We start from the raw sequence: 205,316 nt of genomic DNA on the forward strand, positions 1-205,316 counted from the left end.
ACATTTCGATATCTTGCACCGGGAAACCAGCGCGCAATGCCATACCAACACCATCGCCGGTATTGATGTGGGCATTAGTGGTAGATGCATAAATACGCCCTGCACCACCAGTCGCCAATACGGTTGCCTTGGCTTTTACATAAACGGTTTCGCCATCTTCGATGTTGATTGCAATAACACCGACCACTGCACCATCTTCGTTTTTAACCAGATCAACAGCAAACCACTCATTCAGGAAAACAGTTTTGTTTTTCAGGTTGCCTTGATAAAGGGTATGGAGCAATGCGTGACCGGTACGGTCTGCTGCTGCGCAAGTACGCGCTGCCTGACCACCTTCACCGAAATTCTTGGATTGGCCACCGAATGGACGCTGATAGATACGACCTTCATCGGTACGAGAGAATGGCAAACCCATATGCTCTAATTCAAATACTGCTTCTGGACCAACTGAACACATATATTCAATTGCATCCTGGTCGCCGATGTAGTCTGACCCCTTAACGGTGTCATACATGTGCCAGCGCCAATCATCGTTTGGGTCAGCACTGGCGATCGCACAAGTAATACCGCCTTGGGCAGATACAGTGTGCGAACGGGTTGGGAATACTTTAGTGATTACTGCTGTTTTGTAGCCGGATTGCGCCAATTGCAATGCTGCGCGCATACCCGCACCACCACCGCCAACAACAATACCGTCAAAAGAAATCGTGCGCATATTAGACATTAGTTAATTCCCCAAATCACTTGAATACCCCAGATAAGATAGGTAACAGCAACTGCACCCAATACTATCTGCGCAAATATGCGTAAGAAGGTAGCCTTAGGCCCCATCAAACGGACCGTCAAGTAATCAGTGAGCACAGCCCACAAGCCGATCCACGCATGGGAAATGAAGGAGAGTAAAGTAACGAAGGTAAATACGCGCATCCACAGCTGGCCGTATAACGACTGCCACTGTTCAAAGGTCAACTCAGGATTACAAATTAGATAAGCTACGATAAAGATGGTGTAAGCCGCCATAACGGCACCACCGACGCGCTGGATCAGCCAATCGTAAAGGCCGCTGCGCCCAAAACTGGTTACTGACGTTACCATACCCACACCCCCGCCAATACAATCAAAATAATCGCAATTACCAATGCCAGCTTCGCACCGGTTTTACCGCCTTTTAATGACTCACCAATACCGAAGTCCATAATGATGTGACGAATACCCATGGTGGTGTGATAAGCCAATGCAGCCAAAACCACCCACAGGACGATCTGGCAAATCGGACTCACCGCAATATCCTGGATACTGTTGAAACCTTCCTGCGAATCCAGACTGGTATCAAGCATCCATAAAAGGAAGGCAACACCTGCGAAAAGGAATACGCCAGAGGCACGATGAAGGATGGAAACGTAAGCGGTGATGGGGAGTGCAGCAAATGATATGTGTAGGTTGACAGGTCTTTTCTTGTTCACGGTCTATCTCACCTTTATGCCCATCGCGGGCAGGTTTAAGAATAAGCGCTTCATTTATTATCATTTAAAAATGACCTTAAATGAAACACGCCCTGCAAGTCGCGCAGCATTATAGAGATTGGCCTCTGGAAACACAAACAAAAAGCCTCCCTGAACCGCTATCAAACACCCTTAATAAACTGTTGCAGGATATTTGACGATTTTTTTACACAACACACTGAATTCATTAAAAGAATTTTGAATTTTTGCACCGCGACTGCGCGTTTCTGCACACGCCGCGCCACACAGGTGAAAGCATATTGGTGACTTTTCAATCGACGAGACACGCGACAACGACAAGATTAGCCTGTGACACGAAAATTTCCGAAAAAGATAAAAGAAATTGCCCCACAGATGTGCCAAAAACTTTCGCCTTAACAATTAAGTCATCTATAATGCCGCTCGCAAACGGCAGCGTCGGCCCACCAAAAGAAGTCGACTAGTCCATAAAAAACGTAGCCGGCCTATAAAGCTATTAGTAGAGCTATTTGTAGAAAGCATAGCTAACTACAGTTTTTATCAGTTGAGTAAAGCGAAACATGCTTCTCTCGAGCCTTTAGTCTTAATCAGTAAGCACAGGAGTCAGTAATGACTGACAAGAAAGCACATCTCACGATTGATGGCATTGATACGACGATTGACTTACCTATCTACGCCAGCACTATCGGACCCGACGTTATTGACGTCACCAGCATTACCAAGAATGGCTTTTTCACGTTTGACCCGGGCTTTATGTCCACCGCCTCATGCGAATCCAGTATTACTTTTATTGACGGTGATGAAGGTGTCCTCCTCCACCGCGGTTATCCGATAGAACAACTCGCTGTCTCCTCTGATTATCTCGAAACCTGTTACCTCCTGCTCAACGGCGAATTGCCAACCCCAGCCCAAAAAGAAGAATTTACCGCTGAGATCAAAAAGCATTCTGCTGTAGATGACTCTATTGCCAACATCATTAAAAGCTTCAAGCGCGAATCGCACCCAATGGCGATCTTGTGCAGCGCTGTTGCAGCACTGGCTGCTGTTTATAATGATGAAATCAATATCACCGATGAAGCTAGCCGCAAACTAACTGCTTATCGCTTGATCGCTCAAATGCCAACACTCTCAGCGATGGTGTACAAACACCGCAAAGGCGAAGAGTTCATCGCACCGGATGACAGCCTCAGCTACGCTGAAAACTATTTAAACATGACTTTTGGCACAGCAGGCAAAGCACCTAACGTGAGCAAAACCATTGCCAAAGCCATGGATCGCATTTTTGTATTGCATGCCGACCACGAACAAAACGCATCAACATCAACTGTTCGTTTGTCAGGCTCTTCAGGCACCAATCCATTCGCTGCTATTGCTGCTGGTATTTCAACTCTGTGGGGCCCTGCCCACGGTGGCGCAAACGAAGCCGTTTTGGAAATGCTGGAAGAAATCGGCACTGTAGAAAATATCGAAGCTTGTGTTGCGCGCGCAAAAGACAAAACCTCTGGCTTCCGCCTGATGGGCTTTGGTCACCGCGTATATAAAAACTTTGACCCACGCGCCAAAGTAATGAAGCAAACCTGTGACGAAGTTCTGGCTGAGCTGGGATTGGAAAACGATCCACTGCTGGCAATTGCAAAACGCCTGGAACAAATCGCACTGGAAGATCCTTACTTCATCTCCAAAAAACTCTATCCGAACGTAGACTTCTACTCCGGCATCATCATGAAAGCCATCGGTATCCCAACCGAAATGTTCACCGTGATTTTTGCCTTGGGTCGCGCAGTAGGTTGGTACTCTCACTGGAATGAAATGGTAAGTGGTCCGTATAAAATTGGCCGCCCACGCCAACAATATACTGGTAGCCCGAAGCGTGACTACCCTAAAAAGTAAATCTTAAAAAGTAATTGAGCTTAGCGTTAAAAAAGGCCGCAATTGCGGCCTTTTTTATTTTTCCGATTTAATTCACTCCCCTCGCCTGCTCCTGCCTAAAACCCCAGCCCTCAAAATAACAATTTCAGACAAGTGTTAAAGCGTAGATTCAGAAATTAGCTTTATACTCATCCTCACATCGTTGCCATTTCGTAATAGCAGGCAATTGATTTACCAATAATTATCAAAAATTTTCCATAGGGAGTTGTTATGCATCGCAAATTAATTCGCATCTTTGCCTGCCTTAGCCTGCTGGTATGCTGCAACTCGCACGCTGCCGAGATACCTACTGCCTTGCAAGATTGGCAGGGTTGGGTACTGGAAAAACACCCTGATCTAGGCTGCCCCTTTTTATATAACGATGCACAACGCACCTGCGTGTGGCCAAGTGAGTTGCGAATTGAGGCAACCACCAAGGGCGCGAAATTTACCCAACAAATTGAAACCTTCAGCGATAACTGGGTAAGACTGCCCGGTAGCACTGGTTTCTGGCCGGAGAATATCCGCGATACGCGCAATCAACTCAATGACAACAATCTGATCGTTCGCGAACGCGCAGGTGTTCCGGAGATTTTTCTTCGCGCCGGAAATTATGAATTACAAGGCGATATCCCCTGGAGCAGTATTCCGCGTACGCTCGCCATTCCGCCCGCGTCCGGCTTGATCAAGCTGCAACTCAACGGCGTTACAGTTGCCAATCCATCACTTGAAAGCAGTAGCGAGCTATGGCTGGCATCGATACAAAATACGGCCGAAACACAGCAGCAGGATAATTTACAGCTACGGGTATTTCGTCAGGTCATTGATGGAGTTCCGCTTCGCATCACCACCCGCGTACAACTGGATGTAAGCGGTAAAGAACGAGAGCTGCAACTGGGCCAGCTGCTACTCAATAACTTCACACCAGTGTCATTCAATAGCCCACTGCCCGCACGCCTTGAGAAGGATGGGAATATGCGCATCCGAGTGAGACCCGGGAGCTGGGAAATTGAACTCCAGATGCAATCAACCCAGCCAGAGACAACCTTGAGCTATAAAGCAACCAGCGATTTATGGCCACAACAGGAAATCTGGGTGTTCACACCTCAGCCAGCTCTGCGCAGCTTGCAAATATCCGGCGTGCCCAGCATAGATCCAAGCCAAACCCAACTCCCCGGCGAATGGCGTGAGCTGCCTGCATATCTTGTCACACCAGACACATCATTGAAGTTGGAGGAGCTGCAACGTGGAACAGGAGAAAGCAGCAATCTATTAAAACTGGAAAAAGAAATTTGGCTCGATTTTAACGGACAAGGTTTTACCCTGCGCGACGAAATTTCCGGACGTTTACAACAAGGTTGGCGCCTGGAAACATTACCTCCTTATGATTTGCAAAGTGCAGAACTGGATGGCACACCGCAACTGGTGACTCAACTTGCAGGCAGTAAAAATAGTGGAATAGAAATTCGCAATCGCGAAATAGAATTGAAAACCATCAGTCGACTCACTCGTGACACCAGTATTCCCGTCACTGGCTGGTCAACAGATTTTGCAGAGGTCGCCACCCACCTTCACCTACCGCCCGGCTGGTCATTATTGACAGCAAGTGGAGCAAGTTATGAATCCGGCAGCTGGGTTTCACAATGGAGCTTGTGGGATATTTTTCTGGTGCTGTTTATCAGCGTCGCCCTCGCCCGCCTCGCTAGTCCACTGTGGGGCGGAATTGCGTTGCTAACGCTACTGCTGACATTCCACCGCTCCGGTGCCCCGGTATTTATTTGGTTAAATATCGCGGTAATTTTGGCATTACTTCCATTCGTAACAGGCCGCTTCAAAACTTATTTGTCGCGCTACACCTATCTCAGTTTTATTGTGCTCGCACTACTCTTGCTTACCTTCAGCGTACAACAAGCGCGTCAAGTGTTTTATCCGCAACTGGAATTTTCCGAGCGCAATATCGCCGAAAACTATTTCGAAGATTCATGGGAGTTATTTGCATTTTCATCCAACAATAAAATGAGCGAACCAGCCGCAAGTCCATCAGTCGATATGGCAGAAGAAGTCATCGTCACCGGAGCGCGCACCTCCTACACTAAGCAGCAAGTACAACAAGTTTCGCAAGAATATGATGTAGGCCAGCAGGTGCAAGCAGGCCCTGGCATTCCCGACTGGAATTGGAACAATATTTATTTAAGTTGGAGCGGCCCGGTAAAGCCGGATGAAATTACCAAGCTTTATCTTGTGTCACCCGCATTTAATCGCTTGGGTAATATTTTGTCGGTGATATTGCCGTTGCTGCTAGGTGCTTTGTTACTGCGTTTATTTTTGCAGCAAGCGGGACACAAAATTCCATCGTTGAAATTTGGTAAACAAATTATATTGCCGGCGGTGTTGATAATTGCGGGAGGCCTAACCCTAAGCGACCCTGCTCAAGCTGGTGTTCTCGTATCCAATAGTTTGTTGAAAGAATTGGAAGCACGACTGACTAAACCAAGCGAGTGCTTGCCAGATTGCGCGAGCATCGAATCGGTTCAGTTAAAAATGGAGGGCGATAAACTTGCTCTCGATATGATCATTCACAGTGCCGACTTGATTGCCCTGCCGCTTCCTGCGCAGCGACAACAATGGTGGCCAAATCAAGTGTTGGTTAACAACAAATCGGCATCGCTTACCCAATCAGTTAGCGGCCAATTACTCGTTAATTTGCGCAAGGGACGCAATGCTATCAGCCTACAAGCTGTTGTAACAGGTCGGGACAATATCAATCTCACTTTCCCACTGGCGCTGCATAATCTCACTAGTCAATTACAAGATTGGCAATTAAATGGTGCTCCTACCGCAAACCAAGCTAGCAGTTCATTGCAATTACAACGCAGTGAAAGTAGCGCGAATCAGGACACAGTAGAACATCTGCGCCCGGACCCTATCACACCATTCGTTACCGTCACTCGCCAATTGCAATTAGGCCTTGAATGGCGAGTAGAGACACGGGTAGAACGTGTCGCACCAGCCGAAGGAATTATCAATCTGGAGATACCTTTACTTGCCGGAGAGTCGCCCATCGGCGGCGATGTTTCCATTGGCGGAGATGAAGCAAGCAAAGGCAAAATCAGTGTGCAATTAAATGCAAATCAGCAACAAATAATCTGGCAGTCCACACTAAAAGCTGAGTCACCTTTAACCTTAAAAGCACCGGTGAATCCGGCGTGGGTTGAAGTATGGGTTTTGGATAGTTCGCCCATTTGGAACACTCAGGTAACAGGAATTCCAGCAATTCATGCAGACGCCAATAATAACTTACCGGTATGGCAACCCTGGCCCGATGAAAGCATCAGTATTGCAGTAAGCCGACCAGAGGCAACCAAAGGCAATGCCGTTAGTATTGATGAAGCAAAACTGGAATACGACCTTGGTGATCGCGCCAGCAATTCAACACTTTCACTCTCGGTGCGCACCAATCAAGCGGGCTATTATGATTTCAACTTACCTCAAGGCGCTCGCCTTGTGGGCATGACTATTAATGACGAAGAGGTTGCGCTTCAAGCTGTGAATGGAAAAATAAAAATTCCATTGCGCCCCGGCGAACAAGAACTGGAAATTGGCTGGCAAGGCGATGAAGGTATCGGCCTTAAAACCAACAGCCCGCTGATCCAACTTGGCAACCACAGTAGCAACCAAAGCATTAATATCGATTTACCCAGCGATCGCTGGACACTACTTGTAGGCGGCCCGAGTATGGGACCTGCGGTATTATTGTGGGGAATGCTGGTAATTATTTTACTACTTGCAGCTGTACTCGGGCGCAGCCAGCTAACACCGCTTAAAACCCACCAATGGGTACTCTTGAGCCTTGGCGTTGCAACAGTAAATCTTTATGTATTAGTGCTTGTTGCTGCTTGGTTAATCATTCTTAATAGACGCGGAACACTGGAGCAAATATCGTCGCGAACAATGTTTAAATGGATGCAATTTGGTCTCTTCTCTTTATCGTTAATCACCTTGCTATTCATACTGGGCAGTATTCCTTACAGCTTATTGTCCAACCCCGATATGCACATCATCGGCAACGGTTCGAATGCTCATCATTTACGTTGGTATCAAGACCAAAGCGCAAACGAGTTTCCGCAAGCCTGGATTATTTCGCTACCGTTGTGGAGCTATAAATTGGCAATGCTGCTCTGGTCGCTCTGGCTTGCATCAGCGTTAACGCAGTGGATTCGCTGGAGCTGGACGCAACTGAGTCGTCATGCACTTTGGTACGCACCGGATTCAATTTTGCCATCAACTCCTGACACAATAAAAAATGAAGGGGCGGAAAATAAAACAGCCAATCCATAGTCGCCGATTGCATAACCTTTAACCATAAAAAAGAAAACCCTCGCCAATTGGCGAGGGTTAACAAAAAACACCAAACATCTTTTTCCGATTTACGTTTTGATTAAAAATTCCAATCTGCCATTACCCAAAATTTATCGGTATCGGTTACTTTAGTTGCTGCATCACCCATCGCGTATTGGGCATATTTTGCAGTCCAGACTACCGCTCCGGTTTTTTTACTGAGACTCAAGTTAATTTCATCACCGTAGTCAGCCCCACCAAAATCAGCATCGTATTTGTGATAACTCACTAATGCCTGCGCACCCGCAAATGTCACACCCAGATTCAGATATTTATCTTCCAATCCGTCCTTAGGTGTAGTTAAAAACTTATCTGCCCAACCATTAAATGCATGCAATGTTGCAAGTGGCGTAGCGAAACCGTAAGCGCCATGATCCGAACCCAAGACTTCATAACCTAAACCAATAGCAAAGCGAGAAATAGTATAAGTTCCCTCTGCCAGCAGATAATCTGCATCGTAGGCTGCATTTAAACCTGCATCTTTCTGCGTAGCATATTCAAGGTTATAAACAAAAGCTTCGCCCACAACACCTTGCCAACGCACACCGTAGGTATCACTGGAAAGACCAAATTGCGCGATAGGATTTTCCACATCCAGCAGATAAGAATAGCCAATCAATTTACCCGCATCAAAGCCGGTGTAACTTGCATTCAGGACATGGCTATTCATATTTAAATCGCCCAACGCTGCATTATCTTCACCAAAAATGCGGTTTACATTTTTGATGTAAGCGTAGGTAAAGTTGGTGTAGCGAATCGCCTTGTTGGTAAACGAAACACCATCATAAGTTTGTTCGTTTTGTCGCCAGCCCACATTGCCAATAAAGCGTGAGTTATCGAGTATCAGCCGCTGACGACCATATTTAATTTGATTATTGAATGTTGTGTATGAAATAAATCCTTGGTTTATTTCTGTTCCTGTAGGATCTGCAATGACAGCACTGTTAATATTTTTGGGATCATTCGCCGCGGTACGGTAGTCAACATCATTGGTCATCTCGCTGACATTATCCATTTCCGCAGTAAATCCGAAACCATTCCATGCACCTGACTGATAAGACAATCGCGATCTCGTTGTCCAGGCATCTGCTTCTTTTTCTCCAATTTTCTTACCAGTTGCGTCGATAATATCTTCGCTAACATCTTCATAGCGCGTGCGGAAATTTACCTTAATCACACTGCCCTGCTGAATAGATTCGGTAAACGTTTTTGCTGATACGCTGGGCGTAGCACAAAGCAGTGAACTGACAGCAGCAATAAAAAGATGAATGGTATTTTTTTTCATAGAAGCTTCCCCAAAGTTTTAAAAAATGTGTGTAGGTCATTAGCGCCGCTCCAATAAATTTTTAAAATTTATTTTTTCCATGCACTAAAAAGCTCATGCAATTTTTATGGGCACAACACGGAAGTGGCTGAAATTCAGGAGAGCAATGCTTATGCCAATTGGTTTTTTAAGAGAACAAGGAGGGAATATTTCATTATTAATCAAGGGGATATAATTTCGCCAAAAACAACCGTTAAAAAATGCGCATTTTTTAGAATGCGCCTTTGTGGTGAAACCAAAAATTTAGCGCGCCATTTAAATTCAAAATAAATAAATTTAATGCACATAAAAAGAACACAAAAATGCACCGCTTTTTTTGATGACGCACACATTAGAAGCAAAACTCGTAAAGATGAAAATCATTCTCGAAAATGACGCGCACAAAAAAGCCGCACAATTGCTTGTGCGGCTTTTCGTGTTAGAGAAAGATCAGCGTTAGCTAAGGCGAACACTCACCCCTTGCGCCAGCCCCTTTTCTATCTTGACCTGTGCAAAAGTGACGTCCAGCCTGTTATTCGCCACCAATGAAAAAGGCTCCAGAATTAACGCAAACAGTTCCTGCGGCGTTCTTTTCAGGCCAAAGTCCGTACCTGCATCCGGGTAACATTTCAAATCTACACTGAGGGTTTTCCATCCCGCACCGGCAATACTGGTCAGCTCACGGGTAATATCCACCTGCGAATAACAGGACGGACCACAACCGATACGCACCCAAGCTTTATCCACAGGCGCAACATCGACTTTAATATCAAATACCAATGAAGAGTCGGACTCATAATAATCGCTCAGCACCTGACGATTGAGCGTGGATATCCCCACCAGACCTTCACCCTCACCATTCCACACAGCGCGGCGCGCATCTTCCTGCACATCACGATCAACGCAGCTAACGGTGAGCGTTGAGACACTGGCGATATTGCCGTTAAGGTTGGTGCGGTCATTATTCTTCCCTTCGAGAATAATGCCGTATGCACCCAACGGACGGCGATTAAATAACTCCAGCACCTGCGAACTGGCTTCAAAGGTAATACCTTCCTCTGAAAGATCATCACCCAAAGCATCGGTATCGCCGTAGTTCAAACCAAAATCATAGGCAAAGAGCGGATCGTAATTTTCATCGCCAACATTCAATGTGCCCTGATCCGGAGTTTTCGGCCAGGAGAACGCCAGGCGCCCTTTGACGGGATAATTAACTTGATCTGCAGCCGTTTTGAAAATCACATCAGCAACACCAGCACCCTCCGTTCCCGGCTGCCAAATGACTGCAAATGCATCGGAAGAATTCAGTTCACGGTTAATCCACATAGGACGACCAGTGATAAACAGTGCAACAACCGGAATATCCTCAGCCTTTAATTTTTTCAGCAAATCGAGATCGCTGGTGTCACCGGCTTTAAGCAATTGATGCTGGATATCACCCTGCATTTCTGCATAAGGATCTTCACCAAAAATAACAATCGCTACATCCGGTTTTTCGCTGTAAGAACCATCCACACTCAAGGTCGCTTTACCACCAGCCTGAGTAACAGCTTGTTGGATGCCCACCCACAAGGTAGTGGCACCGGGAAAGTCAGCCATGGTATTACCCGTGCCCTGCCAATTCACTGACCAGCCACCGGTTTGCTTGCTGATATTGTCGGCGCCATCGCCAGCAACGAGCACATTTGCTTTAGCTGACAACGGCAAAAGATTATTTTTGTTTTTTAACAAAACGATAGATTCACGCACCGCTTGTCGAGCAATTGCACGGTGTTCAATTGCACCAAGCAACTCATCTTTGCCAGCGAGGGGACGAGATGAAGGCAAACCTTTTTCCCATAAATTTGCACGCAATTTAACGCGCAGAATTCTGCGAACAGCGTCATCTACACGCGCTAACGGAATAATACCCGTACGAGTTTGCTCTAGCGTGTTGTGGAATAATGTTTTCCACTCCGGATCTGGCACCATAAAAATATCCAGACCGGCATTAATTGCCTGCGGACAATTTAATACAGTGGCGCCCGCAACAAATCCGTGACCATTCCAATCGCCGACAACCAGACCATCAAAGCCCATTTGATCTTTCAAAACATCAGTAAGCAAATAGCGATGTCCGTGCATATGCTCGCCATGCCAACTGTTGAAAGACGCCATTACACTTTGTACACCGGCCTCAATCGCACTGTAATAACCTGCGGCATGGACACGATATAAAGTCTCTTCATCGTCGAGGCAATTACCGCGATCGATACCATTGTGAGTGCCACCATCGGCAATAAAATGTTTTGCAGTCGAGATAACGCGATACTTCGATAAAAATTCAGCGCTTTGTGCATCGCCCTGCAAACCTTCCACCATCATGCCCGCGTATTCGCGCACTAATTCCGGATGCTCGGAATAGGATTCGTAGGTTCTACCCCAGCGATCATCCCGTGCAACAGCGACAGTGGGCGAGAAATCCCAATCCAAACCGGTTACTGCAATTTCAGTTGCGGTGATGCGACCAATTTCTTTAATCAGCTCCGCATTGCGCGCTGCACCTAATGCAATATTGTGTGGAAATAATGTTGCGCCAACGATATTGCCAACACCGTGGACGGCGTCTGTGCCCCACATAATCGGAATAGCGATTTTTCCATCGCTGGTATCCATCGATGCCTGATAATAAGCATCGGCGATTGCCAGCCAGTCAGCCGCCTTCGAATAGCGATTGCCATTCGGAACTGAGCCGCCGCCATTTAATACCGAGCCAATGTGATAATCCTTAACATCCTGAGGCGTCAGATGACGAATTTCAGGCTGGATCATCTGCCCTATCTTTTCCTCAAGGCTTAACTGCGCAAGCAATTCATCAATTTTTGCTTCAAGCGCTGGATCTTTTTTCACCTTGCTGGTGATGCTGGGCCACTGCACGTCTATAACCTCCCGTGATTATCTGGCTAAGTATGGAAAAACGAATAAGTATTCTGAAAGCTCGCTACCAGTCATCCAGGCAAAACCTGGGCACTTAACAGTAGCAGCCGTCCGGGTAAAAGATCAGAAGGTCCCTGATATTAAGCCTCATTGCAAATCAATTGAGGCAATTCGTGCGGAGAGCCTATTGGGCCTCTATATGACAAGGTTTCCTGTGTTTAATTGCGAGTAACCGTTATACCGCAATTTCTTCTGGCTGGCGCAAACTACTACTTACTGACAGCGCTGTCAATAATACTTTAGCTGACACACCAATGTGCATTAACAATCTGATTTATCGGCAAAATATGTGAAGAAATCGCTATAACAGATTGTGCATCTGCGACAAAAGCCAATAAGCGACAATTGATTAATCTTGATGAAAAGTAAATTTCCGCTTATTCAGATTAATGTTATCCTCCCGCGCCTAACCACTATTCCAACACATTCCCCCTATAACTATTTGATCTTCTGAATAAAAGAAGATGAGGAGTCACATGAGCCTGTTACTGGTTGCAGATATCGGCGGCACCAATGGCCGTTTCGGTTTGGTCGAGTTCGATGCGGAAAATGCCCGCAAAAATGGCCAAATCAATTACACCGCTGAACGCCAAATCACCCTCAAATGTGCTGATCACGCAGATATGGCCACCATGATCAAAGCCTGCTGCGCACAATTCGGTATCGATGTGCCTGCGTATGCTTGCCTTGCAATTGCGGGCCCTATCGAAAATGGTCAGGCATCAATGACCAATTTGAACTGGAAATTCTCTATCAATGGACTGCGCGATCAGCTGGGCATGAAAACCCTGCACGTGATCAACGACTTCGCCTCTCTCGCTTATGCTGTTCCATTTTTACAAGAAAATGAGCTGGTTACCCTGTACGACTCACACAAAGCCAACTTGGAAGCTCCAATTGTAGTGATGGGCCCCGGCACTGGTTTTGGTATGGCGATACTGGTTCCCGATGACAACAAGTGGGAAATCATTCCTACCGAAGGTGGGCACGCGAGCTTTGCGCCAACCAACGAAAAAGAGCTGGCGATCAAATCGTTTTTACTGAGAGAGCAAAACCACGTATCTGTAGAAAACATTCTCTCCGGTGGTGGACTGGTAACCCTGTATCGCGCCCTTGCACACAACTCCGGAGTGGAAGCAAAACCTTACACCCCTGCAGATGTCAGCGCTAAAGGCCTTGCCAATGACGACCCACTCTGTCGCGAAGCAGTATTAACATTTTGTGATGTTTTGGGAGAAGTTGCTGGCGATAAAGCATTATCAACCGGCGCTCGCGGCGGTGTCGTTATTGGTGGCGGAATCACCCCGAAACTGGTCGGACTTTTACCTGAATCGCACTTCCTTGAGCGATACAAAAACAAAGGCCCAATGGACAGTTATGTCAGCGATATTTCTATTCGTTTAATTGTGAACGATAAAGCTGCGCTGGTAGGCTCTGCCGCTTGGTTAATTCACCACACCCCTGAATTAACTGCCAAATAAAATTGATTGGTTCTCCATAAAAAATGCACCTTAGGGTGCATTTTTTATGGAGCAAAAATAAATTGTCATTTGTCTTTTGGCTTAACTAACGCTCCCGTCGATTCGCGCGTAATAATGCTGGAGCTCAACATACTTGCGGGCAATTGAATTTCACGCCCCTTTAATTGTTTAAGCAATAAATCAGTAGCCTTTTTTGCCATCTGCCGAATAGGCTGGCGAATTGTTGTGAGTGCAGGCCAAATTTGATGTGCAACTGGAGTATCGTCAAAACCAGCCACCGATAATTGTCCGGGAATCTTAATACCCAATTGATGCGCAACCATCATCACACCTGCGGCCATATCATCGTTAGCAGCAAAAATTGCCGTTGGTCGCTGCGCATCGGCCAATAATTTTTTCCCGCAGGTTTCACCAGATTCAAACGAGTTATCGCCCTGCTCTACCAAATTTTTCAGCAATGGCAAATCGTTTTCCACCAATGCAGCTTTGTAGCCTTCAAAGCGCAGCGACATAGCGCGATGATCCGGATGACCACAAATAAAACCAATGCGTGTATGCCCCAATGCGATGAGCTGACAAGTCATATCGTATGACGCCTCTTCATCGTTGGTTTCTACATAAGGAGAGAGCGATTTATTTTCTGTCGGCGCCACGCGTACAAATGGAATGTTCATTTTTTTTAGCAGATTAATAACATTCATATTGTCGGATAACGGCGGCGTCAGCATTACACCATCCACGCGCTTTTCCAGAATCAAATCCGTGACTTCACTGATCAAATTAGGATCGCGATGAATGGCAGGATGCACAAGTAATTCATAGCGCTGTGGGCGACATATTTCCAACACACCTTCCTGGATATCCAATACGTAATGCGCACTGGGATGACCGTAAATCAGACCGAGAAGATAGGAGCAATTACCAGCCAAACTGCGCGCTGATTGGTTTGGGCGATAATCCAATGCACTGATTGCCGCCTCCACTTTCTCACGAGTTGCCGGACGCACATTGGGCTCATTATTCACAACACGCGACACAGTTTTCATGGACACGCCCGCCAACGCGGCGACATCATCGATGGTTGCTTTTGCCACAGTACTTACCTCGGATAGATTTTTATCGCTCTTGTTATTACAGGCCGGTTTTATCGACAGCCAACGGATTATTGGCAACACAAATTAAGTCACAATGACAATAAGACAAATGTGACGCAAGTGATTGTAAACCGGGAACAAACAATGTGACAGCCTTATGAGCTTGGATTATAGTACCGCGCGCTTGGCGCACGCTTTCAATCGGCAATCGTCAATTTTAGACCACGACAACGACAGACCATTTTTATAACAACGAGGTAGAACCATGGCCAGCATTCCGCAAGGCTCATCAACACAACACGGTTCGGTGGACACAGGCAACAACACTGTGCCCCTGATCATCATCACCATCCTGTTTTTCATGTGGGGATTATTAACATCAATGAACGATGTTTTGATTCCTCATCTTAAAAGTGTTTATACACTGAGCTATACCCAGGCAATGCTGGTGCAATTTTGCTTCTTCGGCGCCTACTTTGTTATCTCCTTGCCAGCTGGCGCTCTGATCAAAAAGCTGGGCTACCAAAACGGTGCTGTAGCAGGCTTGCTGATCGCCGCGTCGGGATGCGCATTGTTTTATCCAGCGGCTACTAGCGGATATGCAGTTTTCCTTCTCGCTCTGTTTATCCTTGCATCAGGCATCACCATTTTACAAGTTGCGGCTAACCCCTACGTAACCGTACTTGGCCCAGCCAGAACTGCATCAAGCCGTTTAACGCTGACCCAAGCATTTAACTCTCTGGGGACAACAATTGCCCCATGGTTAGGCGGCATTTTAATTTTGGGCGGCGCAGTATTAACTGCAGACCAATTAGCCTTATTGCCAGCAACTGAACTTGCAGAATACCGCGCGAAAGAAGCCGCTGCCGTTCAAGGCCCATACCTTGCCCTCGCGGCAGCGTTAGTTGGCTTGGCATTATTTTTTGCCTTCGCTAAATTGCCAAAAATCCAACACAACGATGAGCCAGGTGTTACTGGTGATGTTTCATCAAGCAAAGAGTCTGCGCTTTCACACAAGCACTTAGTATTAGGTGCTATCGGTATCTTTTTATATGTGGGCGCAGAAGTAGCCATTGGTAGCTTCTTAATTAACTTCTTCGGCGAAGCACACATCGCGGGCTTGAAAGAAGCTGACGCTGCTCACTTGGTGAGTTACTACTGGGGTGGTGCGATGGTTGGCCGCTTTATCGGCTTCGCAGTAATGCGCTATGTCAGCCCGGGCAAAACACTTGCGTTTAACTGTATCTGCTCAGTATTGCTTATCTTAACGGCCGTATTCACCGAAGGTAAATTGGCGATGTGGGCGATTATCGCAGTTGGTTTGTTTAACTCGATTATGTTCCCAACCATCTTCAGTATGGCACTGCACAACCTTGGTAAATTTACCGGTCAAGGGTCAGGCATTTTGTGTATGGCGATCGTTGGTGGTGCGTTAGTACCATTACTGCAAGGCGCCTTGGCTGATACCCTTGGCCTGCAATTGTCCTTCCTGCTGCCTGCAGCTTGCTATCTGTACATCATGTATTTCGGTCTTAAGTTTGCAGGTATTTACAAAACTGCACCAACTTCAGAACCAGGCCATTTGTAATTCCTGATTCTGCAGGTCAAAAAAATGGGCGCTATTGCGCCCATTTTTTTATTACCTGTTATTACTCATTTTTCCAACGCAAGCTCGCTGTTACATCTTTGGAATTCTCTTCTATCCACAAAGCCCCCTGCCCGGTTAATTCCTTTTTCCAAAAAGGCGCCTGCGTTTTTAAGAAATCCATTAGGAATTCGGCGGCTTGGAAAGCATGCTCGCGATGCATACTCGTCACACCCACAAATACAATTTGATCACTCACATGCAATTCGCCAACACGATGCACAATGCGGGCAGCAATTAATTCCCAGCGAGCCCTTGCTTCATCCAGAATTTGCTGCAAAATTTTTTCAGTCATACCAGGATAGTGTTCGAGCGATAAACTTTTTACATCGCGCGCGTAATTGGTATCGCGCACTCGCCCCACAAAAAAGACCACCGCACCTGCTGCAGTATCATCGGAAATTAGAGCACCGTACTCACTGCCCACATCAAAATCTTGTGTTTGTATCGCAATAGAAAAAGACATATCAACCTCCGGTAACCGGTGGGAAGAAAGCCACTTCATCACCCGATTTTACCGACGCATCTGATTTTGCATATTCGTGATTGATTGCAACCAACAACTTACCGGCAAAAAATTGCTCCCATTGCGGATTTTTACCCAACAGATATTCTTTGAGTTCAGCAACATCTCTGATATGGCTCGCAGGAACCTGTACCTCGGCAACGCCCAATTGCTCACGCAGCTGAGCGAGGAATAAAACCTTAATCATTGATTACTCTCCTCGCGCACATAATGGCCTCGGCGCCCACCCAATTTTTCCAGCAGACACACCTGCTCAATCACCATTTCCATATCGACCGCTTTACACATGTCGTAAATAGTTAACGCCGCAATGCTCGCTGCTGTAAGCGCTTCCATCTCCACACCGGTCTGGCCAGTGAGCTTGCAATAGCTGGTAACTTCGACTGCAGATTGCTGGTCATCAATTACAAAATCCACCGCAACTTTACTGAGCGCCAGTGGATGACAAAGCGGGATTAAATCGGCGCACTTCTTTGCTGCCTGAATACCTGCAATTCGCGCAACGGCCAGAACATCACCTTTTTTCAAGCTATTCGCTTTAATTTGCTCCAGCGTTCCCGGCTTCATTAGCACTCGTGCAAATGCGCGGGCTTCACGCACGCTGGCGGGTTTTTCCGACACATCCACCATGCTGGCGTGCCCTTGGGAATCTATATGGGTAAGAGACATAGGTAGCTCGTCCTATTCGATAGCTCGCACTTTACCGTGCAGCGAAGGGTAAATATCGTTATCATAAAACACCTGTCGGCCAAGACCGCACTTTTATTTCCCCTCGCAACAGAATTCCACAACGCAATGACTTCTATCCAACCTCTTGATCGCCGTTTCACGCTTGCCCCGATGATGGAGTGGTCGACGTCTGATTGCCGCACCTTTTGGCGATTACTGACACAAAAAGCCGTGCTTTATAGCGAGATGGTTACAACAGGAGCGCTGCTGCATGGCGATAAATCCCGCTTTCTGGATTACAACGCCTGCGAGCACCCATTAGCACTGCAATTAGGCGGCAGCGACCCTGTCGCGCTGGCTGAATGCGCACGCATCGCGGAAGATTGGGGCTACGATGAGGTCAACTTGAATTGCGGCTGCCCAAGTGACCGCGTGCAAAATGGCATGATTGGGGCCTGCTTGATGGCCGAACCAGAGCTGGTTGCAGACTGTATTGCTACGATGCAAAAGGCGGTAAAAATCCCTGTCACAGTCAAGCACCGTATCGGGATTGACGATATGGAGGATTACGAAGGCTTGGTGAAGTTTGTCCAAACAATTGCTGAAACCGGCTGCAATACGTTTATTGTGCACGCGCGCAAAGCTTGGCTTAAAGGCCTTAGTCCGAAGGAAAATCGTGAGGTGCCGCCCCTGCAGTACGATAAGGTGTACCAGTTGAAGCAGGACTTCCCGCACTTGAATATCCTCATCAATGGCGGCATTACCACGCTGGAGCAAAGCAAAAATCTTTTGCAACATGTCGATGGCGTAATGATCGGACGCGAAGCCTACAGCAACCCTTACCTTTTGGCCCAAGTCGATCAACTTATCTACGGTATTGATAAGCCAATCGTGAGCCGCGATGAAGTCATGCAAAAATTTATGATTTATTGCGAGAAAGAGTTGTCCAAAGGTGCACGACTTAATCATTTAACACGCCATATTTTAGGCCTATATCAAGGACTTCCCGGCGCGCGCCAATTTCGTCGGATTATCAGTGAGCAAGCACATAAACCGGATGCAGGAATTGAAGTACTTGAACGCGCCCTTGCAACCTTAAATGAGTTACCATTAGCACATTCGGTTGGAGCCGGGACTGCTTAAGGCCTTCAACACTATTGGATTATCAGCTTATAAAAAATGACTGCTTTCCACATAAAGTCATTGAGACTATAATATATCTGACGGCAATAAAACGAAGATCAACCACTTGTACTTTCAGAGAATAGGATTAGCACTGTGACTAGTAAACTTGAACAACTGAAGCAATTTACCGATGTAGTCGCCGATACCGGCGATATCGAGGCCATCCGCCTGTATAAACCGCTGGATGCCACTACTAACCCATCGCTGGTATATAAAGCCGCGCAAATGCCGCAATACCAGGATCTGCTCACCGCATCTATTAATGCCAGTAAAGGCATTACCAACAGCGCTCAACAACTGAGTGCTGCGTGTGATCATTTGGCAGTAGGCATAGGTTTGGAAATTTTGAAAATCGTTCCAGGCCGTATTTCTACCGAAGTTGATGCTCGCTTGTCTTTTGATACCAAAGCATCTATCGCCAAGGCTCACGAATTAATCAGTCTGTATGAAAAAGGCGGCGTTGATAAGTCGCGCGTACTGATCAAACTTGCATCTACCTGGGAAGGTATTCGCGCAGCAGAAGTTTTGGAAAAAGAAGGCATTAACTGTAACCTGACCTTGCTGTTCGGCTTCAACCAAGCAGCTGCTTGTGCTGATGCGGGTGTATTTTTGATTTCACCATTCGTTGGCCGCATTCTGGATTGGTACAAAGCCAATACTGACAAAAAAGAATACACCGCAGAAGAAGATCCAGGCGTAGTTTCTGTTCGTCACATTTACAACTACTACAAGCAAAACGGCTACAAAACTGTAGTAATGGGCGCAAGCTTCCGTAACCTGGGTGAAATCGAAGCCCTGGCTGGCTGTGATCGTTTGACTATCAGCCCACAATTGCTGCAAGAGCTGGATCAAGATAAAGGCGAATTGAAGCGCGTACTCTCCCCAAGCAACACCGGTGAAGCAATCGCAAAACGCCTTGAAACTGAAGCAAGCTTCCGCTTTGGTTTGAATCAGGATGCAATGGCAACCGAAAAATTGGCCGAAGGCATTCGCGGTTTTGTGAAAGACCAGATCAACCTTGAGAATTTGTTGAAAACCCGTGCTCAATAAACTCTCGCGCTTTATCGAACGCCACCTGCAGCCTGCAGGTGGTGCTTCGCCTACCCTTTCCGACCACCAAAAACAATTGGCGGTTGCTGCATTACTTGTAGAAGTGGCGATGGCTGATCATCAATTTTCCGATGCAGAATTGCAAAACATTAGCGCCATTCTCAAGCGCAAGTTTACGCTGTCATCAGAAGAGCTAGATGAATTAGTCAATCTGGCAAAACATGAAACAAACCACGCAACATCGCTCCATCAATTTACCCAATTGATAAATCAATATTGCAACCAGGATGAGAAATTTAATTTGGTGAAAGCAATGTGGGAAATGGCTTATGCGGATGGCGATTTAAATAAATACGAAGATTACATTATTCGTAAAGTGGCAGATTTGATTTACGTGCCGCACACGGAATTTATCCGCGCGAAAAGTTTGGTCAAAGCCAGTCTGTAGTAGAAAAAACAGAATAAATGGTTAGCAATTTTCCAACATGTTGACCAAATTGCGGAAGGTGTCAGCATTACTCGCGTTTAATCCCATCAGAATTTTATGCGCTTCAATCACCTTTTCTTTTACTTCTTTTTCATCACAATTGATGCAGTTTAAGGGCTTGCCACCCAGCACTGGCGCATCCAACTTATCGACAATTGTAAATATATCGCTGAAACCCATTGTTTGCAGAATGCGCTGGATACTTGGATTGCTCGCCAATACCACCGGCATAATTCCACAGCGCTCTTGCCCAAGGATGGAGATTTTTGCCATCAAACCCAAGGTAGTACTATCGATAGCTTCAGCATCCGAGAGATCAAACAATACCGAGGTAAAGTTTTCACTCTTGAACATGGCATCGATAAATTGGTCGAACGAAATGCACAATGTCAGGCGCACATCGCCCACCATTTTGATCACGTAAACGCCATTGTGGTCAGCAACCAATATTTGACCGGCTTTCATCAACAAACACCTCGGGATATGGACAAGACTGCAATGTCATCCGGGTTATCGCGAACTTCTTTTATAACTAAAGTATTGCAGACGGAATCTAAATCGCCACTGCTTGAAGCGATTAGTTGTAACAAATGCGCTTCTTTTTCCTGCAACTCTGTTTGGGGCAAGGTCTCCAGAACACCATCAGAGAAACAAACCAATGCAAATTTCTCCGGCAATTGGCGCTCATAAACCTCCCAGCCTATCTCTTTAAAAATACCAACCGGTTTGCCACGCCCGGTTAAATATTCCGCACCATCAGCAGTCAGCAGGATCGGCATAGGCAGATGACCTGCGACCACGAAATGCATCTGGTGGGTAACCGTATCAATTACTCCCACAAATAGCGTCAAATGGTGACTTAATCGAGTCTCATGCAATTCACGATTAATCTGGCGCAGCATAAGGTCAGCACCTTGTGCGAAGGAGTTTTCATCGCCAAACAATCCTTCCTCGCGCACCATGCGGCTGACGAGATGCTTGAGCCAGATAGTCACAAATGCGGACGATGCACCGTGCCCGGAAACGTCAGCAAGGTAAAAAGCGAGATAGCGCTTCTTGATATGGGCGTAATCGACAAAATCCCCACTAAGAAATAATGACGGGACAATCGTATGCGCCGCCGTATATCCCTCTTCGGTAGTTAGGCCAGAGGGCATTAAGCGGCGCTGAACTCGTCGACCAGCAATTTGGTCGCGCTCAAGAATGCGCAAATTTTCTTTCAGCTCGCGATTCGCCCCTTCCAACTGAGCACGGTAACGCTGGTTTTCTTCCTCAAGATCTTGTCGATCGAGCACTTTACCGATGGAGTGAACCAATACCTCCAAATCAACAACCGGCTTAATGAGATAGTCGCGCGCGCCCAAGCGCAACGCAGTCACGACATCATTCATTACACCTGCCCCGGAAATGACAATGACAGGCAGCGATGCGTAACGCTCATGCAACGTCTGCAACAATTGCAAACCATCGCCATTAGGCATACGTAAATCGGTAATAATGAGATCAGGGAGGAAATTTTCAGGAGAGGCAAGTAATTCCAGCGCGGCAGTAGCATCAGCTGCAGAGTGCACACAGAACCCGCTATCCGTCAGATAGGTCACAATACTCTGGCGGACAAGGGTGTCGTCATCGATGATAAGCAGCTTGCGGCTTGCGGGTGTCATCTTATGCTCGGGCTGTTATTGAAACATATGAATTAAGGGTAGTTCCATAAGGCGCGTAACACTACTCCTTCACTCTAAAGAGCGCAAGCTATAGAGACGAAAGCATCTAAAGCTTGGCTGATTAAGTTTTGTTTAACAACATTTCGCCCCATTGAGGTGCAACTCAATGATCTATTATTTGGGGCGATTCCGGTTTTTATCACGCTCTGCCTTACGACGCATATCAACCAGCTGTCGCTGGGTCATCTTGCTTTTGCGTTCAGAATAAGGGTTTTCATTATTACGGAATTCGATTTTTATCGGGGTTCCGTGCAAATCGAGCACACGACGAAAAGTCTTTTCAAGATATTTAGTGTAATGACTGGGAACATCATTAGTTTGATTGCCGTGAATGACGATGATCGGTGGATTGTGACCACCCGGGTGCGCATAGCGTAACTTGATACGACGCCCCTGAATCATCGGAGGCTGATGTTCACGCACTGCATCTTGCAGGATGCGCGTAAGGAAGTTGGTACTGAACTTATCCGTCGCCGATTGATAAGCCAATTCAATCGATTTATACAGATTGCCAACTCCAGTTCCATGTAAGGCAGAAATAAAGTGAATGGTGGCAAAATCCACAAAGCGCAGGCGCCGCTCTATTTCACTCTTAACATATTGTTTGTGTGCGTCATCAAGACCATCCCATTTATTCAATGCGATAACCAGTGCCCGCCCTGCTTCGATGGTTGTGCCCATCAAATGCAGATCCTGCTCAACAACACCTTCACTGGCATCCATCACCAATACCACAACGTTGGCATCAGCAATTGCCTGCATGGTTTTAACGATGGAAAACTTTTCCACCATTAAATCGATATTTTTACGGCGGCGAACACCAGCGGTATCAATCAGCGTGTAAGGTTTATCAAATCGGGTGTAGTTAATGTAAGTGCTATCGCGTGTGGTGCCAGGCTCATCATAGACAACTACTCGCTCTTCACCCAGCAAACGATTAACAAGGGTAGACTTGCCAACATTTGGCCGGCCAACAATCGCAATTTTGATCCCGGTAGCCTCATCAGCCTGATAGTCCTCAGGTAGTTCGGGAATATCTGCGAGCACTTCTTCCATGAGCGACCTGACACCACGTCCATGGCTGGCGGTTGTTGGATGCACCTCGCCAAGCCCCAATTCATAGAAAGGCGCTAAGGCGATATCCGGGTCCATACCATCAATTTTATTGGCAACCAGATAGGTCTTTTTGTTATTGACCCGCAAATGCTTGGCAATCAACTCATCGGCAGGGTTCAAACCCGCACGACTATCCACAATAAATAACACTATGTCGGCTTCTTGAACTGCCAGCAGCGACTGGCCAGCCATCATGCTATCAATCCCCTCTTCCTCACCGCTGATACCACCAGTATCAATTACGATAAAGCGGCGATTCTCCAGCACACCCTCGCCATATTTACGATCACGAGTAAGGCCGGGATAGTCAGCCACAAGTGCGTCACGCGACTGAGTAAGGCGGTTAAAAAGAGTGGATTTACCCACATTTGGACGGCCAACAAGTGCTATTACTGGGATTATCATAGAAATATCAATTTGGATAAAAAAATCATTTTGGTAATGCGACATGAATAGCCGCATAAATTCAATGCGCCAAAAACAAAACCAGCCGCTGTAGATTTTACCTTATTAATTTAAGGCAAACTCAAGCGGCTGGTTATTGTAGCGGGAAAGCGTGGAAACTATTTATCCTTTTCTGCCTGAAAGGCAATCAGCTTCCCACGATTGGTGTATACGTACAGGATCTCACCATCAGTCAACATCGGAGCACGTGCGCCCTTTCTATCAACTCTGGTACGCGCAACAAATTCACCGTCACTTTGGTTAACTACGTGCATATAGCCTTCAAAATCAACAACAGCAACGTAATCACCAAATACCTGCGGGCCATTCAGCATACGACGCAACATTTGCTCGTTACTCCAGAGTTGTTCGCCTGTCGCTGAGCTATAAGCCACCAACTTACCATCGGCATGGGCAACGAAGAGCCTGTCAGTGGAAACAGCAATACTCTCACTAGTAGAACCATCCACACCCCAAAGAGGGCTGCCAGTTCCACGCGCCAACGCACTAATGCGGCCTTGGTAAGTGCCCACGTAAATTACACCATCTTTAATGATCGGGCTTGCATGGATATCAACCATACGCTCCAATTCGGAACGGCCTTTTGGCGAAGCAATACGCTGCTCCCACAGAATCAAACCATTGGCAGGATTGAATGCCATCATACGACCATTGGAGAAACCGGCATAAATTGCAGTGTCGGTAACAATCGGAGAGGGAGTTCCACGCAAAGTGAGTACTGGCGGAGGATTATCATAAAACCAAAGCTGTTCGCCGGTTTTGGCATCCAACGTAAACAATTTACCATTTACCGTCTGTGCAGCAACAACACTACCATTAGTGCGCGGGGCAGAAACAACCTCACCGGGAAGCTGCTTACGCCAAAGCTCATCGCCAGTGTCTTTAGACAACGCCATGACTTCACCGGCATAAGTAGCTACCAATAGCAGACCATTTTCTGCTGCAATCCCACCAACAATTTGACGGTTAGGATCCGTCGCAACGAAAAAGCTCTTCAGCCAAGTCCAGAGACCTTGCTGTTCTTTATTAACTTTACGTGTCCACAATTTTTTTCCGGTCTTGTTATCAAGGGCAACAACCAGACCTTTATAATCCACTGCATAAATAGCATCGCCATCCAATGCAGGAGTGAGACTACTAAACCCTTTGTTTTGACCATCACCTATGCCACGACTCCACACTTTATCGAGATCAAGAGTCTCCTTGAAGTCGACAAGTTCCATTGGCTCATTACCTGTTTTTTTACTAAACCAGGAACAGCCAGACATAGCGAATGCACAAAGCAATACCAGCCAGCTCAGGTGCCTCACAGAGACTTGCATCATTGAGCCTTCTCCCCAGCAGCAACTGCAGGTGAAGCATCTACTTTCAGATCATCTACTTTCATTTGCAATAACATGAAACGCTCTTGTTGTTGAGAATCGGTTGCTGCTAACGCCTTTTCGTAGGCAGTACGCGCTGCATCCAGATCACCTTGTAATTTGAGAATATCACCGCGAGCCTCTGCGTATTCTGCAGTAAATGCAGCAGCTGGCTCTGGAGACAATTGTGCCAACGCATCGGCGTATGCTTTTTGAGCAGTTAACACGCGCGCAAGACGCAAGCGAGCAAGCTGCTCAGTAGCGGCTTCGGGTTTGGCAGACAAAACCCATTTAAGTTCAGTCGCCGCCACATCCAATTTATTGTCATCTACAGCCAGTTTCGCAAGGAAAAATGCAGCACTGTGTGCGTACATACTATGTCTATTGGCATCTTTTAATTCACCGGCAAGATGAGTGATAGTCGCTTTATCTGAATCGCTCAATGTTTTACCCGGCTCAGCATTAGCAAGCTTGAGCAACTGCTCATAAACCTCTGATGCATTCTCTGCTTTTTGACGCTTTTGATCCTGCCAGGTCGTAAAACCAAAATAGCCAACCACCGCAATCACTACCGCAATGACTACAGTTTTACCGTAGTCCTTCCACCAGCGCTTTAATGATTCAATTTGTTCTTCTTCTGAAAGATGTACGCTCACAATTGGCTCCTAATGACCTTAGCGCAATGCGCAAAAATTAAATGATTTTTAAAACGTTATTTTTTTACTCGACCAATTGCTTTACTCAAGCTGAAAGAGATAAGCAATCGCATCATCAAAAGTGAGCGTTTGCTGCTCAATTTCTTCGCGCAAAAATTTAATAGTTACCTTGCCAGCTTGTGCTTCATCCTCACCCAGAATCAGTGCGATATCAGCGCCACTTTTGTCGGCTTTTTTCAATTGGTTTTTAAAATTACCACCGCCACAATTGGTCAACAAACGAACAAATGGCAACTCATCGCGGATTCTTTCAGCAAGCTGCATTGCTGTAGATTGAACATCCCCCACAGCAACCAGGTAAATGTCAGCCTGCTGATCCAGACCTTCAGGTACGACTTCTGCGGCTTGTAACAGTAAAACAAGACGCTCAAGACCTATACCAAACCCAACAGCAGGGGTCGATTTTCCACCCAACTGCTCCACCAAACCATCGTAACGTCCGCCAGCACAAACTGTGCTCTGGGCACCTAACTTATCGGTCACCCATTCGAACGCCGTTTTACCATAATAATCGAGCCCGCGCACCAAGCGCGAATTAACCACATAGCGGATACCCGCCGCATCAAGCAACGACTTTAATCCTTCGAAATGCGCGCGCGACTCTTCATCCAAATAGTCAAGTAGCACTGGCGCACCATTAAGCAAAGCCTGGGTGTTCGCATCTTTGGAATCGAGAATACGCATGGGGTTGGTAGAAAGACGACGCTTACTATCCTCATCCAACTGGTCTTGCACATTACTCAGATATGCGACGAGCGCATTTTTATAGGCCAGACGTGCATCAGCGCTGCCCAATGAGTTGATTTGCAGTTGAACATGATCAGCAACACCAAGCTCGCGCAAGATGCGCGCACTCAATACCAATACTTCAGCATCAATATCCGGCCCCTGGATACCAAACGTCTCAACACCAATCTGGTGAAACTGACGATAGCGGCCTTTTTGCGGGCGCTCATGGCGAAACATTGGCCCCATATACCACAAGCGCTGGGTTTGATTGTAAAGCAAACCATTTTCTTCACAGGCACGAACGCAACAAGCTGTCCCTTCAGGGCGCAATGTCAGACTGTCACCATTGCGATCCTCGAAGGTGTACATCTCTTTTTCGACAATATCAGTGACTTCACCAATCGAGCGCTTGAATAACTCGGTTGACTCAACAATCGGAAAACGAATTTCCTGATAGCCATAACGAGCCAAAATATCGGTAACGACACCTTCAACGTATTGCCATAACGGAGAATCTGCCGGTAGCAGATCATTCATGCCGCGAATCGCCTGGATTTTTTTCAATTTCAAACCTTAACTGTTACAAACTAAAAAGCAGTTACGCTTTAGCAATAATGTTTTTTGCATCAGCATCCATCTGCGCTTGTTTTTGCGCTGCTTTTGCACGAATTAAACGCTCAAGACTATCAACCAGATTTTCGTTGGTTAACTTCTGGTTTGGCTCACCATCAATGTAAATCAAATTACTGGGCGTGCCGCCAGCAAGGCCCAAATCAGCCTCTTTCGCCTCACCTGGACCATTCACTACACAGCCAATAACGGCAACATCCAGCGGAACGGTGATGTCTTCTACGCGCTGCTCAAGATCATTCATCGTCTTGATCACATCAAAGTTTTGGCGCGAACAACTTGGGCAGGCAATAAAATTCACGCCCTTGCTACGCAAACGCAAACTGCGCAGCATATCCCAACCTACTTTAATCTCTTCAACTGGATCCGCAGCGAGCGACACACGAATAGTGTCGCCGATACCATCCATCAAAAGCGCACCCAAGCCAATCGAGGATTTCACTGTACCCGAACGCAAACCACCCGCCTCGGTTATCCCCAAATGCAGTGGTTGATCAATCAATTTGGCAAGCTTGCGATAAGCCTCAACCGCCATAAAAACATCAGACGCTTTTACGCTGACTTTAAAATTTTGGAAATTTAATGAATCCAAAATCTCAACGTGGCGCAACGCTGACTCCACCAAGGCATCCGGTGTTGGCTCGCCATATTTTTTTTGCAAATCCTTTTCAAGCGAGCCAGCGTTAACACCAATACGAATTGGGATGTTTAGATCACGCGCTTTATCCACTACAGCTACAATGCGTTTTTCACGCCCGATATTACCCGGATTAATCCGCAAACAATCTACACCCAAATCAGCCACACGCAGCGCAATGCGATAGTCAAAATGAATATCAGCAACCAATGGGATGCTCACTTGCTTGCGAATTTCACCGAAGGCTTCAGCTGCTTCCATACTGGGTACAGAAACACGAATAATATCTGCGCCTGCAGCTTGAATACGGCGAATCTGACCGACGGTTGCTTCCACATCAGTCGTTTCAGTGTTAGTCATACTCTGCACTGAAATTGGTGCATCGCCTCCGACAGGCACATTACCCACCATAATTTGGCGAGATTTACGACGCTTTATTGGGGACTCGCAATGCATATATATTCCTGATCAATTTTTACGAGATTTAGTTGCGAGTGGTATTACTCACTTTCAATCGCAGAACCTTTGTCCCCGATGCAGGGACAAATGTCACATCATCACCATTCAATTCAATTTTTGCGGCGGAGGCATTGCCAAGTATCACATCAAAAGGTGCCTTCCCCTGAAGCGTTATGCTAGAACCACTCGATTGCAAATCCGAAATTAAGGCATCTCCATTTGCATCACTCACTTCGAGCCAGCACTCTTGTGCAAAACTAAGCGTAATCTTATCCAAGCTATTAATATTGGGCTGCTGAACCATTGATTGTGTTTGCACTGATCCGGCGCTGGAGGAAATACTACTATTGGCTTGGATTGGACTCACTGAGCTGGCACCTTGTAACATCTCTGGCGCAACAGCCGCTTCAGTAGTAGCTGCTGTTGATACAGCAGAATCACTCACAGATGATTGACTCGAACTCAAATCGGTAACAACCGGAATATCCAATGAGGTAATCGCAGGAGAAACTGCTGCCGCAGCAGGTCGATCATAAGTTTGCTGTTGGCGGTTATCAAAAAACCAGATTGAAACCAGCCACAAAACCAATAACGCGACTAGAACTAAAACGATAAATTGCCAAAGAGGTTTATTAGCGGACTCTACACGCTGCGGTAAAACCTGCTCAACAAGACCATGCATTTGAGCATGGCGATCATATGCCGCTAATATCTGCGCAACATCAAGCTTTACCAATGTGGCATATGAACGCAGATAACCCCGGGTGAATGTATCCGATCCCATATGGCGATAATCATCCGACTCAAGTGCGCGCACTTTAGTCAGTGTCATATACAATTCTTTTGCAACCTGCTCCTGATTCAGACCTGCACGCTCCCTCGCCCAGATTAATAATTTACCCGGAGAAAGTTCGCGAAAACGATTATCGTCTAGCGGCTTTTTATCATCATCAGAAAACATCAAATACTCGTCTATCTAATCATTACTTACATCATTGTTTGCTTGTATTCCAAATATTCTTTGGAGTACGGAAAGCGATTTTTCAACACCAACAAATAACTGGCTTCTTTATCCTTGTTACCAAATATTCGCTCCAATCGAATACCAAGCAACAAAGCTTTTGGGGATTGCTGCCCTAGCGCCTGGTAGCGATCGAGATGTTTTTTTGCATCGGCATATTCTTGTTTTTGAAAAGCAATTTCGGCCAGTTCAATATGCGGATCAGGAATCCCACGATCCAACACCGAAGCATGCTCAAAAGCCGCCTTGGCTCGCTCATTTTTTCCAAGCAACAATGCAGTACGCCCCACATTCACTAAAGCTGAAGCTCTACCATCGTAGTCAAGATCAGATGCAGCCAACTCAAATTGTTTTAACGCCTCTTCGTAACGCTTAGCGCCGAATAAAAACACTCCATAGTTATTATTAGCGAGGGTAAAATTCTTTTTTTGCTTGATTGCTTTTTTAAACGTTTCCTCGGCCAGAACAGATTCACCCTCCAGCTGATAAAGCCTTGCCATTGCCTCGGTCGCATCAGGCGAATTACTACTAATCTCTGCTGCCTTGCGCAAATGGTGACGAGCAGATTCACGATTCCCTTTATCAATATATCCTTGCGCCAACTTGATGTGCAGCTCTAATGATTTTGTTTTATCTACTTGACGGTTAGCTTTTCCGGTTTTACCTGATGAAGCACATCCAGCAAGCAATGTCACAGTAACAACAGATACCAACGCTAATTTCAGCAATCTTATAAAATTATTCATTTTCATTACTGACACCATTGCATTTGAGATTATTGATTAACAATTTTTACTGCTTGAAGCTCATCAAATTTTGCTCGGTAACGTTCGCTGCGACGGGTGAGATCATTGACCTGACCAGCCAATTGACCGCAGGCAGCATCAATATCATCGCCGCGGGTAGTACGAACGGTTGTGATGTAACCAGCCTCCATCAAAATGTCTTGGAATTTACGTAACGCGTTATTGCTTACGCGCTTGTAGTTCGACAAATTAAATGGGTTAAATGGAATTAAGTTGATCTTGACCGGAACATCGCGCAGGAGTTCCGCTAATTGATGAGCATGATGCGGGCGATCATTCACTTGATCGATCAATGTATATTCGATAGTGATTTTGCGATGGGTATCCGGCATAGCTTCAATGTAGCGCTTGGCGGAATCCAGCAACATCGCGATGGGATATTTACGATTGATAGGAACCAATTCGTTGCGTAACTCATCATTGGGTGCATGCAGTGATATCGCAAGACAAGCATCAGTGTATTGGCTCAAGCGATCCAATTGTGGGACAACACCTGATGTACTCAAGGTCACGCGACGCTTTGATATTCCGTAGGCATTGTCATGCATCATCAGATTCATTGAATCGACAACATTATCAAAATTAAGCAGGGGCTCGCCCATGCCCATCATTACTACATTGGTCACACTGCGTGGACCATTGGCCTGAAGCTGGCCAAATGATTTTGCTGCGATCCATACTTGGCCGATAATTTCAGCAGCCGTTAAATCGCGGTTGAAGCCTTGTTTTCCGGTAGCACAAAAACTGCAATCCAACGAACAACCAACCTGCGATGACACACACAAAGTGCCGCGATCACCATCAGGAATATAAACAGTTTCGATAACATTGCCGCCGCTAACGCGAATCAAAAATTTGCGTGTCCCATCGGTTGAATCAAATTGTTGTACAACTTCAGGAAGACGAATTTCGGCAATATTTTTTAGTTTTGCGCGGAGATCTTTGCTGACGTTGGTCATGTCATCAAAGTTGTCAGCGCCAAGCTGGTGAATCCATTTCATAACCTGAATAGCGCGAAATTTTTTCTCGCCAATAGATTCAAAAAAAGCGACCAATTTGGCTTCTGACAAGCCCAACAGGTTCATTTTGGCAGAGCCCTCTGCAGCCTCCGCAATTACGGGAGAAGTGGAACTGGATACTTCAGTCATGGCTCATACCTATGAACACGTTGGAATACAAAAAATTAAATCAGGATTAACGAATAACAACTTCATTACTGGCGAAGAAGTAAGCTACTTCGCGTGCAGCAGACACAGGAGAGTCTGAGCCGTGCACCGCGTTAGCATCGATTGCTGCTGCGAAATCGGCACGGATAGTACCCGGTGCAGCTTTAGCTGGGTCAGTAGCGCCCATAAGCTCACGGTTCAACAAAATGGCGTTTTCACCAGAAAGCACTTGCACCACCACTGGTCCTGACGTCATGAAATTAACCAGACCATCAAAAAACGGGCGACCTTTGTGCTCTGCGTAAAACCCTTCAGCTTGGGCGCGACTCAACAACAGCATGCGCTGAGCGACAATCTTAAGACCCGCTTTTTCAAAGCGAGCGACGATTTCACCGATATGATTCTTACTTACTGCATCAGGTTTGATAATGGATAAAGTTTGTTCAACAGCCATGGGACACTCCGCACTCGATTTCTTGGTTACTGTACGCCATTTATCACGCCATCTGCGGAATCAAGGCCTACAAAATACAAAACCCGCGAATTATACGCGGGTTTACATTATTTTTATATCCTAGCTATTTGATAAATAAACAAAATCAGCTATGGATCAAGCCACCGCTGGCAGACAAAATAGGAATCGGTTTAATTGGCGCGCGATGCCCTGTCCTGAATCCGCTTAACCATGGCTTTCAGGCCATTACCACGGGTGGAGCTCAAGTGCTGGAGCAAATCCAGCTGGGCAAAATAGGCATCGATATCAAACGCAAGGATTTCACCCGGAGTCTTGCCATTGAATGCAGCCAACACCACACCTAATAACCCCTTTACGATAAACGCATCGCTATCGGCTTGAAAGAACAGCTTCCCATCGCGCCATTCATCGACCAGCCATACCTGACTTTGACAACCGCGCACCAGATATTCCTCGGTACGCAATGCCGGACTCATATCCGGAAGCTCTTTGCCAAGATCAATAATGTACTTATAACGCTCTTCCCAGTTGTCAAAAAAACCGAGACTGTCGATGATGTCATCGACACTAACATCTATACCAAATTGGGTCATTGGTGAATCTCAATCCAAGGTAGATCAGTAAAACATACCGGTTTGTAGTTGTGCTTCTTCGCTCATCATATGGCGCTGCCACGGAGGGTCAAACACCAGCTCGACCTTAACCTTTTCGACATTAGGCACTTTGCGCACCCGATATTCAACATCGCCCACCAGCACCGGCCCCATGCCGCAAGCGGGTGCAGTCAATGTCATCTGGATATCTACTTGATGTGCCGCCTGGTCAACCGTCACACTGTAAATAAGCCCCAAATTCACCAGATCTACCGGGATTTCAGGGTCGAAAACGCTGCCCAACGCCTGCCACACCTGATCTTCTACTATTTTGTCATCAACAGGAGCAGGGAAATTGATTACCTCTGCCTCCAATCCCAACAAATGGGCGTCGGTTCCATCTACCCTAACCATCTGGCCGTGATAAGTCAGGGTGTAATTACCACCCAGCGCTTGGGTAATAGTGACGAACGTACCTTCCGGGATTGTTAGCGGCGAACCATCCGGTACACGCCGGGCAGGACAATCCGCTTGGGCAACCACCATGCGTCTTTCAGACATATGAATTCTCTACTCAAGCGCCCTATTAGTTGACGCTAAAACTTTCGCCACAACCGCAGTATTCTTTTGCGCGTGGATTATTGAACTTGAGCTCGCGGTTAACGCCTTCGGTCACATAATCAATCTCGGTACCACTCAGGACCGACAAGGCATTAACATCAACCAGCAATTCAACACCTTCGCCTAGCTGCATATGCAAATCATCTGATTTAGCTTCTGCCACCAAATCGACGACATACTTCCAACCAGTGCAGCCACTTTGTTTAACGCTCAAGCGAACGGCTTTGGCATCTTTGCTTGAACCCAATTGGCGCTTGAAATGCGCCGCGGCTGTTGCAGTTACTTGCACAGGTTGCTGCGGATCAAATGATGCAATGCTCATAGCAGTCTCCAGGATTACCTACTACTCATCAGAGTAAAAATGTTTTCGCTTTTTCTATCGCGGCAAACAAGCGATCCACCTCATCAAAGGTGTTATAAAAACTAAAACTGGCGCGAACAGTTCCGGGAATACCGAACTGATCCATAATCGGTTGCGCGCAATGATTACCGGTACGGACAGCAACACCTTGTTTATCCAACAAAACACCTACATCTGCGGGATGTGCGCCCTCTAATAAAAAACTCATTACCGATGCCTTATGTGTGGCAGCACCCACTAATTTCAAGCCCGACGTAGAGCGCGCTTTTTCTTCAGCATATTCTAGTAACGCTTGCTCATGTGCCGAGGCAGCAACACGATCCATTGCGTTTAAGTAATCGATAGCAGCACCAAAACCAATTACACCGGCGATATCGGGTGTGCCAGCTTCAAACTTGTAAGGCAACTGATTGTAAGTAGTGCCCGAGAATGCAACAGTTTCAATCATCTCTCCGCCACCTTGATATGGCGGCATCGCATTCAGCAAATCCAATTTCCCATAGAGCACACCCAATCCAGTCGGGCCAAATAATTTGTGCGCAGAAAAAACATAAAAATCACAGTCCAGTTTCTGCACGTCCACATTCCAGTGGCTAACGGCTTGTGCACCATCAATCAACACACGAGCACCAACGGCATGAGCCAAACCAATTATTTTTTCTACCGGATTGATGGTTCCCAACGCATTGGATACATGACCAACAGAAACCATTTTTACTTTTGCATCCAGCATATTTTCGAATGCAGAAATATTGATACTGCCATTACTATCAACCGGAATCGGTTCAACTGTTGCACCCGTTGCTTGCGCCACTAATTGCCAAGGCACAATATTGGAATGATGCTCCATCGCCGATACAAGGATACGATCGCCCTGCTGCAAATTGGCTTTGCCCCAAGAGGCCGCAACCAGATTAATGCTTTCCGTAGTGCCGCGAGTCCAAATAATTTGCTTGGCTGAAGCCGCATTTAAAAACGCAGCCACTTTTTCACGCGCCGCCTCAAACTTTACTGTTGCGCGATCTGCCAGCGCATGAGCACCGCGATGTACATTACTGTTGTCAGTGCGGTAGTAATCGCTGATTGCATCGATCACTACATTGGGCTTTTGCGTAGTCGCCGCGTTATCGAGATACACCAATGGCTGACCGTTAACTTGCTGATGCAAGATAGGGAAATCGGCGCGAATTTTTTCGACATCAAAATTCACAGCACCAACGCTCACCAAAGACTCAGTCATCTGCCAACTCCGCCAATGCACTGGCATCATTCAAACTATTGTCGCGCCCGAACAGTTTGGCCAAACGCGGTTGTAGATAATCGTGCACAACCGGCTGTGCAATTTGCTCTAACAACTCATTGATGAACCCGAAACTCAGCATCACATCTGCTTCAGCACGTGACAAACCGCGACTCTGCAGATAATAACGGGCATTGTTGTTAAGCTGGCTGATGGTTGCACCATGAGCACACTTCACGTCGTCAGCATAAATTTCCAATTCCGGCTTGGTATTTACCTCAGCCTTGTTGGAGGTCAACAAATTTTTGTTGCTAAGTTCAGCCAGCGTTTTCTGCGCATCTTGATGAATATAAATACACCCATTAAAAATAGCTTGGGCTGAATCACCAACAATCCCGCGAAACACTTCATTCGATGTGCAATGCGGAACCCAGTGACACACATTGGTGTGGTAATCCACGACCTGCTGATTGCGTGGCAGATAAACACCTTGCAAATCCAATTCTGCGCCTTGGCCGCGGTGATTTAATTGATAATCAACACGCATCAAGCTGGAGCCCAGAGCCAACGCGAATCCGCGAAACCGGGCATTGCGCTGTAAATCCACATGCACTGCGCCAATATGCTGCGCGTGCTCTTCTTCAAGATTCAAACGATAGTGATGCAAGTTAGCGCCATCAGCCAAATGCACTTCCGTTAGCGAGTTGGCAAAACCATTTTGCACTTCATCGCGTGAGAAATAATGTTCAACAACATCAGCACGCGAATTCTCACCCAGCACAATCAATACACGCTGGTTACTCACAGCCGCCATTGCGGTAACGACATTGACAATGTAAACCGGTTTATCCAATTGCACATTGCGTGGCACATGCACCAGTATGCCGTCATCCAACCATGCATTATTCAGGGTCGCAAAAAGATGCTTATCGCCCTCAACAATATTTCCAAGATGCTCTTGGATCAGCGCTTGCTGGTCAGCATTAGCGTTAGAAAAACGCACAATGGATTCCGGCAACTTGCTTGAATACACTGGATCAAAGACGCCATTAATGAACACCAACCGATGGGCATCTAATGGGATCAGCTCTTCCGCCAAATCCTTATCCAGAGTTTGATTTGCCGTTGCGCCCCAAGTATGGAAAATAGTCTTATGCAGAGCTTGCATAGGAGTGTATTTCCAATGCTCAGTTTTGCGCGTCGGCCAAGGTTGCGCCAGCCACTCATCAGTTGCTTTATTGCGCAAGCTTTCCAACCAGGTCACTGGTTGTTGCTGCGTTGTGAGACGTATAGCTTGGTGTTGAAAATCACTCATGCTTACACAGCCTCGTTTTCAAGCCAGGCGTAGCCTTTTTCTTCCAGCTCCAGCGCCAATTCTTTACCGCCGGTTTTTACAATTCGTCCATTCGCAAGCACATGCACATAATCAGGTACGATGTAATCCAGCAAACGTTGGTAGTGGGTTACTACGATAAAACTACGCTCAGCTGAACGCATAGCATTCACACCGTTAGCAACGACTTGCAGTGCATCAATATCCAAACCCGAATCAGTTTCGTCGAGAATGCACAGGCTCGGTTCGAGCAACATCATTTGCATAATTTCGTTGCGTTTCTTTTCACCACCGGAAAAGCCTTCATTCACGCCACGTTTTAAAAATGCCTGATCAAGACTTACGCGCTTGCTTGTCTCACGCGCAAGTTTCATAAACTCAACTGCTGACAGCTCTGCTTGTCCGTGATGTTTGCGTTTTGCATCCACCGCCGCCTTCAGGAATTCCATATTGCTTACACCGGGAATTTCTACCGGATATTGGAACGCCAAGAACAAACCTTCACGCGCACGTTCTTCAATTTCCAGCTCAAATAAATCTTTGCCATTAAAATCGACGCTGCCGCCAGTCACTTCATAACCATCGCGGCCAGACAACACATTGCCCAATGTACTTTTGCCCGCGCCATTTGGCCCCATAATGGCGTGAACTTCTCCGGGATTAACGGTCAAATTTAAACCTTTAAGAATTTCTTTCTCTTCAACGCGAGCAAACAAATCAGTAATGCGTAACATAAATTTCGAATCCGATAATTTTCTAACACGGTAAGTTCAATTTTTTCTGTTCTTCATGCTGGGCAGCAGGATTTATCACCACCATCCCAACATACAAAATCGCCTTAAGCAGTTAACCAACCGAACCTTCAAGGCTGACCTCTAACAATTTGCCAGCCTCAACAGCAAACTCCATCGGCAACTCTTTAAATACCTCGCGACAAAAACCATTTACGATCATGGACACAGCTTTTTCCGCGTCCAGTCCGCGCTGCTGGCAGAGGAACATTTGGTCTTCACTCACTTTCGAGGTGGTGGCCTCATGTTCAATCACCGCACTTGGGTTTTTACTTTCGATGTAAGGGAAAGTGTGGGCACCACATTTATCGCCGATCAGCAAAGAATCACACTGGGTGTAATTGCGCGCACCTTCAGCACCAGGATTGATACGCACCAAACCGCGATAGGCATTGGAGCTTTTACCGGCAGAAATTCCTTTGGAAATAATCGTCGAGCGAGTATTTTTTCCGATATGGATCATCTTGGTTCCAGTATCGGCCTGCTGATAATTATTGGTGAGCGCCACCGAGTAGAATTCACCGACGCTGTTATCACCACGCAGAATACAACTTGGATATTTCCAGGTTACTGCTGAGCCTGTTTCAACTTGCGTCCAGGAAATTTTTGCATTGGTGTGGCACACACCGCGCTTGGTCACAAAATTGTAAATACCGCCCTTGCCTTCTTCGTTACCGGGATACCAGTTTTGTACAGTGGAATATTTGATTTCGGCGTTATCCAGCGCGATCAATTCAACAACTGCAGCATGCAATTGGTTTTCATCGCGCATCGGCGCGGTGCAACCTTCGAGATAGCTTACGTGCGAACCTTCATCTGCAATAATCAACGTACGCTCAAATTGGCCGGTGTTTTGTTCATTAATACGGAAGTAAGTCGACAACTCCATCGGGCAGCGCACACCTTTGGGGATATACACAAAGGAGCCGTCTGAAAACACTGCGCAATTCAGTGCGGCATAGTAGTTGTCTTTTTGTGGCACAACCGAGCCGATATATTTTTTAACCAGCTCTGGATACTTATGTACTGCTTCGCTGATCGAGCAAAAAATTACGCCAACTTCGAGCAATTTTTCGCGGAAGGTAGTTACTACTGAAACCGAGTCGAACACCACGTCCATCGCAACACCCGCGAGTGCTGCTTGCTCGTGCAATGGAATTCCAAGCTTTTCATAGGTGCGCAACAATTCCGGATCTACTTCATCCAAGCTTTTGGGCTTGTCATTCATAGATTTAGGCGCGGAATAATAAGAAACCGCCTGAAAATCAATATCATCGTATTTGACGTGCGCCCATTCCGGCTCGGTCATTTCCAACCAAGCGTTATAGGCTTTCAAACGCCATTCCAACAACCATTCGGGTTCATTCTTTTTCGCTGAAATAAAACGAATAACATCCTCATTCAACCCTGGTGGCAGAGTTTCTGAATCGATGGCGGTATGAAAACCAGCAGCGTATTCTTTCTTAATGAGTTGTTCGACTTGTTCAGACATTGCATTTACCTTTTGTTGCTGAGGGCTTGTGCCGGGCACTAAGCCTTGTGCAGCTTGGCGATAACACTGCGAAGGTGTTCAATCGCATATTCAATTTCGTCGGCAGTGGTGTAACGACCAATGCTAAAACGCAGCGACGCTTGCGCTGCTTCATCACTCAAACCAATCGCTTTAAGCACGTAGCTGGGCGACATGCTCGCCGAGTTGCACGCCGAGCCACTGGAAATTGCCAAATCACGCAACGAGAGCAATAACATCTCGCCATCCGCATTACCAAATGACACATTCAAAATGCCGCTCACGCAATCATTGCTGGAACCGTTGCGTTTTACGCCCGGCAAATCTGCAATGCCTTCCCATAAGCGGTCACGCAATACTTTTATACGCGCGGCATCATTAGCTAACTGTTCAGCTGCCAAGCGCGCCGCCTCACCAATTCCCACTAACTGATGGGTGGGCAATGTGCCAGAACGCATGCCGCGCTCATGTCCGCCACCGTGTATTTGCGCTGCGATTTTTACTTCGCCTGCGCGACGCACGTAGAGCGCACCAATACCTTTTGGTCCATAAAACTTGTGCGCAGAAAGTGAAAGCAAATCTACACCGAGCGCCTTGACATCCAGCGCAATTTTTCCAGCACTTTGTGCAGCATCGCAATGAAATAAAACACTGCGCGCTTTACAAAGGTCATTCAAACTTTTGATGTCGTTGATGCAGCCCAATTCATTGTTGACCTGCATGATGCTGACTAAAAAAGTATCGCTACGCAGGGCAGCAACTAAAGCATCTAGGGTGATAATTCCTTCTGCGGTTGGTTGCAGACGCGTTACGGCAAAACCTTGCGCTTCCAACCAACTAACCGGATCAAGTACGGCCTTGTGTTCAATCGCCGACACAACAATATGACCGCCGGTTTTGTGCGTTGCGCGATAAGTTTCCGCAGCACCTTTTAGCGCGAGATTATTTGCCTCAGTCGCACCGCTAGTCCAAACAATTTCACGCGGATCAGCATTAATCAAACCGGCAACTTGCGCGCGGGCCTCTTCCACTGCTTCTTCAGCTTGCCAACCGTATAAGTGAGAGCGAGAAGCAGGATTAGCGAAGGTTCCTTCGAGCGTGAGACATTGCGCCATGCGTGTTGCTACTTCAGGAGCAACAGGAGTTGTCGCGGCGTAATCTAAATAAATGGGCTTGCGCAAAACGGTCAATACCTTGGAATAAGGTGAAAATACAGTTACAAAATTTCGCTTACGGCGATATGGGATTCATCGCAACGGCCATTGATTAAGCGCTCATCCTGACGCAACCGCACTGACTGGATATCATTGCGTGCCACCAAATCAGCGAGCGTAATATCGCTCAGGAAACGATGGATCTGCGCACTTAAATCCTCCCACAGATGGTGAGTCAAACAGACCTCGCCTTCCTGGCAATTACCTTTACCTTCACAGCGAGTTGCATCCAAGGACTCACTTACTGCATCGACTACCTGGGCGATGGAAATATCAGCCGTGTTACCCATGAGGCGATAACCGCCACCGGGGCCGCGTACACTTTTGACCAACTTAAAGTGACGCAAACGCGCAAATAATTGCTCCAGATACGACAGGGAAATCCGTTGGCGTGTAGAGATATCCGCCAGACTAACGGGTCCCTGATCGCTGTGCAGCGCCAAATCCAGCATGGCGGTGACGGCGTAGCGGCCTTTAGTAGTAAGTCTCATAAGCGGATGGGCCTCGTAAAAAATCCCGTTGTTAGTGAGTCGCCGCAGGTAAGCAAGATGAGCCGGAATCAGTCGCGACGCTAATTCCGAGTATTTTACTCAAGTATTCAGCCTTTTCCAATGTCCAATCGACTGAAGAGTGGATATCGGGTCAATTAGCCGGATTTATCGCCACTTTTCGGGATTATTCTCCCTTGGGATCGCTCTTTTCGCCTTTAACTTGCTCGCGCATGGACTCCAAACCTGGCTTCAAGCCAAACTTGGTCATCACCTGGCCGCTGTAATGAACGTAATTTTGTACCGCTGTCAGCACGCCGCGCAGGATATTCAGCTCCATCTGGTCCATACGCACACGGTTATAGAGGCGACGCAAGCGGGTCATAGTCTGCTTGGGGTTATCGCGATCAAGGAAATTCAACTCAGCAAGAGTCTGCTCAAGATGCTCGTAGTAAGTCTCCATCGCTTGGGCTTCTACGGGCGGCATATCCCACTGGTGCTGCGGCAAGGTATTCCCTTCTGCGGCTTGCAAATAAGCCATGCGGATTTCATAAGTGATCACCTGCACTGCAGTCGCAAGGTTCAATGAGCTGTAATCCGGATTCGCCGGGATATGCACATGGTAGTTGCACTTATGTAGCTCTTCGTTCGTAAGGCCGCGATCTTCGCGTCCAAATACGACGGCAACCTCATGGCTCCCCGCTTCAGCCCACACATTTTCACCGCACTGGCGTGGATCAAGGAGCGGCCAGGGAATGCGACGCTCACGGGCGCTGGTACCCACTACCAAGCTACAACCAGCGATAGCTTCATCAAGAGTCTCAACGACTACAGCGCTATCCAATACATCCGTTGCACCGGCTGAACGCCAAACGGCCTTGTCTGATGGATATTCCTGCGGAGCCACGAGATATAAGCGACCCAAGCCCATATTTTTCATCGCCCGCGCAGTGCCACCAATATTGCCCGGGTGACTGGTATTAACCAAAACGATACGGATATTGGCAAAAGGCTGGGCTGACATAGGCAAATCTCGGTGACAAATAAGGAGGTGAGAGTTAAGGACTCAATAAAACGGCGCGCAGTATACAGTCACTTATCACTAGCCTCTAGTGACGACTTGCAGCTATACTGCGCGCCCTTGGCGAGAGGTACCAGACAAACCTTGTCTGATGTCACCTGCGGCCCCGCTCTTTATACAATCCCTACCCCTGAATTAGTGCTATCTAATCGATATCGATCTAATTGTTAACTTATTGCTTTTATTGAATGGTGCTTTATGGAACCCATGTTGACGATTGCTCTGCGCGCTGGGCGCAAAGCTGCTGAGTTGATCGAACGCGCATTTGAGCGTGTTGACTTGTTAACGATCGAAACCAAAAGCCGTAACGACTATGTAACTGAAGTCGATAAAGCCGCTGAAAAAGAAATTATTTACCATCTCCGCAAAGCCTATCCCGACCACAGCATCCGCGGTGAAGAAGGCGGACACCAACCCGGCAAGAACCCCGATTACGAATGGATTATCGATCCGCTTGATGGCACCACCAACTTTATTCACGGGGTACCGCACTTCTCTATCTCCATCGCTTGCAAATACAAAGGCCAGATCGAACACGCCGTTATTATCGACCCCATCAAACGCGAAGAATTTACTGCCAGCCGTGGCCGTGGCGCCGCACTGAATGGCCGTCGCTTGCGCGTATCCAACCGTCGCGGACTTGAAGGTGCATTAATCGGCACCGGCATTCCTTTCAGTGGTTATGCACTGGAGCACATCGGCCCATACCTTGCGTGCGTACAAGAAATTGCCGGTCAAACTTCCGGGATTCGGCGCTGCGGTTCAGCTGCACTGGATTTGGCTTATGTGGCATCAGGTCGCTTTGATGCATTCTGGGAAATGAATTTAAACGAGTGGGATATTGCTGGCGGCATTCTGCTAGTGAAAGAAGCTGGCGGTTTGATCAGCGACTTTAATGGCGGTGCCGATTATCTGGAAACCGGCCACATCGTGTGCGGCTCACCTAAAGTGTTTAAGCCGATCCTTCAAATCGTGCAAAAAAATCTTGGTCATCTTAAATAAGACTGATCAGAAGCAAAAAAACGGCGAGCCTTGGCTCGCCGTTTTTTTATTCAGATAATTATCTGGCGGGATGAATTGCAATCGAATCCCAACTGGCACGAATAATTCGCTCAAGCATTTCATCATCAACCACAACAAACCCCTGCAGCGATTTGCGAGCGATTTCAAAATAAGGCTCAAACGCCAGCGAGAACAAAATTTCATCGGGTAAATCTTTTAATGCTCTTTCATCGCGTCCACGAATAAAAAAAGTAAACAAAGGCTCAAGCACAACCTTGACCTCCTCGTGACGACTGCGCAACAAATCAGGCGGAAGATGATCAAACTGACCCTTGCTCAAAATAATCGCTGGCTGCTTCTTAAATAGCGACCAGAAATTACTGCACATTTGATGAAATTGTTGATACAAAGAAAGACCCCTGCCTGCCGTAACAAATACTTCCCGCCCGACAGTTTCAATAATCTGATCGTGCAATTTTTTTATCAGATCATCGCGATCCTCAAAATACAAATACACAGTACCTGTTGCTACACCTGCGTCTTTCGCAACATCCCTGATGGAGAAGCCGTGAAAACCACGGCTCGCCAACAGGTTTAAGGTTGAATCAAGAATAGTGTCGCACTTATTCATGACTCACCGGCTCATCTTGCTTCTTCGCAGGAAACCAACGGTGGGCCAAACGGAATACCACTACAAAAAATACCGGCACAAAGAAAATCGCCAATACCGTCGCCGAGAACATTCCACCAAACACACCAGTACCAATTGCGTTTTGGCTACCGGAACCTGCACCGGAACTGATTACCAATGGTGTCACACCGAGCATAAATGCAAGCGAGGTCATAATGATTGGACGCAAACGCATACGCACCGCTTCCATTGTTGCTTCAACCAATCCCATACCTTCTTCATAAAGGGATTTGGCAAACTCAACAATCAAGATCGCATTTTTTGCAGCCAAACCAATCGTGGTTAACAAGCCAACCTGGAAATAAACATCGTTGGACAAACCGCGACCCATCGCGAATAACACCGCACCGATAATCCCGAGTGGCACCACCAAAATTACGGCAAACGGAACCGACCAACTTTCATAAAGCGCAGCGAGACAGAGGAATACAATCAAAATCGACAACGCGTACAGCAGCGGTGCCTGATTGCCCGACTCACGCTCTTGCAACGACATTCCCGTCCACTGATAACCAATACCTTGCGGCAATTTTGCAATAATTTCTTCTGCAGCTAGCATCGCATCACCCGAGCTAACACCCGGAGCGCCCTGCCCGATCACGTTGACCGATGGCACACCGTTGTAACGCTCAAGCCGTGGTGAACCGTAAATCCAACGGCCAGAAGTAAATGCAGAAAATGGCACCATTTCATTTTGGTTGTTGCGCACGTACCAATGTTTTACATCTTCCGGCAGCATGCGATATTGCGCTTCACCTTGGACGTACACTTTTTTCACGCGCCCGTTATCGATGAAATCATTCACGTAAGATGCCGCCCAAGCGGTTGAGAAAATGCTATTCACATCCGACAAAGACACACCCAGTGCAGCAACTTTTTCCTGATTTACATCCAACTTGAATTGCGGATTATCTTCCTGACCATTAGGGCGCACGCCAACCAAACGCTGATCCTGGGATGCAGCACCTAAAAATTGATTGCGCGCATTCATCAATGCTTCATGACCCAAGCCACCCAAATCCTGCAACTGCAAATTGAATCCAGATGAAGTACCTAATTGCGTAATCGCAGGCGGAACAAACGGGAAAACCATCGCATCTTTAATTTGCGAGAATGCGCCCATCGCACGACCAGCAATACTTTGTACGTGCTGTGCATCATCTGTACGCTCACTCCAATCTCTCATGCCCACAAACGCGATACCGTTGTTTTGGCCGCGACCACTGAAACTGAAACCGATAACGGAGAACACAGAACGCACGCTGTCTTTTTCATTTTCCAGATAATGCTTTTCAATCTGGTCCATCACCACAATGGAGCGCTCTTTGGTTGCACCAACAGGCAAGGTCATTTGGGTAAACATAATGCCCTGATCTTCATCCGGCAAAAATGAACTCGGCAAACGCGTGAACAACAATCCCAGCACAATCACGATTGCGCCGTAGATCACCATGTAACGTTTGGTTTTACCCAACATCGAACCAACACCACTTTGGTATTTGTCAGTCGCGCGATTGAAATTGCGATTAAACCAACCAAAGAAACCACCTTTCTCGTAATGATCGTGTTTTACCGGCTTAAGTAAGGTTGCGCAGAGCGCCGGGGTCAAGGTCAAGGCCACAATCACCGACAACACCATCGCTGACACAATTGTGATCGAGAACTGGCGATAAATTACACCGGTCGATCCACCAAAAAATGCCATAGGCACAAACACCGCTGACAACACCAATGCAATACCAATCAATGCACCGGTAATTTGCTGCATGGATTTGCGCGTTGCTTCGCGCGGTGAAAGCCCATCTTCCGCCATTACCCGTTCGACGTTTTCCACCACCACAATCGCATCATCTACCAGCAAACCAATTGCCAGTACCATCGCAAACATTGTTAATGTATTGATGGAGAAACCAAATACCGACAAGATCGCAAAGGTACCGAGCAATACCACCGGCACCGCAATAGTAGGAATTAAGGTTGCTCGGAAATTTTGCAGGAACAAGTACATCACCAGGAACACCAAAATGATGGCCTCGATGAGTGTGTGTACTACCGCTTCAATCGAAAGCTTTACGAACGGCGTAGTGTCGTAGGGATAAACAATCTCCAAACCCTGCGGGAAAAAGCCCGAGAGTTCATCGATGCGTTTACGCACTGCGTCAGCAGTATCCAACGCATTTGCACCGGCCGCCAAAGTAATTGCAATACCCGCAGCAGGACGATTGTTGTACTCGGTTTCGAATTGATAGTTTTCACCACCCAGCTCAACACGCGCTACATCACCCAAACGAACTTGCGAACCGTCTTGATTAACACGCAGCAAAATATTGCGGAATTCTTCCGGCGTAGATAAACGCGTTTGCACCACAATACTGGCGTTAATTTGCTGACCGGGTAACGCTGGCGTACCACCTAACTCACCAGCAGCAATCTGCGCATTTTGCGCGCGAATTTGTGTTGCCACATCAACTGTGGTGAGGTTGTAAGTGGCAAGCTTGTTTGCATCCAACCAAATACGCATCGCATATTGCGAACCGAATAATTGAATTTGCCCTACACCGTTTACACGGCTCAATTGATCCTGAACGTTGGCAGCAACATAGTCGGCGATATCGTATTTATCCATCTTGCCATCGGAAGATACAAACCCGATAACCATCAAGAAACCAGCGGACGATTTGGTCACACGAATACCCTGCTGCTGCACTTCTTGCGGCAACAGCGGCATTGCGGTTTGCAATTTGTTTTGCACTTGAACTTGCGCGATATCCGGATCAGTTCCCGCAAGGAATGTCAGCGTCACTTCACCACGACCACTCGATTCACTGGTCGATGACATGTATTGAACATTGTCGATACCAGTGAGACCTTGCTCGATAATCTGAATTACCGTGTCTTGCACCGTTTGCGCAGATGCGCCAGGGTAAGTAGCAGAAATACTCACCGCAGGCGGTGCAACTTCTGGATACTGGGCGATGGGCAATTTGAAAATAGACAGCGCGCCCGCCAGCATAATAATGATGGAAATAACCCAGGCAAAAACCGGGCGATCAATAAAAAACCTCGCCATATCGATTACTCCTTGGTTTTGCTGTTAGCAGTTGCTGCAGCAGCTTTAGCGGGCGCGCCCGGTTTTACTTTTTGCAAACCTTCAACAATCACCTGGTCACCAACTGCCAAACCTTCCAGCACCAACCACTGATCACCTACCGAACGACCGGTTTTAATCGGGCGAACTTCAACCACGCCTTGTTTGTTAATTACCATCGCAGTTGCATTACCGGAACGGTCGCGCGCAACACCGCGATGTGGAGCAAGCAGTGCGTTGGTACGCACACCTTCTTCGAGCTGGGTACGCACAAACATACCTGGCAGCAACAAGCGATCCGGATTCGGGAATTGCGCGCGCAAGGTCACCGAGCCAGTGGTTTCATTTACGCCCACTTCGGCAAATTGCAAACTGCCTTCGTGCTCATACACTGAACCATCGTCCAACAACAAACGCACTTTAGCGGCATCAGCGACTGACACATCACCTTTAAGCATGTCGCGACGCAATTGCAGTAATTCTTCTGCGGATTGGGAAACATCGACGTAAATTGGATCAAGCTGCAAAATGTTCGCGAGCACATCTGCCTGCCCTGCACTCACCAACGCACCTTCAGTGACCGAAGATTTACTGATCACACCATCGATTGGTGCGAGCACTTTGGTGTATTTAAGGTTGATGCTTGCGGTCTGAACTGCAGCTCTGGCAGCCGCAACATTCGCCTTGGTCTGGCCAAAGTTGGCCAAGGCATCATCGTAATCCTGTTGGCTGATTGCTTTGGACGTATTCAAGTTTTTGTAGCGAGTTTCTTTCGCCATGGCCGCTGCATTATTCGCTTCTGCACGAGCTAACTCTGCTTGCGCACTGCTCAACGCTGCTTCGTAAGTGGCGGGATCGATTTGGTACAGCGGAGTGCCGGCTTTGATTTCAGCACCTTCCACGAACAGTCGCTTCTGGATAATACCGCTCACCTGCGGACGGACTTCCGCTTTGCGGTAGGCAGTAGTGCGACCCGGCAAATCCGCTTCTAATGGAACATCCGAAGCCTTCAACGTGACAACACCGACTTCAACGGGTGCGGGTGCTGCCGCTTGCGGGGTTTTGCTATCGCAGGCAGAAAGCGCAAATCCCATGATTCCTATGGCAAACACTGCCCTATACCGATTGACTGCGAACATGGTGAACTCCTTAAACGCGCGAATGCGAGACATGAAAATAGTAATAGAACGCCGTGGCTTGCTGAAAAGCCACCAAACAAGAAAATGAACAATTGTTCATTGAGTGATAATAAGCCGCAAATGTTGCAAAACCATCAACATTTGCAATTGTTAACGAATGTGCTTAAAGCATGGACATTGGGCTGGTTAAAAGCGAACAGCGGAGAGAAAAAACTGGCGCCAAAATCGCTGGCGCCGTGGAATAGATGACAAAAATCAATTGTCTTTCAACAACTTATTGAACACGTCGATCAAACGATGAATATCGACCGGTTTGGTGAGATAGTCAAAAAAGCCCGCTTTACGGCCTCGCTCGACATCGTAAGGCATCGCATTAGCAGATAATCCCACAACGGGAATTTCACGAGTATCCGGGTCATTTTTCAACACCCCAAGAACATCGTAACCATCCATACCCGGCAGGTTAATATCCAGGATTATTAAATCCGGTCGCAGGCTACGAGCCTTGTAAATACCCAAAAACGCCTCTTCCGCAATTTCCAAATCCAGCTGCGGGTAGCGCGCAAAAATTTGCTGTAATAAACGGATATTGGTCGGATTGTCTTCCACGTATAGCACTTTGCAATTGCGCTGCACATTGAGCACCGCAGGGGTGTAGTCTTTATTCGATGTATGGCGGGCAATTGAATCAGTATTCCATTCAGTAGCCATGGGGAAATCGATCCAGAACGTTGTTCCTATCCCCTCAGTACTGGTGAAATCGAGACGCCCGTGCATCATCTCCACCAACTGCTTAGTGATAACCAAGCCCACACCAGAGCCTTCAATACTGGTATTTTCAGCACTCAAGCGATTGAACGGCTGAAACACCTCACCCTGGCGCTGCAATGGAATCCCACGGCCGGTATCACGTACACTGATGCGCAATAGCTGCCCCGGTTGCGCCACCAGCTTCACCTCAACCTCACCACCAACATGATTATATTTGACGGCATTGCTCAGCAAATTTAACAGGGCTTGTTTGAAGCGAACATGGTCGGCAATCACATAGGTATTGGAGAATTCTGCTAGCGACGACGACAGGCGAATACCCTTTGCATCAGCTTGTGGCTGAACCAAAGTAAAACACTCAGTAATGAGTCGCGATACCAATACTGGCTCAAGCGAAACCGTCATATTGCCCGATTCAATTTTGGCGAGATCCAATACATCGTTAATCAACTGCAGCAAATGCTCGCCCGCTTTGCGGATTTCGCGCACATTCTCCACTTGCTGGGATTTCAAATTACCGTCGTATTCGAACAGTTGGGTGTAGCCAAGAATCGCATTGAGCGGCGTGCGCAATTCGTGACTCATGCTGGACAAAAATTCTGATTTTGCGCGGTTGGCTTTTTCCGCCAGCTCCTTCGACTGGATTACGCGCTCCTCGGCACGCTTTACCTCAGTGATATCCATATTGCTGCCCGACATCATTATCGGCTGGCCCTTCTCATTAAATACGGCGCGACCGCGACCGCGAATCCAGCGGATATCCCCTTGGGTACTGATGAGCCGGTATTCCACATCAAACGGTGAACGCCCGGCCATGTGTTCAACCAAAGCGCTATCGAATTTGGATAAATCCTGCGGGTAAATATGTTTGCGCCAAATTTTTAAGCGGTCTTCACCTTCGGTGAGCACATCGTCCAGATCGTCGTAACCCAATAACTCCCAGCAGCGGTGAGAGAAATGAAATCCGCCCCGATCCGCGTACCATTCCCAAATACCATCACTGGAGGCCTGGATAATACGCACCTGACGCGCCTCACTCTCGCGCAACGCAGCCTCTACTTTTTTAATTTCGGTGATATCGAAATTCACGCCCGACATAATCATGGCGTGACCATGTTCATCGCGCAGGGAATCGGCACGCACTTGCGTCCAAATATAATCACCGTGCTTGGTTCTGATGCGATAGGAAACATCGAGCGGTTTGCCGCTGCGCAAATGCTGACGCGTAGCCTCTATTGCAAATTCGCGGTCGTCGGGATGCATAAACGTAAGCACTTTTGAGGAGTCGCTAATACTTTCAGCATCCTCCGGCCCATAACCCAAGCGCTCCCAAAATCCACCCGACCACTCAATGTGCTGGGTCTGTAGATCCCACTCCCAAAAACCATAGCCGCTACCATTAAAGATGCGCTGGAAACGACCAACAGTGGCGCGCAACAATTCAAGGTTATCGCTTTGCTGCAAGGCTGGGCTAAAACTGATGTGCTCGATCATAGGAATTATTGGTGAATGGGGAATTTGGTTGGACGATACCCGAGATGCAGCGAATGCACAATTGCCCTAACTCACAAACAAAAACAGCGCCCTTCGGCGCTGTTTTTGGATACATCACGAACAGGGAATCATGGAGAAAGGTCAGCGCCTTCTTCACCCTCTTTCGGACGTGGCATCAAGTCTTCTTTGGAGATCCCCATTGCCACAGTCACGTTTGCAGCGATGTAGATAGAAGAGAAACAGCCAAACACTACACCGATCATCATCGCCTTGGAGAAGCCAGACAACAATTCACCACCGAAGATGTAGAGCACCGCCATTACCAAAAACACGGTAACGTGAGTCATCAACGAACGGCCTAGCGTTTGGGTCATGGAAATATTTACGATTTCGATTGGATCCATCGCACGCAACTTGCGGAAGTTTTCACGGATACGGTCAAAAATTACGATGGTATCGTTAATCGAATAACCAATCAGCGCAATGATTGCCGCCAATACAACAAGATCGAAATCCCACTGGAAGAAAGTAAAGCATGCAAGCGTTACAAGAGTAACGTGCACCAAACCTACCAATGCGCCAACCGAAAACTTCCATTGGAACTGCACAGCAACGTATAAAAACACCAAGCCGAATGCAAACAGGATTCCCAAACCGCCGCTATCGCGCAACTCGTCTCCGATCTGTGGACCTACAGACTCACTACTACGTAGCTTGATTGAAGCACCAGTTTCGGTTTGCAACTTTTTCAGAAGTGCTTGACTGTAAACCAATTCCAAACCTTTCTCGACAGCGACAGTAGTGTAAGCATCGCGCTGACCGATAATCGTACGACCAAAACGCTCTGCGTCAAAAATATTGGCTTGGGTAATTTGTTCAGGCGTTACATTGCTGATAACAATAACATCAACAAAGCCATCTTGTTCGCGTGTTGGACGAGCCACTTCAAACAACGCAGCACCATTACCCAACTTTGCAATCTCAGCAGTAATCAGTTCGCGCCCTTTTACCGACATCTGATCCTGGGTGCGAATCATTACGTCGCGATCACTACCAAATGTCACTGCAACCGGCGCGTGAAGTTTTTCCTCTTCAAGTACATGCCGAACTTTCGCCAAATCTGCAGGCTGGTCAAACTGCACTTCAAGCTGCGTACCACCGGTAAAATCCAAGCCAAACTTGAATCCTTGAAACACGATAGATGCAATAGCCAGAATTGCGACAACTATTGAGAACGCATTCGTGTATTTACGAATGCCCATAAAATCAATAACTTTTAATTCATAAGCCATGGTCGCGCTCTCTTATATGGAAATTTTTTGCAGATTTTTTTGGCGACCATATACCAGGTTCGCCAACGCACGGCTCACCATGATGGAGGTGATCATGGAAGTAACCAGACCAATCCACAATGTGATCGCAAAACCTTTAATCGGGCCAGTACCTACAGCGAACAAAATAATTGCCACAATCATCGTGGTCAGGTTCGCATCGAGAATCGTAATAAACGCGCGCTCATATCCGGTGTAAATCGCTTGCTGCGGTGAAGCACCGTTACGCAATTCTTCACGTATCCGCGAATAGATAAGTACGTTCGCATCCACCGCTACCCCCATGGTTAACACGATACCCGCAATACCTGGCAAGGTCAGGGTTGCACCGAACATCGACAACACGGTCATCAGCAGAAGTACGTTAATGGCAAGTGCGATGTTGGCGAAGATACCGAACACGCGGTAGAACACCATCATAAAGATGAACACCATGATCAGCGCCCAGATACAAGACTCAACACCTTTCTTGATGTTATCCGCACCGAGTGATGGACCAATGGTTCGCTCTTCAACAAAGTGCATAGGCGCAGCAAGCGCACCGGCACGCAGCAAGAGAGCAAGTTCAGCCGCTTCACCCGGTTGATCCAAACCGGTAATACGGAATTGGATACCCAAGGCGCTTTGGATGGTGGCCAAACTAATTACTTTACGCTCGATGTATTGCGTTGCTTTTTCAACATCTTCACCAGCCGCATTTTTTACAATTTGCGTACGGGTTTTGTATTCGATAAACAAAATCCCCATTTGACGGCCAACGTTGTTGCGCGTCACGCGGTTCATTTTGGTTCCGCCGAGGTTATCGAGAGTGATGTTTACTTGCGGCTGGTTGGTTTCCGGATCGAAGCTGCTCTTCGCATCGGTAACGCTATCACCAGTAACGATAAGTTGTTTTTCCAACACAGCATTACCACGCTGCATTTGCATCAACTCATCTTTGAAAGGAAATTCTTCTTTGTTAGAAACCAAAGTGTCAGGCGATGCGCCCAAACGGAATTCAAGGTTTGCGGTTTTACCGATAACGCGTTTTGCTTCAGCTGGATCTTGCACACCGGGCAACTGCACAATAATACGGTTGCGGCCCTGACGCTGTACGATTGGTTCAGATACACCCAATTCATTTACGCGGTTACGCAGGGTCACCAGGTTTTGGTTGAGTGCGTAATCTTCAATTTCTTTAACAGCCGCTTCACTCAGCGTAGCGATAAATGAAAACTCGGTTGCATCAGCAGCTGCATTTTGTTTTACAAACTGCATGCCTGGGTAATCACCGCGCAATGCGCTGATCGCCTCATCAACAGATTCTTGTGCACGGAAACGCGCAACGATTTGATTGTCTTTATTCGCCACAATCGATGAATAACGCAATTTCGCTTTGCGCAATTTATCTTTCATATCGTCAGCACTGATCAACTGACGCTTGGCTACTGCCGATTCGCTATCAACTTCCAGCAAAAAGTGCACACCACCTGCGAGGTCCAAACCTAATTTCATCGGCGCAGCACCCAGTGCCTGCAGCCAGCCCGGAGTGGTCGATGCACTGTTCAATGCAACGATATAACCATCACCCAGTGCACGTTGGATAGTTGTACGGGCAAGCATTTGCGCTTCATGGCCCTTCACGCGAACCATTGCGGAATGACCATCTGACTCAGCACCAAAGTACTCGATATTGGCATCTTTCAGCGCTTGCTCAATACGGGTTTGCACAGCCGCATCGATCACTTTTGCACTGGAGTCACCTGATACCTGTACCGCCGGATCAGGAATATAAATATTAGGAATCGAATAAATAAAGCCTATTGCCGTCAGAGCGATCAGCATCAGGTACTTCCACAGCGGGTAGCGATTTAGCATATATATTTCCCAACTTATTAACGGCGGGTTTTGAAGTCGTTTCGATTCGCTGTACCGCTCAAATCGTGTACTTTAATTCGCCTTACTTTTCTACGTGCACACAATCAAATTGCTGACTGCGGTATGGCCTAGGGCGCCGGATTATACCCTTTAATTCGCTGACAACAACGGCGAAGCGATCATTGTGGGGGCGCCGGCGGAACTTCCAACCCTTGACGACCATAAAAATCTGCCAAAAATGCGTCAAAAGTGTTATCGCTCAATGCTTTACGTATATCCGCCATGATCCGCTGGTAGTAGCGCAAGTTGTGAATAGTATTAAGTTGCGCTCCCAACATCTCATTACATTTATCCAGATGGTGAAGATACGAGCGGGAGAAGTTTTTGCAGGTGTAGCAGTCGCATTGAGGATCGAGCGGGCCAGTATCTTCGCGATACTTGGCATTGCGCAGTTTGACAACACCCTCACTGGTAAATAAATGGCCGTTGCGCGCGTTACGGGTGGGCATTACGCAGTCAAACATGTCCACTCCGCGGCGCACACCTTCGACCAAATCTTCCGGCTTGCCCACGCCCATCAAATAGCGCGGTTTGTGCTTGGGCATTTGCGGGGTGAGACTTTCAAGGATACGCAGCATATCCTCTTTAGGTTCGCCGACCGACAGGCCGCCAATCGCATAACCATCAAAACCAATTTCGACCAAACCGGTCAGGGATTCGGTGCGCAGGTTCTCGTACATTCCGCCCTGCACAATACCGAACAATGCAGACGGGTTATCGCCATGGGCAACTTTGGAACGCTTGGCCCAACGCAGCGACAACTCCATTGAATCGCGTGCTTCATGAATGGTTGCCGGATAAGGCGTGCATTCATCAAAAATCATCACAATGTCCGAACCCAAATCCCGCTGCACTTGCATGGATTCTTCAGGCCCCATAAACACTTTGCTGCCGTTGATAGGCGATTTAAAAGTTACACCGTCTTCAGTGATCTTGCGCAACTTGCCCAAGCTGAATACCTGGAAACCACCGGAATCAGTGAGGATAGGCCCTTTCCATTGCATAAAATCGTGGAGATCACCGTGAGCCTTGATCACCTCGGTGCCGGGGCGCAACATCAAGTGGAAAGTGTTGCCCAGAATAATGTGCGCACCTATATCTTCTACATCGCGCGGGGTCATGCCCTTCACGGTGCCGTAAGTTCCTACAGGCATAAATGCCGGAGTCTCGACTGTGCCGCGCGGAAACTTCAAACGGCCACGACGCGCCCTGCCCGTCTGGCTATCTAATTCAAATTCCATAAAACATTGGTTAGTCACGATCTTCTCTCTGGCTTCTGCTACATGAGGTTAAGGAAAAGGTATTAGCTGGACGAGCCCACAGCCTGCCCCACCGGTTGTTGTGCAGCGGCGGGATTGCGGGTGATAAACATGGCATCGCCATAACTGAAAAAACGGTATTGCTGTGCAACCGCTTCCTTGTAAGCCGCCATGGTAAAACCATAACCGGCGAAGGCCGATACCAACATAATCAATGTCGATTCCGGCAAATGAAAATTAGTTACCAATGCATCCACTACCTGGAATTGGTAACCGGGATAAATAAAAATACTGGTCTCACCCTGATAGGGATGTATCGCACCTTTTTGCACGGCATCCGCATAACCTTGCGCAGCAGATTCCAAACTGCGCACGCTGGTAGTACCCACGGCGATAACGCGTTTGCCCGCCGCCTTGGTTGCGCGCACCAACTCACACACCTCGGCCGACACATCCATAATTTCCGAATGCATCTGGTGCTCGGCAATATTATCGACGCGCATATTCTGGAAAGTCCCTGCCCCCACATGCAAGGTCACAAACGCCGTGTTCACGCCTTTTGCACGCAACTGCTCCAGCATCAATTCATCAAAATGCAGACCGGCAGTCGGCGCCGCAACTGCGCCCTGCTCTTTGCTATACACGGTTTGATAACGCTCGCGGTCAGCGGCAACATCATCGCGGTCTATATAAGGAGGCAATGGCATGTGGCCAATACGATCCAAAACCACCAAGGCCGAATCGTCGCCAAGGAATTCCCACTCAAACAAAGCATCGTGACGGGCAACCAATTGCACGCGGGTGCCGTCCTGCAAGATAACCTGTGAATCCACTTTCGGGGATTTGCTGGCGCGGGTATGAGCGAGCACACGGCGATTATCCAGCGCCCGCTCCACCAAAATTTCAACCTGCCCGCCCGATGTTTTCTGGCCAAACAGGCGCGCGGGAATCACACGGGTATTGTTAAACACCATCAAATCACCCGGCTCAACCAGATTGAGCAGATCGGGAAATTGCCCATGGGTAAGCTGCCCGCTCAGGCCATCCAACTGCAATAAACGACTGCCCCGTCGCTCTGCAGCGGGTGCACGGGCAATAAGGGAATCGGGCAAATCGTAAGAAAAATCCTGGCGGCGCATAACAATCAAACAGCTTCAAAGGGAATGGCGTGGAAAAGGTCGGCAGGGTAACCCAATTTAGGGCTGTTGCAAAATCAAGCGCATCGGACTTGCTCCGATTTAATAAAAAGGCGCCGGATTTTGAATCCGTTGCCTCTATTGACTGGTCTTGTAAGTAACTTAGCTCAAAGCTAGCCGCAAAGAGTTAAGCAATTTTTGACCAAATTGCCTAGTAAATGCACCAACTCGATTATCAAAACACCGCTTTATAAAGTTTTCGTAATAAGTGTTTGACACACAGGCGCAAATCATTAAAATGCGCACCACTCGCCAGTGTGGCGGAATTGGTAGACGCACCGGATTCAAAATCCGGCGCCCTTAAAGCGTGTCGGTTCGAGTCCGACCACTGGCACCAAATCCGAAAGGGCTTACAGAAATGTAAGCCCTTTTTTATTGCCTGAAATTTGGGTGTAATAATCCTGCAGGTGGGTGCTTTTATTTCCCTCTCATCTAAAGGCCCTCATCACCCACTTTTTATTGAATCTGCGCGTCACTTTCGTTCAATACGCTTCACCCTTTGAACTGACTATTTCATGTAACCCGCAGCATCCATGCTGGTTTGCTTCAAAACCCTATCTCACAAATTCAAATTTTTTACGGAAGCCGCAGGTCGAGGAGGAGTGATTTTTCCGCCCCAAGAGCATGCCCTGATATTTTTCAGGGCGGTATACTGGTCAAAAATCGCGCGAGGGGCATTACATGTGCGGATACACGAACTGCAAGAAGCCTGTTTCATACAATTTGGAAATTTTTTATGACATCGTATTACCACTACACATCTGCGGAGGGATTAAAGGGAATAATTTGCTCGCAAAAGTTGAGAGCTACAGATATACGCTTTTTGAATGACTATAGAGAGTTTAACGAAGGGTTAACTCACGCCTTAACGAGACTCAACGAGTTGTCCATAAATGCGGAGGGAGACTCTCCTGAGGAAGCTGATTCACTTCGACACTTTTACTCGAGACTAGCCACTCTTGTCGAACTAGAAGGTTTGCGTACGCATTCGTTTGTCACATCTTTTACAGACAAAAAAGACAACCTCAGACAGTGGATGTCGTACGGGAAAATGAATGCCTCTTATTGCATTGGATTCAAGTCAGATTTTTTTGATGCGCTTAAAGGCAAACTTTCAACAACACCAACCTCGGGTTTATCTTACGCATTTGAAAAGGTTAGCTATGAAGGACATCAACACGTAAATTCAATCATTGCCATTGAGAATATAATACTCAGAATTGACGCCGCGATCAGCGGCAATGATGTTGACAACGACGAACTCATGGACGATTTTGCTTCAAAGTTAGTTGATGAAATGATAGAAAAAATAATGTTTGCAGCTTGTGCAATTAAGCCAAAGGAATTCACTGATGAATCTGAGTCTCGTTTAATTTTTCTAACAAATGAGGCGAAAATCGCCCCTCAGAATATTCAAATATGCGAACGCTCCGGAATTCTGATACCATTTATCGATTTTGAATTTGATTACGAGTGGATTGAGGAAATTATAATCGGCCCAAATATACAAACAGATCTAGCTCAAAAAGGCTTAGAGTCTCTTCTTAAGTCGAAAGGAATCAACTGTAAAGTAACTCCGACTACTTGTACGCTTCGCCAATTTTAAATCGAATGGAATAAAAAATGACTAAAAAGGCCGCTGCCGCAGACAATACCGAAGCCGAACCCCCTGTAAGTAGCAAGTTGCCCACCTGCGGGATCGTGATGCCCATATCACCAATCGACGGGTGTGAGATGGGTCATTGGCAAGAGGTACGAGGGATTCTGGAAGATGCTATTAGCACCGCTGGATTCATCCCCAATTTAGTTAGTGACGCAAATGAGAGCGGAGTAATCCAACAACGCATTATTAAAAACCTGTACCAAAATGAAATGGTTATTTGTGATATCAGCGGCAAAAACGCAAACGTAATGCTGGAACTTGGTGTCCGACTCGCTTTTGATAAACCAACGATTATTCTTAAAGACAGTTCCACTTCGTTTTCTTTTGACATTTCACCTATAGAACATCTTATTTACCCTAGAGATCTTCGATTTGGTGAAATAGTAAAATTTAAAAATTTATTGGCTGAAAAAATTACAGCTACCTACAAAGCATCAAAAAACGATCCAAATTATAAGTCGTGGTTAAATCACTTTGGGGACATCAACGCAGTCCAGATTGAACAGAAGGAAATAACCCCAACACAGGCAATCGCTGACCAACTTCGCATTTTGACTTCTGAGATTGCCAGCCTAAAAAGCCCTAAGACTGTAGCGCAGAGATATTTTGACAAATTACGAGTGGATCACCTACTCCCATCTGAGCAAAGTCCTCGAGCGTATGCACCTCGAACCTTTAAGCTGAGCGCATTAACTGACCAAAATGCAGATAAACTAATTTCTGAAATACTACCAATACAGGGGGTTTGGGCTGCCTCGCATAAAAGACATGGAGACATGAGCACAATTGTAGTAGATATCACCCCATATTCAGACCTCTCACCAGTGGTTGAAGTTATGCTCCGATATGCAAGTCACCTTGAACATGATTAGCCGATAGACAAAAGCTCACGAAGCTTAACAGCGAAAAAAGGCGGCCAACTGGCCGCCTTTTTTATTTGTCACTTTTACTGACTAACTTTTTTCCTTCAAAATCACATGTAAACCTTGAATCCTTTTGACCGATTTCCATTTTACATGTTGCATCATTCAGGACGTTAAGCGCTTGCAGTGTTCCGCCCCCCCCTGAAGCGGTAAAATTAAAAACATCACAATCATCATACTTTTTTCATCTCGGCTCAGCTCCATTTCTAGTGTTTGCGTATTGGCTTTAGTTGTGAATTGCCAAGATTCTTTCTCCTGTTATCACGCTCAACCATTTCCAATACCTCGCGTACTGAACTACAACCCATCCAAATGTATTACCGTTATTAGCGTATGGAACGCGTGATATCTCGCTTACCGAAGAGCATTATCCACAAAACCGATAACATATATATAAACAATCCGTTTTACTGATACAGGCAATTTTCCCTAAAGTAGCCACATACAGCTACTTAAGGATCTACCCATGGCATTTGTGGTTACAGAGAATTGCATTAACTGCAAGCACACGACTTGTGTGGAGGTTTGTCCGGTTGATGCGTTTCGGGAGGGGCCGAACTTTCTGGTGATTGATCCGGATGAGTGTATCGACTGCAACTTGTGCCCGGTCGAGTGCCCTGCGAATGCGATTTTTGAGGAGGATGAAGTGCCGGAAGACCAGCGGCATTTTATCAAGCTTAACGCTGAGCTAGCGCAGAGCTGGCCGGCGATTGCGGTGAGGATTGATGCTTATCCTGATTATGAAAAATGGGATGGAGTTGAAAACAAATTGGCGTTGCTTGAGCGTTAACGCGAATTCGATTCAGCGGTTCGCAGCTGCCTCGCTGTGAAAAATTACCCAAACACCAAGGCACTATTTCCTCGAACACGAACGAACACACCTCTACTATAGCAACCAGAACATTAAGGATTCTCAATGTTCTTGAGCAGGCCTAGCTAACATTTACCTGGGCCGTGTTGTTAACCACTAGAAGGAGTTTCGTTATGAAGCCGCAATTATTATTGAGGCTGGCAACAGCCTGTTCCCTTTTTCTCTCCAGCCATACCTTGCTCGCACACAGTGCCGCCGATGCCCCCGAAGGTGGCTTGCGTGAACTGGTAGCCCAGAGCGCAGCAATCGCTTACGGCAAAGTCATTGATATCGAATACCGCAATTCCGAACCCACCCGCGAAGAGCCCAAAGGCGTACCACATACATTTGTGACTTACGAAATTGGCAAAGTATTTCGCGGTTACCTGCCCGAAAAAATTACCTTGCGCGTTCCCGGTGGTGCTGATGGTAGCGGTGGTGTTTACACCGAAACCACTGCGCCAACATTTGCACGCGGTGAAGCAGACGTTTTGTTTATTCCCGGTGGTGGAGCTGGCGATTGCCAATTGGTAGATTGTGTTGAAGGCCGTTTCCGTGTTGTTGATGAGCGTATTTATAGCGGATTTGGTGTACCGCTAGTCGCCGCAGAAAAAACCTTGGAGTTCGGCGGCAAACCACGCTTTGAATTAAACACCATGGAAGTGCCCCGCCCTGCATTCGACAAAGTAATCAAACAACCGGACGCCGCACGCTTTATTGAAGCAAATAAAATCGATAGCAAAGGCTTGGAAGAACTTCGCAAGAAATACGAAGCAGAAGCACCTGCACTCTATCGCATTAACATGAATGTCGAGGGTTACACCAAACCGGATGATTATTCAGGCGAAGCACCAGCAAGTATTGTTAAAAAATATCGCGAACCGTTGATTACCGATGAGTTTTTTAAACTGATCGAACACTTCAATGCTGAACTGGGTCAACCGGATTCACGCGTGGTATTGGCTAGTGCAAAACAGGCATTTACCGTGAAGCCACCAGTGGCTGAATTGATGAAAGAAGTGGCTGTAACGACGCCAAAACCCAGCGCCGAGGAAATCGAATTCCTTAAACAGTCGGATGAGTCTGTTCGCAAAACCGCGACTGTTACTAGCGCACCATTAACCGTTAAGTAATATAGGGAGACATATCATGTTACGGTTTAAATTATTAATTACATCGTTAATTGTATTGCTGGCCCAACCAGCACTGAGTGCATCCTGGTTAGAGTGTAATAGCGACAGCGCCAAGAAATTGCGCTGGGGCGGTAACTCCACTACTGCACGAATTAATACTATTAGTTTTTCCGGTAGCAATCTCACTGCTGCATTGCGCGGCATAGCAGCGACCAACGCCAACCCATCGCCTTTTGTGGTGAACACTGTTACTGAAACTGGTGGTGTAAGCAGAGGCAACGGCCAAAACGAAGTGTACGCAAAAGATATTTCACCACCGGGCGTAGCGCAAATGAATTACCACTGCTATTGGTTCTTCGGCTGGCACTACGGGTTGGATGAGGTGGACATTGTGTTGGATTCATCGCGCAGCTGGACCAGCTCTACCGCCAAAAGCGCCAACTTTGCCTACACAGGAACTGCACTGCCAATTGATGCAGTAATCAATCACGAAGCAGGCCACTTCCTCGGTTTGATGCACGTTAATTGGGAATACAACGTGATGGGCGATTCATGGCGTCATCACCATACCAATGGCACAGTCGCAAACACCTATTTTGGTGAAGATGCATCACACGGTTCACGTGTTCTGTATGGCAATCAAGCGAGTACATTTAACGATGTATCCGTCAGCCACTGGCGTCGTACCGGAGCCGATGGTGAATACTCAAGCCACGACCGCGTACGTATCCGCAACAGTGCAGACACTGCGACCTTAACCTCAATCACCATCGTCGGCGAGCCAGGTTTCCGTGTAACACGCGGCACCACAGTGCGCCCTGAGTTCACGCTGGAGAACAATGGCAAAACTACGCAAAGCAATATCAGTTTTGGTATTTATGTCTCTACCAATGATTTCATTAGCACTAGCGACAGAAGAATTGGCGGTGGTACTTTTGGTTCACTCAGCCCGGAAGATGTACTTACCACCACAGTGGCGGCCGCAATTCCGAAGGACTTGGTAGTCGGGCAAAATTATTGGCTTGGCATTATCATCGACGAGAAAAATGAAATCTCCGAGACCAATAACACCAACAACATGGCTTATATTCCAATGCGGATTCAATAAGCTGGCACTACTCGTATCATGCACGTGTAAAAAAACCGCCGACACAGGAGTGTGTCGGCGGTTTTTTATTAACCCAAAATTTATTCGCCAGCTATTTATCTCACCTGCGGTGACATCCACTCAACTACATCGTTGCTCAGGTCACGCAAACATTTTCGCGTTGCCGAGCATACTGTTGTACCAGTGTTACCTAAATCCATCACATTGGACGATGGAGTAAATTCGTTGAGGGTCACAATTGCACAGGTATGCTTCGCAGTAATCATCTCCTCGCCTTTTATTAAAGCGGCAGTCACCTGAACTTTGGGTAACGACATAGTTTGCTTCACACCAAATTGACGATCCTGCCCGCCCAATACCAGCTGCTCAATATCGATCGCCAATACCGGAATCACGCCGTTGCGGATTTTGTCGGCAGTAGCCACCGCTTCAAGCCTGATACCACCGCCCTGTGCGCGTTCAACCAGGTTACTCACCAGAACTTTATCTATCTCACAAGGAAATTCAGACTGCTTATATTTGTAGCCCTTTACATTGAAACCAATGTTTTGGTTGACGTACACCAAAGGTGCATTGGCGCCCAAGGGAGCAGGCTCCGATTGCGCGGTCGCAAGCAATGAGGATATAAAGAGTAACGGAGAAGCTAATAAAGAGATGAGCAATGATAGTTTTATAGGTGCAAACTTTATCTGTAAGAGTTTCATAGCCTTACCTTTTATGTTGGTGATGCAGTTTATAGTGCTGATGTAATGGCACACCCACCGGTAACTCACAGGATGTGTGTGAGATGAATATATTGCAAATGGCGATGAAAACACTGACCATACAAAAACCTCATGCTTACCTTTTGCTTACCAAATTTTTCCATTTAAAAATCAATAAGATAGAAAATTTTTAAACGCGCACTTTACTTGTATTCGCCAGTCCTTTTCTTGCAAAATTATACCCATGGTCGCGCCTTGCCGTGCGAATCGCGACCCAGGCAACTAATAAGAAAAACTTACCGAAAAAGGTATAACCATGCTGACTGCTACAAGGCTCGGGCTGTAATGGACGCTCATCAAGAATCCAGCTTTATGCTGGGCGACGTAAAAGTCTCGCCCTCGCACAACACGCTTTGGCTGCGCGAACAAAGCCTCAAGTTACAACCCAAGGCAATGGCGGTGCTGCATTATCTTGCGCGCAATTACGACCGCGTTATCAGTAATGAAGAACTCATCGAACGACTCTGGGAAGGAAGGGTCGTCACCCATGGCTCAGTACAAAAAAGTATTAATGCCCTGCGCAGCGCCCTGAATGAATTGATTGGCGATCAAGAATTTATTGCCCATTACTCCAAGCGTGGATATCAACTCATCGTTGAGCCACAATTTCTCGCCGCAGAAACCCCCGACCTAAAAGCCGTAACCAATACCATCGAACCCCCGGCTACCACATCTAGCCGCTGGCGTATCCCACTCAGTGTTTTAGCGCTACTGGCGATAACCATCGCAATCTACAAAGGTGTTAATTGGAATACCCTTTACTTACCGAATAATCACCAAACGGTTTTTAGCTCAACCCAAGGCTACACCAACGAAACCGGACACGAGCGCAGCGCAACGCCGCACCCGGATAACCTGCACGTTGCCTACATCCGCGAAAGAGTAGTGGCAGATCAACCAGGCGCAACCGAAAGCGAAATTGTAATTCGCAATGCGGCGGGAAAAGATTGGCGCATCGCCAGCAGCAACGATGCCTGGTTCAAATTGGCCTGGTCACCCGCCGGTAAAAATCTGGTTGCTATTGAAGTCAAACGACGCGACGGTATGCCACTCGGCAACCAATTCTTCCAACCGCCCAATTTTCTTTATTCATTCCATATTTTTGTGCTGGATCTTGAACAAAACCGTTTACTAGAGAAACAACAACTCAGCCAATGGCAAGGGCAAATCTCCAGTGTTACCTGGTGGGATGAAAATACGCTGGAGATAGTTGCCAAACAGGGCCCCAACTCTGGCAATGGCCGCTATCGCTATTCGATTGCGGATCAACAACTAACGCTATTAGATGAATTCGAAGGTGCAACAAATCCCGTCGCCAGTGCGATTCTCAATCAAAAGACCGCACTTGCCAGTCGTTATAAAAACCGGATTCAAATTGATTTCCTCGACGCGCAACAAAAACCAATCAGCCGAGTACGGCTGGATATAAGCGCCGCAGATATCAGCTGGATTCCCGATGGCAGCGGTGTTCTGGTTTACGCCGAAGCCGAGCGCAAATTAATTGCAGCCTATCTGGATGGAAAACAGGTTGTTATTCCATTGGCAGATAGCAAAGATAAAATTTTTGCACGTCCGCATTACAGCGCTGATGGTTCAGGAATTTTTTATACTGAAGAAAAACGTAGCTCCAATATTTTTATGATCGCCTTCGATGGGGTTAAAAAGCGCCTCACTGAAAATACTGATTTTAACTATGCAGCAAGCTTCTCGCCCGACGGAGAAAAGGTGGTCTATGCCTCAGTGCGCAATAACCAAATTCATTTATGGCTAGTAGAAAATGGGCAAGAGCAACAGCTCACCAAACAGCCTGTGCCGAAAAAAGTTGAGAATATTATCTGGTCAGACAATGGCGAGCACATCCTGTTTAATGCGGATAATCAACTCTTTCACCATAATTTGTTAACTACTGAAACGGAGTTGCTGCTGAGTGATAGTGATAAAATCGAACCTATAGCCTTTTATCCTGCAGGAAACCGAGTTTTTGTACTTAAACACAATGGAGAAATTAGAAACCTGTGGCGTATTGAAGGTGAACAACAAAAACAACTTACCTTTGGTGCAGTTGCATCCGCTGTCGAATTTGGTGGCGATGTATTTTTCCAATATCAGGGAGAAAAAGGGGGATGGGCATTACGCGGCAATAATGACTCACTGGAACGAGTAAACTCTGGCCTAAACGAATACAGCAAATTGCTCAAAGCAGACCAGAAAGGAATTTATTTTATAACGGGTGGAACTTGCCAAGAGTCAGATGTGTATTATCAAGCCTTTACCGATATCGAAAAAACCGTTGCTCTGGCACAACAAAACAGCGCGGTTTCAACTACATCATTTAATATCAATAAAGGATTGTTGCAGACCGAATGTTATTTGCCCGAGGCAAATATTGTGCTGATGAAATGATAAAGATTAGAACAACGCTTAATGCATCAAAAATCCGCAAGTAGATTCCAATGCAAAAACAACAGCCTGCTTTTGCACAGATTCCCTATCGCCATCAAATTGCTTTAACACTGTTTTAATTTCACCTGTGGCTCTTGCCCAGGCAAACCATACTGTGCCAACAGGTTTTTCGGGTGAGCCCCCACTTGGCCCAGCTACACCGCTAATAGCGACTGAAATATCAGCACCGGAGATGGTAATCGCCCCACGCGCCATTTCAATCACAACGGCTTCGCTGACTGCACCTTCTCGCTCGAGGGTTTCAGCCGCAACACCGAGCAGTTTTTCTTTCGCCGCATTGGCATAGCTAACAATGCCATATTCAAACCAGGCAGAACTCCCCGCAATTGCGGTGATCGCCGCAGCAACTCCGCCACCGGTGCAGGACTCGGCAGTCGCAATGTGCCAATTGCGCTGCAACAAATGCTCGCCAAGACGCTGACTTATTTGAATTAATTGATCATCCATTCTATTGCTCCAAAGGTGCGCAGATTTTATGGCCTAGTGTGCCGTCATTTAGGTAGCTATGCCAGCAACACAAACTTTTAAACGCTTACCGCAAGGCCATCTATACTCCAAGCCATAACACTTGCGAGAGATTCAGCGTGCAAAAAATTCCCGGTTATCACATCAAAACACTGCTGGGCGAAGGCGGTATGGCCAAAGTGTATTTGGCGGTACAAAAATCGCTCGACCGGCCAGTGGCGATTAAAGTGCTGGACGCAAGCCTGAATCAAGACCCGCTTATCCAGCAACAGTTTGAGCAAGAATCGCTACTGGTAGCGCGCCTCAATCATCCCAATATTATCCAGATTATCGATAAAGGCATTAGCGAACAGCAACTGCCCTACTTTGTGATGCCTTATGTAAAAAGTATTTCGCTGGAAACTGTACTGCCGCGCAAAGACATTAGTATTACACGCAAGCTGGATATACTAATCCAACTCTGCAGCGCCCTCGCCTATGCGCATCGCAACGGCGTTGTGCATCGCGATATTAAACCGGCCAACATTTTGGTCGATTACGATGGCCGCGCCTATCTGGTGGATTTTGGTATTGCTGGATATTTCACTGCCAATAATGAAAACACCGAAAACAAGAAAGAAATGGTGATGGGTACAGGTGCTTATATGGCGCCGGAGCAGCGCGAAGGAAGCTCACGCACAAATCAGTTGAGCGATATTTATTCGCTGGGTGTACTGATACATGAACTGATGTTTGGTGTGGTGCCCCTGCTTGCGACCGAGCAGACCTATGCAACACAACCGCAAGATAAGTATTCAATTATTACCACACTGCGGCCGCTTATTAATCGCTGCATTGAAGCAAATCCAGCCAAACGCCCGCTGTCAGTCGATGAAGTTCGCCAGCAATTATTACTCATTGCACAAGGACGGCATCTGCAAGTTAATCGCTGGGGAACAGAAGCGACGCGCGATAATATTCCACCTAATTACACCTTGTTAGATGTATTAAAAGAAAATCCATTCGGTGCGACTTATTTGGTGAATGATCCCAACCGCCAACGCTTTTTAGTCATCAAAAAACAAAATCTGGATCATCTTGGCAATGCACCGCAATACGCTGCCAAGCTCACGCAGGTACAACACCCGCATATTGCGCGCATTTACGGTACGGGAAAAAATTCACGGGTATTTATCAGTGCGATGGAATATCTACCCGGTGGTAGTTTGCAAGAACGACTCACCCAGTCGCTCAGCTTTGGGTTGTGCCTGACTGTCGCACAACAACTTTGCAACGCCCTCGCCTGCGCGCATTCCTACGGAATCGTGCACGGCAATTTGCGCCCGAGCAATATTTTATTTGCCGAGAAAAACCATCTCAAATTAACTGACTTCGGATTTCCCGCGCACAACTACGGCGACGATGCCCGCTGGTATCAACCGGCCAATGAACCCACCTCAACCAGCGCCGACGTCTATGCCCTTGGCGCAATCCTGTTCCAGCTGTTTACCGGAAACCTGCCAAGCGGAGAATACTGGGGCTTAAAAAATCGCTGGCAACTACGCAAGCTTCCAAAAAAGCTGCGCTCACTCATTCTGCAAATAATCCATACCAACCCTGCAAAACGCATCGCCAACGCCGAACTCGCGGGTGCCGCATTTAACAACATTCAAGGTGAACAAAAAACACAAGTGCTGGAGAGATCTCTCGGGTAGGTCAAATAATAAAATCAACTATATAAGCCTGACAGGTAAAAATGCATCTAAGCAAAACGATTATTATATTTCTCATGTAGCCTTATCTATAAATAGTGAGTAATCGCAAAAGATACTGGAGAAGGGCTTCTCCTTTTTTATTCAACAGGGCATGCACCTGTTACATTCATTTCTTTCGACGAAATAGCATCTGGCTCTGGGAATACTTTTTTAAATACGAATGCGTGTGGTGTTGGGCCATATTGTTTTAAGTGTTCGAGCCGCTCTTTTGCTTCTTCTACCGTGGGTAAGTGGCCTGTTGGAATCCACCATAATACGGCGTAGGCTTCGTCCATGCGATCAAACCATTCGCGCTTTCTGCGCATGATGTCAGCGTGTGCGGATTTAAAAGAATAATTACTTAACGAGACCACATCTGTCCATACAGACATATTCACAACAACGTCATCGCCAAAATACCGTATTGTTGTTGCATCGCCACCTTCATCTTTTAATCGCCAGACGAAGCCTTCCGAATTTTCGGCAAGCGTATTAATGCGATCCAGATTATTGACGAAATCGGCCATTAATGGAGAATCCAGCGGCTCTTTCATTTTGGCGATATTTAATTGTGCAAGCTGATAATTTTTCATTTCTAATTCCCTTAGCTAAATTCATTTATTCATACAATGCCAAGCTGGTGCATTCGATAGCGCACACTCTTTTACGCTATCGCGCTTTACCATGCGACGTAAAAATTGGTTTAAATAAGTGAACGACATTGGCGGATTTTTAAAACCACTGGCCCAATGCAACTATACTTGATCAATTTTCAAATCAAATAATGGCGGTGTTTGTGTAGAAATACCCAGCCGACCGCCATTCAATAGCACTTGATAAGCGCCATTGCCAATCCAATAGGCTGCAACACGCTTAAAATGTGCCTTAATGATTTTTTGAGCTGCCTTGAATAGTGCTTTTGATATTTCAGAATCATTAACCGAAGCGCTACCAACATTACCAGAAATAATAAAATCCTTATTAATAGTAACTCCTGGCTTAAGAACTATAGAGTCAGGGTTTAGCAACTGATCAAATGCATATTTACTAGAACCCTCAATAAACCTTCCAATCAATGGAGTTTCTTTTTTCAAAATCAAATACTGGGGACCATTTTCGTCACCTGATAGATATGGAATATCCTTATAAGAGTCATATATACATCCAAGCTTCGAATCAAATTGGTTGAATTCAGCATACTTAATATCGATCTTGCTCTCCAACGATTCCAAAATGATTTGGAGATCTTCGTAGAGCGCATAAATATTTATTTGAGACATCCAACTACTCCCTGCAATCTCGATGACATTTGAGCACAACGCCTTGCTCAAACATCTATATCTTCCGCCTTATTAACAACAGGCTCCAATGGCACCAACTCCAGTGTAATACCACTCAATGTAGTTCCCGGTGGCGGCCCCTTACGTGCTGTTTTTACACCGGTGGGCTTGCTTGATGCCTGTGTCTCAGCCAGACGCTTTTGCTCTACTTCGAGAGCCAATGCCGCTTGCCGCTCATCCGCTTTACGCTTGAGTTGTGCGGCCATTTGTCTGCATTTATCAGCTTGGGATTGCATATTTGGCATTTCAGCCAAAGTATCAGCCAATAAATAATATGCATCTGGTAAACCGGCAAACTCTGGATAAAGTTTATGCATACCATTGAGCAATTTAATCGCCAACTTCAGATCACCTTGCTGTCTGAGCAAACCTGCCAGTTGCACCCGCATTGCCGGGGAATTTGGTAGAAACTCCGGCACCACAAATAATATTTGCTTAAATGTAGGTGTCAGTTTATCGAAACGTTTTCTACGATTAAGAAATTCCAGATAGGTCAAGCCATAATCCGCCAACAGTTCCGTTTTTTTACAGGCATAGAGCAGCTCAAAAAACTTTTCGAAGAATATAGGTTCGTTAGGATACTGTTTGAAAGCCTGATAAGAGAGCTTAACGACTTGCTCATAATCGCCCTCTTTTAATAACACTTCGATTTTTGCAGCAAGGTGTTCTGGCCCACTGCGCTTGGGCAGATCTTCATCTTCGTCAGAGCGAGCACTGTAACCAAGTTGCCCCTGATACTGGAACAACATGTACCCCATCAAGTGAAACATCACCACCGTGTAATAATTGGAAACAACTGATTGCAACAAATAAGATACCGCGGGAAATAAAGTGCCAATCCACTCATGCAGAACACCAACAGATGTCATCATGATTAGCATGAACGCAATCAACAAACCATATGGCAAACCTATAGCAGCAATAAGGGCAATAGCAGCAAAAGGGTTCATTGCCTCAAACATATTTTCTGTTTGTGCAAAGCGAATTAAAATCGCGGGAAAAGAAAACACTGCAATAAAACCGACCAAACCACCCAAGCCTGCGCCAAGATAATAGTAAGCGGCACCGGCAATCGCCGTCAGCACGATTACCATCAAGACTAATTGCAGCAATAGTTTTATGCCGCCTTGATAAGCATCCATTACATCCGGCGCTTTCATCTCGCCCATTGCAGTGCGCTCGAGGCAAGTAAAACTGTATTTCATGATGGAACCAGCGGCAAAAAGATACATTAAAACCGAGAGGATCATCAGGAATGGCATCAGAGTCGCAACAACCGAAATAATTGCAGTAATCACGATCAGGCTCATCGAATTGGCATTAACCGGATACTTAAATGCCTCCTTTAAGCGACGCCAAAAAGGTTCAACAGTATTGGCTGACCCCAGGCTTTCCAGTACACCGCCACACACAAAACAGTGCACTACATTATGCTCATCATCGATACATTTATCGCACTGGCAAACATTGCACGCATGGCAAGTATAAGTAGCGCCATCCAATGGATGATATTTACAGTAATCCACGCTCGGCTCCTTATGCGAGTTGTTTAGCTAACAGTTCATAACGGTCTTTCTTTCCCGTTTCACGCAACCGCTGAAACGCAACACCAAGCTTACTTGCGTAAACTGAAAGCGCAGGATTCTTGCAACCACGCTCCAACAATTGCAAAAACATTTGTTCCGCAGAGGCAGGATTTTCCAGCGCAGTAAATTGCATCCCCAACTTCAGCACAGCTTGTTCGGATAACTGTGAATGCACCTCAGGATTCTCTTGCCACACCTTGTCCAGCTTTCTAATTTGCTCGGGTAATAGCGACGGAACCGTTAACAGATGCAAAGTCGCCGGTTGATAAGCTTCACCACGTGAGATTTTTAGTAAGTTGTAGCGAATCATCGCCAAATCAAACCTTAATCCTTGTTCCTTAATCAAGGCATCAACCAGTGCAAGGGCTTTATCAAAACGAAATTTTTCAATTGCCTCGTAAATATCAGCCAATTGCTGCTGGGCAGGATCGATCTTTTGGTCAGTTTCGATATATTTACTGTTAAACATACTGCGATTCAGCAACCATGCTAAACCGATCAGTAAGGCTCCTGCCACAAAACCACCGGCATGTGCCATAAATGCAACATTGGATTCAGCATCATTGTGATAGCTATAAATTTCCTTACCGATATAGAACGGCAAAATGAGCAACGCTGGCGCTCGAAAGTAGCCAACAAAAAAGAAGAACCAGTAAAAGAACTCTATTTTCTTTAACCGAAATACAGCGAGATACATTGCCATCACACCCGAGATAGCACCTGATGCCCCAACCAAGGGTGTAGTGCTATTCCAGTCTGAGGCAACCTGCGCATAGCCTGCTGCCACACCGGAAATAAGATAAAACAGCAGGAATCGCCAATGCCCGATTGCAGCCTCTACAGCAAAACCACAAATGACCAAAAAAAACATATTGCCCAGCAAATGCATTAAATCGCCATGCAAGAACTGATGGGTGAAAAAACTGGAAATGCGCAAATCGCTCGCACGCAAACCGTTGGCGATGTAACTGACAGATTGCAATTGCGCGTGCAAACGGGCTCGCTCGGGTGCCCATTCGGCGTAATAATCAGGAGTAAAGTAATTGCGGTAATTCTGTTGCAGATAGGTATAGAAGGCTTCATCCATTACCATATCGCCAATAATATACTCGACCTCCTCGTCCTGATATTGCTGGCGATATTCTTTTAACTTTTCAGTTTCTTGTTTTTCTTCCAGAAATTTTTCATAAGCTGGCCACTCATGGGAGAAATAATCTTTTGACTCATAGGTAACCATCGCCTCCATAATTTTGGAAGTGTCGCTACTTTGATAGAAAAAGAAGACCATGACATTAATCAGCACCAGCACACATAAAACAATGGGAGCATTGCGCCAATCAAGTTGCTTTTCAGTGGGAACTATAATCATTTTTTATTCTGTATTCCTTTGTGAGTCACTTCGAACAAGCTATTTTTACTAAAAATAGCCCAGAACAGGGTAATCCAGCTTGTCGCGTAGAATTCTAGCCTCCCACCCTGCTAAAGTCGAACCAAACGACCGATTTAAGAGATCAGGTAAGATGGTCGCCCTGCTCATATAATGAGCTCCAGCTAAATATCCAGATAAGACTACCGACTATGCGCCAGCACACCCGTGTGACTTTCCGTTCCCTGTTTCGCATCAAAGTTTATGATGCTGCCAAAGGTCTATTGATTGGCTATGTGGGCGATGTATCGGAATCGGGCTTGCGCTTGCGCAGTGATATAGCAATAGACACCGGGGATATACGCACGCTGCGCTTGAAAATGCGCGTGCGCGAAGACCAAATTCTGCAGATGGATATCCAGGTAGTGTGCATGTGGTCGCGTTTGAACGATAAAACCGGGCACTTTGAATCCGGTTTTACCCTGGTAGGTCAATCCGCTGAATTTTCCAAACTGGTGAATGATTTGCTGGAGCTACGCACCCGCTCCAGCTAACGCGAACCTGCATCCCTGCATTGGCATTAGTAGCTAACCCTTGGCTTTTAACCAAGAGTCCCAAGAATATTCACACCGACTTTATCGGGAATTTCGTTTTGCGATAACACATGCAAGCCGGGACTAAATACACGTGCATAACGAGCCAGTAACGGACGCAATTGTGGAATAACCGTGAGAATTGGCGGGTGCCCTTCTTTGCGCAATTTTTCTTTCACCACCGGCATAGTGGTTTGCAACTGGTTAAGTAAATTGGGCTCGACTGGAATATTGTCGAGGCTCACTGGCCCCGCCTGCTGCGCAATACTCAGTGCGCTAAGCAAGGTATTTTCCAACGCATTCTCCAGAATAAATACGGCCAACTCATTTCGCTCGCCCGCGATATTGGCAACAATCGCGCGGCGCAATGCATAGCGCACATCGGATGCAAGCAACACCGGATCTTTGGTGCTCTCGCTACCTTCCAACAACGCAGTCGCGATACTGACAATATCTTTCAGCGGCACTTCTTCCTGTAACAGTTGGCGATAAACACGATGTTGTTGTGTATAAGTTAATTGTGCGCGTAACGCCTCTGCCAATTTTGGCGATTGCACAGATAACCGCTGGGTGAGCTGGTCTACATCATCGTGTTTAAAAATATCCGGCAAGTTTGCGCGAATCACTTTATTTAAATGGGTAGCAATCACACTCGCGCAATCAATCACTTGATAACCCAAATTTAATGCGCGCGCTTTATCCGCCGGAAGAATCCACACCACCGGCATGCGGTAAGCAGGATCGGTACCGAGCACGCCATCAATCTCACCATAAAGTTCTGGCGATGGAATTGCCATCAAACGATCTGCGTGCAACTCTGCACCGTCAACACGATCACCATTAATATAAATACTGTATTGCGATGCTTTAAGGCGCAGGCTATCGCGAATTTGTACTTCCGGTAATAAAAACCCGAGATTTTCTGACAGAGTTTGGCGCACACCGCGCACGCGTTGCGTAAGCGGCGCACCTGATGCTTCATTTACCAGATTTACCAATTTGTAGCCGAGTGAAATAGAAAGGCGCTCAACCAACGGGATATCTTCCCAACCTAATTGTTGCGCGCGTTCCTGCTCCATGGCTTTACCTAAAGCTTGCACCTGATCGAGATCAGCTGCTGCATCAGGCGTTGTTCGTCGCGAGACTTTCCAGGCGATAAAAGCAATCAGCGCTGCAAACGTAAAGAACGCCAGCTTTGGCATACCGGGAATGAGCGCAATAATCGTCAGGATACCGGCAACGGTATAAAGTGATGAAGGTGATGCAAGCAATTGGCGCTGTACCTGATTGGTAATCTCGGTTGATTCATTAACACGAGTAACAATAATCGCCGCTGCAGTTGAAAGTAAAATCGCCGGAATTTGTGCAGCCAAACCGTCACCAATGGCAAGCAATCCATATTGTTTAAATGCTTCACCGGCGCTCAGGTCATACACAAATAAACCAATTGCAAAGCCGCCGAACAAGTTGATCAACAGAATCAAAATACCGGCAATCGCATCGCCGCGTACAAACTTGGATGCACCATCCATCGCACTGTAAAAATCGGCTTCTTTGGCAATTTCTTTGCGGCGCGCTTTGGCCTCGTCCTGACTGATCAAACCTGCATTGAGATCAGCATCGATTGCCATTTGTTTACCGGGTAATGCATCAAGAGTGAAGCGCGCAGTCACTTCGGAAATACGCTCGCCACCTTTGGTGACAACGATAAAGTTCACGATCATCAAGATCATGAACACAACCACACCCACGATAAAATTGCCGCCGATAACTACTTCACCGAAGGCTTCAATGACTTTACCAGCGGCGTCTGTACCTGTATGGCCTTCCAACAATACGATACGCGTCGATGCAACGTTCAAACACAATCGCATCAAAGTAGCGATCAAAATCACCGTAGGAAAAAGTGAAAACTCCAGCGGGCTTCTAACCGACACACTCACCAGCAATACCAATATCGCCATCGCAATATTGAAGGTGAATAAAATATCCAGCAGCAACGGTGGGAGCGGCAATATGATCATTGCCAGGATCGACAAAATCAGTATCGGGATACCGATGCGGCCACTGCGGAAAGTCGGTGTTAGCTGTTGAATAAGATTCATAAGGTGATTACGCCTTGTTCGCCATACTGGAAGGAATATTAAGATTGTTAGGCAGTTGCGGTTTGCCCCTGCGGCCTTGTTGGTAAGCGCGCAGCTGTAAAATATAGGTCAGCACATGTGCGACTGCGGTATAGAGTGGAGCCGGAATTTGCTGGTTAACCTGAGTCGTAAAATAAATGGCGCGTGCCAGTGGCGGAAGCTCAAGCACTTCCAATTTATGAGCTGTTGCCATTTTGCGCATGTAGAGCGCAGTTTCATCCACACCTTTAGCAAGTACGAATGGCGCTTGCGCTTTTTTGGGATCGTATTTGAGTGCAACTGCGTAATGTGTGGGGTTAACAATGACCACATCAGCTTTTTTAATCACGTTACTGATTTGTCTCTGCAACAATTGCCGCTGCAATTGTTTCATGCGCGCTTTAACTTCCGGACGTCCTTCCTGATTTTTATGCTCTTCCTTGCGTTCTTGTTTGGTCATCCGCATTTTTTTGAGAAAGAAAAATCGCTGCAACGGAATATCGATAAACGAAAACACTACAAACACCAGTAACAGTACCAGCATTATATTAAAGGCCAGCGAAAAACCACCGCCAATAGCATTGAGCAAATCTGTGCGCTGTAATTCAATGAAGCGCGGCACTGCATCGACAATCAACACCCAGGCAACACCCAATAACACTACAATCTTGAGGATAGATTTAAGCAGTTCGCTCCAGTTTTGCGCTGAAAAAATACGGCCTAGCCCAGTGATAGGATTTAATTTACTGAACTTGGGATAGAAATTTTTTGCCGCAAAAACCCAGCCACCGGGAACCAGCGACAACACCACTACAAAAATAGGCGTAATCAACAAAGGCAACAACAAGACTATAAACAACACCAGGTTGTGCGTGAGCAACAGGGTTAAGTCATCCAACCCCACATCGGTGTTATGGAAGTTCACATAGGAAAGCTTAAAACTCTTTTCCATTGACTCGAAAAAAAACAGCACCATGAATTTCAACACAAACAGCGTGACAACTAACGAGATCATGGTCGATACATCTTTGGAACGTGCGACCTGCCCGTCTTCTTTACTCTTTTTGAGTTTGTGTTCCGACGCCTCTTCTGTTTTTTCCTGACCACTATTTTGTTCAGACATTGTGACCCTCCCGCAGGATAAGGCCGATGTTGTCCAACAATGTGCGGGTTAAATGGAGGTAGCTATCTGCCATATTCGGCAAGGTAAGATAAATACACAACAATCCCATTAAAATACTGATAGGAAAACCGAGCGAGAACAGGTTCATCGCTGGTGAGATCCGGTTAAGTAAACCGAACGAGAACTGCACCAAGGTCATGCAAAAAACAATCGGCAAAGTCACCAATACCGCAGCAGAAAAAATCCACGCAATAGCGACTACAAACGTCTGGAATCCGAGATATTGCAAACCGCTGCCTACCGGCCAGTAAATAAAACTTTGGTAAAGCACATTCACGGTGAGCAAATGCCCGTCAATCGTCAGGAATAAAAACACCAGCAACAAAAAATACAACTGGTAAACAATCGATGAAGAAGACACACCGTTGGTGGGATCGTTATAGCGCGCCATTGTCATACCCATTTGCGCCGACACTACCTCCCCCGCCACCATAAAAATCGTGAATACAAATTGCAGCGCAAGGCCGAGCAAAATACCAAACAATATTTGCTCAAAGGTGGTGAGGATACCGCGCAGCGAAAGTGGTTCTATATGGGGGGATTCGGGCAACATAGGCCCAAGTGCGATAGTTATCATGAGCGCGAGTAACACGCGTACACGCACAGAAAACGCTTTGTGATTAAACAGCGGCGCCATACTAAATACAGCCACAAAACGGCAAAATGGCCACCAATATCCCTGCATAGTATTCAGGAATTGCGTGGCTTGCATGAGCGGTTCTGCGGCTGCCATCGGGCTTAACCAACCAGCATGCTGGCCTGTTTGAAGGTTTCGACAAACAGATCGCACAGGGTGCGTACAATCCAGTTGCCGGCAAACACCAACATCGCCAGGGTAATTAACAGGCGCGGTAAAAAGCTGAGCATTTGTTCGTTGATTTGGGTTGCAGCTTGAAAAATACTCACCACCAAACCGCCCAGCAAACTCGGCACGATCAATACGCACACTACTAATCCGGTGATATAAATAGCGTTGGCGACAAATTGCAACGCAAGTTCGGTAGTCATCATGGCAATTATCCCCGACTAAAAAGGCTGAACGCTGGTGGCGAGCGTACCGACCAATAAAGTCCACCCATCAACCAACACAAAAATCATCAGCTTGAACGGCAGTGAGATCATCATCGGCGATAACATCATCATACCCATCGCCATCAACACACTGGCCACGATCAAATCAATCACCAGAAAGGGTAAAAAAATCATAAACCCAAGTTGGAATGCGGTTTTTAATTCGCTCAAAACAAATGCAGGCAACAACACAAAAAAATCGACATCGGCAACGTTGGCTGGCATTTCATCACCACTCAATTGCACCATGGTTTCCAGCGAGTTTTGATTGGTTTGTGCGAGCATAAAATGACTGATGGTTTTTTTAGCAGCACCGAGACTTTGTTCGAGCGTTATCTGATCGTTTTCAAATGGGACGTAAGCTTGCGTATAAATTTCAGTCGCTACCGGGCGCATAACCATCATGGATAAACATAAGGCGACGCCGACCAGCACACTGTTAGGCGGGCTTTGTTGCAGGCCAAGTGCCTGACGCAAAATCGCGAGCACAATAATAAAACGCGTAAAACAGGTCATCATCATGAGCATGGCCGGTAAAAAACCGAGCAGCGTCATGATCACCAGGATCTGCAGCTTTACGCTCAGTTCCTGACCAGTTTCTGTATCATTTAATTGCAGCAGCGAAATATCACCACCGGCTGCCTGTGCCAACATCGGCATCAGCAGCGCGGCGATAAACAATCCGCTGGCAACGAATGGTTTGATGAATTTCATTGTGCGAGATCGTTCAGGCTGGTGCCGCTAAGTTCGACGATACGCAAACCGTAATTGCCGTTGATCACCACAACTTCAGCTTTGGCAAACAGCGCACCGTTCACTTTTACATCAAGTGGCTCGCCTGCCAGTTTGTCGAGCACAATCACGCTGCTCGCATCCACATCCATCAAATCTTTCAATGGAATTTCGGTTGAGGCCACTTCAAGCGTGACATTCACCGGAATTTTGCCGAAGAAGCTCAAATCCTGTTGCGGTAATGGCGCCGGTGCTTCGAGCGCATATGCCGAACTGGCCTGCACATCAATCGGCGCAAGGTTCAGGTCGGAGTCGTTAATGAGACTGTCAAAATCATTGTCGGTCATTGAACTGTTCATGATGTTTTCACGCTCTCAAGCGAAGTTAAAAATAAGGCGCCGTCATTTTCATAGACGGTACCGCGAAAGACTTTTTGCTGGTTGATCATGACTTCACAGCGCTCGTGCAAGCGCACCATGATGATGTCGTCCAGGCGCAATTTAAGGACTTGGGATAAAGGCATTTGCAGTGAGGCAATCACACAGTCGAGTTGCACTGGCAATTGTTTGATCTGCTCAATCGGGTTGCCCAGCAAAGGGGTTGGCGAAGGATTCGCCATTCTGCTGGTCAGCTCATCGATCAATTGGTTATCCATGTAGATAAAAATGGATGACTGGTTATTGGTCAGATGACTGGTGTATTGGAACTCGACGATGTACTCCCACTGGATTTCATCGTAGGTACTGTCATGTGCACTCAGGTTGCCAAACGTCGAACCGGCAAGGATGGTGCGAGCAAATAATTGCGCGATATCAATACCCATCCGGCTACGCATGCGCTGCTCGGACGTACTCACTGGCGGAGTGTCCTGGGTGGGCAATACCACCCCACCGTAGTAGCACTCCAACACTTCGGTCAGTAGTGGCCGGTCAATGGAAAACCCTACCTTCCCCAGCGCCGAACGATAAACGCATTCAGCCGGCGCACCGCGTTGCTCATGCACAACCACTTTGATGAGTTCGAGATTAATCCGGTAACTGCGCAAAAAATAATCGCTGAGAATACGCGGATGCTTACTCGTCAGCTCGCGGATATATACCGGAATCTTGTGATAGTGCCGTCCCAGCTTCTGCGGCTTTAAGCGCGTCAGGCTATCGACAGCAACATTGTGTTGGACTTTTGCATTAGCGCTCATGGAGGGTTCGCCTTCCTTAATATCTTCATACCCCCAAGCCAAATGCAAGCGGGTGCTGGTGACAATAAGGGCCGAGTATAGGAGGCGAAATTTGGGAAATTAAATCAAAAGATATCAAAAGAGATTTTTGATATGAATTACATCACATTGATTTCATTTGATTTTAATTGATTTAGTGAATTTGCGACCCACTGCTATGTTTCGTATGCGAACTGGTAATAGTCGCCAAAACCAATTGTTATGCGTTTCTCCTATATAGAGTACTTATATAGAAGCAGTGTCCGCCGGAACCAGAAAGGCGACTTGATCCAGACACAACTTAAACGCTAACCGATCCAATTTTGCTGCCTGCCTTAATCACCGCAACCGGTTATTAAAGAAGCAGGACAGATAATGAACGAACAGGTAAATCACAGTGAAGTTAACCGTTCAGACAGAAAATTACCTCATCGACGAGCAGACATCTTCCGCTTGTCGCGTTGTCGTGCTTGGCCATAGCGGACACGAGCAAGGTCAGGTTGCGGACAGCAGTTACAGCCTGTTGACCCGTGGACTGCAACGCCAGGGTTGTCAGGTAAGCAGCTATCCCCAAGGTCGCCAGATTGATAGCGCCCAGTTGGCCGGTGCCAACCTGGTATTTCTGTTTGTGGGCAATTTGCCCGCCCATCTTCTATTTGCACAAGTTGGCGGTTTGTTGCGCAGTTTGGGCAACATCAGTGTTATCCCGATTGTGGAATACGCCGATCAGGAAAAAGCCGCTGCATTATTGGAGCTGGGTTGTGTTGATTATTTATTGTCCCCGTTTAGCGAAGGCCAATTGGCCGCGCTGCTCAAGCGCCACGAGTCGGCGCTGACTGCCGAAGAAAGTTTTGTTACTTGCTCACAGGCTGGTCGTCGTCTGTTAGCGATGGCGCAGCGCGTTGCACCAACCCGCGCTCCTATCCTTATTACCGGCGAAACCGGAACCGGTAAAGAATTGATGGCGCGCTACATCCACCGTTTTTCGGCAGACGCTAACGCACCTTTTATTGCAGTAAATTGCGCGGCCATTCCCGAGCCGATGCTGGAATCCATTTTATTCGGCCATGAACGCGGTGCATTTACCGGTGCGACCAGTGCCCAACCCGGCAAATTTGAGCTAGCTAATGGCGGGACAATTTTGCTCGATGAAATCGGCGAGCTGCCCTTGGGATTGCAAGCGAAATTGTTGCGGGTATTGCAGGAGCGCAAAGTCGAACGACTGGGTGGCCGCAAGGAAATCGAATTGGATGTACGCATCATCGCCGCCACTAACCGCGACTTGCAAATAGAAGTAGCTGAAGGCCGCTTCCGCTCGGATTTGATGTTCCGCTTGGATGTGCTGCCGTTGCACATTACGCCACTGCGCGAACGCAAAGACGATGTGCTGCCACTCGCGCAACGTTTTATCCGCAAATATGCACCCCACGAACGCAATGAAAATTTGCTGACGGAAGAGGCTTGTTGCGCATTAATTGCCCATGACTGGCCGGGCAATGTGCGCGAGCTGGAAAATATTTTGCAGCGTGCGCTGGTCATGCGTAACGGTTTGTTTATTCAACCGCAAGATCTTGGCTTGCATACTCCTGCACCACAACCAGCAACACAAACAACAATCAATTCGACTGTAATTCCCTCACCTGTTACTGCAAACCAATCCCTACCCGCGGCCATTATCGAAGGTGGCAAAGCGGCATTGCGCGCGAGTGGAAAGTGGGCCGAGTACCAGCACGTTATCGACACTATCCGCCATTTTGGCGGACACAAAACCAAAGCGGCAGAGAGCTTGGGAATGACCCCGCGCGCGCTGCGTTACCGTTTGAATGCCATGCGCGAGCAAGGCATTCAGATTCCGCTGTAATCACCATTTTTTCAGGCAACTGGCACGGAGAAGAGGCAATGAATTCAATTACGCAAGTGCAGAGCGATCTGCTCGGACGCATGGAGCAAATCAAAACCTTTCAGGAAAATGTAGAAATCAAACCGGCGCAGCTATTCAACGCCGAGCAACCACAAGCGGGTTTTGCTAATGCATTTGAAACCGCGCTGCATTCAGTTGATGCGCAACAACACAAGGCGAGCGAACTGATGGCGGCAGTCGATAGCGGACAAAGTGAAGATCTGGTTGGCGCAATGATTGAAAGCCAAAAAGCAAGCGTGTCATTTACGGCGTTGCTACAAGTGCGCAACAAACTCACTAACGCGTTCGAAGAAGTCATGAGAATGCAGATGTAATGCGTGCATTTTCATTTGCAGATTTCACTTGCACAACATGAGCACTAGAAGATGCTGGAATTAATTAAAAATAAATTGCCCCTCGGCGGGGCAAAAATGGACCCGCGCTTTATGCTCGGCGCCCTCGCCTTGCTCGCTGCGTTGGTTGCAGTCGGCACTGTATTTTATTTATGGCGCGACCAGAGTTCATTCCGCCCTTTGTATGGTGCAGGTGAGGCCTATCCCGCAGCAGAAGTCATGCAAGTATTGGATGCAGAAGCTATCGGCTATCAACTCCATCCTACAACCGGCCAAATTATGGTGCGTGAAGATCAGCTCGCTAAAGCGCGCATGTTGCTCACCGCCAAAGGCGTGCAAGTTGCCGTTCCCGCGGGCTATGAATTATTCGATAAAGAAGAGCCACTGGGTACCAGCCAGTTTGTGCAGGATGTGCGCTTAAAGCGCAGCCTCGAAGGCGAATTAGCGCAAACCATCATGACCTTGAAAGGGATTGATATGGCGCGCGTGCATCTCGCACTGCAAGAAAACAGTTCATTCGTAATCAGCAAACGCGACCCAGCCAAAGCATCCGTCATGCTGCAACTAACACCGGGTTACAAAATGAAACCCGAACAAGTTGCCGCAATTGTCGATCTGGTTTCCAACAGCGTGCCGCAATTGCCGAAAGAAAATATCAGCGTGGTTGACCAGCACGGCGTGCTTTTATCGCGCGGAATTAATCTTGCGTCTACACCATCGCAAAATTGGGAAATGGTCGACGACTACCAAAGCAAAGCAGTTAGCAATGTAGAAGAAGTGCTCGCACCGGTGCTGGGTCACGGCAATTACCGCATCAGTGTTGCTGCCGATATTGATTTCGCACAGCGCGAAGAAACCCTGCAGTCTTACGGTGAAAAACCCCATTTGCGCAATGAAATTGTGCGCGATGAAAGTGTGCTCGACCAACTCGCGTTAGGCGTTCCAGGTTCACTCTCCAATCGCCCTATGAAAGACCCGACTCCACCGGAAGGTGAGCAAGCAAATAACGGCGCACCTGAAACTGAAAATAAAGGTGCTACCTCGCTGCGCAAAGAATCCAATCGCCAAATGGATTACGACCAAAATATTACGCACGTAAAACACGCACCTTTTGCGTTGCGTCGTCAAAGCGTTGCGGTGGTACTGAATGGGTCCAGCGCACCGGAAGGTGGTTGGACACCGGAAGCGCGCGCCGATCTGGAAGCCATGGTGAAAAGTGCAGTTGGTTTTGATGAAAAGCGCGGTGACTTGTTAACCCTGAGCGTATTTCCGTTTGCTGCTGCCGAAGTCATTGAAGATGTAGTGCCCTGGTGGCAAAGCAGCTGGCTGATGGAAATGCTGAAAATAGCAGTGTTTGGCCTGGTGAGTTTGCTGTTGCTATTTATGGTGGTGCGCCCTGCACTGCGCAATTTAATTGGCAACAATCAACAGCGCACAGCAGCATTGGAGCAAGAACAAAATGTCACGCTGACGGGCAACCAAGGTGAGCCATTATTGATGCGCCCAAGTGAAGTGGCGCGTTCCGGAAATATTCTCGGCGAATTAAATCCACTATCGGAAATTCGCCTGCCTGCACCGGGTTCAGGTTTGGAATTGCAAATCGAACACTTACAAATGCTGGCGAAAAATGATCCCGAGCGCGTCTCGGAAGTTATCAAACAATGGATAGGGAGAAATGATCGTGACCTCAATCCAGCCTGATGAAATTGCATCATCACCAAGCAAAGAACTTAAAGTTCGCGCCCGTACTCTCAGCTCGGTTGAGCAAGCGGCGATACTCATGTTGAGTATGGGCGACGATACTTCGTCGGGCGTATTAAGCCATTTTTCGCGCGAAGAAATTGTGGCAATCAGCCAGGCCATGGCGCGTTTGAGCAACGTAAAACAGCCGATGGTTTCGGAAGTAATCGGCCGTTTTTTTGAGGACTACAAAGAGCAAAGTAGCATCAAGGGTGCATCGCGTTCTTACCTCTCCGGCATGCTGGGTAAAGCGCTCGGCAGCGACATCACCCGCGGTTTGCTCGACAGTATTTACGGTGAAGAAATTCGCGCAAAAATGGCGAAAATGGAATGGATTGATCCAAAGCAATTTGCCGCATTAATTGCGAAAGAACACGCGCAAATGCAAGCCGTATTTCTCGCATTTTTACCGCCGGGAATGGCGAGCGAAGTACTCGAATGTATGCCGGCGTCAACGCAGGACGAGCTGTTATATCGCATCGCGAATTTGAGCGAAGTGAACAGCGATGTTATCCAGGAATTGGAACAATTAATTGAGCGTAGTATTTCGGTTCTCTCCAATCAAGGATCACAAGTACGCGGTGTAAAACAAGCGGCAGACATCATGAATCGCTTTAAAGGCGACCGTAACCAGATGTTTGAATTACTGCGCGCGCACAGCGAAGATTTGGTTGGAAAAATTGAAGACGAGATGTACGACTTCTTTATTCTCTCGCGTCAAAACCAGGAAGTGTTGATGACACTACTGGAAGTTATTCCGCTGGAAGAATGGGTGGTTGCACTCAAAGGTGCAGAGCCTGCACTGGTACGCGCAATTCAAGGTGCTATGCCTAAGCGTATGGCACAGCAGATGGAATCGATTAATCGTCGCCAGGGGCCTGTACCCATGAGCCGTATCGAACAAGTGCGCAAAGATATTATGGGTGTGGTGCGTGAAATGGCCGCCAATGGCGAACTGCAAGTGCAGTTGTTCCGCGAGCAAACAGTAGAGTGAGGACGCCAGCATGACGGTCAAGGTAATTAGTGCCAAAGGTCGCCAGTGGCGCCCTTACAGATTCCCGCCTCGCTCCACTCAAGTAGCGGCAAGTTGGGCGGGTGATCCGGCTGCGGTACAACGCGCCGTTGCTGACGGATTTCAGGAAGGGATTGAAAAAGGTTACGAGCAAGGTCTGCTGCAAGGTCAGGAAGCTGGTTTGCGCGAAGGTTTTGAAAAAGGTCGCGCTGAAGGTGCTCATCAAGGTTTTGATGAGGGCCGTGCACAAGGGCGCGCGGCGTTTGATGAAGCGAGCCGTCCACTCGCGCATATCAGCGATCAAGTGCATCGTTTTCTCGGCGATTTTGAATTAAAACGCCGTCAGGAATTATTAGAGCTGGTGAAAAAAGTATCGCAGCAAGTGATTCGCTGCGAACTCACGTTAAATCCAACCCAACTGCTCACGCTGGTTGATGAAGCACTTGCCTCAATGCCATCAACACAGGGCGATATTCACATTCTGCTCAACCCGGAAGAATGTGCGCGCATTAAAGATATTGCGCCGGAGCGCGCTGCGGCTTGGCGATTAATACCCGACGAAAAACTAGCACTGGGTGAATGCCGTGTAGTGACGGATCAGGCGGAAGCGGATATCGGCTGCCAACAGCGGCTGGATTCCTGCGTCGATACCCTCGCCCAACATCTGCATTTATCCGAGGTATAACCCGTGACCGGTGAAGTGGTAATGCTCAGCGATGCGTTGGACGATAACCGTCCTACCTCAACTCCCGGAATGCTGGAGCGCTTCAAGCTTGATGAAGCATTGCGCTCGCTTGATAGCGTGCAACTCGCCAAAGTCAGTGGCCGCCTTGTGCGTGTATCCGGCATGTTGCTGGAGAGCCTCGGCTGCCGCCGCATGACCGGGCAGCGCTGCTACGTGGAGCAGGCCGACGGCACTATGTTAGATGCACAGGTGGTCGGCTTTAACCGCGACATCACCTACCTCATGCCCTTCAAAAAACCCATGGGTCTTAACTCCGGCTCGCGCGTATTTCCTGCGAAAGACGAGGCGGTTTTGCAGATCGATGAATCCTGGCTCGGGCGTGTGCTCAATGGCTTGGGCGAACCGCTCGATGGCCTCGGCAAACTCAGTGGGCGCGATCCCCTCGCCACCGAATTACCGCGCGTAAATCCGTTAAAACGTCGCCCGGTAGAAGAACCACTGGATGTCGGTGTACGCGCAATCAACGCCATGCTCACACTCGGTAAAGGTCAGCGTGTCGGCCTGTTCGCGGGTAGCGGTGTGGGCAAAAGCGTATTGCTCGGCATGATTACTCGCCAAACTAAAGCCGATGTTGTGGTGGTGGGTTTGATCGGCGAGCGTGGCCGCGAAGTGCAAGAATTTATCGTGCATTCACTCGGCGAAGACGGCTTGCGCAAAGCCGTGGTTGTGGTTGCACCCGCCAACGAATCGCCATTGATGCGCCTCAAAGCAACCGAGTTGTGCCACACCATCGCCGCCTATTTTCGCGATCAAGGCAAAGACGTTTTACTGCTAGTGGATTCCCTCACCCGCTACGCCATGGCGCAGCGCGAGATCGCCCTCGCACTCGGCGAACCGCCCGCAACCAAAGGTTATCCACCGTCAGTATTTGGCATGTTGCCGGAATTAGTGGAAAGCGCGGGCAATGGTGAAAGCAGTCGCGGTAGCTTGAGCGCGCTCTACACGGTATTGGCCGAAGGTGACGACCAGCAAGATCCAATTGTGGATTGCGCGCGCGCGATTCTCGACGGCCATATAGTTCTCTCACGCCATTTGGCGGATGTCGGCCACTACCCGGCGATTGATATTGCGGCCTCGGTCAGCCGCTGCATGACGCAAGTTACCAGCCCGCAACACCAAGGCGCGGCACGCGCGCTGAAAGAGTTTTATACCACCTACGAAAAAATCAAAGAGCTGATTCCACTCGGCGGCTACACCCCCGGCATGGACAGCAAAACCGACCGCTCGGTGCAATTGGCTCCATCGATTGAGCGATTTTTGCGGCAGGAAGTGGGCACGGGCGCGGATCTCGGATTAAGCGTCGCCACCTTGCAAAGCATCATCAAATAAACCGGTTAGATAACGATGAAACAGCAAATCGAACTTCTTTCGCGCCTTGCCAGCCTGCGCAACCACAAGGTGCAGCAAATGCTGGGGCAAGTGACGTACCAACAGAATCTCTGCCAGCGCTATCGCAATAACATCACCGGCCTCAGCCGCCTGTGTACTTTTACTGTGCCTATGACTACTCCGCTGCAGCGCAGCAACCAAAACCAGTACAAGATGACCTTGCACAAAATGGTCGAGCTGCAGCAACGGGAACTGTCGATAGCCGAACAAAACCTGAGCCGCATCCGCGATGAACTCATGGCGGCGATGCGCAGCGAAAAGGCCGTCACCCATGTGATCGACAACAAAATGACCCAGTGGCAACAGATATTGGGGCAGCAAGAACAGAAAATTCAGGACGGGCTTGCGGCGCAATCCTGGATGCGCAGCAATGCGCCTTGAGCAGTGGCAAAGGCTCCTGGAACAAATAGAGTAAAAAATAGTTAAATTTTTATTTAAGTCTGGCGTTGGTGCGGTCGCCCTAGTCTAGTAACGGACCTTTACGGCCAAAACGAACAGATCACCAACGCAAAACACGACGCAGGAAACCATTATGGAAATTACCCGGCAGCTACAACCCGGCTATAGCACTCCAACTGACAGTGCATCCGCAACCAATGCACCTGCCAAAGTGGAATCGACCAAACTCGATGCCAATATTCTGGATACCAGCGCCGCCAGTAATGCAACTGCTGAGCCGCGCCTGGAGCAATTGCAAGACGCCATGCGTCAACTGCCCGATGTAAATATGGAAAAAGTATTGGCGATCCGCCAGGCACTGGCACGCGGTGAATTGTCCATCGACTCATCAACCCTGGCGAAGCTGATGGCGAGCCATCATCGTGGGAGTGAGGCGTGAGCCGACGCGAACAACTACTGGATGTCATTGAACAAGACATCCAGCAGGACAGTGAAGACTACCTTGTATTGCGTAAGCTAATGCAAGACCTTTACGCGCAGTTATTGCTGCGCGACTGCCAACAAATTGATCAACTCAATTTGCAAATCAATCAATTGATTGAGCAGTTGCGTACCCGTGCACAACGTCGCAATAAAATCATTACTGCATTCGGCATTATGGCAGGCAACCAGGCAATGCAAACATTGTTCTCGGCCTTCCCTGCTCCACGCGGCGACCGTTTACAAAAACAATGGGCGCAGCTCACCCGCCTTGTTGTCGAATGCAAAGAATTAAATGAACGCAATGGAAAATTGCTGTCAATGCATAACGATATTTTATCCAAGTTGTTAAATGTCGGCGCTGACAGCCCCTTATATACTCCACAGTTTTATTAATTTTCCTACCCGGTTATTCCTCAGTATCAATCGCACGCCTGATTCACCTGCAATGAAACGGTTTTTATTTTCTGCTTATTTCATTTTTGCAGCGTTTTCATCCCATCTATAAGTCATTTTTCATTTGACCTTAATCGTTTAAGCAAAGCGCATTTTTCGTCGCCTTGAACAAACGATAAATCGATTTTTTTACGCGAAACACTGCCAGTAACGGACGCAAGCACAGATGCGGAAATATTACTTCCGCATGGTGCGCACAGTGTTCAGTGCACAGCGCAAAGCGGAAGTTAATCTTCTCGCTTTTCTGCCTGAAACCCGCATGAATACAGGCTTCCGCCATTGGCATTGTTATTGCTATCACCCTATTAACAGGAGCTTTTACTATGGCAATTGATACTAACTACGCGAAATCTATGGCGACCCAGCTCGCGCAATTTGACGTACAAGCGGCTACTACAAAAGCCAATCGCAACGAAGCAAATTACAAAAGCAAATTGAGTGCAGTTACAGCGCTTGAAAGCGCGCTAAAAACTTTTTCATCAACAATAAAAAGTTTAAAGAGTGTTGGATCAAACAGTTCGGTTTTAATAAACACTGCCAGTTTCAGTAGCTCTGATTACGCCACTGCCACCGTAAGCTCAAAAGCGGTAGCAGGCAGTTATGATTTTTTTGTGCAGCAATTGGCATCGCGCCATCAGGTTGCCTTTGAAGGATTACAAGATAGCGATATCGACACCAGCGGTACCTTCACTATCACCCAGGGTTCAAAAAGTTTTGATATCGATTTAAGCAGCATCGACAGCAACAGCGATGGCACCAATTCGCTTGAGGAATTAGCCGCCGCAATTAACGCCGCAACAGACAACAGCGGTGTGAAAGCGACTTTAGTGCGCAGTAATGGGCAGGTATCCCTGGTATTAGCCAGTGAAAAAACCGGCGCAGAAAATGAAATGAGTTTTTCTACCAGCGGTACTAGCGGCGGCGCGTTTGATGCTGCCTTGGCTGGCCCGCGGGTACTGAGCCAAGCAAAAGATGCCATTGTTCGCCTCGGTGGTGAGACAGGCATTGAGCTTACCAATGCATCAAACACCTTCGACAATATTATCGATGGCGTAAGCATGACTTTTAACAAAGCGCATCAGGCTGGCGAAAAACCAGTAAACATGGCAGTTGCACAAGATAAAACGGCAACGCTTGCACAAGCGCAAAAATTGGTTACTGCATTTAACACATTGATGGGCACCTTCGACCAATTAACCACTAGCGGCACCAACGCCAGCGACCGAGGTGCATTGGCGGGCGATTCAAGTGTACGTGCAATTGAATCCATGCTTAACCAGGTCATTCGCAAACAATTTGGCGGCAGCACGCTGATTGATTTCGGCATTACTGCTGATAACCAAGGCAAATTGACCATTGATAGCACTCGCTTCAATAAAGCTATCGCAGAAAATCCGGAAGGACTGGACAAAATATTCAGTGGCAAAGATGCGCTGCTCGATACCATCGACAAAAATATCGCACTTTACACCAGCAGCAGCGGCACTTTAAAAGCGCGCAAAGAAAGCTTGAATCAATCTCTGCGCAAAATTGATGAAGAGTTCGACAAAATCCAAACGACTTACGACAACCAATACGCACGTTATCTGAAGCAATACACCAACATGATGCAAATCACTTCCGCTATGGAACAGACCTACAGTTTGTTCTAACCGGTTTTATAAATGCGCATTGCCTGAACGTCAGTTAACAATTTTTTGCGAGATATAACCAGTGAACGAAATTTACGATTCTTACCGCTCAGTTGATCTTGAGAGTCGCGCTGCCAGCGCATCACCTTACCAATTGGTGCTGGTGTTATTCGATGGCCTGCTCGATGAATTATCCCGCGCACGCGGGCACATCGAACACAAGCGCTACCAGCAAAAAGGCCAGTCACTGGAAAAGTGCCTGAACATTTTGAACGGACTCAATAGCGCACTGGATTACGACAACGGTGGTGAAGTCGTTGCTGGTTTATCGCGCCTTTACGAATACTGCATTTATCGTTTATCCGAGGTAAGCGTGTCTTTATCGCTCGAAGGTTTGGATGAAGTCGTACATCTAACCAGCGTGTTGCGTGAAGGTTGGGATGGTGTCAATGCAGCAAGAAATTGATCGTAAATTGCAGGAGCAATTGGTTGCCACTTATCTCAAATTAGCCGAAGCACTGGCAGCGCAAGACTGGGAAGAAATTGGCAAGGTAAACGTACAAGTAAACGAGTGGCTGCTCAAGATGGAGCAGCACAAGGAACCCAGCGAAAGCTTGGTACAGCTCAAACGCCAATTGCAACGCCTGCATGGCAGCGCACTGGACGCCTGTGTCGATGAGTGCGAAAAACTACGCAAGACCTTGCTCACCCAGCTTGAATATGCCGAAGGCCGTTCGGCTTATACACGTGTAGATATGCTTTAAACCTTTGCAATGCAATACGAGAATTAATTTATGCTTCAGTCAGCAATCACCATGAGCCCAACAGCTCCAGTCAACAGCAAAGCTATGGGCACAGGTGCAAATAATCGCCCTACCCCTGCAGCTCAAGACACCAATAAAACTGAAGCGGATACTGCAAGCGTTTTTTCTACTGAATTACAAAGTGCTTCGGGATTAAAGGATGCAGATCTGGCACAACCTGATGCAGTACTTGTCGACGCACTTACGATTGATCTTGCCGACAATGCGCTTGCAACTGATGCAGGACAATTACCAGCAATCGGTGAAGAAAATAGCCAACAAACCGGACAAGACACAGCCGCAGCAGAAGAATGGATTCTCAATATGCTGGGCCAACAGTCAGCCCAGCTACAAGCGCGTGATTTGTCTCAAGCAATTGACGATATTAATATGGTTCGGAAACAAGACGTGCAGGCAACTATAGTTAGCACCCAAAAACAATTTTTGGAGACAACCACGGTTGATACCCAAACGCAATACATTCAGCCAAATCTATCATTGTCAGTCAGCGCAAATAAAGCACCAGATTTCAAACAGTCATTGGATCAACAAGCGCTTGTAGAGCTGGATCAGTCTGCCACACAAAAACAATCGCGAGCACACCCCACACTTGTTATCACCAACACCGGTGATAGCGACAATACCCAAGCTGCGATTAACGGGCAGATTGTTGATTCTGCCAACGACCCAACACCGGGTTTTTCAACAAATGCCGTAGCCGAGCGCGCTGTTAATCAAACAGCAGATCAAGCTGTTGACCAAACTAAAAACGCAATTACCAATGCACTCACAGATCGTTTAGGTGGCATTGCACCAGCACAAAGCCATGATGGTGCAGCATCGTCTATTAGCAACGCAACAAACCAAACGCTCACTGACGCAGTACCAGAACGCACACTCAAACTGCACGGCACCGAAGCCAAATGGGGCGAGCAAATGCTGCAAACTCTGCGTGAAAACGTTGGCTTACAACTTCAGCATCGTCAACAAAACGCAACTATTCGTTTGGACCCGCCTGAATTGGGCAGCATGGAAATTTTCCTCAGCCATGAGTCCGGCCGATTGACGGTACAAATCTCTGCCTCGCAAGGTGATGTCGCCCGCTTACTGCAACAAACCAGCGACCGGTTGCGCCAGGAATTAGTGAACCAACAATTCGTGCAAGTAAATGTACAAGTTTCCAGTGACAACCATGGCGGTCAACGTCATTCCCAGCAGCAGAGTGCGCAATGGAATGAAGAGCAAATAACACAAAACCACCAAAGTGCGGAAACCACTTCTTCCGGAAAAAACACAACACACAACGACATCCTGGTCACTGTGTAATTTAACTTTTTATTTAATTTTCTAATTAACATCTGGGAATAGAGAGACTTTTATGTCGATGACACGAGTGGTTTTAATCATGTTAGTGCTGAACACAGTCATAGCTTTAGGCAGTGTTTACATTAATTACAACATGTTTACGTCTATACGTGCACAAGCCCAAGCTCCTGCGACAGCAATCAATCCAGATGATCCTAATGCACCTATTGATCGCAACATTGCAAAAGGCGATGCAAAAGAGTTTGTGTTCCATACGGTAGAAAAAATTATTGTCAGTCTGCAAGAAGATGGCCGTGAACACTATTTTGTATTTGACGTGGTGTTGCAAGCAGAAGAAAAAACCGACCCGAAAAAGCTGGAAAGCCTCGACCCTATGGTACGCAGCTCAGTAGTAGCAAAATTATCACAAATGACATTTTCACAATTGCGCGCTATGCCAATTAATGAATTGCAGACTCATTTGGAAAACACCCTACTCGATGACTTTGCCAGCAAAAAAATCGTAGCGCCTTTTGCGCATGTGCTGGTTAGCAAATTAATTGTGCAATAGGCCTGACTATGAACGCGACCTGCGCTGTTGATTTTGATTACAACCCGGAGCGAGCGGTTCCCGCTGCTTTTGCACCCAAGGTTGAGCAAACCTTGTTGATGCAATATTTGCCGCTGGTAAAACGCATTGTTAACCAATTGTCACTACAAGCTAATCAAGTGCTCGACCGCGAGGACATGGAGCAAATTGGTTTGATGGGTTTGCTGGAAAGTTTACGCCGCTACGGCGCACCAGATGAGCAATTCGCCAGCTTTGCCAGCTTGCGTGTACGCGGTGCAATTTTGGATGAATTGCGTCGTCAGGATTGGCGCCCGCGCCAGGTGCGCCAACACACGCACAAAACCCGCGATGCGATCCGCCTGCTCGCGCGTCAACTTGGGCGAGTGCCGACCGACGAAGAAATCCTGAAACACACAGGCATGAGCGACAAACAATATCTCGCGTATTTGCAAGCAGATGCGGGTGAGTCTATCGAGAGCCTCGATGAGCTATTACAAAACGGTAACGAAGATTTCATTGAAAGCCACTCAGGTGTTGAAGACCGTGTTATCAAAGAGCGTTTATTAACCCAGGCGCTCGACCAATTGGATGAGCGCGAGCGAATTATCCTGATGCTCTACTACCAACAGGAATTAAGTTTAAAAGAGATCGCGCTGGTTCTGGATCTCACCGATGCGCGGGTCTGCCAATTAAGTAAACAGGCTATCGCTAAAGCAAGCCGTTACCTGACAGGCAAAAAGTAAATTGGCAACACACATTCACTAAATCATTAATCACTCGATCTAGTTATTAACCGCCGGATAGCAACAAGAGAATTTTATTGTGGAAAAAGTTATTGGAGTCTTTGTTATTATCAGCTGTGTTCTCGGTGGTTACACCATGGCTCACGGTGAGCTTGCTGTTCTGTGGCAACCAGCGGAGGCGCTTATTATTTTGGGTGCCGGCATTGGTAGCTTGATTGTCGGCAATCCCAAAGAAGTGCTCCTGGAAATGTGCACGCAAATCAAAGGGGTTTTCCAATTAAAACGTCGCGGTGAAGAGTTTCAACGTCAACTGTTAATGCTGCTGTATGAATTGTTGGAAATGGTTGATGTCGGTGGTTTGAAGGTACTTGATGAACACATTGAAGAACCACAGCAAAGTGAGCTATTCAACAAGTACCCACTGATTCAAGAAGAAAAAAACCTGATGGCTTTTATCGCTGACAATTTCCGCTTGATGGCGATGGGAAAAATCACCGCACACGAACTGGAAGGATTTTTGGAGCAGGAACTGGAAGCAATGGAACACACCCTGCTGCAACCTTCACGCTCACTTTACAAAATTGGTGAAGCAATGCCCGGCTTCGGAATTCTCGCGGCCATCATGGGGATCATTATCACCATGGGGAATATTGACGGTGCCATCTCTGAAATTGGTGCGCACGTTGCAGCAGCGTTGGTAGGAACATTCCTCGGCATTTTCTTTTGCTATTGCGTAATGGAACCTCTCAGCAACGCCATGGGGCAACGCGTAAAAACCGAACTCTCCGCACTTGAATGTGTGCGCACAACATTGGTTGCGCACGTCGCCGGTAAACCTACTTTGTTAGCAGTGGACGCGGGCCGTAAATTAATTGAGCAGGATGTTAAACCGGCATTCCGCCAATTGGAGACCTGGGTTAACCGCTATGAGGATGAAAGGGACGCAGCATGAAACAGCGCGGCAACGGAACCCAGGAACACGAGATAATCATCAAACGTCGTTCCAAAAAAAATAGTCACGATGCACATGGCGGCGCATGGAAAGTTGCTTTTGCTGACTTCACCTTGGCAATGATGGCGTTGTTTATGGTGCTCTGGTTAATCCAACCGCAAAACAAAGCACGCACTATGGCTGCCGATATGATGGTAAATCCATTAGTCGACGGTGGTGCCGGTGTTTTTGATGGCAACAGTAGAACACCGCTGGATCTGGATGGCATGCCGGTAATGGTGAATTCGCGCAAAGACCAAAGCAATGAAGCTTCTCGCCCACGCAGCACTTCGGAAACAAAAGCATCCACCATGGGCGAACAGGCGGGTGTTACCGACATCAACAGCGATGCACAATTAGGCCGCTATGATTTGCGCGAGCTGGCGAAATTAATGGAATCTCTCGCATTGCAATTGGATGCAAAAGCCAACGTTGAAGTACAGATTGTCCCACAGGGGTTACGCATTTTAATTAAAGATGATGCCCAGCGTTTTATGTTTGAACGCGGCAGTGCAAAACTCAATCCCCACTTCCAGGTATTGCTCGGCAATCTCGCTGGCATTTTAGCCAAAGTGAACAACAAATTAATTATCAGCGGCCATACCGATGCAACGCCCTACAAGATGGAAAAGGGATACAACAATTGGAATTTATCGGGTGACCGTGCGCTGCGTGCACGCAATGTGATGGTGGATAACGGTTTACCAACTACATCAGTACTTCAAGTTACTGCGCAGGCAGATGGTGCCCCGCTCAAACCTGACGCACCGGAAGATGGCGCAAACCGCCGAATCGAAATTTTATTGCTAACGGCACAAGCAGAAGAGTTGTATCACGAGCTGTTTGATAATTCCCAACCACGCGTTGACTATTCAGCAACCAGTAATGATTTAGTTGCAGCCCCTACTACCAATTGATTGAATAAAATACTATTTCCTTGTACAACAGTATTTTTATTCACAGCGCATGCATTAATCAGGAAAGCATGCGCGCAGTTGTTCTTCAGTAATTGTTTCGAGCTGATCTTCATGGACGGTAAGCGCTTTTCCGATAGCATTATTGGAAACACACAGGGCTTCATAATAAGTCCCTGCTACACGCCAAAAAATAGTTCCCGGCACATTGCTCACTTTAACCAAACGCATGGTTAATTTGTGCGTGCGCGCTTTTAAATTTTCCAAGCGCTCGGGGTTATCTCCCGCATAAACTATACCCAACTCACCAACATTAATTTGTTCGTGAACCGGTACATCAACGCCTGCGCGCTTAGGATAAAAAAGATACGTACCCACTCCCAACCCCAATGCCAGAACACCAGCCAACATGAGCGGCCAATTGAATGGTTTGTGCGTGGGAGTATGAATAACAGCTGCCGCGGCATAATTAATAGCCGGTTCAGCAGATACATTTGCAGTAGTGAGTTCAGGCGCTGCTGAATCCTGCTCTGTTACACTTTTAGTTGGCGATATGTTGCTTGAAAACGCAGCCGGTTGATCGTCTTCAATCACAGCGGATTGCACATCAGTTGCAACAACCTCAGCAACAAATAATTCCGCAGGCACAGTGTCAGCCGAACGGCTGACAAAATCAGGGTGAAATAAATAACCGCGGCGTGGCAGTGTTTGGATAATTTTGCGTGCTTTTTCATCACCCAGGATTTGACGCAGAGTATAAATTTGTTGATTGAGACTGCCCTGCCCCACTACGCGCTCGGGCCATGCATAGGCAATCAAATCCTCACGTCCAACGGCATCGCCAGCAAATTCCAGTAAGCGCTCCAAGAGACGACTACCGGCATAACCCAGATCAAATTTTTGCTTGCGCGATTCATCCACCACCAACAATTTGTAAATGCTGGGATAGAAAAACGCGCGGCAACCTGGCTGGCCGGTTTTAATGGTAATACAAGCGATAGTCGTGGATGAATCGCCTATTAAGGTCTCATTCGGCATGATGTTCCTGCTCTGAGATGTGTTCATAATCCATGCGGTTTACTCCGAACTACATTGATGCTGCACCAGTTCGGTACTGGCTAGTCCGCATTTTTAGGGCGATTCGAGAAAAACTCACAATTTTGCTTAAATAAATCCACTCAAATTAACAATACTTTGCATAAAAAATATTGCAATGAAAAAATGATTATTAAAACAGCATTTATTGATCTGAATTAAACAATAACGTGAATCAGTGTGGCATGTATTACGAAAACTTCCAGCATTCTTAACGAAAATGCCGCATAAAGAAATAGGTAAAATTACGCAGATGATGTTGCAGATAAACTATTGCGGGGGTTGAGCGAGGAAAAAAGATGCCCTGTAAAAACAGGGCATCTGGCTGGACAGCTCTGTGTCGTGTATACAAATTAACCGAGCAGAGACATCACCATGCCAGGCATTTGGCCAGCTTGTTTCAGCATGGAAATACCCGATTGCATCAACATGGAGTTTTTGCTCATGTTGGCACTCTCTTTGGCGAAGTCTGCATCCACGATACGACCTTTAGACATGTCAGTGTTATCTTTCATGTTGGCCAGGTTGTTAGCAGTGTGGTTCAAACGGTTAATATTTGCACCAAACAATGCACGCAACTCACCAACAGCATCAATTGCAGTTTCAACCAACGTAATGTTGCCGTTTGCGTTGGTGTTTAATGCGGTAGTTGCTACCTGGGTAGTTGCCAATTCAACACCCGGAGTACCAGCGGTAGTATAGGTGTCAGATACAGCAGCCAGTGCAGTACCCAATGCAGTCAATTTAGCACTTACGTTCAATGTCAGTTTTTCAGTTGCACTGGCACCGATCTGGAAATCCATACCTGCTGAGAATTTACCCAAGCTACCGTTAACGGTAGTGCCGTTACTGAACAAGTTAGAGCCCGCAAACTTGGTATTTTTGATGATGTTGGACATCTCCTTACCCAATTCATCGTACTCACCTTGCAATGCAATCAAATCTGCACCGCTGTTGGTGGCGTTCGATGCTTGCGTGCTTAGGTCTTTCATACGTTGCAAAATATCGGTCATTTCATTGAATGCACCTTCTGCAGTTTGCAGCAGGGAGATGGAATCACCCGTATTACGAATGGCAACTTCCATACCGCGTGATTGTGCATTCAAACGTGTAGAGATTTGCAGACCAGCAGCATCGTCAGCCGCTGAGTTAATGCGCAAGCCAGTACCCAAACGTTGTTGGTTAGTGCCTAACGCGTTGTTAGTTTTACTCAGGTTAGTCTGAGTAATTAACGAAGAATAGTTAGTGTGAATCGACAGAGCCATGGAATTATTCCTGTGCTAAGTAAAACGTGAATGTAACAACCTGTTTCGAAGCTGGCCATGTTTGCCTGCTATTTACTTAAAGCGACCAAATTGCGTCGAGACTTAAGGTTGATAAAAGAAAATATGAATACTGGATGCGTGTTCTCCGTACATTAACCGAGCAGCGACATCACCATACCCGGCATTTGTCCGGCTTGTTTCAACATGGAAATACCCGATTGCATCAGCATGGAGTTTTTGCTCATGTTAGCACTCTCTTTAGCGAAGTCTGCATCCACAATACGACCTTTGGACATGTCAGTATTGTCTTTCATGTTCGCCAGGTTATTAGCGGTGTGATTCAAGCGGTTGATGGTTGCACCAAACATTGCGCGAACAGAACCCACATCATTCAATGCAGTTTCCAATGCGGTGATAGCTGCACCGGAAAGTGCTGCAGTGCTGAGATCCAATGCGGGAACATCGGTATTCAGTGTGGTATCCAGATCGCCGATTTCAGTGCTGATGTCAAATGACAAGGTTTCCGCTGCGCTGGCCCCAATTTGGAAATTCACGGCTGCAGTAAACTTGGCGGTAAACAGGTTCTCGCCTGCGAACTTGGTGTTGGTAAACACATTGTTAATTTCTGCAGCCAATTCGTCGAATTCTGTTTGGAGTGACGTGCGGTCATCCGCTGAATTGGTATCGTTCGCTGCTTGCGTAGCAAGATCTTTCATACGCTGCAAAATATCAGTCGTTTCATTGAACGCGCCCTCTGCAGTTTGCAGCAGCGAAATGGAATCGCCAGTGTTGCGGATAGCGACTTCCATACCACGCGATTGTGCGTTCAAACGAGTAGAAATTTGCAAACCGGCCGCATCGTCAGCAGCAGAGTTGATGCGCAAACCAGTGCCCAAACGTTGTTGATTAGTACTCAAGCTAAGGTTGGTTTTGTTCAGGTTAGTTTGCGTAACCAGCGACGAATAGTTAGTGTGAATTGACAGTGCCATGTATCTATTCCTGTGTTGTTAATGGAAAGAACAGTGTTGTTAAAGGACTATGCTATAAATGAAAACGATAAGCTGGCATATATCTGCCTGCTACAAGCGTAAAGCGACCTTGAGGCCGCGAGACTTAAATAAAAAAACCCGCTAAAAAGCGGGTTTTTTCGTAAAACATCCGAACCAATTAACCGAGCAGCGACATAACCATGCCAGGCATTTGACCTGCTTGTTTCAGCATGGAAATACCTGATTGCATCAACATAGAGTTTTTGCTCATGTTTGCACTTTCTTTGGCGAAGTCTGCATCCACGATACGGCCTTTGGACATATCAGTGTTGTCTTTCATATTCGCCAGGTTGTTTGCGGTGTGGTTTAAACGATTGATGTTTGCGCCCAAGGTCGCACGCAAAGTACCCACGTTATTCAATGCAGTTTCCAGGTTGCCGATAGTGGTGCCTGAGTTGGCTGCTGTGTCGAGTGTGTTCGCTTTAATGGTGGTGATAGAACCAGTCACTGCGGTCAGGCCAGTGCTAGCGTTCAATGCCAATGTTTCGCTGCTGCTGGCACCAATTTGGAAAGTCATTGATGCAGTAAATTTACCGCCTGCTGCAAATAGCGCTTCACCAGCGTATTTGGTATTGGTAATGATGTTAGTCAGTTCATTGCCCAACTCATCATATTCTGCTTTCAATGCAGTGCGGTCTTCAGTGCTGTTGGTATCGTTCGCTGCCTGGGTAGCCAGGTCTTTCATACGCTGCATGATGTCGGTCATTTCGTTGAATGCACCTTCTGCAGTTTGCAACAGAGAAATGGAATCGCCAGTATTGCGAATGGCAACTTCCATACCGCGTGATTGTGCATTCAAACGTGTAGAGATTTGCAGACCAGCAGCATCGTCAGCCGCTGAGTTAATGCGCAAGCCAGTACCCAAACGTTGTTGGTTAGTGCCTAACGCGTTGTTAGTTTTACTCAGGTTAGTCTGAGTAATTAACGAAGAATAGTTAGTGTGAATCGACAGAGCCATGGAATTATTCCTGTGCTAAGTAAAACGTGAATGTAACAACCTGTTTCGAAGCTGGCCATGTTTGCCTGCTATTTACTTAAAGCGACCAAATTGCGTCGAGACTTAAGGTTGATAAAAGAAAATATGAATACTGGATGCGTGTTCTCCGTACATTAACCGAGCAGCGACATCACCATACCCGGCATTTGTCCGGCTTGTTTCAACATGGAAATACCGGATTGCATCAACATCGAATTTTTGCTCATGTTGGCGCTTTCTTTAGCGAAATCTGCATCCATGATGCGACCTTTAGACATGTCGGTATTGTCTTTCATGTTCGCCAGGTTATTAGCGGTGTGATTCAAGCGATTAATGTTCGCACCGAAATCTGCACGCAATGAACCGATTTGATTGAGTGCTGTTTCCAGCAAGGTAATAGTCGCGTTGGCGGTATTAGCAGTGATGGTCGGCGGTGTGGTGGTCAGGTCAACATCGGCGATTTCAACACCGGTAGTGCCATCTTCATAATTGGTGGAAATAGCAGTCAAGGCAGCGGTGAGTGTTCCGAGCTTACCGCTAGCATCCAATGCCAGGGTTTCAGAACTGCTGGCACCAATCTGAAAGCTCATGGTGTCGCTAAATTTTCCTGCGCTACCGTCGGTGACTGTGCCATCACTGAAGAGGCTTTCACCTGCGTACTTGGTGTTCTTAACGATATTTGCCAACTCGTTGCCGAGTTCGTTGTACTCGGACTGGAGCGCCGCAAGGTCGTGTGCACTGTTGGTGCCGTTAGCGCCTTGGGTGGTTAAATCTTTCATACGCTGAACAATATCGGTCATTTCATTGAATGCACCTTCTGCAGTTTGTAACAAGGAAATAGCATCGCCAGTGTTGCGGATTGCCACTTCCATACCGCGTGATTGAGCGTTCAAACGAGTAGCAATTTGCAAACCGGCAGCATCGTCAGCAGCAGAGTTAATGCGCAAGCCAGTACCCAAACGTTGTTGGTTGGTACCTAAGGCGCTATTGGTCTTGCCCAGGTTGGTCTGGGTGATCAACGAAGAGTAGTTAGTATGAATCGACAGAGCCATGGGAATATTCCTGTGCTAAGTAAAACGTGAATGTAAAAACTGTTTCAAAGCTGGCCATGTTTGCCTGCTATCGACTCAAAGCGACCAAGGGGTTCACAAACTTAAACCCTTAAAATAAAAATGCCCCGTACGAGACGAGGCATTTGTGTATTGCGAGGGTTAAAGCTAAAAGGTGCTGGTAACCAACCCCGCCTCCAATACTTTAGCTTCAATGGTTTTTTTACTACTGATGTTGCGCACGCGAATCACCTCACCTACAGCGCCGTTCTCCAAGGCTTCGCCCTGAATACTTGCCGCTATACCGTCTTTATTCGCCACAACCGTCACTTGCTGGCCGCGCTGGATTACCCAAGCCGGAGCCACTAATGCCGGAACCAATAATTGCTCAGCGCGAATCCGGCGCTTGGCACCCTGCCCGACCACCTTATCCAGACTGGAATAAAAACCGCTGTTGTTTTTGGTGATTTCCACCTCGCGCACGGCAAGCTGGCGGTTGCTAAAAGTTTCACCACGATTAATCACCTGCTTCGCCACCACGGCAGATACATAGACCTTTACCTCGGTTAACACTGCAACTGACCAACCGCCATCACTACACATCAAGGTAAAACGCTGACGGCTCCAATTGCGGTTGTCACCCCCATCTTTAACGCTTAGCGGCTGACTGCAAGATGCAAGGTTATTGACGCTGGTTTGTGGCGCGCTTGATTGGGTAAAACGCAATCCTTTCCAGCCTTCGGTAGCTGCTTGTTTTTCCAGACGCTGCTGCAAGTGACGCTCAACAGCGCGATCAATTTGTTGCTGCACTCCATCCTGCGCGGAGGCACCCATCGCGCAAAACCAACTCAGGATGATCCCCCCCAAAACGACAACAACAGCATCTTTTCTGCTGGTGACACATGCGGAAGTGCAGCTTCCCCTTGCGCGGGTACGCGCTGGTGAATGCGGAAAAAACACGGTCAAACTACGCCAGATCAATTTCATAAATATTAATAAATTCAACAAGTTAAATAATTTTTCAGGAGCAGGCACGGTTCCTGCAATTCCGCTGTACTGATCAATCTTTTTCAAGGTATTGGGTTATGAGTATACGGATAGAGGACGCAATAGGCATCCACAGTCACGCACTCGATTTACGCGTACAGCGCAGTGAAATCCTTGCGGCCAACCTGGCAAACGAAGGTACACCCGGCTTCCAGGCGCGGGATTTCGATTTCGCCGGCGAAATGCAGCGGCTCGATTCCGCCATTAGCGGCGGCGCTTTTGGCGCGAGTAATTCCCCGGAATTGCAGTACCGCATACCAACCCAGGCCGCACTTGATGGCAATACCGTTGAGCTGAGTACGGAGCAGGCCGAGTTCTCTAAAAACTCGATGGACTTCCAAACCAGCCTCACTTTTCTCAATTCCAAATTTCGCGGCCTTAAACAAGCTATTGAGGGACGTTAATCATGTCATTTGATTCGATTTACCGTATCGCCGGTTCAGCCATGAACGCGCAAACCGTTCGCTTGAATACCGTCGCCAGTAACCTGGCTAACGCTGATTCCGCTGCCGCCAGTGCAGAAGATGTGTATCAAGCGCGCAAGCCGGTATTTGCCGCGGTATACGGAAACAACGAGCTGACCCGCGGCGTAGGTATGGGCGGCGCCCACGTACAAGTGCTGGATGTGGTGACGGCCGGACGCGAGCCGGATCGCCGCTACGAGCCGGATAATCCCCTCGCCAACCGCGATGGTTATGTTTTTTATTCCGCGGTCAATGAGATCGAAGAAATGACCGACATGATGTCGGCCAGCCGCAGTTTTGAAACCAATGTGGAAGTGTTGAACCGCATTAAAGGCATGCAGCAAGGCCTGCTTAAATTGGGAGAAGCATGATGGCAGCGGTCAATAACGATGGGCTGAATAACCCGAACAATTATCGCACTGACGGCAGCGTAGCCAAGAGCGTAAACGTCAGCGATGCGACCCAGATGGAGAACAACTTCATCGCGTTGATGGTGGCGCAAATCCAAAATCAGGACCCGACTAATCCCGTCGATAGCACCGAGTTTCTCAATCAATACTCGGCGATGTCGCAAGTGAAAAGTCTGGAAAACATGTCCGAGCTGAGCAAAAACAATCTGGTGTTGCTCGACAACCTGCAAACCCTCACTGCATCAGGATTGGTAGGACAGGAAGTAAACGTCAGTGTGGAATCCCTGCAATTGGATGGCGCGCCGGTAAAAGGCCAACTCAATTTGGGTTACGCCTCATCGCCAACGGTTATCACCCTTACCAGCGCTAGCGGCCAGAAAACCGAAGTGCAATTGGGCACTCAGGTTGCGGGCAAAGTGAATTTCACTATCGACCCGACGGCGCTGGGTTTGGCTCCGGGTAAATACAGCATTAGCGCCACTACCAGCAGCGGTGAATATCCTGCGATTGAAGTGACCGGCAAGGTCAACGGCGTGCGCGTTAGCGCGAATGGTCCGGTGATGGATGTCGCTGGTGCTGGCTCAGTGCCCTTCTACAACATTACCGAGTTTGGTCAGACATCCCTCAACGGGTTGCTCTAGGTTTTCCATCACTAATTTTCACTATCAAAAAGGATAAGTCCTATGAGTTTCAACATTGCACTGACTGGCCTGAACGCGGTCAACGAACAACTTAACGCCGTAAGCAACAACATCGCCAACTCCGGCACTACCGGTTTTAAATCATCGCGCGCGGAATTCGGCAGCATCTACGCCGGCACCCAGGCGATGGGTGTAGAGACATTAGGTTTGACCCAAAGCATCAGCCAGGGCGGATCGCTGGTGACCACCGGTCGCAGCCTTGACCTGGCAATTTCCGGCGGCGGATTTTTTGTCACTAAAGCCAGTAATGGTGATTTGAGCTACACCCGTGCCGGTGTATTTGGCACCGACAAAAACAACAACCTGACCAATGCTGCCGGCCAGTTGTTGCAAGGTTATCCAGTCGACCAAAACGGTACTCTGCAAGTCGGTAACGTGGGCAATCTACAGTTGAAAAATGCCAACCTGCCAGCCAAAGCGACTGACGAGATGAGCTTTGTGATGAACCTGGATTCCAACGAAGCTGCGCCACCAGTAGCGCCGTTTGACCCAGCCAATGCCAATACTTTCAACTCGACTTACACCACCAAGATTTTTGACTCACAAGGTAAAGAACACACCCTGACCCAATACTTTGTGAAAACCGGTGCTAACCAATGGCAAGCGCACTACTACGCTGACGGCGGCGCGGTAGGCACTCCACAAAACCTGACCTTCAACACCAGCGGTGCACTGACTGCACCGGCAGCGCCAGTGAACCTCACCTTCCCGTTCGCCGGCGTTAACGCGATGAATATCGACGTGGACTACACCGGCACCAGCCAATACGGTTCTGACTTTGTTGTTACCACCAACGCCGCTACCGGTTATACCGCAGGCGAGCAAACCGGTCTGGCAATCGAGAAAGACGGCATGATCTACGCCACCTACAGCAACGGCGAGCGCATGTTGCAAGGCAAGGTGGTGTTGGCAACCTTCGCCAACCTCGATGGTTTGAAAAATGAGAGCGGCACCGCTTGGAGCGAAACTGCTGACTCAGGCGGCGCAATGATCGGCTCACCCGGTATCGGCTCACTCGGCACCCTGACCGCTGGCGCACTGGAAAGTTCTAACGTCGACCTCACCCAGCAGTTGGTGAAATTGATGGAAGGCCAGCGCAACTACCAGGCCAATACCAAAGTGTTGTCGACCGATAAAGAACTGACGCAAGTCTTGTTCAACGCCATCTAATTTCGCGTTCTTTTACTTTCAGATGTTATCGAAGGGCTGATTTATGGACCGTTTGGGATACACCGCAATGACTGCCGCCAGTCGCACCTTGAACTCGTTGCAAGTGCATGCGAACAACCTGGCTAACGTCAACACCCCCGGCTTTCGCGCTGATTTGGATATGTCCAAAGCCGTTGCCGTAGAAGGTTACGGCTACGACAGCCGCCATATGGCGCTGATGAAAAATGAAGGTGTGAGCCTCGCTCCCGGTGCGGTTGCCACTACTGGCCGCCAACTGGACGTTGCCATCCAGGGTAAGGGACTTATCGCGGTGGAAACTCCCAACGGTGAAGCCTACACCCGCCATGGCAGTTTGCAGGTGGATGCCGATATGCGTTTGACCATCAATGGCCGCGCGGTACTGGGTGAAGGCGGTGCGCTGGTATTGCCGGAGTACGACAGCCTGAACATTGGCAGCGACGGCACTATCTCGGTAATGCCCCGTGGTGACACCCAAATGACCGACGTTGGCCGCATCAAATTAGTGGACGAACCAGCGAGCAACCTGGTGAAAGACCTGAATGGTCTGCTGGTCACCAAAAATGGTGAGCCAGCACAAGTCAGCGAAGAAGCACGCCTGCTTTCGGGCCATCTGGAGCAGAGTAATGTGTCAGCCATCGACCAATTGGTGGCGACCATGAGCCTCAACCGCTTGTTCGAAACGCAAGTAAAAATGATGAAAGCTGCCGAGGGTTTATCCGACGCAGGTAACCGCATGATCCGCGGCAGCTAAGAGGAGTAATCGCAATGAGTTCAGCACTTTGGGTAAGTAAAACCGGTTTGGCCGCGCAAGATAAAGCCATGGCAACCGTGGCCAACAACCTCGCCAACGTGAACACCAACGGCTTTAAAGCCGACCGCGCCGTATTTGAAGATTTGTTCTACAGCGTAGAGCTGCAACCGGGCGCACAGGCCGATCAAGTCAACACAGTTCCCTCAGGTATCCAACTCGGTAGCGGTGTACGTCTTATCGGCACCCAGAAAGTCTTTACCGAAGGCAATATCCAGGCAACTGGCCAGCCGATGGATCTGGCAGTTGTAGGCGCTGGTTTCTTTCAAGTTGAATCCCCTTCCGGTGAAACTCTCTACACCGAAAGCGGCCAATTGCAACTCAACGCCGAAGGCATGCTGGTGAACTCCCAAGGCCTGCCACTGGTACCTGCGATTGAAGTACCGACCGGCAGCAAGAGTTTCACTGTGGGTAGCGATGGCATTGTGACTGCGATTCTGCCGGGCGATACCCTGCCCTCTGAGCTCGGCCAAATTACCCTGACCAACTTTGCCAATCCGGCTGGCCTTGAAGCACTGGGTGGCAATCTCTACCGCGAAACCATCGCCAGCGGCGAGCCGACTGAAGGTGTAGCCGGTGAAGACGGTTTGGGCACCATCAAACAAGGCGTATTGGAAGGCTCCAATGTGCAGGTGGTTGAAGCCATGGTGTCCATGATCGCGATCCAGCGTTCTTATGAGGCCAACGCCAAAGTGTTGGATGCTTCATCCAGCATGATGCAATTCCTCAACCAGCAGGTTTAATCGACTATGGGCGCGTCTCCTCTGTCTTATCGATTCATCCCCTCTCTGCGCGTAGCAGGTGTAGTGGCGCTGCTGACTCTGGTCAGTGGCTGCCAGCTGATGCCCGGACGCGAGCAAGCGGAAAACGAATACGAACCGCTGGAGCTGGACTACAGCTTGCCTGCCACTACTAGCGGCGGGCTTTATCGCGCTGGTTACAACGGCTCGTTGATGCAAGATCGCCGCGCCTTGCGTGTAGGCGACATACTCACCATCGTGCTCAACGAATCGACCCAGTCGAGCAAAAGCGCGGGCACTAGTTACGACAAGAGTTCCGGCGTCGGCATAGGCGCACCGACCTTGTTTGGTGAGACAGTTGATGACATCGCCAGCAGCGCCACCTCCAACCGCGAGTTCAGCGGTTCGGCGCAAAGCTCCCAGCAAAATACCTTGCGCGGTGCGATTGCGGTGACTGTACACCGGGTGATGCCCAACGGCACTTTGTTGGTGAAAGGCGAAAAAGGATTGCGCCTTAACCAGGGAGATGAATACATCCGCGTGACCGGTTTAGTGCGCGTCGATGACATCAATCGCAACAATCAGGTGTCATCGCAAAATATCGCCAACGCCAAAATTTCCTACTCCGGACGCGGCACGCTCAATGACAGCAACACCGCTGGCTGGTTGTCGCGCTTCTTCACTTCACCACTCTTCCCACTGTAACGCTGAGTGATTTTATGCCGAGTATTCGTATGCATAACCGTTTTTCCCGCCGTCTCACTGGCTTGTTTGGCGCTTGCCTGATGCTGTGCCATTTGCCGTTACATGCGGCTGCACTGATGGATCTGGTGGATATCGAAGGTATCCGCGACAACCAACTCATTGGCTACGGTTTGGTGGTGGGGCTTGATGGCACTGGCGATAAAAACCAAGTGAAGTTCACTAGCCAGTCAGTCACTAACATGATCAAGCAATTCGGTATCAACCTGCCGGCGAACATCGACCCCAAATTGAAAAACGTGGCGGCAGTAACCGTCACTGCCAATATCCCGCCCTCGTATAGCCCAGGCCAAACGGTGGATGTGACTGTTTCCTCCCTCGGCGATGCTAAAAGCCTGCGCGGCGGCCAACTCCTGATGACGCAATTGCACGGTGTAGATGGTGAAGTTTATGCCTTGGCGCAAGGTGCGCTGATTGTCGGCGGTGTAAACGCCCAAGGCGCCAGCGGTTCAAGTGTGGCGATCAATACCTCCAACAGCGGCTTGATCCCTAACGGCGCAACGGTTGAACGCATGATCCCAACCGATTTCGCCGAGCGCAGCGATATCGTCCTCAACCTGCGTAACCCCAGTTTCCAAACCGCCAACAACGTGGTGGATGCGATCAACAAACGCTTTGGAACTACGCTTGCGAGCGCCGACAACTCTACCAAAGTGACCCTGCTTGCACCGAAAGTAAAAGGCCAGCGTTTGAGTTTTATGGCGATGCTGGAAGGCATTGAAGTCGCGGAAGGACGCAATCGCCCGAAAGTGGTATTCAACAGCCGCACCGGTACTGTTGTAGTCGGTGAAGGTGTGCGGGTAAAAGCTGCCGCGGTCAGCCATGGCGCCTTGACGGTGACCATCAACGAGACCTCGCAAGTCAGCCAACCGGGTGCTTTCTCCAACGGACAAACCGAGGTAGTGCCCAACTCGGATGTGCAGGTATCGCAAGAAACCAACGCCATGTTCAAGTGGCCGGACGGCACCAGCCTCGACAACATTATCAACACCATCAACAGCCTCGGCGCCTCGCCGGACGATGTGATGAGCATCCTGCAAGCGCTGGAACAAGCTGGCGCACTTAACGCTGAATTATTGGTTATCTAGGACGTTTTCAAAGGCCACGCCATGAGTATTGTTTCCCTTTCCCAGCCTTACAACCGCTCCGCTATGAGCGGTAGCAATGTCACCGCCAATAACGGCGCTAACCAATTGCAGGTTGTTGCTGAACAATTTGAAGCCCTGTTTTTACAGCAAGTGCTTAAGCAAATGCGTAAAGCTGGCGATGCGCTGGCGGCTGAAAACCCGATGCGCAGCCGCGAAATGTCGACCATGAATGATTTTTACGATGGCGCGCTTGCCGATACCCTCGCCAGCAAAAAACAAACGGGAATTGCGGATTTACTGGTAGCCCAGCTTTCAGGCAAAGGCAGCGGCATGTCGCCCAACGAAGCAGCCAAGATAGCGCGCAGCAGTGACTTGCCCCAGCGTTCATCCAGCCAACTATCGTCCAATCAAACACTGCGCAAGTGGCAGCAACCGCCCTCAACGGCTGACCTGCTCGGCATCAGCCCGGCGCGCAGCGATGTACCGGTGAGCGCGACCACATTTAATCAACTGGTTAGCAGCGTTATTCGGCAGGAATCCGGTGGCCGTGTGGATGCTGTTTCACCAAAAGGCGCATTGGGTGTTATGCAATTGATGCCAGCAACCGCTCGCCATATGGCCGGTGAATTAGGCATCGCCTACGACCACCAGCGCCTGACGCGCGATGCTAGTTACAACAAACAATTGGGCAGCGCTTTTCTCAGCAAAATGCTCGACCGCTACGACGGTGAACCTGCACTTGCCGTTGCCGCTTACAACGCGGGTCCCGGTCGTGTTGATGATTGGTTGCAACGCCACGGCGATCCACGCACTGGTGATGTAAGCACAGCAAATTGGGTTGCACGCATTCCGTTTGAGGAAACCCGCAACTACACACGCAATATTTTGCGCGATTTAAATCAGCAGCAAACCATCGCGAATTCTGTGTCGGTAAAAACACCGCTGGCGAATACACAAATCGCTACACCATTTAATTCCACCGATGGTTCTGTCGCCTTGGAAGAGAAGACGCAGGAGCCTTTGATTACTCCACCTCAGGAGACGCAAACCTCCCGCCCACTCACACTGGAAAATACCTATCAATCCCGCTCTGCTGCATTTGCGCAAGTCATCAGGATTGATCGCACCGAGACCGAGCTATGAGTAATATCAGCCAAATCGCCTACAGCGGAATTAACGCCGCACAAATTGGCCTGACAACAACCGGTCAAAACATTGCCAACATCAATACCCCCGGTTACAGCCGTTTAAATACGGTGACGGAATCGCTCTCGGGTATCAGTAGCTTGAATGCCGGTGGCGGTGTGAAGGTGACCAGCATTCGTCGCTTGTCGAGCGAATTCCAAAACCAGCAATTGTGGCGCGCGACAACCGAGCAGCATTACTACAACAGCTCGCAGCAATATCTCACTGCACTGGAAACATTAATGTCGGGCGACGGCGCGAGCATCAGCTCCGGCTTGGATCAATTTTTTGCTGCACTCAGCGAAGCCAGTGCTACACCCGGCTCAATCGCCTTGCGTCAGCAAATCATCAGCGAAGCAAAAAATCTTGCGCAACGCTTTAATGGTTTGAATAGCAATATCGATGCACAACTCAATGCATTGCATGAACAACGCACTGCTATGGCAACAGAAATTAATGGCCTGACAACCAACCTCGCGCTGCTCAACAAAAAAATTATCGAAACCGAATCGATTAATGGCGATACTTCTGCCCTGCGCGACCAACGCGAGAGTTTGGTAAACCAGTTATCGCAATATGCCTCCATTCGCGTGGGAGAAATTGCAGATGGCTCAATCAGTATCTCGCTTGCCAACGGCCAACCACTGGTTGCTGGTAGTACTGCAGGTCAGTTAAAAGTCAGCGAAACCATGTCGGGCGAACAAGAAGTTGCATTGAGTTTTGCCGGCACCAGTTTCCCACTAAAACAAGACAATTTTGGCGGCGCCTTCGGTGGACTCTACAGCGTGGAATACGACAATTTGCGTCCGATGAAAGCGTCATTGGAAGAAATGGCCGAGCAACTTGCCGATATGGTTAACAACACTCTCGCCACTGGTTTTGATTTGAATGGCGCAGCAGGCCAACCACTGTTTGCTTTTAATTCCGGCAGCAGTACCGATTTGTTGTCAGTCAATAATCTCAATCCAGCGGAACTTGCACTTTCATCCGCAGCGGGCGAAACCGGCAATAACGAAGTGTTACTCGATTTGCTAAATCTCAAGGGCCAAACTATTACGCTCGGGGCCAGCTCGGTCACACTCAACGATGCCTACGCTATTTTGCTCGGGCAAGTCGCCAGTGCCAGCCGCCAAAATCAAGCTGATCTGGATACGGCAACTGCAGTTACCGGCCAAGCGCAATCGCAACGCGATGGAGTAAGTGCAGTGAGCCTTGATGAAGAATACGTCAACATGATGACGTATCAGCAAGCCTATCAAGCCAACATGAAAGTAATCAGCACAGCAAACCAATTATTCGACAATATGCTGGCTGCGTTTTAATTCGCTGCTAGCCAATTTAATTCGCTGTTAAAAAAAACAATCGTCAAACAGGATAATCACCATGCGCACCACTAACGCACAAGTTACCGCCATCATGAGCAACTCCATGAACAAAAGCTCCGTGCAACTGGCGAAATTGATGCAGCAAATGGCGAGCAATAAACGCATCCAATTACCGTCTGACGATCCCATTGCGAGCGTGCGTTTGTTGCGCATCCAACGCGAAGAGGCGAGCCTCACCCAATACACCACTAACATCGCAAACGTATCGGGCAATTTGTCGATACAGGAAACCAATTTGATTTCCACTTCCGATACCATGCTGAATATCCGCGATCGTTTACTCTGGGCCGCGAATGGATCAAATACCAGCGAAGACCTGGCTGCAATTGCCAACGAATTAAAAAGTTTGGAAAAAACCATCCTGAGTTTCGCCAATGTGCGCGATGAAGAAGGTCGCTATTTATTTGCAGGCACGCTCAGCGACCAACCCGCTGTTGAGTTCGATGCGGTAACTGAAACTTACAGCGTGATCGGCAATAACAAGCACCGTGAAGCGGCAGTAGCCAACGGTGTACTCGTCACCGAAAATGTCACCGCCGTTGAAGTTTTCGGAGCAGGCATGGATATGCTGAACGACCTGCACGGTTTAATCACAATGCTGGAAGATCCCGCGCTGGATGCAACTGATCCGGCGGTAAGAGCACAAATCGACAGCACTATTGCACAGCTCGACCTCACCCACTCGAATTTATTGGGTGCAGTAACTGAGTTGGGCGGGCGCCAAAACACCTTGGAGCTCTTGAACGAAAGTAATAGTCAGGTCAGTCTTACCAATAAAAAAATCGAAGGTGAACTTTCAACACTGGATTACGCCAAAGCGAGTATCGATTTAAATAATTACCAATTGTCTCTGCAGGCCACACAAAAAACCTATATCAAGATTAACGGATTATCCTTGTTCAGCTTGCTGTAAAACCCGAGCGGAATATTCGTTAGAAACATTGATTAGAAATACTGATCAGAAATCTGGTGAGATAGTTGGTTAGAGATTCGGTGAGAAAATTGCCCCATGAAAATTGAAAAACAGCTTCCGGTAACGACTGCTCTCGATCCGCGCGCGACTACGCATGCGCCCCTGCCCGATCAATCATTAAAAGCTCGGCCAGCGCGCGAACCACTGCCGCAACATAATCGGCCGGCGGAAACACTGAATCACAAAGAGTCGGGTTTTAGCCTGCAGCTCAACCAACAATTGTCGTCAATGCAAGCGGCAGATCATTATCTGGGTGAGCTATCGGTACAGTTGTCGGCACTTAAACTGAATATCAGCCGCCAGCTCAGCAACGCGCAAAGCAATAACGAGCGCGATGCAATTAATCGTCGTCTGGAAAAATTGAATGAGTTGCTGAAAGAACGCAGCAAATTATCCGGCGAATCGCTCGATGCCACGCTCAAGTTGCGTCTTAATGAACCGCTGCGCAGCCGCGTTAGTTTGCAGGGATTGGAATCCATTGATGCCATCCAACGTGCGGGTCAGGAGACATTGATTTTCACCGCCGGACGCAGCTTCGCCGAACCGGTTGCGGTGGTGCTGGAAGATGGCATGAACACCGAGCAGATCCTGCGCCGCCTCAACGGTAGCCTCGGTCAAGAAGGTGTACGCGCAGAGTTGGATCAGGACGGTGCACTGAAATTCTCTATCCCGGAAAAAGACTGGGCAAAAATGAAGGACCAGTTGCGTATCCAGGGTGAGGGAAAGCTGTTTGCCAAAGGCAACTTCACCAAAGTGGGCAGCTATGAGGATAGCTTCGGCGGCTTCCCTGCCGATATCAATCAGGATTCCCAGCGCGAGTTGCGCCAATTGCTGGAATCAGTCGTCGCCTCACTGGACCGAGTGACTGCCCTGCGCGAACAATTAAGCCAACGCCAGGCAGATGTGCGGGAATTTCTCGCCCGTCAGGAGAGCTTGGACGAACAAAACTGGGCACGCACTTTTGCCGATGCCGTATTCAACTTGCAGATGCGCAAGCCCTCGCAATACGCGGTGGTGTCGCAAACGGTCATCGCCCAAGCCAACCTGACGCGCTTCGCTGTCGTTAGCCTGTTGTCGTAAATTTAATCAATATTTAACAAATAGCAGTGCCCCCTCGCCTGCTATTAGTGTATCTTTGCGCGCCATGTGGCGCATTTTTCAACATTACTGCGTGAGGTTTGATGTCATGCTCGATGTTAAATCGGCCCCATATAAGAAAAGTACTCTGGCTAAAGATGGTCATCCAACAGATGACCGCTCGCTGGCTGTTCATACTTTTGGAAAGACTGTAGCATCCCGACCTGCTAAAAACAGGTATCGCAGTCTTTGTATCTGGCTGAGTAAAAAAATCGTAGCGTTTCTGGAATCCCAACACGCGGATCTCGATTCGGGACTAAAGTTACAAGAAGCTGGCCGGAACTCCAAAAAAGCGGGATGCGCTAACCTGAAGGGGCGTCATCGAGGAAAATTTATGGTGTATATACAACGAGATAATCAAGGCTATTTACTGCGTGTAGAGATGGACCCGTTTGAGGGAATGACCGATAACCTGGCCATCGAAAGTGAAGAATTACAAAACTGGTTGCGCACACGCGAAGAAATGAAAGCCCGCCTGACCAGCCTGCACAGCACTGATATGGAAATGGGCCGCGTACTGGAAGACGTAGTCAGCGTATTGGTAGAACAAGGTGTTATTAAATATACCGACCTGCCTAAAGCCGCCCGTGAAAAACTCGATCAACGCGCCGTCGCTCGCGCCGAAATCGAAGGCCTGAACGACGCGCTCAACGACAATCAATAACTCTCACCTGCGCGATCCATACTGCCCCGGGAATCTACTCGGGGCGACTAAAACCCTCTCGCACCCAAACACATTCTTTGTCTCCCGCTACTCGTTTTTACAACTCAATCTAAACTGAATAAGCCTGTAGCCCCCGATCAAACGGCATTACTGCTCACCCAACCAACGTCACCATTAGTAATATAATTGGATGATTACCCTCTCGCCTATTGACAGTTCTTTACGGCCAAGTAGAATTAGACGATAAATATGATATATAACAACAAACACGAGAGGCTCTATGAAACACAACTCATCAACCCGCTTTGCCCGTACCAGTCTGTTTTTGGCAATCAGCTTACTGACTCCCCTCGCGGCACATGCACAAGACAGTGAAACCATCGACGAAGTAGTCGTCACCGGCAAATTCCTGAAAAGCCTGCAATCGGCAATGGAAGTGAAGCGTAACTCCGCCACTGTTGTGGAAGCGATTTCATCCGAAGACATCGGTCAATTGCCCGACGTTTCTATCAGTGACTCGCTCAAGCGCCTACCCGGTTTGGCGCAAGACCGCGACCGCGGTAACGGCAGCCAGATTTCGATCCGCGGTATGGGCGGCATGCTCGGCTTCACCACCTTGAATGGCCGCGAAGTGGCGATTCTGGAAGAGACCCGCAACATCCGTTACGACCAGTTCCCTTCCGAGCTGATCAACTCCGCGCAAGTCTATAAAACCCCGCAAGCGTCTATCGCTGAAGGCGGCGTATCCGGCAGCGTAAATCTGGACACCATTAAACCGCTCGATTACGACTCAACCAAAGTAGTCGTCGACCTGCGTGCAACCTCATTTGATTTGGGCAAAGACATTGACGATGCCGCCAGCAGTGGTATCGGCCAACGCTTCAGCATCTCTTATATCGACCAATTTGCCGACGACACAGTTGGTGTAGCACTCGGCTACTCTACCCGTTCCGAACCAATCGCCACCCAACGCGCTGAGTTGTGGAACTACGGTGATACCTGGCATAACACCCAATGGAACGACGAACTTGGCGCTAACGTAATCGCACCTTGGGGTGGATCTGCATTAGTGCGCGGTGGTGAAGATGAACGCCAAGGCGTAATGGCCGCCATCCAATGGCAACCAAACGACAATTGGGAAATCGCCTACGACGGTTTCTGGTCTTCGTTTGATGTATCCGAGCAACAACGCGGTTTTGACTTCCAAATCGCCAACACCTTTGAAAACCAATGGGATTTAATCGACACCATCCCAACCGCCTACAGCAATACTGATTTGGGAGCGGGTGCAGTAGATTTGCTGTCTGGCACAGTGGGCTTGAGCAGCCTGCGCAATATCAATGAAGAGTACGTCCAGAACGACGAACTCACCAGCCATGGCCTGAACGTAAAATGGAGTCAGGATTTGTGGACTGTTGCTGCCGACGCAGGCGTGTCCGAAACCAGCCGCGACAAACGCTGGGCTTCTATCCGCACCATCGTTAACAATCCCGGCCGCGCGACCTTTGGTGCGACGGGCGATGGCCGTATGACTTTCGATCTACTCGATGCCGACTTGACTGACCTCGCCAGCAACAGCATTGGCGATATTCAGGTTCAGCCCGATGCCGAAGGCGGCGATAAACTCACATCATTCAAACTAGATGTACAACGCGACTTCGATGACGGCTTCCTCAAAGCAATCAAAGTGGGTGTAGCAACTTCTGCGCGCGACAAGTTTGAACACAGCCAAATCTGGACCCAAAGCGTTACCCAAAATGCCGGCGGTGCAATTCCAACGAACATAGTGATCGATGCAAAAAGCGATAGTTATTGGAAAGACTTACCTGATTATTTAAGTCTTGATCGCGGTGCTTTGATCAGCCATTACTTCGGCAGTTTGAAAAACCCAACGCCTGGTGATGCAGACGATCTGATCGCCAGCTGGGATGTAAGCGAAGATATTTTCGCGCAATACATTCAAGTTGATATGGCCACTGAAATTGCTGGCTTACCTCTGACCGGTAACATCGGCGTGCGCAACGTGGACACAGAAACAACTTCACGCGGTTATCAACAAGGTGAAGATGTTTGGGTAGAAGTAACGCCTGGCAACTGGCAGCCACAAGCGGTGATCGAAGCTATTGCAGTTGATCACGACTACAACGATGTACTGCCAAGCACTAACTGGACATTAGCACTCACCGATGAGCAGTTAATCCGTTTCGCTGCCGGCAAAACCATGGCACGCGCTCCCGTGAATATGATGAGCCCAAGCCTCAACCTTAATCAGGATTTGTGGGGTTCAAACCCGGGTGAATCTACTTCTGGTAATCCCAAGTTAAACCCATTCCGCGCCGATCAAGCAGACCTGGCGTACGAATGGTATTACTCCGAAGGCTCACAAGTTGCGGTGAATCTTTTCTATAAAGATTTGGAAAGTTTTATCGCCCGCGCAGCTGACGCAGAAACCGTCGTGAGCAACGGCAAAGAGTACAAAGTATCGCGCCCAATTAACGGCAGCGGTGGTTACATTCGTGGCTATGAATTGCTGTGGCAACAATCATTTGATTTCTTGCCTGCGCCATTCAATGGTTTGGGTATTTACACCAACTACTCGCACAACGAATCCAACGTTGAACAATTTGTACCGCTTTACAGCGAATACAAAGCACAACTCACCGGTTTGTCTGAGGATGTTGCCAACTTCACGCTCTGGTATTACTTGAATGGTTTTGAAGCTCGTACCTCTTACAGCTATCGCAGCGCATTCCAACGCGATATCAATCTGGTAATGGGCGAAGAAGGCATGAACGATTCCGAAGGCTACTGGGATTTGAGCTTGTCCTATGAATTCAACGACCATTACAAAGTGTCGTTCCAGGTACAAAACTTGACTAACGAACCTTACAAAACCTATGGTTTGGAATCCAACAATCCAGCGCACATCAACAAGTATGAAGAGTTTGGTACTCGCTACTCAATTGGTTTGAATTGGAAACTGTAATTCGCACTAATTAGTCTTATTGAATGTTGTTGGAACTCTCCCCCCTTATTTACGGCTGCGTTGGCAGCCGTGTTTTTTTGTGGGTAAGTTATTCAGAATGGTGAATACGAGAACAAGTAATGAACAAAATATTATTGCCAATCGCACTGTGTATCACACTCTGCGCTACAGCAAATGCTGCCGATAAAACAGCGACCAAACCATTTTTTGTCGGTGCAGACCTTTCCTACGTAAATGAAATGGAAGACTGCGGTGCAACCTATTTTGACAAAGGAAAAAAGCAGGAGCCGTTTGCACTTTTCGCACGTAAAGGCGCCGATGTGGTTCGCGTGCGCCTCTGGCACAATCCTGACTGGACAAAGTACTCCAATCTCGCCGACGTGAGTAAAACATTGCAGCGCGCGAAACAAAACAACATGAAAACCCTGTTGGATTTTCATTACTCGGATACTTGGACAGACCCGGAAAAACAATTTATTCCAAAAGCCTGGGCACATATAAGCGATACCAATGAACTCGCCCAAGCGCTCTACGCCTACACCACCGATACATTAGCTGCTCTCGATGCAAAAAATTTATTGCCGGATATGGTGCAGGTCGGCAACGAAACCAACATTGAAATATTGCAGCAAGAAAAGTCCATCGTACACGGTATTCCCAACTGGCAACGCAATGCCACACTGCTCAATAGCGGCATCAAAGCCGTACGTGATTACAGTAAAAAATCCAATAAACCAATTCAGATTGTGTTGCACATTGCCCAGCCCGAAAATGCACTCTGGTGGTTTAAACAAGCGAGGGAGAATGGTGTAAACGATTACGACATCATCGGTCTTTCCTATTACCCCCAATGGTCTACTTACAAACTCCCGCAGCTGCCAGACGCCATTAAAGAATTGAAAAACAGCTATGACAAAGACGTAATGATTGTGGAAACTGCCTACCCTTGGACACTGGAAAATTTTGATAAGGCAGGTAATGTCTTGGGTGAAAAAGCAGTGCAACCAGAGTTTCCGGCCACAGCCAAAGGCCAACTACTCTATCTGCTAACCTTAACGCAATTAGTAAAAGCCAGGGGCGGCTTGGGTGTCATATACTGGGAGCCGGCTTGGGTCAGCACCCGCTGCAAAACCCTGTGGGGCAAAGGCTCTCACTGGGAAAACGCCAGCTTCTTCGATGCTCATAACCACAATAGTACCCTGCCCGCATTTTTGTTTTTCTCGGCAGATTACACCGAATAAATGTCTGCCGTTAATAAGATCGATTTAAGTGAAATATAATGAGAAATAAAGTGAGAGATAACATGAAAAAAAATCTACTACTCTTAAGTGCATCGACACTCGGTGCATTGGCACTCGGTGGCTTGCTAAGCGCTTGCTCACCATCACCACAGAAAACATTTATCAGTGATAGTAATTACGATAAAGACTGGCAATTTTTTCGCAGCGACAACGCGCTCGATTTAGCCGCAGCACAAAAACAACAAGAGTGGGAAGCAGTACAAATCCCACACACACCCAAAATCGAACCCTTAATTGTGAACGAACAATTTCAGGGTGATGCCTGGTATAAAAAAACCATTACCACCGATGAAAGCTGGAAAGGTAAACAAGTTTCCTTAAAGTTTGAAGCGGCCATGAATGTTGCCGAAGTCTGGCTTAAAGGTGAAAAGCTAATCACCCATGTTGGCGGTTATTTACCTTTCACAGTAAACCTGACCGAAAATTTGAAATGGGATGCTGAAAACACGCTGATGGTGCGCTTGGACAACCGCGACAACGCCACCACCGGCCCAAAACCCTTAAAAGATTTGGACTTTAATACTTACGGCGGAATTTATCGCCATGTTTATCTTCAACTGAATAATGATTTGCATATTACTGATGCTATAGCTGCAGGAAAAACCGCAAGCGGCGGCGTTTTTGTTACCTATCCAAAAGTCACTAAAGAACAAGCTACTATCAATATCAAAACCCACGTCTACAACGCCCATATCGACCCTAAAAAATTCCGCGTTGTACAAAAGTTATTGGATGGCGATAAAGTCATTGTTGACCAAACCAGCAATTTGCAAACAGTGAAAGGAAAGAGCGATGCAGAAAATACCATTGAGTTGTCGCTATCTAACCCGCGTCTTTGGTCACCCAAAACTCCCAACCTTTATCATCTGCAAACACGCGTTTATGAAGGCGAATCTCTGGTAGACGAACAAACTATCCGCATTGGTGTACGCGAATTCAAATTTGCTGATGGGCAGTTATTTATCAATGGAGAAAAAACATTCTTGCGCGGCGTAAACCGCCATCAGGAATATCCATACATTGGCTACGCCACTTCTGATGCAGCCGATTATCGCGATGCCGTGAAAATAAAATCGGCTGGCTTTGATTATGTTCGTTTGTCGCACTACCCTCACTCCCCTGCTTTTATGGCAGCTGCTGATGAGCTTGGTTTGGTATTGCTTGATTCTATTTTAGGCTGGCAATATTTTTCTGAAGATCCTGCATTTCAGGCTCAAATCCAGCAAACCTGCCGCGATTTAATTCGTCGCGATCGCAACCATGCATCAGTAGTCGCATGGGAATGTTCATTGAATGAATCCTGGATGACCGAACCTTTTATCGACTCATTAACCAAAATTGTTCATGAAGAATATCCCGGCTCACTTTCCGCAGGCTGGCAGGAATATGGTTACGATATTTATTTACAAGCGCGCCAACATCGCCTTGAGCACTACAAAACCCCAACTAAACCCTACGTTGTTAGTGAATACGGCGATTGGGAATACTACGCAATGAATGCCGGCTTAAACCAAACCGAATGGGCAAACCTGCTGCAGGCCGACAGATCCAGTCGCCAATTATTAAGCGATGGTGAAACGCGTTTATTGCAACAAGCAGCAAACCTTCAAGAAGCGCACAACGATAACTTTAATACCCCCGCATTTGCGGACGGTTATTGGGTAATGTTTGATTACAATCGCGGCTATGCACCGGATCTGGAAGCTTCGGGCATTATGAGTATTGATCGCCTGCCAAAATACAGTTACTACTTTTATCAAAGCCAGCGCGACGCGAGTGAAGTATCTGATAAATATGCATCCGGTCCAATGGTATTTATCGCCAGTGAGTGGAATAAAAATTCAGATAAAAATATTCGCGTATTCAGCAACGCCGATGAAGTCGAGTTAATCCTAAATGGAAAAATAGTCGCAAAACAAAAACCGGACACCAATGCCAACAGCAACAACTTGAAACATCCACCGTTTACCTTTGCATTGCCAAAATTCGAAGCAGGTGAATTGAAAGCAATCGCTTATATCGCAGGTAAGCCAGTGGCTGAACATAAAGTTGTCACCGCCGGTGCAGCAACAAACTTACGCCTGACAGTGGACACCAGCGGCAAAGCACCACAAGCAGGTGTAAATGATGCGATATTTGTTTACGCGCAGTTAGTCGACAGCAAAGGCAATCCGGTGCGGGATAATAATGTACCGATCAAATTCAACGCCGATGGAGCAGCACAAATTATTAGTCCAGTAGAAGTGCTAACCACCAATGGTATTGCCAGTGCGTTGGTTAAGATTGGCGATTCACTTGAGGATATTGATGTAGGAGCAGAAAGTAACGGAATTACATCATCGAGCGTGGATATTCGTTAATTATTTACTTGTTGCCAGACTTCAAATGCTTATTTGAAGCATAAAAAAACCGCGCTCAGCGCGGTTTTTTTATTCAAGCTTGTTAGGCAGCACGCTTACGAGCAAAGCCTAATGCGGCCACACCCAGACCAAATAGTGCAAGACTAAACGGCTCAGGTACTGTTGTATTTTTTACATTAGTGAATACGAATTGGTGATCGTTGTAGTCGATGTCACCTAAATTTGGCAAATCCTCAAAGCCAATATAGGTTCCAGCTGGAATGTCACCATCTCCACCCCAAGCTGTGGCATAAGTGTGGTTTAAACCATCAGAGTTACTGGTAGCAAGGGAATACCAAGAGCCTGAAGTAGTTAACACTTGCAACTCAAATACTAATTCAGCACCTGCAGTTACATTACCGAAAACATAAGAATCGCCATAAGACGAAGAGTGATTTTGCAAACCATAACCACCAACCTGAACTCCATCAGCCCACAAGCCAATTCTACTGGTATAACCAGCGCTGGTTGCAAAAAAATACGCGGTAATCTCGCCATCTGCTTCAGCAACAAATGAGTTGGCTGGGGCTGGCGTACCAATATCAGGATACGGAATTGTGGCAGCTTGAGCAGACATAGTGAGTGAAGCACATAAAGCAATTGCGGTCAGACTTACTTGTTTTAACATATCTATTCTCCATGAATCAAAAGGGCATTAGCTAAAAGTTCAAACTCATACGAACAAAAGATAATTTGCAATAGCCATGCCACATCAAATAAATGATTAAAATCAGAGAGATATTTGTAGACTTTTTTGAGAAGGAGGGGAAAAGCGTCAAATACTTCGACATCACCAAATTGAAAAAATAAACCAGCAGAAAGGTCTGCTGGTCTAAATATGTTTTAAAAAAATTAGCGCTTAGCTCGACTTAATCTTTCAACGACAGAAATCATCAAATCAATCTCTTCGCAGGTATTATAAAACGCAAAACTCGGGCGAACAGTTGTTTCCAAGCCAAAACGACGCAAGATTGGCTGTGCACAATGGTGCCCCGAGCGCACAGCAATACCTTCGCGATTCAACTCAGACCCAACTTCTTCTGTTTTATAACCAGCGAGTACAAAAGACAGCACACTTGCCTTGTTCGCAGCAGTACCTACTAAACGCACACCAGGGATTGGCTGCAAACGTTGAGTTCCGTACACCAATAAATCATGTTCGTAACGCGCAATGCGATCCATTCCAATCCGCTCGACATAATCGATTGCTGCACCCAAGCCAACAGCGTCGGCAATATTTCCAGTGCCCGCTTCAAAACGATTAGGTGCATCCTGAAAAATAATACGATCAAAGGTCACATCAGCAATCATGTTGCCACCGCCTTGCCAGGGTGACATTTTTTTCAAATGCTCTGCTTTGCCGTAAACAACACCGATACCGGTTGGCCCAAATACTTTGTGACCGGAGAACACAAAAAAATCTGCATCCAATGTCTGTACGTTAACACGCATATGCGACACAGACTGCGCTCCATCAACAACCACTGGAACACCGTTAGCATGGGCGATATCAATTATTTCTTTGATAGGTGTGACAGTGCCCAAGGCATTGGATACTTGGGTAACGGAAACCAACTTGGTACGACCGTTAATTAACTTGCTGAACTCTTCTAATAAAATTTGTCCGGTATCATCTACAGGAATAACACGCAGCTTTGCACCAACACGTTGTGCAAGCATATGCCATGGAACAATATTCGCGTGATGCTCCAATTGCGACACGATGATTTCATCGCCCTCGCCCACTTGCTGCTGCCCAAAGGTATTTGCTAATAAGTTAATACCTTCAGTTGCACCGCGCACAAAAATAATTTCATCGGAGGATTTAGCACCGAGAAATTTTGCAACTTTATTGCGCGCACCTTCATAAGCATCAGTTGCACGCGCGGCTAACTCATGCGCAGCACGATGAATATTGGAGTTTTCATGCTCGTAAAAATAACTGACACGATCAATAACACTTTGCGGCTTTTGTGTAGTCGCAGCATTATCGAACCACGCCAATGGCTTGCCATTTACGCGCTCCGATAAAATCGGAAAATCACGGCGAATCGCATGCACATCAAAGCCGGAATGTTCCGCAGCAAACTGTCCTGATTTTGCGGTGTTGCCAAATACCGGTTGCGCACCGGAATCAAGAAAATAAAAACGCGAATCAGGTGCGGGAGTTGCAGCTGGCGCAGGTGAATTAAACTTGCTAAAGCTGAATTCAGCCGCGAGTAATTGTTGAATGTCCGGCTCACCGGGTAGGTGCGCAGCATTAGGCGAGACTCTGTCCGAGCCCGTTTGCGGCTTGTGGTAATCGCCGGCGTTGGATTCCAATCCATGAGGCACCTGCAAATCCGGAATCGCTTGTGATTTTGCTGGAGCGTTAGTCACAAAACGATTGTCTGCCAACAGATCACGCAAATCATTTTCGTCCGGCAAACCAAATGCATGCGGTGAAACCTGATTTACCAACTGATCAACCTGCAAATTTGCCATAGGATAATTGCTGGCATTATCAGCAAAATAATAGGTCGGCGCAGGAACTGCAGCGATATGCTGCTCTGTCGTTGGTGAAGTGAAAGATGGAGTTTCGCTGGTGCGTCCGAGTTGCGGGCGCTGCTGGCCATTAGCAAAACCTGCCGCCGGAATACTGGGCTGCAAACCAGACACAATCGGCAAGGCTGCTGTGGGCAGCGACTGAAATATTTCGTTGGCCATAGCGGCAAGAGATTGGAGGTCAGGCAAACCTGGATGCTCGGACATATCAGCACTCTTTTAAATGTTCGCTAACCCGCTGCACAGTTTTTTCCGGCAGCGAGTTGTTATCGATGTCAAACCAGTTTTCGCCAGGGCAATTAACCCCGGCGTTATTGTGTGTAAGTATCCAGACTATTTATAGGTATCTGGATAGTCGTGATACTTACCTACTTCAACATCTTCCAATACTGCAACGGCATCTTCCGTAAGAATCGCCAACGAGCAGTAAAGTGAAATCAAATAAGAGGCGATAGCATTGCGGCCAATGCCCATGAAACGCACAGATAAACCAGGGCTCTGCTGACCAGCCAAACCAGGTTGATAAAGACCCACTACGCCTTGGCGTTTTTCACCAACACGAATCAATAAAATTTTGGTTTTACCATCTTCATCAATCGGCAATTTATCCGATGGAATTAATGGTACGCCGCGCCAGGTAATAAATTGTGAACCGAACAAACTCACTGTAGGCGGTGGCACACCACGGCGGGTACATTCACGGCCGAAAGCAGCAATTGCTAATGGATGCGCGAGGAAAAAACCCGGCTCTTTCCATACTCTCACCAACAGCTCATCCAAATCATCCGGTGTAGGTGCACCAGTCAATGTCGAAATACGTTGGGTTTCATCAACATTTGCCAACAAACCGTATTCAGGGTTGTTGATCAACTCGCTCTCTTGACGCTCTTTGATAGTTTCAATGGTCAAGCGCAATTGTTCTTTGATTTGATCATGGGGGCTGTTGTACAAATCAGACACGCGCGTATGCACATCCACCACGCTGGTTACCGCATTCAAAAAATACTCACGCGGTTTATCTTCGTAATCAACAAATGTTGGTTTGATTTCCGACTCATCGCGCTGTGAGCAAGTCACAGTGACTTGACGTGGATTCTTAACGCGGTTCAAACGGAAGATACCTGCCTCAACCGGAACCCATTGCAGGAAATGAACTAACCACCGGGGAGAAATTGTCGATAATTGCGGTGTAGTCTTGGTGGCATTGGCAAGCTGCCGCGCAGCATTATCACCAAGCGCTAATTGAACTTCATTTTCGGTGGACATCCCGAGGCTCCTTTAAATTCGTGTAGGCAGGATAAAAAAAGAAATTAGTAGAAGAAAAATCTATATAAGAAAAAACACTAAGCTAAGATCGCATCGTTCTAAGATGCGCTCAACCGGCTATAGCCGTCAAAAAATAAAAGGATAAGATTGCAGCGAAAACTGTTGGCTAACCAACAGTTTGCAGCAGGGATTTTTCTTCACTTGCGTCAGCTAACTTTTCTTGCCGTTCACTGCGGGCAATTAATTCTGATGCGGAAAGGTTTAATGCATTGGCAATTTTATTAATGGTTGCGAGCGAAGGTACTGCAACGCCACGCTCAACTTCACCCAAGTAGGTTCGGTTAAGGCTGGCGCGGTCGGCAAGCACCTCTTGGGAATAACGACGTTCGTCACGCAATTGCTTAACTACACGTCCAAAATAAATAGCAATGCTCATACGTTCGCCTCTTGCGGTACTAAATTACGGGAACTAGCTTGGGTAATACTGCTGCCAGCGGGAACGCTGCGGGTAAGCCACACGTTACCGCCGATGGTAGAACCTTTTCCGATAGTGATACGTCCGAGTACCGTAGCTCCCGCGTAAATCACTACATCATCTTCAACAATCGGATGCCGTGGCAGGCCTTTTTGCAAACCACCGTTTTCATCAGTAGGAAATGTTTTTGCCCCGAGGGTTACAGCTTGGTAAACGCGCACGCGCTCGCCAATCACAGCCGTCTCACCAATCACTACACCAGTACCGTGATCGATAAAAAAGCCACTGCCGATTTCGGCCCCAGGATGTATATCGATACCCGTTAGCGAATGAGCCAGCTCCGCAACAATACGAGCGAGCAACAAAACACCCAACTGATAAAGCGTATGGGCCAGACGATGGTGAATAATGGCAAGCACACCCGGGTAACACAGCAGGACCTCATCGACACTGCGTGCCGCAGGGTCGCCTTGGTAAGCAGCTTGAATATCAACATCCAGAATGCGGCGCAAATTTGGCAGAGCAGCGGCAAACAAGCGCACGATATTGGTAGCTTGTAGCTTTAATTCAGCCTCGTTGATGGGATTACCTTGCTGGCGGGCAACATAGAACAGTTCCAAATGCACCTGTTGGAGCAATTGGTTTAATGCAGCATCGAGCGTGTGCCCGACATAATAATCTTCACTTTCCTCACGCAGCTCCTGCGGACCTAAACGCATGGGGAAAAGTGCACCGCAAAGATCGCGGATAACTTGTTGCAGTACATCGCGCGACGGTAATTCACGCAATCCCGGTTCACGGGTACGCCCACGCTGGTTACGCCAATCGTTGCGGGCATTGCGCAGCTCCTGCACAATTTTATCCAGCTCCCAATTAGCAGCGTTGGTGGAATTAAAATCCGGGCTTTTGTTAATGATGACGGTCATCGTTATTCTCGTTCAAATCCATGTTTAAAAATCAACAGCTGATATGGAGGGATTGCTCCGCCCTACCCAACCCACTAGTCCTGGACCCAGGGCAAGCCACGTTGACGCCAGCCACCGCTAGCACCGCGCTGCTGCTTCTCATCCAGATCCCCTTCAAAACCTTCACGGACATTGAATACATTTTTAAATCCAGCTGCCGTCGCTGCCGCCGCCGCTGCTGCCGAGCGCTTGCCGCTGCGGCACAGCAATAGGATCACCGCATCTTTAGGTAACTTATTTTCCAGTTCACGTAAGAAACGGGGATTCTTGATCAATGCTGGGCCGACCTGCCATGCAACATGCAAGGTGTTAGGAACATGACCAACGAACTTACGTTCTTCCGCTGCACGGACATCGACTAAATGTGCATGACCACCAATAAATAGCTTCCAGGCCTCATCAGGAGGAACCTTGCCTGCGTAAGCCAATCCTTCAGCTTCACCTTCATTTCTTGCTGCAATCAATATTGCCGGCAACTCCACATCTGCCACTGGAGCAGCAGCGCTATTCAATTGAATAACCGTCATAAAATTTCCTCTATCCCATTAAGTGTTTACTTTTCAACACTCGCTTGTAATGGCACGGATATCGTGTTCAACGGTGCAAATATAATGACGGGCATAGACAATGGGAAAGAATATATCTGTATATCCTTATAATCATGCGACACAGAACCTGACTGTTCTAATACCCGTTATAAGCTGAGAATATTTAATTATTTTCCTAACGGCGATTGCCTCTCTAAGATGTCCAGCCATAGCCACTTATTTTTACGAGACGCAAGGCCACGAAATGCCACTCACCGAATTAATGAACTACTTTAATGACCAACTGCAGACGCAAGCGCGCACTAAATCATTGCCCAAAACCGGATTTTTCAAGGCCGATAATAGTTATTGGAGTCGTTTTGGCAGTTTAATTTTGGGAAGTAAATTCGAACCTATCCACACCTTCGCCGACGATACGGTGATTGGATACAACAGTGATTTACTGGTGCGCTCCGCGGCTGGCAACTCGCTCGATATCGACAGCATTTTTAATTCGCTCGATAGCAACGACCAAATCATTCATTTGGATCGCTTGGTGCGAACCCTGCACTCGCTAAATTATTTGCAACAATTTGATGGGCGAAAGGATTTATTATCGCTTCAAGTACAACCGCGCCACATCATTAGCGTCGTGAGTGATCACGGAAAAACCTTTGAAAAAATATTGAGTGATTGCGGCCTGGGACCAGAGCGAGTGCTATTGCATACCCGCCTGCTAGACGCAGCCACACTGCCACATTTCCAACAGGCGCTAGCGAGTTATCGCCAGCGTGGTTACAAGATTGGCATCCATCTTGGCAATGCACGTGAACTGGAATTGTTAATTAATCTTGGATTAACGCCTGATGTTATTTTTGCAGACCACCCGGCCCTAACCCAATTGCTAGTAGAGAAACCTTTGCCGGCAGAATTTGATCCCAGCTTGCGGATTCTGATTGCGAAAAATCCTGGCATAGACGCCGTTACCAGTAGCACACTTGACGGCTATTTATTTAACACTGAAGATACATTTACATTGCCCCAATCGGCATTTTCTTAACGCTAGATGAGTGAGTGATTGACGCTGCCATGTGCCAGTTATTAGGAATGAGTTGCAAAAAACCGACAAGCATTGGCTTTTCATTTGAAGGCTTTCGTGCGCGCGGCGGCTTGACTGACGAACACAAAGACGGCTGGGGTATCGCTTTTTTTAACGAAACCAGCGTCGATGTCTACGTCGATCATGAACCAGCAGCCGAATCCAAATTGGCAGAACAGGTTCACCGCGCCGATATCAAATCAAAAACCATTCTTGCTCATATTCGCAAAGCAACTGTTGGCGAAGTAAAGCTGAGCAATTGCCATCCGTTTAAACGCAACCTGTGGAATAGCGAGTGGGTGTTTTGCCACAATGGTGATTTGAAAAATTTCGCACCTCCACTAGACGGTCAATTTCAACCACAAGGCGAAACTGACAGCGAACTGGCATTTTGCTATTTATTGCAACAGCTTGAGAGTGAACTGCCGAACGGCGCAACCAATGCTGCGGATTTGTTTAACGTACTGGATAGACTCAGCCGCACAATTGCAACCCACGGTACGTTCAATATCATCCTGTCGAATGGTGAGTGGCTGTACACCTACTGCTCCACTAGCTTGGCTTATGTAGAGCGTAAATATCCATTCACTACAGTCACGCTGATTGATAAAGATTTATCATTGGATTTGAGTCAGTACACCACTCAGGAAGACAAAGTCATCCTGATTGCGACCAAACCCCTGACCTCAAATGAAAATTGGCAGATTTATGCTGAACATGAATCTCGCCTGTTCAAAGATGGCGAACTTTTACTTGAACGCAATCAATTGCAAGCAGCTTGATTTAATTGAAAGCTGCTTGATCCATTAGAACTCAGATTAAACGATCAGCAATAAAAATGGGGATTTACGACCTGATCATAAATCCCCATTTTTATTGCCTTAAATAAGCCTTATTAATAACCCAAATCAAGGCTAGCCTCTGGTGCGGCCACGATAATCCAGGCCAGCACGGCAGAAATAATCACAATCAATACCAGCGCCAACCAAATACGTGATGAATCAATGGTTTTAGCTTCGTGCAAACCATGCACCGGTTTTTTTCCGGTAACCATCGCTTTGATCAAGTTTTCGCGCTTCACAAATACATAAAATAATACAGCGCCCACATGAAACACTACCGCACCCACAATCCAATAAAACAATTCTTTGTGCACTGCAGTGAGTTTCAAACTCAATTCATGAGATACATAACCGTAGAGCGGACCAATATTGAATATCTCATCGTTGGCGAACAGACCGGTAACCGCCTGCAATAGCAGCACTAACAACAAAGTTAATACCATTAGCGCACCAAGCGGGTTGTGCCCCGGATAAGACTTCGCCTTACCCTTGGTGAGATGAAGCGCGTAGCGAATACTTTCTATCGGATGTCGGACAAAGTTAGCAAAACGCGCATGATGGGTACCAACAATGCCCCACAAAATTCTAAACACCAACAGGATGACAACAAAATAACCAGCCCATAGATGATAAGTAAAATAACTTACTCCCAACCAGTTAGTCACATAGGCAGCAATAAACGAGACAACCAACAGCCAATGGAAAACCCGCGTCGGCAAATCCCAAATTTTAAGATGGGTATCAACAGGACTATCAATAGCCGTTGTACTTTCAACTGCATCCACAATTTGTTCGGTCATAATTGGATTTTGCCAAATTCTATCAATGAGTTTGAATGAAAAACGATTCACCCTGCATGCAAATCGCTCTTGGTGCGCTAAAACAACAAGAGCGATTATCAGGTTAACTATCCCTAGCTAACCCGCCTTAACAATTACTTTTCCTTATAACCGTCATGGCAACCTTTGCAACCTTCAGCAACTGCTTTTGCTGCCTTTTTAAAAGCATCAGATGCGGTCGATTCTTTAGCAGCAATTTGTGCAAGCGCAGCCGCATTTACCTGAAAGTCTTTAATTTGCTTATCAAAGTCTGCTTTTTTTGTCCAAACTTCCGGTTTGGATTTAGTGTGCGGTGCACCCAAATTTGATCCCTCTGGAAAAGTGCCGTCCAACAACAAACTTAAAAATGCCACACGTTCAGCACGCTTAACAATATCCGCTTGGTTGTATGCAGCCTTACCTTGCAGAACCTCACCAATTGGCTTGAAGTTATTGGCAATTAACACAAATGCAGCTTTGCGAACTGCAATAGCTTGTTTGGCTGCTGCAGGATCAGCCGCAGCTGTTTGGGCCTTGGCATCATCGGCAGCAAACGATCCTGCACTTACCGACACCAACAGAGCAGCACCCAAAAGTTTTAATGCGAGAGCTATTTTCGATACACGAGTCATTAACCATTTTCTCCTATTCATATTTAAAGGCTAACCGGCAAAACCATTATTGATTTTTAATTCACAACAGGTTTAGTTGAAGGACGATCCTGGATCTTCGCAACTACAGCGTTAAACCTGCTAAAAATCTTTTAGCAAATTGGCTACAGCAAGGACTATGCCGGAAAACTCCGACGCAATTCTTTCTATCTAAACGTACAAAACATCAAGAATTCATAACTTAACTGGATAATTTGCATACATCCTGATGGGTTTTCAGCAGAAACCAAATGAATTCCGGACTGCATCGATGTATCGATAAAAACAAGCTGCTGAATAACAATCAGTGCAATTTTGCGAATTGTTTATTAATAGACAGCAACTGCACACAGACGGATGTCTATTAATAAACAGGGAAGGTTTTCACTTAGTGTGATGCATGCAAGGCGATTCAATTAAAACAACAGTAGCTGCGAGCATTTCAACAAAATCAGTTGAGCATAAAGCAGCAGGGTTCCATCTATTGCTTTTTCCAATATTGGTATACCGCTTGCTGTGTCGACAGCGGAAACATCATTTATTAAGGAAACGAGCAATGAAAAATATTAAACAGTTTTATAGCGTCGGCCTGCTGACACTAACCAGCATTACGCTTCCATCGGCACTGGCTGCCGACAACAATGCACTTGAAAAAGCATATAAAGCACTAGGTGCAGACAAGCTCTCTTCATTGGAAATCAACGGTTCAGGTAGCTGGTACCAATTCGGTCAATCACCTGCCCCCGGCACTGCATGGCCGGCATTCAATGTGAGCAGCTACACAGCCTCAATTAATTTCGATACCGCTTCAGCCAGAGTTTTGCAAACGCGCAAGCAAGTGATAGAAGCTAATCGTGCCCGTCCGGTTCCAGTTGAACAAAAGCCTGATCAATATGTAAATGGCGATATCGCCTGGAACATTGCAGTGCCGCAAGGTGCTCCAGCGGGTACCGCAGCTACTGCACAGGCACAAGCTGCTGCGGTTGAAGAACGTCAAGCAGAAATCTGGACAACACCCCAAGGATTTTTAAAAGCAGCGCAAAAAAATAATGCTGTGGTCAGCCAGGAAGGCGCCAGCACACGTGTGGAATTTACGCGCAAGAAAAACAAATACGTCGGACGGATTAACAAAGCAGGTCAAGTTGAGCGCGTACAAACATGGATTGATAATCCGGTACTGGGCGATACCCCAATCCAAATTACTTACAGCAACTACAAGGATTTCAACGGTATTAACTTCCCATCCCAGATCGTAAAAACTCAAGGTGGCGCACCGGTACTTGATCTTAAAGTTGCATCGGTAAAAGCGAATGTTGCGGCAGATTTCCCTGTGCCTGAAGCGGTAAAGAGCAATCCGAAACCAGCTATTGCCGTGACCAGCACAGAGTTAGCCCCCGGCGTTTTTTACCTGCAAGGCGGAACCCATCACAGCCTTGCGATTGCGCAGAAAGATCACGTAGTTGTCGTTGAAGCTCCGCAAAACGAAGAGCGTTCTCTGGCAGTGATTGCAAAAGTAAACGAGCTAATTCCAGGTAAAAAGATTACTCACCTAATCAACAGCCATCAGCATTTTGACCACTCTGGCGGTTTGCGCACCTATGCCGATGCGGGAGCAATCATCGTTACTCACGAGTTAAACAAACCATTTTATGAAACTGCATGGAAACAACCGCGCTCGATCAATGCCGACAAATTATCCGTATCTAAAAAAGCGGCTAAATACCAAACCTTTACCGACAAACTGGTATTGGATGATGGCCAGCGCAAAATTGAAATACACCAAATTAAAGATAACGGTCACAACGACGCGTTTGCATTAGTCTATTTACCCAAAGAAAAAATCCTTATTGAAGCAGATGCTTTTACTCCACCACCACCCAATGCCCCGGCACAAACCTCAGTTAACCCATTTGCCGCCAACCTTTATGAGAATATTAAACGTTTAAAACTAGACGTAGTGCATATCGCTCCGCTGCATGGTCGTCTGGCAAAACTAGAAGAGTTAAATTCATTCATTACTGTTGCGCAAAATTAATTGGCAATATATTAAAAGTAAAAATTTAAAATCGAAAAGGCACAACTGAATATTCAGTTGTGCCTTTTTTATCAACGCCATTTTATTAACCAAAGTGCATTGTTTAAAACATAATCTGTTTGCATAACATCAAATCAACAACATCAAATTAAACACATCACCAATGCAATAAATAAATTAACGATAAAAATTTTAAAATTAAAATTAATTTATATAAAAATCATAATCTTATAAAAATAAATGGCCATCGAATTATTTGGTATACCGCTTGCTATTACAGCTCGTCGATATAATTTAATAGTTCTGGAGAACGAGATGATTGATAGTTTCAACACACACACATACAAATCAAAAAAATCTGTTAAAAACAAATTTCGCACAAAACCTTTATCAGCACTATTAACCAGTATTATTTTATTTGGTGCAAACGTTGCTTATGCGCAAGAAAATGAAAAACAAGAACCGCTCTCGGAAGAGACAGACGTTAATGAACTTTTAGAAGAAGAACCGACTAGCGCCGGAGGAAAAATAAGCACCGACGTGCAAGAATTGGTAACTATTGGTGTAAGAGAAATTGTTGAAAGAAAATTAGCCAATGTTCATGAGCAGCCGTTTTCACAATCCATTATTTCCGGAGCAACGCTTGATCGCGAACTAGGTCTTGATTATGAATCAATGTCCAAACGATTAGCGAATGTTACCTTTAACCAAAGTAATACACGCGGGGCGTCACTTTCAATTCGTGGTGTAGGTAAGCGCGCGTTCGCTGAAGTTCAAGATCCGAGTGTATTGGTTATACAAGATGGCGTTAGCTTTGGTCTAACTGCGCTGGGCAATTTCGATTTTTACGATATAGAAACTGTTGAAGCATTTCGCGGCCCACAGGGAACCCTTGGAGGAAAAGGCGGAAGCTCTGGCGCAGTATATGTCACCACTAAGCGCCCTACTTTTGAACCCAGCGCAGAACTGAGTATCGCTTATGGCGAACGCGATTCGCTTATCCTTAAAGGTGCCTACGGGGGCCCGGTGATTGATGATCTTTTAGCATGGCGCGGCGCATTTGTAGTTGATAAACAACGCGGTGCTTATGAGCAGCGTTACGATGAAAACTACAGCTTGTACAACCGCAATCGCGTAAGTGGTCGCGTACAATTTTTATTAACACCGACTCCCAAATTGAATGCACTGTTAAGCGTTGACTTGGAACCACGCGGAGCCCAATTACAAAATGGACTTACCTTTTATAAGGATCAACCAGAGCGTTACGAAAACGGCCGTCTCACAGACCCTAGCGGCCTAAATGCAAAAGCAAGACTTGCAGGATTTATTCAAGAAACAGTAACCAGAGATCCACTTACCAACGAAATTACCAAAATCACCGAGACTCCCATCGGTCCTCGCTCTTGGTTTGTGGGGCGAGACTTCGGAAAAAATAATGTTTATAGCTATCAGGATTATATTGCCAACGAAGCAGATGAAACCGTTTATTTCAATGAAAATCAGGGACAAACGGTTTCCAATAAAGGAGCGTCACTCAATCTTGACTATGCACTGGATCACCATAAATTAAACTCTATTACCGCATGGCGCGCCTACACATTCGATGCCCACAATGATGAAGGTACACCTTTTGATGTAAGTGTTGATGGCGGTGGCGGTGTTTTTTACAAACAATACAGCCAAGAGTTTTCAATTGAATCTGAAAAAAATGGAAGCTTTGATTACATAGCCGGTTTATTTTTCTTTCAAACTGAAAACAGAATCAGTTCAAAAACCGGATGGGGTTCTGATGCAGGCGCCTGGTTTGCCACTACCGCCCAATACAATACATTGGAACGTAATGCCGGTGTAAACCGTGGCGCCGGTCGCGCGCTGCTGCAAGATTCATTAGACAATGCGCGTCGCGAAGGCAATACGTTTGTAGAAACAGAGAGCAATGCGATTTACGGAAATGCAAACTGGCATTGGCATGAATCGGCAACACTTACAGCAGGCTTGCGCGTAGGCTCTGAAGATCGAACGACAGCCGATGAGCTTTTAGTACTGAGTAATGGAGCCGGGAGCTTATTAAATCCATCCTCTGTACGTGGTGTTGCACTGGGTGGCTTTGATGTTATAGGTACAGCAATCACCATTCCTGTCGAATTGCGCGGACAACTCGGTAGTATCACTCAAAAACGCGACCAGTTTGGTAACGCAATTGCATCAACAACTGTATACAGCGATAGCAATAGCCTTGCGCAAAAACAATTAGCAGATCAGGTTGCTAATAAATACTACGGCACAACTATTACCGGCGTTCCGGGAGAGGCCTATGCCAGCTTAACTGCAGCACAAAAGGCACAAGTCTCTGCCGCAAAAACATTGCGTGCGAGTCAAATCGGCCAATTGGTTCCTTATGTGGAAAGTAATTATGACGATACGCTTTACACCACTTTCTTAAGCCAGTCTTATGAATTCAATGAAAATGTGCGGGGTTATGCCACTTGGCAATACGGCGAAAAATCCGGTACTGCATTTAATATCAACGGTGAACCTACTGGTGTAAAACCAGAAAAAACCAATGCATATGAACTGGGGATAAAAACATTTTTGTTTGATAATGAGCTGACCCTGAATGCCAACTTATTTTTGATGGATATTGAGGATTATCAACAAGCCATTCGTACAGTTGATGATTGGACTACTCAAGACAATATCAACAACGGTGTCGTCCCTTCTCTGGCCTATGTCACCTCACAGGGTAATGTGGACGGTGTGCGCGTTGAGGGTGTCGAGTTTGATGGTATCTACACTGGTTTTGAAAATTTCAGTATACGTTTTAGTGGTGCTTATAATGATGCCTATTACACCGACTTCAAAAATTCACCAAAACCTGCAGAACTAAATTATCTAGCTGATCCTTTTGTCGATCAAACCGGAAAAAATTTACCTGGCGCAGCAAAATGGACAGTTAATTTCGGAGTTGAATATCGCGTACCGGTTCTCAGCGCTGCTGAATTCCATACCAGTTTCAATACGGCCTATACCAGTGATTATTTAAACCTGGATGACTTATCCGAATACAGCTATACCCCGGGTTATAGCCGCACCGATGCATCAATTGGTTTAAGCTCGCAAGACGGTAATCTGGATGTGAGTTTGATTGTTAAAAATGCCTTTGATGATAGAACCCATGAAGAAGGTTGGAATAGCTATGCACCTTGGCCGTATCCACGCTGGATTGGTGTTGTTTTCACCGGAAAGTTTTAATGCAACCTGTTAGCTAAAGAGAAAATAATCCACCTAATGTAGTAAACCGGATTCTCAGGAGAGAATATTGCAACGATTGAACCTCCAAGTTGATTTGATGCAAAATTCACGGACGAAGAAAAAATCGCGACCTTGCCGGGCAAGGCCGCGATTTTCTATTTTTGCCATAACCTGCAATCAATAATTTTAATAGGGAAAAAACATGACAGACTCGCTACGCATTTCGTATGAAGTACTCTGCCAGCGATTAGCACAACGCCTGCATGAAGCCGGCATTCCCCAGCAACAAGCGCTTTTGGAAGCCACCATCATGGCTGAAGCCGATTTACAGGAAGTCCCCTCTCACGGCGTACGTATGTTGCCTGGTTTACTCTCAGCGCTGGCGGATGGCCGCGTAAAATCCAATCCCGCTTTTTCATTAGAGCGCGAATTAGGCGCAATCTGCGTGTTGGATTGCGGTAACGGCCCCGGGCGATACGCCGCTGTGCATGCGATGGAACAAGCAAAAACTCGCGCGAAAAAATTTGGGGTCGGAATTTGTCTCGCCAAACGTACCACTCATTGGGGGCGCGCCCATGCCTATGCGAGCCGTGCTGCACAAGATGGTTTTATCGGCATCTGCACTACCAATGCAATTCCCAGCATGGCGATCGGAGGCGCAAAGAAGCCAGTGATTGGCAATAATCCGCTCGCAATCGGAATACCCGGTATTAATAACAGCGAACCTATAGTGCTCGATATGGCGATGAGCCAGGCTGCGGTCGGGAAAGTCGGAACATGGCTGCGCGAAGGAAAATCGCTACCGGATAATTGGGGTATTGATGCACAAGGCAATCCCACCAATGATGCCAACGCAATTCTTGCCGGTGCAGTGTTACCAATGGGCGAACACAAAGGCGCAGGGTTGGCAGTTATGATTGAGTTGCTTACTGCCGCACTGGCGGGCGCAGCGTTTACCCAGGAGCTATTAGTGGGCGATCAAAGCGGTATAGACCCTAACTCCAGCAAAATATTTATCGCGCTTAACGTCAATGCGTTTATCGAATTACCGGTATTTAAACAGCGAGTGCGGCACTTTCTGGATTATTTAAAATCCGAGGCAACACCCTTTAATTATCCTGGCGAGCGCGGTTGGCAAGTGCGTCAACTTAACCTGCTCGATGGTGTTCCGCTACACAAGGAAATCATTGCACGCCTGGAATCAGTAGGGGTAAATCTTCGCGGTGTCTTTAAGTAGAAAGAACAAATAGAAACAGGGGAATTAAATCAGTGAGGAGAGAAAATAAATAGAGGAGAGAAAGAAGAGAATAATTGATAACGTCCCTGTTATCTTAATCTACAAAAACCAGATTGCAGCGGGTGTATTGATTAACCCGCTTTTACTAACTGCTGAACTTTTTCCAATGCCGCTTTAACATTTTCTGCTGGTGTTACGCCGCCAATAGTCGCTGCAATTTTTCCATCAGGGGTAATGATAAAGGTAGTGCGCTCAGCAAAACCGTGCTCAATTGCCTTACCGCGTGAATCCACTTTACCTTCAGCAGCTTCACGGACATTCAGCTCAAATGAACGAGCTACTTTTCCACCAACATCCGAACCTACTGCAAATTTCCCGGCACAATATTCAGGGTCAGCAGAGAAATCATTAAGGCGTTCAATACTATCGAGTGACACACCAATAACAGTCGCACCAGCGGCAGCAAATTTTTCACTGTTCACCGAAAAAGTATGTGCCTGGATGTTACAACCGCCGGTATAGGCTGATGGATAGAAATAAACCACCACTGGACCTTTCTTTAAACTTTCGGCTAAAGAAAAGTTGAAGGGTTTGCCGGCCAGTGACGCCTCCAGATTAAACACTGGCGCTTTATCACCTTCTTTTAATGCTGCAAATGCTGATGTGCTCATTAATCCCACCGATAATCCTGCAATCAAACCCAATGTTAATAAACGTTTCATAATCTGTACCTTATTAGTGAATGCTATAACTTGAAAGAGAAAGACGTTTACAAGCTCGAAATATAATCGTTTAAGGCCTTAATTTCATTATCTGTTAACTTGGCGGTGACTTTATTCATGACGCCATCGGTGCTATTGGTACGCTCACCGTCGCGCCAGTCACGCAGCTGTTGATCCAGATAGTGCCAATCCTGACCACCAATGACCGGAATAAGTTCCACTGGCAATCCCGCAATTGGTGATGGTTGATCTGACGCCACCCCTTTTCCACTCACACCGTGACAGCTGGAACATGCCTGAATCTGCCGAGCGGCATCGCCCTCGAGGTATAATTTCTTACCCAGGGCATTACTCCCTGCCCCATCACCTTTCATAATTGGCTGCGCTGCATAGTAGGCAAATATATCCGCCGCAGTTTCATCATCAACCGTTCTGGCCATCATCGCCATAAAATCATTATGGCGATTGCCGCTGCGGAAATCCGTAAATTGCTTTAGCAAATAGGCAGGATGCTGCCCCGCCAACTTGGGAATTTTGCCGGATTCATTATTAGCGTGGATATTACCATCCGCGCCGTGACATTCCTGACAACGCTCATCAGCCGATGCAATTTTTCCATTATCCACACTTGCACTATCGAGAAGCGAATAATCAGGCTCCTCGGCCAGCGCAGATGATACAGATAGGAAATAGCAGACTAGCAGGCATAACCTGATAAGAAGACTACGCATTAGCAGCATGCTTAGTCTTCTTTATAGAAATTATGGCAGGTTTTGCACGCGCGGGATAAATCGGTCGCTGCATTCGCTGCGCTATCAAAATCGTTTTGTTCAATAAAAGTAACAATTTCGCTTGAGAATTTGATGCTTTTTTTGGACAAATCAACCGCTTCTGCAGAATCAGCTTGGGCAGCAAAATGTTTTTCTACCACTATGAACAATTCATTCAGCATTTTTGCATCTGCAATGGCAGCGTCTGCTTCACCAAGTGCAATGTTCGACGATAAACTGTCATTGGTGTCTTCGATGTTTTGCATCAAATCCATATCCATTTCAGTTTCTTCAGCAACGCTGGTGATACTGATAAGGAAACTACTACTGATCGCGATTACAATTAAACGTAAAGCACTTCTTAAACGTGAAATATTTGCTAAACGTACAACACCAACATAGTTACGCATAAAGTCCCAAACATATTTTCAAAAATGGGGGCAGCATCGCTGCCCCAAAACATTACTACGATGAATTAAGCCAGAATTTCCTTAACCACTTTACCGAACACTACAGTAGGACGCTCTGAACGGCCGTTGTTAATGAAGGTAGTTTTAAGGTGGTTCAAACCTAACAGGTGCAATACAGTCGCGTGTAAATCGTAGGTATCTACTGCAGTGTCTTTATCCGCAACCTGAACACCCAACTCATCAGTGCCACCGTAAGTGAAGCCAGCTTTCAAGCCGCCACCAGCCATCCATTGGGTGTAACCCCATGGGTTATGGTCACGACCAGTACCGCTCTCACCCCATGGCGTGCGAGAAAACTCGGAAGTCCATACCACCAGAGTTGTCTCCAGCAAACCGCGCGATTTCAAATCTTCCAATAAACCGGCGATTGGTTTGTCTACCATTTTTGCCATCAAGCCGTGGTTTTTATCCAGGTCATCATGCGCGTCCCAGCTGGTGATTTCAGTTTCACCGTCCGGCGCACCACTCACAACCTGAATGAAACGAACACCGCGCTCTACCAAGCGACGAGCGCGCAACAAGCTGGTGCCGTAGCTACTGGATGTTGCATCATCAATGCCATAAAGTTTTTTGGTTGCATCAGTTTCTTTGGAGAGATCAACCGCTTCCGGTGCAGCAACTTGCATGCGGTCGGCCAAATCGTAAGAGCGTAAACGCGCTTTCAATTCAGTATCCAACGGACGATTTTCCGCACCCAATTTATTCAAACGGTTCAACAAATCGAGTGAGCTACGTTGTTGCGATGCAGAGCGCAATTCAGGACGATCCAAATAATAAATCGGTGAGTCACCCGGGCGGAATGCAGTACCTTGATACACCGCAGGCAAGAAACCTGAGTTCCAGTTAACTGAACCAGCGCGTGGCTCGGATGCACCGTTGTACAGAACAACGTAAGGCGGTAAATCCGGGTTAGCTGAACCCAGCGCATAGGAAGTCCATGCGCCCAGTGATGGACGACCTGGGTTCAAGTCACCGGTATTCAATTTCAAAATTGAAATATCGTGAGTTGCACCAATGGTTACGCTTGATTTGATAAAGGTGAGTTTATCCGCGTGCTGCGCAAGGTTAGGTAGCAGGTCAGAGAACCAGGCACCGCTCTCGCCGTATTGTTTCCAACTTCTTTTGTTAGAAACAAACAATTCATTTACACCACCTTGTGTACTGGTCTTGATACCTTTCAAGAATGAATCAGGAACACCTTTACCTGCTTGCTTTACCAATTCCGGTTTGTAGTCGTACAAGTCCAATGTGCTTGGCGCGCCGTTCTGGTGTAACCAGATTACCGATTTAATTTTCGCCGGAAAATGCGGATCTTTTGGTGCAAGCGGATCAATTAATTCAGCGGCTGATGCGGCTGAAACATTGAGCCCTGGAATAACGCCAGCCAGTGCCGCACTGCCTACACCCAAGCTGCTATTCTTTAAAAAATCGCGACGTGATTTATTGTCCATTGCATTACTCTCTTGGTAATAGTTGTTAATCTTGGTGATAGTTGTTAAATAAAATTTGTTCAGCGAATTGCGTATCAGAAGCGATACGCAAATTCGTTGGAGTTAGCTACTGCGTGTACCAGGTCCACAAAAGCGGCTGCTTTGAATGGATCGAGATTTTTGGTGTCCTTCAATCCGGTAGGTACAGCTACTTCAAATTTGTCAGTCCAAACCTTGTTCTCTACCAATTTTTCCTGCTCTTTAAGGAAGTCCTTGAGCGCAGCCTTTTCGGTGCGGTTTGGTTTACGTGAGAACAGAATTTCATACAGCTTATCCAGTTGCGCATTTTCATTTGAACCTGCTTCTGAAATAACGCGACCGGCAAGCGCTTGTGACCAACTAAATACAACATCGCTATTAAACAGAGTCAGTGCTTGCAGGGCAGTTGTACTCACATCGCGCTTGTGGTGCGGCTTGGATGGATCAGCCGGATCAAACGATGCAGTCAGCGGATAAGGCAAGCTGCGACGCACAAAGGTGTAAATACTGCGGCGCTTGTGATCGTTAGGATCTTTTGCTTCTTCCCACAATGCACCACCTTGACCATTGTTTAAGGTATTACCCGCAACCAAACTGGCTGGTACTTTCGGGAATACTGCCGGGCCACCGATAGTTTCATCCAACTCACCTGATGCGTAGAGCAATGAATCGCGCAGCTCTTCTGCTTCCAAACGTTTGCGTGGATAAACCGCTAACAATTTATTGGCAGGATCAACCGCAACTACATCAGCACGCTCATCAGACTTCTGGCGATACACCGCAGACAATACGATTTCACGTTGCAGTTTTTTCGGGCTCCAATCGTTTTTCACAAACTCGGTTGCCAGATAATCCAACAGTTCTGGATGAGTTGGCTTTTCACCGGCGCGACCAAAATCCTCTACGATGCCGGAGATACCTTTCACAAACAATTGCGCCCACACACGGTTGACATACACACGAGTAGTCAATGGGTTTTCTTCACTCACAAGCCAGTTAGCTAACGCAGTACGACGACCGGTTGATGTTGCAGTTGGCGTGATTTCCAAGTGCGTCTTGCTACCAGCCCAAAGCTTGGGCAAACCAGGCTCAACTGCTTCCAATGGACGCTCGTGGATACCGTTAAAACGTACATGGGTCTCTGGCGCTTGTGTGCCTAACTCAGTGAGCGCGGTGTAGGTTTTTGAACCACGACGCGGACGCAGGTTGTCGTATTTTTTCAACTCTTCAGTCAGTCTTTGGTATTCAGTCCAACGCTCAATATTAGCCGGGTCAAATTGCGGGTGATGCTTCTCTGAAGTCTCACGCAAATAGGCTGCAATATCGCGCTCGGATGCCACTGCATTCAAACGGGAGTTAACCCATTTATCCAACGGAGTCCAAAGCTCTTTTGATTTGAAAATCGCGTCGCGGCTGTCAGTCAAATAACGTTCGTTGTGATATTTACGTCCTTTCTCACGCACTTGATCCAAAATCGCTTTTTGCTGATCAGTAACCGGCTTGATCGCTGCCTGATAAGTTGCTTGCGCGGTAATAAAATCAATATCCCATTGGGTTTCAGTACCTTTCGCTAACTCAACGCGCTCATTGGCAAAGGCGTTAGCAAAAAACGCTTGCAGCTGGAAATACTCGACTTGACTAATCTTGTCGATTTTATGGTTGTGACATCTCGCGCAACCAATAGTAGAAGCAAGGAAGGTTTCGCCTACCAGATCAGTCACGTCGGTAGCAATTTGGTAGTGACGCTGAACCAAATCGCGCGAGTTAAAGTTATCTGGATAACCTGCCAACAGACCGGTAGCGATTTTTGCTTCCTGACTCTCTGGCCAAATCTCATCGCCCGCAATTTGTTCACGAACGAATTGGTTAAAAGGTTTATCTTCATTGAATGATTTGATGACGTAGTCGCGATAGCGCCAGTTATTCGGACGAGTTTGGTCATTTTGGAAACCAGCACTGTCTGCGTAGCGGGCAAGGTCCAACCAGCGACGCGCTTGACGCTCACCAAAGTGCGGCGATGCCAGTAGACGGTCTACCAATTTTTCGTACGCATCCGGCGAGCGATCGTTTTCAAAAGCTTCTACTTCTGCCGGTGTTGGTAACAATCCCAACAGGTCCAGAGTAACGCGACGAATGTAGGTCGCACGATCAGCTTCTGCCGATGGCTTCAAACCATATTCATTCAAACGTGCCAGAACAAAATTATCGATAGGAGAACGAACCCACTTGCTACCATTTGCATCCGGTACTGAAACACTGGCATTGATTGGTACATAAGCCCAATCTTTAACAGCATTACTGGTAATCGGTTTAACTTTTTCTTTCTTGTCTGCGGCTGCAGTTTTTTTCTCAGAAGCTTTAGTAGCTTCTGCTGCAATTACAGACCCGGCTAAAAACGCGGATGCCGACAGGCCAATAAGTGCGACCTGAATTATTTTCTTTTTGTTCATCAACTCACTCCTAAAACAGATGATGGCTTCTAGACCAACACCATCGGGAACACCAAAGCGACAGGATTGCTGGCATTAACAGTTACTGCAGCCATTGATTTATCAACAGCTGCGAAAGACATAGCCATAAAAGCAACTAGCGAGCCATGTTTTGGAAGAGAGCAAAAATCGAAAACATTTTTGCTCATAGTGGATTGAATTTATTGATAATTTTTTTATTAAAATATTTTTAGCCTAGCGTAAAAATTTCTGCCTATAGACACCAACAAACGCTTTGCTGATGGATAAAAAACATCAAACAAAATAACTGCATTCTTGGCAACACAGAATTTTTAACAGCCAACAGTGACCTGAAAGTAGGTACACAATCAGGTATCGCAAACTGATTATTTTTAAACACTTTGCAACAGCAAAAATACGGCAAAAAACAGCTTGATTTGACTATACAAAAAATAATTTATTCACAAACCAAGCGATTGTTTTGTATGACTTTTTTAAAATCAAAAACCAACTCAAAAAAATAGTTAAATTTTCAATGGCATACAAATTGCCAAACTCCTGTTGTCGTCGTAATTCGAAAACCAGGAGTCTCTTGATGAGCATCGTTAGTAAAAAATCAACACCCGTAAAAAATGCTTCCTTTTCAACACGCAAAAATCGCTTTTCTTTATCACCTTTAGCGTTTTTTGTTGCCAGTGTTTTTGTTTCATCAGCCGCTGTTGCACAAACAGCAGATAATGCGAATTCTACCGCTGCGCAGAATGCAACTTCTCAAAATACTGCTGCACAAAACAGTACAGCCCCGGCCGCCGGGCAAAGCGAAGCCAAGAAACCATTGGTATTAGGCACAGTGACAGTACGTAGCCGTAACCGTATTGAGAAACTGCAAGACGTTCCCCTTTCGGTATCAGTTGTGCAAGGTAAAGAACTTGAGCGTTTGAATGCTACAGACATCAGCGCTGTAACCCAACGCCTCGCAAACATCTCCTGGAACCAGGGTAACCAACGTACCAGCAGCCTTGCGATTCGCGGTATCGGTAAGCAAGGCCAGACCGAAGCACAAGACCCTGCCGTAGGCTTGATTGTGGATGGCGTGAACTATGCCTATAACGCACTCTCATCCAGTTTCGATTTCACCGATATCGAAACTGTTGAAGTAGCACGTGGCCCGCAAGGTACATTGCTTGGCAAAAACAGCAGTATCGGCGCGATCAACATCACCACCAAACGTCCATCATTCGATTCTGACTTCGCTTACTCGTTGACCCTCGGCGAGTGGGATACAGTGCAAGGCCGTTTTGCTGGCGGCGGTGCAGTAATCGATGATTTGTTAGCATGGCGCGGCACACTCAGCGTGAGCAAAGGCCAAGGTGATATTAAAAACGCGTACAACAGCGACGAAAGTATTTCTAACAAAGAGCGTATTTCCGGGCGCGTACAATTTTTATTAACCCCCACCGAAGATTTTAGCGCACGCCTTGCAGTGGATGTACAACCACGCTCGGGTGAACGCACTAACGGCCGTACGATTTACACACCAACACCAGACAAGTATTCCGATGGCAGTGCTAACCCTAACAACTCTGACGCAAGTAAACGTTTAGCGCGTCGCTGGTTCACTCAAAGCCCTGGCTACAATTATGAAGATTCATATTTGTACGGCGGTGGTGAGAATGAATACAACACCGATGGCCGTCGTCCACTAATCACCGGTAGTAACGGTGCTACAGTGGAATTGAACTGGAAGCTGGATACCCACACCATCACCTCCATTACCGCTTATAAGGACTATCACTTTAATGCGGTGAACGATGAAGGCACGCCATTTGATATTCAGCGTAACTCAGGCGGCTTCTTTAATGACTATAAACAAAAGAGTCAGGAAATCCGGTTAAGCTCACAGCAAGGTGGTTTTGTTGATTATCAAGCCGGTTTGTTTTATCTGGATGTAAACAACGTTGCTGAATATCAACGTGTTTGGGGTAACGACGCTGGTGCCTGGTTCGCCAGTGCCGCGCAATACACAACACTGGATAGAGATGGTGCTGGCCGCTACCTGTTAATCAACTCTCTCTCGGGTCTGGATATGGCTTGGAACAGCCCTGCTGGTTTCCAGGATATTAACAACGAGAGTACTGCGGCATTCGCTCAATCTAACTGGAACTTCACAGACAAGTTTGTGCTGACCACCGGTTTACGTTTTACACGTGAAGAGCGCACCAACCGCACTGCAACTTATATCAAAGACAATGGTTTCGGCGGTGAGCTGAACCCGGCAGTAGTGAACGGTGTAAATCTTGGCGGATTTATTTCTAACAACAGCGGCGTGCTGGGTGCTGGCAATAGCAACGAACAACTTCTGCTCGCTGACTTCGTCGCTAATAAATATTTCGGTGTAGCTACCACAACTACTGCAGGTGCGGCCTACAACAGTTTGACCGCCGCGCAAAAAGCACAAGTCGGTGCAGCTAAAGCCTTGCGCCAATCGCAAATCGGCGTGGTATTTGATGAGATTGACGTTGAGCCTTACGAAAAAACCTTACCATCATTTGTACTTAGCCCCACCTACAAATTCCATCAAAACCTGACTGGTTATGTCTCTTGGCAACACGGTGAAAAAGCCGGTATTGCGCAAGCAACCAACGGTATTTCCAACCTGGTAAAAGAAGAGAAAATTGATGCATTTGAAATAGGTTTGAAATCGTTATTGCTAGATAACACGCTGGTATTCAACCTGGCATTGTTTGAAATGAATATCGATGACTATCAACAAACAAGCCGTGTTTTCGACGAATACACCACAAACCTCAATCGCCAATCTGACCCTACGGCGAACGATGTTTACACCAACGCGACAGCAAACATTCCTGAAGTACGCGCGCGCGGTATAGAAATCGACAGTATTTACTCAGGTATTCCTAACACCACAATTCGTTTTGCCGGTGCGATTACCGATGCTGAATATGTCGAATTCACTAACTCGCCACAACCTTCAGAAAATGGTTATACGGGTGCTCCACAGTATCAGGATGTCAGCGGTGAAACCTTACCGGGCGCTTCAAAATATTCATTCAACGTTGGTGTTGATTACCGCTATCCGGTGTGGGATGGCAAAGAATTCCACACCAGTTTGAACGCGCAGTACAACAGCAAGTTCAATTCGGATAACTCGCTATCAACTTATGGCTGGATCGAAGGCCGCACACTGGTGGATTTTTCTATCGGTTTAGGCAAAACGGACCAAACTTTCGATGTGAATCTGGTTGTGAAAAACCTGTTTGATGATGACACACCAAGCACACGCACCTGGAACAACTACACTCCAGCTCACCCGCGTTGGATAGGTGTGACTTTTAGCGGCCGTTTCTAATACCTGCAACCGCTTTAGTTAAAGCGGTTGGATTTAATTAAAACGTTACTAAAAGTTTTCTTCGCCATTGCCATGCAGTGGCGAAGATATTAAGGAGCACTACAGTAATGCTAACCGCAAAAAGAAAATCGTATCTTTCATTTTTGAGCACGGCTATTTTTTCAAGCTCATTGATATTAGCGGCCAATATCGCGCAAGCAATTCCCAGTGTATATCCAACCGGAACGACCATTTACAATCCCGCCAAAGCCTATAACTCTTACGTGTTATTTGCCGGACAAGACAAAAAAACTCACCTGATTGATTTGAATGGCAATGTCGTTCATGAATGGAATTACAACGCCTTTCCACCAGTATTAATTGATCCAGCGCTTAACAACGGCAAACGCGGTCATGTGCTGGTTCAGCTATCAGGTGATACCGGTGGCCGCGCGAATGCAACTACACAATCTATAGGGGAAGTGGATTGGAACGGTAAAGTTGTTTGGCAATGGGGCGGTGCCGGTGCCCAGGATGCTTATGCCAGCAATGGTACTGCGACTGACGCAAGCGGCTACGGCACCAGTATTCGCCAGCATCATGATTGGCGTCGCCTGCCTAACGGCAACACTATTATCCTCGTAAACTACGTCATTCCTGTTAAAGGTTGGAAGGCTGACAAGTTACTGGAAGATGGTGTTTACGAAGTAAACCCTAAGGGCGAAGTTGTTTGGAAATGGGCTGCCTTTGAACATCTGGATGAGTTTGGCTTTAGTGAAGCTTCGCTGAAAATTCTGCGCGAATCACTTACGCGCAACGACAAAACTATTCCGTTTGATTATTTGCACTTCAATAATTTATCCGTTGTTGGCCCCAATAAATGGTATGACGCCGGCGACCAACGTTTCCATCCCGACAATTTGTTATTCGATGCGCGTGAAGCCAATATCATTGGCATTATCGATAAGAAAAGCGGAAAAATTGTATGGCGTATTGGCCCGGATTATCCACCATCAATTGGCCAATTTAACCTGCCCCGCCCTGTTGACCAAATTTCCGGCCAACACGACGCACACATCATCTCCAAAGGTTTGCCCGGCGAAGGTAATGTATTGATATTTGATAATCAGGGCGCAGCCGGATATCCGCCAGTTAATATCGGCACCCAACCGCGTTCGCGCGTACTGGAAATTGATCCGGTGAAAAAAGAAATTGTGTGGCAATACACTGGAGTTGATTCGGGCAAACCGGGCTACAGCTTTTATAGTTCCTACATCAGTAGCGCACGCCGTTTACCTAACGGCAATACACTAATCGATGAAGGGATGAATGGCCGTTTATTTCAAATCACCAGTAAAGGTGAAATTGTGTGGGAATACATAAGCCCTTACTTCAGCACACCGAAACCGGAAGATGCACAACAGTTCTCCAACAATACTGTGTATCGCGCACAACCTGTTCCCTATGATTGGGTTCCTGAAGGAACTCCGCGGTCAGAGAAACCGGTTAAGGCGATTGATATCAAAACCTTCCGCGTTAATGCAACCAATTAACACCCACTATTTACAAACAGCTTGCTAACCAACTTCATAACGAGCGTTCACTAAACACGGATGTTTTCTCCTCTGCTGCCGGCGGGTTTCCTGCTGGCAGATTTTTCCGCTCATTCCTTTTTGCTTCCGGATTTATCTATGAATCGAATTGACCACAGCCGCCGCTCTTTTATTTCACGCATACCAAAAGTGTCTGCCGCATCCCTGGCCGCAACCGGCCTGCTTGGCGGCAAATGGGCTTATGCAAAGACCGCCGTAAAACCAAATATTATTTTTATCCTTGCCGACGATCTCGGCTATGCCGATTTAAGTGTGTATGGGCAACGCCATTTTGAAACACCGCATTTGGATAAACTCGCCAAACAAGGTGTGCGCTTCACCCAGGCTTATGCCAACTCTGCCGTATGTTCTGCAACACGTTTTGGTTTGATTACCGGCCGCTATCAATATCGCTTACGCGGTGGATTAGAAGAGCCACTCTCCAGTTCGAACAACAATATTGGTTTGCCGGTAGATCATCCGACCCTGCCATCACTACTGAAAAAACAGGGTTATAAAACGGCGCTCTTTGGTAAATGGCACCTCGGCTCCTTACCTACTTTTGGCCCTCTCAAAAGCGGGTACGATACATTTTTTGGTAACTACGGTGGCGCGCTCGATTATTTCACGCATAAAACCAATGTCGGCCCCGATGCAAAAGAAGGATTGTTTGAAGGCGAAGTACCAGTGGAAAAAGTGGGCTATTACACTGACCTGATCGCAGACCGTGCAGTTGATTACATCAAAACCCATGACAAAAAAAATCCCTTTTTGTTATCGCTGCATTTCACCGCACCTCATTGGCCTTGGGAAGGACCGGAAGATGAAGCCGTCGCACAAGAAATTAAAAGCCTGTTCCATTACGAAGGCGGCAGCCTTGAAACTTACGCCAAAATGGTTAAGTCATTGGATGAAGCTGTCGGTCGTGTATTGAAAACACTCGATGCCAATGGCCTCGCGAAAAACACTATTGTTATCTTTACCAGTGATAATGGTGGTGAACGCTTCTCCGATACCTGGCCATTTACCGGCCAAAAAACTGAATTACTTGAAGGTGGCATACGCGTTCCGGCCATCGTTCGCTGGCCAGCAGCAATTAAAAGTGGGCAAGTCTCTGAACAGGTCGCCATTACCATGGATTGGCTGCCCACGCTGTTATCCGCCGCAGAAGGTGCACCTGACCCAGCCTATCCAAGCGATGGCGAAAACTTGTTGCCCATCCTGTTCGGCGCGCAGCCCGTTAAACCACGTACACTTTTTTGGCGCTACAAAGGCAATAACCAACGCGCCATACGCTCAGGTGATTGGAAATATTTAAAGATCGCCAATAACGAGTTTTTATTTAACCTTGCAGAAGATGTGCGTGAACGCGCCAATTACGCCGAGCGTAATCCGGAAAAATTTAATGAGCTTAAACAGCAGTGGGAAAGCTGGAATAAAACCATGCTGGTTATTCCGCAAGAAGCCAACACACACGTAGTGGACGGCACATTGCAAGCGGATCGACATGGTGTTATTAGCACTAAAAAATGAAGCAAGCAGCAAGGATGCTGGATATTGTTGCGTCCCCCCCAAGCAGATTCATTTGAGCATTGAATAATAAAACACTACTCATATTCTCAGCTCTTACTTAAATTAATTTAATAGCCGTAGTGTTTTATTTGGAGCGTTATTTATTAAGGCAGTAACTTTTCTGGTAATGGTGATTTTAAAAAACCCGGATTTATCGTTAATATCACATCATGATCATTAATTTTCCAGGCAGTAAATATCCCTGAAGGCAATTCATAGGAAAAGCGTTTTTCATAAAAAGGTTTTATATAATCGCAGTCCCACCCTTCCAAATTAGTACAGACGCGAAAATCCTTAAATCCCATATTTTTCAACACTGGCAACCAATACATCGGCGGCGCAAAGCCCTCTGAGAATCTTCCACGTATTCCGTGCTCCAAATTGAACTTAAGGAAAACTTTTTGTGATTCACTCATCTCTGCAACAACGAACAAACGCTGTACTGTTTTTGGATCATAAGGTAAAAGCTGGGAAAACTCTTCTTTCATACTTTCTGTATTAGCACGATACCAATCAATACCATTATTGGTAAGAACTGACATTCTCAGCCCCAATAAAAAAATAAGGCTTAGTCCAATTAACGCCATATAATTACTGGAATACTTTCGCAATAAAAATGCGGATATCAAACCAATAAAGACCGGGGTTAGCGTACGCTCCTGAATGTATATACCTAAAGGCAGTGTGGACAAATAAACGCCAGATGCGCAAAAAGCTCCCAACAACATCACTATTTGGGAGCGCAAAACAATAGAGGAATAGATCCCCCAACTAATAACGGCAATAACCAACACACTGATCAACACCAGACTAATCCGCAATAGCTGAGATGACATGGCCAGATATATTCGTTGGAGATTCTCAGCAAGGCTCGCCAAATCAGTTATGTAATTCGGATTACGCCACTCTGCAACTTGGATACTATTACCCGTCAACTGCCATACGATCAAATTGGTGATCAGATAACCAAAACAAAAGGCTAAGATCCACAGGAAAAATACAAGCACTGCTCTTTTATAATCAAGATCCTTCAAAAAAAGCAGGGGTAATACGAAATAAAATACACTGAACGTACCGAAAAGCAGTACCGCCATTAAAGGAAAGAAAACATATATCGATATAAATCTAGCTAGCAGCGAAGCAAAACCTAGCAGTAAAAAGCCTGACACCAATGTTTCTGGCCATTGCAACTGCACCGGAATTACTGGAATCTGGCAAATCAATAGGCCGAATATTAATGAAAACCTGTGTTCGCCGGTATAGTTATAGGCAACTCCATACCCAAAAGTAACAACGCCTAAATAACTCAGCCAGATCGCCACCTGACCTGGGACAAGACGCAAACAATCAAACAAAAAATAATTGATCCAGCGCCCCTCTTCCGACAACTTGTCCGCGTAAGAGTCCACGTAGTACATAGAGTCCTGTCGCCATATGTCTATCGGCCAATAGTTACATAAGGTAAATACAAGCATCAAAAATAGGAGACTTGCAATAATTAGCTCGACATTACGCCTAAAGGTAGCACTTCCCTCGAAAGCCTCAAAAATGCCAAATCCCTTATTTACAAACACCACATCAGAGTGCACAAAATTCCCCAGGTTTTTCGCTAAAAAGTTGACTCAATCTGTTAAAAATACAGAATTAATCAATAGCAATAACCTAGCCACACCCTCAAAAAGGACATCGATATAAATTAAGAAAAGGATAAAAATATAGAAAGGTTTTATAAAAATAATAAAACCGCATAGAAAACAAGATCAAATAGCACAAGGGTCGTCTTGTTCCGATAGAACAGATAAGGAGGCATGGCGCAGATCTTTTTTTATCTTCGATAGTTAGCTAACTTAGCGCTAGCATGCAGAAAAATAAACACTTAATTGTGACATTTTAAACACCACTGCTGATTATAATGCAGTACAAATGAAAGCATTAAGAAAAAATAATTTCCTTAATGTGGAAACCTAAATCAGACTGAAAAGTATTTTATAATTTCGAAAAATGATTTTTAATATATGAATTCCAAAATATTCACCAACTAGTGATAGGATGTGAAATAAAAATTTTCATCTTGGGATATAAGCACCGCTCATAATGCAGCTAATAGCCATCTCGCCAATACCCAGGACAATCACACCTGTATCTTTCACTATTGCGAGAGGAAGATCTTCCAGCTTGACTTGCAGTACTTCATACAAGCTTGGATCAGGTGCTTTAACAAAACAAGCTCTACGATTTTTAGACGACCCTGCTCCGAAATATAGCTCCTTACATACATAATCGGCACCCGATGCTTTCAACTCCTCTTCAACATTTACCGACGTGCCATCCTGTACAACTTCGATATATTCTTGCGGCGGAGTTTTACCTAGGGATTCCGCAGTTGATTGGCAGCCCGAGATCATTAAGAACAACACAAGTAATATCGGAGTTATTATTCTTTTCATTTTAGTGTCCATTTCAATCCTTCCTCCACATGAGGTTTCGTAATCCCTCAGGATAACTAAAGACACCGCGCAACGCTCTTTCAATTTCCCATCTGAAACACACTGTTACAAACCACATCGTTAAACTCGTAATACTCCACGAAATGCTCTTGCCGCATAATAGGAAGACGCACCGTTGTGATAAACAAATACGTGGTCATAACGACGATCACAAAAAAGTGCGCCATCAAGCTTTCTAATCTCTGCGGGTGTTTTAACCCAGCTGGAAGTTTTTAGGTCAAACTCACCTAGCGTTTGTAGTTCGCGATACTGTTCTTCTGTCAAAAGCTCAATACCCATAGCAGTGGCCATATCGATAGCACTGTTGGCTGGTTTATGTTCTTTCCTTGAATCAAGCGCTTCCCGGTCGTAACAAATGCTTCTGCGACCTTTTGGGGTTTCCGCTGAGCAATCAAAGAAAATAAATTCGCCCGTCTTTTTGTCAAACCCAACCACATCCGGCTCACCGCCGGTTTCTTCCATTTCGTTTAATGATTTAAGTTTTTTAGGGTTTTCTTCCAAGCGTGCTTGCACTTTGTCCCAATCGATGCCTTTATGGCGATTGGTGTTTTTCTCAAAGCGGGCTTTCAGTATTTTGAGCAATTGTTCGTATTGTTTTGTTTTCATACAAATTCACCCCATTGAAATTCAATTATTGATAGATTGATGGATATTGTCTTCTCAATCCCAATGCTTTAACTATCACATTCTCAAGTGAATACTCACCCCAGCCAGTTGCACCACATAACCTTCGCGAATGTTCATCGTAGACATATTTCGATGTAACCAAAACCTCACCCTTACGAAGATCCTCAACGGTTGCAGACTCAACAATCAGATTAACCTTTTTAGAGTAGGATTTTCTTTCAATATATATAGCAATATCGCTTTTAATTTCATTGACGTGATTATATTTCTTAGATGAATACCTAACGTAAGGAGTATTTTTTTCGGGATTTTTATCAGTATAAGTGTAATTATCCTCCTCACCAAAAATCAAATAACCACTATTAACATATGCAGGAATGGAAAATCCTCCCGAGGTCTTTTTCCACCAGAAAAAATTTCTTTGGTACTCCTGAACAAAATCATTCAAATATATGCTCTCCACATTATCTGCAGAAGAAAATACTTCTGTACGTGCATCTTTACACTCAAGATCATAAATACGATTGCGTTCAGATTGAATTAAATATTGTGATTCCTTACCGATGTAGTAATAGTTATATATCAAATTATATCCCACATACATTGGAATAATTATTGATATGGGAATGAGAAAGGATGGCATTCCAGAAAATCTCACCGCCTGACCGAACAATAAAACAGCTATCGATAAAACCCAAAGAAAGTACCCCCATCCCAATGACGTAACATCCTCCTGAAAATCCAGATCAGGAGGGGCAACTCTTTTATCGAAGATGAAACTCATTGCAAATAGAAGGGCGAAAACGCAAAACATTATCGTACGAGCTCTGTTGTACTGACCAAGAGCCATCCAATATAACGGATTCGCATACCAACTAAAGACCCCTGTAAATATGCCTAGTGCGCCGCTTGCCAAAAGCTCCATTGAATTCTGAGGCTGTCGGGATTCACCTAAATAACATGCAGGAAAAAACAATGCAGAGATATATAAAACAACGGATAAATATATATGGAAATTTGAAAACGAAATACTTTTCATAAACTCTATTCCTTTTTTAATCCAGCAACGAAATCAACTACTCTCCCGCTCAATCAACTCACACTGCAAATGAAAATGCTCGGGTGATTCTTCTGGCTCTGGCAAAGCACCGACCAACTCCAGAATCCTGCGTGCGGCGACTGCGCCGATTTCTGTTGCGGGTGGGCGGATGGTGGTGAGGCTTGGGTAGAGTTTATCAGCGATGGCGTAATCGCCAAAGCCGACGATTGCGCATTGGGTGGGTATTTTTATTCCGGCGCGTTGGGCGGCAAGTAATGCACCGCAAGCGAGGTTGTCGTTGGCGAAGATGATCGCATCGGCAGGATTATCGCACTGTATCAAGGCTTTAAATGCTTCTTCGCCCGCTTCTAATGGTGCTTGTGCTTTAGGTGTGTAGGCGCGGCTTTCGCGATTGTGCTGTTGCATTACTTCAACGTAGCCATCGCGACGCTCCAATGCGCTGAAGTCGCCTACGATGCTATTGGTAACGAAAGCGATGCGCTCATAGCCCTTGTCGATAAGATAACGCGCGGCCATGCGGCCTACGTCTTCGTGCATAAAACCGACTTGGATCGGTGCGCGCTCTGTTTGCAAATCCCAGGTTTCCACCACCGGAATGCCCGCTTGCGCGATCATCTTTTCCGTTGCCTCGGTATGGAAATAACTCGTCAGCACCAGCGCGGCGGGCGACCAGCCGAGAAAGCTGCGCACCGCATTCTCTTCCTGCTCGGGTGAGAAATAACTCGATGCCAGCATCAGCTGATAGCCGTTCTGGTTGAGGATATCGCTCACGCTCTGGATGGTATTGGCGAAGATCGGACCGGAGATATTGGGAATCACCATCCCTACGATACGCGAGCTGGCTGACGCCAAACCACCCGCAACCAGATTGGGCACATAACCCAGCTCGGCAACGGCAGCGGCAATCTGCGCACGCAGCTCCTCTGAAACAGAGTCTGGCTGCTTGAAGTAGCGGGAAATGGTAATTGCCGAAACGCCGACATGGTTGGCGACCTGACGGATAGTAGTGCGACCCGCATTGCTACGGCGCTTGCGGGTAGGTGTTTCTTTGGGCGACTCGTTAGAGAGTTCGGCTGAGAATTCGGTGGATTCTGACATATGCTTTTATCGTATATAAGGATAACCAAGTATTCTTTTGAAACTTAAGTGCCATTCATTATATTGCGCAAATGTTACCGGTAACAAGAAAAGTATTGCGCATGAGTATCTCCAACATCATTTCCAGCTTCAGCTTGTTCTCCCGCCCCGATGCGGTAGTTGAATCCGCCAGTTATGAAAACGAGGCGGTGAGCACGCCCAATACCGGCGCATCTAAATCAGCTGCACTTAAAACTGCCTTGAACACTAATGGTGAGCGTTTCCCCCTCTCATTGCGTGAATTAGGCAAACGCTACGACAGCGAACGCCAGACTTTGGCGGGCGTAGATCTGGAAGTCAACGCCGGTGAGTTTGTAGTGCTGGTTGGCCCGTCTGGCTGCGGGAAATCCACTTTGTTGCGGATGGTGGCTGGACTGGAAAGCGTGAGCGAAGGCGAAATCCTTATCGGCGACCAAGCGGTTAATGACCTGCCACCGAGCGAGCGCGATATCGCCATGGTGTTTCAGGATTACGCACTCTACCCACATAAAACTGTCTTCGAGAACATTGCTTTCGGCTTGCGCGTACGCGGGGCGGCAAAAGATGAGATTGAACGTCGCGTTAACGAAGTTGCGGCGCAATTACAAATCACCGAATTTTTATCGCGTAAACCGGCAGCATTATCCGGGGGACAACGCCAGCGTGTCGCTATTGGCCGCGCCCTCGCCCGCCATGCGCGCTTGTTTTTATTTGATGAACCACTCTCCAACCTCGATGTAAAACTGCGTAACGAAATGCGCGTGGAAATTAAAAAATTGCATCAGCAATTTGGTATTACCACGCTCTATGTTACGCACGACCAAATCGAAGCTATGACGCTAGCTGATCGCATTGCAGTTATGGCGAATGGCAAAGTCGAGCAATACGGCACGCCCGATGAAATTTATAACGAGCCAGCAACTACGTTTGTGGCCAGTTTTATCGGCTCGCCAGAAATGAATTTATTGACGCTACCACTGCGTGAACAAGCCGGTGCTCGCGGTGTTTTACTGGGCGATTTATTCCTGCTACTGCCAGCAGAATTTTCTGCGTATCAGGGTGATGAGATAGTGGTTGGTTTGCGCCCGGAAGCTATTTTACGTGCGCAAGACCAAACAGAAACAATTACCGCTTGCATCTTATTGATTGAGCCGCTCGGTGCAGAAACAATTGTGACCTTGACTGTACACGGTCAACAAGTGACTGGCCGCTGGGCAGCGGATCGCAATTTAGCAACGGCAACTACGCTGCCTATCGCCGTGGATAATCAACGCCTGCATTGGTTTGATCCGCAAACGCGCGTGAATTTAGCGTTGCAATTTTCCAATGATGCCACTTCTGCAGAGGCGCAAGCCTGATGAAGTTGCAATTGATTAAATCATTGCTCGCGCTTGCACTAGTAACTACAAGCTGGTTAGTGAGTGCAGCCGATGCACCCATCGAATTACGTTTATTTGCTGGCGGTAATACCACACGCCCCGATTTATTGCGCAAGCTGCTGGATGATTACCAGGAAAAAAATCCCGGTGTGCACATCCAAATCAGTGTAGGCAGCGCGACTGCTGAATTACAGCGCAAATATTTAACCACCCTGCTCAACGCCAAAGACTCCACTTACGATGCCTTTATTCTGGATATCACCAGCCCTGCGCAATTTGCAGCTGCCGGCTGGACTGAGCCGCTGAACAATTATCTGGGCGCTAACGCGGAACAATTATTTACCGAATATTTACCCGTTTATCGCGAAGCCAATTGGTTTGGTAATCGTCTTGTCGCGCTACCAGCTTATAGCGATGCGATGTTCATGTATTACCGCAAGGATTTACTTGAGCAGCATGGCATTACTCCGCCTGAAACCTGGGAAGAATTAGCCAGCGCAGCGCGCACAATCCTTACTGCCAATAATGATGCAAACCTGCAAGGTTTATCGATTCAGGGCGCACCGATTGAAGGCGCAGTTTGCACATTCCTGCTGCCTTATTGGAGCCAAGGTTCTGATGTGATTGATCACGATGGGCACCTGAGTTTTAACCGCGCACATGCCACTAACGGGTTTCAATTATGGCGCGATCTAGTTGCACAAGGTGTTATCAAAAAAACCGTAGCCGAAATTAAAACCGGCGATACCTTAAATGATTTCAAAGCTGGCAAAGCGATCTTCGCCATCAATTGGGGCTTTGCTTGGGACAGATTCCAGCGCGATGCTGATTCACGCGTGCGCAACAATGTCGGCGTTATTCGTTTGCCCAAAATTACCGGCGGCGAACACGCGAGTTGCATCGGTGGCTATCAATGGGCGGTGTCCGCATTTTCCCGTCACAAGGCAGAAGCCGCTGCACTGGTGAGTTATTTAGGCTCAACTGAAGTGTCTACTTATCTCGCATTAAAAGGCGGACTATTGCCAACACGCACCGCACTGTATCGCGATGAAACATTGAACGCGCAGATTCCCTGGCTGCCGTTTGCCGAACCCGTTTTGCTCACCGCCAAATCACGCCCGGTAACTCCGCGCTACGCAGAAGTATCCAATGCAGTTCGTTCGGCAACATCTGCCGTATTGGGCGGCTCGATGAGTGTAAGTGAAGGTGTGAACGATATCGAGCGTCGTCTCACCCGCATTCTGCGCAGCTCAGCTACAACTAAAACGGGAGATGTGCAGCCATGATCAGCGCACGCCTCGTTAATTCAAATTCATTGCGCCGCAGCGATCGCTGGCTCGGGTTAGCACTGGTTACACCAGCAGTAATTTTATTGCTCTCACTGGTAGCTTATCCATTAGGACGAATTTTTTACGATAGTTTTTTCAGCTTGCGTCTTACCGATCAAGCGCCGGGAATATTTATCGGTTTTGAAAACTATCTCTACGCATTGGAAGACCGCGATGTGCGCTCTGCTTTTTTTGTCACCCTTGCACTCACACTGATTACTGTGCCGGGTGCCTTGGTATTAGGATTATTGTTAGCACTCGCAGGCAATATTAATTTCCGTTGGCGCTGGCCAATTCGTTTGGCCTTGCTACTGCCGTGGGTATTGCCGATGAGCTTTACCGGAATGATTTTCGCGTGGTTTTTTCACAGCGATTACGGTGTGGTGAATGATCTGTTGCGCCGCTTCGGTTACCAACCTGTTGCATTTCTACTTTCACCGGGCTGGGCATTTTTTACCGTCGCGGTTGCTGTCACCTGGAAAACCTCATCATTTGTTGCACTGATTTTATTGCCGGGTTTGCAAACTATTCCACAGAGTTTATACGAGGCAGCTGATCTGGAAGGTGCGAGCCGTTGGCAACGCTTCCGCCATATCACTCTCCCTTTGTTGATGCCAGCCATTGTGGTTGCACTGATTTTCCGCACGCTGAGCGCAGTGCAAACATTTGATATCCCCTATGCAATGACTCAAGGCGGTCCCGGTCAGGCAACGCAAACATTGGCGATGCTAGTGAATACTGTGAGCATGGAATATCTGGATATTGGTTATGGATCATCGTTAGCCGTGTTGCTGTTTTTAATGTCGCTGATTATCAGCCTGCCCTACCTGAAACATTTGCGGAGGAGTGTGTGATGAGCACAACTAAATTCGTTCCGCAATTTTCAGCCCGTTTATTGTTGTGGGCGATATTGGCGATTGTGTTGATCAACGGATTATTTCCCGTGATCTGGATTTTTCTCACCTCATTGAAAACTGAAGTGGAACTGGCAGCAACACCCATCACCTGGCTGCCGGAAAACGCATCGCTGGCAAATTATCAGCAAGCGTTTAGCCAACAACCTTTGTTGTTATTTCTCGGCAACAGTTTGGCGATTGCATTGTTATCAGCCTTGTTAGCTCTCGTTATTTCCATCGGCGCTGCTTACGCGTTTGCACGCCTCGCATTACCCAAAGCGGGATTATTGTTAGTGGGACTAATCGCACTCGCCATGTGCCCACCTGCAACATTACAAGTGCCGCTATTTGAAATGATGCGCGCACTGGGCTTATTAAATACCTGGCTCGCATTGATTTTGCCGAATGCTGTGTTGAGTTTACCGGTATGCATTTTAGTGCTGGTGGCTTTTTTCAAAAGTCTACCCGAAAGCCTTGAACAAGCAGCAATGCTCGACGGCTGCAGCCGCCTCGGCGCGCTCTGGCGTATTGTGCTCCCGCTTTCCTTACCCGGTGTGATTACCGCCGGCACCCTGGCCTTTGTGAACGCTTGGGATGAATTTTTATTCGCGCTGGTACTGAATGCCGCGCCTGAAAACCGAACCCTACCTGTGGGAATTTTGTTCTACCAAGGCGAATTTACATTTCCTTGGCCACTTATTTCAGCAGCACTGATCGTGGGCATTGTGCCCTTGGTGGTGTTGATTGCCCTTTCCCAGCAACGGCTGGTCGGCAATCTCACCGCTGGCGGTATGAAAGGCTAACCACACTAAAGCCTCGCCGTGCGGGAAGCATCGCGGCCACACCACGACGATCAGTTTTGCATTCACCACTAGTTATGCGTTAGCAAAAAAAATGTTAACGCTTTGGGAGATATCATGAGTCATCGCAATTTTTCATCGCAAAGAGTTATTAATTTTCGCTTACGCCCTTTAGCACTGGCTACTGCCATTGCCGCAACACTGCCAGGTATCGCATTTGCACAAACCAGCAATCCGAACAACAGCCCGGTTACTGATAACACCAAACTGGAAACCGTAACAGTAACGGCTACTCGCCGCGCAGAATCGCTGCAAACTGTACCGGTTGCGGTATCAGTATTAAAAGGTGATGAGCTGGCGAAAACCAATCGCAATAGCGTCGCTACCATCGCTGCCGTTGTTCCTACATTAAACTTCCGCACTAACGCATCAAATAAAGATGCATCACTGTTTGTGCGCGGCGTAGGTACTATTTCTACATCGCCCGGTGTTGAACCCACTGTATCAACAGTCATTGATGGCGTGGTGTATGCGCGCGCAGGTCAAGCAACATTGGATTTATTTAATATCGAACGCATTGAAGTATTGCGCGGACCACAAGGCACACTCTTTGGTAAAAATGCATCGGCCGGTGTGCTCAACATTGTGACCAAAGAACCCACTGCGGATACCACTGGTTTTATCGATACCTCTTACTTCGGTGGTGGCGATGAAAAACGTATCAGTGCCGGAATTTCCGGTTCATTAAACGATAGCGCGCGTGGATCACTCGCTGTGCTCTGGGGTGATTACGATGGCAACGTCACTAACGTTTTCAACGGCGACAAGGTGAATGGTTACAGCAAAAAAGGTGTTCGCGGAAAATTAGTATTAACGCCTACTGATGATTTAAAAATCACATTGGCTGCTGACCATCTCAAATCCGATGACACTATCCCAGTCGGCGTTCTCTATCGCAACAGTACCGCTGCATATCCAACTGGTACCGTTACCCCAACAAACCCTGCCATTGTTGCTGGTGGTTCACCTGTTGTTGCCAGTGAAGAAAATCGCGAAATCAACCATAACTTGAAAACCCATGTAGAAGATGAAAACCAGGGCCTGTCTGCGCAATTGGATTGGAGCCTTGGTGAACATACATTGACTTCAATCACGGCGTATCGCACTTGGGAAAACACCCAAATTCAAGATGGTGATCGTTTGTCTGCGGTCATTCCAAATGTGCAAGTGCAATCTCACGACCGTGGCGATGTAGATTTCAATCAACTTTCGCAAGAATTGCGTTTGTCATCACCGAAAGGAAATTTTGTTGAGTATGTTGCCGGACTTTATTATCTGACGACGGAAGATGATCAAACCTATCGTCGCGATATCATCACTGTTGCAGGTGTACCGCACACAGGTGTGGCAGATTTCAGCGTGGAAACCACCAGTTATTCAGCATTTGGTGAAACCACATTTAATTTTACTGATCGTTTCCGCGGCTTAGTGGGATTGCGCTGGACCAATGACGATATCGAATTTACTCACGCGCGGGTTTCTACTTCAACTGCATCTCAAGCGGGAATCCGCCCTGCGGAATCAGGCTCAGGTAGCACCAGTGAAGATGAAGTATCCGGTCGTGCAGGCGTGCAATTTGATTTGACTGAAGACGTGCTCACTTACTTCACTTATTCACAAGGTTATAAAGGCCCGGCTTACAACGTGTTCTTCAACGCCGCCGCCGTAAATGGTGATTACTTACCTCTTGCGCCAGAGACATCAGACTCATTTGAACTGGGTTTGAAATCCACGTTGTTTGATAATCGCTTGCGTTTTAATGCGGCGGTATTCGATACGACTTACGACAACTACCAAGCTAATTTCCGCGATGTAGTTGGCGGCACAGTAGTTACTCGTTTAATTAATGCCGGTGAAGTTTCATCAAAAGGTGTAGAAGTAGATTTTGAAGCGAAAATTACTCCGCAATTTACGCTATCTGGTGCAATCGCAAAAATCGATGCACGTATTGATGAATTCAAAATCCCTTCCGGTTTAACACCAGCACAAATTGCTGCTGCGAGTGTAAATGGTAAACCGCTGCCTTTTTCACCGGACGTTAAAGGTAGCTTACAAGCCAACTATGCTATCGAACTGGGCAACGGTTTGATTATCGATTTGGGTACCGACTACAACTGGCAAAGCGAAGTGCAATACGACTTGAGCCAAACACCAGACACAATCCAGGATTCTTACGGCATTTGGAATGCAAGTATTGCGTTATCTGATCCGGATAAAGGCTGGCGTGTTGCGTTACTCGGCAAAAACCTTGCTGACGAATCTTATGCAGCCTTCCTGCAACAAGCTAATGGTGGCCTTTATCGCGCAGTACCGCGCGATGACGAACGCTACTTCGGCGTAAATGCACGTTGGGATTTTTAAGCTTTGATCATTAATACTTTACAAGGAATGTTCAACAATTGACTTTAAGCAAGAAAATAGAATTTACCGCGCGGTAAATTCTATTTTCACTCCGCTTGCTGATAAAGGCCACGGGGCACATCACTACAAGATTTTTTGTGAACAATCATTTTACAAATAATCTTTTCAACCAATCGGGATTGCTATGACTTCTTCAACAACTGAACAACAAACCACACCGCGCCAGATTAAGCTCGGCGCATTTTTAATTCCCACCGGACATCATGTCGGCGCATGGCGTCACCCTGACGTACCCGCTGATAGCGGCCTGAATTTCGCGCATTATAAAAATCTCGCCCAAACAGCAGAGCGCGCTTTATTTGATGCGGTATTCGTTGCCGATAACGTGGCCGTTACCCTCGGTAAAGGTGCCGACAAAGTTGCACGTACCGATTATTTTGAACCACTCACACTGATGGCTGCGCTATCAGCCGTAACCGAACACATAGGTTTGATTTGCACACAAACCACCAGTTTTAATGAGCCCTACCATATAGCCCGTAAATTCGCGTCGCTTGACTATTTAAGTAATGGCCGCGTGGGTTGGAATCTGGTTACCTCCGACGCCGCTGCAGAAGCTACCAATTTTGGCCGTGCCGAACATTTTGCCCACGCAGAGCGTTACGAGCGCGCAGAAGAGTTTTTTGAAGTTGTTAGTGGATTATGGGATAGCTGGGATGACGATGCATTTATCCGCAACAAAACCACTGGCCAGTATTACGACCCACAAAAGTTGCATGTGTTAAACCATACGGGAAAACATTTTAATGTCAGCGGCCCGCTTAACGTTGCGCGCCCCGTGCAAGGTAGACCGGTAGTTGTCCAGGCTGGTTCCTCTGAAGCTGGTCGCACACTCGCCGCACGCACTGCCGATGTAGTATTTACTGCGCACCCTGCCCTTGCGCCAGCACAGGATTTTTATCGCGACATTAAAAACCGCGCGGCACAATTTGGTCGCGATCCTGATTCTGTAAAAATTATGCCCGGAATTTATGTTGTTGTTGGCAAGACCGAAAAAGAGGCGCAAGAAAAATTCGAACAGCTGCAACAACTCATCGAACCTGAAGCAGGCCTGGCTTTGCTCGGGCGCATGATCGGCAATTTCGATTTGAGCGGTTATTCACTCGACGAACCATTACCCGAATTACCGCTTACCGAAACCGGTCAGCGCAGCCGCCAGGCATTGCTCACTGGTTTAGCAAAAGATGGCAACCTCACTATTCGCCAACTCTATACCCGCATCGCCGGTGGTCGTGGACACAACGTAGTCATTGGCACAGCTGAAATGGTTGCCGATGTAATGCAAGAATGGTTTGAGCAAGGTGCTGCCGATGGCTTTAATGTGCTCTCACCTATGCTGCCAAGTGGTTTGAACGATTTTGCCGATTTGGTAGTACCGGAGCTGCAAAAGCGCGGATTGTTCAGGACTGAATACGAAGGCACAACGCTGCGCGATAGACTTGGTTTAACTCGTCCTGCCAGTCGTTACGAATAATCTTTGCGCTATTGGTAAACCATTTTTCGTGTTAATTATTTGATCGAACCTCATTAATATCGAGGTTCGATTGTATGGAATTATGTTATGCATATAGTTGGCTTTTCCGGTGGTTTGAGTACACCATCGCGCACACTCGCGCTCGTGGAAGCAATTTTGAAAGGTTTTGATACAACATCAAAAGAAAATTCTGCAGTAGCTAATGCGCAGAAAACCCTGATCGATTTTGCACAAGTGGCCAGTCAATTTGGTGCAGTTTTATCACGCGAACAGTTATCCAGCGAAGCCCTGTCATTGTTGGAGTTAGTGGAAAAGCCGATATTTTGGTAGTCGCATCCCCCATTTATAACGCGGCTTACCCGGGTTTGTTCAAGCATTTTTTTGATTTGATAAAACGCAAAGGCCTTGAGCACAAAACGGTGATCATCGCTGCTAATGGCGCTAGCGCCCATCATGCGCTGGTAGTGGAAAGCCACCTTCGGCCATTATTTAGCAGCCTTGGGGCGTTTGTGGCTCCGACAGGAGTTTACAGCGAAGCAAGTGATTTCACTCATTATGTATTAACTAAAGATACAACTATCGCTCGCATTAGCGATGCAGTGCGAGAAACAACCAGGCTACACCAAAAAGCATCTTCAATCGTTCAATTAGAAACTATTTAAACCAGCAGTCGATTTCTCTTCATCAAAAAAATACTGGCTTTCGAAAAACAATCGAAAGCCAGTAGCTATTTCTGAATTAGTTATTTCTAAGCAAGCCCACGGTCAAAAATTAAAACCTGAATGTTCCACCAATCATCCAACTGTCTGAGTAGTCAGATGAAAAGTAAGTTAAATCAGCACTGATATTTTCAGTCACGAAGTGTCGTGCGCGCACATGATAACTATTTGTATCATCGCGATAGTCGCCATCATACATAAAGCGGGCAGCACCAACACCGACACTAAAGCGATGAGTAAAATAATAATCAGCGCTAACTATGACGGTTCTAGGGCCATAATCATTATCTGAATAATATACTTCGGTACTGACAGCACGCTCGTTGCTCAGCGGTTTTACATATTTAGCACTTAAATTCCAGTAATCGGAGATATCGGAATTCTCATAAAAGTCCGACCAAATCTGTAAGCCCTCAATAGGCGCAACACCAATTCTCGCGTTTAGATTTGACCCCCAATCAGTAGAATAGTCATATACGCCAGCATCATCCCCTCCATCAAAATTGTGGATGTTATGTTTTTGCTGGCTCACTCCTGCGCCAACAAAAAAGATGCTATTGGGAATAAAGTAATTAACATTCAAGCTACGAGCGTAGGTATCATTTTCATAATTATCTGATTTGTAATTATTATTACTGGCAGCCAATGTCACCGAACTGGACTTTTGCAAAAAAGCGGCCTCTGCAAGTGGTAGACCTGTTGTGTCAACCGCAGAAAAATAGTGTTTTCCTTGTAAATTGATTGAATATTCATCCACCTCATCCAATTCACTGTAGGTAGCATAAATTTCGTTTCGATAGGTATCTGAAGCAGCGAAGGGAGCTAGAGCAAAGCTGGAAGTGGCAAAAATTGCAGAATATATTATTGGTTTCATTACTGGTCCTCTGTTGATTACACATGCATCTCCTTTTGGATGCATGTGTAATACTAGTGACCGGCAAAAGTATTGCAATCGAATGTTACAGACTGATACAACCTGATTGATTCTAGAAAAATACTAATTAACCATTGCTGATAACCAATTATTGATTAGCAGCAACCGGCTTTGGTGCAGGCTTTTGGATTTTGGTAACGGCCTTACCACCTTGCTGCTCATAATTTTCTGAGCCAGCAGCACCAATTACTTTGTAACCTTTGCTGGTTAACAAATCACCTGCAGCAAAAGCGCGGCCGGCGTGGTTAGATACGGTAATGATGCTGCGATCTTTTGGAATGTAAGCAAGGTTTTTTTCCAAATCAACATACTGGATGTTTAAAAACACCGGGAAGCTACCAAAGGTAATTAATTCATCAGGACGACGAATATCCAGTACCAACACCTGGTCAGGTTTCGCCAACCATTGATCGATTTGTGCAACGGTCAACTCAGGAGTTTTGTATTTAACAGCAGGTTTGTTACCTGCATTTGTTTGTGCAAATGCGGTGGGAACTACAATAAAAGCGAGAAACGACAGTACAGCGAATATTTTTTTCATATCTAATTTACCTTGATGCCTGATTAAGTAATTTCCGGTGCTAGCAGTATTACGTTCTCAACAACCTATATCGTCGTATCAACATAACGAATTATCTGCAGCTTCAATAGTTGTAACTGCAACGCTCGTACCAATCAGTTAAAGGTGTAAATATCGATCAAAACACCTATAAATTTCGCATGTTGTTGTACAAATTCAATCACTCGATAAGTATAAACAAACAACTTTATTTATCTTATTGTTGCTTTACAAACACTGCTTTCCCACCGCCCCCGTAATATGACCATGGCATACCAATTGCCTTATTTATATCTCCATCATTAAAAATTTTTCATATCTTCAGGAGATATTATGTTTGCTAAAAAAGCGCTATTAACAATGGTTGTAGGAGCTGCTGCCACCTTATCTACAAGCCTGTTTGCACAGACACTGACCTACGGTGCTCCTATCACCATTGATGCCGCTAAAAAAATTGCCGCCGCCGCTACAGCAGAAGCGAAAAAGCAAAACCTGTCGGTTGTTATTAGCATTGTGGATTCCAGCGGTACCCTTACCTATCTGGAAAAACTGGACGGAACCCAATTAGCAAGCGTTGATGTGGCGACACGCAAAGCACGTACTGCCAACAATTTCAAACGTCCAACCAAAGCATTGGAAGATGCCGCGATTGGTGGCCGCAACGTAGTATTGAGTTTGCCTGATGCATTGGTGATTGAAGGGGGTTTGCCAATCGTAGTGGACAACAAAATTCTGGGGGCAATCGGTGTGAGTGGTGCAAGCTCGCAACAAGATGGTCAAATTGCACAAGCTGGCTTGGCTAGCCTCAGCAAGAAGTAGTTTTTCAGATCAGGTTGGGATATTCCCAACCTGATAATTTCATACTACCCACAAGCTATCTTAATATTGAAAGCGATATTTATTTTGACTTATAGGTAATGCGATAAATAACATTTGCATAATCGTCAGATACCAATAGCGATCCATCAGGTAATTGCAATAAATCGACCGGCCTGCCCCACACACTGTCATCGGCATTCAACCAACCTTCAGCAAATACTTTGTATTCCGGCTTTCCACCTTTAACAGCGGTATTTACTGTCGCGAGTTTGTAACCTACTTTTTTAGTGCGATTCCATGAACCGTGTTGCGCAACAAAAATTTGGTTACGATATTCAGCGGGAAATGCTGCGCCGGTATAAAAACGCATTCCTAACGCAGCTGAGTGTGCCTGGAATTTTACTTCTGGTGGTGTAAATTCTTTGCACTGGCGTTTGCTGCCAAACTCAGGATCGGTGATATCACCGCCGTGGCAATAGGGATAACCAAAATGCAAACCTGCTTTAGGAGCGCGATTTAATTCTTCTGGCGGCACATCATCGCCCAAATGGTCGCGGCCATTTTCAGTAAACCACAACTCGCCCGTTTGTGGATGCCAATCAAACCCAACCGTGTTGCGAATACCGCGCGCAAAAATTTCCGGTTTTGATTCAGGTTTATCTACATTGATGCGAGTGATGCTTGCGTAGGGATCGCCCGGCTCACAAATATTGCAAGGCGCTCCGATAGGAACATACAACAAACCATCAGGACCAAAGCGAATAAATTTCCAGCCATGAGCACCATCACTTGGATATTGCGAAGTGACGACAACGGGCTTCGGTGGATTCTCTAACTGCGCTTCAATATTATCGTAACGCAAAATGCGATTGACTTCGGCAACATACAAAGCGCCCTTGCGAAAAGCGACTCCATTAGGACGATTCAATCCCGATGCCAGCGTAATCACTTTAAGCGCTTTGGTTCCATCATGTTTGATCGCATACACCTTCCCTTCGTTACGTGTACTCACAAATAACGTTTGCGCATCACCTAATACCAATGAGCGCGCATTGGTTACGCCTTCGGCAAATATACTGATTTCAAAACCAGGCGGCAGTTTTATGGATTCAATGGGAAGAGCTGCGTGACTATTGAATGCGAGCAGAGGGAGAAGTATTAGTAAGCGTTTAATGCGTTTTAGAATTGTTAACATCATGACTATTTCCTAAGGGAGAATAACTGGCGTTACAGCAATCTTTATGCCGCTCTAAAATAGAGAGTTTTTACCCGAATTAGCCTTTTTTAAGAAATAATTGTTCGTTTTAAAACGAAAAATGCACAAAACAAAACACTTATTATCGCGTAGGGCGATTTATCCATCAAAAAAAGCCGCGCAAACTTTTGCTTGCGCGGCTTTTTATTGCTCGGGCGTCCGTTATTTAAAAGCATCCCACACAGCAGTTGCCTTGCCGTTATTATCCATAGCACCGAGCGTATAACCTTTCCAACCCGGGCGCGCCTCCGGCGCCCAATAGAAAATTGCCAAACCTTTACTACCGGAAACCTGACCGAGTTTGGTAATCATATCCTTCACAATTGTTTGTGCTTGAGTGTGATCCCAAGGCACACCAATTTCAGAAATCATTACCGGCACGGCATAGCGTGACACCATATCGTTGAGATTATTCAGGCAAGCGGTGTTTGCGGTTTGCCAAGTGTAACCAGTTGCATTGGTCGGATAAGAAGATGCGCCTATCACATCAAATTTTCCGCCATTGGCTTTTAAGCCGTCGAAGATCCAGCGGACTTTGGCGTTATCGGGGCACTGAGCCAACTGCACCACCACTTTTGTACTGGGATAAACAGATTTCGCTGCGTTGTAACCCGTCGTGGTGAGCCAGGCATAATTTTTCATATTGCTCGATGCTTTGCCGTCATCCCACAGCATACCGTTGTTGGTTTCATTTCCGACTTGCACCCAATCAACAGTAACGCCCGCATCCTTAACCGCTTGCAGGGTGTAGATGGTTGAGCCCCATACGGCATCCATCAATTGCTGGAAGGTATAGTTTTTCCAAGCCGCCGGTTTGGTTTGTTTACCCGGATCGGCCCAGCTATCGCTGTAGTGGAAATCGATCATCACCTTCAGCCCCGCCGCTTTGGCGCGCTTGGCTTTTGCGACTACATCTTGCGTGCCGCTATACCAACCATCGGCAGGATTAACCCATACACGCAAGCGCACAGCAGTCATACCCTGCTCTTTCATGATCGCGAGTATGTCTTTTTTCACTCCGCTACGGTTATAAAAACTGATGCCATTGGCCTCAATTTCAGACATCCAACTGACATCAGCCCCCTTGATAGGTGCGGCACTATAGGAAAGGACGGGAAAAGCAAAAGCAGCAGCTACAAAGGCGGATATCGCCCATTTTGATAGTTTCATGATGTTCACCATTATTGTTATGTAAGAGTTCTCTCACCTATCTACAGCTACCGGATAACCCGGCATTGGCGAGATAGACGGTTTGTGCGGCAAACCCACCACACATATTATTTATATTATAAATAATAATTAAAAGCAACAACTAGAGGCGCCACTCAACATGAATGAGAGAGGGTTGGGTATGAACCTATCACAGAGGGAAAACAACGACAGCTTTGGACATAAGCTTATGCGTTTAATCGATTTCAATATTCGGTTTTTTGTCGCTATGATCCGACAACACCAATCCACTATTTCAATAAAATGCATCAATAAACTACATCAATAAATAATAGGAGCTTTAGATGTCTGACCAATGGAAATTCGAAACACAATCCGTTCACGCCGGTTACACACCAGACCCAACAACAAAATCTGTTGCTGTGCCCATTTACCAAACTGTGGCCTACGCGTTCGATAGCGCACAACACGGCGCTGATTTATTTGATTTAAAAGTCGCAGGAAATATTTATACGCGCATCATGAACCCAACCAATGATGTGCTGGAAAAACGCATCGCCGCATTGGAGGGCGGAATCGCTGCGTTAGCATTGGCATCAGGCCAAGCTGCTGTCACTTATGCGATCCAGACAATTGCGGAAGCTGGCGATAATATCGTTTCGTCAACGGCACTTTACGGCGGCACCTATAATTTATTTGCGCACACGCTGCCGCAATATGGAATCACTACACGCTTTGCTGATCATTTAAATCCTGACAGCTTTGAACCTTTAATTGATGAGCGCACCAAAGCGATTTTTGTAGAATCGCTCGGAAATCCGCAAGGCAATGTGACAGATATCGCGCGTGTTGCCGAAATTGCACATCGTCACGGCGTGCCGCTCATTGTTGATAACACTGTGGCAACACCTTATTTATTGCGCCCGATTGAACACGGTGCCGATATTGTTGTTCATTCGCTTACTAAATATCTCGGCGGCCACGGCACTACAGTTGGCGGTGCGATTGTGGACTCAGGAAAGTTCCCATGGGCGCAGCACAAAGAACGTTTTAAACGCTTGAATGAACCTGATGTGAGTTACCACGGCGTGGTTTATACCGAAGCTTTAGGCCCTGCTGCTTACATTGGTCGCGCACGTGTGGTTCCGCTGCGCAATACTGGCGCCGCGCTTTCACCATTCAATGCATTTTTGATTCTGCAGGGAATTGAAACACTGGCATTAAGGCTTGATCGTATTAACGAAAACACCTTGAAAATAGCGCAATATTTGCAAAAACACCCTAAAGTAAATTGGGTTAATTACGCTGGCTTGCCCGATAATCCTTACCATGAACTCGCGCGCAAATACCTTGGCGGCAAGGCCTCCGGCTTATTAACCTTCGGCGTAAAAGCCGATGATGGTCGCGCGGCAGGTGCACGCTTTTTGGATGCGCTGCAACTGTTTACCCGCTTGGTAAATATTGGGGATGCAAAATCTCTCGCTACACATCCGGCATCGACAACTCACCGACAACTTTCACCAGAAGAGTTAACGCAATCCGGTATAGGTGAAGATACCGTTCGCTTGTCAGTCGGCATTGAACATATCGATGATTTATTCGCAGACCTGGAGCAAGCTCTCGCTGCGGTATAAAAATTAAGGGCGGTAGTTTTAGTCAATAAAAAGGCGCGCTGTTATTTTCTTAACAGCGCGCCTTTTTATTTTTGAGCTATTTATTGCGCAAATGTTATTGCAGGGCAATTTCTTCTTTTGATGCAGAGCGCGAGTTGGGTTTGGGCGGGTTATCACCTGAGCGATAAGTAAACACCATCGAAAATTTAGTCTTATCTGTAACATTGCGCCCCGCCGCATGAAATAGATTGCTGTGAAATAACAGCAAATCACCTTTATGCAAAGGAACATCTACCACACAGTCGAGCAAGCTTTTATTTTTGGTAATATCGGTTCGGAGAAACTGATGCACATCAAGCTGGTCAGTTTCAATACTCCAGTGATGTGAACCCGGCAATACTTTCAGGCAACCGTTTTCTGGCAACTCATCACCCAAGGCCAACCATGCCGATACCAAATCCGCTCGCTGAAAATTCCAATAGCGACTATCGCGATGCCACCCTGTCACACTCGAATAGGCAGGCTGTTTAGTCATGATGCAATTGTGATGCGCCTGGGATAAAAACACATCCGCACCCAGTAGTTGATGCAAAATTCCACGCAGCGGTTCTGTTGTAGCCCAGTCCAACAACATGGGATGTCGGGTAGATGCCATTAACAAACGCCGTGCTGTCCCGCCGCCTTCTGCTGAACGCGAAGAAGGGGCGCCCGGGTATTGTGTATCAGCTTCAAATTCAATCGGCATCGCTTGCCGTTCCAGCTCATTTTTAGCGAACTCCACCACCGCTGCACAATATTCAGGCTGCGCAAAACCTGGCAGTACCAGATAGCCATTTTTGTTGAAATCTACGATTTGCGAGGGAGTCAGAAGCACAATAAGGAACCCGGAAATAATTGCCGACAAAATACACGATTCCGCATAGCAAGTGAACGAGCCAATTTGATTTAAAACAATCGCAAGCCTATTGATTAATCAAAAAATGCTCAGTCATTAGGCCTTCAGTCAAGGTGTCAAATCGCACAGTTCCTCTCGTCTTTTCTTGTTATACATCACGCTTTAAATGTTAAGCATTACTCAACGCGAGGCACACATTAAGGGCGTTAAGTTTTGGTTAAGAAAAGTCGTGTTTAAACTGGTTCCACGTTAGTAACAAAGGCCAATGGCCTGGGAGTAAAAGATGAACAAATCAATGATTATTGGCACTGTATTGGGAATGGGTATCGCTACTACCGGCGGCGCAATTGCCAGCTATCAATTCCTGAAAGAACCTAATTATGCTGAAGTCGTGAACACATCCCCGATCATCAAAGAAACCAAAATCCCGCATAAAGAATGCCGCGATGAAACTGTAGTTCGCCAAAAACCTGTGCAAGATACCAACCGGGTTGCAGGTAAAGTAATTGGTGCAACCTTAGGTGGTGTATTGGGTCATCAAGTAGGTGGCGGTAACGGTAAAAAGGTAGCGACCGTTGCGGGTGCTGTTGCAGGCGGTTATGCCGGTGACCGTGTACAAAACAATATGCAAAAAAATGATACTTATACAACCGTTGAGCAACGTTGCAAAACAACTTATGAAACCCGTGAAGATATCACCGGCTACAACGTCACTTATCGCCTGAATGGACAAGAGTCCAAAGTAAAAATGTCTTACGATCCAGGTAATAAAATCCCATTGGAAAATGGCAAATTGGTAATCGAACAGCCAGCTGATCGTGCTCAGTAACGGAGTTTGTATCTAGCAAGGAATGAAATGTAAAGGGCGGTAAAGGAAAATACCGCCCGTCTTAAAATTTTTATCCGCACATACTTGTCTTGTTGCCTATTCTTACCTCTTTATAGCCCCATACCACAAAACGTTATTTGCACCATAAAAAGTCACTTGCATGGCAAACAAGCTAAGTGATATGGTTTCGCAATGAACAATCAACCCTCTATTCTTACCTCAGCCCCTATCGCGCAGGAGTGTCACTCCAGTCGCGCCTTCGTCTTTTCTGGCGATTAAGTTTCCCTACTTCTTAATCGCCCTTAAAACATCGCTTATTTAAAATTAATTGATAACCACTAGCAGCCAACCACTGCTCTGCATTCTTTTATTTTTTTGGAGAACAACATGCCCAGGACTAAAGCCGATTCATTAGTTATTTTAGAGACGGATTATCAACGCCTATTAAAATTAATTGAACAAAATGACACAGCTGCAGCCGATTTACTCGATACAGAAATCAGCCGCGCAGATGTTGTGCCAGCCAAAAAGCTACCTGCAGATGCGGTCACTATGGATTCAGTAGTTACGTTTATTGATCTGGGCTCTAACGAGGAAAAAACAATCAGCTTGGTTTATCCCGCAGATGCCAATGTAGATGAAATGAAAATATCAATCTTATCGCCGGTAGGAAGCGCATTAATTGGTTTGCGAATTGGTGGGAAGATAGACTGGCCGGTACAAGGAAAAGTGCGTCGCTTGAAAGTAGTGACGGTAGTACAACCCGAAAGACACGCGCCTGAGTAAAAACTAGGGCCAGGGTGCGGGGGTGACGTTTACATACTGAGCGCCACCTTCTGACGGTTCAGGCTCGGTTTTTTGAGGATTGATTCCGTAAGCTACTTTACGAAAATTTTCACGCACCTCAGCAAAATCCGCATCACTTAAAGGTGTCTCTTTATTGGGTGAATTTTCAATCACCCACGCAATTAGCTCGTTAATTTTGCCATTCACTGCCATGGCAAAACTCAACTTTTCTGATGCTTTAGGCATATGAACCACTCCCATGATTAAACGCTCCCATATATCGGTTCTTCACACAAACATTCATTTTTTTGAAATGAACTTTTCTCATTAGTACTACTTTAATTCCCGGCAAAAATACGTGCCGCATAAAAACCTGCAACTGCAGCCATAGCACTTACAAAAGCGCCCCAGGCGATATCAACCAGAGTCAATGAAATTGACCACTCTTTCAGCGTGGCCATATTCGTCAAATCATAACTAGCGTAAGCAATTAATCCTAATAACAATCCCAAGCTTACTGCCAGAGTCCAACTCTGTTCCTTTAATGCGGGGCTGATCGCAAAAATAACCAAACCAAGTAAGTACAAAAGATAAAAAATAACAGCAGGGATCATTTTTACTTGTATGGCCATAAGCTCACCCATCTGCATTTGATAAAAATCTTTCGCTACAATCGTGAGCCAGATGTAATCCAACACACAAAATACGATCAGCGCCCCTATATAAGCTGCAACATAAGACATAGGTTTTATCCTGCGCGGCTTATCCATATCCAGCTTTCACTAAAAGTGAAACTTTACATGTTCACTTTTAGGCTTTGAGTGATGTCCAGTAATCGCCGCTTTCGCCATCGCAAACAGATGCAACATTTTGTTGGTATCAGAATCCCAATATTCTGCTGAATAGGTTGAGAATTTGATCAAGGATAAGTGAGGGTCATTCGGTCCTTGTGGAAACCAGGTCTCAACCATGGGATTCCACAACTGTTTTGCTTTGTATACATCCTTAATCAACAACGCACTCCCTGACATGCTCACGTACACATTGTCAGACGGGCTGGAAAAACTGACATTAACAATGCCTTGGCGATACAAATCTTCAGCCACCTGGCTATCGTCTGAAGTAAAAAACCACAAAGTGCCATCATCATCAATCGCCTGATGAGTCATTGGGCGACTCAACAAATTATGATCGGCGCTCATTGTGGTCATCATACAAAACTGAATGGGATCAATTTTTTCGCGCAGTCTGCTAATAGGGCTTTCAACAAGTTCAAACACAGTCAGTACCTCTATTCGTAGAATAAACAGCATCTAAATTCACATCGCTTGTAGTGACGATAAGCAAAATGAAACCAGGTATCTGTGCGTTATTTAACTTTCAAGAGCGGTAAAAAGACTTATCTCTGCGTTTAACACCTTGGATACAGGGCAGCTCTTCTTTACTTCGTTGGCGATTTTTTCAAATTCTGCTTTATCAATACCCGGCACTTTCGCATGCAGATCGAGATGCACAGCGGTGATAGTGAACTCTTTTCCGGATTGCTCCAGCGTCACTTCTGCAGTGGTTTGCAACTGTTCAATAGTCAATTTCATTTCAGTCAAACGCGCTGCCAACGCCATAGTGAAACAACCCGCATGAGCAGCACCGATCAGTTCTTCCGGGTTGGTACCAGGGCCATCTTCAAAGCGAGTATTGAAGCCATATTGCGCGTTTGAAAGCACTTTACTTTGGGTAGAAATATGACCTCTACCCTCTTTCAATGTACCCGTCCAAACTGCATCTGCTGTGCGTAACATAGTGAATTCTCCAGACTGTAACCGACTCATTAAATGCCAACATCATGGATAATCTGCGTCCGCGTCAGCTCATTAGTAGTGACAATCGCAGTTGGGGGCAAAAAGGTCTGTGCGGTAACTAACCTGAAAAACTAATGGAAATCGCGCGACTTTAGTGACAATGAATCAATCCGCGCTGAATAGTCATGCAATTGACCTGCGATAACATGAACTACCGGGCTGGAAACATTATCGTTATTCACTTCTACCGTGCCTTTGATTAACAATAATCTGGACGTCAGTAAGGCTTGGCGAAATGTTTCCTGGGTGCCCTTCCAGACAATGACATTGATATTGCCGGTTTCATCTTCCAGAGTTAAAAACAAAGCACCACTTGCAGTGCCAGGGCGCTGCCGCCCAGTCACCAAACCGGCGACGCGGACAAAACTACCGTGCCGGAGATCTTTAAGCTCGGCGTATGTTTTACAGCGGTTAAATGGATATTCGTTTCTCAGCAGTGACATCAAATGCGGCCGCAAACTCAAGCCAAGCGTATCGTAATCATTCAATACATCCTGCTCAATTGTGGGTGCGGGTGTAAATAAATCGTCTGAATCAGCAGTTTCCGCATGATCCAACAATTCAGAAAAAGGATTAACCGCCGCAGCAGCCCAACGCGATGCATGCCTGTTGCCGGCCAAGCTGCGCAACACATCGGCAGATGCAAGATATTGCAAGTCAATGGCCGTTAAGGTTGAACGCCGGGAAAGGTCTTGCAGTGAGCTGAATGGTTTTTCAGCTCGCCAGATTTCCAATAGTTGTGCTTTGTTGTGATCCAGGTTTTTGATTTCACAAAAACCCAAGCGTATTCCAAATGGATGAGAAGATACGGAAGGTGCAACTTTTTCCAAGCGATGCTCATAGTGACTACAATTAATATCCACCGGCAATACTGCAATATCATGGCGTCGCGCATCTTGAATTAATTGTGATGGCGAATAAAATCCCATCGGCTGACTATTTAGCAATGCACAATAAAATGCAGCGGGATGATGGCACTTTATCCAGGACGACGCATAAGCCAGTAATGCAAAACTGGCCGAGTGGGATTCGGGAAAACCGTAGCCGCCAAAACCTTTTACTTGCTCAAACAAGCGCACAGCAAAATCCATGTCGTAACCACCTTGCAGCATTCCATCGATAAATTTTTTCTCAAACTTCATTAAGGTGCCGGTTTTTCCCCAACTGGCCATAGCACGACGCAACTGATCAGCTTCGCCGCCAGTAAAACCGGCAGCAACCATCGCAAGGCGAATGACTTGTTCCTGAAAAATAGGAATGCCAAATGTTGCGCCCAGCACTTCTTTAATTGCGTCACTAGGGTAATCAATTTCTTCAAGTCCATCTCTTCGCCTCAAATAGGGATGCACCATGCCGCCTTGAATAGGACCAGGGCGAACAATTGCAATCTGCACCACTAAATCATAAAACACTCGCGGTTTTAACCGTGGCAACATCGCCATTTGCGCACGCGATTCAACTTGAAAAGTTCCTACGCTATCACCTGCGCACAACATGTCATAAGTAGCTCGATCTTCTGGACTAATATCTCTCAGCGATTGAATCGCTGGATTGTAGCTATGGATATAATCCAGCGCCTTGCGCAACACCGTCAGCATCCCCAATGCCAACACATCAACCTTGAGCAAACGCATAGCTTCCAGATCTTCTTTATCCCATTGGATTAAGGTGCGATCTGGCATGGATGCATTTTCGATGGGGACCAAATCACTAATCTTGTCTTGCGCAATCACGAAGCCGCCCACATGCTGGGATAAATGCCGGGGAAAGCCGCGAATCTGGTCGACCAAAATGAAAAAATGTTTCAACACTTTTTGCTGCACTTGCAAACCGGAAGCTTCGATGCGTTTAAGCAGATCGGCAGGTTTATCCCACCATGCCAGAGATTTGGCCAGTAAATCGACCAAGGTATCTTCCATGCCCAAGGCTTTACCTACATCACGGACTGCACTGCGCGAACGATAAGTAATGACAGTGGCAGCAATGGCGGCGCGCTCACGTCCGTATTTAGTGTAGATATATTGGATAACTTCTTCGCGGCGGGAATGTTCAAAATCCACATCAATATCGGGCGGCTCATCTCGCTCTTTGGAAAGAAATCGCTCAAATAAGACTTTGATTTTGTCAGGTGAAATTTCGGTAATGAACAAGCAATAACACACCACGCTATTTGCTGCAGAGCCTCGCCCTTGGCATAAAATATTCTGCTGACGCGCAAACTGCACAATGTCATAAACAGTTAAAAAGTAATATTCGTAACTTACCTCTTCAATTAACCCCAGTTCTTTTTCAAGCGTTTCTTCTACATAAGCGGGAACACCATCAGGCCAGCGCTCATGCTTCCCATGGCTGACAAGATTGCGTAAATATTGGATAGGCGTGTAATTTTCAGGGACCAATTCCTGCGGATATTGGTAGCACAACTCTTCCATAGAAAAAGTACACAAATCAGCGATTACGCAAGTCTCTTGCAATAACGCATCAGGATACAAGCGCGTTAACTGCTCAAGGGATTTAAGATAAGCCTCGGCATTAGGTTCAAGCCGTGTGCCCAGCTCATCTATAGAGGTGTTGTGCCGAATAGCGGCGAGTACATCTTGTAGCGGTTTTCGTTCCTTGCTGTGCATCAACGCATGGCCACATGCAACCAGAGGAATATTTTTCTTGCGGCTGAGCGTTAACCAGCGCGGAAATACTGCTTGCTCCCCTCCCCACAATTGATGATCGATACCAATCCACAAACGTTTTTTAAAGGCGTTATAGAGTTGATCGATAACTGTTTCCGGTTCAATGATATCGCTACCCAATTGCCCCAGCCAGATAATCAAACAATGCTGCAAACGGAAACGTAGATCTTCAAAATGCGCTTCATATTCGCCTTTGGATGCACGGCGACGCACAAGGGTGATAAAACCAGAAAGCTCTGCATAAGCCGTGCGCGTCGGTGCAAGCACAACCAAACGCATACCATTACTGAGTGTAAAACGGCTGCCTACAATTAATTTAAAGTCCAATTCTTTTGCTGCAACAAACGCTTTTACCACACCAGCCAATGAGCATTCATCGGTAATCGCAATTGCATCATAATCTAATTCAGCTGCGCGATATACATACTCCGGCGGATGGGATGCACCGGTCAAAAAAGTAAAATTAGTTGTACTGAATAGATGGGCGTAGCGCATGGAAAATCACCCGTAAATTCCCTGCACATACCACTGTTTTTTGTGCAAATCGCGAAACACCCAAAGGCGCACATAATCATTGCGCTGTGCTAAAAAATAATCGCGCGCGCTTGGCGCCTTCCACCAATTACCCTGCAAGCGTTCAGGACCTGCGAGCAAGGTTAAATATCCACGCCAATACAACCCGCGCTGGCGCACTTCAATTTCAATCGGCGATTTAAATAACCAACTCGGTCGCAGTGCTGCTAAATGGCGATCCGGCAATTGTTGGTTGGATGACTGGTTAAGTGCAATGCGTTGATTACTGTCTTCCGGAATATAACTATCGCGGTAGCTGAGTTTGTAAATGCAGGTATCACCCATGCGAGCTTTTAACTTTGCAGCGGTCGTCGTAAATGCCTGGCCATTGTGCTTGCGCCTAGAATCAAACGCTAACAATTGCGATTGAGTCTGGATGGGCTGCGCATTGCGACAACTCAATGCAAGCGTATCCACTTCAAAAGGAAGATCGCGGTTTTCCAGTTGAATCAGAGTGAGGTCAAAAAATAATTGCCAGTGGCTTTGCGCTGTATCGGCGTAAACCGACATAACCTCTTTACTGTGATAAATATCGGCCAGCGTCCATTCAATCTGATGGGTTTCCCATTGACGCTTGCGTAAAAAATCTGCCAATTGTTGTAACAGATTTTCAACCGGTGCTTGAAGTTGATCAACTTGATTGATGGGATATTCAAATTGGATTTCCTCGCTAAAAAACTCTTGAGGCTTATACATAACTACTGGTTTTTCAAATAGCGACGACTGCTGGAAATCCTGGTCGATGCCAAAAATATCGCACAGTGTTTGTGCGAACTCATGCCCGAACCGTTTTTTGATGCTGCTGATCGATTGCGCCGCAATTTGCCGTGCAATATCGCCAAAGGTTACAAAACCGGTTTTTTCCAGCGCATCAACTTGAGCGGGATAATCATGCAATAACTGAATCGGCAATTGCTGCAATCGCTCTACAAAAACAGGTTTGCTTTCAGCACCGTGAATATCGTAATGAACAAAGGATAACAACCAGGCCGCTTGCGCCGAGTGCGCCAAGCCTATCGCCAGAGTGACATTTTTTGCGGCAAAAAATTGCACGATTTTTTCAACAAACGCGCGCGCACCACCAAACAACATTAAACAGCTGGAAATTTCCAACAATAAACCCGACTGGGGAACCTGCTTGCTCGTATAGGTTTCGATATAAGGTGTAAACGCGTACAACTGCGCCGAAAGTTCGGCCAATAAACTCTGTTCAAATGAAAGCTGGCGTTCCTGATGAACACATCCACTCAACAGCTGCGCGGTGGATGCATCCATGCCCCGCATCACCCCTTTGGCAACAGCAATAGTGTTTGCCCAGACCACATACCTCTGCTCAATAATTACTAACGGAGCATCATGGTAGAGGTCAATCGCCAGCGCGTTGGCCGGTAAATCCGGCAAGCGCAATGCAAGCCAAAGGCGACCAGAATAAGAGGCAGTGCGCTGGGACATAATGTATTACTTGCGGCCACGCCGCCCTCCGCGCTGAGGGCGGAGATGGACCACGTTGGATTTGGGCTTGCCGGTTTGATCCAACAAATGATGCGGCGCAAAACCTTGCCAGTTATGCGGTAGTGGCAATAACACCGGCTGCGCCAGCGCACCCAATTCGCCTTTTTGTTTGAAGATCCGCACCTGCAAATCCTGCGCTTGCAGGCTAATGGTCAGGCGCAAACTGGCCGGTGAACTTTGCTCGGCAACTGCCGCAGGGCGAAATAACACATACAAACCTTGCCCTCCTGTCGCTGCCAATTGGCATTTGCGCAGCTCCGTGTAATTCAAGGATTGCGCCGGTTGCCAGGCCAACACCACCTCGCAGGCATTGGCGCGGGTCAGCTCAATAAAACTGAACAGAAAATCGGCCTTGTTGCTGCTCTCTACTACCAGCACCCGCTCCAGATCTATCCCTGCCTTGATCAACGCTTGTGCGAAAGGCACGCAGGGAGGGTTGAGCAATACGATCAACCCCTGCGTATCCGTTAGCGCCGGGGACAACAAAAGCCATTCCGATTGCACAAAACCCTGCTGGCAGACCTCGACCAAATTACTGGATGGCCAGCCGCCGCCCAGTAATTGCGCGTTCAACCCGCTATAACCCGTATCCCGCGTGGGCGATGGCGCGAGCCTGTGCGAGCCGCCGCGCCAGATATCGCGACGGCAAAGCAATTGCTCCAAATCCGGGACGCTTGCCTGCGGATTATCGGGGGGATTGGGGTTCATGGTAGGGCTATCCAGGACTCGATAACTGTATTCATATACAGTATAGTGGCAATCCCCTGATCAGCGTCAAGCAGAAGCATTAGACGATTTTGCGCTAATCGAATCGCTCAACCGGGGTTGTATTATTTAACGTTCAGCAATATGTCTGTGAATATGACCCAGCGCCCGGATTTACGCAGCAATGAGCCAATCGCCAACAAACGCACCTGATCTCGCAGCAGATTATTACCTGACCAATTTCCAGTTTCTGGTGGATTGGGTATTACAGCGCTATGCGGATTTACTCAGCACTGACGAACTTCATTTTCTTGCCTGCTTCCAACAATTACCGCGTGCCAGCCAATGTTTGTTAGTGCGCTTATCCAGCCGTAAGGGCCCATTATTTCGCCGCGATAAATTGCACTATGCCGAGATAGATTCCATCGAACAGGCGGCGGCAGAATTAATTGCAGTCGGTTTGCTCAGCGATAATGCCTTGCTCAGTATTGATGAATTGGCCAATGCACTCACCAAAGCAGAATTGTTGAACCTATTTAGTGAACAATTGCGGGGGATAAAACAGGCGCGCAAAGAAGAATTAATTACACAGCTCGCCGAACAGTTTCCAGAATCGAAAACCTGGCAAGACTGGACGAACCATCAATTTGGCGAAGCATATTTGCTGGATAATCAAGCCATTATCAGCAACTTATTATTGTTATTTTTTGGCAATGCCTATCAAGACCTCACTGAGTTTGTATTGCAGGATTTGGGCTTGTATCGCTACGAAAATTACACCATCGATCACCAGCACCGCATTTTTAAAGATCGCGCCGAGTTGGAACAATATCAACAACTAATCCAGCTCCGCGATGAGCTGCAACTCGCTGCGGAAGTAGAACATTTAACTAGTCTTGCCAATCATATTCCCGCACAGCTAAACCATGCTGGCTTGCAACGCCGCCGGGCGCGTTTGTGCAATCAATTAGCCTATGAATTGGAACGCGCAAACGAGCACGAACTCGCACTGCAACTTTATTGCCAGAGCCATTTGCCGCCTGCGCGTGAACGCCGAATCCGCTTGCTGGAAAAACAGGGCGATATTACCGGTGCATGGCAGCTACTTGGTGAAGTGTTGAATTCACCTTGTGATGAACATGAATTGCAAGTTGCCCAGCGGATGGCACCGCGGCTTGCTAAAAAAGTGGGCGAAACTATTGCCAAACGAACACCGTCTCCGGTTATCGAGCAACAATTAATCCTGCCGCAGTTAGTGGATGAAAATAACAATATCCTGCGCGTTGAAGAAGTCGTGCGACAATTCGCCCACACCGACGAATCACCCTGCTTTTATGTCGAAAATTTATTACTGACCGGTTTATTTGGTTTGTGGTTATGGCCGGAAATGTTTCGCGGCATTGATGGCGCTTTTGCCAATCCGTTTCAAGCGGCGCCGCTGGATTTGTATCAGGAAAACTTTGTTAGCAATCGTCCCGGCATCCAGCAGCTGTGGCAATTGTTGGATGACAATCAACACCATGATCATATCCGTGAACTCTGGCGCGATAAAAACGGCGTGACCAATCATTTTGTGAGCTGGCAATTTTTAGAGCAGAACCTGCTTGAGCTCGCGCTCCACAATATTCCAGCAGCACATTTAAAAGCCATTTTTAAACGCTTGTTATTTGATATTAAAAGTAACCGCAGCGGCCTGCCTGATCTAATCCAGTTTTATCCTGCTGGCACTGACTCTACTACCTACAACTATCGCATGATTGAAGTCAAAGGTCCGGGCGACCGGATTCAAGACAACCAGCAGCGCTGGCTGGATTATTTTGCTGCAAACGCAATTCCCGCCGAGGTTTGGTATGTTAACTGGCAATAAGCCACGAGCGGTTGCGATAAAAACATTGGTCGAGTTTGCAGCCAAAAGTGGCAGTCTCGACCGCCGATTTACGCCCTCACCCACTGGTCAGGAAGGTATCGAAGGCCATCAGCGGGTAACGAGCAATCGCTCATCCAATTATCAAACTGAAGTGAGCTTGAGCATCACATACGGCGATATTACCTTTCGCGGCCGCGCTGATGGTTATGCCCCCACTGATCATTGCATCGAAGAAATTAAAACCTTTTACGGCGATGTATCGCGCATACCGGAAAACCATCAGATACTGCATTGGGCACAGGCCAAATGCTATGGCTGGATGTATTGCGAAACCCACGGCTGTGATGAAATTAATCTCGCGCTGATTTATTTTAATTTAACCGATGAAAAAGAGTATCGGTTGGAAGAAACCTGGAGCGCAGCAGAGCTAAAGGAATATTGTGAAAGCCTCGCCGAAAAATATTGCCAGTGGCAGGCGCAGATTAACCAGCGCTTGGAACAGCTCAACAACTGGATTGAACAACTGCAATTTCCCTATGGCAGTATGCACAGCTCACAACGGGTGATGGCAGAAGCCGTTTACAAAGCTGCTGCGACAGGGCGAGTGGTATTAGCAGAAGCGCCCACTGGTACTGGCAAAACACTGGCGGGATTATTTCCCGCCATTAAATCCATGACCCGCACACCGGTTGATAAAATTTTTTATCTCACAGCCAAAACCACCGGCAAACAATTGGCACTGGAAAATATTCATCTGATCGCCAGTGATAAAACCGGAGCAGCCACACCACTGCGTACATTGGAATTAACCGCGCAAGAAAAAGCGTGCCTCGAACCTGACAAAAAATGCATGGGCGATTCCTGCCCTTATGCATTTGATTTTTACACCAAACTGGGAGCCGCACGCCAAGCGGCTTATGCAACAACGGTACTGGATAAACAAGCGCTCACGGCACTCGCTTATGAATTTGAAATCTGCCCGTTTTATCTCAGTATGGAAATGAGCCGCTGGGTCGATATAGTGGTTGCCGATGTGAATTATTATTTTGATGGAACGCCATTGTTACTGGCGCTCACCAACGAGTTCGATTGGAAACCCTATTTGCTGGTAGATGAAAGCCATAACCTGATTGATCGCGCACGCGGTATGTATTCCGCCGAGTTAAACCGGGGCGACCTGATCAGCGCAAAAAAGCATTCGCCCGCACCGATTAAAAAAGCATTGAATAAAATCAATAAACTCTGGCTTTCACTGTTAAAGCTGCTACCGGAAAGCCCAGATCAGTTTCTTTTACTGCCGGTATTACCGGAAAAGCTGGGCATGGCGTTAACCGAGTTCACCAATAGCTATATTGAGTTTTTGCAAAAAAATCCCGACCATTCAGTGCAAGAAACTATCGCGCAAGAATTTTTCTTCGCGGCACTCAACTACCAAAAAGTTGTAGATGTGTTTGATGAAGATTTTTGTATCGATATGCAAGCCATGGGTACCAAAGAGGAAGTACTGACCCTGCGCAATTTGATACCGGCAACGCCACTGGCCGCGCGCCTGAGTTTTGCTCACTGCACCTGTTATTTTTCGGCCACATTGCACCCGGCACATTATTATCAATCACTCTTGGGTTTACCGGATGATACGGTGCACATCAATGTGCCCTCGCCCTTCAAACCCGAACAATTGCACGTCCAGATCGCAACCGCTTTATCCACCCGCTACAAAGATCGCAGCGCTGCCATAGAACCTATTTGCAATTTGATTGAAGATCAAATCCACGCACAGCCAGGCAATGCACTGGTGTTTTTTTCCAGCTATGAGTTTTTACAAAAAGTGGAATCTGTGCTTCGGCCGCGCCTGACTAACAGCGATATTCAATTGCTGGTGCAATCGCGCCGTATGAGCGAAGAGGATCGGCAGGAATTTATCGAGCAATTTAGCCAGCACAATAATTTAGTGGGTTTGGCGGTATTGGGTGGCGCCTTCAGCGAGGGAGTAGATTTATCGGGCGATGCATTAAAAGGCGTTTTTATTGCCACCTTGGGTTTGCCGCAAGTGAATCCGGTAAATGAACATTTGCGTGCAGTGATGCAAGGTAAATTTGCACAGGGATATGATTTTACCTACACCTATCCGGGAATCCAGAAAGTGATCCAAGCCGCTGGACGCGTAATTCGCACCACATCCGACGAGGGCTATTTGTGGTTATTGGATCAGCGTTTCCAACAACCACAAATAAAATCCTTACTGCCAGACTGGTGGCAGCTCGAATAAACACACGCTATTTCCCACCTGCTGCCGTTATCAGTGCACGACAATCCGCATGCTTTGCATCACCGCTTTCAATAAATGCCAGAATAGCGGCAAAGGGCGTTAAAAAAGTACCTAATGCAATTCCCGCTGCGCCACGCGCTCCCGCTCTTTTGGTATCTAACCCAATACTGGGCGATTTCAAATCACCCGATAAAGTAATCGGAATTCGCGCCGAGAGTATGCTGTTATCTTTGGGCTTGGCATCAAGCCGCGCATTGATTTTTTCGCGTTTCAAATCCACACCGACTCTGCCAACTAACAGCGAATCGTTAGTATCCAACACCACTGTTTTGGAATTCAGCATTCCGTCTTTCACATCGAAATCAATGACACCACAGCGAATAGTGGTAGATTTATCTTTACCTAAAAATAATGGCAATGCTTGCCCGATATCAATATCCGATGCTTCTATCAATAGCTGACTAATTTGTCCGCCCGCCATAATAATCGCCATATCGCCATTGCTCGTACCAAGTACATCAGAAAGCGATGCGCCCGTGCCTTTCAAATTAATCTTGCCACCGAACAAACCTTTGGTGGTGCTTTCAAAACGGGTATTGGCGAAAAATTGGGTAAGGCTGAGCTTGTGCATGGTCAGATTAACATTCATCGGCGGTACATCCGGGCGCGCATCAACTTCGACAGTTCCCTCGACAGTGCCATCGGCCAGCACCACTTTAAAAGGATTTAATTTCAGCAAGCCATCTTTCAAATCAAAACGCACTTCCATGCCTTTGAACGGCAAGTTAGGTGCATTGATTTCTTTTGCAACCAACGTCACATCCAAATCTGTCGCACGCAAACGCTCCACTTTTAACGGCACATCAGGAATTAATTTAGGGCTGGCTTTTTTCTTGGCGGATTCTGCTTTTTGCTCAGGCGTCGCGTTTTCAACATCGGGAGACAAGCCGATAAATCCACCAAGATCCGCACTGTTTAATACGTTAGAAAATAAATTCGCCTTAAGGAAACCGCGCTCACCGCCAACGTCGTACGACAAGCTTCCCGATAAATCGCTACCGCCGACTTTACCGCTAAATTTCTGGTAACCCCATACATCGCCATCTTTTGTCAGTTGGCCTTCCAGGGTATAAGGCGGTGTGGGAGGTAAAGGGATTGCGGTCAAATAAAAGATATCAGCAAGGTTATCGCCAACAATTTTTAAACTGGCGTTGGCACCGCTGAATTTAAGCGGATCTTTGAACGTACCTTTCACATCCACGGTGGTAGTTCCCATGCCGAGATGGAATTGCAACGGAAAATCTGCCGTTGAATCACGCAGGGTTTCGAGCGAACCGCCGGAGGCATTCAGCGAGAATTTTTTACCTTGCAAGGTACCATTACCTTTTACCTTGAAACCATTTTCCCGATTTTTTCCTTCCTGCTTTTCTCCGCCACTGCCACTAACGGAATTGAGTGTTAAATTCACATTCAATTGCCTGATCGCATCGCGAAAAATAAATTGGCCATCTTTTAATTCAAGTCGCTCAATCAAAGGGATCTCATGTCGGCTATCGGGTTTGACTGTTTCCTCGGCTGCATTTGCGGAAGAAAACATGGGGAAATTCCAGTTGTTATCGTCCAACGATTTTCGCTCAAGCACCACAACAGGTTTATTAATGGTGATAACACCAAACTCCAGCTGTCCGATTAACAGTTTCAGCGGTTTGAAATTCAGATCAAGCGACTCGATCGTCACCATATTGGGTTCTTTGTAGCCGGGGGCATTACTCAAGCGAATTTTTTCTGCGTGGATATCGGTGAATCCCCAGTGCCAATCTATCTTGAGCGGCCCTTCAATGCGCAATTCACGACCTAATGATTTACTGCCCTTATCCTCCACTAACATGCGCACCAAAGTTTCAGAAAAAATAATCACTGCGGCTACAGCAATCACTAACAACAGCACCAGAGCACCAATGGTGGACGCTATCTTGTGTTGGCGGACAGTTTCAAAAGTCATGGGAATATCCATCGCAATTAGTTCATCCTTGAGCCTAAACGACATATCAATCGTCTTCTGTTCCCTGCCACACGCAGCAAGGTGCCTCGTTTCACCCTTACGTTTCCTTACCCCGTTTATGCCTTGAACCCTTCCCCCCAGCCCCCATTAACCTGATTATTGGCGCCAGCGCCTCCCTCGCTTACTGCTTTTTACCGGGTACCGACATGCTGAACAATATCCCTTTCTCCCTGCTTGAACTCGCCTCCATCCGCGAACATTCCACCATCAACGAGACACTGCAAAACTCGTTGTGCTACGCGCAAGCCGCAGAAACACTGGGCTTTAACCGCTTCTGGCTGGCGGAACACCACAATATGGAAGGGATTGCCAGCTCGGCAACCGCGGTATTGATTGGCTATATCGCAGGGGGAACCAAGACCTTGCGCGTGGGTTCCGGCGGGATCATGCTGCCCAACCATCCGCCCTTGGTAATTGCCGAACAATTCGGCACGCTCGCCTGTTTGTATCCAGACCGGATCGATCTTGGCCTTGGCCGCGCGCCTGGTACTGATCCCATCACCAGCCGGGCACTCCGCCGTGATCTCGCTGCTGCAGAGGAATTCCCAACCGAAGTTAATTTGCTCCAGCAGCTGCTAGCACCGCTCGAACAAGGCCAACGCTTGAGAGCCATTCCGGGCGCGGGAACACAAGTGCCTATCTGGCTGCTTGGCTCCAGCCTATTCAGCGCACAGCTAGCCGCAAAACGTGGCCTGCCCTACGCCTTCGCCGGACACTTCGCCCCGCGTTTAATGCGCGAGGCACTACGCATTTACAAAACCCAGTTCGTTCCCTCGGAAACACTCGATAAGCCCTACGCGATGCTTGGTATGCCCATAGTTGTTGCGGATTCAGAATCCGAAGCAAAACACCTGGCAACAACCAGCCACCAACGCATTCTCGCGTTACTCCGCGGCAATCCGCTGTGGTTAAAACCACCGATTGATTCAATGGACGGCCTGTGGAATATCGAAGAAGAATTGCATGTACGCGAATTTCTATCGCTCGCCGCTGTGGGCAATCCTGCACAAGTAAAAGCGAAATTGGAAAACCTCGCCGAAGAACTCGGCATCGACGAGTTTATGTTTACGATTGATGTTTATGATCCGCAAAAACGCTTACGTGCGTTAGAGTTGTTGGCGGGGATGAAGACGAATTAAGCAGTGAAAAAGCTGCCCTACTACAGAGGGCAGCCTTTGAAAACTACCTATTTAAAATGTAATCAGATGATTTTAACGTTTGATGCCTTGACTATTACCTTCCTACTGAACATTGTATAACTTGTATCTGGCATATAGAGCGTAAGCGACCAAAACAATTACAGCCATCACCGGAGTGGAAAAGAGCATCAACGCCGCCGCACTTATTGCTCCACCATCCAATTCAACATCTGTTATAAATGCCAAAGACACAACCAAGACAACAGAAGAAAAGTATATTTTGAAAATCGGGAATTTATAAAAAATATAAACTAAGCAAAGTAGTCCCAGCGCTGGAAGAGTCATCAACATAAGCATGAACAACAAAAAACCAATAATTAGCCACTCCATACGTTATAGATTCCACATTTAGTATTTATCGGATCAACTCTTTTAATTGCAACTATAAAGAAATTATTTACTACTGCCAAACCAGCCGGTTCAAGTATAGGATAGGCACCTCTGATTTTTAACGATGACCATCCGTATGTCCTCACTTGTAAAACGCGAAGCATTATTGGCCGGCCTGATGGGTATCGGCGCTTTGCTTGTTGGCTTTTTTAGCCTGACCTATATCGCCACTCCAGTAGATGCGTCGCAATGGTTGCTGATCGCAAGTGGTTTGTGGTGTTTTGTGTGGTGGGAGTTGTGGCGACGAGTTGAGTTGAATCGCGTAGATGCAGATGCGGCGCCGTATCAACATCTTGGTCTGGCAAATAGTTTGACCTTGTTGCGCGGTGGGTTGATTGCATTGACCGGTGGATTTTTATTACAGCCACAAGCGTTGGGAATTATTGGTTGGGTGCCCGGCGTGCTCTATACCATTGCCGCGATTCTGGATCGCCTGGATGGATTTGTAGCGCGCCGCAGCAAGCGTACCAGCATATTAGGCAGTGAGCTGGATACAGCTTATGACGCGCTGGGGTTATTAGTTGCTCCGCTGCTCGCTGTAGGTTACGGCAAAATTCATTGGAGTTTTTTGCTGGTGAGCGCCGCCTATTATATTTTTGTGTGGGGCCTGTATTGGCGACGCACGCACGACTTACCAGTGTACCCCTTAATGCCAAGTATGTTGCGCCGCACGCTGGCCGGATTTCAGATGGGGCTCGTCGCTTTAGTTTTATTACCCTGCTTCCATGCCCCCTTCACTGTTATTGTTGCAGTTGCATTTACGCTGCCGATCCTGTTGGGTTTTCTGGTGGATTGGTTAGTGGTGAGCGGCAGAATTCGCGCCGATCTGGAAAGCAGCCAAGAATTTTTTAACGGCCTCGCCTTGTTCAGTCGCAACATTTTTCAGCCGTACCTGCGCGTGATCTTATGCATAACTTTGGTGTTATTTGTATTCACTTTCGATGCGTTGCCCTCGATCCTTTTATTAGGCAGCCTGTTATTGCTTGGTGGAATTGTTTTATTAGGATTAGCTGGCCGTGTGGGGGCGGTAGCAATATTGGTGCTGCTGGGATTACTACACAACGCGCAACCAATTGATGTGATCACGACAATTATTATTTTTAGCAGTGCCTGGTTAACACTTCTGGGCACGGGTCGCTTTAGCCTCTGGCAGTGGGACGATGAGTGGGTAAACCGTCGCGATGGCGAGGAAACCCTATGAGTAATCACACAAAAATTAAAATTATTACTGCTTTGCTTTGGGCACTAGCTTGCGGATTAGTTGCCTGGACGTTGACCCAATTACCTCTGCATGAAATTGCAAACAGCATCAGCTCACTCACTACAACACAATGGATTCTTTGGTCTGCGTTAAACCTGTTGATCATCGTCGTGCTCACCTGGCGCTGGCAAGTAATTGCACAAGCGCTGAACGCACAAGTGAATTTGTGGAAGCTGGTACTCATCAAGCAAGCCGGACAAACAGTCAGCTTTATTACACCCGGCCCACAATTTGGCGGCGAACCGCTGCAAATTTATTGGTTGTGGAAACGCTGCGGATTGCCATTGCACAAAGCATTGTTATCACTGGGGATAGATCGTTTCTACGAACTCTGGATCAATTTCTCGGTGCTCTTACTCGGTGTATTTTTATTAGTTTTTTCTCCGGCATTGGATTCAAGTGCATGGCAAAAAATGGGCGGTGTACTGCTCATTTTATTGGTGGTGCTATCGCTGTTGGGCTGGTTGATACTCCGTCAACCACAATGGCTATCAGCTCGCTTTGAACGCCTTGCACGACGCTGGCAGGAACATCCGCGCTTGAGTCGTATCGAAAGCCATTGGAATGCATTGGGCAGCGATTTGCGCGATGCGATCCGCACACAAAAGCCACGCTTATTACTGGCAGTATTGCTCTCAGTTGCGGGTTGGATTGGTTTAATTGGCGAGCTGGCTTTAATTCTGGCATTTATGGATGTGCAGCTGGATCTGTCCGGTTTTATCCTGATTATCGTTGCTATGCGCCTCGCCTTACTGCTGCCCGTGCCCGGTGGTATAGGCACGCTTGAAGCATCGGTGATATGGTCATTCCAAACCCTTAATCTACCCGCTAGCGCCGCAATGGGTTTAATTGCGTTAATGCGTTTGCGCGACGCCGTTGTGTTGGTTGCAGGTCTTGCGTGCTTGCGCGGGCTACAACACAAATCCAAACCAGTACAGGCGTAAACCAGCAATTTTAAAAATTGCGCCAACCGCTTTTATTCTTCGATTAATCACCAGTACCAATGTTGGTTAGTCAACTTTTCTTGACAAAAGTGATGAATTTTAAACAGCAAAAACCAACTAACTTTTCTGTTTCTCTTCTGTACACCGCACCCCTCCAGTGAAATAACTAAATGGCGCACTTATTGCTCTCGCCATTGTTTTTACTTCTATCAAAAAATCAAATCATGTGGATCGTCAACATCGCCTTACGCCGCCCGCACACATTCCTTGTGGCGGCGCTGCTCATCCTGTTAGCCATGCCTTATATATTAAGCAAAATGGCGACGGATATTTTTCCCACTATCCAAATTCCGGTTGTCGCGGAGCTATGGGAATACAAAGGGCTGACCGCTAAGGAAATGTCTGAGCGGATTACCAATCAGGCTGAACGCGAACTGGGGCAAGCGGTCGATAATATTGAACATACAGAATCTTTTTCTGTAGCGGGCTTGGGGATTGTGAAAGTATTTTTTCAACCCGGCACCGATATTAATACCGCACTCGCACAAACCACAATGAGCGCTAACGGTGCCGCGCGCGGAATGCCACAGGGCATTCAGGCTGGACGGGTACGCGCATGGTCTGCATCCGAATTGCCAGTAGTTCAGCTGAGTATTTCAAGCGATACACTTTCTGATATTGAAATCGGCGATGCAGCAGGCACAGTTTTGCGCCCGATTGTCTCCAGCAAAAAAGGTCTATCACTCACCTTCCCTTACGGCTCACGCTCGCGCCAGGTTGCAGTAGATCTGGATGCAGCGGCATTGCTCGCCAATAACATCACGCCCGCTGAAGTGGTAACCGCCATGGGCGCGCAGAATTTAATTTTGCCGACCGGTGTAATGAAAGTGGGCGATAGTGAATTTGATATCAAACTCAACGGCGCAATCGCCACTATTGATGAAATTGGTTCCATCCCGATTCGCACTGAAAAAGGTCGCACATTATTATTAAGCGATGTAGCAAACGTACACGATGGATTTACGCCGGGAACTACTATCGCCCGCCAAAACGGTTCGCGCAGTGTGTTGAACTCGGTACTCGCGTTTGGTGGTGTCTCCACCATTGAGGCGGTTGAGCATATTAGAAATGCGATTCCCGAAATGCTCGCCAAAATGCCGGAAGGCATTGATATTAAATTGATGTTTGATCAATCCATTTTTGTACAAGCAGCAATAAGTAATGTGGTGCATGAAGGGTTAATTGCTGCCGCACTTACCGCCACTTTGATCCTGCTTTTTCTAGGCAACTGGCGCAGCACTATGATTATCGCCGTTTCCATTCCCCTCTCCATTATGGTCTCGCTGATTTGCCTGTATTTAATTGGACAGACGATCAACCTGATGACCCTCGGAGGTCTCGCACTGGCAGTGGGAATTCTGGTAGATGATGCAACGGTAGAGATTGAAAATATCGAGCGGCAAATGGCGCTGGGTAAAAATCCGTTGCAAGCGATTTTAGATGGCGCACAGGAAATTGCGGTGCCTGCATTTGTATCCACCATGTGTATTTGTATTGTATTTGTGCCGATGTTTTTTCTGGACGGTATTGCGCGCTATTTGTTTGTACCACTTGCGCAGGCAGTAGTATTTGCGATGATCGCCTCCTACATTATCTCGCGTACCCTGATTCCAACTCTGGTGATGTTTATGATGAGAAATCATCACCAACGTCAACAACAGCCTACGCAAAATCGGTTTGCCAACGGGTTCGCGCGCGTACATCACGGTTTCAATAATGGTTTTGAACGATTCCGCGCTCACTTTGTAATAGTACTCACCAGTTTATTGCATAAGCGCAAGCAATTTGCGGCAGCTTTTTTTGGTTTTTGTGTGCTCTCCCTTGGGCTTTATCCCACGCTTGGACAAGATTTATTCCCGGTCGTTGATAGCGGTCAATTGCGTTTGCACATTCGCGCTCCTTCTGGAACACGTCTAGAACAAATGCCGAAATTAGTCGACCAGATTCACGCTGAAATTCGCGCGGGAATTCCGGCAGAACAAATGGGCGATATCCTCGACATCATTGGCGGGCCTTACAGTACGATCAATACCCTCAATGGAAATTCGGGTACAGCGGAATCATCTGACTCGGAAATTATGTTTAGCTTTAAACCCGGCAAGCTCGATAGCGCCGATATAATGAAAGATTTGCGTGTGCGCTTGCCCAAACAATTTCCGCATGTTGAATTCTTTTTCCAACCGGCAGACCAAATTAGCCAGACATTAAACTTTGGTATTCCGGCACCGATTGATGTGCAGTTTATCGGAGGAAAACCGTCCGACATAATGCCACTCGCCGCTGCGCTCAATAATGAATTGCGCAAAATTCCCGGCATTGTGGATGCTCATGTTTATCAGCGCTGGAGCAAACCAACTCTCTCACTGGAAATTAACCGCACGCAACTTCAGCATCTCGGTTTGAATGCGCGCAACGTTGCGGAAAATATGATGATCGCACTGAGCGGCAGTATGCAAACAACACCGACCTACTGGCTCAATGAAGCCAACGGTAACACTTACAACATTGGTGCGCGCAGCCTTGAATCCGATATGGACAGCATCGATGAGCTAATGCATATACCAATTGGTAAAGGCAGCGATGGCAAACAACAATTGCTGGGCAACGTCGTCACCTATGAACGCACGGTGCAAACCTCGGCAGTAAATCGTTACAACAGCACCAACATGATCAACATCCACGCCAATATCCAGGGGCGCGATTTGGGATCAGTCAGCCGTGAAATAGATAAATTAATTGAAAAAGCGCGCGCTGATTTGCCACGCGGTGTCGAATTAAAAGTACGCGGCCAAATCGAAACACTTAACACAGCATTTATCGGTTTATTTGCAGGAATCATCGTAGCAATTGGGTTGGTTTATTTATTAGTGGTAGTGAATTTCCAATCCTGGCTTGATCCATTAATTATTATCAGTGCCCTGCCTGCTGCATTAGCCGGTATTGCGTGGATGCTGTTTTTAACCGGCACCACACTCAGCGTTCCTGCGCTCACCGGAGTAATCATGACCATGGGCGTTGCGACAGCAAACAGTATTTTGTTGGTGTCATTTGCGCGCACACGATTGCAAGAAGGTGTTGCCCCACTCGCTGCCGCACTTGAAGCGGCATCCACTCGTTTGCGCCCGGTATTAATGACGGCGTTCGCGATGATTATGGGGATGCTGCCAATGGCATTAGGTTTAGGCCAAGGCGGTGAACAAAACGCTCCACTGGGTAAAGCGGTTATCGGCGGATTACTGTTCGCCACTGTATCGACTTTGTTATTTGTACCTGTGATGTTTGCCGGATTGCATCGTCGCCTGACGCAATATCCGTTTAACCAACGCAGTTTTGATTCACCTTCATCCACTATCCCGAACCCTAGCGCTTTTTGAGTCCCGGCAAATGAACGATTACCACCCTCTTCCACTTGAATTACCCGTCACCGATGTGAAGCGCAGTGCTGTTTACACTAAGCGCGTACTGCTCGGTGTACTGGTACTGCTATTAATCGGCGGCAGCATCCGCGTGTTATTAAATACACGCGATGCACAAGCACTGGAAGATTACACCGCAGAAACATTAGAGCGCACCGTACTAATTACCAAAGCAAAACCGGGCGAATTGGAACAAGCGCTAAAACTACCAACCACATTGCGCGGTAACACTGAATCGGTCATTTATGCGCGCACTTCCGGTTACGTCACCGAGTGGCATAAAGGAATTGGTGATCTGGTAAAAAAAGGTGAGCTACTCGCTACCATCGACGCACCGGAACAAGAACAAGAATTGGCACAAGCGCGCGCCGAACGCGAGCAAATCAATGCACGACTTGATCTCGCGCGGCAAACACTTGCGCGCTGGGAAGCATTGCGTGAACGCGAAAGTGCAATATCGCAACAAGATCTCGCTGAAAAACAAAGTCTGGTACGTCAGGGACAAGCTGACCTTGCAGCAGCAAACGCAAAAGTAAAACGCCTTGAACAATTGGAAGGTTTCCGCAGCATAGTCGCTCCCTTTACCGGCATTATCACGCGCCGCAGTATTGAAGTTGGTGATCTGATTGAAGGCGGCGGTAAAGAATTATTCGCCATCACCCAAACCGATCCACTGCGCCTGACCATTTGGGTTCCGCAAGCTTACGCGGATAATCTCGAACAGGGCACAGAAGTGAATCTCGATATTCGCGAGCAGCCTGGTGCAAAACTCAAAGCAAAAATTGATCGCATCGCCGGCGGCATAGATCCAAACACCCGCGCACGCCAAGTGGATTTAGTATTACCAAATCCCGGTGCTAAATTATTACCCGGTGCTTATGCTGAAGTGGGCATTCAAGTCACCAGCGGAATCGAAACCCTTGTCGTTCCCGCTGCTGTTTTAGTTATCACTGACCACACTCGTCGCGTCGCTGTCGTTGGCGAACGCAACCGTATCAGTTTCAAAGAAGTTGAACTCGGCCGCGATTTGGGCCGCGATGTAGAAATCCTCTCAGGTATTACCACCGCCGATACCTTGATCGTCAGCCCTTCAGATCAAATTGTTGCAGGCGAATTAGTAAATACACGCGAGTGGCAACCAGTCGGTGCTACGTCACCCAAACCGGTGAGGAAATAGAAATATTCGCCCACAACACAACAGATTCATATATAGATTGACTCCAATACTAGAAGTTGATTGATTGCAAAGGCCCAGCAGATTGAGCCACTTATCTTATTGTTGTTTGTAACTATTCATTATACGAGTAATGCCGCCAGAACACATAGATGGAATTCTTGCGTATTCTTCTGGAGTATCAATTGATTTATGAAGATTATGCCCATCTTTTTCTAATTTTTTTGTAGTCCGCTCAATAAAAGGACCCCAATATTTCTGCATTTCATCTTTTATAGCCTTATCAACCACATCCAAAGGACCGTAGTATATTTTGCTATTAAATTCTTTTTGAAAATCATCTGCTAATTTCTTGGCGTAATTCTTAAAATTTTCCTCATTAATTTTCACATGTCGATATTCATGTTCGCGTATAACTTCATATTCGCATGAACCACGCGGCAACTCTTTAGCAATATAAACCGTATGATTAATCACAACCATATCAACTTTAATTTCCGGCCGAGCACAATGAATATTTGGCTCTAACATCTGAAATGATCTATACATAACATTATATTCCCATGACAGCTGAGCCAAAGTTAATCCAAGCATATCTCCTTCTGATGCATGATCATTTGTTTTGAGACGAATATCATTCAACCTACGAATCGACTCCGTATTGCTTTCGTTAACAGTGCCTTCGTGTCTATTAATACTTATCGCTACTGGAGGAAGGTTTTGCTCGCAAGCCGAAATAAAGTCATCAGGAACCACCACCTGGACTCCTTCTTTAACAAGCTCACCAGCAATAACATTAAAGGGAAATAGCATCACTAAAAAAATGGATATCCACACGCAAATTTTTTTTATTTTCACCAAGCCAGACCTCATAGTCATCAGAAAATATGCCAATTAAAGTGGTACAAATATTATTTCTGGTTGCAACGTGTTTTAAGAAAAGTACAGACTACACTTTGACCTACTCACCAAATAAATATGAACTTAAAAATCCTTACGATAAGCAGCCCAGCAAGTGGCGTTTTCCCAAAGTTTTACGATCAATGAGGCGTTGCCGAGCGGGCGGATGCGGGAGCTGATTTGTTCGTTGATGATACGACTGAAGTGTTCAATGCTTGGATTTAATCCAGCAAATTCCGGTTTGTCATTGAGCAGGGAATCGCGGAAATAGTTTACTGTTTTATCGAGAGCGGCTTCGATATCAACGATATCAACCAAATAGCCGTGCTGGTCAAGCTGATCGCCTTCGATTCTAATTTCAGCAACATAATGATGCGCATGCGGAAAATTTTCTGAGCCCCAATCACCGCCAACGAGAAAATGATTGGCGATAAATTCACGGGTTACTGCCACGGTATACATAATAAATCCTGCTTAATGATTCTAGTTTTATGGGTAATAAAAAATTGCCTGCAAAATATCATCAGGCGATTCATGCAAGTTTTGGTAAAGCGATTGTGCATCGGCAATAGCTACACGATGCGTAATCAGTTGCTGCGGATTTAACTTACGCAACATCTGCCAGGTAAGTTCAAAGCGACGGGTTTTATCCCAGCGGCCGCTTAATTCCGGTGCGAGACTGCTAACCTGACTGGTAGTAATCTTGAGCCGATTGCGATGTGCATCGCCACCCAATGCCACTGCTGCCGTTTTACTACCGTACCAACTTCCGATCACAATACGGCTGGCAAATCCGCTCAATTCAATCGCCAGATTCAATGCCTGCGGTGCACCACTGACTTCATAAATCAGATCGGCACCTTTGGTATTGTCGGTCGCGGAAAATAATTGCTGCTTCAACGCAACAATATCGGCTGCGGAAAATGGATTAAACACCTGCGCCACACCCGATTGCAGCGCACGCACGCGACGCTGTGCTATCGCATCCAGCGCCGTTAATTGCGCCAGCGGAAATTGTGCTAATAAACTCGACACCAATAAACCCACAATGCCCTGCCCCAATACCACAACGCGTTCACCCAGCGCGGGATTGCCATCCTGAATCAAGTTCACAGCCGTTTCCATATTGGGTAAAAACACGGCGGCTTCAGAGGTTATATCGTCGGGGATGGGAATAACACTATCGGGCGTGGCGACAAAATGACTGGTGTGTGGTTGAAATGCGAATACGCGCTTATCCAACCAGGCAGGATCAACGCCCTCACCGACGCGCACTACACGGCCAGCACTGGCGTAACCATATTGCAGTGGAAATGTCGGGCGATCCTGCAGAGAATCGAGGTTCGCATCGAGTGCCATATCGGCCGGAATTTGCCCCCGATAAACGAGCATTTCTGTTCCAGCGCTGACAGCAGAGCAATTCACTGCTACTAACAATTCACCCGCAGCAGGTGCTGTTAGCTGGGCAGTACGAACCTCAACCTTGTGTGCCTCGGTAAACCATAACTGTTGCGCGGCGATGGAAGCTCCGGAAACAGATACAGTCATTGCGCAGAATCTCCGTAATTCAAATTGCCCCACACGATCAAGTCATCATCCAATCGATCAGAAAAGAACGGTGAAATTTGTGGCAATGCACAACGCGAGGCAATTCCCAAATCACTTACCGCTTTGTAGCCGCCAACCAAGCGCGGCGTAATGGTCAGCACTACCGCATCGGCAAGCTGGGCTTTTACAAATGCAGTGATCACATTTGCCCCGCCCTCAACCATCAAACTTTTAATTCCCCGACTCCACAGCAATTTCAACGCACGTTGCAAACACACACGGCCTTCTGCATCGCCTTGTAATGCGGTGATGTCCAGTCCGTCGATGGGCGTGCTCTCGCCATCTTGCGTAGTGAGCACCCAGCAGCGTTTGTCGGGCAAGCAGCATAAGCGTGCCGTGGCCGGAATGCGCAATTGGCTATCGAGCACAATCGGTTGTGGATTGCGGCCAGAACAATGGCGTACGGTGAGTTGCGGGTCATCGGCCAGCACTGTGCCAATCCCTACCATAATGCCGTCGTGAGCACTGCGCAGGTGATGGGTGAGCCGCAGCGACTCATGCCCGCTCAGTGCAAGTGGTTCACCGGAATGAATCGCAATACTACCATCCAGACTCTGCGCATAACTGAGTGTGACAAATGGCCGATTCAAACGAACATGTTGGGCATTAGCACGTTGTGTAGCCAGCCACTGCGTAATTTGCTGATGGAGACTCGTAGAATTATTGGTGAGTGGCAGCATAAGGTTTGGCCAGAAGGTGATCCATGCGTTTCGCTTTTGTAAGCATATAGCCCTGATTTTCAGCGTTAACCGCAATCTCCAGCGGCACGCGGGCAGTGACATTGACACCTTCGGCTTCGAGGGCATTTATTTTCGCGGGATTGTTTGTCATCAAACGTACCGACTTCACACCCAAATCGTCAAGGATACAGGCCGCGAGCGAGTAGCTGCGTTCATCGGCGCCGTGGCCGAGCATCAGGTTCGCATCGACAGTATCATAACCCTGATCTTGCAGGTTGTAGGCATGCAGCTTTTGCTCAAGCCCGATACCGCGGCCTTCCTGACGCAAATACACCACAACACCCAAACCTTCCTGAGCGACCAACGCAAGGGCGCGATCAAGCTGCTCGCCGCAATCACAACGCAGCGAACCGAGCACATCGCCCGTAAAGCATTCCGAATGGACGCGCGCCAAGGCAGCTTCTGCCTGCGCCAAATCGCCCATGTAGAAAGCGAGATGCTCTTTGTTATCGAGAGTATTGGTGTAATAACACAATTGAAAATCGCCATGCCGTGTTGGAATACGGGCAGCGGCAGTACGGGTAACAGATGGTTTAGGCATACGCAAAAAATCTTTAGTTTCAGACAATAAATTTAAGTGACGGCAGCGATCTTACGGCGCGTAATCACAATAGGCAAGGCAAGTTCCGGATTAGTTTTTTGCAGCATCAACTGTCACACTTGTTATTATTTTTCCTGCTGTTTTTCGGGCAAGTGCTGATGGTTTTTATCCATGAATGTTTAAATCAAGCCAGCCAATTTACTGGCAATAAATAAAACACTGGTAGACAATTGCCCACCGTGCAAACAGGAAAATCCTATTGGATAAATCCAATCCTGTCGCAGCTGGAATTAACATCTCGCAGAAGATTTCTAATGACCGATATTTACTTCGCCATCCCCGGCGATATCAACAGTCTCACTGGTGGTTATGCCTATGACCGGCGTTTGCTCGCCGAGTTGCATTTGCTCGGCCATAAGCTGATATATCTGCCCCTCTCCAGCCAATTTCCGCAGCCAGACAGCCAAACACTTGCCGACACTGCACAACAATTCGCACAGCTGCCGGATGGTGCACTGGTGATCGCAGATGGGCTCGCCTTCGGAGTGCTGGAGAATATCGCCGAACATGAGCAAGAGCGGCTCAAGATTGTTGCACTCTGCCATCATCCATTGATGCTGGAAGCAGGATTATCAGACGAGCAAGCGCAGCAGTTATTCGTATCCGAGCAACGCGCACTCAATGTGGCACAGGCCGTTATAGTGACCAGTGCTACGACGGGTAAAATCCTGACCGAACAATTTGCGATTCCCGCAGGCAAAATCACTATCGCTGAACCAGGGACCGATCAGCAAGAATTTGCGCTGTGTAATGGCAACCCTCCAGTATTGCTAACGCTTGCAACTTTAACGCGCCGCAAAGCCCACGATTTATTGATTGATGCCTTGGCAGAGCTCCAACATCTGCCCTGGACTGCACGCTTTGTGGGTGGTTTGCATTTTGATCCGCAGGTGGGTTGCGCATCTACAACACAAAGTAGCCACCGCTGGTTTGCAAGCGCGCATTGCATTTGTTGGTAATGTTGCCGATACACGCAGCGAATATGCTGCTGCCGATATTTTTGTTTTGCCGTCACTATTCGAAGGCTACGGAATGGCATTTGCGGAAGCACTGAGTTTTGGTTTGCCGATTGTCGCAGCGCGCGCAGGTGCAGTGCCGGATGTCGTACCTGAAAGTGCTGGTATTTTGGTACAACCCGATAATTCTGCGGCGCTTACTGATGCGCTGCAAAATTTGCTCACCACACCGAGCTTGCGCAAACAACTGCAAACCGGTGCACAATCTGCAGCGCAAACTCTACCCAGCTGGAAAACGACAGCAAACAAAGTGGCTGCATTAATTAACACATTAAACACAACACGATAGAGCGAATAACCGATGAGTGGCTTTTCAATTTCATGGCTGAATTTACGCGAGAGCGCAGACTTTGCCGCGCGCGATAAAACACTGGCAACAAAAGTGCTGGAATGGCTCGGCCAGGCAAATGATTACACATCGCCCGATCGGATTATCGTCGACCTTGGTGCAGGTACAGGATCAACATTGCGCGCGCTCACTAAACTCGGCGCGAATAATATTGTGTGGCGCTTGGTCGATCTGGACGGAAAATTATTGGATGAAGCCTTACGTCGCCACGGTAAACAATGTTTGATAGAAGACTATCAAGCCGATCTCACTATTACCGAAGAATTACCACTCACCGGCGCACACATTATTTCTGCCTCGGCGTTATTTGATTTGGCATCCACTGCTTTTATCGATGCGTTAGTGAATCGAATTGATGCACGCAAAACAGCGGTGTACGCAGCATTGAATTACGATGGCACCACCACCTGGACGCCAGCACATCCGTTAGATGAAAAAATACTGGCCGCATTTAATCAGGATCAATTACGCGATAAAGGTTTTGGCCCTGCACTTGGCCCGCAGTGCACAAATTACTTACAGCAAGTGCTGGAAAATAAAGGCTACACCGTCAGCATCAATCCCAGCCCCTGGGAATTGAGCGCAAAAGATGAAGCCATGACCAGCGAATTAATTAGCGGGATTGCAAGTGCAGTCAGTGAAGGTTATGGATTAACCAAGCAAGAGGTTGATGACTGGAAAACATTTCGCCTCACCCATGTTGCCGACGGGCACTGCACCATCGGCCACTGGGATTTACTTGCGCTGCCGGGTTAGCGCGCCCGGTTAATCGAAACGCGGTTTAATTTTCCGGCAGCGAAAACGCATCAATAAATTTATTGCGCAACTCATCCATGCGCCACACAGGCGCATCATCGGCGGGTAACATCCCTGATGTCCAATGCCAATGATCAACGGCGTCGATAACCTTGGGATCACGCGCAATTAAATGAATCGGCACATCGCGATTAACCGTATCGCCGGTCACCAGAGGCGCGGGTTGATGATCGCCAAATACCAGCACCACTAAATTATCATTGCCGTAATTCAGCACATAAGACGCGATATTTTCCAACGCATATTCAATCGACAAACGAAATTGCAAACGAATACGCGCGTTGTCTTTCCACACCTCTTCCGGACTATCACCGCTTAAGGCTTGCGCATTAAACACAGTGCCATCCCCCACACTATTCCAATCAATTACATGGGGAACCGGCGTCCAGGGAGCGTGCGATGAGATAAGCGCAATTTCTGCCATCACTGGAGTGCGCGCTTGATTATCAAGCTCACGCTGCTGGAATGCCGCAAGTGTGTATTGATCTGGCATGGTGATCCAGTTAAATGGTTTGCCTTTGTAGCCGAGGTTATGCGCATCGTAAATCTGATCATAACCATAATATTGTCCTTCCGGCCACGCCATAGTAATTGCAGGCATCACCGCTACCGTACGCCAACCCGCTTGTTTGAATATGCGATTTAACGTCGGGCGATCACTCATCATTAAATTGTCGTAGCGAATCTGGTTGTCAATCCAGAGTCCCGACATAGCTGTGCCGTGAGCTAACCAACTCAAACCACCGACCGTCGGTGAGGTTAAAAATCCAGAGCGTGCTACAAAACCTTTTTCGCTTAGCAAGTTGGTCGTGCGCTCAAGCAAAGGACGAACATGCGGCGCAAATTCCGGATTATCCAGCGCCGTGCGTCCGTAGGATTCGACAAACACTACCAGCACATCTTTACCTTGCAGTTGCGCAAATAGATTTTTATCAGCGCGTGCTACAGCATCGTCCTCTTCAAGCTCAAGGCGAAAAGATTTTATATCTGCAACTGTGTCCAACATATGTTGCAAGTGCGTTTTAACATGATGGTAAAACTGTGCAGAAGCTTTGGGCCAGCCAATTAAAAACAACAGCAACCACAACACCAATCCACCGACTAAAACACCAGCGGAAACCCGCACAGATGCACGCAACAATGTCTGCGCGCGTCCCAACACCCAAAATGCAGCAGCGATAATTACCAACACCAAAAAGATCAATAACAAGGCGACCAAAAAAGCACCGGCCTTTCCTATAGCGCCATTGAGTAAATTCATACCATTGGCAAACAGATAAATATCGAAAACCGGATTGAATGGCCGCGCAAATACTTTATAGGTTGCCATATCAGCGCATTTGAAAATAATCCCCAATGCCAGCAGCGCTGCCATTATCCAGCGCAAAATCAGACCCGTGCGACCGGGCACCAAAAGCAATAACCCAAGTAGCGGCAACTCCAGCGGAAAAAATAAAAATGCGGGCAAGCTAAAGGCCGTTAACTGGTTGGGAATAACCAAGGCAACAAAAATGAAAACTAAAGCGGCGATATTCAGGAAGGAACGAAAATAACGGCGCGGGGAGAGATGGGTAGTCATTATTATGGGTGACGCCTTATCGCAAATTAAAATAGCTATTGAACGAATCGACTAAACGGTAGCAAAATCCAACCAAAGAAGTGATAAAAAGTGCCCAAGTATAAACACTCTTTGTGATCAAAATCTAATAAAATCAATTGATTAACGCTTGAATACCAGTCTTTACTGAACAATCATCCCGTTAAACAGTCTTAGCTAAACCGACCCCAGTGTAAGGAACATGACAACATGAAAAAAACCGGTGTAATTTCGTTAGTGGGCCTATTAACTATGGCCACTTCTTTTCCACTCCTCGCGGACACAATCAAAGTCGATATGAAACCCGGCCTTTGGGAACATCGCATCAAACTCATTGGTGGCGATTCAGCCGCGGCGCAAACCCAGCAAATGCAAGCGGCGATGGATGAAGTTAAAAAACAAATGGCGAACATGCCGCCCGAACAGCGCAAGATGATGGAAGATATGATGGCGCAGCAAGGCATGAAGATTTCCGAGCAAGGCGTAAGCATGCAAAATAACAAAGTGCAGATCAGCAAAGACGGCACAGTCGTTAAGCAATGCATTACCCAAGCACAAATTGACAAGGGCTATATGCCCGAGAGCGCAGACAATTGCAGCCCAACCATCACCAAACTCAGCAACACAAAATACAAAATGGCCTACGCCTGTAAAGACCAAAATAACACCAAAGGTGAAGGCGAAATTGAATTTACATCCTCCACCGCCTACAAAGGCAAAGCGCATTTTGTAAATCAGGAAGGTGGTACTGCGCAGCGCTATGACACCGAACAATCAGGTTCATGGTTATCCAGTGATTGTGGTGATATCAAACCAGAAGCTTATTAATACTAAAAAGAAAGGATCAACATATAATGATGTTGATCCTTTTCTATTCAACAATACCTAGCACATCAAACATTCCTTTTTCAGAATCGTTAATAGCAACTTTTCTTCCCCGCTCAAACCAGCAGCATTTTTATTTGTACGAGTGCTCTTAAGCTTGGCCAAATACTTTTGCAGAATGCTCTTTTCATACAGATCAAAAACAATTGGATGGATGTAGTATTTTCGGCAAACTGCACGGGTATTACCCAAATGTGTCGCAACACTATCAATCACCGCAATAATATTTTTCTTGGTGTCCGACCTATTATCTTCATCCGCTTGCCCATTATTAACGGTCAATAAATCCTTGAATTCGCCCAACGCATGAACTGTGCCCGACCAGGTGCGGAAATCTTTTGCAGTAAAATCCTGTCCGGCAATATTTTTGATGTAGCTATTCACCATTCCGGAATCTATGCCTTTGTGACTGCTATCATCAGCATAATACTGAAACAATTCCATACCCGGTATTTCCCGACATTGTTTTACGATGCGAGCCAAACGCTTGTCAGTAATGCTGACAGATTGGGATACACCCTTCTTTCCCTTAAAGATAAATTGCATTTTATTGCCTGCAATTTTGACATGACGATTCTTCAAGGTCGTCAGGCCAAATGATCCGTACAGCTTTTCATAGGCCGAATTACCCACACGCATGCTGGTTTGATCCATCAAACACACAGCCAATGCCAATACTTTTTCTACCGGCAAGCCCGGCAGTGAAAGGTCCTTATTCAGTTGCTCACGAATATGGGGGACGGCTTTACCGAACTCATACAGACGATAAAATTTAGTTTGATTGCGCAGGCTATTCCACAGCGGGTGATAGCGATATTGCTTTCTCTTTTTGGCATCAATACCTGTCGCTTGCAAATGTCCATTATCCTGTTTACAGATCCACACCTTTTCCCACGCGGGTGGAATCACCAACTTGGCGATTCGATCAAGCGCTTTTTTATCGCGTAGTATTTTCTTGCCATCATAGTAACTAAATTTATCACCCTGCTTGCGCCGGATAATTCCAGGTTGGGAATCCTGCACATACAAAAGGTTAATCGCCTTAGCTGCTTTTTCTGCATCATTGGCAATCGCGTCTATTTTTTTATTAGACAGTTTAAAATCCGCTGCGATGACAGACATGTACCGCCTCCCCCCTTTTACACTGACCTATTGTGTACTTCGCACATAGAAAAGGTTTATGAGAGGTTGCACCGTTCGGTAAGACACTCAGATTCAAATTCTGTGGAAAGCGCAGGAAAAGCAATGATTAATGAGCGGAATAGCTGGAGCCAAAAGACAGGAATAAAAAAGCCAGCCCGAAGGCTGGCTTGTATGACGCCAATATCGAGAATTAGTTAGTGGCGAAGCAATAAAACAAACCTGCACCACCAGTGCCTACCAAATTTTCCTGGCTGCAACCACGGCTCGGGTGAGCCGAGTTCCATGAGGCATTACCACCACCAGTGCGGTCAAAGTGACCCACTTGTACCGAGCCATCGGCCGCAGTACTGGTATAGTTTTTACAGGTGTGGTCAGCAGCATCGGTAAACGCTGTACCGTCTGTTTTTGAACCGGTCAGAATATCGTGTTGGTTTGGTGTATCACCTGCACCTAAAACTCGCTCGCCCTTCTCGGTCAAAGCTTGGTTGCGCGTGAGGTTACTACCAAGACGCGCTTGCTCAAGAGTATCGCCGTGTAAATGACCAACATCATTGGCAATCAGCGCGCCTTTAACATTGTACCAAGGGCCTTTACCAATACGATCGCGCGCATTAATTGCAGGCTTACCGCCAGCAGCTTGAGTGCTCAAATAAGCGCGCCAAATTTTATTGCCTGCACCAGCAGCTTTAGCTAGCGATTGGCAATGTGCATCAGCGCCCGCCAACCCGCCCAACTCAGCACCTTTGCCCAAACCTACGCTAGTAATAAAAAAGCTGAATTTTTGCAGCGCTTCTTCCGGGCTAATAACCGGGCGCTGTGCCTGTGCTGGAGCAGCATTATTTTGTGCAGCAACAAAAGGCGCGCTTGCCAAAGCGGCAACAAACGCAATTGAAAGTGCTGCAGGTTTTACAAATTTCATAATTCAATATCCTTCAACAAGAGAGTTTTCCACAATAATAATCACCCGAATGTATCGGATGCTTGCTGCAGAGCAATATGCGTACCAGTGGAAAATTTCAAATTGAATTATATAAAATTAGTTTCTCATTTGTTTTAGCTGGTTGATATATAACGGTTTTACCTGAAACCATAAACTGAAGGAATATCGCAACAAATCAGTGTTGTTTTTATCTCAACAGAATATCGATTATTAACTGCTTTTAATTCAGCAATTACTATTTGGTCTGGTACAGCAATAAAAAGCCCCGAATGATTATTCATTCAGGGCTTTTACGATCAGATTCAATTAAAAAGTGAACCCAATAATTCATCCATTATCCACGCAGGTTTTTATTGAAGAAATCAACGGTACGCTTCCAGGCTAATGCGGCTGATTTCTCATCAAAACGCGGAGTGGTATCGTTGTTAAATCCATGTTGGGCGTTGGTATAAATATAAGCTTCATATTTTTTACCGGCTGCCTTGAGTGCAGTTTCATACGCGGGCCAGCCTGCATTGATACGCTCATCAACACCGGCATAATGAATCAATAATGGGGCTTTGATTTTTGGAACATCTGCAGCTTCTGGTTGGCGACCATAAAAAGGAACGGCAGCATTTAAATCCGGTAACCGTGTTGCAAGGAAGTTGGAAATACCACCACCGTAGCAGAATCCTACTACACCAACCTTACCGTTACCTGCAGGCAATTTCCGCAGATACTGAGCAGCTGTCACAAAATCTTCCTGGGTTTTGGTTTGATCCAACTTCTGGAACAACTCACGCGCCTTCTCTTCATCACCGGGATAGCCGCCTAAGGTAAACAGCGCATCGGGAGCAAAGGCAATAAAATTATCCAGCGCAAGACGACGGGTAATATCTTCAATGTGGGGATTTAACCCACGGTTTTCATGGACAACCAACACTGTTGGTAATTTTCCTTCTGCTTTGGCAGGACTAACCAAATATCCGCGTATTTTGCCATTACCGTTAGGCGAATCGATTTCAACATAACTGGCTTTGATGCGTACATCTTCAGGCTTTACTTGCTGCGCCGCTGCAAATTGTGGACTAAGTGCGGCAAGTAAACCTGTCGCAGTAACACCGGCAAGCGCTGCATATTTTGCTGCGCCAGTTAAAAAGTCGCGGCGAGATGCCTGACCATGAACATATTGATCAAATAATTTCAGTACTTCCGGGTGAAAATCATCAGCAGTCTTGCGCGTCATAAAACCTCCTGAAAATAAAAGGCCGAACTGAATCGGCCTATTCGCTATTATTTGACTCGACCAGCAAAGCCCGGCGTCAATACAGCTACTTTATACGCTGCACCACGGCCAACGATGTAGAGCGTTTTCTTATCTTTACCGGCAAATGCGATATTTTGTGGCTTATGCGGCACAGGTATACCGCCCAGGAATTTACCCTTTTCATCAAATACATCAACACCAGTATTGGATGTTACGTACAAGCGCCCTTCTGCATCAATCGCCAAACCATCAGCACCGCTGGACAAAACACCCTGCTCATTTTTTTGCAGACCGTTGGGGATCTTTGCAAAATTTTTGCGCTCACCCAAGGTGCCGTCAGCCTTGATGGGATATGACAATACATATTCACCGCCGGTGTTGGCGACATACAAGGTTTTTTCATCGCGGCTTAATTGAATACCGTTAGGGCGCTGGATTTCATTAACACCCACAACGCGCTTGGTTTTTCCAGCAGGATCTATGTAGTACACACCAGTGCGCGGAGCATCTTTCACATCAGCACCAGGGCCGCTATCGGTAAAATAAATGCCGCCATTCTTAGCGAGCACCAAATCATTGGTACGCTGGAAGGTTTTTCCTTCGTAGTCTTTTACAAATACTTTTTCTTTACCTTTTGGATAAACAATACCCACCTGATTATTGTTTACCTGTACGGTAATCAACTCACCTTTATCGTTAAAGGCCAAACCATTAGAGCCGTTGGAGTTTTCCAAGAAGGTAGAAATACTATTGTCTGGCGCAATTCGGGTGATACGGTTAGCGCGAGTCTCGGTGAATAAAAAGCTGCCATCAGGTGCAGCGATTGGACCTTCTGTGCCTTCAAAACCTTCGCGAATAAATTCCAATTTAGTTCCAGCGGTAGTAACGCCAGGAATTGCTGATGCAAGCGTATCAGCTGCCGAACTATGCAGTGAAACAAGCGCGGAACTGGAAATAGCAACCAACGCGAGACCCTTTACAATTTTTGCGAGGGTGGCAGGAATAAAGCTTGTCGGCAGGATTGCCACAGAATTTTTCATTGATGTATTTCCTCATACATAGAATCAGTGAATGCGCACGAACCGAAAAAAGACCGGCTAAAGTGTTGTGAACCTTTTGCCGGCCAAGATTAGCGTTCGGCATCGCTACCGTCCCTGTGCCCGCGAAACAACATATCGAGCTACAAGTGCAACCGGCTGTTACGGGGCATAGGCGACCAGTGCTCGCCTTGCCGGTCATTAATCGGCAAGCACTTATCGCAAGACTTGCGCCAGATTTTTAAATTTGAGGGATTTTTGCTAATAAAAAATAAGTTGTTGATTTATCAGATATTTTTATCGACCGATAAAATCAAAAAAACAGGCGGGATAAAATAAATACAGCCGACTGATTAAAATTAAACAGATCGATTTTAATCATTGCTGGCAAACAAGCAGAGGTGATGAATTTGAATTGGGGTATACGCTATAGCGTTAGCTCAGGGGGAAATACAGCTTGCTAGTCATTGGCAGAACGCATTTCTTCTATTTTTAATTTAAGAATATCCCAGTGTTGTTGTGTATATCGACGTAAGAGCCAAGGTCTGGATTTGCCAAACCTATGCTTTTCAAGCACTCTTCTAAAAACAAATTCAGTTTGAAATCCCGCCCACTCAGGCGCTGGCAGGTTGAACATATTAAATCGCAATGCTGGTAATACTTCGTTAAACAGTATTTTTTCGAGCTCCTCAATTCCATACTTAGACTCAACGCACCGCTTAACAATAGACTCATACGAAAGCGTGACATCAGTATCCATAAACAAATCCTGCATGCAATCCCAAATGGGGGTACGGTCTGCAATGTCATTTTCTGGATGTATCATACTTATCTTTTTGTAAATTAGCGCTCTTCGCATTCAGAGTCCGACGGTGCAATTAAGAAATAATCTTCTGCATTGAAGTCTGTACCATCTTTTATATACGCACGCACAGCATCAACATAACCATCATCATTTTCTTTCCCTGGATATGATGTACTCCCAGAGCACACAGAAACAACCCCATTATCTGTATAAATAATATACTGCCAACCTACGTTAAGTGGAATTCCGCAGTCTCCGCCCCCAAAACCGCTATACAATTTTTTAATTTCCTGCGATTTTCCTTTTATGTTCTCTATCAACTCAAATTCTGCAACCACACTTTTCATATGATTTTTTTCTGGTTCTCCAATAGCTACTGATTTTACACTCGCAACAAAAACATACTTAGACTTTGTAATGATTTTTTTTATATCAATGATTCCGCAGCTACATGCATAAGACAGCGAGGGAACACATAACAACACCAAAAATATTATGTAGCGCATTTCTTTTCCTTTTTAATAAAATGGTAATAGATATAAAATTAAGGAAGTCACTTTAATCAAATGACGGGCAGTAAGGGTATGATGCTATATTCACTCGCAGCATATTATTTAGCATTTGACGTAATCAACTTAATGAAAGACCGCCATCAACAACTAATGTATGCCCCACTACATAACTAGACTTTGTACTACAAAGCCATTCAATTGCGTTGACTATTTCTGATTCAATAGCAAATCGTTTAATGGGAATTTGAGGTTCCACTTCTGCACGAATATTAGGATTACTATTTTCGCGCTCTTCCCATCGGAATGTCCAAGTGACACCGGGTGCGACTGCATTCACTCTAATACCCTTTTGAATCGCCTCCAGCGCAACTGATTTAGTTAATCCTTCCAAACCATGTTTGGCGGCGCTATACATTGCTGCACCGGGGCATGGCCGCAAACCATTCACCGAACTAACATTTACGATGCAACCACCAGAATCCATCAAATTTAGTTCTTTTTGGAGACACACCACGTATGACCCAAAATCACTTTTGAGTGTGCTAAACAGATTTTCTGCAGGAATCTCCTGAAACGCTCCTTGAGACATAATTTTTGGGGAGGCATTATTAACTGCAGCATCCAGGTGACCATATTTACTACCAATATGCTCAAACAACCGACTTAAAGATTCATCATCTGATACATCAGCTATAAAATTCATGCAAACAAATGCGAGCGCTATTGATATGACTGTCCAAAAAGC

182 protein-coding genes and 1 tRNA gene are annotated in these 205,316 nt (G+C 46.9%); 81 read left to right on the forward strand and 102 right to left on the reverse strand.

Annotated elements, in window-relative coordinates; translation table 11 throughout:
• From AAGC78_RS03830 to sdhC, 3 genes are all read right to left on the reverse strand, one after another.
• Window positions 1-724 (reverse strand): FAD-binding protein (locus tag AAGC78_RS03830; protein WP_435782713.1); only part of this gene is annotated, 724 nt, incomplete at its 3' end.
• Window positions 724-1,095, reverse strand: a complete 372-nt coding sequence (gene sdhD / locus AAGC78_RS03835; protein WP_435782714.1) for a succinate dehydrogenase, hydrophobic membrane anchor protein — start codon at window positions 1,093-1,095, stop codon at window positions 724-726. The genes AAGC78_RS03830 and sdhD, both read right to left, overlap by 1 nt.
• Window positions 1,089-1,463, reverse strand: a complete 375-nt coding sequence (sdhC, locus tag AAGC78_RS03840) for a succinate dehydrogenase, cytochrome b556 subunit (protein ID WP_435782715.1) — start codon at window positions 1,461-1,463, stop codon at window positions 1,089-1,091. Before sdhC ends, sdhD begins: the two co-directional genes overlap by 7 nt.
• 627 nt (window positions 1,464-2,090) lie before the next feature.
• On the opposite strand from sdhC, the gene AAGC78_RS03845 reads away from it, so the two are divergent.
• Together AAGC78_RS03845 and AAGC78_RS03850 are read left to right on the forward strand one after the other, a co-directional pair.
• The gene (locus AAGC78_RS03845; RefSeq protein ID WP_435782716.1) at window positions 2,091-3,371 is read left to right on the forward strand and encodes a citrate synthase; all 1,281 of its coding nucleotides are present in this window, start codon (window positions 2,091-2,093) and stop codon (window positions 3,369-3,371) included.
• A 249-nt stretch (window positions 3,372-3,620) separates the two neighbouring features.
• On the forward strand, window positions 3,621-7,727 hold the full coding sequence (locus AAGC78_RS03850; protein WP_435782717.1) for a hypothetical protein: 4,107 nt from the start codon (window positions 3,621-3,623) through the stop codon (window positions 7,725-7,727).
• Between the two features lie 100 nt (window positions 7,728-7,827).
• On the opposite strand, the gene AAGC78_RS03855 is transcribed toward AAGC78_RS03850, so the two are convergent.
• Together AAGC78_RS03855 and AAGC78_RS03860 are read right to left on the reverse strand one after the other, a co-directional pair.
• On the reverse strand, window positions 7,828-9,072 hold the full coding sequence (locus tag AAGC78_RS03855; protein ID WP_435782718.1) for an alginate export family protein: 1,245 nt from the start codon (window positions 9,070-9,072) through the stop codon (window positions 7,828-7,830).
• A 474-nt stretch (window positions 9,073-9,546) separates the two neighbouring features.
• A complete protein-coding gene (locus AAGC78_RS03860) occupies window positions 9,547-12,006 on the reverse strand; it encodes a glycoside hydrolase family 3 protein (protein ID WP_435782719.1) in 2,460 nt (819 codons plus the stop codon).
• Between the two features lie 536 nt (window positions 12,007-12,542).
• Here AAGC78_RS03860 and glk point away from each other — a divergent pair.
• Window positions 12,543-13,547, forward strand: coding sequence for a glucokinase (gene glk / locus AAGC78_RS03865; protein WP_435782720.1), 1,005 nt, complete (start codon window positions 12,543-12,545; stop codon window positions 13,545-13,547).
• Window positions 13,548-13,612: 65 nt separating this feature from the next.
• Here the strand turns inward: glk and AAGC78_RS03870 are convergent, their stop codons facing one another.
• Window positions 13,613-14,641, reverse strand: coding sequence for a LacI family DNA-binding transcriptional regulator (locus tag AAGC78_RS03870; RefSeq protein ID WP_435782721.1), 1,029 nt, complete (start codon window positions 14,639-14,641; stop codon window positions 13,613-13,615).
• A 265-nt stretch (window positions 14,642-14,906) separates the two neighbouring features.
• Between AAGC78_RS03870 and fucP the strand changes: the two genes are divergently transcribed.
• Window positions 14,907-16,229, forward strand: coding sequence for an L-fucose:H+ symporter permease (fucP, locus tag AAGC78_RS03875; protein ID WP_435782722.1), 1,323 nt, complete (start codon window positions 14,907-14,909; stop codon window positions 16,227-16,229).
• A 61-nt stretch (window positions 16,230-16,290) separates the two neighbouring features.
• Here fucP and moaE read toward each other — a convergent pair whose 3' ends face one another.
• The 3 genes from moaE to moaC are packed head-to-tail and all read right to left on the reverse strand — an operon-like array spanning window position 16,291 to window position 17,481.
• Window positions 16,291-16,752 (reverse strand): molybdopterin synthase catalytic subunit MoaE, encoded by a 462-nt coding sequence (gene moaE, locus AAGC78_RS03880; RefSeq protein WP_435782723.1) that lies wholly within the window; start codon window positions 16,750-16,752, stop codon window positions 16,291-16,293.
• A 1-nt stretch (window position 16,753) separates the two neighbouring features.
• Window positions 16,754-16,999, reverse strand: a complete 246-nt coding sequence (gene moaD / locus AAGC78_RS03885) for a molybdopterin converting factor subunit 1 (protein ID WP_435782724.1) — start codon at window positions 16,997-16,999, stop codon at window positions 16,754-16,756.
• Window positions 16,996-17,481, reverse strand: coding sequence for a cyclic pyranopterin monophosphate synthase MoaC (gene moaC, locus AAGC78_RS03890; protein ID WP_435782725.1), 486 nt, complete (start codon window positions 17,479-17,481; stop codon window positions 16,996-16,998). The genes moaD and moaC overlap by 4 nt, the downstream gene beginning before the upstream one ends.
• Before the next feature lie 126 nt (window positions 17,482-17,607).
• On the opposite strand from moaC, the gene dusA reads away from it, so the two are divergent.
• From dusA to AAGC78_RS03905, 3 genes are all read left to right on the forward strand, one after another.
• Complete coding sequence (gene dusA / locus AAGC78_RS03895; RefSeq protein WP_435782726.1) at window positions 17,608-18,624, forward strand: tRNA dihydrouridine(20/20a) synthase DusA; 1,017 nt, start codon at window positions 17,608-17,610, stop codon at window positions 18,622-18,624.
• Window positions 18,625-18,759: 135 nt separating this feature from the next.
• Window positions 18,760-19,716: a transaldolase gene (gene tal / locus AAGC78_RS03900; RefSeq protein ID WP_435782727.1), complete on the forward strand. Its 957-nt coding sequence runs from the start codon at window positions 18,760-18,762 to the stop codon at window positions 19,714-19,716.
• Window positions 19,706-20,164, forward strand: coding sequence for a TerB family tellurite resistance protein (locus AAGC78_RS03905; RefSeq protein ID WP_435782728.1), 459 nt, complete (start codon window positions 19,706-19,708; stop codon window positions 20,162-20,164). Before tal ends, AAGC78_RS03905 begins: the two co-directional genes overlap by 11 nt.
• Before the next feature lie 21 nt (window positions 20,165-20,185).
• Here the strand turns inward: AAGC78_RS03905 and AAGC78_RS03910 are convergent, their stop codons facing one another.
• From AAGC78_RS03910 to trmJ, 21 genes are all read right to left on the reverse strand, one after another.
• Window positions 20,186-20,668, reverse strand: a complete 483-nt coding sequence (locus AAGC78_RS03910) for an STAS domain-containing protein (RefSeq protein WP_435782729.1) — start codon at window positions 20,666-20,668, stop codon at window positions 20,186-20,188.
• On the reverse strand, window positions 20,668-21,867 hold the full coding sequence (locus AAGC78_RS03915; protein WP_435782730.1) for a PP2C family protein-serine/threonine phosphatase: 1,200 nt from the start codon (window positions 21,865-21,867) through the stop codon (window positions 20,668-20,670). Before AAGC78_RS03915 ends, AAGC78_RS03910 begins: the two co-directional genes overlap by 1 nt.
• Before the next feature lie 174 nt (window positions 21,868-22,041).
• Window positions 22,042-23,445 carry a ribosome biogenesis GTPase Der gene (der, locus tag AAGC78_RS03920; protein WP_435782889.1) on the reverse strand — a complete coding sequence of 468 codons (1,404 nt, stop codon included), beginning with the start codon at window positions 23,443-23,445 and terminating at the stop codon, window positions 22,042-22,044.
• A gap of 161 nt (window positions 23,446-23,606) precedes the next feature.
• The gene (bamB, locus tag AAGC78_RS03925) at window positions 23,607-24,833 is read right to left on the reverse strand and encodes an outer membrane protein assembly factor BamB (protein ID WP_435782731.1); all 1,227 of its coding nucleotides are present in this window, start codon (window positions 24,831-24,833) and stop codon (window positions 23,607-23,609) included.
• Window positions 24,830-25,525, reverse strand: coding sequence for a YfgM family protein (locus AAGC78_RS03930; protein WP_435782732.1), 696 nt, complete (start codon window positions 25,523-25,525; stop codon window positions 24,830-24,832). The genes bamB and AAGC78_RS03930 overlap by 4 nt, the downstream gene beginning before the upstream one ends.
• 81 nt (window positions 25,526-25,606) lie before the next feature.
• The gene (hisS, locus tag AAGC78_RS03935) at window positions 25,607-26,878 is read right to left on the reverse strand and encodes a histidine--tRNA ligase (RefSeq protein ID WP_435782733.1); all 1,272 of its coding nucleotides are present in this window, start codon (window positions 26,876-26,878) and stop codon (window positions 25,607-25,609) included.
• 34 nt (window positions 26,879-26,912) lie between these two features.
• On the reverse strand, window positions 26,913-28,037 hold the full coding sequence (ispG, locus tag AAGC78_RS03940) for a flavodoxin-dependent (E)-4-hydroxy-3-methylbut-2-enyl-diphosphate synthase (protein WP_435782734.1): 1,125 nt from the start codon (window positions 28,035-28,037) through the stop codon (window positions 26,913-26,915).
• A gap of 28 nt (window positions 28,038-28,065) precedes the next feature.
• Window positions 28,066-29,001, reverse strand: coding sequence for a RodZ domain-containing protein (locus tag AAGC78_RS03945; protein ID WP_435782735.1), 936 nt, complete (start codon window positions 28,999-29,001; stop codon window positions 28,066-28,068).
• A gap of 26 nt (window positions 29,002-29,027) precedes the next feature.
• A complete protein-coding gene (pilW, locus tag AAGC78_RS03950; protein WP_435782736.1) occupies window positions 29,028-29,813 on the reverse strand; it encodes a type IV pilus biogenesis/stability protein PilW in 786 nt (261 codons plus the stop codon).
• 23 nt (window positions 29,814-29,836) lie between these two features.
• Complete coding sequence (rlmN, locus tag AAGC78_RS03955) at window positions 29,837-31,015, reverse strand: 23S rRNA (adenine(2503)-C(2))-methyltransferase RlmN (protein ID WP_435782737.1); 1,179 nt, start codon at window positions 31,013-31,015, stop codon at window positions 29,837-29,839.
• A gap of 46 nt (window positions 31,016-31,061) precedes the next feature.
• The gene (gene ndk, locus AAGC78_RS03960) at window positions 31,062-31,487 is read right to left on the reverse strand and encodes a nucleoside-diphosphate kinase (protein ID WP_435782738.1); all 426 of its coding nucleotides are present in this window, start codon (window positions 31,485-31,487) and stop codon (window positions 31,062-31,064) included.
• Window positions 31,488-31,678: 191 nt separating this feature from the next.
• Window positions 31,679-32,101, reverse strand: a complete 423-nt coding sequence (locus AAGC78_RS03965; RefSeq protein WP_435782739.1) for a SufE family protein — start codon at window positions 32,099-32,101, stop codon at window positions 31,679-31,681.
• 24 nt (window positions 32,102-32,125) lie between these two features.
• Window positions 32,126-32,662, reverse strand: coding sequence for a putative Fe-S cluster assembly protein SufT (sufT, locus tag AAGC78_RS03970; protein ID WP_435782740.1), 537 nt, complete (start codon window positions 32,660-32,662; stop codon window positions 32,126-32,128).
• Between the two features lie 25 nt (window positions 32,663-32,687).
• Window positions 32,688-33,044 carry a HesB/IscA family protein gene (locus AAGC78_RS03975; protein WP_435782741.1) on the reverse strand — a complete coding sequence of 119 codons (357 nt, stop codon included), beginning with the start codon at window positions 33,042-33,044 and terminating at the stop codon, window positions 32,688-32,690.
• Between the two features lie 28 nt (window positions 33,045-33,072).
• The gene (locus AAGC78_RS03980) at window positions 33,073-34,323 is read right to left on the reverse strand and encodes a SufS family cysteine desulfurase (protein WP_435782742.1); all 1,251 of its coding nucleotides are present in this window, start codon (window positions 34,321-34,323) and stop codon (window positions 33,073-33,075) included.
• A complete protein-coding gene (sufD, locus tag AAGC78_RS03985; protein ID WP_435782743.1) occupies window positions 34,316-35,638 on the reverse strand; it encodes a Fe-S cluster assembly protein SufD in 1,323 nt (440 codons plus the stop codon). Before sufD ends, AAGC78_RS03980 begins: the two co-directional genes overlap by 8 nt.
• A gap of 2 nt (window positions 35,639-35,640) precedes the next feature.
• Window positions 35,641-36,381 carry a Fe-S cluster assembly ATPase SufC gene (sufC, locus tag AAGC78_RS03990; RefSeq protein ID WP_435782890.1) on the reverse strand — a complete coding sequence of 247 codons (741 nt, stop codon included), beginning with the start codon at window positions 36,379-36,381 and terminating at the stop codon, window positions 35,641-35,643.
• Between the two features lie 121 nt (window positions 36,382-36,502).
• Entirely contained in the window at window positions 36,503-37,939 is a 1,437-nt protein-coding gene (sufB, locus tag AAGC78_RS03995) for a Fe-S cluster assembly protein SufB (RefSeq protein WP_435782744.1), read from the reverse strand.
• 38 nt (window positions 37,940-37,977) lie between these two features.
• A complete protein-coding gene (locus AAGC78_RS04000) occupies window positions 37,978-39,138 on the reverse strand; it encodes an IscS subfamily cysteine desulfurase (RefSeq protein WP_435782745.1) in 1,161 nt (386 codons plus the stop codon).
• Window positions 39,139-39,173: 35 nt separating this feature from the next.
• The gene (gene iscR / locus AAGC78_RS04005) at window positions 39,174-39,662 is read right to left on the reverse strand and encodes a Fe-S cluster assembly transcriptional regulator IscR (RefSeq protein ID WP_435782746.1); all 489 of its coding nucleotides are present in this window, start codon (window positions 39,660-39,662) and stop codon (window positions 39,174-39,176) included.
• Between the two features lie 184 nt (window positions 39,663-39,846).
• Window positions 39,847-40,683 (reverse strand): tRNA (cytosine(32)/uridine(32)-2'-O)-methyltransferase TrmJ, encoded by an 837-nt coding sequence (gene trmJ / locus AAGC78_RS04010; protein ID WP_435782747.1) that lies wholly within the window; start codon window positions 40,681-40,683, stop codon window positions 39,847-39,849.
• A gap of 255 nt (window positions 40,684-40,938) precedes the next feature.
• Between trmJ and AAGC78_RS04015 the strand changes: the two genes are divergently transcribed.
• On the forward strand, window positions 40,939-41,742 hold the full coding sequence (locus AAGC78_RS04015; protein ID WP_435782748.1) for an inositol monophosphatase family protein: 804 nt from the start codon (window positions 40,939-40,941) through the stop codon (window positions 41,740-41,742).
• Between the two features lie 58 nt (window positions 41,743-41,800).
• Here AAGC78_RS04015 and AAGC78_RS04020 read toward each other — a convergent pair whose 3' ends face one another.
• The 8 genes from AAGC78_RS04020 to queA form a co-directional block, all read right to left on the reverse strand.
• Window positions 41,801-42,373: a TetR/AcrR family transcriptional regulator gene (locus AAGC78_RS04020; RefSeq protein WP_435782749.1), complete on the reverse strand. Its 573-nt coding sequence runs from the start codon at window positions 42,371-42,373 to the stop codon at window positions 41,801-41,803.
• On the reverse strand, window positions 42,366-45,503 hold the full coding sequence (locus AAGC78_RS04025) for an efflux RND transporter permease subunit (protein WP_435782750.1): 3,138 nt from the start codon (window positions 45,501-45,503) through the stop codon (window positions 42,366-42,368). The genes AAGC78_RS04020 and AAGC78_RS04025 overlap by 8 nt, the downstream gene beginning before the upstream one ends.
• 5 nt (window positions 45,504-45,508) lie before the next feature.
• The gene (locus AAGC78_RS04030) at window positions 45,509-46,753 is read right to left on the reverse strand and encodes an efflux RND transporter periplasmic adaptor subunit (protein ID WP_435782891.1); all 1,245 of its coding nucleotides are present in this window, start codon (window positions 46,751-46,753) and stop codon (window positions 45,509-45,511) included.
• Between the two features lie 162 nt (window positions 46,754-46,915).
• On the reverse strand, window positions 46,916-48,925 hold the full coding sequence (locus AAGC78_RS04035; RefSeq protein ID WP_435782751.1) for a hybrid sensor histidine kinase/response regulator: 2,010 nt from the start codon (window positions 48,923-48,925) through the stop codon (window positions 46,916-46,918).
• A gap of 128 nt (window positions 48,926-49,053) precedes the next feature.
• Window positions 49,054-50,217 carry a protein translocase subunit SecF gene (secF, locus tag AAGC78_RS04040; RefSeq protein ID WP_435782752.1) on the reverse strand — a complete coding sequence of 388 codons (1,164 nt, stop codon included), beginning with the start codon at window positions 50,215-50,217 and terminating at the stop codon, window positions 49,054-49,056.
• 12 nt (window positions 50,218-50,229) lie between these two features.
• Window positions 50,230-52,113: a protein translocase subunit SecD gene (gene secD / locus AAGC78_RS04045; RefSeq protein WP_435782753.1), complete on the reverse strand. Its 1,884-nt coding sequence runs from the start codon at window positions 52,111-52,113 to the stop codon at window positions 50,230-50,232.
• 179 nt (window positions 52,114-52,292) lie between these two features.
• Window positions 52,293-53,414, reverse strand: coding sequence for a tRNA guanosine(34) transglycosylase Tgt (gene tgt / locus AAGC78_RS04050; protein WP_435782892.1), 1,122 nt, complete (start codon window positions 53,412-53,414; stop codon window positions 52,293-52,295).
• A gap of 62 nt (window positions 53,415-53,476) precedes the next feature.
• Window positions 53,477-54,571: a tRNA preQ1(34) S-adenosylmethionine ribosyltransferase-isomerase QueA gene (gene queA, locus AAGC78_RS04055; protein WP_435782754.1), complete on the reverse strand. Its 1,095-nt coding sequence runs from the start codon at window positions 54,569-54,571 to the stop codon at window positions 53,477-53,479.
• A 308-nt stretch (window positions 54,572-54,879) separates the two neighbouring features.
• Here queA and AAGC78_RS04060 point away from each other — a divergent pair.
• The 6 genes from AAGC78_RS04060 to AAGC78_RS04085 all read left to right on the forward strand — a co-directional run bounded on the left by AAGC78_RS04060 (window position 54,880) and on the right by AAGC78_RS04085 (window position 60,305).
• Window positions 54,880-54,965: transfer RNA gene (locus AAGC78_RS04060), tRNA-Leu, on the forward strand.
• A gap of 699 nt (window positions 54,966-55,664) precedes the next feature.
• Window positions 55,665-56,234: a hypothetical protein gene (locus AAGC78_RS04065; protein ID WP_435782893.1), complete on the forward strand. Its 570-nt coding sequence runs from the start codon at window positions 55,665-55,667 to the stop codon at window positions 56,232-56,234.
• A 17-nt stretch (window positions 56,235-56,251) separates the two neighbouring features.
• Window positions 56,252-57,163: a hypothetical protein gene (locus tag AAGC78_RS04070; protein WP_435782755.1), complete on the forward strand. Its 912-nt coding sequence runs from the start codon at window positions 56,252-56,254 to the stop codon at window positions 57,161-57,163.
• A gap of 517 nt (window positions 57,164-57,680) precedes the next feature.
• Window positions 57,681-58,004, forward strand: a complete 324-nt coding sequence (gene fdxA, locus AAGC78_RS04075; RefSeq protein WP_435782756.1) for a ferredoxin FdxA — start codon at window positions 57,681-57,683, stop codon at window positions 58,002-58,004.
• A 194-nt stretch (window positions 58,005-58,198) separates the two neighbouring features.
• Window positions 58,199-59,197, forward strand: a complete 999-nt coding sequence (locus tag AAGC78_RS04080) for a hypothetical protein (protein ID WP_435782757.1) — start codon at window positions 58,199-58,201, stop codon at window positions 59,195-59,197.
• Window positions 59,198-59,213: 16 nt separating this feature from the next.
• Entirely contained in the window at window positions 59,214-60,305 is a 1,092-nt protein-coding gene (locus AAGC78_RS04085) for a CARDB domain-containing protein (protein ID WP_435782758.1), read from the forward strand.
• 95 nt (window positions 60,306-60,400) lie between these two features.
• Here the strand turns inward: AAGC78_RS04085 and AAGC78_RS04090 are convergent, their stop codons facing one another.
• Window positions 60,401-61,009, reverse strand: a complete 609-nt coding sequence (locus AAGC78_RS04090; protein ID WP_435782759.1) for a hypothetical protein — start codon at window positions 61,007-61,009, stop codon at window positions 60,401-60,403.
• 345 nt (window positions 61,010-61,354) lie between these two features.
• Between AAGC78_RS04090 and AAGC78_RS04095 the strand changes: the two genes are divergently transcribed.
• Window positions 61,355-63,472 (forward strand): winged helix-turn-helix domain-containing protein, encoded by a 2,118-nt coding sequence (locus AAGC78_RS04095; protein ID WP_435782760.1) that lies wholly within the window; start codon window positions 61,355-61,357, stop codon window positions 63,470-63,472.
• A gap of 18 nt (window positions 63,473-63,490) precedes the next feature.
• On the opposite strand, the gene pncC is transcribed toward AAGC78_RS04095, so the two are convergent.
• Window positions 63,491-63,979, reverse strand: coding sequence for a nicotinamide-nucleotide amidase (gene pncC, locus AAGC78_RS04100; protein ID WP_435782761.1), 489 nt, complete (start codon window positions 63,977-63,979; stop codon window positions 63,491-63,493).
• Between the two features lie 137 nt (window positions 63,980-64,116).
• On the opposite strand from pncC, the gene AAGC78_RS04105 reads away from it, so the two are divergent.
• Entirely contained in the window at window positions 64,117-65,691 is a 1,575-nt protein-coding gene (locus AAGC78_RS04105) for a protein kinase domain-containing protein (protein WP_435782762.1), read from the forward strand.
• 137 nt (window positions 65,692-65,828) lie between these two features.
• Here the strand turns inward: AAGC78_RS04105 and AAGC78_RS04110 are convergent, their stop codons facing one another.
• The 4 genes from AAGC78_RS04110 to AAGC78_RS04125 all read right to left on the reverse strand — a co-directional run bounded on the left by AAGC78_RS04110 (window position 65,829) and on the right by AAGC78_RS04125 (window position 70,025).
• Window positions 65,829-66,323, reverse strand: coding sequence for a DUF3291 domain-containing protein (locus AAGC78_RS04110; RefSeq protein WP_435782763.1), 495 nt, complete (start codon window positions 66,321-66,323; stop codon window positions 65,829-65,831).
• A 162-nt stretch (window positions 66,324-66,485) separates the two neighbouring features.
• Window positions 66,486-67,010 (reverse strand): hypothetical protein, encoded by a 525-nt coding sequence (locus AAGC78_RS04115; protein ID WP_435782764.1) that lies wholly within the window; start codon window positions 67,008-67,010, stop codon window positions 66,486-66,488.
• A gap of 47 nt (window positions 67,011-67,057) precedes the next feature.
• On the reverse strand, window positions 67,058-68,596 hold the full coding sequence (locus tag AAGC78_RS04120; RefSeq protein ID WP_435782765.1) for a hypothetical protein: 1,539 nt from the start codon (window positions 68,594-68,596) through the stop codon (window positions 67,058-67,060).
• Between the two features lie 10 nt (window positions 68,597-68,606).
• Window positions 68,607-70,025 carry a rhomboid family intramembrane serine protease gene (locus tag AAGC78_RS04125; RefSeq protein ID WP_435782766.1) on the reverse strand — a complete coding sequence of 473 codons (1,419 nt, stop codon included), beginning with the start codon at window positions 70,023-70,025 and terminating at the stop codon, window positions 68,607-68,609.
• 209 nt (window positions 70,026-70,234) lie between these two features.
• On the opposite strand from AAGC78_RS04125, the gene AAGC78_RS04130 reads away from it, so the two are divergent.
• Window positions 70,235-70,576, forward strand: a complete 342-nt coding sequence (locus tag AAGC78_RS04130; RefSeq protein ID WP_435782767.1) for a PilZ domain-containing protein — start codon at window positions 70,235-70,237, stop codon at window positions 70,574-70,576.
• Between the two features lie 47 nt (window positions 70,577-70,623).
• On the opposite strand, the gene AAGC78_RS04135 is transcribed toward AAGC78_RS04130, so the two are convergent.
• From AAGC78_RS04135 to AAGC78_RS04165, 7 genes are read right to left on the reverse strand one after another with little or no spacing between them, the layout of a single operon-like run.
• A complete protein-coding gene (locus AAGC78_RS04135) occupies window positions 70,624-72,720 on the reverse strand; it encodes a flagellar biosynthesis protein FlhA (protein ID WP_435782768.1) in 2,097 nt (698 codons plus the stop codon).
• A 7-nt stretch (window positions 72,721-72,727) separates the two neighbouring features.
• On the reverse strand, window positions 72,728-73,861 hold the full coding sequence (gene flhB, locus AAGC78_RS04140) for a flagellar biosynthesis protein FlhB (RefSeq protein WP_435782769.1): 1,134 nt from the start codon (window positions 73,859-73,861) through the stop codon (window positions 72,728-72,730).
• A complete protein-coding gene (gene fliR / locus AAGC78_RS04145) occupies window positions 73,854-74,654 on the reverse strand; it encodes a flagellar biosynthetic protein FliR (RefSeq protein WP_435782770.1) in 801 nt (266 codons plus the stop codon). The genes flhB and fliR overlap by 8 nt, the downstream gene beginning before the upstream one ends.
• 5 nt (window positions 74,655-74,659) lie before the next feature.
• On the reverse strand, window positions 74,660-74,932 hold the full coding sequence (locus tag AAGC78_RS04150; RefSeq protein ID WP_435782771.1) for a flagellar biosynthetic protein FliQ: 273 nt from the start codon (window positions 74,930-74,932) through the stop codon (window positions 74,660-74,662).
• Between the two features lie 15 nt (window positions 74,933-74,947).
• On the reverse strand, window positions 74,948-75,706 hold the full coding sequence (gene fliP, locus AAGC78_RS04155) for a flagellar type III secretion system pore protein FliP (protein ID WP_435782772.1): 759 nt from the start codon (window positions 75,704-75,706) through the stop codon (window positions 74,948-74,950).
• The gene (fliN, locus tag AAGC78_RS04160; RefSeq protein ID WP_435782773.1) at window positions 75,703-76,083 is read right to left on the reverse strand and encodes a flagellar motor switch protein FliN; all 381 of its coding nucleotides are present in this window, start codon (window positions 76,081-76,083) and stop codon (window positions 75,703-75,705) included. The genes fliP and fliN overlap by 4 nt, the downstream gene beginning before the upstream one ends.
• Complete coding sequence (locus AAGC78_RS04165; RefSeq protein ID WP_435782774.1) at window positions 76,080-76,919, reverse strand: FliM/FliN family flagellar motor switch protein; 840 nt, start codon at window positions 76,917-76,919, stop codon at window positions 76,080-76,082. Before AAGC78_RS04165 ends, fliN begins: the two co-directional genes overlap by 4 nt.
• 415 nt (window positions 76,920-77,334) lie before the next feature.
• Here AAGC78_RS04165 and AAGC78_RS04170 point away from each other — a divergent pair, with 415 nt between their 5' ends.
• From AAGC78_RS04170 to AAGC78_RS04250, 17 genes are all read left to right on the forward strand, one after another.
• On the forward strand, window positions 77,335-78,798 hold the full coding sequence (locus AAGC78_RS04170; protein ID WP_435782775.1) for a sigma 54-interacting transcriptional regulator: 1,464 nt from the start codon (window positions 77,335-77,337) through the stop codon (window positions 78,796-78,798).
• 38 nt (window positions 78,799-78,836) lie between these two features.
• Complete coding sequence (fliE, locus tag AAGC78_RS04175; RefSeq protein WP_435782776.1) at window positions 78,837-79,172, forward strand: flagellar hook-basal body complex protein FliE; 336 nt, start codon at window positions 78,837-78,839, stop codon at window positions 79,170-79,172.
• A gap of 51 nt (window positions 79,173-79,223) precedes the next feature.
• Entirely contained in the window at window positions 79,224-80,891 is a 1,668-nt protein-coding gene (fliF, locus tag AAGC78_RS04180) for a flagellar basal-body MS-ring/collar protein FliF (RefSeq protein ID WP_435782777.1), read from the forward strand.
• Window positions 80,866-81,924: a FliG C-terminal domain-containing protein gene (locus AAGC78_RS04185; protein ID WP_435782778.1), complete on the forward strand. Its 1,059-nt coding sequence runs from the start codon at window positions 80,866-80,868 to the stop codon at window positions 81,922-81,924. The genes fliF and AAGC78_RS04185 overlap by 26 nt, the downstream gene beginning before the upstream one ends.
• A 10-nt stretch (window positions 81,925-81,934) precedes the next feature.
• On the forward strand, window positions 81,935-82,627 hold the full coding sequence (fliH, locus tag AAGC78_RS04190; RefSeq protein WP_435782779.1) for a flagellar assembly protein FliH: 693 nt from the start codon (window positions 81,935-81,937) through the stop codon (window positions 82,625-82,627).
• Window positions 82,628-82,630: 3 nt separating this feature from the next.
• The gene (gene fliI / locus AAGC78_RS04195; protein ID WP_435782780.1) at window positions 82,631-84,016 is read left to right on the forward strand and encodes a flagellar protein export ATPase FliI; all 1,386 of its coding nucleotides are present in this window, start codon (window positions 82,631-82,633) and stop codon (window positions 84,014-84,016) included.
• 15 nt (window positions 84,017-84,031) lie between these two features.
• A complete protein-coding gene (locus AAGC78_RS04200; protein ID WP_435782781.1) occupies window positions 84,032-84,457 on the forward strand; it encodes a flagellar FliJ family protein in 426 nt (141 codons plus the stop codon).
• Window positions 84,458-84,608: 151 nt separating this feature from the next.
• Window positions 84,609-84,914: a flagellar biosynthesis anti-sigma factor FlgM gene (flgM, locus tag AAGC78_RS04205; protein ID WP_435782782.1), complete on the forward strand. Its 306-nt coding sequence runs from the start codon at window positions 84,609-84,611 to the stop codon at window positions 84,912-84,914.
• The gene (gene flgN / locus AAGC78_RS04210; RefSeq protein ID WP_435782783.1) at window positions 84,911-85,351 is read left to right on the forward strand and encodes a flagellar export chaperone FlgN; all 441 of its coding nucleotides are present in this window, start codon (window positions 84,911-84,913) and stop codon (window positions 85,349-85,351) included. The genes flgM and flgN overlap by 4 nt, the downstream gene beginning before the upstream one ends.
• A 383-nt stretch (window positions 85,352-85,734) precedes the next feature.
• Window positions 85,735-87,063 carry a flagellar filament capping protein FliD gene (gene fliD / locus AAGC78_RS04215; RefSeq protein ID WP_435782784.1) on the forward strand — a complete coding sequence of 443 codons (1,329 nt, stop codon included), beginning with the start codon at window positions 85,735-85,737 and terminating at the stop codon, window positions 87,061-87,063.
• Between the two features lie 61 nt (window positions 87,064-87,124).
• Window positions 87,125-87,508, forward strand: a complete 384-nt coding sequence (gene fliS, locus AAGC78_RS04220) for a flagellar export chaperone FliS (protein ID WP_435782785.1) — start codon at window positions 87,125-87,127, stop codon at window positions 87,506-87,508.
• Window positions 87,492-87,806 carry a hypothetical protein gene (locus tag AAGC78_RS04225; protein ID WP_435782786.1) on the forward strand — a complete coding sequence of 105 codons (315 nt, stop codon included), beginning with the start codon at window positions 87,492-87,494 and terminating at the stop codon, window positions 87,804-87,806. The genes fliS and AAGC78_RS04225 overlap by 17 nt, the downstream gene beginning before the upstream one ends.
• A gap of 30 nt (window positions 87,807-87,836) precedes the next feature.
• Window positions 87,837-89,171, forward strand: coding sequence for a flagellar hook-length control protein FliK (locus AAGC78_RS04230; protein ID WP_435782787.1), 1,335 nt, complete (start codon window positions 87,837-87,839; stop codon window positions 89,169-89,171).
• 52 nt (window positions 89,172-89,223) lie between these two features.
• A complete protein-coding gene (locus AAGC78_RS04235; protein WP_435782788.1) occupies window positions 89,224-89,721 on the forward strand; it encodes a flagellar basal body-associated FliL family protein in 498 nt (165 codons plus the stop codon).
• An 8-nt stretch (window positions 89,722-89,729) separates the two neighbouring features.
• Window positions 89,730-90,464: a FliA/WhiG family RNA polymerase sigma factor gene (locus AAGC78_RS04240; protein ID WP_435782789.1), complete on the forward strand. Its 735-nt coding sequence runs from the start codon at window positions 89,730-89,732 to the stop codon at window positions 90,462-90,464.
• A gap of 79 nt (window positions 90,465-90,543) precedes the next feature.
• A complete protein-coding gene (gene motA / locus AAGC78_RS04245) occupies window positions 90,544-91,416 on the forward strand; it encodes a flagellar motor stator protein MotA (protein ID WP_435782790.1) in 873 nt (290 codons plus the stop codon).
• Window positions 91,413-92,372 carry an OmpA family protein gene (locus AAGC78_RS04250; RefSeq protein ID WP_435782791.1) on the forward strand — a complete coding sequence of 320 codons (960 nt, stop codon included), beginning with the start codon at window positions 91,413-91,415 and terminating at the stop codon, window positions 92,370-92,372. The genes motA and AAGC78_RS04250 overlap by 4 nt, the downstream gene beginning before the upstream one ends.
• Window positions 92,373-92,426: 54 nt before the next feature.
• Here AAGC78_RS04250 and AAGC78_RS04255 read toward each other — a convergent pair whose 3' ends face one another.
• The 6 genes from AAGC78_RS04255 to flgA form a co-directional block, all read right to left on the reverse strand.
• Window positions 92,427-93,407 (reverse strand): winged helix-turn-helix domain-containing protein, encoded by a 981-nt coding sequence (locus AAGC78_RS04255; protein WP_435782792.1) that lies wholly within the window; start codon window positions 93,405-93,407, stop codon window positions 92,427-92,429.
• A 410-nt stretch (window positions 93,408-93,817) separates the two neighbouring features.
• Entirely contained in the window at window positions 93,818-94,729 is a 912-nt protein-coding gene (lafA, locus tag AAGC78_RS04260; RefSeq protein WP_435782793.1) for a lateral flagellin LafA, read from the reverse strand.
• 152 nt (window positions 94,730-94,881) lie between these two features.
• The gene (gene lafA, locus AAGC78_RS04265; RefSeq protein ID WP_435782794.1) at window positions 94,882-95,718 is read right to left on the reverse strand and encodes a lateral flagellin LafA; all 837 of its coding nucleotides are present in this window, start codon (window positions 95,716-95,718) and stop codon (window positions 94,882-94,884) included.
• 178 nt (window positions 95,719-95,896) lie between these two features.
• Window positions 95,897-96,736, reverse strand: coding sequence for a lateral flagellin LafA (lafA, locus tag AAGC78_RS04270; protein ID WP_435782795.1), 840 nt, complete (start codon window positions 96,734-96,736; stop codon window positions 95,897-95,899).
• Between the two features lie 152 nt (window positions 96,737-96,888).
• Window positions 96,889-97,806 (reverse strand): lateral flagellin LafA, encoded by a 918-nt coding sequence (lafA, locus tag AAGC78_RS04275; RefSeq protein WP_435782796.1) that lies wholly within the window; start codon window positions 97,804-97,806, stop codon window positions 96,889-96,891.
• A 165-nt stretch (window positions 97,807-97,971) separates the two neighbouring features.
• On the reverse strand, window positions 97,972-98,877 hold the full coding sequence (flgA, locus tag AAGC78_RS04280) for a flagellar basal body P-ring formation chaperone FlgA (RefSeq protein WP_435782797.1): 906 nt from the start codon (window positions 98,875-98,877) through the stop codon (window positions 97,972-97,974).
• 11 nt (window positions 98,878-98,888) lie between these two features.
• On the opposite strand from flgA, the gene flgB reads away from it, so the two are divergent.
• The 16 genes from flgB to AAGC78_RS04360 all read left to right on the forward strand — a co-directional run bounded on the left by flgB (window position 98,889) and on the right by AAGC78_RS04360 (window position 117,005).
• On the forward strand, window positions 98,889-99,254 hold the full coding sequence (gene flgB / locus AAGC78_RS04285) for a flagellar basal body rod protein FlgB (RefSeq protein WP_435782798.1): 366 nt from the start codon (window positions 98,889-98,891) through the stop codon (window positions 99,252-99,254).
• Between the two features lie 2 nt (window positions 99,255-99,256).
• Window positions 99,257-99,685, forward strand: coding sequence for a flagellar basal body rod protein FlgC (gene flgC, locus AAGC78_RS04290; protein WP_435782799.1), 429 nt, complete (start codon window positions 99,257-99,259; stop codon window positions 99,683-99,685).
• The gene (locus AAGC78_RS04295; protein ID WP_435782800.1) at window positions 99,682-100,365 is read left to right on the forward strand and encodes a flagellar hook capping FlgD N-terminal domain-containing protein; all 684 of its coding nucleotides are present in this window, start codon (window positions 99,682-99,684) and stop codon (window positions 100,363-100,365) included. Before flgC ends, AAGC78_RS04295 begins: the two co-directional genes overlap by 4 nt.
• Before the next feature lie 42 nt (window positions 100,366-100,407).
• Entirely contained in the window at window positions 100,408-101,595 is a 1,188-nt protein-coding gene (gene flgE / locus AAGC78_RS04300; RefSeq protein ID WP_435782801.1) for a flagellar hook protein FlgE, read from the forward strand.
• Window positions 101,596-101,638: 43 nt separating this feature from the next.
• A complete protein-coding gene (locus AAGC78_RS04305) occupies window positions 101,639-102,367 on the forward strand; it encodes a flagellar basal body rod protein FlgF (protein ID WP_435782802.1) in 729 nt (242 codons plus the stop codon).
• A 14-nt stretch (window positions 102,368-102,381) separates the two neighbouring features.
• The gene (flgG, locus tag AAGC78_RS04310) at window positions 102,382-103,167 is read left to right on the forward strand and encodes a flagellar basal-body rod protein FlgG (RefSeq protein WP_435782803.1); all 786 of its coding nucleotides are present in this window, start codon (window positions 102,382-102,384) and stop codon (window positions 103,165-103,167) included.
• A 6-nt stretch (window positions 103,168-103,173) separates the two neighbouring features.
• Window positions 103,174-103,869, forward strand: a complete 696-nt coding sequence (gene flgH, locus AAGC78_RS04315; protein WP_435782804.1) for a flagellar basal body L-ring protein FlgH — start codon at window positions 103,174-103,176, stop codon at window positions 103,867-103,869.
• Between the two features lie 14 nt (window positions 103,870-103,883).
• On the forward strand, window positions 103,884-105,014 hold the full coding sequence (locus tag AAGC78_RS04320; RefSeq protein WP_435782805.1) for a flagellar basal body P-ring protein FlgI: 1,131 nt from the start codon (window positions 103,884-103,886) through the stop codon (window positions 105,012-105,014).
• Window positions 105,015-105,035: 21 nt separating this feature from the next.
• Entirely contained in the window at window positions 105,036-106,157 is a 1,122-nt protein-coding gene (locus tag AAGC78_RS04325; RefSeq protein ID WP_435782806.1) for a transglycosylase SLT domain-containing protein, read from the forward strand.
• The gene (gene flgK, locus AAGC78_RS04330) at window positions 106,154-107,521 is read left to right on the forward strand and encodes a flagellar hook-associated protein FlgK (RefSeq protein ID WP_435782807.1); all 1,368 of its coding nucleotides are present in this window, start codon (window positions 106,154-106,156) and stop codon (window positions 107,519-107,521) included. Before AAGC78_RS04325 ends, flgK begins: the two co-directional genes overlap by 4 nt.
• Before the next feature lie 61 nt (window positions 107,522-107,582).
• Window positions 107,583-108,497, forward strand: coding sequence for a flagellar hook-associated protein FlgL (flgL, locus tag AAGC78_RS04335; protein WP_435782808.1), 915 nt, complete (start codon window positions 107,583-107,585; stop codon window positions 108,495-108,497).
• A gap of 96 nt (window positions 108,498-108,593) precedes the next feature.
• Window positions 108,594-109,637: a hypothetical protein gene (locus AAGC78_RS04340; protein WP_435782809.1), complete on the forward strand. Its 1,044-nt coding sequence runs from the start codon at window positions 108,594-108,596 to the stop codon at window positions 109,635-109,637.
• Window positions 109,638-110,028: 391 nt separating this feature from the next.
• On the forward strand, window positions 110,029-110,358 hold the full coding sequence (locus AAGC78_RS04345) for a tryptophan synthase subunit beta (RefSeq protein WP_435782810.1): 330 nt from the start codon (window positions 110,029-110,031) through the stop codon (window positions 110,356-110,358).
• Between the two features lie 280 nt (window positions 110,359-110,638).
• Window positions 110,639-113,344: a TonB-dependent receptor gene (locus tag AAGC78_RS04350; protein WP_435782811.1), complete on the forward strand. Its 2,706-nt coding sequence runs from the start codon at window positions 110,639-110,641 to the stop codon at window positions 113,342-113,344.
• 119 nt (window positions 113,345-113,463) lie between these two features.
• Complete coding sequence (locus AAGC78_RS04355) at window positions 113,464-114,585, forward strand: glycoside hydrolase family 53 protein (RefSeq protein WP_435782812.1); 1,122 nt, start codon at window positions 113,464-113,466, stop codon at window positions 114,583-114,585.
• Window positions 114,586-114,647: 62 nt separating this feature from the next.
• Window positions 114,648-117,005, forward strand: a complete 2,358-nt coding sequence (locus tag AAGC78_RS04360; RefSeq protein ID WP_435782813.1) for a glycoside hydrolase family 2 TIM barrel-domain containing protein — start codon at window positions 114,648-114,650, stop codon at window positions 117,003-117,005.
• Between the two features lie 82 nt (window positions 117,006-117,087).
• Here AAGC78_RS04360 and AAGC78_RS04365 read toward each other — a convergent pair whose 3' ends face one another.
• The 6 genes from AAGC78_RS04365 to AAGC78_RS04390 form a co-directional block, all read right to left on the reverse strand.
• Window positions 117,088-117,672: a DUF4114 domain-containing protein gene (locus tag AAGC78_RS04365; protein WP_435782814.1), complete on the reverse strand. Its 585-nt coding sequence runs from the start codon at window positions 117,670-117,672 to the stop codon at window positions 117,088-117,090.
• A gap of 224 nt (window positions 117,673-117,896) precedes the next feature.
• A complete protein-coding gene (locus AAGC78_RS04370) occupies window positions 117,897-119,795 on the reverse strand; it encodes a family 2A encapsulin nanocompartment cargo protein cysteine desulfurase (protein ID WP_435782815.1) in 1,899 nt (632 codons plus the stop codon).
• Between the two features lie 126 nt (window positions 119,796-119,921).
• A complete protein-coding gene (locus tag AAGC78_RS04375) occupies window positions 119,922-120,854 on the reverse strand; it encodes a family 2A encapsulin nanocompartment shell protein (protein WP_435782816.1) in 933 nt (310 codons plus the stop codon).
• 166 nt (window positions 120,855-121,020) lie between these two features.
• Window positions 121,021-121,290, reverse strand: a complete 270-nt coding sequence (locus AAGC78_RS04380) for a helix-turn-helix domain-containing protein (protein ID WP_435782817.1) — start codon at window positions 121,288-121,290, stop codon at window positions 121,021-121,023.
• Window positions 121,287-122,255, reverse strand: a complete 969-nt coding sequence (gene epsC / locus AAGC78_RS04385; RefSeq protein WP_435782818.1) for a serine O-acetyltransferase EpsC — start codon at window positions 122,253-122,255, stop codon at window positions 121,287-121,289. The genes AAGC78_RS04380 and epsC overlap by 4 nt, the downstream gene beginning before the upstream one ends.
• 74 nt (window positions 122,256-122,329) lie before the next feature.
• Window positions 122,330-122,821: a rhodanese-like domain-containing protein gene (locus AAGC78_RS04390; RefSeq protein WP_435782819.1), complete on the reverse strand. Its 492-nt coding sequence runs from the start codon at window positions 122,819-122,821 to the stop codon at window positions 122,330-122,332.
• A gap of 265 nt (window positions 122,822-123,086) precedes the next feature.
• Between AAGC78_RS04390 and AAGC78_RS04395 the strand changes: the two genes are divergently transcribed.
• Window positions 123,087-123,881: a hypothetical protein gene (locus AAGC78_RS04395; protein ID WP_435782820.1), complete on the forward strand. Its 795-nt coding sequence runs from the start codon at window positions 123,087-123,089 to the stop codon at window positions 123,879-123,881.
• A gap of 29 nt (window positions 123,882-123,910) precedes the next feature.
• On the forward strand, window positions 123,911-124,702 hold the full coding sequence (locus AAGC78_RS04400; protein WP_435782894.1) for a class II glutamine amidotransferase: 792 nt from the start codon (window positions 123,911-123,913) through the stop codon (window positions 124,700-124,702).
• 113 nt (window positions 124,703-124,815) lie between these two features.
• Here the strand turns inward: AAGC78_RS04400 and AAGC78_RS04405 are convergent, their stop codons facing one another.
• A complete protein-coding gene (locus tag AAGC78_RS04405) occupies window positions 124,816-125,562 on the reverse strand; it encodes a cytochrome b/b6 domain-containing protein (RefSeq protein WP_435782821.1) in 747 nt (248 codons plus the stop codon).
• A 134-nt stretch (window positions 125,563-125,696) separates the two neighbouring features.
• Window positions 125,697-126,212 carry a c-type cytochrome gene (locus tag AAGC78_RS04410; RefSeq protein WP_435782822.1) on the reverse strand — a complete coding sequence of 172 codons (516 nt, stop codon included), beginning with the start codon at window positions 126,210-126,212 and terminating at the stop codon, window positions 125,697-125,699.
• Between the two features lie 574 nt (window positions 126,213-126,786).
• Here AAGC78_RS04410 and AAGC78_RS04415 point away from each other — a divergent pair.
• The 3 genes from AAGC78_RS04415 to AAGC78_RS04425 all read left to right on the forward strand — a co-directional run bounded on the left by AAGC78_RS04415 (window position 126,787) and on the right by AAGC78_RS04425 (window position 132,754).
• Entirely contained in the window at window positions 126,787-128,265 is a 1,479-nt protein-coding gene (locus AAGC78_RS04415; RefSeq protein ID WP_435782823.1) for an MBL fold metallo-hydrolase, read from the forward strand.
• A 315-nt stretch (window positions 128,266-128,580) separates the two neighbouring features.
• A complete protein-coding gene (locus AAGC78_RS04420) occupies window positions 128,581-131,517 on the forward strand; it encodes a TonB-dependent receptor (RefSeq protein WP_435782824.1) in 2,937 nt (978 codons plus the stop codon).
• Between the two features lie 202 nt (window positions 131,518-131,719).
• Window positions 131,720-132,754 (forward strand): Ldh family oxidoreductase, encoded by a 1,035-nt coding sequence (locus AAGC78_RS04425; RefSeq protein WP_435782825.1) that lies wholly within the window; start codon window positions 131,720-131,722, stop codon window positions 132,752-132,754.
• 131 nt (window positions 132,755-132,885) lie between these two features.
• Here AAGC78_RS04425 and AAGC78_RS04430 read toward each other — a convergent pair whose 3' ends face one another.
• From AAGC78_RS04430 to AAGC78_RS04450, 5 genes are all read right to left on the reverse strand, one after another.
• A complete protein-coding gene (locus tag AAGC78_RS04430) occupies window positions 132,886-133,476 on the reverse strand; it encodes a peroxiredoxin (protein WP_435782826.1) in 591 nt (196 codons plus the stop codon).
• A gap of 47 nt (window positions 133,477-133,523) precedes the next feature.
• Complete coding sequence (locus tag AAGC78_RS04435; RefSeq protein WP_435782827.1) at window positions 133,524-134,207, reverse strand: c-type cytochrome; 684 nt, start codon at window positions 134,205-134,207, stop codon at window positions 133,524-133,526.
• An 11-nt stretch (window positions 134,208-134,218) separates the two neighbouring features.
• The gene (locus tag AAGC78_RS04440) at window positions 134,219-134,656 is read right to left on the reverse strand and encodes a hypothetical protein (RefSeq protein WP_435782828.1); all 438 of its coding nucleotides are present in this window, start codon (window positions 134,654-134,656) and stop codon (window positions 134,219-134,221) included.
• 65 nt (window positions 134,657-134,721) lie between these two features.
• The gene (locus AAGC78_RS04445) at window positions 134,722-136,167 is read right to left on the reverse strand and encodes a DUF1501 domain-containing protein (protein ID WP_435782829.1); all 1,446 of its coding nucleotides are present in this window, start codon (window positions 136,165-136,167) and stop codon (window positions 134,722-134,724) included.
• 74 nt (window positions 136,168-136,241) lie between these two features.
• The gene (locus tag AAGC78_RS04450; RefSeq protein WP_435782830.1) at window positions 136,242-138,635 is read right to left on the reverse strand and encodes a DUF1549 and DUF1553 domain-containing protein; all 2,394 of its coding nucleotides are present in this window, start codon (window positions 138,633-138,635) and stop codon (window positions 136,242-136,244) included.
• A gap of 595 nt (window positions 138,636-139,230) precedes the next feature.
• On the opposite strand from AAGC78_RS04450, the gene AAGC78_RS04455 reads away from it, so the two are divergent.
• The 3 genes from AAGC78_RS04455 to AAGC78_RS04465 all read left to right on the forward strand — a co-directional run bounded on the left by AAGC78_RS04455 (window position 139,231) and on the right by AAGC78_RS04465 (window position 145,109).
• A complete protein-coding gene (locus AAGC78_RS04455; protein ID WP_435782831.1) occupies window positions 139,231-142,005 on the forward strand; it encodes a TonB-dependent receptor in 2,775 nt (924 codons plus the stop codon).
• 107 nt (window positions 142,006-142,112) lie between these two features.
• Window positions 142,113-143,537, forward strand: a complete 1,425-nt coding sequence (locus tag AAGC78_RS04460; protein WP_435782832.1) for an aryl-sulfate sulfotransferase — start codon at window positions 142,113-142,115, stop codon at window positions 143,535-143,537.
• A gap of 138 nt (window positions 143,538-143,675) precedes the next feature.
• A complete protein-coding gene (locus tag AAGC78_RS04465) occupies window positions 143,676-145,109 on the forward strand; it encodes a sulfatase-like hydrolase/transferase (protein WP_435782833.1) in 1,434 nt (477 codons plus the stop codon).
• Between the two features lie 143 nt (window positions 145,110-145,252).
• Here AAGC78_RS04465 and AAGC78_RS04470 read toward each other — a convergent pair whose 3' ends face one another.
• The 5 genes from AAGC78_RS04470 to AAGC78_RS04490 form a co-directional block, all read right to left on the reverse strand.
• Window positions 145,253-146,737: a hypothetical protein gene (locus AAGC78_RS04470; RefSeq protein ID WP_435782834.1), complete on the reverse strand. Its 1,485-nt coding sequence runs from the start codon at window positions 146,735-146,737 to the stop codon at window positions 145,253-145,255.
• Between the two features lie 477 nt (window positions 146,738-147,214).
• Window positions 147,215-147,607, reverse strand: a complete 393-nt coding sequence (locus AAGC78_RS04475) for a hypothetical protein (protein ID WP_435782835.1) — start codon at window positions 147,605-147,607, stop codon at window positions 147,215-147,217.
• Window positions 147,608-147,715: 108 nt separating this feature from the next.
• Complete coding sequence (locus AAGC78_RS04480) at window positions 147,716-148,261, reverse strand: DUF4256 domain-containing protein (RefSeq protein ID WP_435782836.1); 546 nt, start codon at window positions 148,259-148,261, stop codon at window positions 147,716-147,718.
• Between the two features lie 25 nt (window positions 148,262-148,286).
• Window positions 148,287-149,321: a hypothetical protein gene (locus tag AAGC78_RS04485; protein WP_435782837.1), complete on the reverse strand. Its 1,035-nt coding sequence runs from the start codon at window positions 149,319-149,321 to the stop codon at window positions 148,287-148,289.
• Window positions 149,322-149,354: 33 nt separating this feature from the next.
• Window positions 149,355-150,440, reverse strand: a complete 1,086-nt coding sequence (locus AAGC78_RS04490; RefSeq protein WP_435782838.1) for a LacI family DNA-binding transcriptional regulator — start codon at window positions 150,438-150,440, stop codon at window positions 149,355-149,357.
• 101 nt (window positions 150,441-150,541) lie between these two features.
• On the opposite strand from AAGC78_RS04490, the gene AAGC78_RS04495 reads away from it, so the two are divergent.
• The 8 genes from AAGC78_RS04495 (at window position 150,542) to AAGC78_RS04530 (ending at window position 159,478) form a co-directional block, all read left to right on the forward strand.
• Window positions 150,542-151,816, forward strand: coding sequence for an ABC transporter ATP-binding protein (locus AAGC78_RS04495; protein ID WP_435782839.1), 1,275 nt, complete (start codon window positions 150,542-150,544; stop codon window positions 151,814-151,816).
• Window positions 151,816-153,123 (forward strand): ABC transporter substrate-binding protein, encoded by a 1,308-nt coding sequence (locus AAGC78_RS04500; RefSeq protein WP_435782840.1) that lies wholly within the window; start codon window positions 151,816-151,818, stop codon window positions 153,121-153,123. Before AAGC78_RS04495 ends, AAGC78_RS04500 begins: the two co-directional genes overlap by 1 nt.
• Window positions 153,120-154,019, forward strand: coding sequence for a carbohydrate ABC transporter permease (locus AAGC78_RS04505; protein ID WP_435782841.1), 900 nt, complete (start codon window positions 153,120-153,122; stop codon window positions 154,017-154,019). The genes AAGC78_RS04500 and AAGC78_RS04505 overlap by 4 nt, the downstream gene beginning before the upstream one ends.
• The gene (locus AAGC78_RS04510; RefSeq protein ID WP_435782842.1) at window positions 154,019-154,864 is read left to right on the forward strand and encodes a carbohydrate ABC transporter permease; all 846 of its coding nucleotides are present in this window, start codon (window positions 154,019-154,021) and stop codon (window positions 154,862-154,864) included. The genes AAGC78_RS04505 and AAGC78_RS04510 overlap by 1 nt, the downstream gene beginning before the upstream one ends.
• Before the next feature lie 114 nt (window positions 154,865-154,978).
• A complete protein-coding gene (locus tag AAGC78_RS04515) occupies window positions 154,979-157,282 on the forward strand; it encodes a TonB-dependent receptor (protein ID WP_435782843.1) in 2,304 nt (767 codons plus the stop codon).
• A 184-nt stretch (window positions 157,283-157,466) separates the two neighbouring features.
• Window positions 157,467-158,816 (forward strand): LLM class flavin-dependent oxidoreductase, encoded by a 1,350-nt coding sequence (locus AAGC78_RS04520; protein ID WP_435782844.1) that lies wholly within the window; start codon window positions 157,467-157,469, stop codon window positions 158,814-158,816.
• Window positions 158,817-158,903: 87 nt separating this feature from the next.
• Window positions 158,904-159,146: a hypothetical protein gene (locus tag AAGC78_RS04525; protein WP_435782845.1), complete on the forward strand. Its 243-nt coding sequence runs from the start codon at window positions 158,904-158,906 to the stop codon at window positions 159,144-159,146.
• Window positions 159,140-159,478, forward strand: coding sequence for an NAD(P)H-dependent oxidoreductase (locus tag AAGC78_RS04530; RefSeq protein WP_435782846.1), 339 nt, complete (start codon window positions 159,140-159,142; stop codon window positions 159,476-159,478). The genes AAGC78_RS04525 and AAGC78_RS04530 overlap by 7 nt, the downstream gene beginning before the upstream one ends.
• 109 nt (window positions 159,479-159,587) lie before the next feature.
• Here AAGC78_RS04530 and AAGC78_RS04535 read toward each other — a convergent pair whose 3' ends face one another.
• Together AAGC78_RS04535 and AAGC78_RS04540 are read right to left on the reverse strand one after the other, a co-directional pair.
• Entirely contained in the window at window positions 159,588-160,409 is an 822-nt protein-coding gene (locus tag AAGC78_RS04535; protein WP_435782847.1) for a putative porin, read from the reverse strand.
• 148 nt (window positions 160,410-160,557) lie between these two features.
• Window positions 160,558-161,010, reverse strand: a complete 453-nt coding sequence (locus AAGC78_RS04540) for a rhodanese-like domain-containing protein (protein WP_435782848.1) — start codon at window positions 161,008-161,010, stop codon at window positions 160,558-160,560.
• Window positions 161,011-161,361: 351 nt separating this feature from the next.
• On the opposite strand from AAGC78_RS04540, the gene AAGC78_RS04545 reads away from it, so the two are divergent.
• On the forward strand, window positions 161,362-161,847 hold the full coding sequence (locus AAGC78_RS04545; protein ID WP_435782849.1) for a GlcG/HbpS family heme-binding protein: 486 nt from the start codon (window positions 161,362-161,364) through the stop codon (window positions 161,845-161,847).
• A gap of 79 nt (window positions 161,848-161,926) precedes the next feature.
• Here AAGC78_RS04545 and AAGC78_RS04550 read toward each other — a convergent pair whose 3' ends face one another.
• Both AAGC78_RS04550 and AAGC78_RS04555 read right to left on the reverse strand, forming a co-directional pair.
• The gene (locus AAGC78_RS04550) at window positions 161,927-163,045 is read right to left on the reverse strand and encodes a PQQ-dependent sugar dehydrogenase (RefSeq protein WP_435782850.1); all 1,119 of its coding nucleotides are present in this window, start codon (window positions 163,043-163,045) and stop codon (window positions 161,927-161,929) included.
• 219 nt (window positions 163,046-163,264) lie between these two features.
• Complete coding sequence (locus tag AAGC78_RS04555; RefSeq protein ID WP_435782851.1) at window positions 163,265-164,272, reverse strand: glycoside hydrolase family 53 protein; 1,008 nt, start codon at window positions 164,270-164,272, stop codon at window positions 163,265-163,267.
• Window positions 164,273-164,616: 344 nt separating this feature from the next.
• Between AAGC78_RS04555 and AAGC78_RS04560 the strand changes: the two genes are divergently transcribed.
• Window positions 164,617-165,906 carry an O-acetylhomoserine aminocarboxypropyltransferase/cysteine synthase family protein gene (locus AAGC78_RS04560; protein ID WP_435782852.1) on the forward strand — a complete coding sequence of 430 codons (1,290 nt, stop codon included), beginning with the start codon at window positions 164,617-164,619 and terminating at the stop codon, window positions 165,904-165,906.
• 94 nt (window positions 165,907-166,000) lie between these two features.
• Here AAGC78_RS04560 and AAGC78_RS04565 read toward each other — a convergent pair whose 3' ends face one another.
• Window positions 166,001-166,759 (reverse strand): phytanoyl-CoA dioxygenase family protein, encoded by a 759-nt coding sequence (locus tag AAGC78_RS04565; RefSeq protein ID WP_435782853.1) that lies wholly within the window; start codon window positions 166,757-166,759, stop codon window positions 166,001-166,003.
• Between the two features lie 304 nt (window positions 166,760-167,063).
• On the opposite strand from AAGC78_RS04565, the gene AAGC78_RS04570 reads away from it, so the two are divergent.
• Both AAGC78_RS04570 and rnk read left to right on the forward strand, forming a co-directional pair.
• Window positions 167,064-167,609 carry a glycine zipper 2TM domain-containing protein gene (locus tag AAGC78_RS04570; RefSeq protein WP_435782854.1) on the forward strand — a complete coding sequence of 182 codons (546 nt, stop codon included), beginning with the start codon at window positions 167,064-167,066 and terminating at the stop codon, window positions 167,607-167,609.
• Window positions 167,610-167,996: 387 nt separating this feature from the next.
• Complete coding sequence (rnk, locus tag AAGC78_RS04575; RefSeq protein ID WP_435782855.1) at window positions 167,997-168,395, forward strand: nucleoside diphosphate kinase regulator; 399 nt, start codon at window positions 167,997-167,999, stop codon at window positions 168,393-168,395.
• A gap of 3 nt (window positions 168,396-168,398) precedes the next feature.
• Here rnk and AAGC78_RS04580 read toward each other — a convergent pair whose 3' ends face one another.
• The 7 genes from AAGC78_RS04580 to imuA form a co-directional block, all read right to left on the reverse strand.
• On the reverse strand, window positions 168,399-168,641 hold the full coding sequence (locus tag AAGC78_RS04580) for a hypothetical protein (protein WP_435782856.1): 243 nt from the start codon (window positions 168,639-168,641) through the stop codon (window positions 168,399-168,401).
• A gap of 92 nt (window positions 168,642-168,733) precedes the next feature.
• Window positions 168,734-169,138: a DUF2177 family protein gene (locus AAGC78_RS04585; RefSeq protein WP_435782857.1), complete on the reverse strand. Its 405-nt coding sequence runs from the start codon at window positions 169,136-169,138 to the stop codon at window positions 168,734-168,736.
• A 39-nt stretch (window positions 169,139-169,177) separates the two neighbouring features.
• Window positions 169,178-169,675, reverse strand: a complete 498-nt coding sequence (locus AAGC78_RS04590) for a pyridoxamine 5'-phosphate oxidase family protein (RefSeq protein WP_435782858.1) — start codon at window positions 169,673-169,675, stop codon at window positions 169,178-169,180.
• A 93-nt stretch (window positions 169,676-169,768) separates the two neighbouring features.
• Window positions 169,769-170,194, reverse strand: coding sequence for an OsmC family protein (locus AAGC78_RS04595; RefSeq protein WP_435782859.1), 426 nt, complete (start codon window positions 170,192-170,194; stop codon window positions 169,769-169,771).
• 131 nt (window positions 170,195-170,325) lie between these two features.
• Window positions 170,326-173,436: an error-prone DNA polymerase gene (locus AAGC78_RS04600; protein ID WP_435782860.1), complete on the reverse strand. Its 3,111-nt coding sequence runs from the start codon at window positions 173,434-173,436 to the stop codon at window positions 170,326-170,328.
• Between the two features lie 6 nt (window positions 173,437-173,442).
• Window positions 173,443-174,966 (reverse strand): Y-family DNA polymerase, encoded by a 1,524-nt coding sequence (locus AAGC78_RS04605; protein WP_435782861.1) that lies wholly within the window; start codon window positions 174,964-174,966, stop codon window positions 173,443-173,445.
• A gap of 6 nt (window positions 174,967-174,972) precedes the next feature.
• On the reverse strand, window positions 174,973-175,734 hold the full coding sequence (gene imuA, locus AAGC78_RS04610; RefSeq protein ID WP_435782862.1) for a translesion DNA synthesis-associated protein ImuA: 762 nt from the start codon (window positions 175,732-175,734) through the stop codon (window positions 174,973-174,975).
• Between the two features lie 181 nt (window positions 175,735-175,915).
• On the opposite strand from imuA, the gene AAGC78_RS04615 reads away from it, so the two are divergent.
• Both AAGC78_RS04615 and AAGC78_RS04620 read left to right on the forward strand, forming a co-directional pair.
• Window positions 175,916-177,598 (forward strand): VRR-NUC domain-containing protein, encoded by a 1,683-nt coding sequence (locus AAGC78_RS04615; protein ID WP_435782863.1) that lies wholly within the window; start codon window positions 175,916-175,918, stop codon window positions 177,596-177,598.
• Complete coding sequence (locus AAGC78_RS04620) at window positions 177,582-179,867, forward strand: ATP-dependent DNA helicase (protein ID WP_435782864.1); 2,286 nt, start codon at window positions 177,582-177,584, stop codon at window positions 179,865-179,867. The genes AAGC78_RS04615 and AAGC78_RS04620 overlap by 17 nt, the downstream gene beginning before the upstream one ends.
• Before the next feature lie 7 nt (window positions 179,868-179,874).
• Here AAGC78_RS04620 and AAGC78_RS04625 read toward each other — a convergent pair whose 3' ends face one another.
• On the reverse strand, window positions 179,875-181,869 hold the full coding sequence (locus AAGC78_RS04625; protein WP_435782865.1) for an AsmA family protein: 1,995 nt from the start codon (window positions 181,867-181,869) through the stop codon (window positions 179,875-179,877).
• Between the two features lie 206 nt (window positions 181,870-182,075).
• On the opposite strand from AAGC78_RS04625, the gene AAGC78_RS04630 reads away from it, so the two are divergent.
• Window positions 182,076-183,068 (forward strand): LLM class flavin-dependent oxidoreductase, encoded by a 993-nt coding sequence (locus AAGC78_RS04630; RefSeq protein WP_435782866.1) that lies wholly within the window; start codon window positions 182,076-182,078, stop codon window positions 183,066-183,068.
• 102 nt (window positions 183,069-183,170) lie between these two features.
• Here AAGC78_RS04630 and AAGC78_RS04635 read toward each other — a convergent pair whose 3' ends face one another.
• Entirely contained in the window at window positions 183,171-183,458 is a 288-nt protein-coding gene (locus tag AAGC78_RS04635) for a hypothetical protein (protein WP_435782867.1), read from the reverse strand.
• Between the two features lie 136 nt (window positions 183,459-183,594).
• On the opposite strand from AAGC78_RS04635, the gene AAGC78_RS04640 reads away from it, so the two are divergent.
• From AAGC78_RS04640 to AAGC78_RS04655, 4 genes are all read left to right on the forward strand, one after another.
• A complete protein-coding gene (locus AAGC78_RS04640; protein WP_435782868.1) occupies window positions 183,595-184,719 on the forward strand; it encodes a CDP-alcohol phosphatidyltransferase family protein in 1,125 nt (374 codons plus the stop codon).
• Window positions 184,716-185,723 (forward strand): lysylphosphatidylglycerol synthase transmembrane domain-containing protein, encoded by a 1,008-nt coding sequence (locus tag AAGC78_RS04645; RefSeq protein WP_435782869.1) that lies wholly within the window; start codon window positions 184,716-184,718, stop codon window positions 185,721-185,723. The genes AAGC78_RS04640 and AAGC78_RS04645 overlap by 4 nt, the downstream gene beginning before the upstream one ends.
• Window positions 185,724-185,893: 170 nt before the next feature.
• On the forward strand, window positions 185,894-189,157 hold the full coding sequence (locus tag AAGC78_RS04650) for an efflux RND transporter permease subunit (protein WP_435782870.1): 3,264 nt from the start codon (window positions 185,894-185,896) through the stop codon (window positions 189,155-189,157).
• Between the two features lie 10 nt (window positions 189,158-189,167).
• Complete coding sequence (locus AAGC78_RS04655) at window positions 189,168-190,376, forward strand: efflux RND transporter periplasmic adaptor subunit (RefSeq protein ID WP_435782871.1); 1,209 nt, start codon at window positions 189,168-189,170, stop codon at window positions 190,374-190,376.
• A 96-nt stretch (window positions 190,377-190,472) separates the two neighbouring features.
• Here the strand turns inward: AAGC78_RS04655 and AAGC78_RS04660 are convergent, their stop codons facing one another.
• The 5 genes from AAGC78_RS04660 to ribA all read right to left on the reverse strand — a co-directional run bounded on the left by AAGC78_RS04660 (window position 190,473) and on the right by ribA (window position 194,162).
• Window positions 190,473-191,231: a hypothetical protein gene (locus AAGC78_RS04660; protein ID WP_435782872.1), complete on the reverse strand. Its 759-nt coding sequence runs from the start codon at window positions 191,229-191,231 to the stop codon at window positions 190,473-190,475.
• A gap of 126 nt (window positions 191,232-191,357) precedes the next feature.
• Window positions 191,358-191,735, reverse strand: coding sequence for a 6-pyruvoyl trahydropterin synthase family protein (locus AAGC78_RS04665; protein WP_435782873.1), 378 nt, complete (start codon window positions 191,733-191,735; stop codon window positions 191,358-191,360).
• Between the two features lie 27 nt (window positions 191,736-191,762).
• A complete protein-coding gene (locus AAGC78_RS04670) occupies window positions 191,763-192,821 on the reverse strand; it encodes a zinc-dependent alcohol dehydrogenase (protein WP_435782874.1) in 1,059 nt (352 codons plus the stop codon).
• Window positions 192,818-193,561 carry a RibD family protein gene (locus AAGC78_RS04675; RefSeq protein ID WP_435782875.1) on the reverse strand — a complete coding sequence of 248 codons (744 nt, stop codon included), beginning with the start codon at window positions 193,559-193,561 and terminating at the stop codon, window positions 192,818-192,820. The genes AAGC78_RS04670 and AAGC78_RS04675 overlap by 4 nt, the downstream gene beginning before the upstream one ends.
• Window positions 193,542-194,162 carry a GTP cyclohydrolase II gene (gene ribA, locus AAGC78_RS04680; protein ID WP_435782876.1) on the reverse strand — a complete coding sequence of 207 codons (621 nt, stop codon included), beginning with the start codon at window positions 194,160-194,162 and terminating at the stop codon, window positions 193,542-193,544. Before ribA ends, AAGC78_RS04675 begins: the two co-directional genes overlap by 20 nt.
• Before the next feature lie 314 nt (window positions 194,163-194,476).
• Here ribA and AAGC78_RS04685 point away from each other — a divergent pair, with 314 nt between their 5' ends.
• From AAGC78_RS04685 to AAGC78_RS04695, 3 genes are read left to right on the forward strand one after another with little or no spacing between them, the layout of a single operon-like run.
• Window positions 194,477-195,181, forward strand: a complete 705-nt coding sequence (locus AAGC78_RS04685; protein WP_435782877.1) for a hypothetical protein — start codon at window positions 194,477-194,479, stop codon at window positions 195,179-195,181.
• Entirely contained in the window at window positions 195,153-195,527 is a 375-nt protein-coding gene (locus AAGC78_RS04690) for a glycosyltransferase family 4 protein (RefSeq protein WP_435782878.1), read from the forward strand. Before AAGC78_RS04685 ends, AAGC78_RS04690 begins: the two co-directional genes overlap by 29 nt.
• Before the next feature lie 12 nt (window positions 195,528-195,539).
• On the forward strand, window positions 195,540-196,343 hold the full coding sequence (locus AAGC78_RS04695) for a class I SAM-dependent methyltransferase (protein WP_435782879.1): 804 nt from the start codon (window positions 195,540-195,542) through the stop codon (window positions 196,341-196,343).
• Window positions 196,344-196,368: 25 nt separating this feature from the next.
• Here the strand turns inward: AAGC78_RS04695 and AAGC78_RS04700 are convergent, their stop codons facing one another.
• Window positions 196,369-197,982, reverse strand: coding sequence for a sulfatase-like hydrolase/transferase (locus AAGC78_RS04700; RefSeq protein WP_435782880.1), 1,614 nt, complete (start codon window positions 197,980-197,982; stop codon window positions 196,369-196,371).
• Between the two features lie 228 nt (window positions 197,983-198,210).
• On the opposite strand from AAGC78_RS04700, the gene AAGC78_RS04705 reads away from it, so the two are divergent.
• Window positions 198,211-198,828, forward strand: coding sequence for a DUF3617 domain-containing protein (locus tag AAGC78_RS04705; protein WP_435782881.1), 618 nt, complete (start codon window positions 198,211-198,213; stop codon window positions 198,826-198,828).
• Window positions 198,829-198,885: 57 nt separating this feature from the next.
• On the opposite strand, the gene AAGC78_RS04710 is transcribed toward AAGC78_RS04705, so the two are convergent.
• The 7 genes from AAGC78_RS04710 to AAGC78_RS04740 all read right to left on the reverse strand — a co-directional run.
• Window positions 198,886-200,007, reverse strand: coding sequence for a DNA topoisomerase IB (locus AAGC78_RS04710; protein WP_435782882.1), 1,122 nt, complete (start codon window positions 200,005-200,007; stop codon window positions 198,886-198,888).
• 211 nt (window positions 200,008-200,218) lie between these two features.
• The gene (locus tag AAGC78_RS04715) at window positions 200,219-200,947 is read right to left on the reverse strand and encodes a hypothetical protein (RefSeq protein WP_435782883.1); all 729 of its coding nucleotides are present in this window, start codon (window positions 200,945-200,947) and stop codon (window positions 200,219-200,221) included.
• A gap of 355 nt (window positions 200,948-201,302) precedes the next feature.
• Complete coding sequence (locus AAGC78_RS04720) at window positions 201,303-202,196, reverse strand: dienelactone hydrolase family protein (RefSeq protein WP_435782884.1); 894 nt, start codon at window positions 202,194-202,196, stop codon at window positions 201,303-201,305.
• A gap of 47 nt (window positions 202,197-202,243) precedes the next feature.
• Window positions 202,244-203,257, reverse strand: a complete 1,014-nt coding sequence (locus AAGC78_RS04725; RefSeq protein ID WP_435782885.1) for an SMP-30/gluconolactonase/LRE family protein — start codon at window positions 203,255-203,257, stop codon at window positions 202,244-202,246.
• A 457-nt stretch (window positions 203,258-203,714) separates the two neighbouring features.
• Window positions 203,715-204,113, reverse strand: a complete 399-nt coding sequence (locus AAGC78_RS04730; protein ID WP_435782886.1) for a DUF7079 family protein — start codon at window positions 204,111-204,113, stop codon at window positions 203,715-203,717.
• Window positions 204,098-204,565 carry a hypothetical protein gene (locus AAGC78_RS04735; protein WP_435782887.1) on the reverse strand — a complete coding sequence of 156 codons (468 nt, stop codon included), beginning with the start codon at window positions 204,563-204,565 and terminating at the stop codon, window positions 204,098-204,100. The genes AAGC78_RS04730 and AAGC78_RS04735 overlap by 16 nt, the downstream gene beginning before the upstream one ends.
• Before the next feature lie 124 nt (window positions 204,566-204,689).
• Window positions 204,690-205,316 (reverse strand): SDR family NAD(P)-dependent oxidoreductase (locus tag AAGC78_RS04740; RefSeq protein ID WP_435782888.1); only part of this gene is annotated, 627 nt, incomplete at its 5' end.

Origin of the sequence: Cellvibrio sp. (assembly GCF_039207905.1) — a bacterium.
Taxonomy (GTDB): domain Bacteria; phylum Pseudomonadota; class Gammaproteobacteria; order Pseudomonadales; family Cellvibrionaceae; genus Cellvibrio.

Excerpts from the sequence above, each read along its gene's own strand:
- sdhD (WP_435782714.1), bottom strand. The coding sequence starts at position 1,095 with ATGGTAACGTCAGTAACCAGTTTTGGGCGCAGCGGCCTTTACGATTGG.
- AAGC78_RS03845 (WP_435782716.1), top strand. The coding sequence starts at position 2,091 with ATGACTGACAAGAAAGCACATCTCACGATTGATGGCATTGATACGACG.
- AAGC78_RS03850 (WP_435782717.1), top strand. The coding sequence starts at position 3,621 with ATGCATCGCAAATTAATTCGCATCTTTGCCTGCCTTAGCCTGCTGGTA.
- AAGC78_RS03855 (WP_435782718.1), bottom strand. The coding sequence starts at position 9,072 with ATGAAAAAAAATACCATTCATCTTTTTATTGCTGCTGTCAGTTCACTG.
- glk (WP_435782720.1), top strand. The coding sequence starts at position 12,543 with ATGAGCCTGTTACTGGTTGCAGATATCGGCGGCACCAATGGCCGTTTC.
- fucP (WP_435782722.1), top strand. The coding sequence starts at position 14,907 with ATGGCCAGCATTCCGCAAGGCTCATCAACACAACACGGTTCGGTGGAC.
- moaE (WP_435782723.1), bottom strand. The coding sequence starts at position 16,752 with ATGTCTTTTTCTATTGCGATACAAACACAAGATTTTGATGTGGGCAGT.
- moaD (WP_435782724.1), bottom strand. The coding sequence starts at position 16,999 with ATGATTAAGGTTTTATTCCTCGCTCAGCTGCGTGAGCAATTGGGCGTT.
- moaC (WP_435782725.1), bottom strand. The coding sequence starts at position 17,481 with ATGTCTCTTACCCATATAGATTCCCAAGGGCACGCCAGCATGGTGGAT.
- dusA (WP_435782726.1), top strand. The coding sequence starts at position 17,608 with ATGACTTCTATCCAACCTCTTGATCGCCGTTTCACGCTTGCCCCGATG.
- AAGC78_RS03910 (WP_435782729.1), bottom strand. The coding sequence starts at position 20,668 with ATGAAAGCCGGTCAAATATTGGTTGCTGACCACAATGGCGTTTACGTG.
- AAGC78_RS03915 (WP_435782730.1), bottom strand. The coding sequence starts at position 21,867 with ATGACACCCGCAAGCCGCAAGCTGCTTATCATCGATGACGACACCCTT.
- bamB (WP_435782731.1), bottom strand. The coding sequence starts at position 24,833 with ATGATGCAAGTCTCTGTGAGGCACCTGAGCTGGCTGGTATTGCTTTGT.
- ispG (WP_435782734.1), bottom strand. The coding sequence starts at position 28,037 with ATGCATTGCGAGTCCCCAATAAAGCGTCGTAAATCTCGCCAAATTATG.
- AAGC78_RS03945 (WP_435782735.1), bottom strand. The coding sequence starts at position 29,001 with ATGTTTTCTGATGATGATAAAAAGCCGCTAGACGATAATCGTTTTCGC.
- pilW (WP_435782736.1), bottom strand. The coding sequence starts at position 29,813 with ATGAAAATGAATAATTTTATAAGATTGCTGAAATTAGCGTTGGTATCT.
- rlmN (WP_435782737.1), bottom strand. The coding sequence starts at position 31,015 with ATGACTGAAGTATCCAGTTCCACTTCTCCCGTAATTGCGGAGGCTGCA.
- ndk (WP_435782738.1), bottom strand. The coding sequence starts at position 31,487 with ATGGCTGTTGAACAAACTTTATCCATTATCAAACCTGATGCAGTAAGT.
- AAGC78_RS03965 (WP_435782739.1), bottom strand. The coding sequence starts at position 32,101 with ATGACCCAATTTGGTATAGATGTTAGTGTCGATGACATCATCGACAGT.
- sufT (WP_435782740.1), bottom strand. The coding sequence starts at position 32,662 with ATGTCTGAAAGACGCATGGTGGTTGCCCAAGCGGATTGTCCTGCCCGG.
- AAGC78_RS03975 (WP_435782741.1), bottom strand. The coding sequence starts at position 33,044 with ATGAGCATTGCATCATTTGATCCGCAGCAACCTGTGCAAGTAACTGCA.
- AAGC78_RS03980 (WP_435782742.1), bottom strand. The coding sequence starts at position 34,323 with ATGACTGAGTCTTTGGTGAGCGTTGGTGCTGTGAATTTTGATGTCGAA.
- sufD (WP_435782743.1), bottom strand. The coding sequence starts at position 35,638 with ATGAGTGATTTTCAACACCAAGCTATACGTCTCACAACGCAGCAACAA.
- sufB (WP_435782744.1), bottom strand. The coding sequence starts at position 37,939 with ATGTCTGAACAAGTCGAACAACTCATTAAGAAAGAATACGCTGCTGGT.
- iscR (WP_435782746.1), bottom strand. The coding sequence starts at position 39,662 with ATGAGACTTACTACTAAAGGCCGCTACGCCGTCACCGCCATGCTGGAT.
- trmJ (WP_435782747.1), bottom strand. The coding sequence starts at position 40,683 with ATGTCAGCCCAGCCTTTTGCCAATATCCGTATCGTTTTGGTTAATACC.
- AAGC78_RS04015 (WP_435782748.1), top strand. The coding sequence starts at position 40,939 with ATGGAACCCATGTTGACGATTGCTCTGCGCGCTGGGCGCAAAGCTGCT.
- AAGC78_RS04020 (WP_435782749.1), bottom strand. The coding sequence starts at position 42,373 with ATGAATAAGTGCGACACTATTCTTGATTCAACCTTAAACCTGTTGGCG.
- AAGC78_RS04025 (WP_435782750.1), bottom strand. The coding sequence starts at position 45,503 with ATGGCGAGGTTTTTTATTGATCGCCCGGTTTTTGCCTGGGTTATTTCC.
- AAGC78_RS04035 (WP_435782751.1), bottom strand. The coding sequence starts at position 48,925 with ATGATCGAGCACATCAGTTTTAGCCCAGCCTTGCAGCAAAGCGATAAC.
- secF (WP_435782752.1), bottom strand. The coding sequence starts at position 50,217 with ATGGCTTATGAATTAAAAGTTATTGATTTTATGGGCATTCGTAAATAC.
- secD (WP_435782753.1), bottom strand. The coding sequence starts at position 52,113 with ATGCTAAATCGCTACCCGCTGTGGAAGTACCTGATGCTGATCGCTCTG.
- tgt (WP_435782892.1), bottom strand. The coding sequence starts at position 53,414 with ATGGAATTTGAATTAGATAGCCAGACGGGCAGGGCGCGTCGTGGCCGT.
- queA (WP_435782754.1), bottom strand. The coding sequence starts at position 54,571 with ATGCGCCGCCAGGATTTTTCTTACGATTTGCCCGATTCCCTTATTGCC.
- AAGC78_RS04065 (WP_435782893.1), top strand. The coding sequence starts at position 55,665 with ATGTCGTACGGGAAAATGAATGCCTCTTATTGCATTGGATTCAAGTCA.
- AAGC78_RS04070 (WP_435782755.1), top strand. The coding sequence starts at position 56,252 with ATGACTAAAAAGGCCGCTGCCGCAGACAATACCGAAGCCGAACCCCCT.
- fdxA (WP_435782756.1), top strand. The coding sequence starts at position 57,681 with ATGGCATTTGTGGTTACAGAGAATTGCATTAACTGCAAGCACACGACT.
- AAGC78_RS04080 (WP_435782757.1), top strand. The coding sequence starts at position 58,199 with ATGAAGCCGCAATTATTATTGAGGCTGGCAACAGCCTGTTCCCTTTTT.
- AAGC78_RS04085 (WP_435782758.1), top strand. The coding sequence starts at position 59,214 with ATGTTACGGTTTAAATTATTAATTACATCGTTAATTGTATTGCTGGCC.
- AAGC78_RS04090 (WP_435782759.1), bottom strand. The coding sequence starts at position 61,009 with ATGAAACTCTTACAGATAAAGTTTGCACCTATAAAACTATCATTGCTC.
- AAGC78_RS04095 (WP_435782760.1), top strand. The coding sequence starts at position 61,355 with ATGGACGCTCATCAAGAATCCAGCTTTATGCTGGGCGACGTAAAAGTC.
- pncC (WP_435782761.1), bottom strand. The coding sequence starts at position 63,979 with ATGGATGATCAATTAATTCAAATAAGTCAGCGTCTTGGCGAGCATTTG.
- AAGC78_RS04110 (WP_435782763.1), bottom strand. The coding sequence starts at position 66,323 with ATGAAAAATTATCAGCTTGCACAATTAAATATCGCCAAAATGAAAGAG.
- AAGC78_RS04115 (WP_435782764.1), bottom strand. The coding sequence starts at position 67,010 with ATGTCTCAAATAAATATTTATGCGCTCTACGAAGATCTCCAAATCATT.
- AAGC78_RS04125 (WP_435782766.1), bottom strand. The coding sequence starts at position 70,025 with ATGATTATAGTTCCCACTGAAAAGCAACTTGATTGGCGCAATGCTCCC.
- AAGC78_RS04130 (WP_435782767.1), top strand. The coding sequence starts at position 70,235 with ATGCGCCAGCACACCCGTGTGACTTTCCGTTCCCTGTTTCGCATCAAA.
- AAGC78_RS04135 (WP_435782768.1), bottom strand. The coding sequence starts at position 72,720 with ATGAATCTTATTCAACAGCTAACACCGACTTTCCGCAGTGGCCGCATC.
- flhB (WP_435782769.1), bottom strand. The coding sequence starts at position 73,861 with ATGTCTGAACAAAATAGTGGTCAGGAAAAAACAGAAGAGGCGTCGGAA.
- fliR (WP_435782770.1), bottom strand. The coding sequence starts at position 74,654 with ATGGCAGCCGCAGAACCGCTCATGCAAGCCACGCAATTCCTGAATACT.
- AAGC78_RS04150 (WP_435782771.1), bottom strand. The coding sequence starts at position 74,932 with ATGATGACTACCGAACTTGCGTTGCAATTTGTCGCCAACGCTATTTAT.
- fliP (WP_435782772.1), bottom strand. The coding sequence starts at position 75,706 with ATGAAATTCATCAAACCATTCGTTGCCAGCGGATTGTTTATCGCCGCG.
- fliN (WP_435782773.1), bottom strand. The coding sequence starts at position 76,083 with ATGAACAGTTCAATGACCGACAATGATTTTGACAGTCTCATTAACGAC.
- AAGC78_RS04165 (WP_435782774.1), bottom strand. The coding sequence starts at position 76,919 with ATGAGCGCTAATGCAAAAGTCCAACACAATGTTGCTGTCGATAGCCTG.
- fliE (WP_435782776.1), top strand. The coding sequence starts at position 78,837 with ATGAATTCAATTACGCAAGTGCAGAGCGATCTGCTCGGACGCATGGAG.
- fliF (WP_435782777.1), top strand. The coding sequence starts at position 79,224 with ATGCTGGAATTAATTAAAAATAAATTGCCCCTCGGCGGGGCAAAAATG.
- AAGC78_RS04185 (WP_435782778.1), top strand. The coding sequence starts at position 80,866 with ATGATCGTGACCTCAATCCAGCCTGATGAAATTGCATCATCACCAAGC.
- fliH (WP_435782779.1), top strand. The coding sequence starts at position 81,935 with ATGACGGTCAAGGTAATTAGTGCCAAAGGTCGCCAGTGGCGCCCTTAC.
- AAGC78_RS04200 (WP_435782781.1), top strand. The coding sequence starts at position 84,032 with ATGAAACAGCAAATCGAACTTCTTTCGCGCCTTGCCAGCCTGCGCAAC.
- flgM (WP_435782782.1), top strand. The coding sequence starts at position 84,609 with ATGGAAATTACCCGGCAGCTACAACCCGGCTATAGCACTCCAACTGAC.
- fliD (WP_435782784.1), top strand. The coding sequence starts at position 85,735 with ATGGCAATTGATACTAACTACGCGAAATCTATGGCGACCCAGCTCGCG.
- AAGC78_RS04225 (WP_435782786.1), top strand. The coding sequence starts at position 87,492 with ATGCAGCAAGAAATTGATCGTAAATTGCAGGAGCAATTGGTTGCCACT.
- AAGC78_RS04230 (WP_435782787.1), top strand. The coding sequence starts at position 87,837 with ATGCTTCAGTCAGCAATCACCATGAGCCCAACAGCTCCAGTCAACAGC.
- AAGC78_RS04235 (WP_435782788.1), top strand. The coding sequence starts at position 89,224 with ATGTCGATGACACGAGTGGTTTTAATCATGTTAGTGCTGAACACAGTC.
- AAGC78_RS04240 (WP_435782789.1), top strand. The coding sequence starts at position 89,730 with ATGAACGCGACCTGCGCTGTTGATTTTGATTACAACCCGGAGCGAGCG.
- AAGC78_RS04250 (WP_435782791.1), top strand. The coding sequence starts at position 91,413 with ATGAAACAGCGCGGCAACGGAACCCAGGAACACGAGATAATCATCAAA.
- AAGC78_RS04255 (WP_435782792.1), bottom strand. The coding sequence starts at position 93,407 with ATGCCGAATGAGACCTTAATAGGCGATTCATCCACGACTATCGCTTGT.
- lafA (WP_435782793.1), bottom strand. The coding sequence starts at position 94,729 with ATGGCTCTGTCGATTCACACTAACTATTCTTCGTTAATTACTCAGACT.
- lafA (WP_435782794.1), bottom strand. The coding sequence starts at position 95,718 with ATGGCACTGTCAATTCACACTAACTATTCGTCGCTGGTTACGCAAACT.
- lafA (WP_435782795.1), bottom strand. The coding sequence starts at position 96,736 with ATGGCTCTGTCGATTCACACTAACTATTCTTCGTTAATTACTCAGACT.
- lafA (WP_435782796.1), bottom strand. The coding sequence starts at position 97,806 with ATGGCTCTGTCGATTCATACTAACTACTCTTCGTTGATCACCCAGACC.
- flgB (WP_435782798.1), top strand. The coding sequence starts at position 98,889 with ATGAGTATACGGATAGAGGACGCAATAGGCATCCACAGTCACGCACTC.
- flgC (WP_435782799.1), top strand. The coding sequence starts at position 99,257 with ATGTCATTTGATTCGATTTACCGTATCGCCGGTTCAGCCATGAACGCG.
- AAGC78_RS04295 (WP_435782800.1), top strand. The coding sequence starts at position 99,682 with ATGATGGCAGCGGTCAATAACGATGGGCTGAATAACCCGAACAATTAT.
- flgE (WP_435782801.1), top strand. The coding sequence starts at position 100,408 with ATGAGTTTCAACATTGCACTGACTGGCCTGAACGCGGTCAACGAACAA.
- AAGC78_RS04305 (WP_435782802.1), top strand. The coding sequence starts at position 101,639 with ATGGACCGTTTGGGATACACCGCAATGACTGCCGCCAGTCGCACCTTG.
- flgG (WP_435782803.1), top strand. The coding sequence starts at position 102,382 with ATGAGTTCAGCACTTTGGGTAAGTAAAACCGGTTTGGCCGCGCAAGAT.
- flgH (WP_435782804.1), top strand. The coding sequence starts at position 103,174 with ATGGGCGCGTCTCCTCTGTCTTATCGATTCATCCCCTCTCTGCGCGTA.
- AAGC78_RS04320 (WP_435782805.1), top strand. The coding sequence starts at position 103,884 with ATGCCGAGTATTCGTATGCATAACCGTTTTTCCCGCCGTCTCACTGGC.
- AAGC78_RS04325 (WP_435782806.1), top strand. The coding sequence starts at position 105,036 with ATGAGTATTGTTTCCCTTTCCCAGCCTTACAACCGCTCCGCTATGAGC.
- flgK (WP_435782807.1), top strand. The coding sequence starts at position 106,154 with ATGAGTAATATCAGCCAAATCGCCTACAGCGGAATTAACGCCGCACAA.
- flgL (WP_435782808.1), top strand. The coding sequence starts at position 107,583 with ATGCGCACCACTAACGCACAAGTTACCGCCATCATGAGCAACTCCATG.
- AAGC78_RS04340 (WP_435782809.1), top strand. The coding sequence starts at position 108,594 with ATGAAAATTGAAAAACAGCTTCCGGTAACGACTGCTCTCGATCCGCGC.
- AAGC78_RS04345 (WP_435782810.1), top strand. The coding sequence starts at position 110,029 with ATGGTGTATATACAACGAGATAATCAAGGCTATTTACTGCGTGTAGAG.
- AAGC78_RS04350 (WP_435782811.1), top strand. The coding sequence starts at position 110,639 with ATGAAACACAACTCATCAACCCGCTTTGCCCGTACCAGTCTGTTTTTG.
- AAGC78_RS04355 (WP_435782812.1), top strand. The coding sequence starts at position 113,464 with ATGAACAAAATATTATTGCCAATCGCACTGTGTATCACACTCTGCGCT.
- AAGC78_RS04360 (WP_435782813.1), top strand. The coding sequence starts at position 114,648 with ATGAAAAAAAATCTACTACTCTTAAGTGCATCGACACTCGGTGCATTG.
- AAGC78_RS04365 (WP_435782814.1), bottom strand. The coding sequence starts at position 117,672 with ATGTTAAAACAAGTAAGTCTGACCGCAATTGCTTTATGTGCTTCACTC.
- AAGC78_RS04370 (WP_435782815.1), bottom strand. The coding sequence starts at position 119,795 with ATGTCCGAGCATCCAGGTTTGCCTGACCTCCAATCTCTTGCCGCTATG.
- AAGC78_RS04375 (WP_435782816.1), bottom strand. The coding sequence starts at position 120,854 with ATGTCCACCGAAAATGAAGTTCAATTAGCGCTTGGTGATAATGCTGCG.
- AAGC78_RS04380 (WP_435782817.1), bottom strand. The coding sequence starts at position 121,290 with ATGAGCATTGCTATTTATTTTGGACGTGTAGTTAAGCAATTGCGTGAC.
- epsC (WP_435782818.1), bottom strand. The coding sequence starts at position 122,255 with ATGACCGTCATCATTAACAAAAGCCCGGATTTTAATTCCACCAACGCT.
- AAGC78_RS04390 (WP_435782819.1), bottom strand. The coding sequence starts at position 122,821 with ATGACGGTTATTCAATTGAATAGCGCTGCTGCTCCAGTGGCAGATGTG.
- AAGC78_RS04395 (WP_435782820.1), top strand. The coding sequence starts at position 123,087 with ATGCCACTCACCGAATTAATGAACTACTTTAATGACCAACTGCAGACG.
- AAGC78_RS04400 (WP_435782894.1), top strand. The coding sequence starts at position 123,911 with ATGTGCCAGTTATTAGGAATGAGTTGCAAAAAACCGACAAGCATTGGC.
- AAGC78_RS04405 (WP_435782821.1), bottom strand. The coding sequence starts at position 125,562 with ATGACCGAACAAATTGTGGATGCAGTTGAAAGTACAACGGCTATTGAT.
- AAGC78_RS04410 (WP_435782822.1), bottom strand. The coding sequence starts at position 126,212 with ATGACTCGTGTATCGAAAATAGCTCTCGCATTAAAACTTTTGGGTGCT.
- AAGC78_RS04415 (WP_435782823.1), top strand. The coding sequence starts at position 126,787 with ATGAAAAATATTAAACAGTTTTATAGCGTCGGCCTGCTGACACTAACC.
- AAGC78_RS04420 (WP_435782824.1), top strand. The coding sequence starts at position 128,581 with ATGATTGATAGTTTCAACACACACACATACAAATCAAAAAAATCTGTT.
- AAGC78_RS04425 (WP_435782825.1), top strand. The coding sequence starts at position 131,720 with ATGACAGACTCGCTACGCATTTCGTATGAAGTACTCTGCCAGCGATTA.
- AAGC78_RS04430 (WP_435782826.1), bottom strand. The coding sequence starts at position 133,476 with ATGAAACGTTTATTAACATTGGGTTTGATTGCAGGATTATCGGTGGGA.
- AAGC78_RS04435 (WP_435782827.1), bottom strand. The coding sequence starts at position 134,207 with ATGCGTAGTCTTCTTATCAGGTTATGCCTGCTAGTCTGCTATTTCCTA.
- AAGC78_RS04440 (WP_435782828.1), bottom strand. The coding sequence starts at position 134,656 with ATGCGTAACTATGTTGGTGTTGTACGTTTAGCAAATATTTCACGTTTA.
- AAGC78_RS04445 (WP_435782829.1), bottom strand. The coding sequence starts at position 136,167 with ATGGACAATAAATCACGTCGCGATTTTTTAAAGAATAGCAGCTTGGGT.
- AAGC78_RS04450 (WP_435782830.1), bottom strand. The coding sequence starts at position 138,635 with ATGAACAAAAAGAAAATAATTCAGGTCGCACTTATTGGCCTGTCGGCA.
- AAGC78_RS04455 (WP_435782831.1), top strand. The coding sequence starts at position 139,231 with ATGAGCATCGTTAGTAAAAAATCAACACCCGTAAAAAATGCTTCCTTT.
- AAGC78_RS04460 (WP_435782832.1), top strand. The coding sequence starts at position 142,113 with ATGCTAACCGCAAAAAGAAAATCGTATCTTTCATTTTTGAGCACGGCT.
- AAGC78_RS04465 (WP_435782833.1), top strand. The coding sequence starts at position 143,676 with ATGAATCGAATTGACCACAGCCGCCGCTCTTTTATTTCACGCATACCA.
- AAGC78_RS04475 (WP_435782835.1), bottom strand. The coding sequence starts at position 147,607 with ATGGACACTAAAATGAAAAGAATAATAACTCCGATATTACTTGTGTTG.
- AAGC78_RS04480 (WP_435782836.1), bottom strand. The coding sequence starts at position 148,261 with ATGAAAACAAAACAATACGAACAATTGCTCAAAATACTGAAAGCCCGC.
- AAGC78_RS04485 (WP_435782837.1), bottom strand. The coding sequence starts at position 149,321 with ATGAAAAGTATTTCGTTTTCAAATTTCCATATATATTTATCCGTTGTT.
- AAGC78_RS04490 (WP_435782838.1), bottom strand. The coding sequence starts at position 150,440 with ATGTCAGAATCCACCGAATTCTCAGCCGAACTCTCTAACGAGTCGCCC.
- AAGC78_RS04495 (WP_435782839.1), top strand. The coding sequence starts at position 150,542 with ATGAGTATCTCCAACATCATTTCCAGCTTCAGCTTGTTCTCCCGCCCC.
- AAGC78_RS04500 (WP_435782840.1), top strand. The coding sequence starts at position 151,816 with ATGAAGTTGCAATTGATTAAATCATTGCTCGCGCTTGCACTAGTAACT.
- AAGC78_RS04505 (WP_435782841.1), top strand. The coding sequence starts at position 153,120 with ATGATCAGCGCACGCCTCGTTAATTCAAATTCATTGCGCCGCAGCGAT.
- AAGC78_RS04510 (WP_435782842.1), top strand. The coding sequence starts at position 154,019 with ATGAGCACAACTAAATTCGTTCCGCAATTTTCAGCCCGTTTATTGTTG.
- AAGC78_RS04515 (WP_435782843.1), top strand. The coding sequence starts at position 154,979 with ATGAGTCATCGCAATTTTTCATCGCAAAGAGTTATTAATTTTCGCTTA.
- AAGC78_RS04520 (WP_435782844.1), top strand. The coding sequence starts at position 157,467 with ATGACTTCTTCAACAACTGAACAACAAACCACACCGCGCCAGATTAAG.
- AAGC78_RS04525 (WP_435782845.1), top strand. The coding sequence starts at position 158,904 with ATGCATATAGTTGGCTTTTCCGGTGGTTTGAGTACACCATCGCGCACA.
- AAGC78_RS04535 (WP_435782847.1), bottom strand. The coding sequence starts at position 160,409 with ATGAAACCAATAATATATTCTGCAATTTTTGCCACTTCCAGCTTTGCT.
- AAGC78_RS04540 (WP_435782848.1), bottom strand. The coding sequence starts at position 161,010 with ATGAAAAAAATATTCGCTGTACTGTCGTTTCTCGCTTTTATTGTAGTT.
- AAGC78_RS04545 (WP_435782849.1), top strand. The coding sequence starts at position 161,362 with ATGTTTGCTAAAAAAGCGCTATTAACAATGGTTGTAGGAGCTGCTGCC.
- AAGC78_RS04550 (WP_435782850.1), bottom strand. The coding sequence starts at position 163,045 with ATGATGTTAACAATTCTAAAACGCATTAAACGCTTACTAATACTTCTC.
- AAGC78_RS04555 (WP_435782851.1), bottom strand. The coding sequence starts at position 164,272 with ATGAAACTATCAAAATGGGCGATATCCGCCTTTGTAGCTGCTGCTTTT.
- AAGC78_RS04560 (WP_435782852.1), top strand. The coding sequence starts at position 164,617 with ATGTCTGACCAATGGAAATTCGAAACACAATCCGTTCACGCCGGTTAC.
- AAGC78_RS04570 (WP_435782854.1), top strand. The coding sequence starts at position 167,064 with ATGAACAAATCAATGATTATTGGCACTGTATTGGGAATGGGTATCGCT.
- rnk (WP_435782855.1), top strand. The coding sequence starts at position 167,997 with ATGCCCAGGACTAAAGCCGATTCATTAGTTATTTTAGAGACGGATTAT.
- AAGC78_RS04580 (WP_435782856.1), bottom strand. The coding sequence starts at position 168,641 with ATGCCTAAAGCATCAGAAAAGTTGAGTTTTGCCATGGCAGTGAATGGC.
- AAGC78_RS04585 (WP_435782857.1), bottom strand. The coding sequence starts at position 169,138 with ATGTCTTATGTTGCAGCTTATATAGGGGCGCTGATCGTATTTTGTGTG.
- AAGC78_RS04595 (WP_435782859.1), bottom strand. The coding sequence starts at position 170,194 with ATGTTACGCACAGCAGATGCAGTTTGGACGGGTACATTGAAAGAGGGT.
- AAGC78_RS04600 (WP_435782860.1), bottom strand. The coding sequence starts at position 173,436 with ATGCGCTACGCCCATCTATTCAGTACAACTAATTTTACTTTTTTGACC.
- AAGC78_RS04605 (WP_435782861.1), bottom strand. The coding sequence starts at position 174,966 with ATGTCCCAGCGCACTGCCTCTTATTCTGGTCGCCTTTGGCTTGCATTG.
- imuA (WP_435782862.1), bottom strand. The coding sequence starts at position 175,734 with ATGAACCCCAATCCCCCCGATAATCCGCAGGCAAGCGTCCCGGATTTG.
- AAGC78_RS04615 (WP_435782863.1), top strand. The coding sequence starts at position 175,916 with ATGAGCCAATCGCCAACAAACGCACCTGATCTCGCAGCAGATTATTAC.
- AAGC78_RS04620 (WP_435782864.1), top strand. The coding sequence starts at position 177,582 with ATGTTAACTGGCAATAAGCCACGAGCGGTTGCGATAAAAACATTGGTC.
- AAGC78_RS04625 (WP_435782865.1), bottom strand. The coding sequence starts at position 181,869 with ATGACTTTTGAAACTGTCCGCCAACACAAGATAGCGTCCACCATTGGT.
- AAGC78_RS04630 (WP_435782866.1), top strand. The coding sequence starts at position 182,076 with ATGCTGAACAATATCCCTTTCTCCCTGCTTGAACTCGCCTCCATCCGC.
- AAGC78_RS04635 (WP_435782867.1), bottom strand. The coding sequence starts at position 183,458 with ATGGAGTGGCTAATTATTGGTTTTTTGTTGTTCATGCTTATGTTGATG.
- AAGC78_RS04640 (WP_435782868.1), top strand. The coding sequence starts at position 183,595 with ATGTCCTCACTTGTAAAACGCGAAGCATTATTGGCCGGCCTGATGGGT.
- AAGC78_RS04645 (WP_435782869.1), top strand. The coding sequence starts at position 184,716 with ATGAGTAATCACACAAAAATTAAAATTATTACTGCTTTGCTTTGGGCA.
- AAGC78_RS04650 (WP_435782870.1), top strand. The coding sequence starts at position 185,894 with ATGGCGCACTTATTGCTCTCGCCATTGTTTTTACTTCTATCAAAAAAT.
- AAGC78_RS04655 (WP_435782871.1), top strand. The coding sequence starts at position 189,168 with ATGAACGATTACCACCCTCTTCCACTTGAATTACCCGTCACCGATGTG.
- AAGC78_RS04665 (WP_435782873.1), bottom strand. The coding sequence starts at position 191,735 with ATGTATACCGTGGCAGTAACCCGTGAATTTATCGCCAATCATTTTCTC.
- AAGC78_RS04670 (WP_435782874.1), bottom strand. The coding sequence starts at position 192,821 with ATGACTGTATCTGTTTCCGGAGCTTCCATCGCCGCGCAACAGTTATGG.
- AAGC78_RS04675 (WP_435782875.1), bottom strand. The coding sequence starts at position 193,561 with ATGCTGCCACTCACCAATAATTCTACGAGTCTCCATCAGCAAATTACG.
- ribA (WP_435782876.1), bottom strand. The coding sequence starts at position 194,162 with ATGCCTAAACCATCTGTTACCCGTACTGCCGCTGCCCGTATTCCAACA.
- AAGC78_RS04685 (WP_435782877.1), top strand. The coding sequence starts at position 194,477 with ATGACCGATATTTACTTCGCCATCCCCGGCGATATCAACAGTCTCACT.
- AAGC78_RS04695 (WP_435782879.1), top strand. The coding sequence starts at position 195,540 with ATGAGTGGCTTTTCAATTTCATGGCTGAATTTACGCGAGAGCGCAGAC.
- AAGC78_RS04700 (WP_435782880.1), bottom strand. The coding sequence starts at position 197,982 with ATGACTACCCATCTCTCCCCGCGCCGTTATTTTCGTTCCTTCCTGAAT.
- AAGC78_RS04705 (WP_435782881.1), top strand. The coding sequence starts at position 198,211 with ATGAAAAAAACCGGTGTAATTTCGTTAGTGGGCCTATTAACTATGGCC.
- AAGC78_RS04710 (WP_435782882.1), bottom strand. The coding sequence starts at position 200,007 with ATGTCTGTCATCGCAGCGGATTTTAAACTGTCTAATAAAAAAATAGAC.
- AAGC78_RS04715 (WP_435782883.1), bottom strand. The coding sequence starts at position 200,947 with ATGAAATTTGTAAAACCTGCAGCACTTTCAATTGCGTTTGTTGCCGCT.
- AAGC78_RS04720 (WP_435782884.1), bottom strand. The coding sequence starts at position 202,196 with ATGACGCGCAAGACTGCTGATGATTTTCACCCGGAAGTACTGAAATTA.
- AAGC78_RS04725 (WP_435782885.1), bottom strand. The coding sequence starts at position 203,257 with ATGAAAAATTCTGTGGCAATCCTGCCGACAAGCTTTATTCCTGCCACC.
- AAGC78_RS04730 (WP_435782886.1), bottom strand. The coding sequence starts at position 204,113 with ATGCGAAGAGCGCTAATTTACAAAAAGATAAGTATGATACATCCAGAA.
- AAGC78_RS04735 (WP_435782887.1), bottom strand. The coding sequence starts at position 204,565 with ATGCGCTACATAATATTTTTGGTGTTGTTATGTGTTCCCTCGCTGTCT.